General features: G+C 58.9%; 210 protein-coding genes and 4 pseudogenes (1 of these 214 cut by a window edge). 70 read left to right on the top strand and 144 right to left on the bottom strand.

Translation table 11 applies throughout. The features are described 5' to 3' along the window. Both NL64_RS01040 and NL64_RS01035 read left to right on the top strand, forming a co-directional pair. Positions 1 to 1,123, top strand: partial view of a flagellar hook-length control protein FliK gene (locus NL64_RS01040; RefSeq protein ID WP_034146304.1) — the 3' portion only. 452 nt of this gene lie to the left of the window's left edge; only the last 1,123 of its 1,575 coding nucleotides appear in the window; the start codon falls outside the window, past its left edge; it ends in the stop codon at positions 1,121 to 1,123. After that, positions 1,120 to 1,449, top strand: coding sequence for an EscU/YscU/HrcU family type III secretion system export apparatus switch protein (locus NL64_RS01035; RefSeq protein ID WP_034146303.1), 330 nt, complete (start codon positions 1,120 to 1,122; stop codon positions 1,447 to 1,449). Before NL64_RS01040 ends, NL64_RS01035 begins: the two co-directional genes overlap by 4 nt. A gap of 166 nt (positions 1,450 to 1,615) precedes the next feature. On the opposite strand, the gene NL64_RS01030 is transcribed toward NL64_RS01035, so the two are convergent. From NL64_RS01030 to NL64_RS01005, 6 genes are all read right to left on the bottom strand, one after another. Further along, positions 1,616 to 2,674, bottom strand: coding sequence for an SEL1-like repeat protein (locus NL64_RS01030; RefSeq protein ID WP_034146411.1), 1,059 nt, complete (start codon positions 2,672 to 2,674; stop codon positions 1,616 to 1,618). An 83-nt stretch (positions 2,675 to 2,757) separates the two neighbouring features. After that, entirely contained in the window at positions 2,758 to 3,720 is a 963-nt protein-coding gene (locus NL64_RS01025; RefSeq protein ID WP_034146302.1) for an SEL1-like repeat protein, read from the bottom strand. Between the two features lie 71 nt (positions 3,721 to 3,791). Continuing rightward, the gene (locus tag NL64_RS01020) at positions 3,792 to 5,753 is read right to left on the bottom strand and encodes a phospholipase D-like domain-containing protein (RefSeq protein WP_034146301.1); all 1,962 of its coding nucleotides are present in this window, start codon (positions 5,751 to 5,753) and stop codon (positions 3,792 to 3,794) included. Between the two features lie 2 nt (positions 5,754 to 5,755). Then, positions 5,756 to 8,632, bottom strand: a complete 2,877-nt coding sequence (locus NL64_RS01015) for a type VI secretion system Vgr family protein (RefSeq protein ID WP_052321188.1) — start codon at positions 8,630 to 8,632, stop codon at positions 5,756 to 5,758. Between the two features lie 35 nt (positions 8,633 to 8,667). Beyond that, positions 8,668 to 9,747 (bottom strand): hypothetical protein, encoded by a 1,080-nt coding sequence (locus NL64_RS01010; protein WP_034146300.1) that lies wholly within the window; start codon positions 9,745 to 9,747, stop codon positions 8,668 to 8,670. Between the two features lie 9 nt (positions 9,748 to 9,756). Beyond that, positions 9,757 to 10,011 carry a PAAR domain-containing protein gene (locus NL64_RS01005; protein WP_034146409.1) on the bottom strand — a complete coding sequence of 85 codons (255 nt, stop codon included), beginning with the start codon at positions 10,009 to 10,011 and terminating at the stop codon, positions 9,757 to 9,759. A 316-nt stretch (positions 10,012 to 10,327) separates the two neighbouring features. Between NL64_RS01005 and NL64_RS01000 the strand changes: the two are divergent. Next, positions 10,328 to 10,453, top strand: a pseudogene (locus NL64_RS01000) (EscU/YscU/HrcU family type III secretion system export apparatus switch protein); the annotation flags it as partial. A 117-nt stretch (positions 10,454 to 10,570) separates the two neighbouring features. Here the strand turns inward: NL64_RS01000 and NL64_RS00995 are convergent. From NL64_RS00995 to NL64_RS00705, 59 genes are all read right to left on the bottom strand, one after another. Beyond that, complete coding sequence (locus NL64_RS00995) at positions 10,571 to 10,963, bottom strand: DUF2802 domain-containing protein (protein ID WP_034146299.1); 393 nt, start codon at positions 10,961 to 10,963, stop codon at positions 10,571 to 10,573. Continuing rightward, entirely contained in the window at positions 10,964 to 11,449 is a 486-nt protein-coding gene (locus NL64_RS00990; protein ID WP_007980742.1) for a chemotaxis protein CheW, read from the bottom strand. A gap of 41 nt (positions 11,450 to 11,490) precedes the next feature. Further along, on the bottom strand, positions 11,491 to 12,366 hold the full coding sequence (locus NL64_RS00985; protein WP_034146298.1) for a CheW domain-containing protein: 876 nt from the start codon (positions 12,364 to 12,366) through the stop codon (positions 11,491 to 11,493). A 132-nt stretch (positions 12,367 to 12,498) separates the two neighbouring features. Next, positions 12,499 to 13,287 (bottom strand): ParA family protein, encoded by a 789-nt coding sequence (locus tag NL64_RS00980; protein ID WP_034146297.1) that lies wholly within the window; start codon positions 13,285 to 13,287, stop codon positions 12,499 to 12,501. Between the two features lie 43 nt (positions 13,288 to 13,330). After that, positions 13,331 to 14,221, bottom strand: coding sequence for a flagellar motor protein MotD (gene motD, locus NL64_RS00975; protein WP_034146296.1), 891 nt, complete (start codon positions 14,219 to 14,221; stop codon positions 13,331 to 13,333). Positions 14,222 to 14,236: 15 nt separating this feature from the next. Then, on the bottom strand, positions 14,237 to 14,977 hold the full coding sequence (locus NL64_RS00970) for a flagellar motor protein (protein ID WP_034146295.1): 741 nt from the start codon (positions 14,975 to 14,977) through the stop codon (positions 14,237 to 14,239). Then, complete coding sequence (locus NL64_RS00965) at positions 14,977 to 16,113, bottom strand: protein-glutamate methylesterase/protein-glutamine glutaminase (RefSeq protein ID WP_034146294.1); 1,137 nt, start codon at positions 16,111 to 16,113, stop codon at positions 14,977 to 14,979. Before NL64_RS00965 ends, NL64_RS00970 begins: the two co-directional genes overlap by 1 nt. Positions 16,114 to 16,162: 49 nt before the next feature. After that, the gene (locus tag NL64_RS00960) at positions 16,163 to 18,418 is read right to left on the bottom strand and encodes a chemotaxis protein CheA (protein ID WP_034146293.1); all 2,256 of its coding nucleotides are present in this window, start codon (positions 18,416 to 18,418) and stop codon (positions 16,163 to 16,165) included. Positions 18,419 to 18,472: 54 nt separating this feature from the next. Continuing rightward, complete coding sequence (locus NL64_RS00955; protein WP_034146292.1) at positions 18,473 to 19,261, bottom strand: protein phosphatase CheZ; 789 nt, start codon at positions 19,259 to 19,261, stop codon at positions 18,473 to 18,475. 19 nt (positions 19,262 to 19,280) lie between these two features. Continuing rightward, complete coding sequence (locus NL64_RS00950) at positions 19,281 to 19,652, bottom strand: chemotaxis response regulator CheY (protein ID WP_003183998.1); 372 nt, start codon at positions 19,650 to 19,652, stop codon at positions 19,281 to 19,283. A gap of 166 nt (positions 19,653 to 19,818) precedes the next feature. Further along, entirely contained in the window at positions 19,819 to 20,559 is a 741-nt protein-coding gene (gene fliA, locus NL64_RS00945; RefSeq protein ID WP_007894214.1) for an RNA polymerase sigma factor FliA, read from the bottom strand. After that, positions 20,556 to 21,386, bottom strand: a complete 831-nt coding sequence (fleN, locus tag NL64_RS00940; protein ID WP_008001746.1) for a flagellar synthesis regulator FleN — start codon at positions 21,384 to 21,386, stop codon at positions 20,556 to 20,558. Before fleN ends, fliA begins: the two co-directional genes overlap by 4 nt. Before the next feature lie 116 nt (positions 21,387 to 21,502). Continuing rightward, positions 21,503 to 22,831, bottom strand: a complete 1,329-nt coding sequence (flhF, locus tag NL64_RS00935; RefSeq protein ID WP_034146291.1) for a flagellar biosynthesis protein FlhF — start codon at positions 22,829 to 22,831, stop codon at positions 21,503 to 21,505. Between the two features lie 11 nt (positions 22,832 to 22,842). Beyond that, the gene (gene flhA, locus NL64_RS00930) at positions 22,843 to 24,972 is read right to left on the bottom strand and encodes a flagellar biosynthesis protein FlhA (protein WP_034146290.1); all 2,130 of its coding nucleotides are present in this window, start codon (positions 24,970 to 24,972) and stop codon (positions 22,843 to 22,845) included. A gap of 211 nt (positions 24,973 to 25,183) precedes the next feature. Further along, the gene (flhB, locus tag NL64_RS00925) at positions 25,184 to 26,323 is read right to left on the bottom strand and encodes a flagellar biosynthesis protein FlhB (protein WP_034146289.1); all 1,140 of its coding nucleotides are present in this window, start codon (positions 26,321 to 26,323) and stop codon (positions 25,184 to 25,186) included. A gap of 3 nt (positions 26,324 to 26,326) precedes the next feature. Continuing rightward, on the bottom strand, positions 26,327 to 27,112 hold the full coding sequence (gene fliR / locus NL64_RS00920) for a flagellar biosynthetic protein FliR (protein ID WP_034146288.1): 786 nt from the start codon (positions 27,110 to 27,112) through the stop codon (positions 26,327 to 26,329). Positions 27,113 to 27,115: 3 nt separating this feature from the next. Continuing rightward, the gene (gene fliQ, locus NL64_RS00915) at positions 27,116 to 27,385 is read right to left on the bottom strand and encodes a flagellar biosynthesis protein FliQ (RefSeq protein WP_034146287.1); all 270 of its coding nucleotides are present in this window, start codon (positions 27,383 to 27,385) and stop codon (positions 27,116 to 27,118) included. Beyond that, positions 27,382 to 28,140 (bottom strand): flagellar type III secretion system pore protein FliP, encoded by a 759-nt coding sequence (gene fliP / locus NL64_RS00910; RefSeq protein WP_034146286.1) that lies wholly within the window; start codon positions 28,138 to 28,140, stop codon positions 27,382 to 27,384. Before fliP ends, fliQ begins: the two co-directional genes overlap by 4 nt. Continuing rightward, a complete protein-coding gene (fliO, locus tag NL64_RS00905; RefSeq protein WP_034146285.1) occupies positions 28,140 to 28,586 on the bottom strand; it encodes a flagellar biosynthetic protein FliO in 447 nt (148 codons plus the stop codon). Before fliO ends, fliP begins: the two co-directional genes overlap by 1 nt. Then, positions 28,587 to 29,045: a flagellar motor switch protein FliN gene (fliN, locus tag NL64_RS00900; protein ID WP_034146284.1), complete on the bottom strand. Its 459-nt coding sequence runs from the start codon at positions 29,043 to 29,045 to the stop codon at positions 28,587 to 28,589. A 66-nt stretch (positions 29,046 to 29,111) separates the two neighbouring features. Further along, positions 29,112 to 30,080 carry a flagellar motor switch protein FliM gene (fliM, locus tag NL64_RS00895; protein WP_034146283.1) on the bottom strand — a complete coding sequence of 323 codons (969 nt, stop codon included), beginning with the start codon at positions 30,078 to 30,080 and terminating at the stop codon, positions 29,112 to 29,114. Positions 30,081 to 30,089: 9 nt separating this feature from the next. Beyond that, a complete protein-coding gene (gene fliL / locus NL64_RS00890; RefSeq protein WP_034146282.1) occupies positions 30,090 to 30,590 on the bottom strand; it encodes a flagellar basal body-associated protein FliL in 501 nt (166 codons plus the stop codon). A gap of 198 nt (positions 30,591 to 30,788) precedes the next feature. Then, on the bottom strand, positions 30,789 to 32,147 hold the full coding sequence (locus NL64_RS00885) for a flagellar hook-length control protein FliK (protein WP_034146281.1): 1,359 nt from the start codon (positions 32,145 to 32,147) through the stop codon (positions 30,789 to 30,791). 83 nt (positions 32,148 to 32,230) lie between these two features. Next, positions 32,231 to 32,587, bottom strand: coding sequence for an Hpt domain-containing protein (locus NL64_RS00880; protein WP_034146280.1), 357 nt, complete (start codon positions 32,585 to 32,587; stop codon positions 32,231 to 32,233). Positions 32,588 to 32,617: 30 nt separating this feature from the next. Continuing rightward, a complete protein-coding gene (locus NL64_RS00875) occupies positions 32,618 to 34,324 on the bottom strand; it encodes an ATP-binding SpoIIE family protein phosphatase (RefSeq protein ID WP_034146407.1) in 1,707 nt (568 codons plus the stop codon). Between the two features lie 5 nt (positions 34,325 to 34,329). After that, positions 34,330 to 34,629, bottom strand: coding sequence for an STAS domain-containing protein (locus tag NL64_RS00870; protein ID WP_034146279.1), 300 nt, complete (start codon positions 34,627 to 34,629; stop codon positions 34,330 to 34,332). A 206-nt stretch (positions 34,630 to 34,835) separates the two neighbouring features. Continuing rightward, a complete protein-coding gene (gene fliJ / locus NL64_RS00865; protein WP_034146278.1) occupies positions 34,836 to 35,285 on the bottom strand; it encodes a flagellar export protein FliJ in 450 nt (149 codons plus the stop codon). Between the two features lie 6 nt (positions 35,286 to 35,291). Then, positions 35,292 to 36,650 (bottom strand): flagellar protein export ATPase FliI, encoded by a 1,359-nt coding sequence (fliI, locus tag NL64_RS00860; RefSeq protein WP_034146277.1) that lies wholly within the window; start codon positions 36,648 to 36,650, stop codon positions 35,292 to 35,294. After that, positions 36,640 to 37,437: a flagellar assembly protein FliH gene (gene fliH, locus NL64_RS00855; RefSeq protein ID WP_034146276.1), complete on the bottom strand. Its 798-nt coding sequence runs from the start codon at positions 37,435 to 37,437 to the stop codon at positions 36,640 to 36,642. The genes fliI and fliH overlap by 11 nt, the downstream gene beginning before the upstream one ends. Before the next feature lie 4 nt (positions 37,438 to 37,441). Then, positions 37,442 to 38,461: a flagellar motor switch protein FliG gene (fliG, locus tag NL64_RS00850; RefSeq protein WP_007983391.1), complete on the bottom strand. Its 1,020-nt coding sequence runs from the start codon at positions 38,459 to 38,461 to the stop codon at positions 37,442 to 37,444. After that, positions 38,454 to 40,241, bottom strand: a complete 1,788-nt coding sequence (gene fliF, locus NL64_RS00845; RefSeq protein ID WP_034146275.1) for a flagellar basal-body MS-ring/collar protein FliF — start codon at positions 40,239 to 40,241, stop codon at positions 38,454 to 38,456. The genes fliG and fliF overlap by 8 nt, the downstream gene beginning before the upstream one ends. A 15-nt stretch (positions 40,242 to 40,256) precedes the next feature. Then, the gene (gene fliE / locus NL64_RS00840) at positions 40,257 to 40,586 is read right to left on the bottom strand and encodes a flagellar hook-basal body complex protein FliE (RefSeq protein ID WP_034146274.1); all 330 of its coding nucleotides are present in this window, start codon (positions 40,584 to 40,586) and stop codon (positions 40,257 to 40,259) included. 241 nt (positions 40,587 to 40,827) lie between these two features. Next, the gene (gene fleR / locus NL64_RS00835; RefSeq protein WP_034146273.1) at positions 40,828 to 42,219 is read right to left on the bottom strand and encodes a sigma-54-dependent response regulator transcription factor FleR; all 1,392 of its coding nucleotides are present in this window, start codon (positions 42,217 to 42,219) and stop codon (positions 40,828 to 40,830) included. Positions 42,220 to 42,224: 5 nt separating this feature from the next. Continuing rightward, the gene (locus NL64_RS00830) at positions 42,225 to 43,418 is read right to left on the bottom strand and encodes a sensor histidine kinase (protein WP_172668629.1); all 1,194 of its coding nucleotides are present in this window, start codon (positions 43,416 to 43,418) and stop codon (positions 42,225 to 42,227) included. 128 nt (positions 43,419 to 43,546) lie between these two features. Then, a complete protein-coding gene (locus NL64_RS00825; protein ID WP_034146271.1) occupies positions 43,547 to 45,022 on the bottom strand; it encodes a sigma-54 dependent transcriptional regulator in 1,476 nt (491 codons plus the stop codon). Positions 45,023 to 45,195: 173 nt separating this feature from the next. Continuing rightward, positions 45,196 to 45,492 (bottom strand): hypothetical protein, encoded by a 297-nt coding sequence (locus NL64_RS00820; RefSeq protein ID WP_034146270.1) that lies wholly within the window; start codon positions 45,490 to 45,492, stop codon positions 45,196 to 45,198. A 10-nt stretch (positions 45,493 to 45,502) separates the two neighbouring features. After that, on the bottom strand, positions 45,503 to 45,898 hold the full coding sequence (gene fliS / locus NL64_RS00815; RefSeq protein WP_034146269.1) for a flagellar export chaperone FliS: 396 nt from the start codon (positions 45,896 to 45,898) through the stop codon (positions 45,503 to 45,505). A 128-nt stretch (positions 45,899 to 46,026) separates the two neighbouring features. After that, the gene (gene fliD, locus NL64_RS00810; RefSeq protein ID WP_034146268.1) at positions 46,027 to 47,463 is read right to left on the bottom strand and encodes a flagellar filament capping protein FliD; all 1,437 of its coding nucleotides are present in this window, start codon (positions 47,461 to 47,463) and stop codon (positions 46,027 to 46,029) included. Positions 47,464 to 47,552: 89 nt separating this feature from the next. Then, positions 47,553 to 47,906: a flagellar protein FlaG gene (locus NL64_RS00805; RefSeq protein ID WP_034146267.1), complete on the bottom strand. Its 354-nt coding sequence runs from the start codon at positions 47,904 to 47,906 to the stop codon at positions 47,553 to 47,555. A 73-nt stretch (positions 47,907 to 47,979) separates the two neighbouring features. Next, positions 47,980 to 48,840, bottom strand: a complete 861-nt coding sequence (locus NL64_RS00800; protein WP_034146266.1) for a flagellin domain-containing protein — start codon at positions 48,838 to 48,840, stop codon at positions 47,980 to 47,982. Positions 48,841 to 49,082: 242 nt separating this feature from the next. Then, a complete protein-coding gene (locus NL64_RS00795; RefSeq protein ID WP_034146265.1) occupies positions 49,083 to 49,349 on the bottom strand; it encodes a hypothetical protein in 267 nt (88 codons plus the stop codon). After that, the gene (locus NL64_RS00790) at positions 49,346 to 50,635 is read right to left on the bottom strand and encodes a motility associated factor glycosyltransferase family protein (RefSeq protein ID WP_034146264.1); all 1,290 of its coding nucleotides are present in this window, start codon (positions 50,633 to 50,635) and stop codon (positions 49,346 to 49,348) included. Before NL64_RS00790 ends, NL64_RS00795 begins: the two co-directional genes overlap by 4 nt. Before the next feature lie 90 nt (positions 50,636 to 50,725). Beyond that, complete coding sequence (locus tag NL64_RS00785) at positions 50,726 to 51,652, bottom strand: ketoacyl-ACP synthase III (protein ID WP_034146263.1); 927 nt, start codon at positions 51,650 to 51,652, stop codon at positions 50,726 to 50,728. 227 nt (positions 51,653 to 51,879) lie between these two features. Then, positions 51,880 to 52,932: a pseudaminic acid synthase gene (gene pseI, locus NL64_RS00780; RefSeq protein WP_034146262.1), complete on the bottom strand. Its 1,053-nt coding sequence runs from the start codon at positions 52,930 to 52,932 to the stop codon at positions 51,880 to 51,882. Then, positions 52,925 to 54,427: a UDP-2,4-diacetamido-2,4,6-trideoxy-beta-L-altropyranose hydrolase gene (pseG, locus tag NL64_RS00775; RefSeq protein ID WP_034146261.1), complete on the bottom strand. Its 1,503-nt coding sequence runs from the start codon at positions 54,425 to 54,427 to the stop codon at positions 52,925 to 52,927. Before pseG ends, pseI begins: the two co-directional genes overlap by 8 nt. Beyond that, positions 54,424 to 55,131 (bottom strand): pseudaminic acid cytidylyltransferase, encoded by a 708-nt coding sequence (gene pseF, locus NL64_RS00770; protein WP_034146260.1) that lies wholly within the window; start codon positions 55,129 to 55,131, stop codon positions 54,424 to 54,426. Before pseF ends, pseG begins: the two co-directional genes overlap by 4 nt. Then, complete coding sequence (locus NL64_RS00765) at positions 55,128 to 55,748, bottom strand: pseudaminic acid biosynthesis-associated methylase (protein ID WP_034146259.1); 621 nt, start codon at positions 55,746 to 55,748, stop codon at positions 55,128 to 55,130. The genes pseF and NL64_RS00765 overlap by 4 nt, the downstream gene beginning before the upstream one ends. 31 nt (positions 55,749 to 55,779) lie before the next feature. After that, positions 55,780 to 56,937, bottom strand: a complete 1,158-nt coding sequence (gene pseC, locus NL64_RS00760; protein ID WP_034146258.1) for a UDP-4-amino-4,6-dideoxy-N-acetyl-beta-L-altrosamine transaminase — start codon at positions 56,935 to 56,937, stop codon at positions 55,780 to 55,782. Continuing rightward, on the bottom strand, positions 56,934 to 57,935 hold the full coding sequence (gene pseB, locus NL64_RS00755; protein ID WP_034146257.1) for a UDP-N-acetylglucosamine 4,6-dehydratase (inverting): 1,002 nt from the start codon (positions 57,933 to 57,935) through the stop codon (positions 56,934 to 56,936). The genes pseC and pseB overlap by 4 nt, the downstream gene beginning before the upstream one ends. 30 nt (positions 57,936 to 57,965) lie before the next feature. Then, positions 57,966 to 60,890: a TIGR00180 family glycosyltransferase gene (locus NL64_RS00750; RefSeq protein WP_034146256.1), complete on the bottom strand. Its 2,925-nt coding sequence runs from the start codon at positions 60,888 to 60,890 to the stop codon at positions 57,966 to 57,968. 287 nt (positions 60,891 to 61,177) lie between these two features. Then, positions 61,178 to 64,771, bottom strand: a complete 3,594-nt coding sequence (locus NL64_RS00745) for a glycosyltransferase (RefSeq protein ID WP_034146255.1) — start codon at positions 64,769 to 64,771, stop codon at positions 61,178 to 61,180. A 115-nt stretch (positions 64,772 to 64,886) separates the two neighbouring features. After that, on the bottom strand, positions 64,887 to 66,458 hold the full coding sequence (locus tag NL64_RS00740) for a flagellar hook-associated protein 3 (RefSeq protein WP_034146254.1): 1,572 nt from the start codon (positions 66,456 to 66,458) through the stop codon (positions 64,887 to 64,889). Positions 66,459 to 66,471: 13 nt separating this feature from the next. Further along, positions 66,472 to 68,517, bottom strand: coding sequence for a flagellar hook-associated protein FlgK (flgK, locus tag NL64_RS00735; RefSeq protein ID WP_034146253.1), 2,046 nt, complete (start codon positions 68,515 to 68,517; stop codon positions 66,472 to 66,474). Positions 68,518 to 68,540: 23 nt separating this feature from the next. Beyond that, positions 68,541 to 69,824 carry a flagellar assembly peptidoglycan hydrolase FlgJ gene (flgJ, locus tag NL64_RS00730; protein ID WP_034146252.1) on the bottom strand — a complete coding sequence of 428 codons (1,284 nt, stop codon included), beginning with the start codon at positions 69,822 to 69,824 and terminating at the stop codon, positions 68,541 to 68,543. 11 nt (positions 69,825 to 69,835) lie between these two features. After that, on the bottom strand, positions 69,836 to 70,945 hold the full coding sequence (locus NL64_RS00725) for a flagellar basal body P-ring protein FlgI (RefSeq protein WP_034146251.1): 1,110 nt from the start codon (positions 70,943 to 70,945) through the stop codon (positions 69,836 to 69,838). Positions 70,946 to 70,963: 18 nt separating this feature from the next. After that, positions 70,964 to 71,659 carry a flagellar basal body L-ring protein FlgH gene (flgH, locus tag NL64_RS00720; protein ID WP_034146250.1) on the bottom strand — a complete coding sequence of 232 codons (696 nt, stop codon included), beginning with the start codon at positions 71,657 to 71,659 and terminating at the stop codon, positions 70,964 to 70,966. 52 nt (positions 71,660 to 71,711) lie between these two features. Next, positions 71,712 to 72,497, bottom strand: coding sequence for a flagellar basal-body rod protein FlgG (gene flgG / locus NL64_RS00715; protein ID WP_034146249.1), 786 nt, complete (start codon positions 72,495 to 72,497; stop codon positions 71,712 to 71,714). A 45-nt stretch (positions 72,498 to 72,542) separates the two neighbouring features. Then, a complete protein-coding gene (locus NL64_RS00710) occupies positions 72,543 to 73,283 on the bottom strand; it encodes a flagellar basal body rod protein FlgF (protein ID WP_034146248.1) in 741 nt (246 codons plus the stop codon). Between the two features lie 351 nt (positions 73,284 to 73,634). Then, complete coding sequence (locus NL64_RS00705) at positions 73,635 to 75,194, bottom strand: sigma-54-dependent phenylalanine hydroxylase transcriptional regulator PhhR (RefSeq protein WP_034146247.1); 1,560 nt, start codon at positions 75,192 to 75,194, stop codon at positions 73,635 to 73,637. 371 nt (positions 75,195 to 75,565) lie between these two features. Between NL64_RS00705 and phhA the strand changes: the two genes are divergently transcribed. From phhA to NL64_RS00680, 6 genes are all read left to right on the top strand, one after another. Next, positions 75,566 to 76,357, top strand: a complete 792-nt coding sequence (phhA, locus tag NL64_RS00700; RefSeq protein ID WP_034146246.1) for a phenylalanine 4-monooxygenase — start codon at positions 75,566 to 75,568, stop codon at positions 76,355 to 76,357. A 104-nt stretch (positions 76,358 to 76,461) separates the two neighbouring features. Then, positions 76,462 to 76,818: a 4a-hydroxytetrahydrobiopterin dehydratase gene (locus tag NL64_RS00695; protein ID WP_017337151.1), complete on the top strand. Its 357-nt coding sequence runs from the start codon at positions 76,462 to 76,464 to the stop codon at positions 76,816 to 76,818. After that, complete coding sequence (locus NL64_RS00690) at positions 76,818 to 78,011, top strand: amino acid aminotransferase (RefSeq protein ID WP_034146245.1); 1,194 nt, start codon at positions 76,818 to 76,820, stop codon at positions 78,009 to 78,011. The genes NL64_RS00695 and NL64_RS00690 overlap by 1 nt, the downstream gene beginning before the upstream one ends. Before the next feature lie 315 nt (positions 78,012 to 78,326). Next, positions 78,327 to 78,458 carry a hypothetical protein gene (locus NL64_RS30865; RefSeq protein WP_263386151.1) on the top strand — a complete coding sequence of 44 codons (132 nt, stop codon included), beginning with the start codon at positions 78,327 to 78,329 and terminating at the stop codon, positions 78,456 to 78,458. A 74-nt stretch (positions 78,459 to 78,532) separates the two neighbouring features. Beyond that, a complete protein-coding gene (locus NL64_RS00685; protein WP_034146244.1) occupies positions 78,533 to 78,715 on the top strand; it encodes a hypothetical protein in 183 nt (60 codons plus the stop codon). A 103-nt stretch (positions 78,716 to 78,818) separates the two neighbouring features. Beyond that, complete coding sequence (locus NL64_RS00680) at positions 78,819 to 80,018, top strand: MFS transporter (RefSeq protein ID WP_034146243.1); 1,200 nt, start codon at positions 78,819 to 78,821, stop codon at positions 80,016 to 80,018. On the opposite strand, the gene arfB is transcribed toward NL64_RS00680, so the two are convergent. The 18 genes from arfB to NL64_RS00590 all read right to left on the bottom strand — a co-directional run bounded on the left by arfB (position 80,015) and on the right by NL64_RS00590 (position 97,406). Beyond that, on the bottom strand, positions 80,015 to 80,428 hold the full coding sequence (gene arfB, locus NL64_RS00675) for an alternative ribosome rescue aminoacyl-tRNA hydrolase ArfB (protein WP_034146242.1): 414 nt from the start codon (positions 80,426 to 80,428) through the stop codon (positions 80,015 to 80,017). The two genes, NL64_RS00680 and arfB, sit on opposite strands and share 4 nt — an antisense overlap. A 213-nt stretch (positions 80,429 to 80,641) precedes the next feature. Further along, positions 80,642 to 82,054 (bottom strand): amino acid permease, encoded by a 1,413-nt coding sequence (locus tag NL64_RS00670; protein WP_034146241.1) that lies wholly within the window; start codon positions 82,052 to 82,054, stop codon positions 80,642 to 80,644. A gap of 358 nt (positions 82,055 to 82,412) precedes the next feature. After that, positions 82,413 to 82,550 carry a hypothetical protein gene (locus tag NL64_RS29985; RefSeq protein ID WP_155292701.1) on the bottom strand — a complete coding sequence of 46 codons (138 nt, stop codon included), beginning with the start codon at positions 82,548 to 82,550 and terminating at the stop codon, positions 82,413 to 82,415. A 351-nt stretch (positions 82,551 to 82,901) separates the two neighbouring features. Then, positions 82,902 to 83,681, bottom strand: coding sequence for a cephalosporin hydroxylase family protein (locus NL64_RS00665; protein WP_034146240.1), 780 nt, complete (start codon positions 83,679 to 83,681; stop codon positions 82,902 to 82,904). Then, positions 83,668 to 84,390 carry a WbqC family protein gene (locus tag NL64_RS00660; RefSeq protein WP_034146239.1) on the bottom strand — a complete coding sequence of 241 codons (723 nt, stop codon included), beginning with the start codon at positions 84,388 to 84,390 and terminating at the stop codon, positions 83,668 to 83,670. Before NL64_RS00660 ends, NL64_RS00665 begins: the two co-directional genes overlap by 14 nt. A gap of 7 nt (positions 84,391 to 84,397) precedes the next feature. Continuing rightward, on the bottom strand, positions 84,398 to 84,910 hold the full coding sequence (locus NL64_RS00655) for a GNAT family N-acetyltransferase (protein ID WP_034146238.1): 513 nt from the start codon (positions 84,908 to 84,910) through the stop codon (positions 84,398 to 84,400). Next, the gene (locus NL64_RS00650; RefSeq protein WP_052321187.1) at positions 84,907 to 86,061 is read right to left on the bottom strand and encodes a class I SAM-dependent methyltransferase; all 1,155 of its coding nucleotides are present in this window, start codon (positions 86,059 to 86,061) and stop codon (positions 84,907 to 84,909) included. The genes NL64_RS00655 and NL64_RS00650 overlap by 4 nt, the downstream gene beginning before the upstream one ends. A 3-nt stretch (positions 86,062 to 86,064) precedes the next feature. Continuing rightward, positions 86,065 to 86,907, bottom strand: coding sequence for a phytanoyl-CoA dioxygenase family protein (locus NL64_RS00645; protein ID WP_034146237.1), 843 nt, complete (start codon positions 86,905 to 86,907; stop codon positions 86,065 to 86,067). A gap of 48 nt (positions 86,908 to 86,955) precedes the next feature. Continuing rightward, positions 86,956 to 88,056 carry a DegT/DnrJ/EryC1/StrS family aminotransferase gene (locus NL64_RS00640; protein ID WP_034146236.1) on the bottom strand — a complete coding sequence of 367 codons (1,101 nt, stop codon included), beginning with the start codon at positions 88,054 to 88,056 and terminating at the stop codon, positions 86,956 to 86,958. Next, on the bottom strand, positions 88,053 to 89,276 hold the full coding sequence (locus NL64_RS00635) for a class I SAM-dependent methyltransferase (protein ID WP_034146235.1): 1,224 nt from the start codon (positions 89,274 to 89,276) through the stop codon (positions 88,053 to 88,055). The genes NL64_RS00640 and NL64_RS00635 overlap by 4 nt, the downstream gene beginning before the upstream one ends. Then, positions 89,273 to 89,824, bottom strand: a complete 552-nt coding sequence (gene rfbC, locus NL64_RS00630) for a dTDP-4-dehydrorhamnose 3,5-epimerase (protein WP_034146234.1) — start codon at positions 89,822 to 89,824, stop codon at positions 89,273 to 89,275. Before rfbC ends, NL64_RS00635 begins: the two co-directional genes overlap by 4 nt. Continuing rightward, positions 89,821 to 90,900, bottom strand: a complete 1,080-nt coding sequence (gene rfbG / locus NL64_RS00625) for a CDP-glucose 4,6-dehydratase (RefSeq protein ID WP_172668625.1) — start codon at positions 90,898 to 90,900, stop codon at positions 89,821 to 89,823. The genes rfbC and rfbG overlap by 4 nt, the downstream gene beginning before the upstream one ends. Next, positions 90,897 to 91,667, bottom strand: a complete 771-nt coding sequence (rfbF, locus tag NL64_RS00620; protein WP_034146232.1) for a glucose-1-phosphate cytidylyltransferase — start codon at positions 91,665 to 91,667, stop codon at positions 90,897 to 90,899. The genes rfbG and rfbF overlap by 4 nt, the downstream gene beginning before the upstream one ends. A gap of 769 nt (positions 91,668 to 92,436) precedes the next feature. Continuing rightward, positions 92,437 to 93,657: a 23S rRNA pseudouridine(2605) synthase RluB gene (gene rluB, locus NL64_RS00615; RefSeq protein ID WP_034146231.1), complete on the bottom strand. Its 1,221-nt coding sequence runs from the start codon at positions 93,655 to 93,657 to the stop codon at positions 92,437 to 92,439. A gap of 440 nt (positions 93,658 to 94,097) precedes the next feature. After that, on the bottom strand, positions 94,098 to 95,069 hold the full coding sequence (scpB, locus tag NL64_RS00605; protein ID WP_034146229.1) for an SMC-Scp complex subunit ScpB: 972 nt from the start codon (positions 95,067 to 95,069) through the stop codon (positions 94,098 to 94,100). Positions 95,070 to 95,080: 11 nt separating this feature from the next. Further along, entirely contained in the window at positions 95,081 to 95,779 is a 699-nt protein-coding gene (locus tag NL64_RS00600; protein WP_172668628.1) for a segregation and condensation protein A, read from the bottom strand. A 120-nt stretch (positions 95,780 to 95,899) separates the two neighbouring features. Beyond that, positions 95,900 to 96,529 carry an L-threonylcarbamoyladenylate synthase gene (locus NL64_RS00595; RefSeq protein WP_034146405.1) on the bottom strand — a complete coding sequence of 210 codons (630 nt, stop codon included), beginning with the start codon at positions 96,527 to 96,529 and terminating at the stop codon, positions 95,900 to 95,902. A 13-nt stretch (positions 96,530 to 96,542) separates the two neighbouring features. Continuing rightward, positions 96,543 to 97,406 (bottom strand): PHP domain-containing protein, encoded by an 864-nt coding sequence (locus NL64_RS00590; protein ID WP_034146227.1) that lies wholly within the window; start codon positions 97,404 to 97,406, stop codon positions 96,543 to 96,545. Between the two features lie 87 nt (positions 97,407 to 97,493). Here NL64_RS00590 and NL64_RS00585 point away from each other — a divergent pair, with 87 nt between their 5' ends. From NL64_RS00585 to NL64_RS00560, 6 genes are all read left to right on the top strand, one after another. Beyond that, complete coding sequence (locus NL64_RS00585) at positions 97,494 to 98,090, top strand: septation protein A (protein WP_034146226.1); 597 nt, start codon at positions 97,494 to 97,496, stop codon at positions 98,088 to 98,090. Position 98,091: 1 nt separating this feature from the next. After that, positions 98,092 to 98,391: a YciI family protein gene (locus tag NL64_RS00580; RefSeq protein ID WP_008156126.1), complete on the top strand. Its 300-nt coding sequence runs from the start codon at positions 98,092 to 98,094 to the stop codon at positions 98,389 to 98,391. Between the two features lie 111 nt (positions 98,392 to 98,502). After that, the gene (locus NL64_RS00575; protein WP_034146225.1) at positions 98,503 to 98,916 is read left to right on the top strand and encodes a translation initiation factor 2; all 414 of its coding nucleotides are present in this window, start codon (positions 98,503 to 98,505) and stop codon (positions 98,914 to 98,916) included. Between the two features lie 7 nt (positions 98,917 to 98,923). Next, positions 98,924 to 99,601 carry a response regulator transcription factor gene (locus tag NL64_RS00570; RefSeq protein WP_034146224.1) on the top strand — a complete coding sequence of 226 codons (678 nt, stop codon included), beginning with the start codon at positions 98,924 to 98,926 and terminating at the stop codon, positions 99,599 to 99,601. Positions 99,602 to 99,866: 265 nt separating this feature from the next. Then, a complete protein-coding gene (locus NL64_RS00565) occupies positions 99,867 to 100,316 on the top strand; it encodes an LTXXQ domain protein (protein ID WP_034146223.1) in 450 nt (149 codons plus the stop codon). 186 nt (positions 100,317 to 100,502) lie between these two features. Then, the gene (locus tag NL64_RS00560) at positions 100,503 to 101,846 is read left to right on the top strand and encodes a sensor histidine kinase (RefSeq protein ID WP_034146222.1); all 1,344 of its coding nucleotides are present in this window, start codon (positions 100,503 to 100,505) and stop codon (positions 101,844 to 101,846) included. Positions 101,847 to 101,952: 106 nt separating this feature from the next. Here NL64_RS00560 and NL64_RS00555 read toward each other — a convergent pair whose 3' ends face one another. Then, positions 101,953 to 102,519 carry an NAD(P)H nitroreductase gene (locus NL64_RS00555; RefSeq protein ID WP_034146221.1) on the bottom strand — a complete coding sequence of 189 codons (567 nt, stop codon included), beginning with the start codon at positions 102,517 to 102,519 and terminating at the stop codon, positions 101,953 to 101,955. Positions 102,520 to 102,640: 121 nt separating this feature from the next. Here NL64_RS00555 and NL64_RS00550 point away from each other — a divergent pair, with 121 nt between their 5' ends. Beyond that, positions 102,641 to 104,095 (top strand): TrkH family potassium uptake protein, encoded by a 1,455-nt coding sequence (locus NL64_RS00550; protein ID WP_034146220.1) that lies wholly within the window; start codon positions 102,641 to 102,643, stop codon positions 104,093 to 104,095. Here the strand turns inward: NL64_RS00550 and NL64_RS00545 are convergent. Next, positions 104,052 to 105,113 (bottom strand): AraC family transcriptional regulator, encoded by a 1,062-nt coding sequence (locus NL64_RS00545; RefSeq protein ID WP_080757817.1) that lies wholly within the window; start codon positions 105,111 to 105,113, stop codon positions 104,052 to 104,054. The genes NL64_RS00550 and NL64_RS00545 overlap by 44 nt on opposite strands. 161 nt (positions 105,114 to 105,274) lie before the next feature. Here NL64_RS00545 and NL64_RS00540 point away from each other — a divergent pair, with 161 nt between their 5' ends. Beyond that, positions 105,275 to 105,586: a DUF962 domain-containing protein gene (locus NL64_RS00540; protein WP_034146218.1), complete on the top strand. Its 312-nt coding sequence runs from the start codon at positions 105,275 to 105,277 to the stop codon at positions 105,584 to 105,586. Between the two features lie 18 nt (positions 105,587 to 105,604). Beyond that, positions 105,605 to 106,195 carry an HD domain-containing protein gene (locus tag NL64_RS00535; protein ID WP_034146217.1) on the top strand — a complete coding sequence of 197 codons (591 nt, stop codon included), beginning with the start codon at positions 105,605 to 105,607 and terminating at the stop codon, positions 106,193 to 106,195. Positions 106,196 to 106,279: 84 nt separating this feature from the next. On the opposite strand, the gene NL64_RS00530 is transcribed toward NL64_RS00535, so the two are convergent. Then, positions 106,280 to 107,095: a UDP-2,3-diacylglucosamine diphosphatase gene (locus NL64_RS00530; RefSeq protein ID WP_034146216.1), complete on the bottom strand. Its 816-nt coding sequence runs from the start codon at positions 107,093 to 107,095 to the stop codon at positions 106,280 to 106,282. A gap of 136 nt (positions 107,096 to 107,231) precedes the next feature. Here NL64_RS00530 and NL64_RS00525 point away from each other — a divergent pair, with 136 nt between their 5' ends. Next, a complete protein-coding gene (locus NL64_RS00525; RefSeq protein ID WP_034146215.1) occupies positions 107,232 to 107,996 on the top strand; it encodes a helix-turn-helix transcriptional regulator in 765 nt (254 codons plus the stop codon). A gap of 168 nt (positions 107,997 to 108,164) precedes the next feature. Beyond that, a complete protein-coding gene (locus NL64_RS00520) occupies positions 108,165 to 109,058 on the top strand; it encodes a DMT family transporter (protein WP_034146214.1) in 894 nt (297 codons plus the stop codon). On the opposite strand, the gene NL64_RS00515 is transcribed toward NL64_RS00520, so the two are convergent. From NL64_RS00515 to recQ, 4 genes are all read right to left on the bottom strand, one after another. After that, positions 109,052 to 109,339: a SelT/SelW/SelH family protein gene (locus tag NL64_RS00515; protein ID WP_034146404.1), complete on the bottom strand. Its 288-nt coding sequence runs from the start codon at positions 109,337 to 109,339 to the stop codon at positions 109,052 to 109,054. The two genes, NL64_RS00520 and NL64_RS00515, sit on opposite strands and share 7 nt — an antisense overlap. Before the next feature lie 200 nt (positions 109,340 to 109,539). After that, the gene (locus NL64_RS00510; protein WP_034146403.1) at positions 109,540 to 111,159 is read right to left on the bottom strand and encodes a FimV/HubP family polar landmark protein; all 1,620 of its coding nucleotides are present in this window, start codon (positions 111,157 to 111,159) and stop codon (positions 109,540 to 109,542) included. 127 nt (positions 111,160 to 111,286) lie between these two features. Next, positions 111,287 to 111,721: a MarR family transcriptional regulator gene (locus NL64_RS00505; protein ID WP_034146213.1), complete on the bottom strand. Its 435-nt coding sequence runs from the start codon at positions 111,719 to 111,721 to the stop codon at positions 111,287 to 111,289. 120 nt (positions 111,722 to 111,841) lie between these two features. Further along, positions 111,842 to 113,968, bottom strand: coding sequence for a DNA helicase RecQ (gene recQ / locus NL64_RS00500; protein ID WP_034146212.1), 2,127 nt, complete (start codon positions 113,966 to 113,968; stop codon positions 111,842 to 111,844). 373 nt (positions 113,969 to 114,341) lie between these two features. Here recQ and NL64_RS00495 point away from each other — a divergent pair, with 373 nt between their 5' ends. From NL64_RS00495 to NL64_RS29980, 4 genes are all read left to right on the top strand, one after another. Further along, entirely contained in the window at positions 114,342 to 114,929 is a 588-nt protein-coding gene (locus NL64_RS00495) for a YecA family protein (RefSeq protein WP_034146211.1), read from the top strand. A 10-nt stretch (positions 114,930 to 114,939) separates the two neighbouring features. After that, positions 114,940 to 115,335: a YbaN family protein gene (locus tag NL64_RS00490; RefSeq protein WP_034146210.1), complete on the top strand. Its 396-nt coding sequence runs from the start codon at positions 114,940 to 114,942 to the stop codon at positions 115,333 to 115,335. Between the two features lie 327 nt (positions 115,336 to 115,662). Then, a complete protein-coding gene (gene lapD / locus NL64_RS00485; protein WP_034146209.1) occupies positions 115,663 to 117,603 on the top strand; it encodes a cyclic di-GMP receptor LapD in 1,941 nt (646 codons plus the stop codon). Between the two features lie 265 nt (positions 117,604 to 117,868). Further along, a complete protein-coding gene (locus NL64_RS29980; protein WP_155292699.1) occupies positions 117,869 to 118,708 on the top strand; it encodes a hypothetical protein in 840 nt (279 codons plus the stop codon). Positions 118,709 to 119,028: 320 nt separating this feature from the next. Here NL64_RS29980 and NL64_RS00480 read toward each other — a convergent pair whose 3' ends face one another. After that, a complete protein-coding gene (locus NL64_RS00480; RefSeq protein WP_034146208.1) occupies positions 119,029 to 128,457 on the bottom strand; it encodes a retention module-containing protein in 9,429 nt (3,142 codons plus the stop codon). Positions 128,458 to 129,053: 596 nt separating this feature from the next. Here NL64_RS00480 and NL64_RS00475 point away from each other — a divergent pair. The 3 genes from NL64_RS00475 (at position 129,054) to NL64_RS00465 (ending at position 134,161) form a co-directional block, all read left to right on the top strand. Beyond that, positions 129,054 to 130,412, top strand: a complete 1,359-nt coding sequence (locus NL64_RS00475) for a TolC family outer membrane protein (protein WP_034146207.1) — start codon at positions 129,054 to 129,056, stop codon at positions 130,410 to 130,412. 17 nt (positions 130,413 to 130,429) lie between these two features. Next, the gene (locus NL64_RS00470) at positions 130,430 to 132,589 is read left to right on the top strand and encodes a type I secretion system permease/ATPase (protein ID WP_034146206.1); all 2,160 of its coding nucleotides are present in this window, start codon (positions 130,430 to 130,432) and stop codon (positions 132,587 to 132,589) included. Positions 132,590 to 132,796: 207 nt separating this feature from the next. Beyond that, a complete protein-coding gene (locus tag NL64_RS00465; protein ID WP_034146205.1) occupies positions 132,797 to 134,161 on the top strand; it encodes an HlyD family type I secretion periplasmic adaptor subunit in 1,365 nt (454 codons plus the stop codon). A gap of 153 nt (positions 134,162 to 134,314) precedes the next feature. Here NL64_RS00465 and NL64_RS00460 read toward each other — a convergent pair whose 3' ends face one another. Continuing rightward, the gene (locus tag NL64_RS00460; protein WP_034146204.1) at positions 134,315 to 134,908 is read right to left on the bottom strand and encodes a tRNA-uridine aminocarboxypropyltransferase; all 594 of its coding nucleotides are present in this window, start codon (positions 134,906 to 134,908) and stop codon (positions 134,315 to 134,317) included. A gap of 4 nt (positions 134,909 to 134,912) precedes the next feature. Further along, complete coding sequence (locus NL64_RS00455) at positions 134,913 to 135,806, bottom strand: LysR family transcriptional regulator (RefSeq protein WP_007972518.1); 894 nt, start codon at positions 135,804 to 135,806, stop codon at positions 134,913 to 134,915. Positions 135,807 to 136,161: 355 nt separating this feature from the next. Here NL64_RS00455 and speB point away from each other — a divergent pair, with 355 nt between their 5' ends. From speB to NL64_RS00425, 6 genes are all read left to right on the top strand, one after another. Next, positions 136,162 to 137,112, top strand: a complete 951-nt coding sequence (speB, locus tag NL64_RS00450) for an agmatinase (protein WP_034146203.1) — start codon at positions 136,162 to 136,164, stop codon at positions 137,110 to 137,112. Positions 137,113 to 137,121: 9 nt separating this feature from the next. Beyond that, positions 137,122 to 137,544, top strand: a complete 423-nt coding sequence (locus NL64_RS00445; protein WP_034146202.1) for a YybH family protein — start codon at positions 137,122 to 137,124, stop codon at positions 137,542 to 137,544. 54 nt (positions 137,545 to 137,598) lie between these two features. Continuing rightward, positions 137,599 to 139,110, top strand: coding sequence for a purine-cytosine permease family protein (locus NL64_RS00440; RefSeq protein WP_034146201.1), 1,512 nt, complete (start codon positions 137,599 to 137,601; stop codon positions 139,108 to 139,110). A gap of 235 nt (positions 139,111 to 139,345) precedes the next feature. Further along, a complete protein-coding gene (locus tag NL64_RS00435; RefSeq protein ID WP_034146200.1) occupies positions 139,346 to 140,725 on the top strand; it encodes a sodium:solute symporter in 1,380 nt (459 codons plus the stop codon). Positions 140,726 to 140,810: 85 nt separating this feature from the next. Beyond that, the gene (locus NL64_RS00430; protein WP_034146199.1) at positions 140,811 to 141,536 is read left to right on the top strand and encodes an MBL fold metallo-hydrolase; all 726 of its coding nucleotides are present in this window, start codon (positions 140,811 to 140,813) and stop codon (positions 141,534 to 141,536) included. Between the two features lie 56 nt (positions 141,537 to 141,592). Then, entirely contained in the window at positions 141,593 to 141,844 is a 252-nt protein-coding gene (locus NL64_RS00425) for a phosphopantetheine-containing protein (protein WP_034146198.1), read from the top strand. Between the two features lie 208 nt (positions 141,845 to 142,052). Here the strand turns inward: NL64_RS00425 and NL64_RS30860 are convergent, their stop codons facing one another. The 3 genes from NL64_RS30860 to NL64_RS00415 all read right to left on the bottom strand — a co-directional run bounded on the left by NL64_RS30860 (position 142,053) and on the right by NL64_RS00415 (position 144,392). Continuing rightward, entirely contained in the window at positions 142,053 to 142,181 is a 129-nt protein-coding gene (locus NL64_RS30860; protein ID WP_007914492.1) for a PA1414 family protein, read from the bottom strand. 198 nt (positions 142,182 to 142,379) lie between these two features. After that, positions 142,380 to 143,312, bottom strand: a complete 933-nt coding sequence (locus tag NL64_RS00420) for a DMT family transporter (protein ID WP_034146197.1) — start codon at positions 143,310 to 143,312, stop codon at positions 142,380 to 142,382. Between the two features lie 243 nt (positions 143,313 to 143,555). Beyond that, a complete protein-coding gene (locus NL64_RS00415; protein ID WP_034146196.1) occupies positions 143,556 to 144,392 on the bottom strand; it encodes a CvfB family protein in 837 nt (278 codons plus the stop codon). Between the two features lie 351 nt (positions 144,393 to 144,743). On the opposite strand from NL64_RS00415, the gene NL64_RS00410 reads away from it, so the two are divergent. The 3 genes from NL64_RS00410 (at position 144,744) to NL64_RS00400 (ending at position 146,806) form a co-directional block, all read left to right on the top strand. Beyond that, complete coding sequence (locus NL64_RS00410) at positions 144,744 to 144,932, top strand: hypothetical protein (RefSeq protein ID WP_172668627.1); 189 nt, start codon at positions 144,744 to 144,746, stop codon at positions 144,930 to 144,932. Between the two features lie 204 nt (positions 144,933 to 145,136). Then, the gene (locus NL64_RS00405) at positions 145,137 to 145,859 is read left to right on the top strand and encodes a TorF family putative porin (protein WP_034146195.1); all 723 of its coding nucleotides are present in this window, start codon (positions 145,137 to 145,139) and stop codon (positions 145,857 to 145,859) included. A gap of 77 nt (positions 145,860 to 145,936) precedes the next feature. Further along, positions 145,937 to 146,806: a DUF6279 family lipoprotein gene (locus NL64_RS00400; RefSeq protein WP_034146194.1), complete on the top strand. Its 870-nt coding sequence runs from the start codon at positions 145,937 to 145,939 to the stop codon at positions 146,804 to 146,806. Between the two features lie 66 nt (positions 146,807 to 146,872). On the opposite strand, the gene NL64_RS00395 is transcribed toward NL64_RS00400, so the two are convergent. Next, entirely contained in the window at positions 146,873 to 147,262 is a 390-nt protein-coding gene (locus tag NL64_RS00395) for a hypothetical protein (protein ID WP_034146193.1), read from the bottom strand. Positions 147,263 to 147,440: 178 nt separating this feature from the next. Between NL64_RS00395 and NL64_RS00390 the strand changes: the two genes are divergently transcribed. Beyond that, complete coding sequence (locus tag NL64_RS00390) at positions 147,441 to 148,175, top strand: DUF899 domain-containing protein (RefSeq protein ID WP_034146192.1); 735 nt, start codon at positions 147,441 to 147,443, stop codon at positions 148,173 to 148,175. A gap of 135 nt (positions 148,176 to 148,310) precedes the next feature. After that, positions 148,311 to 148,586, top strand: a complete 276-nt coding sequence (locus NL64_RS00385) for a hypothetical protein (protein ID WP_034146191.1) — start codon at positions 148,311 to 148,313, stop codon at positions 148,584 to 148,586. A 130-nt stretch (positions 148,587 to 148,716) separates the two neighbouring features. Here NL64_RS00385 and NL64_RS00380 read toward each other — a convergent pair whose 3' ends face one another. Next, positions 148,717 to 150,057, bottom strand: a complete 1,341-nt coding sequence (locus NL64_RS00380; RefSeq protein WP_034146190.1) for a DEAD/DEAH box helicase — start codon at positions 150,055 to 150,057, stop codon at positions 148,717 to 148,719. Between the two features lie 192 nt (positions 150,058 to 150,249). On the opposite strand from NL64_RS00380, the pseudogene NL64_RS00375 reads away from it, so the two are divergent. Further along, positions 150,250 to 151,547 (top strand): annotated as a pseudogene (locus NL64_RS00375) (mechanosensitive ion channel family protein). Between the two features lie 200 nt (positions 151,548 to 151,747). Here the strand turns inward: NL64_RS00375 and NL64_RS00370 are convergent. Further along, positions 151,748 to 152,392, bottom strand: a complete 645-nt coding sequence (locus tag NL64_RS00370) for a hydrolase (protein WP_034146189.1) — start codon at positions 152,390 to 152,392, stop codon at positions 151,748 to 151,750. Positions 152,393 to 152,550: 158 nt separating this feature from the next. Between NL64_RS00370 and NL64_RS00365 the strand changes: the two genes are divergently transcribed. Next, positions 152,551 to 153,438 carry a LysR family transcriptional regulator gene (locus tag NL64_RS00365; RefSeq protein ID WP_034146188.1) on the top strand — a complete coding sequence of 296 codons (888 nt, stop codon included), beginning with the start codon at positions 152,551 to 152,553 and terminating at the stop codon, positions 153,436 to 153,438. A gap of 118 nt (positions 153,439 to 153,556) precedes the next feature. Here the strand turns inward: NL64_RS00365 and NL64_RS00360 are convergent, their stop codons facing one another. The 3 genes from NL64_RS00360 to NL64_RS00350 all read right to left on the bottom strand — a co-directional run bounded on the left by NL64_RS00360 (position 153,557) and on the right by NL64_RS00350 (position 155,810). After that, positions 153,557 to 154,423: a carboxylate/amino acid/amine transporter gene (locus tag NL64_RS00360; RefSeq protein WP_034146187.1), complete on the bottom strand. Its 867-nt coding sequence runs from the start codon at positions 154,421 to 154,423 to the stop codon at positions 153,557 to 153,559. Positions 154,424 to 154,745: 322 nt separating this feature from the next. Further along, positions 154,746 to 155,345: an FMN-dependent NADH-azoreductase gene (locus NL64_RS00355; protein ID WP_034146186.1), complete on the bottom strand. Its 600-nt coding sequence runs from the start codon at positions 155,343 to 155,345 to the stop codon at positions 154,746 to 154,748. 150 nt (positions 155,346 to 155,495) lie between these two features. Further along, on the bottom strand, positions 155,496 to 155,810 hold the full coding sequence (locus tag NL64_RS00350) for a hypothetical protein (protein WP_034146185.1): 315 nt from the start codon (positions 155,808 to 155,810) through the stop codon (positions 155,496 to 155,498). Between the two features lie 50 nt (positions 155,811 to 155,860). Between NL64_RS00350 and NL64_RS00345 the strand changes: the two genes are divergently transcribed. From NL64_RS00345 to aqpZ, 5 genes and pseudogenes are all read left to right on the top strand, one after another. Then, complete coding sequence (locus tag NL64_RS00345) at positions 155,861 to 156,784, top strand: LysR family transcriptional regulator (RefSeq protein ID WP_034146184.1); 924 nt, start codon at positions 155,861 to 155,863, stop codon at positions 156,782 to 156,784. A gap of 14 nt (positions 156,785 to 156,798) precedes the next feature. Then, positions 156,799 to 157,604 (top strand): annotated as a pseudogene (locus tag NL64_RS00340) (alpha/beta fold hydrolase). A gap of 3 nt (positions 157,605 to 157,607) precedes the next feature. Further along, complete coding sequence (locus tag NL64_RS00335) at positions 157,608 to 158,165, top strand: peptidylprolyl isomerase (protein ID WP_034146182.1); 558 nt, start codon at positions 157,608 to 157,610, stop codon at positions 158,163 to 158,165. A gap of 93 nt (positions 158,166 to 158,258) precedes the next feature. Continuing rightward, positions 158,259 to 160,091 carry an ABC transporter ATP-binding protein gene (locus NL64_RS00330; RefSeq protein WP_034146181.1) on the top strand — a complete coding sequence of 611 codons (1,833 nt, stop codon included), beginning with the start codon at positions 158,259 to 158,261 and terminating at the stop codon, positions 160,089 to 160,091. Between the two features lie 173 nt (positions 160,092 to 160,264). Beyond that, on the top strand, positions 160,265 to 160,963 hold the full coding sequence (gene aqpZ / locus NL64_RS00325) for an aquaporin Z (RefSeq protein WP_034146180.1): 699 nt from the start codon (positions 160,265 to 160,267) through the stop codon (positions 160,961 to 160,963). A gap of 11 nt (positions 160,964 to 160,974) precedes the next feature. Here aqpZ and NL64_RS00320 read toward each other — a convergent pair whose 3' ends face one another. Beyond that, the gene (locus NL64_RS00320) at positions 160,975 to 162,099 is read right to left on the bottom strand and encodes a GNAT family N-acetyltransferase (RefSeq protein WP_034146401.1); all 1,125 of its coding nucleotides are present in this window, start codon (positions 162,097 to 162,099) and stop codon (positions 160,975 to 160,977) included. A 285-nt stretch (positions 162,100 to 162,384) separates the two neighbouring features. Between NL64_RS00320 and NL64_RS00315 the strand changes: the two genes are divergently transcribed. After that, a complete protein-coding gene (locus NL64_RS00315) occupies positions 162,385 to 163,701 on the top strand; it encodes a putative porin (RefSeq protein ID WP_034146179.1) in 1,317 nt (438 codons plus the stop codon). Between the two features lie 133 nt (positions 163,702 to 163,834). On the opposite strand, the gene NL64_RS00310 is transcribed toward NL64_RS00315, so the two are convergent. The 10 genes from NL64_RS00310 to NL64_RS00270 form a co-directional block, all read right to left on the bottom strand. Further along, on the bottom strand, positions 163,835 to 164,887 hold the full coding sequence (locus NL64_RS00310) for an AI-2E family transporter (protein WP_034146178.1): 1,053 nt from the start codon (positions 164,885 to 164,887) through the stop codon (positions 163,835 to 163,837). 69 nt (positions 164,888 to 164,956) lie between these two features. Further along, entirely contained in the window at positions 164,957 to 165,763 is an 807-nt protein-coding gene (locus NL64_RS00305; protein ID WP_034146177.1) for a DUF4892 domain-containing protein, read from the bottom strand. A gap of 8 nt (positions 165,764 to 165,771) precedes the next feature. Continuing rightward, positions 165,772 to 165,909: a hypothetical protein gene (locus NL64_RS29975; protein ID WP_155292697.1), complete on the bottom strand. Its 138-nt coding sequence runs from the start codon at positions 165,907 to 165,909 to the stop codon at positions 165,772 to 165,774. Positions 165,910 to 165,959: 50 nt separating this feature from the next. After that, a complete protein-coding gene (locus NL64_RS00300; RefSeq protein WP_034146176.1) occupies positions 165,960 to 166,814 on the bottom strand; it encodes an alpha/beta hydrolase in 855 nt (284 codons plus the stop codon). Then, positions 166,811 to 167,617, bottom strand: coding sequence for an alpha/beta fold hydrolase (locus tag NL64_RS00295; RefSeq protein WP_034146175.1), 807 nt, complete (start codon positions 167,615 to 167,617; stop codon positions 166,811 to 166,813). The genes NL64_RS00300 and NL64_RS00295 overlap by 4 nt, the downstream gene beginning before the upstream one ends. Before the next feature lie 250 nt (positions 167,618 to 167,867). Continuing rightward, on the bottom strand, positions 167,868 to 168,311 hold the full coding sequence (locus NL64_RS00290; protein ID WP_034146174.1) for a hotdog fold thioesterase: 444 nt from the start codon (positions 168,309 to 168,311) through the stop codon (positions 167,868 to 167,870). A gap of 32 nt (positions 168,312 to 168,343) precedes the next feature. Next, positions 168,344 to 169,999 (bottom strand): AMP-binding protein, encoded by a 1,656-nt coding sequence (locus NL64_RS00285; RefSeq protein ID WP_034146173.1) that lies wholly within the window; start codon positions 169,997 to 169,999, stop codon positions 168,344 to 168,346. Between the two features lie 164 nt (positions 170,000 to 170,163). Next, the gene (sixA, locus tag NL64_RS00280) at positions 170,164 to 170,619 is read right to left on the bottom strand and encodes a phosphohistidine phosphatase SixA (RefSeq protein WP_034146172.1); all 456 of its coding nucleotides are present in this window, start codon (positions 170,617 to 170,619) and stop codon (positions 170,164 to 170,166) included. Beyond that, on the bottom strand, positions 170,616 to 170,963 hold the full coding sequence (locus NL64_RS00275; RefSeq protein ID WP_034146171.1) for a DUF4389 domain-containing protein: 348 nt from the start codon (positions 170,961 to 170,963) through the stop codon (positions 170,616 to 170,618). The genes sixA and NL64_RS00275 overlap by 4 nt, the downstream gene beginning before the upstream one ends. Before the next feature lie 30 nt (positions 170,964 to 170,993). Then, positions 170,994 to 172,019: an NAD(P)H-dependent glycerol-3-phosphate dehydrogenase gene (locus tag NL64_RS00270; protein WP_034146170.1), complete on the bottom strand. Its 1,026-nt coding sequence runs from the start codon at positions 172,017 to 172,019 to the stop codon at positions 170,994 to 170,996. 195 nt (positions 172,020 to 172,214) lie between these two features. Between NL64_RS00270 and NL64_RS00265 the strand changes: the two genes are divergently transcribed. The 6 genes from NL64_RS00265 (at position 172,215) to NL64_RS00240 (ending at position 179,763) form a co-directional block, all read left to right on the top strand. Further along, entirely contained in the window at positions 172,215 to 174,338 is a 2,124-nt protein-coding gene (locus tag NL64_RS00265) for a TonB-dependent receptor plug domain-containing protein (protein WP_034146169.1), read from the top strand. Position 174,339: 1 nt separating this feature from the next. Continuing rightward, the gene (locus NL64_RS00260; protein WP_034146168.1) at positions 174,340 to 175,272 is read left to right on the top strand and encodes an ABC transporter substrate-binding protein; all 933 of its coding nucleotides are present in this window, start codon (positions 174,340 to 174,342) and stop codon (positions 175,270 to 175,272) included. Further along, positions 175,269 to 177,170, top strand: a complete 1,902-nt coding sequence (locus NL64_RS00255; RefSeq protein ID WP_034146167.1) for an ATP-binding protein — start codon at positions 175,269 to 175,271, stop codon at positions 177,168 to 177,170. Before NL64_RS00260 ends, NL64_RS00255 begins: the two co-directional genes overlap by 4 nt. Positions 177,171 to 177,417: 247 nt before the next feature. Continuing rightward, a complete protein-coding gene (gene fabA / locus NL64_RS00250; RefSeq protein WP_003179264.1) occupies positions 177,418 to 177,933 on the top strand; it encodes a 3-hydroxyacyl-[acyl-carrier-protein] dehydratase FabA in 516 nt (171 codons plus the stop codon). Between the two features lie 11 nt (positions 177,934 to 177,944). Beyond that, entirely contained in the window at positions 177,945 to 179,165 is a 1,221-nt protein-coding gene (gene fabB / locus NL64_RS00245) for a beta-ketoacyl-ACP synthase I (protein WP_007957797.1), read from the top strand. Between the two features lie 409 nt (positions 179,166 to 179,574). Then, positions 179,575 to 179,763 (top strand): hypothetical protein, encoded by a 189-nt coding sequence (locus NL64_RS00240; protein ID WP_034146166.1) that lies wholly within the window; start codon positions 179,575 to 179,577, stop codon positions 179,761 to 179,763. A 65-nt stretch (positions 179,764 to 179,828) separates the two neighbouring features. On the opposite strand, the gene NL64_RS00235 is transcribed toward NL64_RS00240, so the two are convergent. From NL64_RS00235 to NL64_RS00205, 7 genes are all read right to left on the bottom strand, one after another. After that, on the bottom strand, positions 179,829 to 180,776 hold the full coding sequence (locus tag NL64_RS00235) for a hypothetical protein (protein WP_034146165.1): 948 nt from the start codon (positions 180,774 to 180,776) through the stop codon (positions 179,829 to 179,831). A gap of 178 nt (positions 180,777 to 180,954) precedes the next feature. Further along, positions 180,955 to 181,497, bottom strand: a complete 543-nt coding sequence (locus NL64_RS00230; protein WP_034146164.1) for a DUF2058 domain-containing protein — start codon at positions 181,495 to 181,497, stop codon at positions 180,955 to 180,957. Positions 181,498 to 181,525: 28 nt separating this feature from the next. After that, positions 181,526 to 182,362: a nucleoside triphosphate pyrophosphohydrolase gene (gene mazG / locus NL64_RS00225; RefSeq protein ID WP_034146163.1), complete on the bottom strand. Its 837-nt coding sequence runs from the start codon at positions 182,360 to 182,362 to the stop codon at positions 181,526 to 181,528. Positions 182,363 to 182,488: 126 nt separating this feature from the next. Then, a complete protein-coding gene (gene relA, locus NL64_RS00220; protein WP_034146162.1) occupies positions 182,489 to 184,732 on the bottom strand; it encodes a GTP diphosphokinase in 2,244 nt (747 codons plus the stop codon). Positions 184,733 to 184,854: 122 nt separating this feature from the next. Next, a complete protein-coding gene (gene rlmD / locus NL64_RS00215) occupies positions 184,855 to 186,207 on the bottom strand; it encodes a 23S rRNA (uracil(1939)-C(5))-methyltransferase RlmD (protein ID WP_034146161.1) in 1,353 nt (450 codons plus the stop codon). Continuing rightward, the gene (gene cysM, locus NL64_RS00210) at positions 186,207 to 187,109 is read right to left on the bottom strand and encodes a cysteine synthase CysM (protein WP_034146160.1); all 903 of its coding nucleotides are present in this window, start codon (positions 187,107 to 187,109) and stop codon (positions 186,207 to 186,209) included. The genes rlmD and cysM overlap by 1 nt, the downstream gene beginning before the upstream one ends. Positions 187,110 to 187,217: 108 nt before the next feature. Beyond that, positions 187,218 to 188,240 (bottom strand): PDDEXK nuclease domain-containing protein, encoded by a 1,023-nt coding sequence (locus tag NL64_RS00205; protein ID WP_034146159.1) that lies wholly within the window; start codon positions 188,238 to 188,240, stop codon positions 187,218 to 187,220. Between the two features lie 358 nt (positions 188,241 to 188,598). Here NL64_RS00205 and NL64_RS29970 point away from each other — a divergent pair, with 358 nt between their 5' ends. After that, positions 188,599 to 188,979: a hypothetical protein gene (locus NL64_RS29970; RefSeq protein WP_155292695.1), complete on the top strand. Its 381-nt coding sequence runs from the start codon at positions 188,599 to 188,601 to the stop codon at positions 188,977 to 188,979. Between the two features lie 49 nt (positions 188,980 to 189,028). Here NL64_RS29970 and NL64_RS00200 read toward each other — a convergent pair whose 3' ends face one another. From NL64_RS00200 to NL64_RS00190, 3 genes are all read right to left on the bottom strand, one after another. Continuing rightward, on the bottom strand, positions 189,029 to 189,550 hold the full coding sequence (locus tag NL64_RS00200; protein WP_034146158.1) for a hypothetical protein: 522 nt from the start codon (positions 189,548 to 189,550) through the stop codon (positions 189,029 to 189,031). Between the two features lie 177 nt (positions 189,551 to 189,727). Further along, complete coding sequence (locus NL64_RS00195) at positions 189,728 to 191,074, bottom strand: sensor histidine kinase (protein WP_034146157.1); 1,347 nt, start codon at positions 191,072 to 191,074, stop codon at positions 189,728 to 189,730. After that, entirely contained in the window at positions 191,064 to 191,783 is a 720-nt protein-coding gene (locus NL64_RS00190) for a response regulator transcription factor (RefSeq protein WP_034146156.1), read from the bottom strand. Before NL64_RS00190 ends, NL64_RS00195 begins: the two co-directional genes overlap by 11 nt. A gap of 214 nt (positions 191,784 to 191,997) precedes the next feature. Between NL64_RS00190 and NL64_RS00185 the strand changes: the two genes are divergently transcribed. The 4 genes from NL64_RS00185 to NL64_RS00170 all read left to right on the top strand — a co-directional run bounded on the left by NL64_RS00185 (position 191,998) and on the right by NL64_RS00170 (position 196,815). Continuing rightward, the gene (locus NL64_RS00185; protein ID WP_034146400.1) at positions 191,998 to 194,751 is read left to right on the top strand and encodes a response regulator; all 2,754 of its coding nucleotides are present in this window, start codon (positions 191,998 to 192,000) and stop codon (positions 194,749 to 194,751) included. A 155-nt stretch (positions 194,752 to 194,906) separates the two neighbouring features. After that, positions 194,907 to 195,899, top strand: a complete 993-nt coding sequence (locus NL64_RS00180; RefSeq protein WP_034146155.1) for a 2-hydroxyacid dehydrogenase — start codon at positions 194,907 to 194,909, stop codon at positions 195,897 to 195,899. A 77-nt stretch (positions 195,900 to 195,976) separates the two neighbouring features. Next, positions 195,977 to 196,411, top strand: a complete 435-nt coding sequence (locus NL64_RS00175) for a hypothetical protein (RefSeq protein ID WP_034146154.1) — start codon at positions 195,977 to 195,979, stop codon at positions 196,409 to 196,411. Continuing rightward, a complete protein-coding gene (locus NL64_RS00170) occupies positions 196,411 to 196,815 on the top strand; it encodes an META domain-containing protein (RefSeq protein ID WP_034146153.1) in 405 nt (134 codons plus the stop codon). Before NL64_RS00175 ends, NL64_RS00170 begins: the two co-directional genes overlap by 1 nt. A 184-nt stretch (positions 196,816 to 196,999) precedes the next feature. Here the strand turns inward: NL64_RS00170 and NL64_RS00165 are convergent, their stop codons facing one another. Beyond that, positions 197,000 to 197,467 (bottom strand): TlpA disulfide reductase family protein, encoded by a 468-nt coding sequence (locus NL64_RS00165; protein WP_034146152.1) that lies wholly within the window; start codon positions 197,465 to 197,467, stop codon positions 197,000 to 197,002. 114 nt (positions 197,468 to 197,581) lie between these two features. Here NL64_RS00165 and arsC point away from each other — a divergent pair, with 114 nt between their 5' ends. Genes arsC through NL64_RS00150 form a run of 3 tightly spaced genes read left to right on the top strand, consistent with a single transcriptional unit; the run spans position 197,582 to position 198,956 of the window. Next, entirely contained in the window at positions 197,582 to 197,935 is a 354-nt protein-coding gene (gene arsC / locus NL64_RS00160) for an arsenate reductase (glutaredoxin) (protein ID WP_034146151.1), read from the top strand. Beyond that, positions 197,932 to 198,528, top strand: coding sequence for an NAD(P)H:quinone oxidoreductase (wrbA, locus tag NL64_RS00155; protein WP_034146150.1), 597 nt, complete (start codon positions 197,932 to 197,934; stop codon positions 198,526 to 198,528). The genes arsC and wrbA overlap by 4 nt, the downstream gene beginning before the upstream one ends. Before the next feature lie 2 nt (positions 198,529 to 198,530). After that, positions 198,531 to 198,956 carry a DUF2069 domain-containing protein gene (locus NL64_RS00150; RefSeq protein WP_034146149.1) on the top strand — a complete coding sequence of 142 codons (426 nt, stop codon included), beginning with the start codon at positions 198,531 to 198,533 and terminating at the stop codon, positions 198,954 to 198,956. Between the two features lie 114 nt (positions 198,957 to 199,070). On the opposite strand, the gene NL64_RS00145 is transcribed toward NL64_RS00150, so the two are convergent. Both NL64_RS00145 and ttcA read right to left on the bottom strand, forming a co-directional pair. Next, entirely contained in the window at positions 199,071 to 199,745 is a 675-nt protein-coding gene (locus NL64_RS00145) for a DNA-3-methyladenine glycosylase I (protein WP_034146148.1), read from the bottom strand. Between the two features lie 129 nt (positions 199,746 to 199,874). Next, entirely contained in the window at positions 199,875 to 200,699 is an 825-nt protein-coding gene (gene ttcA, locus NL64_RS00140) for a tRNA 2-thiocytidine(32) synthetase TtcA (RefSeq protein WP_034146147.1), read from the bottom strand. Positions 200,700 to 201,109: 410 nt separating this feature from the next. Here ttcA and NL64_RS00135 point away from each other — a divergent pair, with 410 nt between their 5' ends. Together NL64_RS00135 and NL64_RS00130 are read left to right on the top strand one after the other, a co-directional pair. Beyond that, complete coding sequence (locus NL64_RS00135; protein ID WP_034146146.1) at positions 201,110 to 201,712, top strand: Yip1 family protein; 603 nt, start codon at positions 201,110 to 201,112, stop codon at positions 201,710 to 201,712. A 161-nt stretch (positions 201,713 to 201,873) separates the two neighbouring features. Continuing rightward, positions 201,874 to 202,368: a SprT family zinc-dependent metalloprotease gene (locus NL64_RS00130; RefSeq protein ID WP_034146145.1), complete on the top strand. Its 495-nt coding sequence runs from the start codon at positions 201,874 to 201,876 to the stop codon at positions 202,366 to 202,368. Between the two features lie 133 nt (positions 202,369 to 202,501). On the opposite strand, the gene NL64_RS00125 is transcribed toward NL64_RS00130, so the two are convergent. Beyond that, positions 202,502 to 203,683 carry a CaiB/BaiF CoA transferase family protein gene (locus tag NL64_RS00125; protein WP_034146144.1) on the bottom strand — a complete coding sequence of 394 codons (1,182 nt, stop codon included), beginning with the start codon at positions 203,681 to 203,683 and terminating at the stop codon, positions 202,502 to 202,504. 144 nt (positions 203,684 to 203,827) lie between these two features. Next, complete coding sequence (locus NL64_RS00120) at positions 203,828 to 205,162, bottom strand: dicarboxylate/amino acid:cation symporter (RefSeq protein WP_034146143.1); 1,335 nt, start codon at positions 205,160 to 205,162, stop codon at positions 203,828 to 203,830. Positions 205,163 to 205,500: 338 nt separating this feature from the next. On the opposite strand from NL64_RS00120, the gene NL64_RS00115 reads away from it, so the two are divergent. Beyond that, positions 205,501 to 206,514: an AraC family transcriptional regulator gene (locus NL64_RS00115; RefSeq protein ID WP_034146142.1), complete on the top strand. Its 1,014-nt coding sequence runs from the start codon at positions 205,501 to 205,503 to the stop codon at positions 206,512 to 206,514. Between the two features lie 90 nt (positions 206,515 to 206,604). Here NL64_RS00115 and NL64_RS00110 read toward each other — a convergent pair whose 3' ends face one another. The 3 genes and pseudogenes from NL64_RS00110 to NL64_RS00100 form a co-directional block, all read right to left on the bottom strand. Then, entirely contained in the window at positions 206,605 to 207,951 is a 1,347-nt protein-coding gene (locus tag NL64_RS00110; protein WP_034146141.1) for an ATP-binding protein, read from the bottom strand. After that, complete coding sequence (locus NL64_RS00105; protein ID WP_034146140.1) at positions 207,948 to 208,625, bottom strand: response regulator; 678 nt, start codon at positions 208,623 to 208,625, stop codon at positions 207,948 to 207,950. Before NL64_RS00105 ends, NL64_RS00110 begins: the two co-directional genes overlap by 4 nt. Positions 208,626 to 208,689: 64 nt before the next feature. Continuing rightward, a pseudogene (locus NL64_RS00100) lies at positions 208,690 to 209,019 on the bottom strand (hypothetical protein); the annotation flags it as partial. Positions 209,020 to 209,161: 142 nt separating this feature from the next. Between NL64_RS00100 and NL64_RS00095 the strand changes: the two are divergent. Further along, the gene (locus tag NL64_RS00095; protein WP_034146139.1) at positions 209,162 to 209,953 is read left to right on the top strand and encodes a dienelactone hydrolase family protein; all 792 of its coding nucleotides are present in this window, start codon (positions 209,162 to 209,164) and stop codon (positions 209,951 to 209,953) included. 174 nt (positions 209,954 to 210,127) lie between these two features. Next, positions 210,128 to 210,853: a 4'-phosphopantetheinyl transferase family protein gene (locus NL64_RS00090; protein ID WP_216594555.1), complete on the top strand. Its 726-nt coding sequence runs from the start codon at positions 210,128 to 210,130 to the stop codon at positions 210,851 to 210,853. Between the two features lie 83 nt (positions 210,854 to 210,936). Here NL64_RS00090 and NL64_RS00085 read toward each other — a convergent pair whose 3' ends face one another. Together NL64_RS00085 and NL64_RS00080 are read right to left on the bottom strand one after the other, a co-directional pair. After that, on the bottom strand, positions 210,937 to 212,547 hold the full coding sequence (locus tag NL64_RS00085) for an ATP-binding protein (protein WP_034146137.1): 1,611 nt from the start codon (positions 212,545 to 212,547) through the stop codon (positions 210,937 to 210,939). After that, complete coding sequence (locus NL64_RS00080) at positions 212,544 to 213,266, bottom strand: winged helix-turn-helix domain-containing protein (RefSeq protein WP_034146136.1); 723 nt, start codon at positions 213,264 to 213,266, stop codon at positions 212,544 to 212,546. The genes NL64_RS00085 and NL64_RS00080 overlap by 4 nt, the downstream gene beginning before the upstream one ends. 733 nt (positions 213,267 to 213,999) lie before the next feature. Here NL64_RS00080 and NL64_RS00075 point away from each other — a divergent pair. Beyond that, complete coding sequence (locus tag NL64_RS00075) at positions 214,000 to 216,894, top strand: ribonucleoside-diphosphate reductase subunit alpha (RefSeq protein WP_034146135.1); 2,895 nt, start codon at positions 214,000 to 214,002, stop codon at positions 216,892 to 216,894. Between the two features lie 410 nt (positions 216,895 to 217,304). Here NL64_RS00075 and flgE read toward each other — a convergent pair whose 3' ends face one another. The 6 genes from flgE to NL64_RS00045 form a co-directional block, all read right to left on the bottom strand. Beyond that, positions 217,305 to 218,648: a flagellar hook protein FlgE gene (gene flgE, locus NL64_RS00070; protein WP_034146134.1), complete on the bottom strand. Its 1,344-nt coding sequence runs from the start codon at positions 218,646 to 218,648 to the stop codon at positions 217,305 to 217,307. A 31-nt stretch (positions 218,649 to 218,679) separates the two neighbouring features. Beyond that, positions 218,680 to 219,402, bottom strand: coding sequence for a flagellar hook assembly protein FlgD (gene flgD / locus NL64_RS00065; protein ID WP_034146133.1), 723 nt, complete (start codon positions 219,400 to 219,402; stop codon positions 218,680 to 218,682). Between the two features lie 15 nt (positions 219,403 to 219,417). Continuing rightward, positions 219,418 to 219,861, bottom strand: coding sequence for a flagellar basal body rod protein FlgC (gene flgC / locus NL64_RS00060; RefSeq protein ID WP_034146132.1), 444 nt, complete (start codon positions 219,859 to 219,861; stop codon positions 219,418 to 219,420). A gap of 3 nt (positions 219,862 to 219,864) precedes the next feature. Continuing rightward, positions 219,865 to 220,272: a flagellar basal body rod protein FlgB gene (gene flgB, locus NL64_RS00055; protein ID WP_034146131.1), complete on the bottom strand. Its 408-nt coding sequence runs from the start codon at positions 220,270 to 220,272 to the stop codon at positions 219,865 to 219,867. Positions 220,273 to 220,610: 338 nt separating this feature from the next. Next, a complete protein-coding gene (gene cheR, locus NL64_RS00050; RefSeq protein ID WP_007980127.1) occupies positions 220,611 to 221,438 on the bottom strand; it encodes a protein-glutamate O-methyltransferase CheR in 828 nt (275 codons plus the stop codon). Between the two features lie 46 nt (positions 221,439 to 221,484). Next, positions 221,485 to 222,417 (bottom strand): chemotaxis protein CheV, encoded by a 933-nt coding sequence (locus tag NL64_RS00045; protein ID WP_034146130.1) that lies wholly within the window; start codon positions 222,415 to 222,417, stop codon positions 221,485 to 221,487. Between the two features lie 83 nt (positions 222,418 to 222,500). On the opposite strand from NL64_RS00045, the gene flgA reads away from it, so the two are divergent. The 4 genes from flgA (at position 222,501) to NL64_RS00025 (ending at position 225,110) form a co-directional block, all read left to right on the top strand. Next, positions 222,501 to 223,262, top strand: coding sequence for a flagellar basal body P-ring formation chaperone FlgA (gene flgA, locus NL64_RS00040; protein ID WP_034146129.1), 762 nt, complete (start codon positions 222,501 to 222,503; stop codon positions 223,260 to 223,262). A gap of 166 nt (positions 223,263 to 223,428) precedes the next feature. Continuing rightward, positions 223,429 to 223,755 (top strand): flagellar biosynthesis anti-sigma factor FlgM, encoded by a 327-nt coding sequence (gene flgM / locus NL64_RS00035; protein ID WP_034146128.1) that lies wholly within the window; start codon positions 223,429 to 223,431, stop codon positions 223,753 to 223,755. Positions 223,756 to 223,803: 48 nt separating this feature from the next. Beyond that, positions 223,804 to 224,271, top strand: a complete 468-nt coding sequence (locus tag NL64_RS00030) for a flagella synthesis protein FlgN (protein ID WP_034146127.1) — start codon at positions 223,804 to 223,806, stop codon at positions 224,269 to 224,271. A gap of 92 nt (positions 224,272 to 224,363) precedes the next feature. Next, entirely contained in the window at positions 224,364 to 225,110 is a 747-nt protein-coding gene (locus tag NL64_RS00025; protein WP_034146126.1) for a flagellar brake protein, read from the top strand. A 65-nt stretch (positions 225,111 to 225,175) separates the two neighbouring features. Here NL64_RS00025 and NL64_RS00020 read toward each other — a convergent pair whose 3' ends face one another. The 5 genes from NL64_RS00020 to NL64_RS30310 all read right to left on the bottom strand — a co-directional run. Continuing rightward, positions 225,176 to 226,546, bottom strand: coding sequence for an MFS transporter (locus NL64_RS00020; protein WP_034146125.1), 1,371 nt, complete (start codon positions 226,544 to 226,546; stop codon positions 225,176 to 225,178). Between the two features lie 69 nt (positions 226,547 to 226,615). Beyond that, complete coding sequence (locus NL64_RS00015) at positions 226,616 to 227,857, bottom strand: glutamine synthetase family protein (protein WP_172668626.1); 1,242 nt, start codon at positions 227,855 to 227,857, stop codon at positions 226,616 to 226,618. 212 nt (positions 227,858 to 228,069) lie between these two features. Continuing rightward, a complete protein-coding gene (locus tag NL64_RS00010; RefSeq protein WP_034146123.1) occupies positions 228,070 to 228,762 on the bottom strand; it encodes a sensor histidine kinase in 693 nt (230 codons plus the stop codon). Beyond that, positions 228,759 to 230,363, bottom strand: a complete 1,605-nt coding sequence (locus NL64_RS00005; RefSeq protein ID WP_034146122.1) for a tetratricopeptide repeat-containing response regulator — start codon at positions 230,361 to 230,363, stop codon at positions 228,759 to 228,761. The genes NL64_RS00010 and NL64_RS00005 overlap by 4 nt, the downstream gene beginning before the upstream one ends. Beyond that, on the bottom strand, positions 230,323 to 230,686 hold a 364-nt coding region (locus NL64_RS30310; protein ID WP_172668624.1), incomplete at its 5' end, for a hypothetical protein. The genes NL64_RS00005 and NL64_RS30310, both read right to left, overlap by 41 nt.

Here is a 230,686-nt window from a genome sequence, read left to right as displayed (position 1 = left end):
GAGTTTGCTCAACACCGCCCTGAGCGGCAGCACGTTGAGCATCGACAGTCCGCAGCCGTTGCGCCTCGGCACTTTATTGAGTGCGCAGGTGCAAGACAGCCAGACGTTGAAATTCGTACCGCTGAGTAACCGTCAGGAACAATTGGCCGTGACTCAACAACTGGTCAGTCAACATAGCCGCCAAGGCTCGCTGGACGGACTGCTCAAACTCCTGCAAAACCTGCCGGCCTCGGACCAGACCTCCGTTGACTTGCGGGCGGTCGCCGACAAATTGCTCGCCGGTTTGCCCGATGTTCAGCAACTGAGCACGCCAAAAGGCCTCGCTTTGGCACTCGCCGGCAGCGGCGCCTTCCTCGAATCGAAACTGCTGACTGGACAGAACCCGACGCTTGCGCCCGACATAAAAGCCGATCTGCTCAAGCTGATCGCCCAACTGACACCCGGGCTGCCGGCCAATAGCAACCTCAACGCAATCATCGCCGCCAACACCCTGGCCCAGGCGATGCCGAATTTTGTGCGCAACGCCCTTGGCATGCTCGGGCAAGTCAGTGCCAAACCGTCGCCGACCGGTTTCCCGCTGCCCGAACGCCTGCTGCAAAGCGCGGAAGGCGAAGACGACCTTGAGCACTTGTTGCGCCTGGCCGCTGCGGCTGTGTCGCGCCTGCAAAGTCATCAGCTATCGAGCCTGGAACAGACCGGCGTCACCAGTGATGGTCGCCTGATGAGCACCTGGCAAATGGAAATCCCGATGCGCAACATGCAGGACATCGTACCGTTGCAGGTCAAGTTCCAGCGCGAAGAAGCGCCGGAGAAAGAAGCGCAACAGGACCGCCGCGACGAGGGTGAACCCAAACAGCAACTGTGGCGCGTAGACCTGGCGTTCGACATGGAGCCGTTGGGGCCGCTTCAGGTCCAGGCGCAGTTGATCAAGGGCAGCCTGTCCAGCCAGCTCTGGGCGGAACGGCCTTACACCGCCAGCCTGATCGAAAACAATCTGGCGGCATTGCGCGAACGCCTGCTCGCCTCGGGCCTGAACGTCGGCGATCTCGACTGCCATCAAGGCAAACCGCCCGCAGGTCCGCAAACCCGTCTTGAACAACGCTGGGTCGATGAAAACGCATGAACACATCCAACGCCCCGCGCCAGGCCATCGCCCTCAAATACGACGGCACCCACGCCCCTACCCTCACGGCAAAAGGCGATGAAGAACTGGCCGAAGAAATTCTACGAATTGCCCGCGACTATGAAGTGCCGATCTACGAAAACGCCGAGCTGGTGAAACTGCTGGCGCGCATGGAATTGGGGGACAGCATTCCGGAGGAGTTGTACCGGACGATTGCCGAGATCATCGCGTTTGCGTGGAATCTCAAGGGCAAATTTCCGGCGGGACAGGATCCGGATGCGCCGATGGTCGAGAAGGACGTTACTGAGCGTGGGGATGATTATTGAGGTTTCGAAGGCCCCATTACGGTCAGCGGCGGCGGGTGCGATCACCACTGTAAGAGCGAGCCTGCTCGCGATGGTCTAAAGCGCGACGCGTTGAATCAGAAAGCACGCGTTATCGTTAACGTCCTTCGCGAGCAGGCTCGCTCCTACAGTTAGTGTCGAGACAGTATTAATTAGAGTCCCCGGCGTTTTTTGGCAGCGGCAAGCCGGTAGCGGGATCTAGTCCCTTTTCGGCGCTGAGTTTTTCGATCAACTCTGCTGAAGGAATGATGGGGACAGCGGAGTCACGCTCTCGCTTCCATTGGAAGGTACCGTCCCACTCGGGGAGGGTCGCGGGTGGGAGTGGGAGTGGGACGATGTCATCCAGATCGGGGATTTTTGCTCCGAGGTGTTCGTGACGACTCAGGAAAAAACTAATTTTATTGTATCTATCGACGCGTTCGTCATCTTGCTGTAATGCCAGATAGTAAAGTTCATCAGACGCTGGTGGCCCTTTAAATGCGATCGCAAGACTATGTGCGCTAGTGACATCACCATTTCGGACAGCTGTTTGATGACCGTACAGAGCGTCTTGGTATAGTTCTGAACCTTGCGAATAAACTGCATATCTTGCACCCGCCGAGCGATTACCCTGCTCCATGGAGCACTTATACATCTCCAGCATGATATCGGCCGTATTGGGTACGTAAGATAAAAGCCTACCGATGTAGTATTGGGCGTCCGGGTTTCCCAAGTCGGCCGCCCGCCGAAAATAGGCTCTTGAGGCTGCAACATCCTGTTTGACGCCATAACCCAACTCCAGATAATGCGCCATGTCGTAGTAAGCGCCGGGAATTCCCATTGCAACATAATACTCGACCAGGTCGATGGTCTCCTTGCCGGCGTCAGGAGAGCTTGCTTGACCGGTAGACAGTAGAAATTGCAGATTAGTCGCGGCCTTGTAATGATCGTGTGCAGCCGCGATACGATAATAGCGGGCGATCGCGTCATAATCTTTCTGTCCTTTACGCGTCTCCAAGTAAAGTCCATACCGATAGAAAATATCCGCATCTGGGTTTAATGTAGACAACGAATCGCGCTCATATACACACTTAAACTCCAAGTCCACCGAGGTGGCATCAGGCGTATGCGCTTCTTTTTTTGAGCAGGCCATTACCATTAAGAAGCTGAAAAATGCCAGTAGCAGCTTTCTCACCCCTACCCTATTATTTAGTACATTTCCCGGCATATTTTCACTCGACAAAAATGACTTACCCATCACCAATTCACTTTCTCCGACTTCCCAACTGGCCCCCCCCCCCGTCGGTAAGGTCAGGAGTTCTCGGTGGGTTTTGGAAGCGGCAAGCCAGTGGTGGGATCAAGTCCTTTTTCGGCGCTGAGTTTTTCGATCAGTTCTGCTGATGGAATGATGGGTACAGCGGAGTCACGCTCTCGCTTCCATTGGAAGGTGCCGTCCCACTCGGGGAGGGTTGCGGGAGGGAGTGGGACGATGTCATCCAGGTCGGGGACTTTCGCCCCGAGGTGTTCGTGACGCGTCAAGAAATCGCTGATTTTATTGTATCGATCGACGCGTTCGTCATCTCGTTCAAGAGCAAGGTAATAAAGCCTATCGGAGGCTTGCGGCCCTAGAAATGCATTTGCCAGGCGACTGGCACTACTGGCATCGCCATTCCGAACTGCTACCTGATAACCTTGCAATGACTGTTGGTAAAGCCCAGTAACTTTCGAGTAACTCGAATAATTTCTTCCCGCTAATTTATTGCCTTGTTCCATAGCACATTTGTACATCGACAGCATAATTTCGGATGCATTAGGTACATAGGACAGAAGCCTGCCTACGTAATACTGAGCATCCGGGTTCCCCAAGTCAGCCGCACGCCGAAAGTAGGCCCTGGAGGCAGCAACATCCTGTTTGACGCCATAGCCCAACTCCAGGTAGTGCGCCATGTCGTAATAAGCCCCGGGAATGCCTTTGGCCACGAAGTACTCAACTAGATCAATAGTCTCTTTGCTGGAATCAGGAGAGCTGACCTGACCGGTAGACAGCAAATATTGCAAATTAGTCGCGGCTTTGTAATGGTCATGTGCAGCCGCGATACGATAATAGCGGGCTATGTCGCTGTAATCCTTCTGACCTTTGCGCTTTTCCAGATAAAGTCCATACCGATAGAAGATGTCCGCATCCTGATTTAACGCAGGCAAAGAATCGTTCTCATATACACACTTAAATTCCAATCTACTGTAGGCAAAATTTATTTGCGAAGCGTCCGGCATACTTTCTTCCTTTTTTGAACATGCAGCTACCGACAACCATATAAAAAATATAGTCAGTAATTTTTTATTATTTAGTCCCAATTTTTTCTCACTGGACTTTCCTGCAAAAACTCCACCAACGATGCAATTGGGGACTTTAGATCAAGCGAAATTTTATTTTGAATACTCAACATCCTGTTGTCTTTATTTTCATCAATTACATCACCCCATGCATTAAACACCGCACTAATATCACTCCCCGTCGCCCTCCCCCCCGTATGCACCCCAAACAAATGCTCCCGTAACGGCCTAGTAACCGCAGGATCCTCAATACAAATATTCAACTCACTGTCCACCTGCATACTGCGCGTATTGATGTTCGCGGAGCCCAGCGTGGTAAATACATCGTCGACGATCATCAACTTGCTGTGCACATACACATCCATCCAGTTATCGGGTGGGGAATCGGGTGCTACCAAGGTACAAATGTGTACTTTCAGGCCGGGGATTTCTGAGGGGGAGATCACTGCCTGAAGCTTCTCTGGGAGCTCTTTTTCAAGCTGCGCAACCTTGGCGCGAGCCCGCTGATGATTTTCTATCAAAATCTCGTAGTACTGAGCCGCCGGTGCGTCATGGCCCGTGTCGTGTTTCTCTTTGAACAGGCGGGCATTCACCGCGGCCACGTGTTCGGCTTGTTTGGCTTGGGCTATGTCGGCCAGCAAATCGTCACGCCGTTCGGCCCTGGCGATGCCCGGCATCAGTTCCGGGCGGCCCAACTGTTTCAGCATGCGAAATGTATTGACCGAGCCATCACCTATGGCCTCGCTGGTGGAGTTCGTCACAACGAACAAATACACCGGCCCGTCCTTTTCGAGATCACGCCCCCAGTCCAGAAGATTTTTCACAACGCTTTTGATTTTTTCCGCCAGCGGCGGCCAGCGGAAATACTGGTTCTCGATATAGATGAATTGAGTCGTGTTGTTGACGGCCTGCAGGTAGAGCTTCTCGATGTCTCTCTTGTTTTCCTGACTCTGGGTCCTGAGTACCTGCGCCATGACCGGGGTGCCATGCCCAGGACGCACGCGCAGTTGCCGGGCAATGTGTTGACGAGGCCCCAGCAGGTCAATGCGCGTTTCTTTTTTCCAGGCAGTACAAAAATTGTGATTCAGAAATTCCAGCACCGGGCCCGACACACGGCTGGAAATGTCCTGCCTTGGCGTCTCGCCGTTGCGTCCGAATTGCGGATGATGCCGTTCATGGCTGTGATGATCGTCGTCCCAATAGGCATCCAGCGTGTTGTGCCCCATCACGAAACCGACGGCAACCTCGGGTTTTTCGTAGTCCACCAGCACCATCTTCTGGTGATGACTCGGCTCGGCAAACATCGCCACCGAACTCATGACTTTGTTGGTCATGTCGCGATTTTCATCCAGCGCGTTCACCGCCAGGCGCCAGGCAATTTCTGCTCGGTCCAGCAAGCCAAAGTCGCGAGTGACGAATTCAATATTCTTGATGCCCAGGCCGGGATCGTTACCCCACCTCAGCATGCGAAAAAAACGTTGCCCCAACTCCACCGGCCCGGTTTCAGCGCCGGTATAGGCGAGCCGGATCTGGCGATACCACAACTTGTCATACTCGACTTGCGCGTCATTTCGGTTTTGCCTGAACTTGCCAAACCAATTGGAAACGTTGTCACCCGGGGTCGAGTTTTCCGAAGTCTGGGCGACACGCAAGGTGTCGTACCAGCAAAGGATTCGGACTTGAACACCTTCATTGGCTTTCTTGATCAGCAGATCACCGATGCACAGCGAACGGGTGTCCCCGCGCTTGAAATACATCGAAGGCTGAAAGCCCCAGCAGATGATTTCCACGCTGCTTTTGGCGGCGAGGATGGCGTCATAGACCGCGCCGAATGCACGCTCGCCGTTCACCAGAGGTTCGAATGTCGCGGGCACCGGATGGTATTCGGTGTTTTGTACAAACCATGGAAGGTTGAGCGTGCACGAGGTGGTTTTGCTCGTCGCGATCGGGACAGTGATCGAGGGTGCAGTCATCTTCAAGCCTCCGGCTTCGGCGAGTTCAGTTGGGTGTAGGCCTGGCGGAACTGACTGGCGTCCTCCGGGGGCGTGATCTCGGAATGTGGCTGGCTCGAATGGCGTTGAAAACCCTGATTCGCCCGTTCGGCGTTGTCCGGATTATCCGTGTAGTCGCCGGCCACCGGCACGTCGTACTTGACCCCGTTAGCCAGCTCGATGCGGTAACGGCTGGTGGTCACATGATGATCAACGGCGATTTGGCCGCTGGCATCCATGACGCCGGTCCCCGCCGGTGCGCCATCGGCGAACACCTTGTAAGGCATGCCTGCCCACGGCTGATAACCCGCGGCACTGCTTTGTCCCGCCATCAATGTGAGCGATTGCCTGAGTGAGGCTGTGGGCCACGCCGGGTTGTCGCGGTTGAGTTGCGCCGGGCCGCTGAAGGTTTTTTTCATGCCCTTGACGTCCACGCTGCCGGGCGCGTGGATTTCGATGTTGCCACCTTTGATACGGATGTAGGCACCACCGCTGGTGAGAAGGATTTCATCCTGCGCGGCGATCTCGACGCTACGGGCCGTGGACGTAATGCGCACGCTGTCCTGGGCGGTAAGTTCGATGGAATCGTTCTGCGCCTGTATTTCGATTTTGCCTTTGGCCGCAAACAGTTTGGCGCCTGCGGCCTGGGCGAACAGGCTGATGCTTTGTGCCACGCTGGCCAGTAACGACTGACCACTGGCGAGATTGATGTCTTCGCCGGTCGAGAGCGTCAACTGCTTGCCGCTGTGCAGGTGGGTATTTTGGGGGGTCGCTGTGACGATGTCGGCAGGGGCCGAGGCGATCAACAGCGGCTTGTGGTAGCCAGCCGTCTGGCCCCGCCCGCCGCTACTGATGGCCGCAGCCGTGTCGCCGCCATTGCGCAGTTGCCGGTCGTTGCTCGCCAGGCCCTTGTCTGCGCTGCCGTAGCGCATTTGCGTATCAGCGTTCAGTTGATCAAGGCTGTCGATGCCTCCCGGCATCGGCAAGGCATTGTGTTGCTGAGCCAAGCCGGAGAGTGCCTTGACTCGCTCTTGTGCGTCAGTCAGTTGCTTGCGGACTTCCTGAATATCAAGCTGGCCGCCCTGAGCGTTGTTACGTGGCCATGTGCTGAGATACAACCCCTGTTGTGCACGCAAGGCCCCGTAGGCATCCGTGCGCAACTCAAAACCGCTGCCACGCAAGGCACCACGCTGATTACCTTGCTGGTCGATCAGGTAACCAAGGTTCAGCTGGCTGTGCCCATGACTGCTGTGAATCTGGGTCCGAACCTGTTCGGTGGAGTCGTCCATCACCCACTGGTTGTACCCACGCCCCTGGATTTCCTGGCTTCTATAGCCGCTCATCAAACCACTGGAGTGCCAGGCGGGCTTATGTCCTCCGTAGACCTGGCCCATCACCAAGGGTCGGTCGATGTCATTGTCGAGAAAGGTGATCACAACCTCCTCCCCCGAGCGAGGTACGTTCACACTGCCCCAGCCCTCGCCACTGCTGGCTTGCATCATGCGCAACCAGCATGAGCCCAACTCGCCATCCTTGACCAGCCGGTCCCAATGGAAGCGCACGCAAATCCGGTTAAGGCTGTCGGTAAAGACCTCGCGACCGCTCGGGGTCACGACGACGGCGGTCTGCGGCCCGGGATTGGCAGGTTTCGCATGTTCGAACGGGCTGCGATAGGCAACGTCCAGGCGCTGGGTCTCAAACCGGTTCAGGTAAAACCCTTCGCTATCCAAGGAAGGCGGCGTCCGCCCGTCCTCAGGTTCGAAAGGAGTTTTCAGGCTACCGGGCGGCCGGGGTCGATTTTTGCCTACTGGCAGGTTGCTTTGGGCATAGAACTCGACGGCGATGATCAGGAACTGGCAGTCCTTACCTGCCTTGTATTCGTACAACGGGTGTTGTGTCAGCTCGAAGCCTCGGCCCGGTTGCATGTGTCGCACACCGCCTTGTCCATGGATGCGTCTGGCCGCTGATTCGTCCTGCTCAATCTGCACCCGGCCGAGCCAGTCGCCTCGATCATGATTCTGCCAGGCGTATTGCCCCCGATATTGATAACGCTGGAGATCGGGCGGCGCCGATGCCGCAGACAGAGCGCGGACTTGCGTGAACTGTGCTCGGGCATGAGAGACATAATCGTTGCTGCTGGATTGCACCGTTCCATTGAGCAATCGGACACCGGGGCTCCACTGAGTCACGCTGTCCAGCCGGCCTGCTGCCTGTTGCGTGTGGAACCGCAGGGTCGCAGGGGTAAGCGTCGGCAGATGCAAGATATTGTCGGTAAATACGATGCAGTGGCTGTCCACCTCATGTTCCACATACCAGAACAAACCTTCTTGCTCGCACCAGCGCTGCACGAAATTGGCATCGCTTTCGTTGAACTGGGTCACATAGGACAGCAGCGGATATTCCTGTGACAGCTCAAAGCGATAAGCATCACGCGCTTGGCTGTAGTGCTGGAACACCTGAACGAAGATGTCGGGAAGGCTCACTTCCTGCCAGATCCTGCAATCCATCCGATGCTCCAGCAGACTGAACCAGGGAGCAAAGACCAGTTGCCAGTCCTCGAGAGCGCCGTCACTGCCAAGGTAACGCACGCTTTCTATCCAGCCATGCCGGGGACTCAGACTGCCGTCATCCAGCTTGATGCTCAATTGCACCGCTTGACCGATAAGTTGCTCCGGGTCGAATGCCGTGGATTGGTTGATCACGTCGACCGTGTAACGAGGCACACGCCCCAATCGTTCCTGAGCATGGGCGCGCAGCGCATACAGTTCTTGCCCCTGCGGCGTCGTGATTTGCAACAGGCGCCCGGCCTGGCTCAGCGACGGGTCAACCGAAGCCAGTGCGATGTCAGTAATGGAATTCACGCTTGAAACTCCCTGTTTCAGTTGTGTTTGAAGTTTCAGCCAATCAGCCAACCTTGCGGCTGGTTGAGCTGAGTACGGTCCAGTAACCAGACAACGCAATCAGAGTCCGCACTGGCGATAAGTCCGGCGAAGCCTATTTGCACCCATTGCTCTGTCACAGTCCCAAATCGGGCGCCAATCGGGATGATGCGAATGGGCTGATTGAGATCCAAACGAGGCAAGCAATCCGAGGCGTATTGACGCAACTGGCCGATGCTTTGGCGATCAAGCGCACCCTCACCGATCAGCACATTTACGCGCGTCGGATCGATGCCTGTTCGCTCACCCAGTTTCACCATCATTTGTTCAAATGCCTGAGTGTCGTTGCATCCCTGGGGGCTGTGCGAGCCGTGATCCAGACTGATCGGAGCGAACAGTTTTGGGCGGTCCACGGTCGTTCGTTCCAGCGGTTGCGGCTGACGACACAACAACACCGCGCAAACCGCTTCGCCAGCCACCTCATCTGCCGCACAGGCTGTTACTCGTTCTTCACAGGCCCAGGAATCGACGCTCAGGCACAGGAGAAATTGTGCTGCGGCCCTGCTTCCAGGTAACTCTGCCAGCCACTGCGCTGGCGCTTGCATCTGTAGGTCAAAACCACGTGTGGGCGACAGTTCAGGCGGCCAGAGATACACAACTCGGTCAAACCAGTCGAGGGCACTCACTGCATCTGGAACAAACAACACGACCTGAGTGTTGGACCAGTCGATAGACGCCCGCAACGCTGTTGACCATTGACTCAAAGCTGCGTGGAGAACCTCGCTGCAGCGATTGAGAGCCCCGACTTCTGGTCTACCCGCAGCGGGGGTCGCAAGACGGCTGATGGGTTGACGCAGTCCGCACGCATTGATGAGGCGTGAATCGTGAGTAAAGCCGTCAAACATGCCAGACAGCTCACTGGCGGGTAACGGTGAATCAAATGCCCCACAGGGCAACCAGATCCATGCCCGGACTATGCTGGCGCAGGAGGCGTTGAAATCGGCCGTTGGAAACACTGCCTCAAACTGGAGCTGTCTGTTCTCCTTGGCCAATCGCCGCTCAGAGATGCGATCGTAAATACTTGTGCGGGTTGTCATCTCTAGTCCTTAGAGAACACCGGTGTCCTTTTGCGTAGCAACCAGCGTCGCACCACAGGCGGTTGAATCACCTTCGCGAGCGACCGCTCTGTTGTCGACCTGCAGGGTTTCTTCGCCACTGACAATGGTGCATTCACCATGGGCACAGGAAACGCGATCGCCGAGCCTCGCCACTGCAAGATCATTGATGAAAGTCGAGGGAGAACCCTCAATCACTTGTCCTCCTTCAGAGGTCGGGTCGTTGATCACAATGATGGGGCGCAAGAAGGACGTCCGTGTTTGAAACTGGGCGGCCAGGAGACGCGCCAGAATTGAATGAAGTCGTGGCAGATCGAGAATTCCCAGGATCGATCCCACCAACGCCATCGCATCAGCTCAAAACAGTAAGCAATTGCGACGGCCTAACGTTACTGATGGCAGTAAAGCGTCACAAGTCGGCCCATTCCTTGATTCATGTAGCCCAAGTCCTAGGACGTGTAGCCTGCGTCCTAGGACCGAGTCTGAATGAGGGTTTGGAGTGCGGGGTCACTAAAACGCCGAGAATAAGAAAACGGCAGACGAGGCGGGTTTTGTGATGGATCTCTACCGAACGATTGCCGAGATCATTGCGTTTGCGTGGAATTTGAAAGGCAAGTTCCCGACCGGGCAGGATCCGGATGCACCGATAGTCGAGAAAGACATTACTGAACGCGGGGATGATTATTGAATCGGTGTTGAATGCAAAAAGATCGCAGCCTCATTTTACGAGACAGCTCCTACATTGGAATGGCGTACACCCTGTAGGAGCGGTCTTGTAAAACGAGGCTGCGATCTTTTGATCTTCTCAGTTCTTGTGAAGCTTGCTCATCAACTCCGCTTCAGCCTGGGTCAAGCCGCAGGACTGGGTCAGCTCGTCGACGCTTGCGCCCATCCCGACCAGTCGCGCCGCTTGGGCGAATGACAGGCTGGTGGGGTCGCGCTGTTCCAGCTGAGCCAGTTTGTCCGGCAAGGGCGCGACGATCGAGCGCAGCTCGTGCAGGTCTTCGCCCATGCGCACGTTGCCGTTCTGATAGTCGTCAACGCGCTTGGCCAGGTCCTTGATGCGCTGATCGCGCAGCGCTTCACCCTGGGCCTGTTGCGCGGCGATCTGCTTTTGAGCGCGAATGTACGCCAGAAACATTGCCAGCGTGCCTGCCCACAACAGGAACAGGACAATGACCGCAACCTCAAGAATCAATCAGATACTCTCCAGTTCCGACCATTCTTCTTCGCTCATCATCTTGTCCAGTTCGACAAGGATCAGCAGTTCGTTGTTCTTGTTGCACACGCCTTGGATGAACTTGGCGGATTCTTCGTTACCGACGTTCGGCGCGGTTTCGATTTCCGACTGACGCAGGTAAACCACTTCGGCCACGCTGTCGACCATGATCCCGACCACTTGCTTGTCGGCTTCGATGATCACGATGCGGGTGTTGTCGCTGATTTCGGCGTTCATCAGGCCGAAGCGCTGACGGGTGTCGATCACGGTGACCACGTTACCGCGCAGGTTGATGATGCCCAGCACGTAGCTTGGGGCACCCGGCACCGGGGCGATTTCGGTGTAGCGCAGGACTTCCTGAACGCGCATCACGTTGATGCCGTAGGTTTCGTTGTCCAGTTTGAAGGTCACCCATTGCAGGATCGGATCTTCAGATCCCTTTGCCGCCGTTGCCTTGTCATTCATACCCTGACCCCTCAAGAAACCGCCCTAGCGGTGTTGTTCTGTTATGTAGGTTTGTGAGCCGGCTTGCTGCCGCTCATGTGCTTTGCCCCACCGCTGGCGATCAATTCGGCCAGTTCGGAGACGTCGAGCAACGCACACATGTGTTCAATCACCGTGCCCGCCAGCCATGGCCGTTGACCACGGTGGCTGCGCCATTTGATTTCGTTCGGGTCCAGGCGCAACGAGCGGCTGACCTGATGCACCGCCAGCCCCCACTCGTAGCCCTGAACGGAAATGACGTATTGCAGGCCCTGCTTGAAGTCCTCGCGATAACGGTCGGGCATGACCCAACGCGCGGTATCCAGCACCTTAAGGTTGCCCGCCTGGCTCGGCAGGATGCCGAGGAACCATTCCGGCTGGCCGAACAACGGCGTCAGTTCGTGACCGGCCAGAGAATAAATCGAACCCAGGCACACCAGCGGCACCGCCAGGGTCAACCCGGCGACATCGAACAACAGGCATTCGAAGGGTTCGGCAGCCCATGCCGGACGCCCGTCGGTTTGCACCGGCGGTGGCGTGTTGGAGGGCGGCAGATGAACTTCGACAACCGGTGGCACCAAGGTTTGCAGCAAGGGCGCGACGGTTGAAACCGGCGCCAGAATCGGAGCCGGCGCTTCGATCACGGCCAGCGCAATTGGAGGCTCAGGTTCGACCACTGCGGCCACTGGCTCGGCAGCGACTCTGGACTGTTGTGCATCGCGGGCCTGCTCTTCGAGCACGGCGGCATGGAATTCATCCAGCACCGCCCCGAACTCGATTGTTTCCGGCTGCGACTCGATTTCCGGCGACAGCTCTTCAGTGGCGTCTTGCAGCAAGCTGTCCAGATACGACTGGAGCGCCAGTTGCGGACGCGAGGTGATTTTCACCAACCGACTCATGGACGGCTCCCTGTAGGAGCTGCCGAAGGCTGCGATCTTTTAACAATCTTGGGAATGCCGCAAAGCCAGATCAAAAGATCGTCCGAACGCGGCACCGAACCTGCGGCAGCTCCTACACGGGTCGGGTTCATTTCAGGCCACCTGCGCGACGAGTTGCGCCGCTAGCAGATGCTTGAGCAATGCGCGGTAAGCGAGTACGCCACGGCTCTTGCCGTCGAATTGCGAAGGCGTCAGCCCGGCGCGGCTGGCATCGCGCAACCGTGTGTCCACAGGGATGTAGCCCTGCCAGATTTCTTCCGGAAACTTGTCACGCAGGACCCGCAGCGTGCCAAGGGACGCTTGCGTGCGACGATCGAACAGGGTCGGCACGATGGTGAACGGCAGCGCCTGTTTACGTGAGCGGTTGATCATCGCCAGGGTATTGACCATGCGTTCCAGGCCTTTGACCGCCAAGTGTTCGGTCTGCACCGGGATCACCAGTTGCTGGCTCGCCGCCAACGCGTTGACCATCAACACACCAAGCAACGGCGGGCTGTCGATCACCGCGTAATCGAAGTCCTGCCACAACTGCGCGAGGCTCTTGGCAATCACCAGGCCCAGACCACTTTGGCCCGGTGACTGGCGCTCCAGGGTCGCCAGGGCGGTGCTCGACGGCAACAGCGAAATACGTTCGTCACTGGTGGACAGCAGCAACTGACCGGGCAAGCCCTGGGGCACGCTGCCCTTGTGCAGGAACAAGTCGTAGTTGCTGTGTTCCAGGGTGTCCGGGTCGTAACCGAAATAGCTGGTCATGGAGCCGTGAGGGTCGAGATCGACCACGACCACGCGCTTGCCCGCCTCGGCCAGTAACCCGGCTAAAGCGATGGAGGAAGTGGTTTTACCGACACCACCCTTTTGATTGGCGACTGCCCAGACTCTCATTCGAATGATTCCTCCCGGCCGAATGGATCGACCGAGAAATAGCTCAGCGTGTTAATGCGGGTGACGGAGAATTGACGGCGCTCTCTCGTACCGGCGACTTGACCGGGGTCGGTGCAGTTTGTGTGCCAGCACGCTTCAAGGCGGCATCCGGTTGCGCATTGGCCGTTCCGGTACCGGTGAGGCTGCGGCGAACGTCAAGATTGCGCGACACCACCAGCACAACGCGACGGTTGCGCGCGCGGCCCTCGGCGGTGGCGTTATTGGCCACCGGCTGGAATTCGCCATACCCCACCGACGCCAGACGCCCGGGGTTAACCCCTTGCATCGCGAGCATGCGCACGATGCTGGCGGAGCGCGCCGACGACAGCTCCCAGTTGGTCGGGTACTGCGCGGTGCGAATCGGTTGATCGTCGGTGAAACCTTCGACGTGGATCGGGTTGTCGAACGGCTTCAGAATCGCCGCCACCTTGTCGATGATATTGAACGCGATGTCGCTGGGCATGGCATCACCGCTGCCGAACAACAGACTGGAGTTGAGCTCGATCTCGACCCACAACTCATTGCCGCGCACGGTCATCTGGTTGGAGCTGATCAAGTCGCCGAACGCCGCGCTGATGTCATCGGCGATGCTTTTCAATGGATCGCTGGCGCCGGCGACACCAGCGTCAACCTGGTCGCTATCTTTGACCAACGGCTTGGCCGGGGTCACGGTCTTCGGTCGTTCCTCGCCAATTGGAATCGGCTGCAAGGAGCGATCGGCGTCGGTGAAAACCCCGATCAGCGCCTGGGAGATGACCTTGTACTTGCCTTCGTTGATCGACGAGATCGAGTACATCACCACGAAAAACGCGAAGAGCAACGTGATGAAGTCGGCATAGGAAACAAGCCAACGTTCATGGTTTACATGTTCTTCATGCTGACGACGACGAGCCATAGTCCATTACCCCCATCAATCCATGAAGCCCTGAAGCTTCAACTCAATAGAGCGAGGGTTTTCACCTTCGGCGATCGACAGGATCCCTTCCAGCAACATTTCGCGATAACGCGACTGACGCAACGCGATGGATTTGAGTTTGGCGGCAATTGGCAACAGCACCAGGTTGGCACTGGCCACGCCGTAGATGGTGGCGACGAAGGCCACTGCAATGCCGCTGCCCAGTTGCGACGGATCACCAAGGTTGCCCATGACGTGAATCAGGCCCATCACCGCACCGATGATGCCGATGGTCGGCGCGTAACCACCCATGCTTTCAAAGACTTTGGCGGCTTCGATGTCGCGACTTTCCTGGGTGTAGAAATCCACTTCGAGAATGCTGCGAATCGCTTCCGGTTCGGCACCGTCCACCAACAATTGCAGGCCTTTGCGCGAGTAGCTGTCAGGTTCTGTGTCGGCCACGCCTTCCAGACCGAGCAAGCCTTCCTTGCGCGCGGTCAGGCTCCAGTTGACGACACGGTCGACGCCACCGGCCAGGTCAATGCGTGGCGGAAACAATATCCACGCCAGAATTTGCATGGCGCGCTTGAAGGCACTCATCGGCGATTGCAGCAATGCCGCGCCAATGGTCCCGCCAAGCACGATCAATGCCGCCGGGCCGTTGGCCAGCGCGCCGAGGTGACCGCCTTCAAGGAAGTTGCCGCCGATGATGGCGACGAACGCCAGGATGATCCCGATAAGGCTTAGAACGTCCATCAGATGCACGCCTCGACCAGATGCCGACCAATGTCATCGAGGCCGTAGATCGCATCGGCGAGCTCGGCTTTGACGATGGCCATCGGCATGCCGTAGATCACGCAGCTGGCTTCATCCTGGGCCCAGATCGAGCTGCCACCCTGCTTGAGCAGGCGCGCGCCTTCGCGACCGTCGGCGCCCATGCCGGTCAACACCACCGCCAGAACTTTGTCACCGTAGGTCTTGGCCGCCGAACCGAAGGTGATGTCCACGCACGGTTTGTAGTTCAAGCGTTCGTCACCCGGCAGGATTTTCACCGCGCCACGGCCGTCGATCATCATTTGCTTGCCACCCGGGGCCAGCAACGCCAGGCCCGGACGCAGGATGTCGCCATCCTCGGCTTCCTTGACGCTGATGCGGCAGAGCTTGTCCAGGCGCTCGGCGAAGGCCTTGGTGAAGGCTGCCGGCATGTGCTGGACCAGCACAATAGGCGCCGGGAAGTTGGCCGGCAACTGGGTCAACACCCGTTGCAGGGCAACCGGACCGCCCGTGGACGTGCCGATGGCGACCAGTTTGTAGGCCTTGCGTTTTGGTGCCGGCGAGGAAGGTGCGTGCGCAGGTGCACGACTCGGAATCGGAGCCGGTGCCGGACGCACAGGCGCGCTGCTGCCATAACTGCTGACACTCGAAGGCGCTGGCGCCGGGGTCGGGGCCGGTGCAGCGACAGGTGTCGGGGCAGCGTAGGCGCTGACACGACGATTACTGCGCGAGATGCTGAGAATCTTCTCGCACAGCAGTTGCTTGACCTTCTCGGGATTGCGCGAGATGTCTTCGAAATTCTTCGGCAGGAAGTCCACCGCGCCGGCATCCAGCGCATCCAGGGTTACCCGGGCGCCTTCATGGGTCAGCGAGGAAAACATCAGGACCGGGGTTGGGCAGCGCTGCATGATGTGCCGCACGGCGGTGATGCCGTCCATCATGGGCATCTCGTAGTCCATGGTGATCACGTCGGGCTTGAGGGCCAGCGCCTGATCAATCGCCTCTTTGCCGTTGGTAGCCGTACCGACGACCTGGATATTCGAATCCGCTGAAAGAATTTCCGAGACGCGGCGGCGAAAAAACCCCGAATCGTCCACCACCAGGACTTTGACTGCCATAAACACTCCGTTAGACGGAGCGAGGCTCAGTCGCCCCGCTCCACCAGAATCAAATACGCCGTGCGGCGTAACGCTTGAGCATGCTCGGAACATCGAGAATCAGTGCAATGCGACCGTCACCGGTGATGGTGGCGCCCGACATGCCCGGGGTTCCCTGGAGCATTTTGCCCAATGGCTTGATGACCACTTCTTCCTGGCCCACCAGTTGATCGACGACGAAGCCGATCCGCTGGGTGCCCACCGAAAGGATCACCACATGGCCTTCGCGCTGCTCTTCATGAGCGGCGGAGCTGACCAGCCAGCGCTTGAGGTAGAACAATGGCAGTGCCTTGTCCCGCACGATCACCACTTCCTGGCCGTCCACCACGTTGGTGCGCGACAGGTCGAGGTGGAAGATCTCGTTGACGTTCACCAGCGGGAACGCGAACGCCTGGTTGCCGAGCATCACCATCAGCGTCGGCATGATCGCCAGGGTCAACGGCACCTTGATGACGATCTTCGAACCCTGGCCCTTGGCCGAGTAGATGTTGATCGAACCGTTAAGCTGGGAAATCTTGGTTTTCACCACGTCCATGCCCACGCCACGACCCGACACGTCGGAGATCTCGGTCTTGGTCGAGAAGCCTGGCGCGAAGATCAGGTTGTAGCATTCGGTGTCGCTCAGGCGGTCAGCCGCATCCTTGTCCATCACACCGCGTTTTACCGCGATGGAGCGCAAGACATTCGGGTCCATGCCTTTGCCGTCGTCGGAGATCGACAACAGGATGTGATCGCCTTCCTGCTCGGCAGCGAGGATCACCTTGCCACCGCGGGACTTGCCCGAGGCTTCGCGTTCTTCCGGCGACTCGATGCCGTGGTCGACCGCGTTGCGCACCAAGTGGACCAGCGGATCGGCCAGCGCCTCGACGAGGTTCTTGTCGAGGTCGGTTTCTTCGCCGACCAGTTCCAGGTTGATCTCTTTCTTGAGCTGGCGAGCCAGGTCGCGAACCAGACGCGGGAAGCGTCCGAAGACCTTCTTGATCGGTTGCATCCGGGTCTTCATGACCGCGGTCTGCAGGTCGGCCGTGACCACGTCGAGGTTCGACACGGCCTTGGACATGGCCTCATCGGCGCTGTTGGCACCCAGGCGCACCAGGCGGTTACGCACCAGAACCAGCTCGCCGACCATGTTCATGATTTCGTCGAGACGCGCGGTATCGACCCGCACAGTGGTTTCGGCTTCGCTGACCGGTTTTTCCGCAGGCGCCGATGCCGGAGCACGGGCCGGAGCCGGTGCCGCAGCAGGTTTCGGTGCTTCAGCTTTAGGCTCAGGCGCCTTGGCCACGGGTTTCGGCACAGCCGCCTTCGCGACCGGGGCAGCAATGGAAGCATTGCCGCCGGTTGCACTGCCGACTTCGAACTTGCCTTTGCCGTGCAACTCGTCGAGCAATGCTTCGAATTCGTTATCGGTGATCAGATCGCTGCCCGCCGCGGCGGCGGTGGGTGCCGCAGGTGTCGGCACCGAAGCAATGGCCGATTCCAGCGCATCGACAGCAAAGTTGCCTTTGCCATGAAGCTGGTCGAGCAGTGCTTCGAATTCGTCGTCAGTAATGTCGGAGCTGTCGCCTGGTGCTTTCGGGGCTTCAGGCGCGACAGGTGCAGCAGACGCGGCCACCGCGTCAACGGCGAACTGACCTTTACCGTGCAACTGGTCGAGTAACGACTCGAACTCTGCATCGGTGATTTCGTCGCTGGACGCCGCATCGCTGGCAGGCGCAGGCGTTGGAGCAGCCGCCGGCGCCTCGGCCTGGGCCTTGACGGCGTTCAGCGAGTCCAGCAGTTGTTCGAATTCATTGTCGGTGATGTCACCCGATTCGCTTTCGGCAACAGGTGCTTCAACCTCGGCGACAGGCGCAGGAGCGGCTTCGTCAGCCGATTGCGGTTCAGCCAGACGGGCCAGCGCCGCGAGTAACTCCGGCGTCGCGGCCGTGATCGGGCTGCGCTCGCGGACTTCGCTGAACATGCTGTTCACCGCGTCCAGTGCTTCGAGAACCACGTCCATCAATTCCGAGTCGACGCGACGTTCGCCCTTGCGCAGGATGTCGAACACGTTCTCGGCGATGTGACAGCACTCCACCAGCTCGTTGAGCTGGAGGAAGCCGGCGCCCCCTTTTACAGTGTGAAAACCGCGAAAAATTGCATTGAGCAAATCCGCATCATCCGGACGGCTTTCCAGCTCGACCAGTTGCTCGGACAGTTGCTCTAGAATCTCGCCGGCCTCAACCAGGAAATCCTGAAGGATCTCTTCATCGGCGCCGAAGCTCATTAAGGGTGTGCTCCTACAGGTCTAAAAACCCAAAAAACCTAAAATTCTAAAACTCTAAAATCCCAGGCTGGATAACAAATCGTCCACATCGTCCTGACCGGACACAACGTCTTCTCTTTTATCGGCATGAATCTGCGGACCTTCACCCTGAGAGAGATGTTTTTGTGGATCTTTTTCTGCAAGCATCGCTTCACGGTCATGTTCGATGCCCGCGAAGCGGTCCACCTGACTGGCCATGAGCACGAGCTTGAGCAAATTGCTTTCGACTTCGGTGACCAGTTGGGTCACTCGCTTGATCACTTGACCGGTGAGGTCCTGGTAATCCTGGGCGAGCAGAATGTCGTTGAGGTTGCTCGACACCGCGCGATTGTCTGCGCTGCTGCGTGCCAGGAAGCCGTCGACTCGCCGGGCCAGTTCGCGGAACTCTTCAGCGCCGACTTCGCGGCGCATGAACCGTCCCCAATCCGTACTCAACGCCTGGGCTTCGTCAGCCAGGCTGTTGACCAGCGGCGTGGCGTTTTCCACCAGGTCCATGGTGCGATTGGCAGCCGCCTCGGTCAGTTTGACCACATACCCCAGACGCTCGGTGGCGTCGGTGATTTGCGACACTTCCTCGGCTTGCGGCATGTTCGGGTCAATCTGGAAATTGACGATCGCGCTGTGCAGCTCGCGGGTGAGCTTGCCCACTTCCTGATACAGGCCGCGGTCACGGGTCTGGTTGAGCTCATGGATCAATTGCACAGCATCGCCAAACCTGCCTTTTTCAAGGCTCGCGACCAGTTCGACGGCGTGTTTTTTCAGGGTCGATTCAAAATCGCCCTGGGATGATTCGTTATGCCCCATAGCTCCCCCGTGGCGCAGTTCAACCGATGCGTTCGAAAATCTTCTCGATTTTTTCTTTCAACGCCTGGGCCGTGAAGGGTTTGACCACATAGCCGTTAACACCGGCCTGGGCCGCTTCGATGATCTGTTCGCGCTTGGCTTCAGCGGTCACCATCAGCACTGGCAAATGCTTGAGTTTTTCATCGGCACGCACGTGGCGCAGCAGATCGATACCGGTCATGCCAGGCATGTTCCAGTCCGTTACCAGAAAGTCGATGCTCCCGCTGTTGAGAACCGGAATGGCAGTGGTGCCATCGTCAGCCTCGACCGTGTTGGTGAACCCAAGGTCACGCAACAGGTTTTTTATGATCCGCCGCATCGTTGAGAAGTCATCAACGATGAGGATTTTCATGTTCTTGTCCAATTCGACCTCCAAGCAGACTAAAACGCGCCCAGCACCTGGACGCGCCATTTCAATCAATCTGGCAAAGCACTCGATGACTGTCTGGAGTACAACGGATCGAGACCGGCGCGGTTCAACACCCCACCAGCCACGTCGCAGTGCCCCCACACTGCCTTCAGCGCGCTCGCCACTCTCCCAAACGCCCCCGCAAACGGGCCGCGCACTGGCTGTGTAACTGGCTGACCCGAGATTCGCTGACTCCCAGGACCTCACCGATTTCCTTGAGATTCAACTCTTCGTCGTAGTACAGCGCCAACACCAGTCGCTCACGCTCCGGCAAATTGGCAATCGCGTCCGCCAGCGCTGCCTGGAAGCGTTCATCTTCCAGATCGCGTGACGGCTCGAGATGAGCACTCGCGCCATCCTCGTGCAGCCCTTCGTGTTCGCCGTCCTGCAACAGATCGTCGAAACTGAACAAGCGGCTGCCCAGGGTGTCGTTCAAAATCCCGTAATAATCGTCGAGACTCAATTGGAGTTCGGCCGCAACTTCATGATCTTTAGCGTCACGGCCGGTTTTAGCTTCAATCGAGCGAATGGCGTCGCTGACCATCCGGGTATTGCGGTGGACCGAACGTGGCGCCCAATCCCCTTTGCGCACTTCATCGAGCATGGCGCCGCGGATTCGAATGCCCGCGTACGTCTCGAAACTCGCGCCTTTGCTGGCGTCATATTTTGTTGATACTTCAAGCAGGCCGATCATCCCGGCCTGGATCAGGTCTTCGACCTGGACACTGGCTGGCAGGCGTGCCAGCAAATGGTAGGCAATGCGTTTGACCAGTGGCGCGTAACGCTCGATCAGCTCGTACTGCGCGTCACGCGCCGACTTCTTGTAGAGGTTGTAACCGCTGGCGGTCATAGCACGGGTCCTGCCGTTTGTTGCACGAGGCGCTCGACGAAAAACTCCAGGTGCCCGCGCGGGTTGGCAGGCAGCGGCCAGGTATCGACCTTTTGCGCGATGGCCTTGAACGCCAGCGAACACTTGGAACGCGGGAACGCTTCGTAGACCGCGCGCTGCTTCTGCACGGCCTTGCGCACGCTTTCGTCGTATGGCACGGCGCCGACGTATTGCAGGGCGACGTCGAGGAAGCGGTCGGTGACCTTGGTCAATTTGGCGAACAGATTGCGTCCTTCCTGCGGGCTCTGGGCCATGTTGGCCAGGACGCGGAAACGATTCATGCCGTAATCGCGGTTGAGCAATTTGATCAGTGCGTAGGCGTCCGTGATCGAAGTCGGCTCGTCGCAGACCACCAGCAACACTTCCTGCGCTGCACGTACAAAACTGACTACCGAGTCACCAATACCCGCAGCGGTGTCAATCACCAGTACGTCAAGGTTGTCGCCGATGTCGCTGAAGGCCTGGATCAGGCCGGCGTGTTGCGCCGGGCTCAAATGAACCATGCTCTGGGTGCCGGACGCCGCCGGAACAATGCGGATGCCGCCCGGCCCTTGCAACAGGACGTCGCGCAGCTCGCAGCGGCCTTCGATCACGTCGGCCAGAGTACGTTTGGGTGTCAGTCCCAGCAGAACGTCGACGTTCGCCAGGCCCAGGTCGGCGTCCAGCAACATGACGCGCCGGCCAAGCTCAGCCAAAGCCAGGGACAAGTTCACTGACACGTTAGTCTTCCCGACGCCACCTTTGCCGCCGGTCACCGCGATCACCTGTACGGGATGCATGCTGCCCATGTTATTTCTTTACCTTGTCTTGCATAGACGGAGGCCACATTACTGGCTGCGCGTTCACAAACGGAACAATGCATGGCAGACCATCGATGTAGGTACAAAAACGATTCATTTTTACCTCAGCCAACCTGCTTGGTCGGACTGTGGTAGATGTCAGCGAACATGTCAGCCATGGCTTCTTCGCTGGGTTCTTCCTGCATTTGCACGCTGACGGCGCGGCTGACCAACTGATGACGACGCGGCAGATGCAAATCATCCGGAATCCGCGGGCCATCGGTCAGGTAAGCCACTGGCAATTCATGACTGATGGCCAGGCTCAACACCTCGCCCAGACTGGCCGTTTCATCCAGTTTAGTCAGAATGCAGCCGGCAAGCCCGCAACGCTTGTAACTGTGATAAGCGGCGGTTAGAACCTGTTTCTGGCTGGTGGTTGCCAGGACCAGATAATTTTTTGATTTGATGCCTCGTCCGGCCAGGCTTTCGAGCTGCATGCGCAGCGCTGGATCGCTGGCCTGCAGGCCGGCGGTGTCGATCAACACCACGCGCTTGCGCAGCAGTGGATCCAGCGCTTGGACCAGCGATTGGCCCGGATCAACGTGCGTCACCGACACGTTGAGAATCCGACCGAGGGTCTTGAGCTGCTCCTGGGCGCCGATGCGGAAGCTGTCCATGCTCACCAGCGCAATGTTCTGCGCGCCGTATTTGAGCACGTAACGGGCGGCCAATTTCGCCAGGGTGGTGGTCTTGCCCATGCCGGCAGGGCCGACCATGGCAATCACGCCACCCTCTTCCAGCGGTTCAATTTCCGGTGTGGCAATCATCCGCGCCAGATGCGCCAGCAACATGCGCCAGGCCTGACGGGGTTCTTCGATATCAGTAATCAGCGCCAGCAAATCCCGCGACAACGGGCCGGAGAGCCCGATGCGCTGCAAACGGCGCCACAGGTTGGCCTGAGCCGGGCGGCTGCCTTGCAGTTGATTCCAGGCCAGCGAGCCGAGCTGTACTTCCATCAGCTCGCGCAGGCTGTTGAGCTCGGAACGCATGGAATCGAACGCCCGTGGGTCCACACCGCTGGAGGCAGGTGCGGCGGCCGGTGCAGGACGACGAGGCTCGCTGTAGGTCGGTTCGATCAGCGGTTCGGCGGCGGTCAGCGGCAGGCCGGCGAACAACTGGCGATTGGTCGCATTGTCGCTCTCGCCATCACTACGCAGGCTCAATTCAGCCTGGGCGGTGACGATCCGCGATTGGGTCTTGCGCAGCTCGTCTTCGAGCTCCATGTTCGGCACGCGCGGAGCCAGCGCCGACAGCTTGTAATCCAGGGCAGCCGTCAGCTCGACACCACCGGCAATGCGGCGGTTGCCAATGATGGCGGCATCGGCGCCCAGCTCATCACGAACCAGCTTCATGGCCTGACGCATATCGGCGGCGAAAAAACGCTTAACTTGCATAAACCACTACCTCAGCCGTTGGGCCCTACTGTCGCAACGATGGTCACTTGCTTGTTGTCAGGAATTTCCTGGTAAGCCAACACGTGCAAACCCGGGACTGCCAGTCGGCCAAATCGCGAGAGCATCGCGCGAACCGGACCGGCTACCAGCAGAATCACCGGTTGACCTTGCATCTCTTGACGCTGTGCGGCGTCGATCAACGAACGCTGCAGTTTCTCAGCCATGCTTGGCTCCAGCAGAACGCCCTCTTCCGAGCCTTGTCCTGCCTTCTGCAGACTGTTGAGCAATATTTGTTCCAACCTTGGCTCCAGCGTGATAACTGGCAGCTCGGAGTCAGTGCCTACAATGCTTTGGACGATTGCGCGGGATACGCCGACGCGCACGGCTGCCACCAATGCGGCAGTATCTTGACTCTTGGCAGCGTTGTTCGCGATGGCTTCGGCGATGCTGCGAATGTCGCGCACCGGCACCTGCTCGGCCAACAGCGCTTGCAATACTTTGAGCAGTTGCGACAGCGACACCACGCCCGGCACCAGCTCCTCAGCCAGTTTTGGCGAGCTTTTGGCCAGCAATTGCATGAGTTGCTGTACTTCTTCGTGGCCGATCAGCTCACTGGAATGCTTGTACAAGATCTGGTTCAAGTGAGTTGCCACTACTGTACTGGCATCGACCACTGTATAGCCAAGGGATTGCGCCTGCGAACGCTGGCTGATTTCGATCCAGACCGCCTCCAGGCCGAAAGCCGGATCTTTGGCGGTTATGCCATTAAGCGTGCCGTAGACCTGCCCCGGGTTGATCGCCAGTTCGCGCTCCGGGTAAATCTCGGCCTCGGCCAGGATCACCCCCATCAGGGTCAGGCGATAGGCGCTTGGCGCCAGGTCGAGGTTGTCGCGTATATGCACGGTCGGCATCAGGAAGCCGAGGTCTTGTGAGAGCTTCTTGCGCACACCCTTGATCCGCGCGAGCAACTGGCCGCCCTGGTTACGGTCCACCAGTGGAATCAGGCGATAACCGACTTCCAGGCCGATCATGTCGATAGGTGTCACGTCATCCCAACCCAGCTCCTTGGTTTCCTGGGCGCGAGCCGGCGAAGGCAACAGTTCCTGCTGACGCTTGACCTCTTGCAGTGCCTGCACCTTGGCGACGTTTTGTTTCTTCCAGAACAGGTAGGCGCCGCCCGCTGCGAGAGCCGCCATGGTCAGGAAAGAGAAATGCGGCATGCCGGGCACCAGGCCCATGACCGCCATCAGGCCAGCCGCCACTGCCAGCGCCTTGGGCGAGGCGAACATCTGACGATTGATCTGCTTGCCCATGTCTTCCGAGCCGGAAGCACGGGTCACCATGATCGCCGCCGCGGTGGACAACAGCAGTGATGGCAATTGCGCCACCAAACCGTCACCAATGGTCAACAGCGCGTATACCTTGCCGGCGTCGCCGAAGGTCATGCCGTGCTGGAAGATACCGACCGCCATGCCGCCGATCAGGTTGATAAACAGAATCAGCAGGCCGGCAATGGCGTCACCGCGCACGAATTTGCTGGCACCGTCCATGGAACCGTAGAACTCGGCTTCCTGGGCCACTTCCATCCGGCGCAGTTTGGCCTGGTTCTGATCGATCAGGCCGGCGTTCAGGTCGGCGTCGATGGCCATTTGTTTGCCGGGCATCGCATCGAGGGTGAATCGCGCGCTCACCTCGGAAATCCGCCCGGCGCCCTTGGTCACCACGACGAAGTTGATGATCATCAAAATCGCGAAAACCACGATACCCACCACGTAGTTCCCGCCGATCACCACCTCACCGAAGGCCTGGATCACCTTGCCCGCGGCCGCATGACCGTCCTGACCGTGGAGCATCACCACCCGCGTCGAAGCCACGTTCAACGCCAGCCGCAACAAGGTCGCCACCAGCAGAATGGTCGGGAACACCGCGAAATCCAGCGGCCGCAAGGCGTACACGCAGACCAGCAGCACGACAATCGACAGGGCAATGTTGAAGGTGAAAAACACGTCCAGCAGGAACGGCGGCACCGGCAACATCATCATCGCCAGCATGACCAGCAGCAACAACGGCACACCCAGGTTGCCCCGACTCAAATCGGCAACGTTTGTGCGAGCAGTGTTGAATAACTGAGAGCGATCCACCGGTTTTCCCCGTTCCTTTAAAGCAAACTTTTGACGCCTGAAGCAGGCGCAGGGCGGCTACTGCAAGAAGCTTTCCAACTTTTGCCAGGGCAGGAAATAGAGGGTTTTCAGAGGCAGAATCAAAAAGATCGCAGCCTTCGGCAGCTCCTACAGGGAAACGCATTCCAATGTAGGAGCTGCCGAAGGCTGCGATCTTTTGATTTTCAGCAGATCAAGCATCCCGCCGCAAATCCGGCGGAATCGGCAAATCATCCTTAAGCGGCTCCGGCCGCTTTCCTTTGCCCGCGCGGTACTGGCGAATCTGATAGACATACGCCAACACCTGCGCCACAGCGAGATACAACCCGCCCGGAATTTCCTGCTCAAGTTCCGTGGAGTAGTAGATCGACCGCGCCAACCCCGGCGATTCCAGCAACAAAATTTCATTAGCCGCCGCAATCTCGCGAATTTTCAGGGCGAGGAAGTCAGTGCCCTTGGCGATCAGCATTGGCGCGCCGCCCTTGTCCGGGTCGTACTTGAGCGCCACCGCGTAGTGGGTCGGGTTGGTGATGACCACGTCCGCCTCGGGAATCGCGGCCATCATCCGCCGTTGGGACATTTCGCGTTGCAGCTGGCGAATCCGTTGCTTGACCTCCGGCCGACCCTCCGCATCCTTATGCTCGTCGCGCACTTCCTGCTTGGTCATCAGCAGTTTCTTGTGGCTTTCCCAGAGCTGTACCGGGACGTCCACGGCGGCGATGATGATCAGCCCACAAGCCATCCACAAGGTACTCCAGCCGACCAATTGCAGGCTGTGGATGATCGCCCGGTCCAGCGGTTCATGGGCGATGCGCAGCAAATCGTCGATGTCCGCCGACAGTACCGCCAGGGCCACGAAGAGGATGATGAAGAACTTGGCCAAGGCCTTGAGCAGCTCCACCAATGCCTTGGTGGAGAACATGCGTTTGAGGCCGGGTGCGGGGTTGAGCCGACTGAACTTGGGCGCCAGGGAGCCCGCCGCGAACAGCCATCCGCCCAGGGAAATCGGGCCAATGATGGCGGCCAGCACCAATGTAAGCATCACCGGCTGAATCGACCACAGGGCAATCAGTCCCGAGTGCAGCAGATAACTGGCCATGGAGCGTTGATCCATGATCACTTCCCGCGGTATCGAGAAGTTCAGGCGCATCAGCTCCATCATGTCTTGCGCCATGGCCCCGCCGAAAATCAGCAGTGCACTGGCACCAACCAACATGATGGCCAAGGTATTGAGCTCCTTGGAGCGTGCAATTTCACCCTTCTCCCGAGCGTCCTTTTTCTTCTTCTCCGTGGGGTCTTCTGTTTTGTCCTGACCGCTTTCGCTCTCAGCCATGACTCAGCGCGCCTGTGCCAGTTCGCGTAAAAACTGCAAAGCCTCGGAGGCCAGCGGTTGATACTGATTGAGAATGTCCGCCAGACCGACCCAGACGATAAACAGCCCGAGCACCAGTATCAGTGGGAAACCGATGGAAAAAATATTGAGCTGCGGTGCCGCCCGGGTCATCACGCCGAATGCAATATTGACCACCAGCAACGCGGTAATCGCCGGCAACACCAGCACCAGCGCCGCGCCAAGCACCCAACCCAGCTTGCCGGCCAGCTCCCAGAAATGATTGACCATCAACCCGCTCCCGACTGGCAGCGTAGTGAAGCTTTCGGTGAGCACTTCGAACACCACCAGATGGCCATTCATCGAGAGGAACAATAGCGTCACCAGCATGGTGAAAAACTGCCCGATGACCGCTGTCGACACGCCGTTGACCGGGTCGATCATCGAAGCGAAGCCCATGCCCATTTGAATGGCGACGATTTGCCCGGCAATGACGAAAGCCTGGAAGAACAGTTGCAGCGAAAACCCCAGCACCGCACCGACGAGGATCTGCTCGGCAATCAGCAACAACCCGCTCAAGTCCAGCGCATTCACCGGCGGCATGGGCGGCAGGCCCGGGGCGATGACCACGGTAATCGCCACGGCGAAATACAGGCGTACCCGGCGCGGCACCAGGGTCGTACCGAACACAGGCATGACCATCAGTATTGAAGCCACGCGAAACAGCGGCAACATGAAGGTCGCCACCCAAGTGCTGATCTGGGTATCCGTCAATTGCAGCAGCGAGGACATGGCTTAGCCGATGACCTGCGGAATACTGCCGTACAACTGCAGGATGTATTCCATGAAGGTCTGCACCAGCCACGGGCCGCCGACGATCAGCGTCACCAGCATCACCAACAGACGCGGCAAAAAGCTCAGGGTTTGTTCGTTGATCTGGGTGGCGGCCTGAAACATCGCCACCAACAGGCCCACCAGCAAACTCGGAATCACCAGGATCGCCACCATCATGGTGGTCAGCCACAGCGCTTCGCGGAAGATGTCGACGGCAACTTCTGGCGTCATGGCGAAACACCGCCGAAGCTGCTGGCCAGGGTGCCAATGATCAGCGCCCAGCCATCCACCAATACAAACAACATGATCTTGAACGGCAGGGAAATGATCAGCGGCGACAGCATCATCATACCCATGGCCATCAGCACACTGGCCACGACCAGGTCGATGATCAGGAACGGAATGAAGATCATGAACCCGATCTGGAACGCGGTCTTCAGTTCAGAGGTCACGAACGCCGGCACCAGAATGGTCAAGGGCGCTTGATCCGGAGTAGCAATGTCAGTGCGCTTGGACAGGCGCATGAACAATTCCAGATCGCTGGTGCGGGTCTGGGCGAGCATGAAGTCCTTGATCGGCACCTGAGCCTTGGCCACGGCATCCTGGGCGGTCATTTTTTCCGCCAGGTACGGCTGCAAGGCGTCCTGGTTAACCCGGTCGAACACCGGCGCCATGATGAACAGGGTCAGGAACAGCGCCATGCCGGTGAGGATCTGGTTCGACGGTGTCTGCTGCAGGCCAAGGGCCTGACGCAGGATCGAGAAAACGATGATGATCCGGGTGAAGCTGGTCATCAGCATGACGAACGCCGGGATGAAACTCAGCGCGGTCATGATCAGCAGGATTTGCAGGCTGACCGAGTATTCCTGAGCGCCCTGCGCGTTGGTGCCCAACGTGATCGCCGGGATCGACAACGGATCGGCGGCGAACGCCAGCGGCGCGGCCAGCATCAGGGCCAGCGTCAAGACGATGCGTAACGCACCCATTACTTCTTATCCTTCTGATCCTTGCCGAGTATCTTCAACAGATGCTGGGCGAACTCCGGAGTCGCTTTGTCGGTGGCGGTCGGCACCTCAATCGGATCTTTCATCACATGCAGCGCGGTGATGGTGCCGGGACTGAGACCGAGCAGAATCTGTTCGTTGCCGACTTGCACAAGCATCAAGCGGTCACGTGGCCCCAGCGCGCGGGAACCGATCAACTCGATCACCTGCCCTTTGCCTGCCGGCCCCGCCTGCTGGACGCGGCGCAGCAGCCAGGCAAGGAAGAAGATCAGCCCCAGCACCAGCAACAAACCGAACACCAGTTGCGTCAATTGCCCGGCCACTCCGCCACTGGCGACGGGCGCAGCAGCCGCGGTCGCAACAGGCTCGGCCGCCAGAACGCTAAACGGCAACGCCAACCCGAGCACTAAACCGAAAAGCTTTTTCACTCAGCGCAGCTTCTTGATGCGTTCGCTTGGGCTGATCACGTCGGTCAGGCGGATGCCGAACTTCTCGTTGACCACCACCACTTCGCCGTGAGCGATCAGCGTGCCGTTGACCAGCACGTCCAGCGGCTCACCGGCCAGGCGATCGAGCTCGATCACCGAACCCTGGTTGAGTTGCAGCAGGTTGCGGATGTTGATGTCGGTGCTGCCCACTTCCATGGAAATCGACACCGGGATATCGAGGATCACGTCCAGGTTCGGGCCTTCAAGGCTAACCGGATCGTTGTTGCGCGGCACGCTGCCGAACTCTTCCATTGGCAAGCGGTTGGAGCTGGAAACGCCTGCATCGGCGGCCAGCAGCGCATCGATGTCGGCCTGCCCGGCGTCACCGGTTTCTTCCAGGGCCGCAGCCCATTCATCGGCCAGCGCCTGGTCGTCCTGGGTATTCATATCGTCAGCCATCATTTGTCCTCGGCGAGCGACGCTTCAATCAGAAGCGGTCATTTCAAATAGGGGTGGGAGCGCCGGTCAGCGGCGCTCGATTGGCTCGATCACCTGCAACGCAAGGTTGCCTTTGTGCGAGCCCATCTTGACCTTGAAGGCCGGCACGCCGTTGGCGCGCATGATCATGTCTTCCGGCATTTCCACCGGGATAATGTCGCCCGGCTGCATGTGCAGGATGTCGCGCAGCTTCAACTGGCGACGGGCAACCGTGGCGCCGATCGGCACGTCGACATCCAGCACGTCCTGGCGCAGGGCGTTGACCCAGCGTTCGTCCTGATCGTCGAGGTCCGACTGGAAGCCGGCGTCGAGCATTTCGCGCACCGGCTCGATCATCGAGTACGGCATGGTCACGTGCAGGTCGCCGCCACCGCCATCGAGTTCGATGTGGAAGGTCGAGACCACGATCGCTTCGCTCGGGCCGACGATGTTGGCCATGGCCGGGTTCACTTCCGAGTTGATGTACTCGAAATTCACTTCCATGATCGCCTGCCAGGCTTCCTTCAAATCGACGAAGGCCTGCTCCAGCACCATGCGCACCACACGCAGTTCGGTCGGGGTGAATTCACGCCCTTCGATCTTGGCGTGACGGCCGTCGCCACCGAAGAAGTTGTCCACCAGCTTGAACACCAGTTTGGCGTCGAGGATGAACAACGCGGTGCCGCGCAACGGCTTGATCTTGACCAGGTTGAGACTGGTCGGCACGTACAGCGAGTGCACGTATTCGCCGAACTTCATCACCTGCACGCCACCGACCGCCACATCCGCCGAGCGGCGCAGCATGTTGAACATGCTGATGCGCGTGTAGCGGGCGAAACGCTCGTTGATCATTTCCAAGGTCGGCATGCGTCCACGGACGATGCGATCCTGGCTGGTCAGGTCGTAGCTTTTGACGGTGCCGGGTTCGGCAGCGATATCGGTCTGTACCAGACCATCGTCGACGCCATGCAACAGCGCGTCGATCTCATCCTGGGACAGCAGGTCCTGCACGGCCATGTCGTGTTCCTACTGCAGTACGAAATTAGTGAAAAGCAACTGTTCGACGACCACTTTGCCGAGTTCTTTCTGTGCTACTTCCTGGACGCTGGCCGTGGCCTTCTGCCGCAGCATTTCCTGGCCGACCGGCGATGCGAGCGTGGCGAAGTCTTGCCCGGAGAACAGCATGACCAGGTTATTGCGGATCACCGGCATGTGGACTTTCAGCGCGTCCAGATCGACCTGGTTGCGGCCGAGCATGGTGATGCTCACCTGCATGTAGCGCTGACGACCGTTCTGGTTGAAGTTGGCCACGAACGCCGGCGCCATCGACTCGAATATCGCCGGTTGTTTGCCTTGTGGCGCGGTTTCAACCACGGCGGCAGGCTTGCTCTGAGCGCTGTGCATGAAGTACCAGGTCGCCCCCACGGACAAGCCGATCGCCAGCAGCAGGGCCACTACGATCAAAATAATCAGCTTGAGTTTGCCTTTGGTTGCGGGGTCTTTTACTGCTGCGTCGCTCTTCGCCATGCCAATAATCCGTCACTAATCGGGTTTTCACAGTCGCACGGCAAGGCAAGAGCAAGTGTTATGCCAGAAGTAACTGAAGAAAAATGGCGGGGTATTGAAAAGCAAAAGATCGCAGCCTTCGGCAGCTCCTACAGGGTGTACATCATTCCACTGTAGGAGCTGCCGAAGCTGCGATCTTTTCGGGGGTGCCCCGTTTTATCAGGCGTAGTAATCGACCGCGCTGGAACCAATCACGCTGGTGACCGCAGGCGCCACTTCAGCAACACTTGGAGCGACGTCGTCATCCATCGAATCGAGGCGACTGCCACTGGCCGTGGCACGTCCACTCTGCCCCTGCTGTTGCGCCTGTTCCTGCCCTTGTTGCGAGCCACGGGACTGGTCGGACACGTTGACGTCGACCTGGCCCATGCCCTGCTGCGCAAACATGTCACGCAGGCGATGCATCTGGCCGTCCAGCGCTTCGCGAACGCCCGGATGAGCGCTCATGAACGTCACTTGGGTCTGCTGGTCCGGCACCATGTTCACGCGAATATCCAGGCGCCCGAGTTCGGCCGGTTGCAACTGGATGTCGGCCGCTTTCAGATTGGCGCTCGACAGGTACATGACCCTATTCACCACTTCCTCGGTCCAGCCGCTCTGGTGCATGGCGATCGGCTGATTCACCGGCAATGCGTTGGCGGTTTTCGGTGTCGCGGCTTGCGTCAGCGCCGCCAGACGGTTCGCGAAATCGTCGACACGGGTATCGCTGGTAGCTGACTTGAGGTCCTTCAGGCCATCGTCGATCAGGCCACTGAAGGCCTTGTCGCTGCCCTGACCGGTGCTGTCCTTGTCGGCCTGCACATCGAGCATGCCGGCCATGCCTGCGGCAAAGTTCTGCGCCGACGTTTGTTCGCCATCAGCCTGAGCCTGGGCGGAAGTCGGTTCCGCTTTCGGCTGCGCCTGGCTGGAGGCGGAAACATGTCCGCTCTGCTCCATGGCCATGCGCAGGGCGGGTAATGCGTCGAGGGGATCGGCTTCGGGATCGAAATCGCTGTCCGCGGTGGCGACCGCTGTCGTCACGGCAGATGCCGCGGCCGCCAAGACCGGTACTTCGGCCACTGGCTGCGCAGTCTCAACCACCGGCGGCGTGACCGCTACGGGCGCGGTGACCACTGGCTGAATCAAGGCTGGATCAAGCGCCGGATCAATCGGTGCGGCATCGACAACCGGCGTTGGTGCGGTCTGCGCGTCATCATCGCTGGCGGCCTGATCATCGGACGCTGCCGGTTTATCGGCGGGCAAGGTTTTGCCGTTATCGGCAACTGCCGGTTCGGCGGCGGCAGATTTGTTGTCGGCGAGATCTTTTTTGCCGGTGCTGTCCGCAGCCTTGTCACGCGTCGACCGGGTCGGTGCATCATCAGTCGCAACGGGCTTGTTCTGCGCCTGCCTGGCATAGACCTGAGCGAAGCTGGACGCCTTGTCCCCGGGCTCAGCGCTCAACGCCGTGGAATTGGCGGAGGCAGCTTGAGTCTTGGCCTGCGCGGCGGCCTGAAGAAGCAAATTGGGGGTCACGGGCATTTAAACGGTCTCCGCTGTACTGGGATCGTAGGTACAGTTACGGAGATTACTGCAAGGGTCGAGCCAGTTCTTTCAAGCCAGTATCAAAAGCGCCCGACGGTAAAAGAAGAACGTTCACGCTCTGCTTCATAGAGCGGGCGAATCAAGTCGAACTCTTGTTCAATTTTATCGACGAGTACGCCTGCTCCCTGAAGATCGTTGTCCTTGGCCAACTGTTCAAGTTCATGACATAGCGAGGCGAGAACCAAGGCGCCCATGTTGCTGCTGCTACCTTTGAAGCTATGTGCGGCTTCAAAGATCTGCGCAGCATCGCCAGCCTTAATCCGCTGCAACCGCTCTTTGGAATCCGTGAGGAAGGTATCGATCAACGTCGAAAACCCATCCTCCATGACCTCCCGCAACGCGCTCAGCACGTCGGGATCCAGATGTGTGTCAGCCACTTGCTCACTCCTTGATCAAGAATGCGCGGATTATGCCAGAGCCTCCCAGTAAAACTCCACGCGGGCACATCGACCATCGTCGGACCAACGGGCATTACGCCCCAATTGGCGGATCAGACTGACCCCGCGCCCCGACAAACGGACAGGGTCTACGGGGCGTTCCATCACACGTTCGACATCAAATCCCTTGCCGCTGTCCTCGACGCGAATCACTAGGCGACCACCCTCGCCATCAGGCGTTACCTGCAAATGCACCCGCACAAACCCGTCTTGCAGCTCGTCAAGGCGCGTATTGCGTTGCTGATAGTAGCGGGCGAAACCCGAGGCATCGCGCTTGAGGCTTGAGTCCAGGCCAAGCACACCATGCTCCAGCGCATTGGAGTACAACTCGGCCATTACACTGTACAACGCCCCGCTTTGCGCTCGCAGGCCATGGACCTCAAGCAGCAATTGCAACAGATACGGCAGCGGATTGAAGCGTTTGAGCGTAGCAGCGCGATATTCGAAACTCACCGACCAGTCCAGCGGGCAGGACTGGCCGCTGTCGGAATAGACCAGCGCTGGCGGCGTCAGCTGCGCCGGTTCCAGCAGGCTGATCTCGACCATGCTGACATCGTCACGCGCTTCACCGCGAAAGTCCCGCAACGCCTGCTCGATTTCTTCGAACAGCAAATCAGGCTGTCGATTGGCTGCGAACACCTGCTGCAAGCGCTCCACACCGAACGACTGATCATTGGCATCGCAGGTATCGACCACTCCATCAGACAACAGGAACACCCGATCTCCGAGCGCCATCGGAAACACTTCGGTGCGATCATCGAATGTCTGCGGGCTCAGCACGCCAAGCGGCAAATGCCGGGCCGTCAGCGGCGTTCGTTCACCGCTGGCAATGCTATGCAGATAACCGTCCGGCATGCCGCCATTCCAGACCTCCACAGAGCGGCGCTGAAAACTCAGGCACATCAGCGTTGCGCAGCAGAACATGTCCACCGGCAGGATGCGCTTGAGCTTGGCATTCATCTCGCGCAGGGTTTCCGGCAAGCCGTAACCCTTGGCGGTCATGCCGTAGAAAACTTCGGCCAGAGGCATCGCACCGACTGCGGCCGGCAGGCCATGACCAGTGAAATCGCCGAGCAGCACATGCATGTCGCCGGCCGGGGTAAACGCAGCCAGCAGTAGATCGCCGTTGAACAATGCGTAAGGGGATTGCAGGTAGCGGATATTGGGGGCATTCAGGCAGCCAGAGTGGGCCACTTTGTCGAACACAGCCTTGGCCACCCGCTGCTCGTTGAGCAAGTAATCGTGGTGGCGGGCAATTTGGTCACGCTGTTGCAACACGGTCGCCTGCAACCGCCGCAAGCGATCCATCGCCTTGATCTTGGCGGCGAGGATCACCTGGTTGTAGGGCTTCGCCAAAAAGTCGTCGCCACCGGCTTCCAGACAACGGGCCAGCGCTTCGTTTTCGGACAGTGAAGTGAGGAAGATGATCGGCACCAAGGTTTCCCCGGCCAGCTCCTTGATCTGCCGGGCAGCTTCGAAGCCGTCCATCACCGGCATCATCGCATCCATCAATACCAGTTGCGGTCGCTGCTGGCGGAACGCTTCGACCGCCTCGGCACCGTTGGCCGCCGTCAATACTTCATGACCTTGGCGGCGGACGATACTCGACAGCAGCATGCGATCGGCCGCGCTGTCTTCAGCGATAAGAATCGTCAGCGATTCGAGTGCAGATTGCACGGTGATCAAGTGATGTCGAACAGTTTGTCGAAGTTGGAAATCGCGAGGATTTTCCGTACGTCAGAACTGCTGTTGACGACGCGAATGTCGGAATCCTCGCCACCGGCGTGGTCGCGCAATAGAAGCAACATGCCCAGTGCAGAGCTATCGAGATAGGTTGCTTCCTTCAAGTCGACCACCACTGCGGTGAGCGCTTTGTTCTCGTAGGATTCGCGAAACTCCTGATGCTTGGCGAAATCGAATCGTCCCTTGACCGATATCGTCAGTTTTTGTCCATCGGGAGAGATTTCTGTAATAACTGACATGTCATGGCTTCCTTGTCATTGGGGAACCTTCTTGTACAAGGTTTAGCATTTGGTAGAGGTTGGGGCAAGGTTTGGATATCGTGGTGCCCATCAGATCGCCATCGCGGGCAAGCCACGCTCCCACAGGATTGGCGACATTTCAAAAACAACACTAATCCCGTGGGAGCGTGGCTTGCCCGCGATGAACGATACACGGTTCACCTGACTCAATACGCATCCTGCCGCGGCAACCGCTGGGACAATTCGTCGAGCAATTTCTGCTCGCGCCTGTCTTCCAGCGCCCGCGCTTCATCCATGTATCGCTGCACCAGTTTGCGCAAGCCTTCGACCCGGGCGAACGCCTGCTGCCAGGTTTCCCGCGCCTTGTTCAGATTGTTCTGGTGCCAGGCCAGGCTTTGCCGCTGCTGGTCGATGGCCGTGCCCAGTTGCGCCAGGAACCCTTGATAACCCAACAGCCACTGGCCCGAGACGCCACTGCTGCCGCGCACGATCCACTGCTCTTGATAATCGAGACGAAAGGCTTCGAGGTCGGCGAGTTTGCTTTCCGCCAGTCGCACCTGACCCTGGAAATGCCCGAGACGCTGCACCGCGGTTTTCTCGGCCTTTTCAGCCATCTCCACCACGGGCGCCAGACGCCCTGCCCGAGTCTGGGCCATGGCCGGTTAACCGCCCGCCGCGGGCGCGAAGATCGACGCGAGATACGCTTCGCTTTCGCCCAGGCTGATGCTGTCGTTGAGTCCTTGACGCAGGTATTTGACCAACTGCGGTTGCAGCGAAATTGCCAGGTCGGTCTCGCGATCGCCGCCAGCGACGTAGGCACCGACACTGATCAAATCGCGGCTCTGCTGATAGCGCGACCACAACTGCTTGAAATACTGCGCACGCATCATGTGCTCCGGCGATACCACCGCCGGCATCACCCGGCTGATGGACGCTTCGATATCGATGGCCGGGTAATGACCTTCCTCGGCCAGTCGCCGCGACAAAACGATGTGCCCGTCGAGCACGCCTCGCGCCGAGTCGGCAATCGGGTCTTGCTGGTCATCGCCTTCGGACAGCACGGTGTAGAACGCAGTGATCGAACCGCCGCCCTTCTCGGCATTACCGGCCCGCTCCACCAGTTTCGGCAACTTGGCGAACACTGACGGCGGATAACCCTTGGTCGCCGGAGGCTCGCCGATGGCCAGGGCGATTTCCCGCTGGGCCTGGGCGAAACGGGTCAGGGAATCCATCAGCAACAGGACGTTCTTGCCCTTGTCGCGGAAGTACTCGGCGATCCGCGTGCAGTACATGGCCGCGCGCAAACGCATCAGCGGCGCATCGTCCGCTGGGGACGCCACCACTACGGAACGCTTGAGCCCTTCTTCACCGAGGATGTGCTCGATGAACTCTTTAACTTCACGACCCCGCTCGCCGATCAGCCCGACGACGATAATGTCAGCCTCGGTGAAGCGGGTCATCATGCCTAGCAGTACGGATTTACCGACGCCGGTACCGGCGAACAAGCCGAGCCGCTGACCGCGACCGACCGTCAACATGCCGTTGATGCAACGAATGCCCACGTCCAGCGGCTCGCTGATTGGTTCACGCTTGAGCGGGTTGATGGTCGGGCCGTCCATCGGCACCCAGTCTTCGGCCTTCATCCCGCCCTTGCCGTCCAGCGCACGACCGGCACCGTCGAGCACCCGGCCGAGCATGCTCATGCCCATCGGCAGACGCCCGGTATCCGACAAGGGAACAACGCGGGCGCCGGGTGCGATGCCGGCGACACTGCCGACCGGCATCAGGAAGACTTTGCTGCCAGAGAAACCCATGACTTCGGCTTCAACCTGCACCGGGTGATAGCTGTCATCGTTAATGACCATGCAGCGGCTGCCCATGGCGGCGCGCAGGCCTTCGGCTTCGAGGGTCAGGCCGACCATGCGCAGCAAGCGGCCTTCGAGGATCGGGGCGCCGGCCAGTGTCGCGGCCTCGGCATAACTGCCCAGGCGCTTGGCAAAACTGGTGCGTTCAAGGCGCATCAGGCGCGTCCGGTTCTGGCGCGGTCACCGGTTTGGCTTCGATCGGCAACTCAAGGCTAAGGTCCGGTGCGGCCGGGTGCAGCGCTTGATCGTGAAGCTGATCGAACAGCTTGTCCATGACCTGCTTGACGCGGGTTTCGACCGTGGCGTCGATACGGCTGTGTTCGGTTTCGACCCGGCAACCGCCAGGCAAGAGCGACTCGTCCTCAACAATGCGCCAGGTTTCTTCATGACGCTCGCGCAGGGCTTTGACCTGCTCGAAATCCTGCGGATTGATGTACAGCCGCACATTGCCGACGCCCAGCGGCAGGAGCTTGAGGGCTTCGCGCATGACGTGTTCGATTTGCGTTGAGTCGATGGCCAGTTCGCGCTGAATCACCTGTTTGGTGATGTGCTGCACGAGATCGACCAAGGACTTTTCAATCAGGGTGTCCTGCTCGGCGATGGGCTCGAACAGATGCGTCATCAGTTGCTCGAGACCGGCGATCTTGGCGGCCAGCGCGACTTCGGCTTCCTGACGAACCTTGAGCGTGGTGCTGTGAAATCCCTCTCGCTCACCGGTGGCGAAGCCTTCGTTGTAGGCTTCCTGGCGAATGCTTTCGAGTTCTTCGAGGGTCAGTGGCTGGACTTCTTCCAGCGGCACTTCTTCCATTTCCGGCGGCTCGGGTTCCGGCTCCGGTTCTGGCTCGGGTGCGGGCGGGTCGAAGCTGGGCAGCGCCCAGGCAGCGAAACCACTGACATCCCTGGCCCGGATCAGGTCAGTGGGTGACTCATCATGCTTGGCCATGGTGTTAGATCATTTCCTCGCCGCCCTTGCCGCCGAGAACGATTTCTCCGGCCTCGGCCATACGGCGAGCGATGGTGAGGATTTCCTTCTGCGCAGTTTCCACATCGCTGACGCGCACCGGGCCCTTGGCTTCCAGGTCGTCGCGCAACAGCTCGGCCGCACGCTTGGACATGTTCTTGAAGATCTTTTCCTTGACGCCTTCGTCCGAGCCCTTGAGCGCCAGCACCAGCACGTCGGAGGACACTTCGCGCAGCAAGGCCTGGATACCGCGGTCGTCGACATCGGCCAGGTTGTTGAACACGAACATGAGGTCTTCGATCTGACCGGACAGGTCTTCGTCGACTTCGCGGATCGAGTCCATGAGCTGGCCTTCGATCGAGCTGTCGAGGAAGTTCATGATGTCGGCCGCACGCTTGATACCACCCAGGGTGGTGCGCGAGGCATTCGAGTTGCCGGAGAACTGCTTCTCGAGAATCTGGTTGAGTTCTTTCAGCGCGGCGGGCTGCACGGTGTTCAACGACGAGACGCGCAGGATGATGTCCAGGCGCACCTTGTGGTCGAAGTTGCCGAGTACTTCACCGGCCTGGTCCGGGTCGAGATACGCCACGACGATCGCCTGGATCTGCGGGTGCTCGTAACGGATCACGTCGGCAACGGCGCGCGGTTCCATCCACTTCAGGCTGTCGAGGCCACTGGTGTTGCCGCCCAGCAGGATGCGGTCGATCAGGCCGTTGGCCTTGTCTTCGCCCAGGGCCTGGGTAAGCATTTTACGTACGTAGTCGTCGGAGCCGACGCCGAGGCTGGTCTGGTCGCCGACGATGTCGACGAACTCGCTCATTACCTGTTCGACTTGCTCACGGTGCACGTTACCCATCTGCGCCATGGCCACACCCACACGCTGGACCTCTTTGGGCCCCATGTGGCGCAGCACCTGTGCGGCGTCCGTAGAACCGAGGGACAGCAGCAGGATTGCGGCTTTGTCGACCTTGGACAGTTTGGCGGCAACGGCTCGGTTATCACTCATCTGCGTTAATCCACTCTTTCACGACCTGGGCCACGCGACCCGGATCTTCTGCCACCAGACTCTTGATTGCGTTCAACTGCGCGTCATAGCCTTCGCTCGGGCTCGGCAGCAGGATGCTTTGCGGGCCGCCGAGGCTGACACGGTCGTTGGCCAGTTCGCCGTCCAGGCCGCCCATGCCACCCAACTCGACATCGCTGCCAATGCCGGCCAACTGCTTGCCTTTGCCACCACCGGTGATGTTGTTGAGCACCGGACGCAGCACGCCGAACACCAGCACGAGGATGAACAACACGCCCAGCACTTGCTTGACGATGTCCCAGAACCACGGCTGCGAGTAGAACGGAATATCGGCAATCACTTCACCGCGCTCGGAAGAGAACGGCATGTTGATCACGCTGACGCTGTCGCCACGGCTGGCGTCGAAGCCGACCGCGTCTTGCACCAGACGGGTGAAGCGCGCCAGTTCATCGGCGGTCCACGGCGCACGGGTGGTTTCACCATTGGCCGGGTTGATCTTGACCTGATCATCCACCACCACCGACACCGACAGGCGATTCAAACGACCCTGCTGCTGCTTGGTGTGACTGATGGAACGGTCGAGCTCGAAGTTCTTGGTGGATTGTTGACGCTTGTCCGCTGGGTACGGCGCGAGCATCGGCTGGCCGGTGGCCGGGTCCATGATCTGCTGGCCGTTGGCATCCAGCAGCGGCTGGCCTGGCTGCACCATGCCGGCCGACGCGGTGGCGCCACCGGTGGTTTGCGGCGCGGAGGCTGGCGCGGGCGGCTGGTTGCTCAGGGCACCCGGCACGCCTTGCGGGCCATTGCTGGCGGTACGCTGTTCGTTGACCGACTGCTCGCTGCGCAACGCCGGTTGGTCGGGGTTGAACTGTTCGGAAGTCGATTCGACGGCACTGAAATCCACATCGGCCGACACTTCCGCCTTGTAGCGATCATTGCCGAGTACCGGTTGCAGGATGTTGTGCACGCGCTGGGTGAGCATGCTTTCCATGCGACGGCTGTAATCGAATTGCTTGCCGGCCATGGTCAGTTCGGAATTTTCCGCCTGATCGGAGAGCAGGTTGCCCTTCTGGTCGACCACGGTGATCTGCGACTTGCTGAGCTCAGGAACGCTGGTCGCCACCAGATTGATGATGGCGACAACCTGGCCCGGTTCCAGCGAGCGGCCGGAATAGAGTTCAACCAGAACCGAAGCACTCGGCTTGCGCTCGTCGCGCACGAACACCGAACTCTTCGGAATCGCCAGGTGCACGCGGGCACCCTTGACGTTGTTCAGGCTGGAGATGGTCCGCGCCAGTTCGCCTTCGAGACCGCGACGGTAGCGGGTCGCCTCCATGAACTGGCTGGTGCCGAGGCCTTGCTCCTTGTCGAGGATTTCAAAACCGATGTTGCCGTCACTGGGAGTGACACCAGCGGCCGCCAGTTTCAGGCGCGCACGGGACAGGTCATCGGCCTTGACCAGCAAGGCTCCGGAATTGGGCTCAACGGTGTAGGGAATATCGGCAGAGGCCAGGGTGTCCATGACCTGCTTGGCGTCCATACCGGCAAGGCTGCCGTAGAGCGGCCGGTAGTCCGGTTGCTGGGACCACAGCACCACGGCGAAACCAATCGCCACGCTCGCGGCCAGGCCGACCAACAGGCCTACCTGACGCAACATGGTCATTTCGGAAAGGTTCTCCAGGAAGGACAAACCGAACAGCGGCGGTTTGCCGTCTATTGGAGTGGCCTTGGCCGGAACGTTATCGGCGACTGCTTCTGCCATGACTCAATCTCGTCCTTAAACCGGCATCTGCATGATGTCTTGGTAAGCCTGAACCAGCTTGTTACGCACTTGGGTCAATGCCTGGAAAGACACGCTGGCTTTTTGCGAGGAAATCATCACGTCCGTCAGGTCGACGCCGCTCTTGCCGATCTCGAACGCACTGGCCAACTGAGTGGATGCCTGCTGGGTGTCGTTCACTTTATTGACGGCCTGACCGAGCATGTCGGAAAAGCTGCTGCCATTCAGTTCAGGGACGGCGGCAGTCGATTTCGGCGCAGACATGGCGTCCATTTGCATGGCGCGCATGTCCAGCATCAACCGATTGAATTCAATACCTTGGCTCATGATTTCTCTCTTTGGCGACCCGCAATTTTTTGACACTCACTCGGCGGGTATTGAGGTGTTAGCAACAAGGGTGCCAGCTCCGTGGCTACGCTATACAAAAGCTCTACCGACCTCTCATCGCAACGCTCTGTAGGAGCTGGCTTGCCAGCGATTCGATGGCGGCTGCGATGCCGCTATCGCTGGCAAGCCAGCTCCTGCAGGGGAAGCGCATTGTGGCCTGGTTGACCATGCCGCTCCCGAATCAGGTTGCGAACAAATACGCTTCGACGTCCATTCCGGCATCGCGCATTTGCGCCAGCTTGTAGCGCAGGGTGCGCGGGCTGATGCCCAGGCGCTCGGCGGCCTCTTTGCGGCGGCCACGCTCGGTGCGCAGGGTGTCGATGATCATTTGGAACTCACGGCGACGCAGGTCATCGCCCAGTGCCCCGGCTGACTCAGCCTCCACCTCGACGGCCCGTATCGGTGTTGCTGCGAGCGCCAACGTCGGCAGTGGCGCGCAGGCAACCGGACCAGCCAGGCAAAAATCCTGAGGCTGAATCAAGCCACCCTGCTGCAGGATCAGCGCACGCTGGATCGCGTTATCCAGCTCACGCACATTGCCCGGCCATGGATAACCGATCAGGCACGCCTGCGCCTCGGGTGACAGGCGCGCGGCAGCATGCTTCATTTTATTGACGTGTTTGGTCAGCAGCCGCTCGGCCAACGGCAGGATGTCGGCAGTGCGCTCGCGCAACGGACGCCACGCCAATGGAAACACCGAGAGGCGATAGTAAAGGTCTTCACGGAAACGCCCCGCCGCCACTTCCCCAGCCAGGTCCCGGTTGGTGGTCGCGACCACACGAATATCCAGTGAGATCGGCTTGCGCGCCCCCACCCGCTCGACCTCCCGCTCTTGCAGCACGCGCAGCAATTTGGCCTGCAAGCCCAAGGGCATTTCGGAGATTTCATCGAGCAGAATGGTTCCGCCATCGGCCTGTTCGAACTTGCCTGCCTGAGCCGCAATGGCGCCAGTGAACGAACCTTTCTCGTGACCGAAGAGCGTGGCTTCCAGCATGTTGTCCGGAATTGCGGCACAGTTGATCGCAATGAACGGCTGACTGGCACGATGGGAGTGCTGGTGAATGTAGCGCGCCAGCACTTCCTTGCCGGTCCCGGATTCGCCGGAGATCAACACCGTGGAGTCACTGCGTGCAACCCGCGCAGCCAATTCGAGCAACTGTGCGCTGGCCGGCTCGAACGCCACCGGCCCTTCGCTCTCGCTCGCGCCGAGACTGCCCAAGGCATGACGCGCCACCAGATCAAGCAATGCCTTGGGCTCGAACGGCTTGACCAGATAATCCGCCGCGCCCTGACGCATCGCATCGACCGCCCGCTCCACGGAGCCGTGTGCGGTCATCAGCAGCACCGGCAATTGCGGCTGACGCGCCCGCAACAAACCGAGTAACTGATGACCGTCCATACCCGGCATGTTGACGTCACTGAGCACCAGATTGAACGCCTCGCTGCCAACGGCGGCCAACGCCTCTTCCGCCGAACCGACGGCCTTGTAATCGTGCCCGGCGAGCAGCAGCGTGTCCGCCAATGCTTCGCGTAACGCGCGGTCATCCTCGACCAGTAAAACCTTGATACCCATGACCTTCACTCCGCTCCCTGAGCGTGGCTGAACAACGGCAGGATCACCTGCGCACAGGTGCCGCGACCGAGCCGCGAGCGCAATTTCAATTCGCCTTGATGGGCACGCGCAACCGCCTTGACCACCGTCAGGCCGAGACCGGTTCCGGTGGATTTGGTCGTGAAAAACGGCTCACCCAGACGCGCCAGTACGGCGTCATCGATGCCGCTGCCGCTATCGCTGACACACAGACGCAGAGTGTTTTCACGGGCGTACAGATGGACCTTCAAGCGCACGTCACCGGCGCTGGCGTGAATGGCGTTTTCGATGAGATTGAGAATGGCGCCGACCAGGGTATCGCGGCTGCACAGCAACTCGCCTGAATGACTGTCGCACTGCCAGCGGATCGGCAGGTCCTGCACATGGGTCAGCGCCGCAGCCTGCAGCGATTGCATCAGTTGTTTAGGCGAGACCCGATCCGTCAACGGCAACTCGCCGCGGGCGAATACCAACATGTCGCGCACTTGATGCTCCAGCTCATGCAGACGTTCTTTGAGACGTCCGGCAAAACGTTGCTGGGTCTCGACCGGCAACTCCTGCTCAGTCAAATGACTGGCGTAGAGCAAGGCGGCGGATAACGGCGTGCGAATCTGGTGAGCCAGGGAAGCGACCATACGACCGAGGGACGACAGGCGTTCATGGCGGGCCAGTTGATCCTGGAGATGACGGGTTTCAGTCAGGTCGTTGAGCAGCACCAACTGACCAGGCTCGGCATCCAGTGAGCGCGTGGCAATCGACAGACGCCGGCCATCCTTGAGGGAAATTTCGTGACCGTCGTCTTCACGGGGCGCAAAACAACGAGTAATGACTTGCCGCCACAGTTCGCCTTCAAGTGGCAGACCGAGCAACTCGCATGCGGCGGGGTTGGCTTCGCGCACGATGCCCTGGGCGTCGATGACGATGACGCCACCGGGCAATAGATCGAGGAGGTTTTGCAGTCGGTTGGCCAGGCGTTCTTTTTCCGCCAGCTCTTGCATGCGCTGGGCGCTGACCACCGCCAGCTCGCCCTTGAGTTCGCTGACCCGTGCTTCGAGCATGCTGTAGGAATCGGTCAACTGGCTCGACATCTGGTTGAACAGCGCAAATGCATGCTCAAGGCCAAGCCGGCTTGCCTGTTCTACGGACGACGATTGCCCCAGGGCATCAGGGACAGGAGACATCTGGGCGGCTTGGGGCATCGTGCTCTCTCGCTTGGCTGACCGTCATTGAAACGGAACGTTGCGAGGGACTTAGCAATACCCGTGCCTAAAAAAAAATGCCTATAAATGAAGGGTTTGAAAAACAGGCGTCAATCATCCGCCTGCTCATCACCGTCACGACGGCTCATGCCGTATTTGCGCATCTTTTCCACCAGCGTGGTGCGACGGATACGCAACCGCTCGGCAGCGCGCGCCACGATACCGTTGGCATCATCCAGCGCCTGCTGAATCAGCCCTTGCTCAAGACCACCGAGATAATCCTTGAGGTCCAAGCCTTCCGGCGGCAGCAAGGCATTGGCAGTGAAATCCGGGGTATGCCCGTTGATGGCCACCCGCTCTTCGAGATCGTTGCGCAAACTGTCGACCAGTTGCTCGTCTTCATCGTCGACGTAGCGGAATTTCTTCGGCAACTCCACCACACCGATTACACCGTACGGATGCATGATCGCCATGCGCTCTACCAAGTTCGCCAGTTCGCGGACGTTACCTGGCCAGCCGTGACGGCACAGCGACATGATTGCCGCCGAGTTGAAACGGATCGAACCACGCTTCTCGTGCTCCATGCGCGAGATCAACTCGTTCATCAGCAGCGGAATGTCTTCGACGCGTTCGCGCAGCGGTGCCATTTCGATCGGGAACACGTTCAGACGGTAGTACAGGTCTTCGCGGAAAGTGCCGACCTCGATCATGCTTTCAAGATTCTTGTGGGTCGCGGCGATGATGCGCACATCAACGCTTTGAGTCTTGTTGCTGCCCACGCGCTCGAAGGTGCGCTCCTGCAACACGCGCAGCAGCTTGACCTGCATCGGCAACGGCATGTCGCCGATTTCGTCGAGAAACAAGGTGCCGCCGTTGGCCAATTCAAAACGCCCGGCACGGCTGGTGATCGCCCCCGTAAAGGCGCCCTTCTCATGGCCGAACAATTCGCTTTCCAGCAACTCTGCCGGAATCGCGCCGCAGTTGACCGGCACGAAGGGCGCTTCACGACGCTTGGAATGGTAATGAAGGTTACGCGCGACCACTTCCTTGCCGGTCCCGGACTCTCCGAGGATCAATACGCTGGCATCGGTGTCGGCCACTTGCTGCATCATCTGACGCACGTGCTGAATCGCCCGGCTGGTGCCGACGAGACTGCGGAAAAGATTGGGTTCGCGATGACGACCGCGCTCGCGGGCCTGGTCGTACATCTCGCGATAGACCTGGGCACGGTGCAGGGAGTCAAGCAATTTGCTATAGCTTGGCGGCATTTCCAGGGTCGAAAGCACGCGGCGACGCTGGTCTTCAGGCAGGTCAATGGAAGAATTATCGCCCATCAACAAAACCGGAAGGAACTCATCCCATGTGGCGAGTGTCTTTAACAAGCCCGTCAATACGCCAGGAGCGTTGACCGTCCCGATGAGGACACAGATGACTTCACGACTAGATGACAAAGAGCCGACCGCCTGCTGCCAGTCATGGCTACCGCAGGGTAAATTTTCTTCACCGAGAAAATTTAAAATCACCGCCAAATCGCGGCGGCGGACGCTATCGTCATCAATCAGCAGAATTTTGGTTTCACGCCACATGCAATAGCAACTTCCCTAGTCAACTCAATGCCCAAAATGCTGGGGCAAGCTAAACGCTCGCAGGCACGTTATGCCTGAAGACGACTGAAATCTGGAACCAGCCACTAGTTAAGTCAAAAAACCGTGCACAGTCAAATTTATGGCGCACTATGTTTGGATTAACCGGGGATTAATTAACCAAACAGATGGTAAACCTTTGACGCCTTTTGTGCTTGGTTGATCTGCGACATCTCGTCGACAATCGCTTGCCTCTCCCCCATAGCCACCTCAAGTAATTGCTTGTACACAAACAGCAACTCCTCAAGATTGCCACGCAGCGCACCTTCGTCCAGCGAAGGCTCACTCAAGACGTCTTCCATGCAGGAACGGCAATCCAGATCCAATTGACCGATTGCCTCCCAATTGCGCTCGGCCAAAGCATCAACCAGCGCTTCACGGGTCCGTTCTATTCGCTGCAATACAAGACTCATGGTGGTCTCCTTAGAACTGCGGACCTGGCCCAGCAATGCCGTCCCAGCCTTCTTTCACCGTGCGAAGCAACCCGGCGACCTCATCGAGAATCTTCGAATCGCTGCTGATGTTCGCCTCGGTCAGGCGCTTCATCATGTAGATATAGAGACTGTCGAGTTCGCCAAGGGTATCGGCGCAATTTTCGAGATCCAGGCCTTCACGCAGGCCACCGATGATGCCAATCGCCTTACCGATCGACACGCACTTGCCAGGAATATCCTTGCGCTCCATGGCGCCTTTGGCCTGGGCGATGCGGTCCAGACCACCTTCCATCAACATTTGCACCAAACGATGCGGGCTCGCTTCGGACGCCTGGGCGTGCGCACCCACTTTCTGATACTGCCGAAGGGCTAACATTGGATTCATGTTCTACCTCATTGCCACAATGACTCGTATGACCAGTGTATCGTCTGCGAGCCAGAAAACTTTAGATCAAAAGACAAAAACCCGGCGCACGCCGAAATGCGTAGCCGGGTTTTTGTCGTCACTCATGACTAGTCGCTGGATTTCTGAGCGTTCAAGGTGTTGAAGAACGAGGTAATGCTATTCCCCGTGGCCTTCATTTGCCCGACCAGCAAGTCCATGGCGTTGTATTTGGCGGTCAATGTGGCCGTCAGGTTGGTAACACGCAAGTCCAGTGCTGCCTGCTGATCCGTAAGGTTCTTGCTCAAGGTCTGCAGGCTGGTATTGCGCTGATCGAGCACCCCCCCCGTCTGCACATAAGGCGTAATAGCCTTGCCCATACGCGCCAGCAGGCCGTTGGTAGCGTCGGTACCATTGAAAAACTGCTGTACCTGGCCGCTCATGCCATTGGCGGCCATCGTCTTGCCGAATGCGGTAGTGTCGAACGCGAGGTTGCCGGTGTTGCGGTCTGTCATTACACCCAGTTGCGACAGCACGGCCAGTGGCCCCCCCGCCCCGGGTGCAGTCAGTACGCTGCGGATATCGGAAATCAGCGAACGTGGCATTGAGTCGCCGGTAAACGCTGCCGAAACCGTCAGCTTGCCATCGGCGTCCTGTGTTGCCTTGGACAGGGTATTGATGGTTTTCATCAGTGTGTTGTAGGAATCTACGAACGTCTGAATCGAGGTCTGCAAACCGGTGGTATTGGTCGCAACGGTAACGGTGGCAGCCGCCGGCGGAGTACCTGGGCTCACGGACGCCAGGTTCAAGGTCAAACCACTCACTGCACCGGTAACCGTATTGCTCTTGCTAGTCACCGCAAGACCATCGATCGTCAGGCTTGCATCCGTGGCAACCCCATTGACAGCCCCTGAACTGGAGGCCGGGGGATTGGTGCCCATCGGTTGAGTACCATCGATTACAAGCCCCGTAATACCGCTGACCTTAAGGTCGGAACCCGAACCGGTCTTGGTAGAGCTGATAACCAGACGCGACGCACCGTTGCTGTCGGTCACGATGTTCGCAGAAATACCATTGCTCGCCTGCACCGTGTTGATGGCATCGCGAGTGCTCTGCAAGGTCGAATTGGCTGGAATCGTGACATTGTAATCAGTGCCATTCTGACTGATTTTCAGAGTACCACTCGGAATGGCACTGGTTGCACCGCCGGCAAAAGAAGCACTGGCTACTTTCGAACTGGTGGCCAGGTTATTCACAACAACGCTGTAGGTGCCGGCAACTGCGGTGTTATCGGAAGTCGCACCGAGGATCGATGGAGTACCGGACGTTGCCGTAAAACCCGCGAATGCGGTATTGGTCTTGCTGCCAAGGTTGGTCAGCGCCGTCTGGAAGGCCGTCAGTGCACTTTTCAACGAACCGACACCGGAAATCTTCAGCGTGTTGGTTTTGGTCAGGTTAGTGATCTGCGTCTGCTTGGCCGACTTGTCGGCGTTAACCAGCGCAGTAACGATCGCACCGATATCCAGGCCAGTGCCTAAGCCCGAACCCGGTAAAATTGGACTTGCCATGTTGCGTCTCCCTCCAGGTTGTTGCCAGTCTTTTGACCCTTACCAGCGCTCAAAGAACGTACAAACATTATTCATGCCATCTATCGGAATCAGACTTTGGCGTCGAACAACACGTGGCTTGCATTATTCAGGCTCTCTGCCAGCTTGAGGGCCTCTGCAGAAGGGATCTGTCGCACGACTTCGCCCGTCTCGCTTGCAATCACCTTGACGATGACCTTTCCGGATTGTTCGTCTATCGAGAACTCCAGATTGCGCTTGATCGACTGTACAAACTTCTCGATCTGCTGCACCGCATGCTTCAGGTTGGCGCCATCCGAATCCTCGTTTTTATACGCCACAGGAGTAACACTGTCGGCTTGAGGCTTTTCTGGTGCTTTTTCCGAAACGGTACTCGCTTGCTGGGGAGCCGGATAAGACACGTTAAGCTTTACGCTCATGTCCATGCCCATCACCTCTTAAACGTAAAAAGCGAGAGAGCGTGACCAGCACACCCCCCCGCCTGAACTCATTCCGAAATTACTGAAGCAGTTTCAGTACAGCGGAAGGCAGTTGGTTGGCTTGAGCCAGAACAGAGGTAGAAGCCTGTTGCAGGGTTTGCTGCTTGGTCAGGTTCGCGGTTTCTGCGGCGAAGTCGGTGTCTTGTACACGACCTTGTGCTGCAGTGGTGTTTTCCACGATGTTCTGCAGGTTGGAGATGGTGCTGGTCAGACGGTTTTGCGAAGCACCCAGGTTTGCGCGGGTGGCGTTGATCGATGCCAGAGCAGCGTCAATCGCGGTGATAGCGTTGTCGATGTTCGCAGACAGAGTGGCGGAGGTAGCACCAGTCAGAACAACAGCACCAGCACCACCGCTGGCTACCGACAGGCTGACAGCGTCGAACTTGGAGCTCAGCACCAGGTCGATGCGGTTGGCCGAACCAACGTTGGCACCGACTTGCAGTTGTACCGTACCAGCCGAACCATCCAGCAGGTTTTTGCCGTTCAGGTTGGTGGAGGCAGCGATACGGGTCAATTCGTCAGACATCTGAGCGAATTCGGAGTTGGTAGCGGTCTGGTCAGCAGTACCGTTGGTGCCGTTACGTGCTTTAACAGCCAGTTCACGCATACGCTGCAGAATGTCGGTCGATGCTTGCAGAGCGCCTTCAGCGGTCTGGGCAACGGAGATACCGTCGTTGGCGTTCTGGATTGCCTGGGTACCACCACGGATCTGCGAAGTCATGCGAGTTGCGATTTGCAGGCCAGCAGCGTCGTCTTTGGCGCTGTTAATTTTCAGGCCGGAAGACAGGCGAGCCATCGAAGTCGACAGAGCGTCGGTAGCACGGTTCAGGTTTTTCTGAACGTTCAACGACGTGGTGTTGGTGTTTACTGTTAAAGCCATGACGAATTCCTCGTTGGTTGGGTACTGCGGCTTCCGGCCCTGGCAACCGCCGGGTATGGCCTAGAGAACCTTCGTAATAGTTATCGTCGGGTTGGCAGGTTGCTTGAGGGCTTTTTTAAAAAAAATCGCCATCATCCTGCCACCCCCGAGAAAACAGGGGCTTAGCGCCCCTCAACCGCAGAAAAATGACGTCATAAAACCATCCGCGACGCAAACCCGCGCGCCAGCGCGACCGGCCAACCTCAGTCCGGCACACTTTCCAGCAGATCAACCAACTCATACTCAAGGAAGTCGGCAAGCCCCAACCAATCCTGGCGCTCCTGGCAGGCCAGCATTTTGGTCAACATGCATGTCCATGCCTGTTGAACATCCTGAGATGCGGACAACACCAACGCCTGCGCCTCATCGAACACATCGACCATGGTCAATGCAGCCTCGACATCACGCCCCAACCGGAACAATCCGGCGCACTGACGGCATCCATTGATGCATTTCAACCCGGCATTCATTGCTCGAACTCCGTGTTGAACTGTGTCCCGGCAATCATCGCCCCCCCGCGGCTGCTGTTGAAGAAACTCACTTGCGGGTGCCTGGCGATATAACGTTCAAGAACACACAGGTAGCCGCGGAAATTCAGCTGCGTCCTGACGCGCTCACCCTTCCCGTCCAGCACCCAGTGCCGAGCCTGGCTGACCGCCGGCCCAAGGTCGCCGTCATTCCAGCCGGCATGTGTCTTGTTCATCGGAAAGGCAAAGTCGGCGCCGAACAGCGTAATGCTCGCAGCACCCATTTTCACTGCCAGGTCTACCGCCGGATGGATCACGCTGCCTCCCACATGCAAGTGTGCCCTTGGGTGCTGCTGACGCAACTGCGCGTAAATCGGACTGGCGGAATAACCACCATAGCGCTTGCCCTTCCAGGCCCTCAACACCTGCGGATCGCTCATGGGCATGTACACCAGCGGGATGTTGTCGGACTCCTCGAAGGGCAAATGCCGAAAGCTGATGCGCTGGTCGATGCTCACCACCAGATCCGGCGTAATCCCGTTCTCGCGCAAGGGCCGATAGGCCGTATCGACACAAATGAACAGTGGCCGCTCGGCCTGTCCGTGTACCGCTGCCAACTGTTGAAAATGATGTTCGAGCGTCGGCCCGGTACCGATCACATAGACCTCCCGACCAACACAAGAGCCAAACAGTTGCGCCACATCGTCGTCGGCGAGCAACACGTCAAGGCAATCCTGCAACCGCTGCTGAATGAACGGTGACTGCGGATCGAATTCTCGGTTATTGAAGCTCAAATGCACTTCGCTGACCAGTCGATCACGAATTTTCGCATTGAAGTCGTCAGCCAGCAGCATTTCGGCCGGCAACGCAAAAAATGGCGTGCAAATATCTGACAGATCACCGGCGAACAACAGCTCCACGCGCGGATGGTCAAGCCATTGCCGATGATCAAGGAGTTGCAGCACCAGTTTGAACAGCGCGCCATTGAGGATGTGTACATACAACCGCTCAAGTCCGGGGCGCTCCAGCAACACCCGAGGCAAGTCCCCGAGGCCAGTGCCGTAGACGTGCAACTGCGACTTGTCGAGCGGCAGGCTGGCGGCCTGCACACGGGCTTCGCGAAGACGATCATGTCGGCTTGTCAGCTGAATGCCATCCACGGTCAGGGTCGAGTCTCTACCTTCAAGCAGCTCGACCTGAACGGCTCCATCCTGCATTAACAATCTCGAATACAGCGCCGGCCAGCGCCGCTGTATTACCTGAGCATTGTCTTCAAACCATTCGCTCATGCAGCCTCGCATTCCTTTTAAGCAAAAAAGCGCTCAAGGTTAACCCTTGAACGCTTTTTTTGTATCGGCCTTTTATGAAAGAACTTTCACTCAGGGACGATAGATAATCGCCGAACCCCAGGAAAGCCCCACGCCGAAACCGCTGAGCGCAACTCGCTTCCAGGAGGAATCGAGAATACGTTTTTCCAGCAGCAACGGAATACTCGACGACACCGTATTGCCGGTCTCGACCATGTCCTTGACGAACTTTTCCGGCTCACCTTCGAAGCGCCGAGCCACCGCGTCGACGATCGCCGCACTGCCCTGGTGAATGCAGAACGCATCGATGTCGTCGGATTTCAGTCCTGACTCGTCGAGCAGTTCGTGCAGATGCGCAGGCACCTTGATCAAGGCAAAGTTGAACACCTGACGACCGTTCATGAAGAACACGCCATCGGTGACTTTCAAATGCGGCGCACCGGAACCGTCAGTACCGAACTTCGCCTTGCCCAACTGCCAAGGCGCGTCTTCGCCCATCCAGGTAGCGGTGGCCGCGTCACCGAACAGCATGGTGGTGTTGCGGTCTTCCGGGTCGACAATCTTCGAGTACGGGTCGGCGGTGATCAACAGACCGTTCTTGAGGCCGGCAGCTTCCATGAAGCCCTTGATCGCATAAATGCCATAGACGTAGCCGGAGCAGCCCAGTGAAATATCGAATGCCGCCACGGTAGTCGGCAGGCCCAGTTTGTCCTGAACGATGGCAGCCGTGTGAGGCAGACCTTCTTCGTCACCGTTCTGGGTGACAACGATCAGCGCATCAATGGATTCGCGTTTCAGATCAGGGTTGTTGGCAAACAGCGCATTGGCCGCTTCAACGCACAGATCGGAGGTTTCCTGCTCGGCGTCTTTGCGTGGCAGGAAGGCCGAGCCGATCTTGCCCAGGATGAACTCTTCATCCTTTTCGAATTTTGCACCTTGTGCGTAATTGTCCACGCCGGCTACAGGAACGTAGCTCGCAATGCTTTTTATGCCAATCATTACGGCTTCCCAATAATAAACAGCCCAATACCACCGCTCGCAAGGAATCGAGGGGCGCCGACAAACAGAGAAAACGTCACCCCGAGGCGGCGACAACGGGAAGAATAAAAGGCCATCACTGAGTCTGACAGACCTCAGGCGCCACCTTCCCGATTAATACAATACAGTGAAGATGCGCGTTATGACTCGCAGGTCACGCTATTTTGCCGAATCAGCCCCACGACAAGTCATTCGACCATCGACCAATCCAGCGGCGTTCCACGCTTGATGGCCTGACGAGCGCGGTGGCCCATAAGGGTCTCAGTGTGTTTGGGGGCGAGTCCCAGGCCTGGTCGAATGGCCCGCAGATTGGCGGCAGTGAAGGGCTCGCCGGCCGCCATGTCCTCAGTCACGTACAGCGAACGGCGGTACACCAGGGACTTGCGCTCGGCCTCGGTGACGCCGTAATGCACCTGCCCCATGGACTGCCAGGCCCGCTCGGTTTCGATTACCAGGCTGGCCAATTCCGCTGGTTCCAGCGAGAAACTGGCGTCTACACCACCAGCGGCACGATCCAGGGTGAAATGTTTTTCAATCACCGTGGCGCCCAGCGCCACCGCTGCAACGGAAACCCCGACGCCCATGGAGTGGTCAGACAATCCCACCTCACAGCCAAACATATCGCGCAGATGGGGAATCGTCCGCACATTGCTGTTGGCCGGCGTCGCTGGATACGTGCTGGTGCACTTGAGCAGTACCAGGTCCTTGCAACCGGCCTCTCGGGCGGCGCGCACGGTTTCATCGAGCTCGGCGATGCTGGCCATGCCGGTGGAGATGATCAGCGGCTTGCCCGTCGCGGCAACCCGCCGAATCAGCGGCAAGTCGGTGTTTTCGAAACTGGCAATTTTGTACGCCGGCACGTCAAGGCTTTCGAGGAAATCCACTGCGGTGTCATCGAAAGGGGTCGAAAACGCCAACATGCCCAGCTCTTTGGCTCGGGCAAAAATCGGCGCGTGCCATTCCCATGGCGTATGGGCCTTCTCATACAACGCGTACAACGAAGAACCCGCCCAGAGGCTGTTGGGGTCCTTGATAAAAAACTCTCCGTCGGACATGTCCAGAGTCATGGTCTCGGCGGTGTAGGTTTGCAACTTCAAGGCATGGGCGCCGGCCCTGGCCGCGGCTTCGACGATCTGCAGCGCTACTTCAAGGGATTGATTATGGTTGCCACTCATCTCGGCAATGATGAACGGCGGCGCTTCGGCACCGATCAGGCGCTCGCCAATCTTGAAGCTAGTCATTTCTGTGATCCTTCAATACGCGCGTGAACGCGCAAGCACTCTGGGTGAAACCGGCTTCGCGAAAAACCTTCAGCGATGGCTGGTTGCCGGGCATTATCGTCGCGTTGAGCAATTGCAGTTGCGGCCAATGAGCCATTACCAAGGCTTCGCCCCGCTCCAGCAGCGCCCTGCCCCATCCCAGGCCGAGCCGGTCTTCGAACAGATAAATCGATACTTCGGCCGCAAAACCGCGCACGTCATAACGCAACACGCCGACCGGACCCTCATCGGCCTCGGCGATCAGCAACAGCCGCCTGGCGTTACTCAGGCTCGCGGTCAGCCAGTTCAGATGCGCAGGCCAATCGATCACGCCGCTCTCCAGCGACCAGCGTCGTACCGACTCGGCATTGCGTCCGTCAAACAACAATCGGGCATCGGCCAGGGTCGCCGCACGCAGGTTCAATACTGCGCCGGCCAGCGCCGCCGCGACTCGTCGTGCACCACGGCCATCGACCAACTCTCGCGAACGTGCCGCCAGGCTCTGACGCAGGCCTTGATTGGCGGCGACAAAGCCGATAGCCAGACGCAGTTGCTCGATGCCGACCTGCTCGCGGGCGCCCATGAAAACATGCGCCCCCATCGCGGCCATCACGTCTGCGTTGGCCTGCTGGTTATTCGACACGGCAATACAAATCGTTGGCAGGCCCAGGGCCGCGCGCTCCCAACTGGTACCGCCACCCGCACCGATAAACAGGTCCGCTTCGCTCATCAACCGGTAAAAATCGCTGACAAAACGATGCAACCGCCAATTCGGACGACTCGCCGCCAAGGCCTCCATCTGTTCCCATGCGGGGTTATCCGCACCGGCAACAAAATCAACTTCCAGCTCATGAAAATCCGCCAGCGCCAGCATCGCGTGGTGGGTCTGCATGGCCGCATCGAAACCACCGAAATTCACCAGTACCCGTTTGGCCTGAGGCTTGATCTCGATAGCCGGGCCACTGAACTCCTCGCGCAGCAGTGCAAACCGTGGGCCGAGCAACATCCGGCAACCGGGCGCCAGCGACACGTAAGCATCTGCTGTACCTGAAAGGTTCTGGTTAAGCAGCAGATCGACGCTGTAGGTGCGGGTGGCGAGATCGTCCACCGCCGCGATTCGTGATGCCCAACGGCGGGCTGCGGTCTGCCAGTGATGATCGAGGCCGTAGTGGTCGACAATGATCCAGTCGAACGCCGCATGACTTTCCAGCGCCTGCCCCATAGCCACAATGTCCGCCTGCCACGGCAGCAGGGATTCGATCGCTTGCCGGGCGTCTTCACCGTCATAGCACCCGGCGAGCGCGAAGGTTTCGAAGCCTTCGGCCTGCAACGCCTCCAGGCGATGCCCCGGCAACAGACGACAGGCGAAGGCGACGTGACTGCCCTGCTCGCGCAACACCCGGGCCAGGGTCAGGCAACGGGCAATGTGGCCACTGCCGATGGTGGGCGAAGCATCGACACGGATCAGCACTCTCATTGCAGCTCACCACCCGCCTTCAGGGCGGCATAGAGGTATTCGGCACGTTTCCAGTCTCCAGGCGTGTCGATGTCCTGTACCAGAAAACGCGGGAGAACCACCGGCAGGCTCACCGGTGAGTACAACACTTCCCCGCTCGACCAGGCACTGCTGCGCCCCCAGTAGAACTGTCCCGCGTCCTGAAACGCCGTCGGTAAATCCTGCGAGCGGGTGTCGCGAAACTCCGGGTAAAGCGCGGTCAGGGCGCCCTGCTCGTCAACGGTCAGGGCTCGCTGTACGGGAAAACCGAAGTCGCATACCGAGAACGCATAGGACTTGTCCGGATGTTGTTCCAGCAGTTGCAGCCCCTGCCGGAGAAAGCGCGGTTGCAACAGCGGCGCGGTAGCATAAATGCAGCAGGCGTAATCAAACAGGTCGCCTTGCTCGCGCAGGGATTGAAGTGCATGGACAATCACTGCGGCAGTGCCGGTGAAATCGTCGGCCAGTACCGCCGGGCGCAAGAACGGCACCCGAGCGCCGTGCGCACGCGCCAGTTCGGCGATTTCTTCGTCGTCGGTACTGACCACGACCTGAGAGAACAGTCCTGAGTCGATGGCCGTTTGAATCGAGCGGACAATCATCGGCACGCCATCGAACGGCTTGAGATTCTTGCGCGGGATGCGTTTGCTGCCACCGCGAGCAGGGATGATTGCGACGCTGTTCAAGGGCGTTTTTCCAGTAGGAACCAGGTGATATCGTCCAGCGGGAATTGCGGGTCGCGATGGTAGCCAAAACCATAATCGACCAGTTGCAGGTCGTCATGACGATCGAGCATTTCGCCGGCAAAATCACGCTTGAACAGCTTGTCGCTGTTACCGCGATACGAGACTTCGACCGGCGACGGGTTGTAGTACTCGGCGATCAGGATGTAACGCCGGCTCAACGCATACAGCTGCGCATAAGCGGCCGGCAGCAGCTCCGGTGCCAGGTGGATCAGCACGCCTTTGCTCAGGGTCAGGTCGTAGGTGCGTTCGCGGGGAAAATCAAACAGCGAACCGTGCCAAATCTGCGCAATTCCCAACGCCTGCGCCTTGGCACAGGCATTGGCGTTGATCTCGACGCCGAACAATTCGCACTGCGACAACAACTGATGCAATGCCTGCAAGTTGTTCCCGGCATTGGTGCCCAGTTCCATCAGGCTTTCAATGCGTCCAGCTCGCGTCAACGCCTTGGTAAACAACGCCAGATTGGCCGCCACCAGTGGTTGTCCGACGTTGCGCTCGACGTATTGATTGCCGAAGTCACCCTGCCAGAATTGTTCCTGCTCGGTCAGTTCACGCATCGCCCATCTTCCACCCGCCGCATGGCGGCAATTATTCGGTCAACCGTCGCAGTTGCTCGACCACATGGTTTTGCTGCTCGTCACTGAGCAACGGAAACAGCGGCAGGCTGATGGCTTCGGCGTAGTAGCGTTCGGCTTGCGGGAAGTCACCCGTGGCGAATCCCAGTTCGCGATAGTACGGCTGCAAATGCACGGGAATGTAGTGCAGGTTTACGCCGACGCCAGCGGCCCACAATCCTTCGAACACTTGCCGATGACTGAGCTTGATACGGTCGAGTTGCAGGCGCACCACGTACAGATGCCACGCCGACTCAGCCTCCGGCTGAGCGCTTGGCAGGGTCAACGGCAAGTCCGCCAAAAAACGCTCATAACGTGCCGCCAGCTCACGCCGCCGTCCAACGAATTCATCAAGCTTGCCCAACTGCGACAGACCGAGGGCCGCTTGCAAGTCGGTGATGCGGTAATTGAAGCCCAACTCGACTTGCTGGTAGTACCAGGGTCCGTGGCTGGGCTCGGTCATCTGTTGCGGGTCGCGGGTCATGCCATGGCTGCGCAGGCGCTGCAAACGCTCGGCGAGATCCGGGCGATTGGTCAGGACCATGCCGCCTTCGGCACTGGTGATGATCTTCACCGGATGAAAGCTGAACACCGTCATCGCCGCGAACTCACCACACCCCACCGGGCGCCCGGCGTAGCGCGCGCCAACCGCGTGGGACGCATCCTCGATCACCGTGAAACCGTAACGCTCGGCCAGACCGGCGATCCTGCGCATGTCGCAGCTCTGACCGGAGAAGGCCACCGCCACCAGCACTTTTGGCAGCGTGCCGTCGAGCTCGGCTTGCGCCAGTCTGGCGGCCAACGCGTCGGCGTCGAGGTTCCAGGTCAGCGGGTCGATGTCGACAAAGTCCACCTCGGCACCGCAATAACGACCGCAATTGGCTGAGGCCAAAAAGGTGTTTGGCGTGGTCCACAGACGATCACCCGGCCCGAGCCCGGCCGCCAGGCAAGCAATGTGCAACGCCGCCGTGGCGTTGCATACCGCGACGGCAAAATCAGCCTCGCAGCGTTCGGCCATCGCCCGTTCAAAACGCTCGATGGTCGGCCCCTGGGTCAGCCAGTCGGATTGCAACACGGCGACCACCGCGTCGATGTCCGCCTGATCGAGACTTTGCCGACCGTAGGGAATCATGCCGACAACCGCGCATGCAGATCAGCGATCTGCCCCACCGACAAAAAGTGCGGGTTGGTGTCGGAACGGTACTCAAAGTCTTCACTGACCGGTATGCCCCGCTCGCCCAACTTGTCCATGGCGAAATCCACATCGACGCTGGTGAAGCGGATCGACGGCTGGATCGTGTAGTGATCGGCAAACTCCAGGGTCATGCGCGCGTCATCCAGCGGCACCATCAGCTCATGGAGTTTTTCACCCGGACGAATGCCCACCTGTTTGTGCGGCAGATGCTCGGCCATGCCCAACGCCAGATCGACAATGCGAATTGACGGAATCTTCGGTACGAACACTTCACCGCCGTGCATGCGCGCGAAGCTGTCGAGCACGAATTGCACGCCGTGATCGAGAGTGATCCAGAAGCGGGTCATACGCTCGTCAGTGATCGGCAACTCTTCGGCGCCCTCGCCGATCAGCTTGCTGAAGAACGGCACCACCGAGCCTCGCGAGCCGGCAACGTTACCGTAGCGAACCACGGAAAAACGGGTCTGCTGTTCTCCGGCAATGTTGTTGGCGGCCACGAACAGTTTGTCTGACAGCAACTTGGTCGCGCCGTACAGGTTGATCGGGCTGGCCGCCTTGTCGGTGGACAGCGCGACGACTTGCTTCACGCCGTTGTCGATGGCGGCGGCGATGATGTTTTCCGCACCGTTGACGTTAGTGCGAATGCATTCGGTGGGGTTGTACTCCGCCGCCGGCACTTGTTTGAGGGCCGCGGCATGCACCACGTAATCAATGCCGCGCATGGCCTGGCGCAAACGATCGGCATCGCGCACATCACCAAGGAAGTAACGCATGCAGGGTGCGTTGAACGTTTGCTGCATCTCGTATTGCTTGAGCTCGTCCCGGGAGAACACCACCACTCGCTTGGGCTGGTATTGCTCCAGCAGGCGACGGATGAAATTGCGCCCGAACGAACCGGTGCCGCCCGAGATGAAAATCGATTTACCGTTGAACATGCCTTGAGTCCTAATACCTGATCGCCGGGCTTACCCGAGCAACTGCGCCCAGTTCACCGGGGCGCTTTGACCCAGCGTGTAGCCCTTGCCACTCAAGCTCAGATTGGCGTTGTAGGCCTGGTCCTGAGCAAATGCAGCGGCCCATTTTTCACGCAGGGCCTGGAGTGCTTGTGGCGCCTGCGGCATTTCAGCGTTGTGAATGACTTGAACCAGTGGCGTCCACACGGTGAGGTATCCGGCCTGGCCCACTTTGAGGCACAGATCGACATCGCTGAAACCTTCAGCGAAGGCCGAGTTGTCCAGACCACCCAGCGCGCTGAACAAGCCTTTGCTGATCATCAGGCACACCTTCGAGACCGCCGAGCAGTTCTGCTCCAGCGCCAGGCGATGCAGGTAGCCGGTGGCATCCTGATTTTCACCGACGAAGGCCGAGCCGACACCGCCGTTCATACCCAGAATCAGGCCGGCCTGGGTGACCTTGCCCTCACGATCGATCAACTTGGGACCGACCACTCCAACTTCCGGACGCTGGGCGTGATTGAGCAATGACTCCAGCCAGTTCGGGTTGACCAGTTCGCTGTCGGCGGCCAGCAATACCAGGTATTCACCCTGGGCCTGCTGAGCGGCGGCGTTGTACAACGCCACATCATTCATGGTGTGGTCGGTGCGCAGAACGTGAACCTTCGAATGTTGATAGGTACCCAGCCAGTCGTTGATGTCGGCTGCCTGATCCGGGTTGACCGCGATCAACACTTCGTATTGGGTGTAGCGGGTTCGCAGCAGCACACCTTGCAGGCACTGCTGCAGCGCGGACAGATCGTCGCCGGCCGGCACAATGATCGAAACCAGCGGACGCTCGGTGTGGCGATAATCGATCTGGTAGGTGCCCGGCACCGCCGAAGTAATCTTGGCCTTATAGCCACGGTTGCCCAGGTGGCGCAACAATGCCAGGCGTTCGTGAGCGTTTTCTCCCGGCACCGGAGCCTGAGTGATCAGCAACGGTTCGTCGAGGTGAGCCAGCCCGTTGAGGCCGCCCTGCTCGATGATGCGCAGCAGCAGGTCGAACTCCAGGGCCTTGCTGAAATCCGCAGAATAACCGCCAGCTTCCAGCAGCACCTCACGGCGTAGCAACCAATGGCGTGACATCAACGCCGGGAAACTTTGCAGCAGGTCCAGGTTGAAGCCCGGTCGGAACACATCCACCAGCGAGCCACTGGCCTGACGCTGGATTTCATCTGTCGCCACCGCACGGCAATGCGTCGCCTCCAACAGTTCCACACTCGCTCGCAACAAACCACTGGCGGTGAATTCGTCACCCACTTCTGCCAGCAACAACCAGTCGCAGGTCGACTGCCGAGCGACCTGATTCAGTTTGTCGACGTAATTGCCCTGGGTGACCCGGACAAAGTGCAGAGTGTTTTGCGCCGTCGTCGCCGCCAACGGTTCGCCGGTGGTGAAGACCACGATCTTGAACGCCTTGCAGTGCCCCTCCAGAAGACTGTCGAGGGTCACCTGCAATTTGCCGATATCGTTCTCCAGGTCCAGGATCAGGATGCCAAACTGCGGGCCGCCGTGATGGGCCGCCAGATGCTGGGCGATTGCCTCTCGCTGCCCGGCATCCAGCTCTCGCGCCTCGAGCCACTTGAGCAAACGCCCGGATAGCGTGGATTCGAATGTCTGACGGATGAGCTGAGGTGGGAGCGTATCCAGACGCTCGGCCCAGGCGAGTATCTTTTGCGCCTCTTCTTCCTCGCCAAGACCTTGCAACTTGTCCACCAGGCACTGGAGCAGGTGCCGGTTGAACATATTGAGATCGTGGGCACTCCACAGACGGTCGACGACACTCTCGGGCGTATCGTTGTTGCGTGCACGCATCAAGTTGTACTGATGGGTCCACACCCCTTCAAGCTGCTGTAGCTGAACACGTCCCGCTGGCATCCCATGGAGCAGAAACTCGATGTGGGTCAACTGATCGAAAAAGGTCTGGTTATAAAAGGGCATTTCGACGTACTGCCTGGGCGAGAAACGTCGCTCCGGCACTTTCAAGACGCTGTTCCAGTAGGACTCGAAAATGATTTCGACTACCAGCGCCTTCCCCGTTCTCAAACTCTCGGCCATCGCTTCGAAACACTGCAGCGCGAATTGTTTGCCCTGCTCAGGTTCCAGATCAGTGATCTCGGTGGGCAGCGCCGCCAGGAACTCGGCAAAAGCCTCGCGCTCGCCCACTGATTTGGCATCGGTGAAGGAGAGTGAGTGATACACATCAGTCTTGTGTTCCGACTGCATGTAGTTGATCTCACGCACCACGTACGGGATCGGCAGAATCCGTGCCTTGGCCCGGGCCAGCATGTAGTACGAGTGGCCGATTTCCTGCCACTCGAACTTCGCGTCATGTGGCATGGCCGCATACCAGTCGCGAAACAGCGAGGTACGGTGAACGGCATAGAAGGGCGGAATGAACTGGCCCATGAAGTCCAGCACACGGTCCTGAGCCCGCTCGGACGAATAGTCTTCGCAGACTTTTTTGTCGCGGCGATAGTAGGTCACGCTACCCGCCAGCGACAGGTACATCAGGCAGTAACCATGGCACATGCCATAGTCCTGGTTCGCCTCCAGAAATGCCACCGACTCTTTCAGTGACTCATGCACGAGGAAATCATCGTCCGCGGCAAACACGATATAGGGTGTGGTGACCTGATCGATACCGTAGACGACCTTGGCCTGGGCATCCCAGTATCCAAACTGTGGCAGGTGCAGATAATCGACGCTTGGAAAAGCGTCGGCAATGCCCTCGCTGGCCTGGGTCGAGGAGTCCAGCACAATGATCCGGCAAGGCAAGGGACTGTAGAACTGCAACGCCCTGCGCAAGAAGGCGGGTCTGTTATGGGTGATTACCACCACCGTCAACTGCTCGTTCAATGGTAAAGCGTGTTCAGAACCGTACTTGCCTTGCATAACGTGTCCCCAGAATCGGCGAATCGCCCGATGAACTTAACAATGATGTTTTTGACACAACGGCGGCGTGGTGACCCTTGCCCCACTCGGCATCCATTGATGTGCCAGAGAATTGGCTCGAACCTGAAGTGCAACGCTTCAAGCCAAGCGCACAGCCTTCTGGCTGCGCCGAAAATGCACGATTTATGGCGATATAGAGGGGACGTGCAGGAAGCGCGCCATCTCGAATTGCCCGAGACGGGAAAGTCTGTCGTAGCTGGCGCCTGGCTGTTGAAGACGGTTTATTGTCAGTCCGCCAACCAGCCATGCTCCCAGTACCGCAGGTTATCCCCGCGCAGGATGTAGTCGCGCAACACCACCTCGCGCAACTCATCGCCCATACGGTAACTGGCGTCCGGGTCGGCCAGGTGCATGCGAATAGCCTGCAGCCACTCATCGGTGGTGTTGGTCATCACGCGAGTACAAGGCAAGTAACCTCGGTAGGCAGCCGTATCGGTGCAGATCACCGGGTAGCCGCAAGCGCCGTACTCCAACAAGCGCAGGTTGCTCTTGCAGTCGTTGAAGATGTGGAACTCCAGTGGCGCCAGGGCCAGGTCCAGGTTCAGGCTCGCCAGTTTGGCCGGGTAGACGTCCAGCCCGATCACCCCGTGGAATTCATGCATGTACGGACGCAGATCATCCGGACACATGCCGAAGAATACCCAATCAACTTCATTGGCCAACTCACGGACCACATCGGTGATGACCGCCAGATCGCCGTGGTGACTGGTGCCGCCACCCCAACCGACCCGCGGTTTCTTCGAAGTGCGGCGGTGGCTGCGCAGGTCCGTCCACAGGTGGGACGCCAGCATGTTCGGCACCACGCGAATGTCGTGATGCATGTCCGACAATGCATTGCCCAGTGGCTCGGTAGAAACCACCACGCGGTCGCACATGCCGATGGCGCGGCGGACCAGTTTCTCCATCTCGTCCTTGCCCGGCATGTTGCGAATATGGGCGTTGCGATGAGGGACGTTGATCACGTAGTCATCCAGCTCGTAGATGCGTCGCGCACTGGCGTATTTTTGCAGGCTCGGAATTTCGTTGATCGGTCCTTCGGAATAGCGCCCCTGCAAGATAATCACGTCAGGCGAATGACGCTCGACTTCAATGATGGTCGGCAGGTTGTAGTGAATATGTCCTTGCGCCCTGCCCGCAGCTTCCAACTCGATCAACGGCTGAGTCACCCGGTAATGACCAATGGCGGAGGCATTCACCGGCAACGCGAGAATCTTCGGCAACTGAGCCCTGGAAAACGGGCTCCAACCGGAGCGCAGACCCGGCTCAAGACTAAAACTTGCCCCGCCTAACCCTTGCAGCGCGAGGTTGGCGTTGTAGGCCGGATCACGGGCCACGATCGGCAGCCAGCGCTTATAAAAAGTTTCCTGTTCCTGCTCGCTGCGAGCCTGATCACCCTCCTGCGCAGCCGCTACCGGTTGCGCCCCCAGGGCCAATTGGGCGTAAGGCGTCCATACCACCAGGTAACCTTCCTGGCCAATGCGCAAGCACAGGTCGACCTCGTTGAGAGACTGCGCCAGACCCTGCTCATCCAGACCGCCGACAGCATCAAAAACCGCTTTGCGCACCATCAGGCAATCGCCACCCACAGCACTGAAATCGTGAGCCACCTGCAACCGGAACATGTAACCCGCTGCCTGCACCGACTCACCATAGAACGGCACCCCGGCCGGACCTTGCAAGCCAAGGATCAGGCCGGCATGCAGCACTCGACCATCGGGATTGAACAGCTTGGCCCCGACCACACCGACTTCCGGACGCTGTGCGTGATTGAGCAACTCGGCAAGCCACTCGCCCTGGGTGATCACGGCGTATGGGTTGAGCATCAGGACGTAATCGCCAGCGGCCTGACTCACGGCAAAGTTGCGCACCTGCGCCACAGTTCCCTGCTGCTCGCAACTCAATACACGAATCCGCTCACTGCCCAACTGCGCCATGCCATCGAACCAGGCGCGCGCCTCGGCACCTTCACAGCCATTGTCCACCAGCAGCAACTCGTACTCGCCGTAGGCCGTCTTTTCCAGAAGACTCTCGACGCAGCGCTGCATGGCACTGGTCTGGTCTTTACCGGCGATGATGATCGACACCAGCGGGCGATCGCCATGCAGGTAATCGACACGATTGAGTATCGCCGAACTGCCAGGGCGAATCTCGTGGGCGATGCCCAGACGCTGCAGGTGCGCTTCGAGCACAAGTGGATTGGTATCCAGCACTTGCGGCTGGGACAACCATTTGGCCAGATCCAGTGCCGACTCCAGCAGGATTTCGGCGATATGGCCGATCGCGCCAGTGCCTTCATTCTCGACCATCCGCCACAGAACGTCGTGAGGCGCCAGTTCGCCGAACTGCGAATCGAAACCGCCCACAGCCAGGAAACGTTCACGCTCGAATGCCAGGGCTCGTCCGACATAGGGGTAGCTGCGCATCAGGTCCAGGTTGAAATCGGGCTTGAACGCAGGTTCTGCCGATTCGCCCTGATTCAGTCCACCTTCGTCGCTGTACAAGCACGCCAGCGTCGGCGTGAGGGCAATTCGCTCAGCCATCACCAGCAAGGCCGGCACCACCAAACGATCACCTGCCCGCAACGGATAGAACCAGTCTGCACCTTGCAGTTGTGGCAATAATTCGTTGAGCTGCTGCTGCCAGTCGTCTTGCAGCGGCACGCGGAAAACCCGTTCATCCAGCTCGGCTTGCGTGCAGGAAGCCGACAGAACCAGCGTTAGCTCCGGCGGATAATCCTGCGCCGCGAGCGACTGCAGAGTGAGCTCCAGCGCCGAGCGACTGCCGTCTTCATCAATGATGACCGGAACGATTTTCGGCACGCTTGGCCAGGCGGCCAGTGTGTCTGGCAGCAAGTCCCGCTGGCCCTCCGTCAACTGGCGGCACGCCAGCCATTGGGCATACAGTTCGGAGAAACTGACGCTGGCGATACCGACATGCCAATCCTGGGTGGTCTGCTTTGTGCCCAGCGTTCGGCTCAACGGCAACTCTTCCCAAACCCGCGGCGTCTCGTCGACCCGGGTCAAAGGTATATAGCGAACCCAGCCCGGAGCCGGCGCGGATTCACCGCTGCGCGCCTTGAGCATCTGCGACAGCCATTCACGCTCGGTTTGGGCCGCGTCCCTCATCGCCTGCTGACTGCTCAAACGCTCCGGGTACAAGCGCTCGACGCCGAGCACATGGTTGGACACCGCCAGATTGCCACGCCGCATCAGGCAGACGTACAAGGCAAAATCGAGCGTTGCAACAAAGCAATGACCGGGCTGTGTCAATGCCGGGAACAGTTCGAGCAAGTCCGCCCGACGGAACAGGGCGTTGCTGAAGCCACCGAGGATATTGACCGGGAAGTTTTCAAAAATCGCCAACAGATCGTCGCCCTTGAACACTCCGCCGACCGGGGAAAGCGGGGTGTTTTCGAGGCGTGAAGGCAGCGGCATATCATCGGCATCCCAGAACAGCCGCTGCGCCACCACCAGGTTGACGTCCGCACACTCGATGAGCGCCTGTGCCTGACGCTCGACGCAGGCGGAGAACAACTGGTCATCGTCACAAAGAAACTTGATGAACTCGCCTTGCGCCTGCTCCAGGCACGCCTGCAGGTTGCCCACCAACCCCAGGGTTTGTGCGTTGCGCACGTAGCGCACGCGCGCGCCCTCCTCGATCACCGAAGCAACGATGTCTTCGATCTCATGACCGCGACTGTCGTCGCAAACGATGATCTCCAGATTGCCGTAGCCCTGACTCACAGCCGTGTGCAAAGCACGACCGAAAAAGCGTGGATTGAAGGCGGGAATGACCAGGCTGACAAGAGGGAGTGAATTCACGGCGGGCTCACAGGCGGCGCGAGCCCGCCCTGAAAAGCGAGCCCTCTGAAACCGCAAAAAAGTCGATAAATACTGAAGGGGCAAGGCAATCGGGCGCCTGCGCGCCCGACCACCGTCAGATCTTGTTAAACAGACCCAGCTGAGAAATCTTGCTGAACGCCAGTTGCGCAGCTTGCAACATGGTCTGCTGCAACGTCAGGCGAGTCATGACTTCCGCCGGGTCCGAATCCCGAATCGACGACTGACTCTGAGTATTGGCCAGGCTCAGACTCTCGTTGGTCGCGGACTGGTTATCCAGCGCCTGACCGCGAGCACCGATCGAGGTAATGGCCGAGCTGATCTGGTTGGCAGCGCTGTCGATGTTACCGAGGCCCGCCTCCATGGCACCCAGAAACTTCTGCTTGGCCACCGGGTCGCCATCGATCGGCGTATTCAGCGCGGTCATCATCTGGCCCAGGGTGTCCAACACGTTCTGGGTCTGATGATTGTTGGCCTGAATCACGAACTGGTCACCGGAAGCCGGGGTACCACCGCCCAAGGCAAAGGTCACACCCGCGGCGGTGGCGGTGCCAGCTGCCACGGTGCCCGACGAAACCGGCTTGCTATCGGCGGTAATCGGTGCTGCGTACAGGTCGAAATTGGTGGCGCTGGTGAACTTGAGAATCGCCCCGCCCGCCGGGAAGGCGTTGGTGTAGTTCGCCTGGTTCGTCACGCTGGAGCCGGTGATGACCGCTGTCGACGGGTTGCCGGCACTGCGCGAAGTGTTGAAGGTGTCCGAGGTGCCCGTCAACGTGAAGCTGTGACCGGCGATGACCGCATCCGGGTTGGTATCACCCGTTTTAAGGTTGATGTTCAGCTTCAGGTCAACGCCACGGAAACTGACCGTCTGGTTGGCGCCGTTGGCGTTGCTGATTACGCCGTTCTGACTGGCTTCGGCAGTCACGTCGTTACCCAGTGCGTCGGTGATCTGCAACTGGGTACTGCCGAGGAAATTCACGGTGTATGGCTGGCCGCCGGAGAACTTCGCGTTGTAGGTGGCGCTGGTGCCGACCGTGCCGTTGGACAGCACCACGCGGCCATCGTCCACCGCAGGAGCGGTCATGGTGGTCTGGGTGCGGCTGGTGTTGATGGTCTGCTGGAACGCGTCCCAACCGGTGGTGTTGGTAGCCACCGACATGCCATCGCCAATGCCCAGATTGATGTTGGTCTGGTCACCGTTGTAGGTATAGGTGCCGTCCGAATTCTGCGAGTAAGGCGCCGTGTCGGTTTTCGAACCGGAAAACAGGTAGTTGCCGTTCGAGTCCCTGGTGTTCATCAGGCCCAGTACTTGTTGCTGGATCTGGCCCAATTCCGCCGCATAGGCCTTGCGGTCCGCGTCCGTGGCAATACCGTTATTGGCGGCAAGGGCGAGTTCCTTGGCGCGTTGCAGAGCCGTGCCAATGGAAGTCAGCGTGGTTTCCTGCAGGCTCAACGCACTCTTGGTGTTGTCGATGTTGGTGTTGTACTGATCCAGCGCCGCACTCTGCTGGCCAAGATTGAGCAAACGCCCGGCACCGATCGGATCATCGGCGGCGGTGTTGATGCGCACCAGGCTGCTGGCTTCATTACTGGTCGCGATCGCCTTGTTGAAGTTGCGCTGGTAGTTGGCAGCGGTTATCTCGTAATACTGGGCGGTAGAAATGCGCATGAATTACGACTCCTTAAAGGCTGTTGATCAGCGTGCTGAAAATTTCCTGCGCAGCCTTGATGATCTGCGAAGAGGCGGTGTAGTACTGCTGGTATTTGACCAGGTTGCCGGTTTCTTCATCCAGGTCGACCCCGGACACCGAATCACGGGCGCCTTTGGCATTGGTCAGGATCGCCGTGGTGGCCTCGCTGTCGGATTTGCCCTGGGCTGCCTTGGTGCCGACGTTGGTCACCAGTTTGTTATAGGCGTCAGTCAGGCTAATGCCTTTGCTCGCGCTGCCGGTGTCCACGGTCTGCTTGGTCTGCAACCCCACCAGCGCTTGAGCGTTGCGGTTGTCCGAGGATGCTGCGCCGGTCAGGTTGATCGTGAAACTTTCACCGGACGCCGGGGTGGCACCGACTGTGGTCTCGACGGTGAAGGTCTTCTGCACCGGCGGAGCAACGCTGTTGTCCATGACCGGAGCGCCAGTGGAGTCGACCATCCCCACTTTCAGGCTCAGGGTGTTGCTCTGGCCTGGAACAATGGTGCCGGTACCGATCGAGTTGCCTTTGGCATCGACCATGTTGTAGCTCTGGCTACCGCCGCTCGCGGCACCAAACACCAGTTTGACCGGTGTCGAATACTTGAGCGCGGTCTGCATTTCTGCCTGGGCCGCCGGGTTGTAGATGTCGATGGTGCTGGTCAGCGTCGGCTGGGTGTAAGTGCCGGTGTTATTGGCAGTCGTCACGCCAGTCAACGGTGCGGCGGCAGCGATTTTTTTCGGGTCGGTGAGGACAGCCTGAATGTTGCTCGCTGCGCCACGGGTCGGGGTCACCTTGAACGAGTCACCAGCACTCAATGCACCGCCGTTGAGATTCAGGCTGAACCCGTCGATCACCGGAGGCGGCGTGGTCGTGGTGCTGAAGCTGCCCATGTCGGTGCCGTCAGAACGCTTGACGCTGTAGTTGGTCGCGCTGGTGAACGTCACCTGGTAGTCGCTGGTGGTCAGTTTGCCGGTGTCTTTGATGGTGACATCCAGGTTGCCGGAACCGGTGCTGTTGCCCGCCTGGGCAATGCTGCGCTGACTGATCAGGGCGGCACTGTTGATGTTATTGAAAATCGCCGCGCCGAAGTCGCCGTTCTTGTCGATGCCTTGGGCTTGTTGACGGTTGATCTGATCAGCTACCACCAACGCCACACGTCCCAGCTCATTGAGCGACGGGTCGAGGACTTCCTTGCGGTAAGACAGCAGACCACCGATTTCGCCACCACTGATTACCGACGTGATGTCGATGGTGCTGGAGCCACGGTTCATCTGCAGCGCCATGCGCGACGGATCGTCCTTGCTCGGCACAGCTTCCAGGGTATTGGTGGTGTTGCCGATAACCAGCGGCTGGCCGGTACCGACGTAGATGTCGTAGCTGTTGCCACGCTCCACGACTTGCGCGCCGACCAGTTCGGACAATTGACGCACCGCTTCGTTACGGCTGTCGAGCAGATCGTTGGGCTGGTTGGTGCCGGTGGAGAGCTCGGCAATTTTCTGGTTGAGGCCGGCAATCGAATTGGCGAGCTTGTTGACCTGCGCCGCCATGTCCGACAGGTTGCCGTTGAGGGTCGTGTTCTGGTCGTTCAACTGCTTGGCGATGGCATTGAAGCGACTGGCCAGCCCCTGGGCACCGGTGATTACCGATTGACGAGACGTGTCATCCGTAGCCGATGTCGCTACGCCCTGCATGGACGTGAAGAACTTCTGCAGTACGGCGGTCAAACCCGTGTTGGTGTCTGACAGCGTGGCATCCAGCGGCGTGACCTGAGCGCCATAGCTGGACGCTTCACTGTTGAGCGAAGTCGCCGTGCGCAGCTGCGAATCGAGATAGGAGTTGTACACCCGACGCACATCGGCCAGCGTCGTGCCGGTGCCGATGAACACGTTGCCGTACTGAATCGAGCCCTTGGTGCTCTGCACGGTTTGCTGGCGCGAGTACCCAGCGGTGTCGACGTTGGCAATGTTGTTGCCGGTAGTCACCAACGAAGAATGGCCAGCAGCCAGTCCCGACATCCCGATGTTTAGCAAACTCATGGTTCAGACCTTAATCCTTGTGCCTATAAAGGCGTGGTGGAAGCGCCCGCCGCAGCGTAGTTCTGGTAACTCGTCATCTGCCTGGCTATCTGCGAAATCTTGCTTGCGTAGTCCGGGTCGGTTGCGTAACCGGCCTTTTGCAACTCGCGTACAAACTGTTCCGGGTTATCGGCCGACTTCACGACATCTTGATAGCGATTATTGGTCTGCAGCAAAGTCACAAGGTCATGGAAACTGTCCTTGTAGGAGCCGTAGGAGCGGAACTCGGCCGTCTCCCTGACCATCGCGCCATTCCTGAATTCGCTGGTAATCGCCCGCGCCGAATCACCCTGCCAACTGCTGCCAGCCTTGATGCCGAACAGGTTATGACTGCTGCTGCCATCCTGGGCGCGCATGACCGACTTGCCCCATCCGGTTTCCAGCGCAGCCTGGGCCACCAGGTAACGCGGATCAACGCCAATGCGGTCGGCGGCTTCCTTGGCCATCGGCAACATGGTGTTGACAAATTCGTCGGCGGAACTGAAGGCTTTTTTCGCCGGCGCCAACGGAATTTGCGCCATGGCGCGACCGTAAACCTGCATGCTTCCAGTGGATGCCTGCTGCGCGCTCGCCAGCCAGTCGCCGTTGTACAGCGGCCCCGCGCCGGTGGTCGTCGTACGCTCAGGCAACGGTGTCTTGTTGACCATCGTCGTGGCCGCAGTCGTCGCCGAAGGCACCAGTCCCGCCAGCAACCGATCAGCCAGTTTCGGTGGCAATGCCAGGCGTCGCTGATTGATCAGTGCCATGTCATTGCGATGCGCGCTCTCGCCCGTCGGCGCCTTGACCGACCGCGAAGCCCACAACGGACGCTCGCCGTTGACCCGCGACAGCGGTCCGTTGGTGGCAATAGTTCCGGCAGCCACCGGTGTTTGGACCGCTGCTTTCGCGGCCTCCTGCTTGGCGGCCGACGCGGCGGCCGCTTCACCCGGAGCCAGCGGTTTGTTCTTCGACATTTGCCGCATCAGCACGTCCGCCAGACCAATACCACCGCCCTCGCGGGACATGGAAACGGCCAACTGCTGGTCGTACATTTCCTGGTATTGCTTGGCCGCGGGCGTGTTCAGCGGGTTGTCCTGTCCCAACGCGTCGGTGGCCGAGCGCATGGACTTGAGCATTTCACCGAGAAACAGCGATTCGAATTCCTGCGCGACCTTGCGCAGGTTGCCATCGCTGTTCTTGTCGCCGACCTTGAGTTGGTTCAGGCGATTGAGGTCCGAATACGATCCCGAATCGCTACTGCTGACCAGACCGCTCTTGCGCATATCCATGCTCGCTATCCTCAGATCACGATCAGGTCGGCTTGCAAGGCGCCGGCCTGTTTCAGTGCTTCGAGGATGGCCATCAAGTCACCCGGTGCCGCGCCGACCTGGTTCACCGCACGGACGATTTCGTCGAGGGTGGTGCCCGGGCCGAACTTGAACATTGGCTTGGCTTCCTGCTCGGCGTTGACCCGCGAGCGTGGCACGACCGCTGTCTGACCGTTGGACAACGGGCCTGGCTGACTGACGATCGGGTCTTCGGTGATGGTGACGGTCAGGCTGCCGTGGGTCACGGCGGCCGGTGAAACCTTGACGTTCTGACCGATCACGATGGTGCCGGTTCGGGAGTTGATGATGACTTTCGCCACCGCTTGACCTGGATCGATTTCGAGGTTTTCCAGGATCGACAGGTAGTCGACACGCTGGCTCGGATCCAGCGGCGCGCTGACGCGAATCGAACCGCCATCGATGGCCTGGGCCACGCCAGGGCCGAGCATGTTGTTGATCTTGTCGACGATGCGCTTGGCCGTGGTGAAGTCGGAACGGTTGAGGTTCAAGGTCAGGCTGTTGCCCTGGTTGAAACCGCTCGGCACCGCTCGCTCGACCGACGCACCGCCCGGAATGCGACCGGCCGACGGAACGTTGACGGTAATCTTCGAACCGTCACGACCTTCGGCATCGAAACCGCCAACCACCAGGTTGCCCTGGGCGACCGCGTAGACGTTGCCGTCAATACCCTTGAGCGGCGTCAGCAGCAACGTACCGCCGCGCAGGCTCTTGGAGTTACCGATCGACGATACGGTGATGTCGACTTGCTGACCCGGTTTGGCGAATGGCGGCAAATCGGCACTGATCGACACCGCCGCGACGTTCTTCAACTGCACGTTGCCCGAGCCCGGCGGCACCTTGATGCCGAACTGCGAGAGCATGTTGTTGAAGGTCTGCAGGGTGAACGGGGTTTGCGTCGTCTGGTCGCCGGTACCGTTAAGCCCGACCACCAGGCCGTAACCGATCAATTGGTTGGAACGCACGCCGGAAATACTGGCGATGTCCTTCAGCCGCTCGGCTTGAGCGTTGAAGGCTGCGCACAGCATCAGGGCGGCCACCATAAGGTGTTTGAAGTTCAACATGCTCAACTGGAAAGCCACCTAGAAAGGGAACAGCGGGCTGAGGAAGAAACGGTCGAACCAGCCTGGCTGACTCGCATCGGCAAACGAACCGGTGCCCGAATAGGTGATGCGCGCATCGGCGACACGGGTCGACGACACGGTGTTGTCGGTGGCGATGTCATCCGCGCGAACCAGGCCAGCAATCCGTACCAGTTCGTCGCCGGTATTGAGCGTCAGCCACTTCTCGCCGCGCACGGCGATGATGCCGTTGGGCAAGACGTCGGCAACCGTCACCGTGATCGAACCGGTCAGGCTGTTGCCCTGCCCGGCCTTGCTGTCACCCTTGGTCGCGCGGTCGCCTTCATAACTCGCACTCAAGCTCAGGTCATTGCTGCCAAACGGGTTGTTGGTGGTGGCGCTGCTGCCAAACAGCGAAGTCAGCCCAATGCCGGTCTTGCTGGTCTTGTCGATCTGCGAGTTGGCGTTTTTGCTGGCCTGGGTCTTCTCGTTCAGGGTGATGGTAATGATGTCACCGACCCGGAACGCCTTGCGGTCGCTGTAGAGGTTCTGTTCGAAACCGGCCTGGTAGATCGAGCCGTTATTCGCGGCAGCCGGCAGCGGCGTGCGCGGCAACACCGGGGCGTAGTAAGGATCATTGGGCTTGGGCGTCACAGGCACGCAGCCTGCGAGCGCGGTGATCCCACTCAGTGCCAGAACAGAAACGAAGCGATTCATGACCCTACCTCACGGTGTTGCAGGCGACCTCATGGCCACCTCATAGACTTGATTACAGATTCTGCGTTACGAACGAGAGCATCTGGTCGGCGGTGGAGATCACCTTGGAGTTCATCTCGTAGGCGCGCTGAGTGGTGATCATGTTGACCATCTCTTCAACGGTGCTGACGTTGGAAGTTTCCAGGGTGTTCTGCAGCGTGGTACCGAAACCGGCCAGGCCAGGCGTGCCGACTTGCGGCGCACCGCTGGCGGCGGTTTCCAGGAACAGGTTGTTGCCCACGGCTTGCAGGCCGGCCGGGTTGATGAAGTCGGCGGTTTGCAGGTTGCCGATCACCTGGGACGCCGGGTTGCCGGCAACGGTGATGGACACAGTGCCGTCGCGACCGACCGTGAAGGTCTGCGCGTCGTTCGGAATCACAATCGCCGGTTCCAGGGCGAAGCCGCTGGCGTTGACGATCTGGCCGTTGGAGTCCAGGTGGAATGTACCGTCACGGGTGTAGGACGTGGTGCCGTCCGGTTGCAGGATCTGGAAGAAACCGCGACCGTCGATGGCCATGTCCAGTGGCTGCTCGGTGGTTTGCAGGCTGCCGGCGCTGAAGTTTTTCTGGGTGCCGACAATGCGCACACCGGTACCCAATTGCAGACCCGACGGCAGTTCGCTGTCCTGGGTCGACTGGGCGCCTGGCTGGCGTTTGATCTGGTAGAGCAAGTCCTGGAACTCGGCGCGGTCACGTTTGAAACCCGTGGTCGAGACGTTGGCCAGGTTGTTGGAAATGGTGGTCAGGTTGGTGTCCTGGGCGGACAGACCGGTTTTGGCAACCCATAGAGCCGGAAGCATTCGATTCTCCTCGTGCGCCTGTTTTACGGCGCGACGTTCTGATAATTAGCTGATCTGCAAGACCCGAGCCATGGCCTGGTCATCGTCTTTGGCGGTGTTCATCATCTTGATGTGCAGCTCAAACTGCTTGGCCAGGGCCAGCACCGAGGTCATCTCGTCCACGGCGTTGACGTTGCTCGACTCAAGGAACCCGGACACCAGCTTGACGTTGGCATCGGCTTGCGCCGGCTGGCCATCCTTGGTGTGAATCGAACCGTCCAGGCCTTTGGTCATGTTCTTGATGTCAGGGTTGACCAGCTTGATGCGATCGACTTCCGCCATGACGCGAGGCCCTTCGCCCATCGCACGAATGCTGATGGTGCCGTCCTCACCCACTTCAATCTGTTGCTCGGGCGGCACGGCAATCGGTCCGCCGTTGCCAATCACCGGCATGCCGTTGCCGGCGCGCAGCACACCCAGGGCGTCAACCACCAGGCTGCCGGTGCGCACGTAGCTTTCACCGCCATCCGGGTTCTGCACTGCCAGCCAGCCGTTGCCTTGCACGGCGACATCAAGGTCGCGACCGGTTTCTACCAGGCTGCCAGGGGAAAAGTCGGTGGCCGGGCGTTCAGACATGGCAAACGCACGCGCCGGAAAGCTGTCACCGAACACCGGCATCGAACGAGCCTGCTCCAGGTCTTTCTGAAAGCCGTTGGTGGAGATGTTCGCGAGGTTGTTGGCATGAGCCTTTTGCGCCAGTGCATTCTGGCTGGCGCCGGTCATTGCCACATAAAGGTACTTGTCCACAATCTTTCCTCTGCCTGCCGGACGTTTGCCGCCCACTGCTGTACTGACGAGGCATAAGCAATTTGCAGACCAACTTGTTTTTGGCCGCGCTGGGCCCGGTAAACAAAGGACTTGGGAGATTGAGGGGGTGTAGAGGATTTGTATCAGAGACGAAAAACCGGCGGTGTTATGCCGTTAAGTGGCAAGGCTTGACCTGTTGCAGCAACACAAACACCTGTGGCGAGGGAGCTTGCTCCCGCTGGGCTGCAAAGCAGCCCCAAAATGGCTGACCGAATTTCAACTGGCAGATCGCGCAGGCTCTCTTTGCGGCCGCTTCGCGCCCGAGCGGGAGCAAGCTCCCTCACCACAGGGTCAAGTGCTGTCCTTGCCCACCTCATAATCGCGCAGCTTATTGGCAATGGTCGTATGCGAAACCCCCAACCGCTTACCCAGTTGCCGACTGCTAGGATGTTCGGAATACAAGCGCTCCAGCACCGCTTTCTCGAAGCGCCCGACGATTTCGTCCAATCTACCCTCCAGGGAAAAATCGCCAAGCGGCTGACGCACGCCGTAGTCCGGCAATCGAATGTGCTCGGCCTTGACCGTCCCGCCCTCACACAGTGAAACCGCCTGGAACAGCACGTTCTCAAGCTGCCGCACGTTGCCCGGCCAATGGTAATGACTGAGCCGGTCCATGGCCGCCGGTGCAAGTTTCGGCAGCGGGCAACCGATCTGCCGACTGGCCTGATCGAGGAAGTGCCCCACCAGCGGCGTCAACCCGTCGAGGCATTCGCGCAGCGGCGGGATGTGCAGCGACAACACGTTCAAGCGGTGATACAGATCCTGGCGAAACTCGCCACGGGCGCACAACTCGGACAGATCGACCTGGGTCGCGCAGATCACCCGAACATCCAGATAAACCTCTTCATCACTGCCTACACGACGGAAGCAGCCGTCCTGCAAGAAGCGCAGCAATTTCACCTGCAAGCGCGGGCTCATTTCCCCGACGCCATCGAGAAACAGCGTACCGCCCGCCGTCAGCTCCAGCAGCCCGAGCTTGCCTTCAGCCCGCGCCCCTTCGAAGGCGCCCGGGCCGTAGCCGAACAGTTCAGTCTCGGCCATGGACTCCGGCAAGCCGGCGCAATTGAGCGCCATCAACGGTGACTGCCCACGCGGACTGGCCAAGTGGCAGGCTCGCGCCAACAGCTCTTTACCGGTGCCGGTTTCGCCTTCTATCAATAGTGGCGCGTCGAGCGGGGCCATGCGCCGTGCTTCACGGACCACCGCCGCCATCACTTTCGAACTCTGGAAGATGCTGTCGAATCCGCGCAATTCCTGCTTGCGTACGTTATAGATGCGCTCGCCCACGCGGTCGGCGCGATGCAGCGTCAGCACCGCGCCGGCCATGGCTTCGCTGTCGTCATGCTCCGATTGCAGAGGGGCGATATCGGCCAGAAACACGTCGCCCTTGACCTTGACCCGCAGCCCGTTGATCCGCGATTTGTTGGCACGGACCAATTCCGGCAAGTCGAAATCCTCGGCGTACCGCGACAGCGGAATCCCCGGCACTTCATCGACCCGAACACCCAGCAACTGCGCCGCCGCACGGTTGGCCGCGACGATGGAGCCCCCCATGTCGATCGACAGCACCGGAAACTCCAGTGCGCCGAGCAAGGCGTTGAGCTCCATATGCCGACGCTCGCTGGGCATGAGTCCTACGCGCTTGACGCCAAAGACTCCGGTAATTGCCTCGAATTTCGGACGCAACGCTTGGAACTGAATGTTGATCAGGTTCGGACAGTGGAGGTAAATCGCATTGCCATGCTCGCCGCCCACCTCGCCACGCGCGACGTTGATGCCGTATTCCACCAGCAGGTTGAGAATGTCGCGCAGGATGCCGATGCGGTTCTGGCAGTGGACTTTGATACGCATATGAAACACCTGATAAACGATGATTGACCTGTGGGAGCCGGCCTGCTGGCGATGACGTCGCATCAGTCGATGTTGATGTCGAATGACACACCGCTATCGCCAGCAGGCTGGCTCCCACAGGGTTAGCGCTCGACTTTTCTGATTAAGCGCTCAGATAGTCGTCAAGATTATGTGACAGCCATAGCGCTTTTCAAACCCGCAAATCTCAGCAACCACGCGACGGCTGCCGATTCGTAACGAAAACTTTACGAATATCGTGGATTTTTCCTACGCGTTGCGCGTACCGCTTGCTGCAACACTGCAATCCTTGGGTTATTTCTAGGTCCATAGCAGCACATAACAAGAACGAAATCCCTTAGCAGGAGAGCAGCATGAAGCAGACGCAATACGTGGCTCGCGAGCCCGATGCGCAAGGTTTTATCGACTACCCCGCCGAAGAACACGCGGTGTGGAACACGCTGATCACTCGCCAACTGAAAGTGATCGAAGGGCGTGCGTGCCAGGAGTACCTGGACGGTATCGAAAAACTCGGTCTGCCCCACGACCGCATTCCGCAACTGGGCGAGATCAACAAGGTCCTCGGTGAAACCACCGGTTGGCAGGTCGCCCGCGTGCCGGCGCTGATCCCCTTCCAGACCTTTTTTGAATTGCTCGCCAGCAAGCAGTTTCCAGTAGCCACCTTTATTCGTACCCGCGAAGAGCTGGATTACCTGCAAGAGCCGGATATTTTCCACGAGATCTTCGGCCACTGTCCGCTGCTGACCAACCCTTGGTTCGCCGAATTTACCCACACCTACGGCAAACTTGGCCTACAGGCTTCCAAGGAAGAACGCGTGTATCTGGCGCGCCTGTACTGGATGACCATCGAGTTCGGCCTGGTCGATACCCCGCAAGGCCAGCGCATCTACGGCGGCGGCATTCTGTCTTCACCGAAAGAAACCGTTTATTGCCTGTCGGATGAGCCTGAACATCAAGCATTCGATCCGCTGGAATGCATGCGCACGCCGTACCGCATCGACATCCTGCAACCCCTGTATTTCGCGCTGCCGAACCTCAAGCGCCTGTTCGACCTGGCCCACGAAGACATCATGGGCATGGTCAAGCAAGCGATGCAGATGGGTCTGCACACACCCAAGTTTCCGCCAAAACCAAAAGCAGCGTGATCCGCGACTTTTAAGATCAAGTGAGTCTGTCAGGAACCATCGCTTTGCTTTAGCGTGGTGCCACTGACGGCCGATTTCCATTTATTCGATTTCAGGAATTCATCATGTCCACATTGAACCAAGCCCACTGCGAAGCCTGCCGCGCCGATGCTCCACAAGTCAGCGACGAAGAGCTGCCGGTACTGATCAAGCAGATCCCGGACTGGAACATCGAAGTTCGCGACAGCATCATGCAGCTGGAAAAAGTCTTCCTGTTCAAAAACTTCAAGCACGCCCTGGCGTTCACCAACGCCGTCGGTGAAATCTCCGAGGCCGAAGGTCACCACCCAGGCCTGCTGACCGAGTGGGGCAAAGTCACCGTGACCTGGTGGAGCCACTCGATCAAGGGCCTGCACCGCAACGACTTCATCATGGCCGCGCGCACTGACGAAGTGGCCAAGGACGCCGAGGGCCGCAAGTAATGCATTTCGACGCCATCGGCCGGGTGCCCGGCGACCCGATCCTCGGCCTGATGGAGGCCTATGCGCAGGACCCGAACCCGCGCAAATTCGACCTCGGCGTGGGTGTCTATAAAGACGCCCAAGGGCTGACTTCGATTCCCCAGGCGGTGAAACTCGCCGAGGCGCGACTGGTGGATCGTCAGACCACCAAGACCTACATCGGCGGTCATGGCGACGCGGCTTTCGGTAAGGTCATCAGTGAGCTGGTGCTCGGCGCCGACTCGAAGCTGATCAGCGAACAACGCGCAGGCGCCACCCAGACTCCGGGCGGCACTGGCGCGTTGCGCCTCAGCGCGGACTTCATCGCCCAGTGCCTGCCGGGCCGTGGCGTGTGGTTGAGCAACCCGACCTGGCCAATCCACGAAACCATTTTCGCGGCAGCCAAGGTCAAGGTCAGCCACTACCCGTACGTGGGCAGTGACAACCGCCTCGACGTCGAAGCGATGCTCGCGGTGCTCAATGAAGCCCCCAAGGGCGACGTGGTGTTGTTGCACGCCTGCTGCCACAACCCGACCGGTTTCGATCTGTCCCACGACGATTGGCGCCGGGTACTGGACGTGGTGCGTCAGCGTGAACTCTTGCCACTGATCGACTTCGCCTACCAGGGCTTCGGCGATGGCCTGGAACAGGACGCCTGGTCGACCCGGTTGTTCGCCGCCGAGTTGCCGGAAGTATTGATCACCAGTTCCTGCTCGAAAAACTTCGGCCTCTACCGCGACCGCACCGGCGCGCTGATTGTCTGCGCGAAAAGCGCCGACAAGCTGACCGACATCCGCAGCCAACTGGCCAACATCGCCCGTAACCTGTGGTCGACACCACCGGATCACGGCGCCGCCGTGGTGGCAACCATCCTCGGCGACCCGGAGCTGAAAAGCCTTTGGGCCGACGAAGTGGAAACCATGCGTCTGCGCATCGCCCAACTGCGCAGCGGTTTGGTGGAAGCGCTGGAGCCTCACGGTTTGCGCGAGCGTTTTGCGCATATTGGAGTACAACGCGGAATGTTTTCCTACACCGGGCTGACGCCGGAGCAAGTGAAAAACCTGCGGGACCACCACAGCGTGTACATGGTCAGCTCCGGCCGGGCAAACGTGGCGGGGATTGACGCGACGCGCCTGGATTTGTTGGCCGAGGCGATTGCCGAAGTCTGCAAATAACCAGCAGCACCACTCCCCTGTAGGAGCAAGCTTGCTCGCGATAGCGGTTCATCAGTCGACATCAACGTCGAATGACACTCCGCTTAAAAGATCGCAGCCTGCGGCAGCTCCTACAGGATTAACACCGATCCCATGTAGGAGCTGCCGCAGGCAGCGATCTTTGCTTTTCTGCAACAAACCTGTCTATACAACCCCATCCGTCGAAACAAATGGATATAAAAGTCTATTTGTCATTTCTCCTGCTGTATCCTGCCCAGGCTTTTTTAAAGCGCGGATCTACCAGATCTATCAACAGACTTAGCGAGGAGCGCGACTATGCACGAGATTCCTAATCTCCCCTTCCCAAGCCTGCACGAACCTGAGCAGACGACCACGCAACAAGCCGGCGCCCAACAGCCCGAGCCCAAAGAAGCACCTGACAGCCGCCAGGCTGACAGCGAAGACTGAAACACCTGCCGTACAGACCGTGTGGAAAGCGCTAACATGCGCTTTCCACACCGCCTGAACCGGGAGCCCACCCCATGACCGATGACTTCACTGAAACACAAGCCAGCGTCCTGATCGGCACCGCCGAGAAAATGATCGAGATCTGGAACCGCCTCTCCCCCGAGAAACAAGCCGCTTTACTGGCGCGCTTTGGCAGTGAAGAAAATGCGTTGGCCGCTCTGGTCACCACGCAACTGGTCGCCCCTGCCAAGCCCTGACTGATTCCGTCCGGCAAATAGTTTTACTTTTTCACAACCCACCCGCGTTCACGCCGTTATCATAAGCAGCCTATCTATCCTGCTTTCCCGTGGACCTTTACCCATGTCTGAAAACCAGCGCCCCCTGGCGGTCACGCTGCAAGTTGTTTCCATCGTTCTGTTTACCTTCATCGGCTACCTGAATATCGGCATTCCCCTGGCGGTGCTGCCGGGCTACGTCCACAGCGAACTCGGATTTGGTGCGGTGATCGCCGGGCTGGTGATCAGCGTGCAATACCTCGCCACCCTGCTCAGCCGCCCGTACGCCGGGAAAATCATCGACAACAAGGGCAGCAAACTGGCGGTGATGTATGGCCTGGCCGGTTGCGGCTTGAGCGGTGTGTTCATGCTGATTTCGGCCTGGACCCAAAGCCTGCCGATGCTGAGCCTGATCAGCTTGTTGATCGGCCGTCTGGTGCTTGGCAGCGCGGAAAGCCTGGTGGGCTCCGGCTCGATTGGCTGGGGCATCGGCCGGGTTGGTGCAGCGAACACTGCCAAGGTCATCTCGTGGAACGGCATCGCCAGTTACGGCGCGCTGGCGGTCGGTGCGCCGCTGGGCGTGCTGCTGGTCAGTCAGATGGGCTTGTGGAGCATGGGCGTCAGCATTGTGCTGCTGGCCGCTTTAGGTTTGCTGCTGGCCTGGCCGAATACCGCCGCGCCGATTGTGGTGGGTGAGCGCTTGCCGTTCATGCACGTGCTTGGGCGGGTGCTGCCCCACGGCTGCGGACTGGCGTTGGGTTCCATCGGTTTCGGCACCATCGCCACCTTCATCACCCTGTATTACGCCACCCAGCACTGGGACAACGCCGTGCTGTGCCTGAGCCTGTTCGGCGCCAGTTTCATTGGTGCGCGGCTGTTGTTCGGCAACCTGATCAACCGCCTCGGCGGCTTTCGCGTAGCGATCGCCTGCCTGTCGGTGGAAACCCTGGGATTGTTGCTGCTGTGGCTGGCGCCGGACGCGCATTGGGCGCTGGCGGGTGCGGCGCTCAGTGGGTTCGGCTTCTCGCTGGTGTTTCCGGCGCTTGGCGTTGAAGCGGTCAATCTGGTTCCGGCTTCGAGCCGTGGCGCGGCGGTTGGCGCCTATTCGCTGTTCATTGATTTGTCGCTGGGGATCACCGGGCCATTGGCGGGAGCGGTTGCATCAGGCTTTGGCTTTGCGTCGATTTTCCTGTTCGCCGCGCTGGCTGCCGTCAGCAGCTTGATCCTCTGCATCTACCTTTACCGCCAGGCTCCGAAACACCGCGAAGCCAGGCAAACCCGTTAGAAATCCACCTTGCCGCGCCCGGCCTTGATGTTGCCGCGTTTGCTTTTGGATTCGAGTCGACGGGTCTTTGAGCCGAGCGTCGGTTTGGTCGGGCGGCGTTTCTTTTCGACCTTGGTGGCGCTGAGGATCAGCTCGGTCAGACGTTCCAGCGCATCGGCACGATTCTGTTCCTGGGTCCGATACTGCTGGGCCTTGATGATCAGCACGCCTTCGCTGGTGATGCGGCTGTCGCGCAGCGCCAGCAGCCGTTCCTTGTAGAAGTCGGGCAAGGACGAGGCCGGAATGTCGAAGCGCAGGTGCACAGCGCTGGAAACCTTGTTGACGTTCTGCCCACCGGCGCCCTGGGCGCGAATGGCAGTCAACTCGATCTCGGCATCCGGCAGATGCACGTTGTTGGAAATCACCAGCATGGAAAAGCGTCCGTATTCAGAGCGTGCAGGATACCGCGAATGATGGACCTAAATACGGACTCACAACTGTAGGAGCTGCCGAAGGCTGCGATCTTTTGATCTTGCTTTTTAAGATCAAGATCAAAAGATCGCAGCCTTCGGCAGCTCCTACAGGGGGTGGTGTGTAAAACAACAAACCCGGCACTTGGCCGGGTTTGTTGATTCTGCGTGAAGTTATTCCACTGCTGGCTGCAAGGCGCGTTGTGCACTGCGCTTGTTCTTGATGCCATAGCAAACCCACATGAACACGACCCACACCGGAATCGCGTACACCGAGATCTGGATCCCCGGAATCAACAGCATCACGCCAAGGATAAACACCACGAACGCCAGGCAAACGTAGTTCCCGTAGGGGTACCACAGGGCCTTGAACAGCGGCGTCTGCTTGGTCTTGTTCATGTGCTGGCGGAACTTGAAGTGCGAGAAGCTGATCATCGCCCAGTTGATCACCAGGGTGGCCACGACCAGCGACATCAACAGTTCCAGCGCGTGTTGCGGGATCAGGTAGTTCAGCAGTACCGCGATCAGTGTCACGGCAGCCGAGGCCAGGATCGAACGCACCGGCACGCCGCGCTTGTCGATCTTCGCCAGCGCTTTCGGCGCATCACCCTGTTCGGCCATGCCCAGCAGCATACGGCTGTTGCAGTAGGTGCCGCTGTTGTACACCGACAACGCCGCCGTCAGGACCACGAAGTTAAGGATATGCGCGGCGGTGTTGCTGCCGAGCATCGAGAACACTTGCACGAACGGGCTGCCGCTGTAGGAGTCGCCGGAGGCGTTCAACGTGGTCAGCAGGCTGTCCCATGGGGTCAACGACAGCAGGATCACCAGGGCGCCGATGTAGAAAATCAGGATCCGGTAGATCACCTGGTTGATCGCTTTCGGGATCACGGTTTTCGGCTTGTCGGCTTCAGCTGCGGTGAAACCGAGCATTTCCAGGCCGCCGAAGGAGAACATGATGATCGCCATGGCCATCACCAGACCGCTGACACCGTTCGGGAAAAAGCCGCCGTGGGTCCACAGGTTGCTGACCGCCGCTTGCGGGCCGCCATTGCCGCTGACCAGAAGGTAGCTACCCAGGCCAATCATCCCGACAATCGCCACGACCTTGATGATCGCGAACCAGAACTCCGCTTCGCCAAACACTTTGACGTTGGCCAGGTTGATCGCGTTGATCAGCACGAAGAACGCAGCGGCGCTGGCCCAGGTCGGGATGTCCGGCGCCCAGTAGTGGATGTACTTGCCGACTGCGGTCAGCTCGGACATGCCCACCAGAATGTACAAAATCCAGCAGTTCCAGCCCGACAGGAAACCGGCGAAACCACCCCAGTATTTGTGCGCGAAGTGGCTGAAGGAACCGGCCACTGGCTCTTCGACGATCATTTCGCCCAGTTGGCGCATGATCATGAAGGCAATGAAGCCGCAAATGGCGTAGCCGAGGATCATCGACGGGCCGGCGGATTTCAGTACCCCGGCCGAGCCGAGGAACAAACCGGTACCAATCGCGCCACCGAGGGCGATCAATTGAATGTGGCGATTTTTCAGGCCGCGTTTCAGCTCGCCTGAATGCGAGTTTTGTCCACTCATGAAAAGGGTCTCACGCAAGGTTTGATGATGTTCAGTAGACGTTGCTGCTTGGAAACGGCATTAAGCGGCACCGATCAAACCCCAGCGCAGGCACCAGGAGTTCAGCGTATTTACAACGGTCATGCGTCACCTGCTTGTTTTTATCTGTGACGAAATCGAACCCGACACGCTCGTGACGCGGCGGAGTGAACAAGGCGGATAGCCTTGAGTTTATTGGCCTTGGGCAATCGAACTGAATGCTGGAAGCAAACGAGTCATGACAGCCGACAGGCGCAAAATGCGCGGATACGCAGTTGAGTCACAGTTAAAACGCCGCGCATTGTACACCCGTAACCGCCTGCTGCCAGACATCGCTTGATCAGCGCGGATAGCGCAGCGTCAGGCCGGGGCTTGCAAGAAGGTGTTCAATAGCGGCAAAGGAATGGACAGACCCGCAGGGGTTGTCACTGAAGGCGAAGTCGATGTCGCCTCGGAGAAAGTCAGTCACGGCGTTCATTGCGCCTCCTTGTTGTTAGGGCCTGCACGACAGGCATGGGCGCATAACACCCTCACCCGCCCTGCGAAACAACCGGGAAAGAGCCTCGCAATCAGCAATGACGGCGCGAATTCGGCAGGATTTCCTTACGGGGCTAAAGGTCCATCGACTCCATGGGTGAAAAGCGGGAAATTCGTAAATATTTTTTTACGAAGCGGAACATAAAATTTCCGCTGCAGATGAGCCGAAAGATGAGGGGCGTTGCTCAATACCCGTATATTTGATGTACAAAGGCCAGCCCCAGAACCGCGGCCCAGCCTTGCCCAATAACACTGGCATCAAGCTCCTTCGAAGCATCCTGCCATACCAGCCTTAACTTACGCGCTTCAAGAAACCATCAGGCGCCACGCTGATCTGGAGTTTATGATCAATTTTTTTGTCGATTTCAAATTCAGCATGTTGCTTCAAGTATTCTTTAACTGCGCTTTTCGGGCTGTTCCCTGGACCCCATGGACGCTCCTGGATCAGATCGACAGGCATGTCTTCGATCAAGGTATCAAACACCACGCAATAACTGTCAACGCTGACAAGATCGGCATAAGCCTCAAGCTCCGCCAACACATGATCATGGGTATGGTTTGAATCCAGGCAGACCAAGATGCGCTTGTAGTCTTTGGCAAACTCCCGGACTTTTGAAATCGTATTATTATCGATACTCGAGCCCTGAACCATTTCAATCATATGCGACATCGGATGAGCTTTAATCGCATCATGGTTATGCTGACGGATATCGATATCGATACCAAGTACACGGCGCTTACTTGCACGCGGATCGAGGCTCTTGCCTTGTTCAACAGCCTCGCAATAGTCGAGCATCGCCAGCATCGAAGCACTAAAAATCAATGACCCGCCGTGGGCGATGCCGGTCTCGATGATCAGATCCGGTTTGATGTCCCAGATCAGTTCCTGCATTGCCCAAGTGTCGTTAGGGAATTGAATCGCTGGACGACCGAACCAGGAAAAGTTATAGGCCCATTTGTGCCGGCTGATCTCGCGAACCCAAACACGAGACAACGCTTGCAGATCGGTGTCAGCCCCCAGCGCTTCAATGTTTTCTGCGACTTCCTGACGAAACTGCTCATGCGGATTCATTTTTAAAGCTTCTCCAATCTGTAGTTCCAGAATTTATAAACTCAAGCCCGAGCTTGCCACAGTTCGCCACCAGATCCAGGGCGGAAACATAGGGCGTAAAATCGCCATGGGCTTGGGGGTAAGGCGTGCAGTTATAGGCCATATATTCGACGGCAACGTCCGAACGCTCGAATAACTCGTGATCGAGGTAACGTCCGGCGCCATGACCGGTGATGTATTTGTCCCCTTCCAGGCGCTTCACGACTGAAAGGACACGATCACTGCTACTTCCCGGAACATCCAGCGACTGCACATCGATAAAACGACAGTTGATATCCAAGCCAAAATACTCGACCAGCGCCATCAACGACGCACGAGCCAGCGCTCCGACATTTTCATAATCGCCAGCATAGACATTCGCAACGAGTTCAAGGGCATCCTGACGAAATGGAGTGCTCGCAAAGCTGTTTTCCAGCAACGCCATGTGTGTTTCTCGCCATGTCGAAGTGGGAGGTACCTGAACTTCATTTATCTTTTGACCCAGATGCAGGTCCACTAAAGGGACCGTCATCCAACGCATACCCTGAGGTGTCTTGATTTGTACGCGATTGACAAAGCTGCCTTTGGAAAACTGTACGTCATCGTAATGAACAAAAACGTTGGCCAGGCGTACTTGTTCCAGGAGGCCTACCCATGGAAAAAGCATCGATTGTGAAATGACGATATTCATAATTCACTTAACTCAAAAAGAGTTCCATAAGCGCTACATCATGCCAAGCCCCTGAAATGAATACGTGACTCGAGAGCTTTCCACAGTGCTTGAAGCCAGCTTTTTCATAACACTTTATTGCTGCAGTATTGTCATCTCTGACTTTCAGCCAAACTTTGCCTAGCCCCCAAGTATCACGCATATACGCGCAGGCCAGGGCAAGCACCTCTACGCCGATACCACGCCCTTGGGCACTGGAAGCCAAGCAGATACCCAGCTCTGTATTTCGACTGACAAAATCGGTGTTTTTAAACTGTAAAAACCCCAAGGCCGTGTCATCGGCAGGATCCGCCAGAATGAAAATGAAACTATCGGAGGCCGCCGAAAAACTTTTCAGCCATTCACGCACCTGGTTTTCATCGCTGCCCCGCGGGCGTGCCAGCAACTGAGCTTGCAACGAAACGTCATTACGCATGTTCCGGAGTAGCGCGAGATCGCCCTCTTTCCAGCTACGTAGCAGAACGTTTTCCCCAGTGATCATACAAGCTGCTCATCAAGGAACACCAAGGAGATGTCTCGGTCTTGCAGCCAGTGCATGTCATCCATGACGGTGCGAGCAATGCTGGGGTTCAAGCCCACGTAAAGTACCTTCACGTCTTGCGGAAGCGACTGAGGAGAAAGTATCGGCTTGCCAAGCAGCTCTTTTCCTTGCTGGAAAGGACTAGCGTCCAAAAAGCAGGCAACACCATCAAAGTCATTCATTGCGCTGGCGATATAGGCGCCATAGAAGCCAGAGCCGTAAATGGCCTTGGTGACACCTGCATAAGCTAGCGAAGTATGGGAGATACGCTGGTTAACAGCCTCCCAATAACGAGCCAGTTCTTCTGATCGTGCGATGGTTTCGGCTACGTTGAACCCTGCTGAGCTCTGAACGCCTTTACGAGCGGTAAATACAAGAGCGCCGCGGTGTACGGCATCGTCGATCTGAATATCGGTGAACCCGGCAGTATCAAGCAGGTAAGCTAGTGAAGGAGCAGTGAAGTGGTTGACATGGTCAATCACTACAAAGTCCGCAACGTTGCCGAAGGTATCGGGAACAATGCCATAAAACACACCATCGTCCTTGAGCAAGGCATGAACCTTTTTCACGGTATCGATCGGCTCAGGGATATGCTCGAGGGCGAAGAAGGAGGTCAGGACGTCAAAGCTGGATGCCCAGGATTCAGGTGTGGTGTGAATCGCGTACTTATCGGCACTGACGAATTTATTCCAATACTCTTTGTACATGGAACTGACATCGAATAAATGGATATTCAAATCAGTACGTACCGCGCCCAACTTCTTGAGGGTAGAGGCCTTGGCGCAGCCATAGTCCAAAACCGTAGCGCCAGCGGGCAAATTCAATTTATGCAGCAAAGTTGTTATCTGATGATCCGTCCGATAGACAATCTCACCTTCTTTTACTTCGTAAATCTGATCTTCTTCTTCGTCACTCAGAAGAATCTTGTAATCGGACTCATAATAAGCAACGGTGTCGGCGAAGGCCTCGCTACGCAGATGCGAGCACACCGGGCACGACCACACATTCACTTGTCCATCGCGAAGTTCACACAGCGAAGTCAGGGACTGATTCGAGTTAGCCACATAGACAGGCTTCTCGATTTCAGTGAGACAAACATTGCAGTGCATCATTTTTTACTCCGCGTGAAATAACTCTGGATGTACGGCGCGAAAATCAACGCCGGCTGCATACGACCCTTTCCAGCCGTGTGAACGGCCGACGGGATCTGCAAAATTGAAGTATCTGAACTGCATGGACCAGCGCGCCCGATCACTCTTGTTATAACCAGAGCAATGCAAAAGCATGAAATCGATGATGACCAGATCACCCGGAGAAGTCAGAGGCGCGATTTTGCTGTACTTTTCCAGGTACCGTTGCTCGTCTTTAATCATCAACGCGTAAGCACCGGAACGCCCTGCGCCCTCGGGGTCGGCATTACAAACAGGCAACGGTCCCAGCTTATGCGACTCAGGGCAGAACACTACCGGCCCCAGCGCCTCGGTCACATCGAGTAGTGGGCTCCAGAAAACCAGGCCATCCACACTTCGCAGCTGAGCGGGGTATTCCTGATGCCACATCGCACGGTATTTGTCCTCGAAAGGGCAATCGATACGAATACCGTATCCCCCCGCCGCAATACCTGGAATAGACCCTAGCCTCAGTTCCGAAAATAACGACTCGTGCCGAGGATGTGCAACCAGTCGCATGAAGGCAGGAATTTGTTTCACCGCATCATAGATCTCGCCGCCCCAGCAGCGATTTATTTTGATCAGGTCCAGATAACCCTTGTCGAACTCCAACGGGTTATAAGCGCCTCTCAGATCGGCAATACCGTACTTGAACATGACCTGACCAATGACATCGTGGATTCCGCGCTGAACCGCCCCAATGTCGAACTCGTTATAAAAATTCCGAATAATTAAAACGCCATTGCGTTCAAACTCGGTAATCTGCTCTGGCCTCAAGTATTTATTCATGGCGCGCTCTGGATCAGGGTCTACGAATACTCGACCAATTTGAAGACATTACAATGTCGAAAAAACCGAACACACCCGCTCTAGTTCAACAGCGGTCAGGTCGTGATAACTCGGCAGATTCATTGCACGACGCACAATGGAATAAGCGTTCACATTCTCAGCCCGCGGTTCGAACATCGGTAAGCTGGACAGCGGGTGAAAAAATACCCGAGCGTCGATATTGGCTGCCTGAAAAGCCGCCTGCAAACGCTCACGGGTCATCCCGGTATGCTCTGCAAATACGACTGTTGGCATCCACGCGCCAATAATCACTCCTTCAGGCTGCGCATTGAGTGCAATGCCCGAGTAGGCCTTCAACCCTTCCCGATAGAGACTCATGATCTCCTGCTTGCGCCGGATCAAGTCGTCAATGCGCTCCGTTTGCGCACATCCGATCGCCGCCTGAATATTCGACATCTTGTATTTGAAGCCAACTACGTCCGGCCAGAACTGCTTGGTCTGCCCTCTGGCCCTGCCATGGTTCGAAAGTGTCAGTACTTTCTCGTAGAGGGTGGCATCGTTGGTGACGAACATGCCACCTTCGCCCGTCGTCAGGGTTTTGGTGCCATGGAAAGAAAAGCTGCCAAAAGCCCCCATGCTGCCAGCCCGCTTGCCGTGATACTGAGAACCGATCGCCTCGGCCGCGTCCTCGATCACGGGAATACCATGACGCTCGCCGATCTCCAGCAGGCGATCCATATCGCAGAGATTACCGTACAGGTGTACCGCGACAATGGCTTTGGTTTTAGCGGTGATGGCTGATTCGACCTGCTCGGGGTCAAGGCACCAGGTGTCGGGAAGAATATCGACGAATACGGGCGTAGCACCCAGATGCTCGACCGGGGAAACGGTGGCGATCCAGTTGGTGTCCGCCATGATCACTTCGTCACCTGGCCCTATGCCCAAGGCCGCCATGCCCATGTGCAGGGCCCCCGTACAGCTCGATGTGGCAATCGCATACTCAACGCCGAGGTGGGCCTTGAATGCATTCTCGAAACGCACAATATATTCGTAGCACTTGTCGCCCCAACCATTTCTGGCCGCGTCAGTGGCGTACTCGACTTCCAGTTCGGTAATCGAAGGCTTGGTGTAGAAAATCCGCTCGCTCATTCGACCTCCAGCGCGGGAACAGCTTTGACAAACTGTCCGCCCCATTCTCTGACGTAGCCGTGATGCCTGATCACTTCGTCGGCGATGTTCCAGGGCAGAATCACCACGGTGTCGGGTTGGGTTTCTTTCAGTTTCTGTGGCGAGTAAACCGGGATATGGCTCCCGGGAAGGTATTTACCTTGCTTGGACGGCGCAGCATCACACACATAGGCCAGGAGATCTGGTTTGACGCCTGCATAGTTCAACAGCGTGTTGCCCTTGGCAGCAGCACCATACGCCACGACCTGCTTGCCCGCGCGCTTCTGCTCGATCAGGAAACTGAGCAGACCATTCTTGACTTCATCGGCCCTCACTTGAAAACCTCGATAAACCTCGAGATCCCGCAGCCCGAACTCTAACTCGGCATTCAGAAGACGAGCAACGCCAGGGCCGTCACTGCGACTGTCCTCAGCATGGCAGCCGTAGACACGCAGGCTACCCCCATGGGTCGGCAACTCTTCAACATCACCGACCCGCAGACCAGCCTGCGCAAAAATCCGGTTTACCGTGTAGAGCGACAAATAGGAAAAGTGCTCGTGATACACAGTGTCGAACTGGGTATGCTGGATCAGACGCATGAGATGCGGGAACTCAAGCGTAATGGTTCCCCCCGGTTTCAGAGCCGCTTTCAAGCCACGAGTGAAGTCATTGATATCCGGCACATGGGCAAAAACATTGTTGCCGGCAATCAGATCGGCCTGTCGGCCCTCTTTCCCCAGCCGCTTGCCCAGTTCCTCACCGAAAAACTCACGCAACACTGGAATACCGATTTTTTCCGCAGCAGCGGCCGTGCTGGCGGTTGGCTCAACACCAAGGCACGGGATATCGGCGGCCAGAAAATTCTTCAGCAGGTAACCGTCATTTGAAGCCACTTCAATGACGAAGCTGTCAGTTCCGAGGCCCAAGCGCTCGATCATAGCCTTCGAATAAGCAGCCGCATGTTCGAGCCAACTGGTCGAAGTGGACGAGAAGTAGGCGTAATCCTTGGAAAAAAACAGATCTGCCTGAGCGTAATCCTCGGTCTGCACCAACCAGCAGTTCTCGCACACTTTCAATTTGAGTGGAAAGTAGATCTCCGGGGCGCTCAACTCCGCCTCGCTGAGGTACGAATTGGACGGTGGAGCATAACCCAGGTCCAGAAAAGTACGCTGCAGCGGCTCACAACAGTGGCGACATTTCATACATGAAGTCCAGCGAATTCGTTAGATAACAAAGCGTGATTTTTGTCGCGCTCGGAAAGATCGGTGACAGGCAATGGCCAGGTGATTCCCAATCGAGGGTCATCATAACGAACAGCCCCTTCGGCCGCCGGCTCGTAGAAAGCGGTGTGCAGATAGAGCAGTTCGCTCTCGGCTTCCAACACTTGAAAACCGTGCGCGCAGCCTTGAGGAATCACTAACATATGATCGGCTTGCGGGCTCAGTTCTTGAGCGTGCCACTGCAAAAAAGTCGGGGAGCCTGCGCGCAGGTCAACGGCCACATCCCACACGCGCCCTTTCAGGCAGCGGACCATTTTCATCTCAGCATGAGGGGCACGCTGAAAATGCAGTCCTCGCACGGCACCCACGGTGGATGTACGAGAATGGTTGATCTGTACAATATGTTGCGAACCTAAAGCCTGAGTCAGGCTTTTTTCGCAGAACAAGCGACTAAAAGCACCACGGTGGTCCTGGTAAGGCTGGGCTTCAACCACCAGGACTCCGTTAATAGCTGTAGGCCGGATAATCATGAGCCAATCCAGACACAGCCAGCTTGTGCTGCTGCGTCGATATACCTCGCCAGTTGTTCACGGGTGATCGCCTGACCTGTGGAGGATTGGTGACGGTACCAGTCAGCCGTCATTTCCAGGCTTTGCTCCAGGCTCCAGACCGGCTGCCAACCCAGACGAGCTTTCGCCTGTGCACAGTCGAGGTACAGCAGGTTGGCTTCGTGTGGCTGCGGAGCCGATGTGGTATGCCAGGCGAGTTCGGGCCAATATTTCTGCAGTACTGTTAATACCTCTGCAACCGTACGGTTGTCGTGGGGCGCGGGACCAAAGTTCCATCCCACCGCAGCAGCCTTATTGAGTGTCAGAAGATGCTGCCCAAGCAAAAGATAACCGGACAGGCATTCAAGTACATGCTGCCAAGGTCGGGTCGATTGGGGAGAACGGATTTCCAGGGACTCGCCGGCGTGAACGGCCCTGACAAGGTCAGAGATCAGACGATCTTCGGACCAGTCGCCACCACCAATGACATTACCGGCACGTGCCGAGGCGACCAGCGGTGCACCATCACTGCCCCAGAAAGCCTTTCGATAGCTGTCGACAACCAGTTCGCTGGCTGCTTTGGAAGCACTGTAGGGGTCATGGCCGCCGAGGCGGTCATTTTCACGATACCCCCAAGACCACTCATTGTTGGCGTATACCTTGTCCGTCGTGACGACGACTACCGCCCGCACACTAGGCGTTAGCCTGCAGGCCTCAAGCACATTGGCAGTGCCCATCACATTGGTCGACCAGCTTTCCAGCGGATCGCGGTAGGAACGACGCACCAGCGCCTGGGCCGCAAGGTGAAAAACGATTTCCGGCTGCGCTTGCTCGAATGCATCCCGAACCACCGCCGAATCGCGAATGTCACCGCGTAAATCAATCGATAGGTTGTTCAGCAGATCCCAGTGAGCCGGATCACTTTCAGGCGCCAGACCCAGACCGGTCACTTGCGCTCCGAGTTCGCAGAGCCAGGTCGCCAACCAACTGCCCTTAAAACCCGTATGCCCGGTGAGCAAGACCTTGCGGCCCCGATAGAGATCGCCGAACTGTCTCATGCCCACCGCTTCCAGGGCGCATTACCCTTGCTCCACAAATCTTCGAGATGATTTTTGTCCCGCAAAGTATCCATCGCCTGCCAAAAACCACTGTGCTGATAAGCCATGAGATTACCCTCAACAGCCAATTGCATCAGCGGCTCGGCTTCCCAGCTGGATTGATCGTCAGTAATGTAATCAATGACCGACGGATCAAGTACAAAGTAACCGCCATTGATCCACGCGCCATCACCGGCCGGTTTTTCCTGGAAGCTGTTAACCTGACTGCCTTGCATATTCAAAGCGCCGTACCTTCCCGGTGGCTGAATAGCAGTGACCGTAGCAAGCTTGCCATGCGCATCGTGAAAATCGATCAATTCGCGGATATTCACATCCGACACACCGTCACCATAGGTAAAACAGAACGGCTCATTGTCCAAGTGCTCGCGGACGCGCTTCAGGCGCCCCCCGGTCAAGGTATCTTCACCCGTATTTACCAGTGTCACACGCCACGGCTCGACGTAGCGTTGATGAACTTCCATGGTGTTATTGGACATATCGAAGGTAACATCGGACATATGTAAGAAGTAGTTGGCGAAGTACTCCTTGATCACATAGCCCTTGTAGCCACAGCAAATCACGAAATCATTAATTCCGTAAGAAGAGTAGAGCTTCATGATATGCCAGAGAATCGGTTTTCCACCAATTTCGATCATTGGCTTGGGGCGCAGATGAGACTCTTCAGAAATACGCGTGCCCAGCCCACCCGCCAGAATTACCGCCTTCATGGAAAACCTTACCTGCAAATGACTATAAAAACGCTCAATCCATATGGAGGGGCGCGGTAATGCCCCCTTGTTGCGCGAACGCTACAGTCGGATTGGCAAACATCGGATTTTTAGCATGAACTCGATGTAATGAACAGCCCTTGCTCCCGCGCCGGCTCTTAAATCCACATATAAAAAAGGCGTCCAGTTGGATAACTCCAATCAGTTAAGCTGCCACTTTTATTTCTGATCGGATATTTCGGGGATTTAAGCCTGATGGGGCGGGGATAACTACATTCTTCTCGTCGATGAGGCAGGACCCAGTGCCGTGACTAAGGCAGGAAGCTCGGCCAGGTACACGCGGTAAAGCTCATTTCGCGAGGATTAGTATCTAGACGCCGCCTAATCCTCTTCCTGTTCGTCAGGCCAGCATTAATGAGATGGTTAGCCCGGCCCGAGACATCGGGAAAGTCTTCAAGGGCGGGGAAGCGCAACTGCCCAACATGATCCCGGATACATTAGCGCAAGCATGCTCTTGCGCTCATCGTCCATGGTTGCAGAAGATGGGCTGACCATACATTTGCCTCGGACATCCTGCAGATCCGCGGTCGCCCGCGACACCCTTGCTCCGGCTAACACTTCCCCTTGCGGGGGGGTGTAGAGGACTTTCACCTCCTGGTCACCAGCGTGGCCACCACAGCAAAACTGGTTGAGCTCACGCTCAACGCAATGCTGTGGCGCGCGTGCCCCCCCCCCCCAAAAAATGCCAACCTTGTTTGCAGCTTACCGCTTACTCAGGCTTGCGACGGCCAAAGCCTGGACGCTGACCGGAGCCGGCCGGTGCGCCGCGGCGCTTGCCCGACGGCTTGTCACCCTCGACCAGTTTGATCCCCGGACGCTTCGGCGCAGGCTTGGCCGGGCGCTTGGTGTCGGCTGGGCGATCAGCTACCGGTGTACCGCGGCCTTCGCCACGCTCGGTACGTCCATTGGCCGGACGCGGAGTACGCGGGCCGCGCTCACCGTCCTGACGCGCAACAGGTTTGCGGCCTGGACGCTCGCCTTCGATATGCGGCTCGCGGCTTGCACGTGGAGCAGCGGGTGCACCCGGCGCAGCAGCGGCTGGACGCAGGGTACGCACGCGCTCGGTCTTGGCCATCGGCCGCGACGATTTACGCTGCATCCGGTCAAGCTTGTCTTTGCTCTTGGCGTTCATCTGCGGCATCGCGACCGGCGTCAGGCCGACCTCGGCACTCAGGATGTCGACTTCGTACTGGCTCATTTCGCGCCAGCGGCCCATCGGCAGGTCGGAGTTCAAGAACACCGGACCGAAACGCACGCGCTTCAGACGGCTGACCACCAGGCCCTGGGATTCCCACAGACGACGAACTTCGCGGTTGCGACCTTCCATCACCACGCAGTGGTACCAGTGGTTGAAACCTTCGCCACCCGGTGCCTGCTTGATGTCGGTGAACTTGGCCGGGCCGTCTTCAAGGACAACACCAGCCTTCAGGCGCTCGATCATCTCGTCATCGACTTCGCCACGCACACGTACCGCGTATTCACGGTCCATTTCGTAGGAAGGGTGCATCAGGCGGTTGGCCAGCTCACCGTCGGTGGTGAACATCAGCAGACCGGTGGTGTTGATGTCGAGGCGACCGATGTTGATCCAGCGGCCTTCTTTCGGCTTCGGCATCTTGTCGAACACGGTCGGACGACCTTCCGGGTCAACACGGGTGCAAATCTCGCCATCGGGCTTGTTGTACATGATCACGCGGCGGACCGACTCGGCAGCCTCTTCGCGCTTGATCACCTTGCCATCGATGGTGATGGCGTCGTGCATGTCGACGCGCTGGCCAAGGGTGGCGTCTTTGCCGTTGACCTTGATGCGGCCGTGACTGATCCAGGCTTCCACGTCACGGCGCGAGCCGACGCCGATACGGGCGAGGACTTTCTGCAGTTTTTCGCCTGCTGGGCCGATTTCCTGGTCGTCTTTCTGGTCTTTGATACTCATCTGGGCACCTCCCGGTGTGTTCTGAAAACTGGGTACTTGGGCGAAGGGATCGCCGAAGGGTCGCGAATCATACGCTCATGCGGGCGTTCGCGCATCAGAGACTAGCTGATGAATGCAAGGTTATTGGCTTTTCCGCCGGCCGGTGATAGCGGGGGTGCCGACCTTCTGTAGGAGCTGGCTTGCTAGCGATGCGGTCAACGCGGTGTATCTGAGTGACCGCGGTGATGCGATCGCCAGCAAGCCGGCTCCTACGGGATCCAGGTCAGTCTTCGAACTCGCGGCGCTCGGCTTGCCGGCGATCCTGGTTTTTCCGCCGATCGGTGGTGCGGACGCTGTAGGCCTTCTGTAGGAGCTGGCTTGCTAGCGATGCGGTCAACGCGGTGTATCTGAGTGAACGCGGTGATGCGATCGCCAGCAAGCCGGCTCCTACGGGATCTAGGTCAGTCTTCGAACTCGCGGCGTTCGGCTTCGATGGCTTCGGCCAGGGCCAGCGCTTCGGCTTCTTCGTCACTGAGCTCGGGTTTCGGATGTTCCAGGGCAGCGACGGCAGCGAGGAGTTTTTCGCGCGCTTCGGCAACGCCGAGGATGTCGTCTTCCTGCTCAGGTTCGATTTCTGGCTCAGACTCCGCTTCGATCTGCACGACTTCGGTCTCCGGCTGAACGTCAGCGAATTCCGCATCAGGCTCGGACGCCTCACCATCGCGCAACAAGTCATCGAAGTCAGTCTTGAGCCCCTCCTCCATGGTGTCCAGTTCCAGCAACAGCGTATGGAAACTGGTCTCTTCCTTGGGTTCTTCCGGCTCGGCGCTGGCGTCCGCCAGTTCTTGCAAGCCTGGTGGCACCGGCGCGTCGTCGAAATCGAGTACCGGATCGGGCTCCAGTTCGCGCAGTTCGGCCAGTGGCGGCAGATCGTCGAGGTTTTTCAGGTTGAAGTGATCGAGAAACGCCTTGGTGGTGGCGAACATCGCCGGCTTGCCCGGCACGTCGCGGTAACCGACGATGCGGATCCACTCGCGCTCCATCAGCGTTTTGACGATCTGACTGTTGACCGCCACGCCCCGCACGTCCTCGATCTCGCCCCGGGTGATCGGCTGGCGATAGGCGATCAGGGCGATGGTTTCGAGCATTGCGCGGGAATAACGTTGCGGGCGCTCTTCCCACAAACGACCGACCCACGGCGAAAACTTTTCGCGGATTTGCAGGCGATAGCCCGAGGCAACCTCCTTGAGTTCGAAGGCGCGGCCATCGCAGGACTTGGCGAGAATCGTCAGTGCTTTCTTGAAAACCGGCGGCTCGGGCCGTTCGCCCTCTTCGAAGAGTTCATACAGGCGCTCCAGGGATTGCGGTTTTCCCGAGGCCAACAGAAAGGCTTCGAGCAAAGGTGCCAGCTCGCGGGGTTCACTCAGGTTCATGATTCGACTCGTTATTCGGCTCGGGCTCGCACGTGGATCGCCGCGAACGGCTCATTCTGCACCAGCTCGACCAAAGATTCCTTGACCAGTTCGAGGATGGCCATGAAGGTCACCACCACCCCCAGGCGCCCTTCTTCAGCGGTGAACAGCTCGACAAACGGCACGAATCCGCCGCCCTTGAGCCGTTCCAGCACATCACTCATGCGCTCGCGGGTGGACAGCGCCTCGCGGCTGACCTGGTGGCTTTCGAACATGTCGCCACGGCGCAGCACCTCGGCCATGGACAACAGCAACTCGGACAGACGCACGTCCGGCAACAGCTTGCGCGCACGCGCTTCCGGGGCATCGAGCTTGGGCACCACCACGTCACGACCGACACGGCTCAGGCCGTCGATGCCTTCGGCGGCCGCCTTGAAGCGCTCGTATTCCTGCAAGCGGCGGATCAGTTCGGCGCGCGGGTCGTCTTCTTCGTCTTCGACGGTTTCGGCGCGCGGCAACAGCATCCGTGACTTGATCTCGGCCAGCATCGCGGCCATCACCAGGTACTCGGCGGCCAGTTCCAGGCGCACCGACTGCATCAACTCGACGTAGCCCATGTACTGGCGGGTGATTTCCGCCACCGGGATGTCGAGGATGTTGATGTTCTGTTTGCGGATCAGGTACAGCAGCAGGTCGAGCGGGCCTTCGAAGGCTTCGAGAAACACCTCCAGCGCATCCGGCGGGATGTACAAGTCCAGCGGCATTTCCAGAACCGCCTGGCCATAGACCATGGCGAAGGGCAGCTCTTGCTGGGCTCCGGCCTGACTGTCGACGGGTTCGACTGCGGACATCTAGGCCTCGGCCATGAACGGCGTGGGGTCGCCGCAACCGACGCGAATCACTTCCGGCTCGCCATCGGCGAGGTTGATCACGGTAGACGCCTTGATCCCGCCGAAACCGCCGTCGATGATCAGGTCGACTTGATGCTCGAGCAACTGGCGCATTTCATAGGGATCGGTCAACGGATCAGTATCGCCGGGCAAAATCAGGGTCACGCTCATCAGCGGTTCGCCGAGCTCTTCCAATAAGGCCAGGGCAATTGGATGGCTGGGCACCCGCAGGCCGATGGTGCGTTTTTTCGGGTGCAACAACAGCCGCGGGACTTCGCGGGTGGCGTTGAGAATAAAGGTGTACGGCCCAGGCAAGTGCGCCTTGAGCAAGCGGAACAGACCGGTGTCGATCTTGGCGAAAAGCCCCAGTTGCGACAGGTCGCTGCAAATCAGCGCGAAGTTGTGCTTGTCATCCAGCCCGCGCAAACGGCGCACGCGCTCCACGGCGTTCTTGTCGCCGATCTGGCAACCAATGGCGTAGGACGAGTCTGTGGGATAAATCACCACCCCGCCGTTGCGGATGATTTCGACAGCCTGTTTGATCAGGCGCGCTTGCGGGTTTTCCGGATGAATCTGGAAAAATTGACTCACATTCTCTACCTGTTCAGACGGCGGCAATAATTGGGTCATGTTTGAATCGACACCACAGGGGTGGCAGATCCTCCGGAATCGGGCGGTACTCACCGATCTCAGACCAGCCTCCAGGGCCATGAAAATCACTGCCGGCGCTGACCAGCAGACCGAACTCGCGGGCCAGAATGGCCAGGCTGCCCACTTGCTCGGCAGGCTGAAAGCCATTGACCACCTCGATTGCGTGGCCCCCTGCTTGAATATAGTCGGCAATCAGGCGCCGACGTTTGCTTCGGGTGAATTCATAGTGCCAAGGGTGGGCCAGACTGACCCAGGCCTTGGCCGCGCGCAGGGTTTCGACGGTATCTTCCAGGGTCGGCCAGTGTTGCTTGACGTCGCCCAGCTTGCCGGCACCCAGCCATTTGCGGAACGCTTCGGCGCGATCCTTGACGAAACCTTCGCGCACCATCCAGTCGGCGAAGTGCGGACGGGCCGGCGCGTTGCCGCTGTCGCCCAGTTCCTTCTGGATTTCCCGGGCGCCTTCCAGCGCGCCGGGCATGCCTTTCAGCGCCAGTTTGCGGCCGATTTCTTCGGAGCGCAGCCAGCGTCCCTCGTGCAATTTGGCAATCGCCTCGACCAACGGTGGGGCGTTGACGTCGAAACCGTAGCCCAGCACGTGAATGGTCGCGCCACCCCAGGTGCAGGACAACTCGACACCGTTGACCAGTTGCATGCCCAGCGAATTCGCCGTGCTGCGCGCCTCTTCGAGGCCTTCAAGGGTGTCGTGATCGGTCAACGCCAGGACTCGCACGCCGTTCTCGAACGCACGCGTGACTAGAACCGCAGGCGCCAGGGCGCCATCGGAGGCCGTGCTATGGCAGTGCAAATCAACATTCACAGGGCTTTGTAACCTCAAATCAGCTGGCGCTATCGCGCGCCCATATGTTTGTTATTATGCCGCCACATCCTGCTTCTGGCTGCCACTGTGAAACAATTCATCGATTTCATCCCGCTCCTGCTGTTTTTCATCGTCTTCAAAATCGATCCACGGGTCGTCGACATCGCCGGCCACGAGGTAACTGTAGGCGGTATTTACAGCGCCACCGCGATGCTGATCATCAGCTCCCTGGTGGTCTACGGCACGCTGTTCATCAAACAGCGCAAGCTGGAGAAGAGCCAGTGGCTGACCCTCATCGCCTGCCTGGTCTTCGGCAGCCTGACTCTGGCCTTCCATAGCGAAACCTTCCTGAAATGGAAAGCCCCGGTGGTGAACTGGCTGTTCGCACTGGCGTTCATTGGCAGTCATTTCATTGGTGAACAACTGCTGATCAAACGCATCATGGGCCACGCACTGACGCTGCCTGATGCTGTATGGACGCGCCTGAACATCGCCTGGATCGCGTTTTTCCTGTTTTGCGGCGCCGCCAATCTGTTCGTCGCGTTCACTTTCCAGAGCTACTGGGTCGACTTCAAGGTCTTCGGCAGCCTGGGCATGACTTTGCTGTTCCTGGTCGGCCAGGGCATCTACCTGTCCCGCCATCTGCACGACGCCGATACCACAACGCCGAAAACCGAGGACTGACATGCTTTACGCAATCATTGCCACAGACGTCGCCAACTCCCTGGAAGCCCGCCTGGCCGCACGGCCTGCTCACCTTGAGCGCCTGCAAGTGCTCAAGGGCGAAGGTCGTATCGTATTGGCCGGCCCGCACCCGGCGGTCGACAGCAATGATCCGGGCGCGGCGGGTTTCACCGGCAGCCTGATCGTTGCCGAATTCGACTCCCTGAGCGCCGCCCAGGCCTGGGCCGACGCCGATCCGTACATCGCCGCCGGCGTCTACGCCAACGTTTCGGTCAAGCCGTTCAAGCAAGTCCTGCCGTAATTTCCTCTCTGCGCGGTGAACCTTGTCGGTTCATCGCGCTCTCAATCGCTCATTATTCTCGTTTGCCGGCCGACAACTTCCCCAATACTCGTATTGGAACCAGGAGTCGCGATGCGCAAAGGTCCGTTGTGTCTGATGTTGGTCACGTTGTCGATCGTGGCCCCCGCCCACGGTGAAGAACACGCCGAGGGCGCAAGCTCGACGCCGCTGTCCCTGAGCGCCGGCACCCAGATTAACGAGTTGCAGCAACGCTTGAAGGAAAGCGAGCGGCAACGGGAAGAGCTGAACAAACAATTGCAAACAGCCGATGGTGAACGCGAAAGCGCCCAACTGGTCCGGTTGCGCCAGGAGAACCAGCGTCTGAAGCTGCAACTCAAGGAAGTGCAGGCCGGCAGTTCGATACCGCGCTTGTTGACTGATCAGCAGCAGTGGTTTGTCATCGGCGCCGGAGTAGCGCTATTGGCCCTGCTCTGCGGTATCTTCGCCAGTGGGGCAAGTCGAAAACGTCGACAATGGCTAAATTGAGTGAGTCATGAGCGAGCTGTTACTAATTGATGATGACCAGGAGCTGTGCGAGCTCCTGAGCAGTTGGCTGAGCCAGGAAGGGTTTCAGGTCCGCGCCTGTCACGATGGCCAGAGCGCTCGTCGGGCGCTGGCCGAAACCTCCCCGGCGGCCGTGGTGCTGGATGTGATGTTGCCCGATGGCAGCGGCCTGGAATTGCTCAAGCAGTTGCGCAGCGATCATCCGGACTTGCCGGTGCTGATGCTGTCGGCCCGCGGCGAACCGCTGGACCGCATCCTCGGCCTGGAACTCGGCGCCGACGATTACCTGGCCAAACCCTGCGACCCTCGGGAACTGACCGCCCGCCTGCGCGCCGTATTGCGCCGCAGCCACCCGGCGGCGGTGTCCAGCCAGGTGGAACTGGGCGACCTGTGTTTCAGCCCGGTGCGTGGCGTGGTCAGCATCGATGAACAGGAATTCACCCTCACCGTTTCCGAAAGCCGTCTGTTGGAAGCCTTGCTCAAGCAGCCCGGCGAGCCACTGGACAAACAGGAACTGGCGCAAATCGCCCTCGGCCGCAAGCTGACCCTGTACGACCGCAGCCTCGACATGCACGTCAGCAACCTGCGCAAGAAGATCGGCCCGCACCCCGATGGCCGTCCGCGCATCGTTGCGCTGCGTAGCCGCGGTTATTACTACAGCCTCTGACACACCGCGTCGCCTGGATCGCCAGCAAGCCGGCTTTTACACGGTCCCCGTAGGAGCTGCCGAAGTCTGCGATCTTTTGATCTTGATCTTGAAAAACAAAATCAAAAGATCGCAGCCTTCGGCAGCTCCTACGGGGTTGATGTTTGTCAGGTCGGCGGAAAACCATCTTTACCCAAGCTTTACGTACCGCTGACCGCCACTGACCTTGATCTGCGTAATCTGAACTCATCCGGAACGTACCGGGAATGAGACAAGGAGATTCACCATGCGCAAGACTCTTATCGCTCTGATGTTCGCCGCCGCTCTGCCGACCGTTGCCATGGCCATGCCTGAAGGCGCCGGCCCGATGGGTGGCCCGATGGACGGTTCGCGCCACGGCGGTCAGATGCACGGCATGCACGGCAAAGGCCCGTACAGCCAACTGGACCTGAGCCGCGAACAGCGTGAACAGATCCGCAAGATCATGGGCGAGCAGATGCACGAGCGTAAGCAAGTGGTCGACAAGTACCTGGAAAAACTCTCGCCAGCCGATCAGAAAGCCATGAAAGACGAAATGGCTGCCAACCACAAAAAAGCTGAAGCCGACGTACGCGCCTTGCTGAAGCCGGATCAACAGAAGCAATTCGACGAGATCCAGAAGAAACAAGCTGAGCGTCGCGCCGAATGGGCCGAGTTCAAGGCCTGGAAAGCGCAACAGGCACAAAAAGCGCAATAATGCGCTAACCCCAGGCCCAACGGTTGAACACCGTTGGGCCTCATTGCTTTTGATCTACTGTAGGAGCGAGCCTGCTCGCGAAAAGCGCATAGACAACACCTGTTGCCTGATCCCCCGCGTTATCGTTGACGTCCATCGCGAGCAGGCTCGCTCCTACATGGATTTATGTTTGTTTGAGGATTTTCTGTGCGCTCATTGTTCTGGCGGATTCTGGCCAGCTTCTGGCTGGCCATCGCTCTGGTTGCAGGGCTCTCCATTCTGCTCGGGCACATGCTCAACCAGGACGCGTGGATACTCAGTCGCCATCCGGGCCTTAACACGCTGGCCGAGCAATGGACGCAGACCTACGAAACCCAGGGCGAAGATGCAGCCCAGGACATTCTTGAGCAGCGCAAACGCCAATATCATATCGACGTCCAGGTGCTCAACGAGAGCGGCGACCCGGTGGTGCGCGGCACCTTCCCAAGGCGCGCGGCGGCGTTTGAGGCGCGGCAGAACAACGATGATCGTCGCCTGCCGTGGCGGCGCCTCACCGATGAGTTCACCAGCGACAAAAGTGGTGACACCTACCTGTTCATCTACCGCATTCCACACCCGGAACTCGACGCCTGGCATCGCGAAAGCTTGCTGTGGCCGTTGAGTGCGCTAGGTATCGCCCTTGTGGTATTGACCCTGTTCAGCCTGCTGGTGACCTTTTCCATCACCCGCCCGCTCAGCCGATTGCGCGGCGCGGTGCATGACCTTGGGCAAACCACTTACCAGCAAAACAGCCTGGTCAAACTGGCCAACCGCCGCGACGAATTCGGCGTGCTGGCCAACGACTTCAACCGCATGGGCGCACGCCTGCAAAGCCTGATCGGCAGCCAACGGCAATTGCTGCGGGACGTGTCTCACGAACTGCGCTCCCCGCTTGCCCGGCTGCGCATTGCGCTGGCGTTGGCCGAGCGGGCCAATCCGGAAGAGCGGGAAAAACTCTGGCCGCGCCTGACTCGCGAATGCGACCGGCTCGAAGCGCTGATCAGTGAAATCCTGGTGCTGGCGCGGGTCGATGCCGACAACGCCAGCGCTGAAGACGTGGATCTCAACGCTTTGCTCAACACCCTGCAAAAAGATGCGCAACTGGGTTCACCGGATCAACTCGTCCATCTCGAGGCCGAGACGCAACTAAGTCTGAAAGGCTGGCCGACCATGATCGAGCGCGCCGTCGACAACCTGCTGCGTAACGCCCAACGCTTCAATCCGGTGGGCGGCCTGCCGATTGAAATGCAGGCGTTGCGTCACGGGGAGCGGATTGTGGTGACCGTGCGCGACCATGGGCCGGGGGTCGATTCGGCGCATTTGAATCAGCTCGGTGAGCCGTTCTTCCGAGCGCCGGGGCAGACAGCGGCGGGGCATGGTTTGGGATTGGCCATTGCACGCCGAGCGGCGGAGCGCCACGGCGGGAGTCTGGTGCTGGCCAATCATCCGGAGGGTGGGTTTATTGCCAGTCTGGAATTGCCGTTGGTGCCGGGGGCCGTCGTCCAACCTTGAACCCCTGTGGGAGCGAGCCTGCTCGCGATAGCGGTCTATCAGTCACTTCAGTGTTGAAGCTTCTGCCGCCATCGCGAGCAAGCTTGCTCCTACAGGTTTTGCGGTGTCAGGCTTTACCGGGCCAGGCGCTGACAAACTCCGCCAGATCAACCTTCTCCGCTACCCGAGGTTCTTTCTGCGGCGTGCCAAGGTAAAGAAACGCAATCACCTCCTCCCCTTCCGCCAGGCCCAACCCCTTGGCCACATGCGGCGAGTAAGCCAGATCACCCGTACGCCACACCGCGCCAATCCCTTGCGCATAGGCCGCCAACAAAATCCCGTGCGCCGCACAACCCGCCGCCAGCAACTGCTCGGACTTCGGATATTTGACGTGATCCTGCACACGCGCAATCACCACGACCACCAGCGGTGCACGCAGTGGACCGTTGCGCGCCTTGTCGATCGCCGCTTCAGTGACTTCGCCGTCCTGCTGCTTCGCCGCTTCAGCCAGCAACTCGCCCATTTGCTCACGCGCCGCGCCTTCGACAGTCAGGAAACGCCAAGGCTGCAAATGACCGTGATCCGGAGCCCGCATGGCGGCGCCAAACAGCGCTTCGCGCTGTTCCTGGGTAGGGGCCGGCTCGATCAGTCGCGGGACGGAAACACGGTTGAGCAAAACGTCGAGAGCCTGCATCGGCCACCTCCTGAAAAAAATGTTTGGCTATTCTAGCGGTATCCACCTTCAGAGTGCCGGTTTACATGCCCTGCCCCGCAGGTAGAATGGCGCCCTTCCTTATTTCAGCCGAGCGGAATTCATGGCGTTGCCGACCTTACGTCTCATTGGTTTCATCATCGGCATCTTCCTGATAACCCTGGCTATCGCCATGGTCGTGCCCATGGCCACGCTGGTGATCTTCGATCGCACCGGCGACCTGCCTTCGTTTCTCTGGGCCAGCATGATCACCTTTGTCGCCGGCCTGGCGATGGTCGTTCCCGGACGCCCCGAGCACGTACACCTGCGACCACGGGACATGTACCTGCTGACCGTCAGCAGTTGGCTGGTGGTGTGCATCTTTGCCGCACTGCCGTTTTTGTTGACCCAACACATCAGCTATACCGACTCGTTCTTCGAAAGCATGTCCGGCATCACTGCCACCGGTTCGACAGTCCTTAATCACCTGGACGACATGTCCCCCGGCATCCTGATGTGGCGCTCATTGCTGCACTGGATCGGCGGCATCGGCTTTATCGGCATGGCGGTTGCAATTCTGCCACTGCTGCGCATCGGTGGCATGAGGCTGTTTCAGACCGAGTCGTCAGACCGTTCCGAAAAAGTCATGCCCCGTTCGCACATGGTGGCGCGATTGATCGTAGCGGCCTACGTCGGCATTACCATTTTCGGCAGCCTGGCGTTCTGGTGGGCTGGGATGAGCCCGTTCGATGCGATCAACCATGCGATGTCGGCGATTTCCACCGGCGGTTTCTCCACCTCGGACCAATCCCTGGCCAAGTGGACGCAACCGGCGGTGCACTGGGTTGCAATCGTCATCATGATTCTCGGCAGCCTGCCGTTCACCCTGTACGTGGCGACCCTGCGCGGTAACCGCCGCGCGTTGATCAAGGATCAACAGGTTCAAGGTTTGCTCGGCATGTTGCTGGTGACCTGGCTGGTGTTGGGCACCTGGTACTGGTGGACCACCAAGCTGCATTGGCTGGAAGCGCTGCGACATGTGGCGCTGAACGTGACGTCAGTGGTAACGACCACCGGTTTCGCACTGGGGGACTACAGCCTGTGGGGAAATTTCTCGCTGATGCTGTTCTTCTATCTGGGCTTTGTTGGCGGCTGTTCCGGTTCGACGGCGGGCGGGATCAAGATTTTCCGTTTCCAGGTCGCCTACATCCTGCTCAAGGCCAACCTTAACCAGTTGATTCACCCCCGCGCGGTGATCAAGCAGAAGTACAACGGTCACCGACTCGACGAAGAGATTGTGCGGTCGATCCTGACCTTTTCGTTCTTCTTTGCCATCACCATCTGCGTGATCGCGCTGCTGCTGTCGCTGCTCGGTGTGGACTGGATGACCGCCCTCACCGGCGCGGCCAGTACCGTTTCCGGCGTCGGCCCGGGACTGGGCGAGACCATCGGCCCGGCAGGTAACTTCGCTTCCCTGCCGGACGCGGCCAAGTGGATTCTCTCGTTCGGCATGCTCTTGGGCCGACTGGAGATCATTACGGTGTTTGTGCTGTGTATTCCGGCGTTCTGGCGTCACTGACCGGCGCAGGCGTTTCCAGCAACCGCGCCCGGTACTCGCCGGGAGTGGCGTCGAACCAGCGGCGGAAGGCGCGGAAGAAGTTGCTCGGATCGGCGAACCCCAGCAGGTAGGCAATTTCCAGCAGGGTCATGGTCGGTTGCGCCAGATACTGCTCGGCCAGCTCACGACGGGTATCGTCGAGCAACGTCTGAAAACTTGTGCCCTCCTCCTGTAAACGCCGCTGCAAGGTGCGTTGCGACAGGTGCAGCGTCTGCGCCACCGCATCGCGTTTGGGTTCGCCCTGGGGCAGCAATCGGCATAATACCTGCCGCGCCTTGTGCGTGACACGACTCTCGGAGAACCGCGCCAGGTATTCGCCGGCAAAGCGGTCATGCAACAGCGCCATGGCCTCGTTGGCGGTCGGCAGCGGCGCTTCCATGTCCGCGCGTTCAAAAATCAATGCATCGTACGGCGCGTTGAACACCAGCGGCGCATGGAAAGCTTGCTTGTAAGGTTCGAGATTGGCCGGTTGATCGCCCTGCACCAGCACTTTGCGCGGCTGCAGCGTGCGCCCGGTCAGCCAGCCGCACAGCGCCAGGGCGCAGGCCAGCGAGGCTTCAGCGCTTTGCCGGGTTGGCGGCAGATGATCGCCGTGCACGGTCAGGATCAACGCGTAGCCCTCATCCAGCAGGCGGAAACTCAGATCAGCGCTTTCGGCAATGATCCGCTGGTAGCGCACCAGTCGCTTGAAGCCTTCGGCCAGGGTCTGACTGGACATCAAGGCGTAGCCGGTCACATGAAACTGTGCCGGTCGCACCACTTTGCCCATGTTGAGGCCGATCGCCGGGTTGCCGGACAGCTCAACCGCACGTTGCCACAGTCGTGTCATGGAATCTTGCGGGAAGCGGGCATCCGGATCATCCAGTGCCGCGAAGTCAAGCCCCAGCTGTTTGAACAGAGCCCGGCAATCCAGGCCGTCCATTTCCAGTGCTTTGACAATCCCCATTGCCCAGCTTGCAGAAGTCGTTCTTTCGCTCATGGCGTTTACTGTCTTGGTGAGCCGTCTGTCGCGGCGAATTTACCGAAGGATACTAAAGTGGCGCCTATTGTCACTGGCTGGCGCCAATGATCACTCTAGACTCAAATAAGCTACCCGCAGAACAACTTGCAGCCAGAACAATAACCACAGAGACCGCGGTCGTGGAAAACATCAAGCGTTTCAACAGCTTCGCTGAGTTTTACCCGTATTACCTCAGCGAACACAGCAACAGCACTTGCCGACGACTGCACTTCATCGGGACCACGCTGGTTATTTTCATTTTGGCGCTGACCATCGGTCGTGGTGCCTGGATGTTGTTGTGGGTGTTGCCGGTCGCAGGTTACAGCTTCGCCTGGGTCGGACATTTCTTCTTTGAGAAGAATCGTCCTGCAACCTTTCAGCACCCTTTCTACAGCCTGCTCGGCGATTTCGTCATGTATCGGGACATGATTCTGGGACGCGTGCCGTTCTAGATCACAAGAGGATTGCCGATGAATGCCAATGCCCGTTTCACCCATATGAAAGATGGCACGCAGGAAGACTGGGCGATCATCGCCGCGGATTTCAGTGCCTACGCCCGTCAATTGCCGAGCCGGATCGTGGCGCACCTGAAGCTGCTGGAGGGTGATTTTGGCGGTTTCCCGGTGGATCGCCTGACCCACTCGCTGCAAACCGCCACCCGTGCCTGGCGTGATGGCCGCGATGAAGAATATGTGGTCTGCGCCCTGCTCCACGACATCGGCGACACCCTGGGCTCCTACAACCATCCGGACATCGCTGCGGCGATCCTCAAGCCGTTCGTCAGTGCCGAGAATTTATGGATGGTGGAGAAGCACGGGATTTTCCAGGGCTACTACTTCTTCCATCACCTGGGCATGGACCGGCACCTGCGCGAGCAATTCAGCGACCACCCGCAATACCAGACGACCATTGAGTTTTGTGCCAAGTACGATGCGGCAGCGTTTGACCCGGCGTATGACACCCTGCCGCTGAGTTTCTTTGAACCGATGATGGCGCGGTTGTTTGCGCAGCCGAAGAACTCGATTTACAAGGCGGCGATGGAAGAGCATTCGACTGCCTGAAGATCGCAGCCTGCGGCAGCTCCTACAGAGGAATGCATTTCCCTGTAGGAGCTGCCGCAGGCTGCGATCTTTTGATTTTGCTCTTCATGCCGGCTCGGCAATTTTCAATGACTTCAACACTGCCTCCCGCGCCTGGGCATCCGCCAACCGATACAACTCGATCGTGCCATCCCAATGCTCGATCAGCGCCGTGCACGACTCCACCCAATCGCCGCAGTTGAGGTAGTCCACCTCGCCCACCTTGCGAATCTCGGCATGGTGAATGTGCCCGCACACCACGCCATGCAGTTCGCGCTTGACGCACTCATGGGCGATGGCTTCTTCGAAGTCGCTGATGAAGCTGACCGCAGTTTTCACTTTGTGTTTGAGGTACGCCGACAGCGACCAATAACCGTAACCATAACGGGCGCGCCAATGGTTGAGCCAGCGGTTGAGGGTCAGGGTGAATTCGTAGGCCGAGTCGCCGAGAAACGCCAGCCAGCGGTGATAGCGGGTAATGACGTCGAACTGATCGCCATGGATCACCAGCAGATGCCGACCATCGGCGGTCACATGCACCGCTTCGTCCACCAACTGGATGTTGCCCAGAATGAGCTTCGAATAGCGGCGCAGGAATTCGTCGTGGTTGCCCGTGACGTAGATCACTTCGGTGCCACGCTTGGCCATGGTCAGCAACCGTCGGATCACGTTGGTGTGCGCCTGGGGCCAGTACATGCCGCCGCGCAGCTTCCAGCCATCGATGATGTCGCCGACCAGGTAGATTTTGTCCGCGTGATAGCCCTTGAGAAACTGCGACAAATGCTCGGCCTGGCAATCGCGAGTGCCCAAGTGCACATCGGAAATCCACAAGGTCCGCACACGTTGCTTACGACTGGGTTTGGCGAGCTCGGCGCTGGTCATGGGCAACCCTCAGGACAAGTTTTGGCAAGCTTGCGCCGGTCGAGTTAATGGTCCATGACAACGGCAAGTCAGTCTTGTGACAGCGCTCACGGGCCTGCCCCGGTGTAGACTGGCGCCCTGACACGGGAGACCTGCGATGAGACCGATCCTCACCCTTCGCCAATACACCCACGACCTGATCGTCCACAGCCACGAGCATGCACAACTGGTGTTCGGGCTCTCGGGTGCGCTGGATTTCGAGGTCGACGGGCGTGGCAGTCAGGTGGTTCAGCAGAGTTTCGCGGTAGTGCCGTCCGGCGCGCATCATGCCTGTGGCAGCGCCAATGGCAGTCGTTGCCTGGTGCTGGACATTCCCGGGGACCAATGGGTGTGCCAATCGCTGGGTGACCATGCCGACGCGAGCCGACGCTTGCTCGATAACGCCGGTCGGTTGTCACTGGATGCCGGGCAAAGCCAATTAGTCCAATGGCTGGCGAACAGTCCTGTCGACGATCCGCTGATTGCGCAACAGGGCGCGGTGCTGTTGTTGGCCAGCCTCAATAGCGCCAGGCCTGACAGCGTAGTCGCTCGACGCCTGCCATATGCCGCGCTGAATGCGCACATCGACCAATACGCGGCCTATCCGTTACAGGTCGCCGATCTGGCCCGCGTGGCCGGCCTTTCCAATGCTCGCTTGCATGCACGGTTCGTCGCCGAATGCGGGCAGACGCCGATGGATTACATTCGAAGTCGTCGGCTGCACAAGGCTGTGGGATTGTTGCGAGAGTCAACTTTAGCCATTGGCGAAATTGCCTCGCGGGTGGGTTACAGCTCCCAGAGTGCCTTTGCCGCTGCTGTACTGCGGGAGTTCGGCGTATCACCCGGAAAATTACGGCGCGAGGCTGGCGACAAAGAACGATAGTTTGCCGACAGACATAACGAGCATTTCCACGTTCAATGTAGGAGCTGCCGCAGGCTGCGATCTTTTGATCTTGATATTAAAAAAACAGGATCAAAAGATCGCAGCCTGCGGCAACTCCTACAGGGGCCGGTGTTGTTGGCTCGATCGATACGTTTACCAAGGATTGCAATGACTCCCCGTACCGCCCTTGGCGCCCTGCATATTGGCGCACTGATGTTCGGCCTGACCGGCGTGTTCGGCAAACTCGCCGCCGCGTCGCCGGCGATCATCGTATTCGGCCGCGCGGCGTTCGCGGTGTTGGCGCTGACCTTTTTTGCACGATTTGCCAGCCAGACCCGTTGGCACAAACTCGCCGCCGTGGACTGGCGTCGCCTGTTGCTCAGTGGCTTGTTGCTGGCCGGGCACTGGGTGAGCTTTTTCATTTCAGTGAAGATCGCCGGCGTGGCCATCGCGACCTTGGGGTTTGCCAGTTTCCCGGCTTTTACCGTGATCCTCGAAGGACTGATTTTCCGCGAGCGGATTCGCCTCAACGAGATCCTTTTGGTAACGCTGGTCACCATCGGGTTGGTCCTGGTGACACCAGAGTTCAATCTGGCCAGCGACGCCACCACCGGCCTGCTGTGGTCAGTCGCTTCCGGCTTGCTGTTCTCGTTGTTGTCATTGACCAACCGCGCCAGCTCCGGACGTATTCCGCCAGTGCAGGCCGCACTGTGCCAGAACGTGGTCGTTGCCCTGTGCCTGCTGCCGGTGGCGGCACCCCAGTTGAGCGAAGTTCGCGCCATCGACTGGTTGTGGATCGGCCTGCTCGGCGTGTTCTGCACCGGCGTCGCCCACAGCCTGTTCGTCGCCAGCCTCGCCGTGATCAAGGCACGAACCGCCGCCGTGGTGTTTGCCCTGGAGCCGGTCTACGGCATCACCATGGCGTGGCTGTTGTTCGACGAAAACCCGACCCTGCGCATGTTGCTGGGCGGTGCGTTGATCATCGTTGCGATTGTGGTGTCCAGCCGGCTTTCCACCGGTTCAAACAAGAACGCCGTTGCAGCGGAAGCCACGTCTCACTGAGTGCGGTCGTTGTGACCCAGATCGCGGTCCGGATCGATCTGATCGCGGACCCGCTGTTTGAGCACCTTGGCCTCGGGAAAACCGCCGTCAGCCTTGCGCTCCCAGATCTGCGCATCGTCACAGAAAATATGAAAGACCCCACCAGTGCCGGGCACCAGGGACACTTTGCCCAAGTCGTCGCCAAAGGTGCTGAGCAGTTCCTGGGCCAGCCAGGCCGCGCGCAACAGCCACTGGCACTGGGTGCAGTAGGTGATGATGATTTCGGGTTTGTTTGCGGTCATGAAACGCATGATCCCTGTGTAATGTTTGAATGCCGTCAGCTTAACACCCGTGGCGAGGGAGCTTGCTCCCGCTGGGCTGCGAAGCGGCCCAAGTCCAGCAACCACGTAAATTCAGGCACACCGCGTTGAGCGGTTTTACGACTGCTTCGCAGTCGAGCGGGAGCAAGCTCCCTCGCCGCACTGGACCTCGATCGACAAAATTATCGGATACCGGCCAACAAGGTTCGGGCTGTCTGCTTGAGCGGCTCATCAGCTTCCTTGAGCAACTCGTTCAGCAATTCAATGGCACTGTCGACGTCACCATCATCGATGCAGGTCTGGGCTTGTTCCAGCTTGCCAGCGTTGCTCGGCTCGGTCGGTTCCAGATTCAGCGGCTCAAGTTGCAGCAACCGCACGGGCTCAGTGAATTCGGCGAGAAAGGCGTCGTCGAGGGGTTGAGAGTCAGGTTCGGCGACCCATTCGATCTCGGCTTCCAGCGTTGATGGCGGGTTTTCAAATGGACTGGTCAGGTCCCAGGAGGCGTCCATCGACAGATCATCGAGGTTCAACTGGAACTCATCGGCGGGCGCTATCGCTGAAGCCCCCACGGCGACCGGAGTGACGACGCTCAGTTTTGGGTGCCTAGCGCGGATATCGTGGAGTTTTTGTGCGTTTAACCCGCTGTGTCGCAGGCTGGCTTCCTGCGCTTCGTACGCTGCAAGATCACCTTGCTTGCCCAACACCTCCAACAACTTTTCCGCCAGATCGGTGCGCTGAGGTTCCTTGACCATCGCCTCGCGCAACAAGCCTTCCGCCTCGGTTAATCGGCCGTAGCTGAGATAGATGTCGACCGCTTCCAGCACATCGCCCGCCGCGGTCTCTTCAGGATCTGCGTGTGTCACGGACGGCGGCATGCGAGGTTCCACCGCTCGCTCCAACATAGGCTCCTGTTTTGAAGAGGATTCAGGGGCGTCCTCAATCAGCTGACGCCGACGCCGGACAAACCACCCGAGCACCACTAACGCCATCACTGTTAGAAACCCGAAAATCAAAGGCCAGCGAGACCCGGACTCCTCTGCAACCATGGATTCTGGCGTCGCAACGGCGGGTGCAGCGGGTTGGACCGCTGCCTGCTGAACTTCCGCTAACCGGGTTTGCAACTCACTGACCTGTTTTTTATCGGCAGCGATCTGTTCGTCCTGCGCCTGAAGCTTCGCCTTGAGTTCATCGACGGCTGCCTGCAATTGCTGATTTTGCAGCTCGCTGGCGGCCAGTTGTTCCGCGACAGGATCAATCATCGGGGCTGCGGCAAGCTTGGGCGCTTCCTTGCGTGCAGGGAGCGGTGCGACGGCCGGCTGAACATTCGGGAATGCGGAAGGTGAGGGTATCGCCGCCGGTTCATCGGTGGCAGGCACAATTTCCGGTGAGCCCGGTGGATCGATCAGCACCGTGTACTCACGCAGCAATTGGCCATTGGGCTGATTGAGTTGAACGAGGAAATTCAGGAACGGTTCATTGACCGCTTTATTGGAGCTGACACGGATGAAGCTGTGGTTACCCTTCAGGACGGGGGTGAACTTCAGGTCGTTGAGGAAGACCACCCGCTCGACACCGGCTCGGCTGAACTCGTCTGCCGTCGCCAGGCTGACCGACAACTCACCCTCTTCCAGACCACCGGCATCTACCAGGGCAATGTCGGCGCGAAGCGGCTGGTTCAGTGCCGAATGCACGGTGATGTCACCCAGGCCCAGCGCCGGAGCTAATGCCGAGTAAGTGACAGCAGCACCGATGAGCAACAACCTGACACAACCGCGAACAACCAATAGCCGACTTTCAAGCATGAGCATCCCTTAGATAACCAGAACCAACCTGCACGTGTTCGCACATCCGGTACGAACACGATATTGCCGAGTAGTTCTTATAGTCCTCGCAACAAGGGATCTCAAAAGTCTGGGTCGGCGTTATGCCTCAAGATTTTTCAAGGTTGGCCAGGATGTGCCCGTGAACCCGCATGCAGATCCGCAAATCCGCCTCATCCACGCCTTCGAAGAGTTCGTGGCGCAGCTGGGTGGCAATCGTTTCAATTTGTTCGATCAGGGGGTGAGCCGGGGCACAGAGGACGATTTTTTTCGCCCGACGGTCTTCCAGCACTGCCTGGCGCTGCACCAGGCCCTGGCTTTCCAGGCTGTCGAGCAGGCGGGCCAGGGTCGGTCCTTCGACGGCGACGCTTTGCGCCAGTTCACGTTGGGTCGGCGGTTCTTCGAAACGTGCCAGGTGCAGCAGCACCAGCCAGCGCGCCTGGGATAGCCCCAAACCCGCCAGACGGCGGTCCAGTTCGGCACGCCAGCCACGTGACATCTGGGCCAACTGCATGCCAAAACGGTGTTGATCGGTTAACGGCATAAAACACTCATGATCAGGCTGAAAATAGAGAAATACTAATTATTAGTCAGCTAAGCATGAGCCTCGCTTTCAGGCAAGGCTTGATCTGTAGTGAATCGTTACATCAGTGAAACCGGCCGCTCAAATCTCGAATTCGGATTGCAGCGCGGCCCGGACGCAGTACAAAACACCTTCCGGCACTCGTCCCGCAAACAATGCGGAAATCTCCGACACTGGCGGTAATTCGCCTTCACCGTCGAGGAACGCATCCTGGACTTCGCCCATCAGATCTTCGGGCAGATCCAGCGCTTGTTCCAGCGATAACTGTTGCTTGCCAATGGCTTCGGCGAGCATGGCGTAGACGTTCTTTTCCGAGCATTGCAGCTGACCGGCGATTTGCAGCGGCGTCATGCCGGCACGCGCCAATGTGATGAGTTCATGGCGTACGTCGGCCACTGCTTTCGGTGCCTCGACCTGACCGCCGAGCACTTCGAGGAAGGCCTCGCCGTAACGCTCGAGTTTGCGTGCGCCGACGCCACTGACCGTGGCCATTTCCGCGAGCGTGGTCGGTTGGCTGCGGAGCATTTCCAGCAAGGTTGAATCCGGGAAAATGACGTATGGCGGCACGCCATGCTCTTCGGCGAGTTTGCGCCGCAGCGCGCGCAAGGCTTCCCACTGTTCGCGCTCTTCGCCACGTACCAGTTGGCTCGCCTGGCTCTTGCTGCTTTTCGCCGTGGTTTGTGGCTTGAGGTCGCGGCGCAGTTCCAGGGTCACTTCGCCCTTGAGCAGTGGTCGGCAAGTGTCACTCAGGCGCAGGCCGCCGTAACCTTCCAGATCGATGTCGGCCAGCCCACGGGCAACCAGCTGCCGGAAGAGCGAACGCCATTCGCCCTCGGCCATTGCTTTGCCGACGCCGTAAACCGAGAGGTGCTGATGCCCGAAGCTGCGGATTTTTTCGTTGTCCTTGCCCAGCAAGACATCCACCAGATGCCCGACGCCGTAGCGCTGGCCGGTGCGATAGATTGCTGAAAGTGCCTGACGCGCCGGCTCGGTGGCGTCCCAGGTTTGCACGCCATCGACACAGTTGTCGCAATGGCCGCAGGGCTCGGGCATGTCTTCGTCGAAGTAGGCCAGCAAGGTCTGGCGGCGGCAGCGGGTTTCTTCGCACAGCGACAGCATGGCGTCGAGCTTGTGCTGCTCCAGACGCTTGTGGCGTTCGTCGCCTTCGGAGTTTTGCAGCATCTGCTTGAGCATCACCACGTCTTGCAGGCCGTAGGCCATCCAGGCATCGGCCGGCAAGCCGTCACGGCCGCCGCGCCCGGTTTCCTGGTAGTAGGCTTCCAAGGATTTCGGCAAATCGAGGTGCGCGACAAACCGCACGTTGGGTTTGTCGATACCCATGCCGAACGCCACGGTGGCGACCATGATCAGCCCTTCCTCGTTGAGGAAGCGCTTCTGGTGATAGGCGCGCAAATCGTTGGGCAGACCCGCGTGGTACGGCAGCGCCGGGAAGCCTTGCTCGCTGAGGAACGCAGCCACTTCCTCGACCTTTTTGCGCGACAGGCAATAGACGATGCCGGCATCACTGCGTCGTTCGGCGAGGAACGCCAGCAACTGCTTGCGCGGCTGTTCCTTGGGCACAATGCGATAAAAGATGTTCGGACGGTCGAAGCTCGACAGGAAACGCTCGGCGTTTTGCAAATGCAGGCGGGTGACGATTTCTTCCCGAGTGCGCTTGTCAGCGGTGGCGGTCAGGGCGATGCGCGGCACGTCGGGGAACATTTCCGCCAACTGGCCCAGTTGCAGGTATTCCGGGCGGAAGTCATGGCCCCATTGCGATACGCAATGCGCTTCGTCGATGGCGAACAGGGCAATGTTCAGCCCTTGCAGGAAGTTCAGCATGCGCGGCTGAACCAGGCGTTCCGGGGCGAGGTAAAGCATTTTCACTTCGCCGCGCTTGATCCGTGCTGCCAGGTCACGCTGTTGCTCGGCGCTGAGGGTTGAGTTCAACGCTGCTGCGGCAACGCCCAGTTCTTCGAGGGTCGCGACCTGGTCGTCCATCAAGGCGATCAACGGCGATACCACCACCGCCAAGCCTTCGCGCAACAGCGCTGGCACCTGGAAGCACAGGGATTTGCCGCCACCGGTAGGCATCAGGACCAGGGCATCGCCGCCACTGGCCACGCGCTCAATGATTGCACCCTGGCGGCCACGGAAACTGTCGTAGCCGAAGATGTCCTTGAGGACGCGTTGAGCCTGTTCGAGCATAGAAACTCCAAAAATCACCGAAACATCCCTGCAAGGCTGGTTCAGAAACTGCCGTGCTGCACCGACAAATCGTAAGGGCGCATTGCATGACGCTTCACATTTCAGCCGCGATGCCAGCAGGGCATCACAAAACGCGCGAGTATACCCGAGCACTGTCCGGCAAAGGGTGCCGCTGATAAGAGCGATGAAGATGACCTTTGTAGGAGCTGCCGCAGGCTGCGATCTTTTGATTTTTTTAAAGACAAGGTCAAAAGATCGCAGCCTGCGGCAGCTCCTACAGGGAATGCGTTGTTCAAATATGCCGCGCGGCTGGCCCAAGCGCTCAAGAAGGCCTAGAATTCCCGCATCGAATATTCCCCAAGGTAGCCCTTTAATGTCCTTCGCTGAGCAACTAACCCGCCTGCAAGTCTTCCTCGACGCCGATGAACTGCATGACGAGGCGCTGGACTACGTGGCCGCTCACGGCTACCTCACCGCGCTGTCCATCTGTTCCGAGGTCGTTCCTGATCGTGAGTGGATCGACGCCCTCTTCGCCGAAGAGCCGCACTACGCCGACGACACCGAGCGTGAAGCGATCGAATCCACGCTGCTGGCCCTCAAGGCCCACATCGCCCGTCAACTGGCCTCCGATGAAGAGTTCGAGTTGCCTTGCGACCTGGACCTGGGCGAAGACCCGGACGATTCCGACTTGCGCGGCTGGTGCATCGGCTTCATGGAAGGCGTGTTCCTGCGCGAAGAAGCCTGGTTTGAAACCGCCGAAGACGAAGTCAGCGAAATGCTGCTGCCGATCATGGTCGGTTCGGGCCTGTTCGACGAGCAACCGGAGTTCTCCGACATTGCCGCCGATGCCAACCTGATGGACGACATGATCGTGCAGATCCCGGAAGCCCTGACTGCGCTGTACCTGCTGTGCAACGCACCAGACGAAAAACCGGCGATCCTCAAGCCACGTCACCACTAAGGTTCTGCCTATGGACAACCCCATAGGCAACCGCTCCCTGATGTTGCGCTACGTGCTGCTGGCCATTGGCTGGCTGAGCGTAGTGCTGGGGGTGATCGGTATTTTCCTGCCGGTACTGCCCACTACTCCTTTCCTGTTGCTGGCAGCCGCGTGCTTCGCTCGCAGTTCTCCGCGTTTTTACCATTGGCTGGTAGATCATCCCCGGCTTGGGCCTTGGATCCGCGATTACCTCGAAGGTAATGGCATCCCGCTCAAGGGCAAGGTCTACGCCATCGGCCTGATGTGGGCGAGCATCCTGTTTTCCTGCTACCTGGTGCCCCTGCCCTGGGCACGCGGGTTCATGTTGACCAGTGCCGTGCTGGTGACGACTTACATCCTGCGGCAGAAAACCCTGCGCAAGTCCTGAACCTCAATTTTTTTTGTGCCGAGGGAGCTTGCTCCCGCTCGACTGCGCAGCAGTCGCAACAGTAATTGGGGTCGCTTCGCAACCCAGCGGGAGCAAGCTCCCTCGCCACAAAAACGATTATGCGTAAGTTCTTCGTCCAACGACCTGCCCGCCATTCATCAAACACCACCTAGACTGATTCCATCCGTCCCTCCAGCGGCCAGTCTGCGTCATCCAGCATGGCTAACGCTGTAACGTCGGTCCGGCGGATTCCTGCTTTCCTATTGGCTGGATTGAATTGCGTCCGGGCCAGCCGCAAGTATGTGCAGACGCCGCAAGGAGCACTCCATGAAACTGCGCAATCAGTTGTTTCTCGCTATTTGCCTGTTCTTGCTGGTGGCCTTCAGCGGCAGTTTTTTTGTCAGCCTGGAAAGCTCTCGCGAGCAGATGCTCGGCCAATTGCGCTCCCACGCCCAGGACGCCGCCACCGCCCTGGGCTTGTCGTTGACGACGCAGATCGATGACCCGGCGATGATGGAGCTGATGGTCAGCTCGATTTTCGACAGTGGCTATTTCAGCAACATCCGCATCGTCGATGTCGAGGGTCAGCAGGTCTTGGTGGAGCGCAGCGCTGCGGCGCGAATCGAGGGCGTGCCCGGTTGGTTTGTCCGTCTGGTCAACCTGCGCCATGAAGGGGGCGACGCGTTGATCATGCGCGGATGGGAGCAAGCAGCACGGGTCGAAGTGCTGAGCAATCCGCAGTTCGCCCTGGCCAAACTCTGGGACAGCACCGTTGGCAGCCTGATCTGGTTGCTGATCTGCGGATTGCTTAGCGCCGTGTTTGGCGGCTGGCTGTTACGTCGCCAGTTGCGGCCGCTCGACAAAATGGTCAAACAAGCTGAAGCCATCAGCAAACGCGAGTTTTTAAGCCTGCCGAAACTGCCGCGCACTCCGGAGTTGAAGCGCGTGGTGCTGGCGATGAACCAGATGGTCGAAAAGCTCAAGGCGTTGTTCAACGAAGAGGCGGCGCGCAGTGATCGATTGCGCAAGGAGTCCTATCAAGACAGCCTGACCGGGTTGGCGAACCGACGACTGCTCGATGAGCAACTGGCCGACCGTTTGCTGGTCGCCGAGCAAAACGGCGACGGCCATTTGTTGATGTTGCGCCTCAATGACCTCGCCGGGCTTAACCAGCGTCTTGGCGGCCAGCGCACCGATGCCTTGATCAGCACGGTCGGCGAACTGCTCAAGCGTCTGACTGGTCTGCCGGAACGGCGAAACTGGTTGGCGGCGCGCAATCGCGGGGGCGAATTCAGCTTGCTGACTCAAGGCCTGAGTACCGAGGATGCCGCACGTCTGGCCGCCGAGATCAGCGCCACGCTGGAAAACCTGCGCATGACCGGCGCCAGTGATTGCACGCCCGTGGCGCAGTTGGGGATCGTTGCTTACCATCCCGGCGAGTCGCCTGGCGATGTACTGATGCGCCTTGATCAAGCGTTGAGCGAGGCCAGCCAACATCCCGAGCGCCCGTGGATTTTGCTGAGCCATCGCGAGGCTACACAGCACCTGTCTCAATACGACTGGCGCACCTGGATTGATGACGCCCTGACTGAAGGCAAGTTACTGCTGTATTTTCAACCGGTGGTGCAATGCGCCGACACCAGTCAACTACTGCACCACAAAGTCCTCGCGCGCCTGCTCGACCCGCAGGGTGAAGCGATTGCTGCCAGGCAGTTCCTGCCTTGGATCGAGCGCCTCGGCTGGTCGGCGCGGTTTGACCTGGCCATGCTCGAAGCGACCCTCGATTACCTGGCCGTCAATCGCTGGCCCCTGGCGCTGAGCCTGTCCGGCAGCACCCTGCGCGATCCGGAGCACCTGAAGCTGATTTTCGAGATGCTCGATTCCCTGCCAGAACTCGCGCCACTGCTGACCCTGGAAATCGACGAATGCCAACTGCCGCCGCCGGCCGAATTGCAGCGTCTGAGCCACAGCCTGCTCGACACCGGTTACCGCATCGGCCTGCAGCATTTTGGCGGCAGCTTCAGCCAGATCGGCAACCTGACCCAATTGGGCCTGGCTTATCTGAAAATCGACGGGGCTTACATACGGCACATCGATGAGCAGCGAGACAAACGGCTGTTTATCGAAGCGATCTTCAGAGCGACCAACAGCATTGATTTGCCGTTGATTGCGGAGATGGTCGAGACCCGGGGGGAGTTGGAGGCGATCCGGGAACTGGGGGTGTTCGGGGTGATGGGGAGATTGATCGGACCACCTGAGCCGATGTAAATGCCAGGCTTGCCAATAGCCATGAAGGACCTTGATCCTTCTTCGCAGACAAAACAAGCTCCTCTACTTACAAAAAACATTGCCGGACTTTGTTGGCTCGGCTGATACAGACTCATTCATAAAGCGCCTTGTTCGCGTCGACCACTCATCGGCTTTCAGTCAAACCTGACATTTCTGACAGTAGTCAATAGTGCCAAAGGAGAAAACAATAAAAAGTACACGCCGAAATCATCAATGGGCGTTCGCTCAACGAGGTGTACTTACCGTGCTATTTGAAAAAAAACCCTTACCCAATACTGCCCCCCAACTTCCCAAGCCGGAAGTCCCTGAAGCCGACGATGACAATGTACTTGACCTGACTACGCATCAAGGCAAGATATCTGCCATTGTTGAAAAATGGACGCCTTCGCAAATATGGTTGAGATTAGCTAGCCAGACCGAGCTATATCCACCCCTAACAACAAACATACTCGAAGATCATGAAGTTTCCGCGTTGCAGTTTGATAATCGCTTACTTGAACGAATCCCCGGAAGCCAACTGACTGCACTATCTTACAACTCAACGGCCACATTAGAAGACCTTATTACCTACTACGGTAGCTCAGACATATCAACCGCCACAGCATTTCCGTCATTAACAACCCCCATCAAAACCCAACTTAATGATCTCGATGAACTCACAGACTTCAACGACAATACATTGGGAGGATGGACAAAGGGGCAGGGAGCAAGAGATATTCAGTTTGTTGAAGACATTAGCGGTGGTTTTTATCTATCCAATGATACATCCGCCCCTGGCGACAACCATGACGGCATGATTTTAGAAAAAACATTCTCCGTAATACCTGGAATGACCTATCAATTTACGATCGATACAAGGACCAACAATATAGCAGGACGAGACCCTAACCCACCCCAACTTATTCTTGCATTTGACGGCATAGGTCCAATCTATTCAATTTCTAACACTTCCTGGAAAAGCATCGCATCTAATAGAGCAGTCGCCCAATCAGCCACGGTTAGAGTAAGCCTCAGAAATCTCACTCGCCAATGGAAAGGCAATGATTTTTCAATCGACAATTTCAGAGTAAGACGCGTCGAGTAAAATCGAGTAATCCCTTCGCACCCTATTAAATGCCAGGAGATTCAATCATGGCAACGCAAGCAACCCCACAACTGCCTGAGTTTCACATCCCTGAAATATCAAACGGGTACTGAAAATCGGCGAGAGCAGCTCTCAGACATACACGATCAACAACATGAACTGAAGCACGCACTCATTCACCGCCACAGCAGAGTCGAGTTGGAACGGTAACGATTACAGCATGGATAATTTCAGAGCTAGATCTTTACCGTAACCCACACAACATGATCATCAAGCCACCGCCATTCCTGAGAACAGGAATGGCGGTTTTATTCTTCAAATCACACCGTATCCACCTTCAACGAATGGTCATTTAGCATGCCGTTGATGATGGTGGCTGTATCCGCACCGCCAATCACCCCGCCCGCCCCCGGCGTCACACCGTAATGACTGGCCAGGTTGACACCCGCCAGATCGATCGTCTGGTTCGGTGCCGCGCCGGCCATGGCGCTGACATCGATGCTGGTCATCACTGACGCGCCGCTGCCGCTGACGGTGAAGTGCAGGTAGTCATCCAGTGACGCCGTCGTGCCGTTTTCCCCTTGCAGCAGTTGCGACAGGTCGAGCTTGTCGGTGCCGGGTGCGAAGTCGGTGATGACGTCGTGACCGCTGTTGCCCTTGAGCCACTCGAAGGTGTCGGCACCGCTGCCGCCGGTGAGGGTGTTGTTGCCCAGGCCACCGATCAGGAAGTCATCGCCGCCGCCACCGTTGAGCACGTCGTTGCCCAGGCCACCGGTGATGACGTTGCTGTTGTTGTCACCAGTGAGGGTGTCGTTGAAGTTGGAGCCGGTGAGGTTTTCGATCCCCGTCAGGGTGTCGGTCCCGGCACCGAGGGTGTTCTGCCCGGTGAGCAGGCTCAGGTCGACTTTGACCCCGGCCGTGGCATGGGCGTAGCTGGCGGTGTCGCTGCCAGTGCCGCCGTCGAGCAGGTCGTTGCCCAAGCCGCTGTACAGCAAGTCTTTGCCGGCGCCGCCGTGCAACTCATTGTTGCCGTTGCCTGCGGTGAGGATGTCGTTGCCGTCACCGGCATTGAGGATGTTGTTGCCTTCGCCCGCGATCAGCGTGTCATTGTCCGCCGTCCCGGTGAGGGTGTGGCCGTCCTGATAGCTGATATTGACGTTGGCACTGTCACTGCCGCCATGGGTGTCATTGGCAGTGTAGGTGCCGTGGTAGTCCGGCGTGACGTCGTGACCACCGGCATAGTTGAGGTTCATGGTCAGCTGGTAGTTTTCCGCCGCATTGGGGTTGCTGCCACTGGTGTTGGCGATGTTGGTGATGTGGACCTGGTAAGTCCCATCCGCCAATGCCGTCAGGGTTTGGCCGTCCGCGAGGTTGATCCACGACCCGCCGTTGAGCGAATACTCCATGGCCACATGCCCGGCATCAAGGTTGTGATTCAGGGTCAGGGTTTCACCCTGCTTCAGGTTGACGGAGAAGCGGTCCTCATCGTTGATGTTGGATTGGGCGTTGCTGGCCGACCCCAGGTAACCGCTGACCACCAAAACGGCGGTCATGGTCGCGGCATTGGCCGCGAACGCGCTGCGTACGTTGCCCAGAGTCTGATTGGCCGCTACGTTTGAACTGGTGCCATTGAAGGTGATGGCGCCAGTGCCGGTGAAGTCCGCAGCCTTGGAAATCCAGCCGGTGTTGAAGCTGGTCGACGACGGGCTAAGCGAATCGCTATTGGAATCAGTGTCGTTGGCCAGCAACAATTCGCCCGGCACCGTCACATTGTTCGAGAGCACGTTGGTGATGATGTGATCATCGACCGCCAGCGGTGCCGCATTCGGAACGACTTTCACTACCAGATTCGAACTGGCGAGATCGCCATCCTTGTCACTGACCGTGAACCCGATGTTTTCGGTGATCAACACCGACGTGGCTTTCTGCGAAACGTAGCTGTACTCGCCGGTATCCAGGTTCACCACCAGGGTGCCCTTGCCATTAGTGGCGATGCTCAGCGAGTTGTTAACCGTGTTGAAGGTGCCGTGATTGGTACCACCGGTGGAAATCAGCGAACCCTGGTTGCTAAGGCCTTTGGGGTCATAGGTGTAGGTGGTGCCGTCGACAGTGATGGTTTTGATGAAACCGCCATCGGCACCGAACGTACCGCCCTCGCCCAGCAGCGAACCGGTCACCGGTGCGCCGACCACGGTGCCCGACAGCACCGAGTTCAGTTGATTGAGATCGGTGACGACCACCGCGTTGGTATTGGTCTTGGTGCTGCCGTCATAAGCCACTGGATCGAGGTTGCTGTTGCTGACACCGCTACCCAGGCCAATCGCGTAGTTCTTGATGGCATTGGTCTCGAGGAAGGCTTTCCAGGACGCTTCGTCCTGTGTCCCGATATCCCCTTCGTTGGGCTTCCCGTCAGAGAAGAAATAACCGACGTTCTGCGCCCCGGTGAGTTTGCCACTGGTGGCGAACGCCGTTTTCGCCATCGCCACGGCGTCGTCGTAGTCGGTGTTACCACCCGCCGTCAGACCGGAGATGATCGACTTGGCCGTCGCGACATCGACCCAGATCGGGGTCTTGTCGGTGGCGCCGCTGCTGAAGGTGACGATCTGCACTTTGACATCGCCGAGGTCGTCGTACTTGTCGAGCAAGGCACTGATCGCCTGCTTGGCCAGCGCCAATCGCGACAGGCCCGGTACGCCAGAGGCGTCGCCCATACTGCCGGACACGTCGATCACCAGCAGCAGGTTGGAATCGATCTCCACGGCGGACACTGAACGCTCGGAAGCCACGGCTTTGGGCACGTCATCGACGATGTTGACCACGATGGTGCTGGTGGTGCTGTTGCCCAGTGCATCGGTGGCTTTGTAAGTGAAGCTTTCGCTCAGGGTATTGGCGCCATCGTTGGCACCCGGCGCGGTTTTCGGTGCCGAGGTCAGGGTGTAGGTGTAAGTGCCGTCGGCGCTCAACAGGATCTGACCGTAAGTACCGGTGGCGCTGCCGATCAGGGTATAGGTGACGGCGCCGCTGGCACCGAAGACTGACCCGACCAGTGTGCCGCTGGCGGTTTCGCCGGTATGACCCGGCTCGCTGCCGGTGACGCTGCCGGCGGCCAGATCCTGGCCGTCCTTGCTCAGGTCGAGCGCTTTTTCGTAGACGGTCACGTCGGTGTCGCTGACCGCGCGGATGCAGTTGTTGTTCACGTCGATGGTGATGGTGGTGGTGCTTTCATCACCGTCGGCGTCGCGCAGGGTATAGGTGAAGACATCGCTCGCACCGGGGCCGCTTACGCCGTTCGGGTAGCTGTGGTACTCGGCGTTGCCGTGAGAATCAAGCGTCAGGTAGCCGTAGGTGCCATTGATCGGGTTGTTGAGACCGCCAAGTGCCGGGGTCGAGGTGTCGGAGCCGGCGCGCACTCCGACCACGCCACCGCCCGCCGCCGGGCCATCGGCGCCGCCGACGTCGTTCCACAACACGTTTCCGGTGACCACGCCACCCTCAGTAACCGGAATCGCGTCAGCGTGTGCTGTGGGCACGTCGTCGACAATGTTGATTACGATGGTACTGGTGACGCTGTTGCCCAGCGCGTCGGTGGCCTGATAGGTGAAAGACTCGCTCAGGGTATTGGCGCCATCGTTCGCGTGCGGCGTGGTGTTGACCGGGTTGGTCAGGGTGTAGGTGTAGGTGCCGTTGGGGTTGAGCAGGATCTGTCCGTAGTTGCCGAACGTGCCGCCGACCAGGGTGTAGGTGACGTTACCGCTGCCACCGAAGACCGAACCCACCAGCGTGCCGCTGGCGGTTTCGCCGGTATGCCCTGGTTCGCTACCGAGGGCGTAGCCAGCCGACAGATCCTGGCCGTCCTTGACGATGTCGAGGGCTTTTTCATAGACCGTCACGTCGCTGTCGCTGAACGCGCGGATGCAGCTGTTGTTCACGTCGATGGTAAGGGTGCTGGTGCTTTCGTCACCGTCGGCATCGCGCAAGGTGTAGGTGAACACGTCGCTCGCACCGGGGCCGCTCACGCCGTTCGGGTAGCTGTGGTACTCGGCGTTGCCTTGGGCGTCCAGTGTCAGGTAACCGTAGGTGCCGTTGATTTGGCTGTTGAGGCCGCCAATGACCGGGGTCGATGTGTCGGAGCCGACGCGCACGCCGACCACGCCACCGCCCGCCGCCGGGCCATCGGCGCCGCCGACGTCGTTCCACAGCACGTTGCCGGTGACTACGCCGCCCTCTGCGACAGAGACTGCGTCGGGGTTGGCGGTCGGAAGGTCGTCAATGATATTGACGTTGATCTGCCCGGTCGCGGTGCTGCCGTCGGTGTCGGTGGCAACGACGTTGAAGTTCTCGCTGACGCTGTTGGCGCCGTCAGCGTTGGGATGCTCGCGGTCGGCGTAGTTCAGGGTGTAGCTGTAGCTCACCACACCGGTGTCGGCGTTGTAATCGGTGATGGTGAAAGTGGCGCCGTAATAGGTGTCAGTCGATTGCGGGAACCCCGCCGCCACGCCACCGCTGACCACGGAGATACCGCCCACGGCCAGGGTTTGCAGGCCATCCAGCGCGGTCACGGTGAAGGTGCCGCTCTGAGTCAGCGCCGGTGCATCCGGGTCGCTGCCGTAGGTGAGATTTTTTTCGTAGACCGTCAGCTCGCCGCCTGGCACTTCGAGGCCGTTGAGCGTCACGCCGTCATCGTTGTTGTGGATGTTCAGCACCAGGTTGGCGGTGCTGGTGTCGCCGTCGGCATCGGTCAGGGTGTAGGTGAAGGTTTCCGTGCCGTTGCCATTGCCGTGCAGGGCTTTGAAATCAGCATCACTGGTATTGAGGGTGTAGGTGTAGGTGCCGTTGGCGTTCAGCACCAGGTTGCCGTAGGTGCCGACAAAAGTCCCGGGAGTGATCGGGCCGCTGTTGGGACCGCTCGCTACGACATCGGCGCCTTGCACGTCATTGCTCAGCACGTTGCCGGTGAGGCTCAGCTGGGTTTCCGCCGCGGTCAACTCGTTGCTGTCGTGCACGGCTTTCGGCACGTCATCGACGATGTTGACCACGATGGTGCTGGTAACGCTGTTGCCCAGCGCATCGGTGGCCTGATAGGTGAAGGTTTCGCTCAGGGTGTTGGCGCCGTCGTCCGCGTGCGGCGTGGTGCTGGCCGGGGAAGTCAGGGTGTAGGTGTAGGTGCCGTTGGAGTTGAGCTGGAGCTGACCGAAATTGCCGGTGGCGCTACCGACCAGGGTGTAGGTGACGGCGCCGTTGGCACCGAAGACCGAACCGACCAAGGTGCCGCTGGCGGTTTCGCCGGTGTGGCCTGGGTCGCTGCCGGTGACGGTGCCGGGAGCCAGGTCCTGACCACCCTGGTTCAGGTCGAGGGCTTTTTCGTAAACAGTCACGTCGGTGTCGCTGACCGCGCGGATGCAACTGTTGTTCACGTCGATGGTGAGCGTGCTGGTGCTTTCGTCACCGTCGGCATCGCGCAAGGTGTAGGTGAACACGTCGGTCGCACCGGGACCGCTCACCGCGTTCGGGTAGCTGTGATACTCGGCGTTGCCTTGGGCGTCCAGCGTCAGGTAGCCGTAGGTGCCGTTGATCTGATTAGTGAGGTTGCCATAAGCCGGGTTCGACGTGTCGGAGCCGGCGCGCACGCCGACCACGCCACCGCCCGCCGCCGGGCCATCGGCGCCGCCGACGTCGTTCCACAGCACGTTGCCGGTGACCACGCCACCTTCTGCGACCGAGACCGCGTCGGGGTTGGCGGTCGGCAGGTCGTCGACGATGTTGACGTTGATCTGCCCGCTCGCTGTGCTGCCGTCGGCGTCGGTGGCGACGACGTCAAAGTTCTCGCTGACGCTGTTGGCGCCGTCGGCGTTGGGGTGGTCACGGTCGGTGAAGTTCAGGGTGTAGCTGTAGCTCACCACGCCGGTGGTCGAATCAAAACCGGTGATGGTGAAGGTCGCGCCGGTGCCGGTAGTAGTGTGTTGCGGGAACCCCGCCGCCACGCCACCGCTGACCACCGCGATACCGCCCACGGTCAGGGTTTGCAGGCCATCCGGCGCATTGACGGTGAAGGTGCCGTTCTGGGTCAGCGCCGGAGCATCCGGGTCGCTGCCATAGGTGAGGTTTTTCTCGTAGACCGTCAGCTCGCCGCCGGACACGTCGAGGCCGTTGAGCGTCACGCCGTCATCGTTGTTGTGGATGTTCAGCACCAGGTTGGCGGTGCTGGTATCGCCGTCGGCATCGGTCAGGGTGTAGGTGAAGGTTTCCGTGCCGTTGCCATTGCCGTGCAGGGCCTTGAAGTCGGCGTCGCTGGTGTTGAGGGTGTAGGTGTAGGTGCCGTTGGCGTTCAGCACCAGAGTGCCGTAAGTACCGGTGAAGGTGCCGGGGGTGATCGGGCCACTGTTCGGGCCGATGGCCACACGGTCGGCGCCTTGCACGTCGTTGGTCAGCACGTTGCCGTTCAGCGTCGGCAGGGTTTCCGAAGCGGTGGAGGCGTTGTTGTCGTCGATCGCTTGAGGCACGTCGTCGGTGATGTTGACGTCCAGGCTGCCATTGGCGGTGGTGCCGTTGTCGTCAACCACGGTGACGGCGAATTGTTCAGGGAGCGTGTTGGTCCCGTTGGCGTTCGCGTGAGTTTCGGGGTCTGCCAGGGTGTAGCTGTAACTGACCACGCCAGTCGTGGCGTCGTAGCCGGTGATGGTCAGCGTGCTGCCCAGCGGGGTGGTAACCGATTGCGGGAAGCCTGCGCTCACACCACCAGTGACCACGGCGATACCGCCGACGGTCAGGGTCTGCACACTGTCGAGGGCGGTGATGGTGAAGGTGCCGCTTTGAGTCAGCGCCGGTGCATCCGGGCTGCTGCCATCGCCGAGGTTTTTCTCATAAATCGTGAGTTCGCCACCCTCGATGTTCAGCCCATCGATCGTGACCGGGTCGTCGTTGTTGTGGATCTGCAAAACCAGGTTCGCGGTGCTGGTATCGCCGTCGGCATCGGTCAGGGTGTAGGTGAAGGTTTCGGTGCCATCGCCACCGCCGTGCAGGGCTTTGAAATCGGCGTCGCTGGTGTTGAGGGTGTAGGTGTAGGTGCCGTTGGCGTTCAGCACCAGAGTGCCGTAAGTACCGGTGAAGGTGCCGGGGGTGATCGGGCCACTGTTCGGGCCGATGGCCACACGGTCGGCGCCTTGCACGTCGTTGGTCAGCACGTTGCCGTTCAGCGTCGGCAGGGTTTCCGACGCCGTCGAGGCGTTGTTGTCGTCGATCGCTTGAGGCACGTCGTCGGTGATGTTGACGTCCAGGCTGCCACTGGCGGTGGTGCCGTTGTCGTCAACCACGGTGACGGCGAACTGTTCTGGGAGCGTGTTGGTCCCGTTGGCGTTCGCGTGAGTTTCGGGGTCTGCCAGGGTGTAGCTGTAACTGACCACGCCAGTCGTGGCGTCGTAGCCGGTGATGGTCAGCGTGCTGCCCAGCGGAGTCGTAACCGATTGCGGGAAGCCTGCGCTCACACCGCCAGTGACCACGGCGATACCGCCGACGGTCAGGGTCTGCACACCGTCGAGGGCGGTGATGGTGAAAGTGCCGCTCTGGGTCAGGGCCGGGGCATCCGGGGTGCTGCCGTCGCCGAGATTTTTCTCATAAATTGTGAGTTCGCCACCCTCGATGTTCAGCCCATCGATGGTGACCGGGTCGTCGTTGTTGTGGATCTGCAAAACCAGGTTCGCGGTGCTGGTATCACCGTCGGCATCGGTCAGGGTGTAGGTGAAGGTTTCGGTGCCGTTACCATTGCCGTGCAGAGCTTTGAAATCGGCATCGCTGGTGTTGAGGGTGTAGGTGTAAGTGCCGTTGGCGTTAAGCACCAGGGTGCCGTAAGTACCGGTGAAGGTGCCGGGGGTGATCGGGCCGCTGTTCGGGCCGATCGCCACACGGTCGGCGCCTTGCACGTCGTTGGTCAGCACGTTGCCGTTCAGCGTCGGCAGGGTTTCCGAGGCCGTCGAGGCGTTGTTGTCGTCGATCGCTTGAGGCACGTCGTCGGTGATGTTGACGTCCAGGCTGCCACTGGCGGTGGTGCCGTTGTCGTCAACCACGGTGACGGCGAACTGTTCTGGGAGCGTGTTGGTCCCGTTGGCGTTCGCGTGAGTTTCGGGGTCTGCCAGGGTGTAGCTGTAACTGACCACGCCAGTCGTGGCGTCGTAGCCGGTGATGGTCAGCGTGCTGCCCAGCGGAGTCGTAACCGATTGCGGGAAGCCTGCGCTCACACCGCCAGTGACCACGGCGATACCGCCGACGGTCAGGGTCTGCACACCGTCGAGGGCGGTGATGGTGAAAGTGCCGCTCTGGGTCAGGGCCGGGGCATCCGGGGTGCTGCCGTCGCCGAGATTTTTCTCATAAATTGTGAGTTCGCCACCCTCGATGTTCAGCCCATCGATCGTGACCGGGTCGTCGTTGTTGTGTATCTGCAAAACCAGGTTGGCGGTGCTGGTATCGCCGTCGGCATCGGTCAGGGTGTAGGTGAAGGTTTCGGTGCCATCGCCACCGCCGTGCAGGGCCTTGAAGTCGGCGTCGCTGGTGTTGAGGGTGTAGGTGTAAGTGCCGTTGGCATTCAACACCAAGGTGCCGTAAGTACCGGTGAAGGTGCCGGGGGTGATCGGGCCGCTGTTCGGGCCGATGGCCACACGGTCGGCGCCTTGCACGTCGTTGGTCAGCACGTTGCCGTTCAGCGTCGGCAGGGTTTCCGACGACGTCGAGGCGTTGTTGTCGTCGATCGCTTGAGGCACGTCGTCGGTGATGTTGACGTCCAGCGAACCAGTCGCCGTATCGCCGTTGCTATCGCCCACCACCACGGGGAATTGTTCACTGACACCGGTGCCATCACCGGCCGAATGCGTTTCGCTGCCGTTGAGCGTGTAGCTGTAACTCACCACGCCCGTGGCCGGGTTGTAACCGGTGATGGTCAGTGTGCTGCCCAGCGCAGTGGTGATCGATTGTGGGAAACCCGCGGCCACACCACCACTGATCACGCTGATCCCGCCGATGCTCAGACTGGTCAGCCCGTCGGGTGCGTTGACGGTGAACGTACCGTTTTGGGTCAGTGCACCAGGATTGCTCGCTGAACCGTCGGCAAGGTTGGCTTCCTTGATCGTCAGTTCGCCGCCCTCGATCGACAGACCGTTGAGGGTGACCGGGTTGTTGACGGGAGGTGTAACGTCAGGAGGCGTGATGACCGGGGGCGTGACAACTGCCGCCGGGGTGCCGTCGCCGTTGTTATCGCCGTCGCGCCGTGCTTCGGGAAATTCGGGAATGCCGTTGAAACCGGCGGTTGGAAAACCGATGTTCGGATCGACCCGCCCGCCCACTTCTTCGAGCATGACAAAACTGTGGCCGCCACCGGCCGTCCCATCAGCGGGCCCGGTCGAACCCGGACCAGCCGCCGTGGCTTCAGCGGTCTGCGTCGGGTCATCGCCGGCCGCAATGGCTTTTTGCAGCTGCTCGACGTCAGTCAGTTGTTCCTGGCTTGGCGCGACTGTTTCTGCGGTGTCCACATGGGGCGATTGATTCGCCAGTAACTGCGGGGTCATTTGCAGGCTGCTGCCACGCCCCAGCGTCAGTTCCTGGCCATTTTGCAGATGCACCGCCACCGCGCCTTCGGCTCCGGTATTCAGTTGATCACCGGCAAACAACCGGTCCCCCTCGACCAGTGCGCGTCGGGTGCCATCGCTCCCCACCGCGAATACCTGACCGATGACCTTACTGACGATACCGATGAGCGTAGCCATGTGCATTTCCTCCGCTGCCAACCGCTGTCGGCACCTGTTTTGTTGCGGAGATCATGCTCATGGCTCAAGCGGGTTGCCTGGCGGATCGTCTAGGCCGGTCAGCGGGGTTATTTGCATTAACCGCTTCCCTGGCGACGATCTCGCCTAGCGTATTGCTCACGGGCCTCATTTACGGTGCGAGATAAAAACCCTTTGCAATCAAAGACAACGGGTTAACGACCGAAATTACGAGCCCTGCGAGCGATGCGTAACGGTTCTGAACCATCCGGGTGACAAAAAACCGTCACCACAGACCGCTTCGCTTCCCTCCCCTCCAGCACTTCTCCGCTTTTTTTCGATGAATGAATTGGAACTTTTTTTCTGCCCCGACGAGCACCCTAAAGCTCATAATACAAGGGCTTCCGAGGAGAACAATGTGCCGGAATTAGAATACCGCATAAGTTTTTTTTGGCATAAGCTTTATGAGAAATAGTTCTTAGGTTTTCTGTAGAATGTTCTTAGCTCTGTTGTTAAAACCATGAAACGGAATACCTATAAAAGTCGTCAAATAATTGGCGACAAATAAAGCACCATTAGGAAATCAGGGAGATGCACCCATGCGCCTTTTAACCCCGCTCTGCAGCGCAATACTATTGGCCATGGCCTGCACTTCTCAGGCCCAAGCCATGTCGTTGACCGATGCGATCCAGAGCACCATCACGACCCACCCGGAGCTGGCGTCGCGGGTGGACAGCCGTCTGTCGGCTGATGAAGACGTAAAGGTCGCCAAGGGCGGTTTTTATCCATCGGTTGACCTGAATGCCGCGTACGGGCGCGGGTACAGCGATAACACCAACACCCGTGCGTTGGGCAATCACCACACCGAAATTCTCAACTACACGCAATCGGAACTGCGTCTGCGGCAGATGCTGTTCGACGGCTTCAACACCGCCAACGAAGTCGAGCGCACCAAAGGCGTCGTCAACTCCCGCGCCTATTACGCTCAGGGCACCGCCCAGGACCTGGCCCTGCGCACCACCGAGGTTTACCTCGAAGTGCTCAAGCGTCGCGAACTGGTGACGCTGGCCAAGAACAACCTGCAAGCACACTTGCGAGTCAACGATCAGATCGGCCTGCGCACCGAGCGTGGGATCGGCAGCAACGCCGACGCCGACCAGTCCACCGCTCGTCGGGCACTGGCGGAAAACAACCTAGACACCGCTGAAGTCGATCTGGCCGACGCCGAGTCGAACTTCGCCGCTGTCGTCGGGCGCCTGCCTGATGAACTCGAAGCCCCACCGTCGATCCGTGGCGAACTGCCGGCCTCGCTGACAGAAGCCCAGCAAAGCATGGTCGACAACAACCCGTACCTGAAATCCGCCCAGGCCGACGTGCAATCGGCCGAGAGCCAGTACGAAGTCGCCAAATCGCCGTTCTACCCGCGCTTCGACGCCGAAGCCGCGGTGGGCGCGAACAACAACATTGCCGGCGAAGAAGGCCATGACAACGAGTGGCGCGTCGGCGTGGTGATGAACTACAACCTGTTCCGCGGCGGCAGCGACAAGGCGCGCCTGCAGTCCGATGCGCACAAGATCAATCAGGCAATGGACATCCGCAACAACGCCCTGCGTCAGCTCAACGAAAACATTCACCTGGCCTGGAACGCCATGGTCAACGCCAAGAAACAAACCCCGACCGCCCGTGAATACGCGGACACCAGCAAACGCGTACGCATCGCCTATCAGGATCAGTTCGGCCTCGGCCAACGCACCCTGCTCGACCTGCTGGACAGTGAAAACGAGCTCTACAACGCCAACCGTCGCTACACCGAAGTCCGATACACCGAGGAATATTCGATGTACCGTGTGCTGGCGAACATGGGCCAGTTGTTGAGCAAACAACGCGTGGTACTTCCCGCTGATGCCGTCGCCCAGACCGAAGTGAAAAACGAAGCCCGTTTGCCTGAACTGAAGTAGTGCCTGGAGCGTTCAATGTGACAAGCATGGAAACCGCCAACAGCGGTGTCGATCCACGCCTGAGCTTCGATGACCCGTTACTGGATGGTCTGTTGATTCTCTGCAAACTCCACGGCGCGTCCGTCAGTCGCGCCAGCCTGAGTGCCGGGCTACCGATGGCAAACCAACGCCTGAGCCTGGACCTGCTGCCCCGCGCAGCGGCCCGGGCCGGTTTGCAGGCGCGTTTGCTGCGCCGCGATCTCAAAGATATTTCTACGCTCAACCTGCCCGTGTTGTTGTTGCTCGACAACGGTCGCACCGCTGTTCTGCGCCGCTACGGTGACGACGGCCGGGTGCTGATCCTGCCGAGCGAAGCCGATGGCGGCGAACAATGGATCAGCCCGGAAGAGCTGGCCGAGCACTACACGGGCCAGGCGCTGTTCGCCCGACCGCGGCATGAACTCGAAGACCTGCGCTCGCCGCTGGTGCCGCGCGTCCAGGCGTGGTTTCGCGACACCCTGAAGCTGTCGAAGTGGCTGTACAGCGATGCGATTCTGGCGAGTTTCCTGATCAACCTGCTGGGTTTGATGGTGCCGCTGTTCGTGATGCAGACCTACGACCGCGTGGTGCCGAACCAGGCCACGTCGACCCTGTGGGTGTTGTCCATCGGACTGCTGATCGGCACCGGTTTCGAACTGGTGTTGCGAGTGGTGCGCGCGCACTTGCTGGACACGGCTGGGAAGAAAACCGACGTGATCCTGTCGGCGACCCTGTTCGAACGCATCACCGGCATGGCAATGAAAGCACGCCCGGCCACCATCGGCGGATTTGCCCAGAGCATTCACGACTTCCAGGGCCTGCGGGAATTCCTCACCGCCGTGACCCTCACCAGCCTGATCGACCTGCCCTTCGCGCTGCTGATGCTGGTGGTCATTGGTCTGCTTGGCGGCTGGCTGGTGGTGATTCCGGTGCTGGCGTTCCCGATCACGATCATCTTCGCCATGGTGATTCAGGCGCGCCTGCGCGACACCGTACAGAAGAGCCTCAGCCTCGGCGCCGAACGCCAGGCGCTGCTGATCGAAACCCTCGGAGGCCTGGAAACCCTCAAGGCTTGCAGCGCCGAAAGCGAGCGTCAGCACAAATGGGAAAGCACTCACGGCGCCCTCACCCGCCTCGACAGCCATGCCCGCAACCTCTCGGCAATGGCCACTAACGGCACGCTGTTCATCCAGCAGTTTTCCGGCATGGCGACCATCGTCGCCGGGGTGTACAGCATCATCGCCGGCAACCTCAGCGTTGGCGCCCTGGTGGCGACCTACATGCTCGGCAGCCGCGTGCTTGCGCCACTGGGACAGATTGCTGGATTGATCACCCGCTACCAGCAAGCACAACTGACCATGAAAAGCACCGATGCGTTGATGTCGCTGCCGCAAGAGCGCGATGCCAAACAACGGCCGCTGGAACGCACGCAGTTGCAAGGCGCGCTGGACGTTGTCGGCGTGACCTTCCATTACAAAGGCCAAAGCACCCCGGCACTGGCCAATGTCAGTTTCACTGTGAAACCCGGCGAGCGGATCGGCATCATCGGTCGCAGCGGTTCCGGCAAAAGCACCCTGGGACGGCTGGTGATGGGTTTCTACGAACCGGAGGAAGGCCAGTTGTTGCTCGACGGCCTGGACCTGCGGCAACTGGACGTCGCCGACCTGCGCCATCAAATCGGCTACGTCGCCCATGACCTGCCGCTGCTGGCCGGAAGCCTGCGCGACAACCTGACCCTTGGCGCGCGCTACATCAGCGACGCACGCATGCTCGAAGTGGCGGAACTCACCGGCGTCACCGAACTGGCCCGACAACACCCGCAAGGCTTCGACCGGCCCGTGGGCGAGCGCGGGCAATTGCTGTCCGGCGGCCAACGCCAGGCTGTATTGCTGGCCCGCGCCTTGTTGCTCGACCCGCCGATCATGCTGCTCGACGAACCCACCAGCGCCATGGACAACAGCAGTGAAGACGTCCTGCGGCAAAAACTCCACGGCTGGGTCCAGGGCAAAACCGTGCTGCTGGTCACCCACCGTACGTCGATGCTGAGCCTGGTGGATCGGTTGGTGGTGCTGGACAACGGGAGGATCGTCGCCGACGGGCCGAAAGAAGCAGTCATCGATGCATTGCGCAAGGGCCGTGTCGGCTCTGCGGCTGTCTAGGAGTAGCCCACTCGATGCCAGTACACAACCTGTGGCGAGGGAGCTTGCTCCCGCTGGGTTGCGCAGCAGCCCCGAAACCAACCACCTCGATGTGCCGGCAGAACTGCATCGGTAGATTTTGCGACGGCTTCGCCGCCGAGCGGGAGCGAGCTCCCTCGCCACAGATTTGTTTTCGGCATTATTTCTCTTAACTAACGGGTATCGCCCATGTCTGCTCCAACGCCGGACTCCGCGTCCCGTGGCTACTTCAACAGCTTCGGTAAAAGCGCCGAAGTCGAATTCATGCCGGAAACCGCCGGCGCTTCATTGCAGGACTCGCCACGCCTGTCGCGCGTTACCGTGTGGCTGGCGGCAGCGCTGCTGATCAGCGCATTGGTCTGGGCCAAGTTCGCCGTGCTGCAGGAAGTCACCATGGGCGAAGGCAAGGCGATTCCGTCGAGCAAGGTTCAGGTCATCCAGAATCTTGAAGGTGGCATTGTCACCGAGATCTTCGTACGCGAAGGGCAAATGGTGAACAAGGGCGACACCTTGTTGCGTCTGGATGACACACGCTACCTGTCGAACAAGGGTGAAAGCGAGGCTGATCGATACGCGCTGACCGCGCAGGTCGAGCGCTTGTCCGCCGAGGCCGAGGGCCGGCCGTTCAAGCTGTCGGACGAGGTCATTGCCAAGGCACCGCAAGTGGCCGAAGACGAGCGTTCGCTGTACGAACAACGGCAACGTCGACTGGCCAGCGAGCAACGCACGCTGAGCGAACAACTTCGGCAAAAAACCCAGGAACTGGCGGAATTCCGCTCGAAACAGGGGCAATACAGTTCGAGCCTGGCGCTGGTCAACCAGGAGATGGGCATGTCCGAGCCGCTGGTCAAGACCGGTGCCGTGTCGCCGGTTGAGATCCTTCGGCTCAAGCGCAGCGCGGTGGAAATTCGTGGCTCGCTGAACGCCACCACTTTGGCGATTCCCCGGGCGGAATCGGCGATTGCCGAGATCCGGAGCAAGATCGACGAATCGGAGCAAACCTTCCGCTCGGAGGCGGCTAAGGAGCTGAACGAGAAACGCACCGACCTGTCGAAAATCACTGCTTCGAGCATCGCCATCGACGACCGCGTGACCCGCACCACTGTGGTCTCGCCCGTTCACGGGATTATCAAGGTACTGAAGGTCAACACCATTGGCGGCGTGGTCCAGCCGGGCAGCGACATGGTGGAAATCGTGCCGCTGGAAGACAATCTGCTGATCGAAGCCAAGGTCCGGCCACAAGACGTGGCGTTCCTGCATCCGGGCCAGAAAGCCATGGTCAAGTTCAGTGCTTACGACTACACGATCTACGGCGGCCTGAGTGCGAAACTGGAGCTGATCGGCGCCGACACGATCACCGATGACAAGGGCAACAGTTTCTATCTGATTCAGGTGCGAACCGATAAAAACCATTTGGGTGGGGATGTGAAACCGCTGCTGATCATTCCGGGGATGGTGGCGACGGTGGATATCATTACCGGTGAGAAGAGTGTGTTGGATTACTTGCTCAAGCCGGTGCTGAAAGCTCGGACTGAGGCGATGCGCGAAAGGTAGGCCTGTCTCTTTCCTTTGTGGCGAGGGAGCTTGCTCCCGCTGGGCTGCGAAGCAGCCCCTAAACATACACCCCGGTGGGTCAGGGACATTGAGTTGACCGGTTTTGGGAGCGCTTCGCACTCCAGCGGGAGCAAGCTCCCTCGCCACAAGTGATCATCCACCGTGGTTTTTCAGGTAAGTTTCCTCCCCCATCGCCGCAATCTGCCCCTCGATCAACGCTTCAAACGGTTTCAGCAACCGTGCAAACGTTGCCGGCGCTTCAAGCGCTTCCAACGCCTGCACAATCGCCTCCACCGTCGACAACGCCCCGGGCCCTGGTGCCTTGCGCAATCGATAACGGGACACGCCGCCTTCGGCCAGCGTCACCCTCGGCAATGCCGCCAGCAACGGATTGAGGTGCAGCATCTTGCGTGCCTTGCGCCAGGTGCCGTCCGGTACCACCAGCAAGAGCGGTTCATCGCTATCGGCATAGGCTTGCATCGGTTGCGCGTCGTCACTGGGAAACAACAACCGCGCGCGAAACCCTGGCCGATCCAACAGCGCCGGCAAATCCTCGAACACCTCACCGACAATCAGCTCAGCGTTGTTTAGCCCCAATGCGGCCAGTCGCGCAGTGTTCAGTGCATGACTCACTTCACTCGGATGCTGCAACAGCAACACCCGCGTGCGACTGTCGAGACTCGGGATCAGCGCACACAAGCAATGGCTTTGCGGGCGCAGGCAACGTGGACATTGAATTCTGGACATCGTTTTACGCCTGATTCAGTTGTGCTTTGAGCAGATCGCGGAAGGTCTGGATCAACGGTTCGCGGCTGCGGCCACGGCGCACGATCATCGAGAATGGCGCCTGATAGCCGAAAGTCGCCGGTAGCAGCACACGCAAGTCGCCCTTGTCGGCCCAGGCCTGGGCGTAATGCTCCGGCAGGTAACCGATGTAGGCGCCGGACAGCACCAGAATCAGCTGTGCCTCCATACTCTCCACGGTAGCGGCGCTGTGCTTGAAGCCGTGCCGCGCCAGTTCGGCCTGGCTCCAGTAGCCGCGCCCCACCATGCGTTGCTGGGTAATGACCTGCTCGGGAATGCGCCGTTCGTTGAACAATGGATGCCGCGTGCTGCAATACAACCAGTGTTGTTCGCGGTAGAGCGGCATGTACACGAGACCACTCATGCGCGTGGAAAACGCGCCGATGGCCAGGTCGAGACGGTTGTCCTGCACGCCCAGTTGCAGCTCGTACGGGCTCATGACCGACAAATGCAAATGCACCGCCGGGTGTTCCTGGCTGTAGGCACCGATGGCTTCGGCGAACGGCAAAGCCTTGTCGCTGACGGTGGAATCGATCACCCCAAGATTCAACGTGCCGCGCAACTCGCCCTTGAGTGCGGCGGCGTATTGTTCGAAACCTTCCAGCTCACCCAACAAACGCAGGGTTTCCTGATGGAACAACTCGCCTTTGCTGGTCAGGCTGAAACCGCCGCGACCACGATGACACAGCACCAGGCCTAGCGCCGCTTCGAGCTGGCTCATATAAGTGCTGATGGCCGACGTCGAGAGATTGAGCTCTTGCTGGGCATTGGCGAATCCCTGATGGCGCACCACGCTGACGAAGATGCGCAATAGTTTCAGGTCGGGTAAAGCGTTGGCCATGGGGGCTCCGAATACAAGCTAATACATGCTGCTCTGTGGCGAGGGAGCTTGCTCCCGCTCGGCTTCGCAGCAGTCGTCAACCCGTCTCATGTGGTCTGCCTGATGCAACCGGATTGAATGGTTTTGGGGCCGCTTCGCAGCCCAGTGGGAGCAAGCTCCCTCGCCAGGGGTTCTGTGCAGAGACAGAAGTTTATCTGCCCATCCGACATTAGTTTAGAAAAATCTGAACTAAGTATTTGCCCGTAGCGATTCTTCCCGGTCACTACATTTCGCAGAATCGGCCCTCAGTGGTGCCCGTCTCTTCCGTGAACGGCGTAACCAAAATAAATAAAACAACGACGATGAGGCCCTACCCGTGGACAAGATTCTTCACCAACCACTGGGCGGCAACGAAATGCCGCGCTTCGGCGGCATCGCCACCATGCTCCGACTCCCCCACGTACCTACCGCTGCCGGCCTCGACGCTGCTTTCGTCGGCGTGCCTTTGGACATCGGTACTTCGCTGCGCCCCGGCACCCGCTTCGGACCGCGTGACATCCGCGCCGAATCGGTGATGATCCGCCCTTACAACATGGCCACCGGCGCAGCACCGTTCGACTCGCTGTCGGTTGCCGACATCGGCGACGTGGCGATCAACACCTTCAACCTGCTGGATGCCGTGCGGATCATCGAAGAATCCTACGACAACATCCTCGAACACGATGTGATCCCGCTGACCCTGGGTGGCGACCACACCATCACCCTGCCGATCCTGCGTGCCATCCATAAAAAGCACGGCAAGGTCGGCCTGGTGCACATCGACGCCCACGCCGATGTGAACGATCACATGTTCGGCGAGAAAATCGCCCACGGCACCACTTTCCGTCGCGCCGTCGAAGAAGGCCTGATTGACCCGGACCGCGTTGTGCAAATCGGTCTGCGCGCCCAGGGCTACACCGCTGACGACTTCAACTGGAGCCGCAACCAGGGTTTCCGTGTGGTCCAGGCCGAAGAGTGCTGGCACAAATCCCTGACGCCGCTGATGGCCGAAGTTCGCGAGAAAGTCGGCGGTGGTCCGGTGTACCTGAGCTTCGACATCGACGGCATCGACCCGGCTTGGGCTCCAGGCACCGGCACCCCGGAAATCGGTGGTCTGACGACCATTCAGGCAATCGAGATCGTTCGTGGCTGCCAAGGCCTCGACCTGATCGGTTGCGATCTGGTAGAAGTCTCGCCCGCTTACGACACCACCGGCAACACCTCGCTGCTGGCCGCCAACCTGCTGTACGAAATGCTCTGCGTACTGCCTGGCGTGGTCCATCGCTGAGGATTGGTCATGAACGAACGTGATCAGGTTTTGAAAGCGGCTGCCGACCTGGTATCCGCCTTCGCCCGTAACGATCGCGAAGCCTACTTCGGCGCGTTCAGCGCCGATGCCAGCTTCGTCTTCCACACCCTCGAACAGCCGCTGCTGTCGCGCGATGCCTATCAGGCGTTGTGGGACAACTGGCGCGACGAGGATGGCTTCGAGGTGCTTGCGTGCACGTCGAGCAACGCTTTCGTCAGCCTGCAGGGTGACGTGGCGATTTTCATTCATGACGTGGCCACCGAGCTGCGCATGCAAGGGGAGCAACACTTCAGCCAGGAGCGCGAGACGATTGTTTTCAAGAAACAAGCGTCTGGCCAAGAACAACAAGGCCTATGGCTGGCCTGCCACGAACATTTATCCGCAATGCCGGAAGGGCTGCCACCCCCTTAGCCAAACAGGTGACGCTCACACACGATGAGCGCGCCTTTATGATCGGAGCAGATCATGAATAACAACAACAACGAAAAAAGCCTTAGCAGCATCGAAACAAACGGGGTCGAACAGATCCCGGACAATGAGCGCACCGCCCGGCCCAGCGACCTGTTTCGCTTGATCTTCGGCGGCGCCAATACCTTTGCCACCGCTGTGCTCGGCAGCTTCCCGGTACTGTTCGGCCTGTCCTTTCAGGCAGGCGTCTGGGCGATCGTGCTGGGCGTGGTGCTCGGTGCGCTGATCCTCGCGCCGATGGGCCTGTTCGGCCCGATCAACGGCACCAACAATGCCGTGTCTTCCGGCGCACACTTCGGCGTGCACGGGCGGATCGTCGGTTCTTTCCTGTCGCTGTTGACCGCTATTGCGTTCTTCTCGCTCTCCGTCTGGAGTTCGGGCGACGCACTGGTGGGCGGCGCCAAACGCCTGATCGACCTGCCGGAAACCGACCTGACCCTCGGCCTGGCCTACGGTCTGTTCGCGTTGTTGGTTCTGACGGTGTGCATCTACGGCTTCCGTATCATGTTGTGGGTCAACCGCATCGCGGTGTGGGCGGCCAGCCTGTTGTTCCTGCTGGGCATCTTCGCTTTCGCCCCGGCGTTCGACAGCCAGTACGCCGGCACCGTGGTCATGGGTCAGGCCGGCTTCTGGGCGGCGTTCATCGGCGCAGCATTGGTAGCCATGAGCAACCCGATTTCCTTCGGCGCGTTCCTTGGTGACTGGTCGCGCTACATCCCGCGTGAAACGCCGAAGGGCCGGATCATGGTCTCGGTGATCGCCGCGCAACTGGCGACGCTGATTCCGTTCCTGTTCGGCCTCGCCACCGCGACCATCGTGGCGATCAAGGCTCCGGATTACATCGCGGCCAACAACTATGTCGGCGGCTTGCTGGCGGTTTCGCCCACCTGGTTCTTCCTGCCGGTATGCCTGATTGCGGTGATCGGCGGCATGTCCACCGGCACCACCTCGCTGTATGGCACCGGGCTGGACATGTCCAGCGTGTTTCCTCGGGTGCTGTCGCGGGTCAAGGCCACGCTGCTGATCGGTGTGATGTCGATTGCCTTCATCTTCATCGGTCGCTTCGCGGCGAACCTGGTGCAGAGCGTGTCGACCTTCGCCGTGCTGATCATCACCTGCACCACGCCATGGATGGTGATCATGATCATCGGCCTGCTGGTGCGTCGCGGCTTCTACTGCCCGGATGACCTGCAAGTGTTCACCCGTGGCGAGAAAGGTGGCCGCTACTGGTTCACCCACGGCTGGAACTGGCGTGGCATGGGCGCCTGGATCCCGAGCGCGGCTGTCGGCCTGTGCTTCGTGAACCTGCCAGGGCAGTTTGTCGGACCACTGGGCGAAATGGCCGGCGGTATCGACGTCAGTCTGCCGGTGACCCTGGGCCTGGCCTCGGTGGTGTATCTGGTGTTGCTCAAGATGTTCCCGGAAGCGAACGCGGTGTTCGGCCCGAAAGATTCACGCAGCAAGAGCACGGACCCGCTCGTTAAACCGGCGATGCTACCAGTCGCCTGATAAACAAAGTGCTGAGGTAATCACTGTGGCGAGGGAGCTTGCTCCCGCTCGACTGCGCAGCAGTCGCACAACAGGCAATTGAGTTTCTCCTGAAGAAATCCGGTTGCAGGATCTGGGTCTGCTTCGCAGCCTAGCGGGACGGTGCGGCGATCCGACAAGCTCCCTCGCCACAAAAGCCTCCTCACAGCAATGCAATTCAGCCTCACATAAAAAAGACAATCGGAGACACGCCATCATGGCTTTGGATTTATTCGTCGTACTCATCTACGCCGCCGCGATGCTGATACTCGGCTACTACGGCATGCGCAAGGCCAAGACCAACGAAGACTTTTTGGTCGCCGGTCGTAACCTCGGTCCGAGCCTGTACATGGGCACCATGGCCGCCACCGTCCTCGGCGGCGCATCCACCGTTGGCACCGTGCGTCTGGGTTACGTGCATGGCATCTCCGGTTTCTGGCTGTGCGCGGCCCTCGGTTGCGGGATCGTGGCGTTGAACCTGTTCCTCGCCAAACCGCTGCTCAAACTGAAGATCTACACCGTTACCCAGGTGCTGGAAAAACGCTACAACCCGATGGCCCGCTCCGCGAGCGCGGTGATCATGCTGGCGTATGCACTGATGATCGGCGTCACCTCGATCCTGGCGATCGGCACCGTGCTGCAAGTGCTGTTCGGCCTGCCGTTCTGGATTTCGGTAGTGCTCGGCGGTGGCGTGGTGGTGGTCTATTCGGCGATCGGCGGCATGTGGTCGCTGACCCTGACCGACATCGTCCAGTTCGTGATCAAGACCGTCGGCCTGATGTTCATCCTGTTGCCGATCTGCCTGTACCGCGTCGGCGGTTGGGATGAGTTGGTGTTGAAACTGCCGGCGGCGAGCTTCAGCTTCACCACCATCGGTTGGGACACCATCATCACCTACTTCATGATCTACTTCTTCGGCATCCTGATTGGCCAGGACATCTGGCAACGGGTGTTCACCGTCAAGACTGCCAAAGTGGCTCAGGTCGCTGGCACCGCCGCGGGCATCTACTGCATCCTCTACGGCCTGGCCTGCGCCCTGATCGGCATGGCCGCTCACGTGCTGATCCCGGACCTGGACAACGTCAACAACGCTTTCGCCGCCATCGTGAAGCTGTCCCTGCCGGACGGTATCCGTGGCCTGGTGATCGCTGCCGCTCTGGCCGCCATGATGTCCACCGCCAGCGCCGGCCTGCTCGCCGCTGCCACCACCCTGACCGAAGACCTGCTGCCGAAACTGCGTGGCGGTAAACAGTCGAGCCTGGGGCTGAACCGCCTGGTCACCATGCTGACCGGAATCGTGGTACTGGGTATCGCCCTGGTGGTGAACGACGTCATCAGCGCCCTGACCCTGGCTTATAACCTGCTGGTCGGCGGCATGTTGATCCCACTGATCGGCGCGATCTTCTGGAAACGCGCCACCACCGCCGGCGCCATCGCCAGCATGGGCCTGGGCTTCGCCACCGCCCTGCTGTTCATGTTCAAGGACGGTCTGGACGCCAACACCCCGATCTACTACAGCCTCGGCGTAGGCCTGGTGAGCTTCGTGTTGGTCAGCCTGATGTCCCGTCGCCCGGCAACGCTGGCCAGCGCCGCCTAAGCTGAACATAACGACTTGATGCTTTCTTCGACGGGTGTGGCGTCGGTTGCCACACCCGTTTTTTTTCGTCTGGAGAAAACTGCTTATGAAAATCGTCAGCCGCGATCAGTGGTTCGAGGTGAAGCACCTCAGCGACGGCATCCGCCTGATTCACGAGCCGTACATCCGTCCTTTTTATCGCTGCAACCTTTGGCACATTCAGGGGCGCGACAAGGATCTGCTGCTGGACAGCGGCTCGGGGCTGGTCAGTCTGCGCGAGCAACTCCCCTGGATCACCGAGCGGCCATTGGTGGCGGTGGCCAGCCACTGCCATTTCGACCATATTGCCGGGCATCATGAGTTTGCCGAGCGCCTGGTGCATCCGGCCGAAGCGCAGATACTTGCCGCCCCGGACGGCGAGAACGATTTGAGTCGGGCGTTTGTCGGTGACGATATGTTCGAAGCGCACCCCGACTGTCCGTTGTGCTACGCCGAATACCGGGTCAAAGCCGCCCCTGCCACCGGTTTTATCGAAGAAGGCGACGTGCTGGATCTGGGCGATCGGGTGCTGCAAGTGCTGCATACACCGGGCCATTCGCCGGGCGGCATCAGCCTGTTCGAGGCGGCGACCGAGACGCTTTTCAGCGGTGACATCATCTATGACGGGCCGTTGATCGAAGACGCCTACCACTCCAACCTCGACGACTACGCACACAGCCTGCAACGCTTGCGCAACTTGCCGATCCGCACGGTGCATGGCGGGCATTTCGGCAGTTTTTCCGGGGAGCATTTGCGCAACATGATTGACGAGTGGCAGCGCTCTCACGGCTGAAGCCTGCTGTACTCATCCCAGGGCCAACAACAATAATGCCCTCTCGAAGAACGATCATGAAAAAAGCTGCCGCTCGTGCCGCCGTGCATCGCTTCATCAGCCGCCTGCTGGAGGGTCAGGATGACTTCGACGACAACGCCAGCCTGGCGCAGTTGGGATTGGATAAAGCGGATATCGAGGATCTGATCTTCCATCTGGAAGATGAGTTCGGCTTGACGGCATTCACCGCCGAGGAAGACCGAATGCTCAAGACAGCCAGGACGGCGAGTGACTTGAGCCGGTTTTTGCTGGAAATTAGTCGGCACTGAAATTGATCGCAATCACCCACTTTGTGGCGAGGGAGCTTGCTCCCGCTCGACTGCGAAGCAGTCGCAAAAACTGCAATCGAATTACGTCTGACACACACTCAATCGTGGCTGTTTGGGGCCGCTTCGCGGCCCAGCGGGAGCAAGCTCCCTCGCCACAGCAAGCTCCCTAGCCATAGCAAGTCCGCTTGCCAACTCCCTACATCAGCCGTTATCGGCGACGCTGCTGGCGTCGGCGTTGTTCGTCGTCAGTGCGAATTGGCACGGGTTGCAGAGGCGGTTCGATCAAACCGAGTGCGACACCCAGGTCGTGCAGCCAGTTTTGAATTTTCTCTTTCATGGTGCCCCCTTCAGGGTAGTGCCGAGCGGCCGGAATTCTGTAGCCCCTTCGCACTGATAATAGTCTGAAGTCATGCGCAATGCTCGTCCAAAGTGGCAATGATCTGTTACTGAATCGATCACAATTGACCGGCATCAAATCATGCAATCGCTCAAGCCAGCGTCTGCTCCGACGGATAGCCCGTTTGGCCGGGTCCTGTCACTGTTGACCAAGGGCCCTGCGCAACCGCCGCCGCACCCACTGCTCCGCGCTGACAAACGTTATGCCCAACAGCACCAGCACCGCACCAATGACAAAATTGAGGCTTAGCTCTTCACCCAGCAAGACCACGCCGAATGTCACGCCAAACAACGGCGTCATGAATGAAAAAACTGCCAGATTCGCCGCCAGATAACGGCGCAACAACCAGAACCACACCAGATAACTGAAGAACGACACCACCACGCCTTGAAACAGCACACTGGCCACCGCCACAGTCGTCAGGCTGACGTGGGTGATCTGACCGCTCAGCAACGCGATCAGCAGCAGGCCGACGAAGCCGACGATCAATTGATAGAACAAGGTCAGGGTCACCGGCGCTTCCGACAGTCGCGAGGCACGCACCACCACCGTGGTCGCGCCCCAGCACGCGCCGGCCAGCACGCCCAGTGCATCGCCGATCAACATGCGGTGGTCTAGGTTGTCCCAGGACATTCCACCGGCAAACGCGATGGCGATACCGACAAAGGCGAGGAAAATCCCCAGCCATTGCAGCGGCCGCAAACGCTCGCTCGGCAACAACCAATGCACACCCAGGGCGGTGAAAATCGGCGCGGTATAGAGAAACACCGACATATGCGCCGCGGTGGTCAGTTGCAGGCCTTCGGAAATGAAGAAGAATTCCAGTCCAAACAAGGCGCCGGCCAATAAACCGCCGCGCCAGGTATGACCGACCTGTTCCCAACCGCCCTTCCAGCAGATTAACAATCCTACAAGCAACGCGGACATGCCTGACCGTGCAGCGGCCTGCATGACCGGCGCAATATCAGGCGCCGCCCATTTGATCATCACCTGCTGGACGCCCCAGATGAGGCATAAGCCCAGCATGACTTGCAGGGCAAATCCGTCGGCGCTGCGCCGGGTGGCGTTCACCGTAAAACCTCGACAACATGCAACATGGCAGTGACTCGACAGTAAAAAGCAAAGCCCCGGCCAGTTTGTTGAACAAACCGCGCCGGGGCGAAAATTATGCTGTCGATTATTAACCAGATGGACAGAAATTGCCGTCTGTCCGAGACATTTACGTCTCCAGGCGCGTCATTCTTAAGGAGCTGCCGAAGGCTGCGATCTTTGCTTTTAAAAGATTGCGGCCTGCGGCAGCTCCTACAAGGTCGGTCAGCTCAACTCAATGCGATCGGCATGAATGACGATCTGACCGTTCTTGTACAGCGCACCAATGGCCTTTTTGAAGTTGCCTTTGCTGACACCGAACATGCTGCTGATCAACGTCGGATCGCTCTTGTCACTGACCGGCAGGCTGCCATTGTTCTCGCGCAACTTGGCGAGGATCTTCGAATTCAGGCTGCTGGCTGCTTCTACGCCCACCGGTTGCAGGCTCAAACTGATCTTGCCGTCGGCGCGAACTTCCTTGATGAAGCCCTTCTCTTCTTTCCCGGCGCGCATGAACTTGAAAATTTCGTTCTTGTGAATCAGGCCCCAGTGCTTGTTGTTGATGATCGCCTTGAAACCCATGTCAGTGGCTTCGGCAACCAGCAAGTCAACTTCCTGGCCTGGCGTGTAACTCGCCGGAGTCTTGTCCAGATAACGATCCAGACGCGCCGTCGCGGTGATGCGGCGGGTGTGCTTGTCGAGATAGACATGCACCACGGCGTATTCGCCGGCCGTCATCTGACGTTTTTCTTCGGAATAGGGCAGCAACAAGTCCTTCGGCAATCCCCAGTCCAGGAACACGCCGATACTGTTGACTTCAACAACTTTCAAACTGGCGAATTCACCCACCTGAACTTTCGGTTTTTCTGTCGTGGCAATGAGTTTGTCATCGCTATCCAGATAAACAAAAACATTGAGCCAGTCTTCATCTTCGCTTGGAATATCTTTTGGAATATAACGATTAGGCAGAAGTATTTCCCCATCCGCGCCACCGTCCAGATATAAACCGAAGTTAGTATGTTTAACCACTTGCAAACTGTTGTAACGCCCGACTAAAGCCATGTCCAATACCCTCATTGCGTGGGCGGCATTCTACCCGGTTTTACCGGCCGCGTTCGGCGCTCGGCTCGGCGGCTGCAGAAATTCCTTTGAAGACCTTAATTTTCCTGGGTTTTGCCCTTCATGCCTGGCCGCTCGTCAGGTCGACCTGGCACGCCGCATCGCAGCCAGGCGAGCGTAAAGCGTTACTTTCCACACCGATGTTCTTATCTAAAACAGCGGGTTAGGGGCTTATTTCAAATAATAACCTGCTATTAATTGCGCCGCCTCTTGCTGCCCTTCATGGGATATTTGCCAAGCAAATATCTGGTTAATCCTGTACGATGCCTGGCCAAGTTAATTTTCTACAGGTTAATGGCCGCCATGCGCGTAAAAGCATCCAACAGCAAAGCAAAGCCAGCTCCAGCCGTCGAAACCAGCGAATCGATCAACAGCCAGATCGCTGCGTTCCTTAAATCCGGCGGTGAAATCCAGCAAATTGCCAAAGGCGTCAGCGGCCAGACGTTCGGCCCGTCCAAGCAGATTACGCTCGGCAAAAAGTAAGACCCTCCGCGTCATCTGGTCCACAAGCGCTTTGAGCATCGAAGCGCTTGGACTGGAACCTCCGAACACCCTCCTCGCCAATCAATCAATCTTGTACAAATCGACGAACGGCCCTCGCTGCCGATCATTCGCCGGTATCCTTGCACGCGTCTAGATCAAGCATTCCAGGTCATTCAGCCTGCCCTCGCTGTCAAGGAGTGACGCATGCTCAAGCCTTCCGTTTTATTACTCGTATTCAGCAGCCTCCTGGCGTGTTCGCTGGCGCAGGCTCAAATCTTCCAGCGCGAACTGGGTGATTTCGATCTTAAGCTCGGCACCAGCCCCAGTCGCAGCATGGCCCAAGGCCTCGTCAAGCCTTCGGCGATTGGCTCGTTTCATGGTGGCCTGGACCTGACTCACGACAGCGGCTTCTACTTTGGCCAATGGTCGCCGAGCATGGGCATTACGCCGGGGAAGAATCTCGAGATCGATTCCTACGTGGGTTTTAAACAACCCTTCGACCAAACCCTTGGCTACGAAGTGGGCATGATTCATTACAGCTATCCCGAAGTCGACACCCTCGACAGCCAGGAGTTGTTCGGTGGTCTAACCTTGCTGGGCAGCCGTTTCGGCGCAGCCTTGAGCCACGATCCGGACACACAGAACAGCACGCTGTTCGCCGACCTGGGTGGCAATCAGCCGTTCGGCATCGGGATCAGCATGAAATACACCACGCACCAACTGAACACGCCGGTCGCGGTGGACGGCGGCTATGTAGGCAGTTTTACCGATTGGTCGGTGAAATTGTCCCGACCGTTCATGGGCGTCGATCTCGATCTGATCTACAGCGATTCCAGCCTCAGCGGCAGCTATTGCTCGGCCTATTCCGGTCACAACAGCCAGTGTGACGGGCTCGTCACCCTCAAGGCCGAACGCGCGTTCTATTGATCGGCTGAACTGCCGGGTTCATCCTGCGATCAGATAGTCATCAGCTCCCGAAGCCAGGCTTTCGCAAGGACTCGCCCATGTCTCGCTGGTTAAAACACATCGCCTTTGTACTCGCCGTTTCTCTTGCCCTCAGTGCGTGCAGCCGCATGGGGCTGGCTTACCGCAACCTCGACGTGATCATTCCCTGGACGCTCAGCGATTACCTGGACATGAACGGTGAGCAAAAAAGTTGGCTCGACGAACGGCTGAAGGAACACCTGACGTGGCATTGCACGACACAAATGCCGGGGTATCTCGACTGGCTGGATCGCTTGCAGACAATGGTCGCGACCAACCAAGTGACCGACGCTGCGCTGCAGGCTCGTACGGCGGAAGCCGAAAAAGCGATTGCCGAGACCGCCCGGGAAATCACGCCGTCAGCCGTCGAATTGCTGCAAGGCCTGGATGACAAACAGGTCGCCGAAATGAACGAGGCGTTCGTCAAGGACCAGCGCAAGCGACAGGAACAATACCTGAAACCGTCGCTGGACCAGCAGATCAAGCAACGCGCCGAGCGCATGGAGAAACGCCTGAATGAATGGCTTGGGCCACTCAGCGCCTCACAGCAACAACGAGTGATGGCATGGTCGACTGCCTTGGGCGACCAGAATACGCAGTGGATCGCTAACCGCGTGCACTGGCAGAAACAGTTCAGTGCCGCCGTGGCACAGCGCCAGTCGCCACAATTCCCCCAACGAATCGAGACGCTTCTGGTCAATCGCGAGAGTTTATGGACACCGGAATACCGCCAGGCTTTCGCCAAGACGGAAGCTCAGGCGCGGGCATTGTTTGTGGACTTGATGGCGGAAAGTACGCCGGTTCAGCGTGAACGGTTGCTGAAGAAGATTGAGGGCGTCAGGAAGGATTTCAGTGATTTGAAGTGTCTGAAAGCGGCGAAGCAGGGTTAAAAGATCAAAAGATCGCAGCCTTCGGCAGCATCCAGTAGGAGCTGCCGAAGGCTGCGATCTTTTGATTCAGGCGATCTGCGCCTTCGAAGCCACTTCATCGAACGTCAGTTCATCCAGTGCGTCTTCCTGTTCATCCAGCACCTGCCGCGGGTGGTCATTGCCCGGAATGCTACTGTCGATCAGGCTCAACAAACTTGAACCACGCGGCGTCAAAATATAATTCGAACCGGTGCCACCCTGCTCCTCGGGTCGAGGTTCGATATATCCGCGCTCCAGCAATAACTTTTCATACTCGCCGGCCACCGCTTTCAAGTGGTCGAGGTTTTCCGACTGCTCACCTTCCGATGCTTTCTCAGCAGCGTACTGCTCGGCGTAGGGCCTTGGCGTGAAGCTGGGCTCACCGTTCTGCACTTCGTGCAGCAAGCGTTCAATCAAATCCCAGTTATAAGTCGTCATCCTGATTCAACCTCCGGTACCCATGAGTGAGAGGGCCTTCATAGGTTGTGACCGACGCGGTCGATAGCCGTTCAGCAGAGATTTTTACTGCGACCGACCGGCGGTCTGTCGAATTGCTGGCACGTCAAACGACTAGGCTGTGTAAGCCACCTCCCAGCATCCCGCAGGAGAAATCTCAATGAACATTCAGAATCATTCCGTCGTGTCGCGAGAAGAATGGCTCGCCGCCCGCAAGCAACACCTTGCCCACGAAAAAGCCTTCACCAAGGAGCGGGACAAACTCAGCGCCGAACGCCGCGCCTTGCCTTGGGTGAAGATCGACAAGGACTATCACTTTCAGGGCCCCAATGGAGAACTGAAACTGGCAGACCTGTTTGGCGGCCGCAGTCAGTTGGTCATTTATCACTTCATGTTCGCCGACGGTTGGGACGAAGGCTGTCCAGGGTGCTCATTCCTATCCGATCACATTGATGGCGCCAATCAGCACCTGGCCCACCATGACGTGGCCGTGGTGGCGGTTTCCCACGCGCCGTTTGCCGAATTCCAGGCGTTCAAGCGCCGTATGGGCTGGAAATTCGACTGGGTGTCGTCAGAAGGCTGCGATTTCAACTATGACTTCGGTGTATCGGCCCGAGCCGAAGACGTCGCCGCCGGCAAGGCCACCTACAACTACGAAAAAACGGATGGTTCGGAAGAAGAACTCCCCGGTCTGAGCGTGTTTTATCGCAACGAGGCTGGGGAGATTTTCCACACTTACTCGACTTATGCCCGCGGGCTGGATCTGTTGGTAGGGACTTATAACTACCTCGACCTGATGCCTAAGGGCCGCAACGAAGACGAAATCATGGACTGGGTGCGGCATCATGATCGCTATGAGGATAAGGCACCGGCTAGCTGCTGCCATGGGGGGTGAGTCTTCTGGAACGAGTCGCGAACATCGCCAGCAAGCCGGCACCTACAGGGGTTTGTGGTGGTTGGTGAGTGAACTTTTTCCATCCGAGTGCCCTCAACCGGTTAACTCGCCTTAACCGGAACAGAGGCTCGACTTATGAAAACCCTGCTCAAACTCACCCTCGCCGCCACCCTCGCCTGCGCGCTGCCTGTCTGGGCTTGCACGCCGGAAGAGGCCACCCTCAAGCGTGAGCAGTTAGCCAAGGAAGTCACCCGACTCACCGAACAGAATCCGGCCAAGGCCAAGGAAATCAATGACGAGCTACAGAAAATGGATCTGGGGACCGCGGCCAAGGATTTGCCGGATAAGTGCCAGTTGATTGATCAGCGTTTGAAGGAGTTGGGGACAGCGGAGAAAAAAGCCGAGAGCTAGAAGCAAGATCAAAAGATCGCAGCCTTCGGCAGCGCCTGCAGGTTGTTACGTGTGGGCGTCCGAAGGTTGCGATCTTTTGATGGAAAAAAACCCGGACAATGTCCGGGTTTTTCTTGAAAGCGACGCTGCTTTACTCGGCAGCTGGCGCTTCCGGCTTGCGGCGTTTGAGCGGGGCCATGCCGTCCTTGCTCACCAGCGAATCGCTTTTCGGGCGATTGGCGCTCTTGCGCTTGGTCGGAGTCTTGGCGGCGACTTTTTTCTTGTCGCCCTTGGCGTCGGTCTTTTTCTTCTTCACGCCGACGGCTTTGCCCGAGGCCTTGACCTTTTTCGGTCCGCCGTAGGTGCCTTTGACTTCCTTGATGGTACGGCGCTCGAAGCTCTGCTTGAGGTAGCGCTCGATGCTCGACATCAGGTTCCAGTCGCCGTGGCAGATCAGCGAGATCGCCAGGCCATCGTTGCCGGCGCGGCCGGTACGACCGATGCGGTGCACGTATTCGTCGCCGCTGCGTGGCATGTCGAAGTTGATCACCAGGTCCAGGCCGTCCACGTCCAAACCGCGAGCGGCGACGTCGGTGGCAACCAGAATTTTCACACCGCCCTGTTTCAGACGGTCGATCGCCAGTTTGCGATCCTTCTGGTCTTTCTCGCCGTGCAGCACGAACGCTTTGTATTCCTGCGCCACCAGACGACCGTAGATGCGGTCGGCCATGGCCCGGGTGTTGGTGAACACGATGGCCTTCTGATAGGTCTCGTTGGCCAGCAGCCAGTTAACGATTTGCTCTTTGTGCTGGTTGTGGTCAGCGGTGATGATTTGCTGACGGGTGGTTTCGTTCAGCTGGCTGACCGCGTTCAGCTGCAAGTGCTCCGGGTTGTTCAGGACCTTGGCGATCATCTCGCGCAGGCCGGAACCACCGGTGGTGGCGGAGAACAGCATGGTCTGCTGACGGTTGGTGCACTCGTCGACCAGACGCTGCACGTCATCGGCAAAACCCATGTCGAGCATGCGGTCAGCTTCGTCGAGCACCAGCACTTCGACTTCTTTCAAGTCGAGGTTGCCCGCGTTCAGTTGCTCGATCATCCGGCCCGGTGTACCGATCAGGATGTCCGGCACCTTGCGCAGCATGGCGGCCTGGACCTTGAAGTCTTCGCCGCCGGTGATCAGGCCGGACTTGATGAAGGTGAACTGCGAGAAGCGTTCAACTTCTTTCAAGGTCTGCTGGGCCAACTCGCGGGTCGGCAGCAAGATCAGGGTCTTGATGCTGACGCGGATCTTGGCCGGGCCGATCAGGCGGTTGAGGATCGGCAGAACGAATGCAGCGGTTTTGCCGCTGCCGGTTTGCGCTGTCACCCGCAGGTCACGCCCTTGGAGCGCCAGCGGAATGGCCGCTGCTTGCACAGGCGTTGGCTCGACAAATTTAAGCTCGGCCACGGCTTTGAGCAGGCGTTCGTGCAAGGCGAATTCGGAAAACACGGGTGCTACCTCGAAGAAATGCAAAAAAACAGCTGCATAGGGTACCGGTTTCGAGCGCGTAGGCCGAGTTTCTTTATGCAATCGACCGTAAACAGTGGCTTTTTTGTTGCCTGATTTGTCCCCGAACGTAATACAAAGCGTCTTAAATGCTCTAATCGCCCCTCGCGTCTTACAGAAGAATCGGTTTTGCCCATGGATATCAAACAGCTCTGGCTCAATGCCCAAGACCTTTGGGGTGCCCTTGATCAGCACCCGCTCGTGCATGCCAGCCTGGCACTGTTGGTTTTGTTGTTCATTGCACTGGCCCTCGGACGAGTGGCGCGCTACTTGATCCTGCACGCCAGCAGAATGCTCGGTCGCCAGCCCGCGCTGCACTGGGTCAACGATTTGCGCCAGAACAAGGTGTTTCAACGTCTGGCGCAAATGACACCGTCACTGGTGATCCAGTTTGGCCTGCACCTGGTGCCGGAGCTGAGTAAAACCGCGATGGTGTTCCTCGGCAATGTCGCGCTGGCGTTCACCATCCTGTTCCTGCTGCTGTCCGTCACCGCCCTGCTCAATGCCCTCCTGGACATCTACGCCCGCACCGAACACGCACGCACCCGCTCGATCAAAGGCTACGTGCAACTGGCGAAGATGGTGTTGTACGTGTTTGGCGCGATCATCATCGTCGCCACGCTGATCGACCGTTCGCCGCTGTTGCTGCTCTCGGGTCTGGGTGCGATGTCGGCGGTGATTCTGTTGGTCTACAAGGACACCTTGCTGTCGTTCGTCGCCAGCGTGCAATTGACCAGCAACGACATGCTGCGGGTCGGCGACTGGATCGAGATGCCGCAAGTCGGCGCCGATGGCGATGTGGTGGACATCACGCTGCACACGGTCAAGGTGCAGGGTTCGACAAGACCATTGTTTCGATTCCAACCTGGCGCCTGATGTCCGAGTCATTCAAGAACTGGCGCGGCATGCAGCAGTCCGGTGGACGGCGGATCAAGCGCAGCCTGTTCATCGATGCCAGCGGGGTGCGGTTCGTCCGCGACGATGAGGAGTCGAGACTGTCGCAGGTTCATCTGCTGACCGATTACATCAGTCGCAAACAAGCCGAACTCAAGGCCTGGAACGAAGCCCAGGGCAATGTCGCGGCGATGTCGGCCAATCGCCGGCGCATGACCAATATCGGGACTTTCCGTGCCTACGCACTGGCTTACCTGAAGAGCCACCCGGAGATCCAGCCGAACATGACGTGCATGGTCCGGCAGATGCAGACCACCGCTCAGGGCATTCCGCTGGAAATCTACTGCTTCACCCGCACCACCGCGTGGGCCGATTACGAGCGGATTCAGGGAGACATTTTCGATTTTCTGCTGGCGGTCCTGCCGGAGTTTGGTTTGAGCCTGTATCAGCAGCCGAGCGGGACGGATCTACGTGCCGGGCTGTTGCCGGCAGTGCTGGGTGCGAGCCACATTCCCGAAGCTGAAAAACGCAGGGTGTAACACCCAAAAACCTGTGGGGTTTGTGTGGCGAGGGAGCTTGCTCCCGCTGGACAGCGAAGCTGTCCCAATGATTGCAGTCCGGTTCCTTCAGGCAACCACAGTCGGCTGGTACTACGACTGCTGCGCAGCCGAGCGGGAGCAAGCTCCCTCGCCACAAGAGCTTGCTCCCACAAGGATTACGTCGTTTCAGAATTTGCGGGTTACTTGACCTGCCGCTGCGGTGCCTTGTGCACCATGGTGTAAGCGTAATCCACGCCCATGCCGTACGCGCCGCTGTGCTCCAGCACCAGTTCCATCACCGCTTCGTAAGTATCCTTGTGCGCCCAGTCACGCTGGTATTCGAGCAACACTTGCTGCCAGGTCACCGGCACCGCGCCGGCCTGAATCATCCGTTGCACCGACATGTCGTGGGCTTCCTTGGTAGTGCCGCCGGAAGCGTCGGTGACGATGTACACCTCGTACCCTTCAGCCAGCGCTTCCAGTGCCGGGAACGTCAGGCAGACCTCGGTCCACAGCGCGGCAATGATCAGCTTCTTGCGACCGGTGGCTTTCACCGCGTCTACCAATGCCTTGTCTTCCCAGGAGTTCATCGAGGTGCGCTCGATCGGCTTTTGATCCGGGTGCACTGCCAGCAATTCCGGCCAGATGTAACCGCTGAAGCTTTCGGTTTCGACCGAGGTGTAGATGGTCGGCACGTTGAAGATCTTCGCCGCCTTGGCCAAGCCAACGGTGTTGTTCTTCAGGGTCTGACGATCGATGGACTGAACGCCGAATGCCATTTGCGGCTGGTGGTCGATCAGGATCAGGGCGGAATTGGTTGGGTTGAGCAGTTCACGAATAGACATGGCGCGTTCCTTTTGATGTCGATACTTCGAATGGGTAAAGGGTTAGTCGACGTTGCCGTCAGCGGCGTTGTTGTCGGCTTGGATGTCACTTTAGGGGCTAGCGATAAAGGGGACAATTACCTAAAATCGAGAATCATTGATTCTAAAAAAGGGACAATATGGATCGCATCGAATGCATGCGCGCCTTCGTCGTCACGGTGGGCGAGAACGGTTTCGCCGCAGCCGCCCGGGCCATGGACGTGCCGCGCTCGAAAGTCAGTAAACAGATTCAGGCACTGGAAGAAGCCATCGGTGTGCAATTGCTGCAACGCACCACCCGCAGCCTGCACCTGACCGAGGCCGGAGCCGAGTATTTCGATGCAGCACGGGAGGTGTTGGCGGCACTGGACGAGGCCGAGCAACGCGCCCGTGACGGCATCGGCGAGTTACGCGGTGTGCTGCGGGTCAATGCGCCGATGTCGTTTGGTCTTCGGCGATTGGGGCCGTTGATTCCGCTGTTTCATGAACAGCACCCGAACATCGAGCTGCAACTGGTGCTCAGCGACCAACAGGTCGATCCCGTGAGGGGTGGGTTTAATGTGACCATCCGCATCGCCAGCATGCCCGATTCGACGATGATCGCCCGGAAACTGGCGCCCGCACCGCGCATCATGGTGGCGTCCCCGGCTTATCTCGAGCGCGCGGGTACTCCGCAGACTCCGCAAGACCTGCGCGCCCATCAATGCCTGAACTACGGGTATCTGCAGAGCGGCGTCAGCCTGCAACTGTGCAATGGCAAGGAAACCCAGCGGGTGAATGTCACCGGCCCACTGCACGCCAACAACGGCGACCTGCTCGCCCAGGCCGCCGAAGCCGGCATGGGCATCGCCCTGCTGCCCGATTTCATCGTCGAGGATGCGCTGGCTACCGGACGACTGGTGCCGGTGCTGTGCGAATGGCAGGCTCCGGCGATCACCATCAATGCGGTGTATTCGTCGGCGCGGCGGGTGCCGCAGAAGACCCGGGCGTTTATCGAGTTTCTGCTGGGCCAACTGGCGCCAAAGTGATTTTTTTGAAATTACATAATCCCTTGTAGGAGCGAGCCTGCTCGCGATGAGGTCATGTCAGTCGACGTAGATGTCGGCTGACATTCAGTCATCGCGAGCAGGCTCGCTCCTACAAGGTTTAGTGGACGGCCAAAGGCTTGCGTATACCCAACCGGCTGATCCACACCGCCATCAGAATCACGCTGCCGCCGAGCATCAAACGTCCCAGTTCCTCATGCTGATTCCAGATCAGCAGGTTGATCAGCAACCCCACCGGCACATGCAGGTTGTTCATCACCGCCAGCGTCCCGCCGTTGACCATGCACGCGCCTTTGTTCCACCAGTACAAACCGAGCGCGGTCGAGACCAGGCCGAGGAACAGCAGCACGCCCCATTGCAGCGGTGCTTCGGGCAGGAAGTTCGATTTGCCGAACAACAGGAACGCCGGCAGCGCCACCGCCAATGCGCCCAGGTAGAAATACCCGAAGCGTCGGTAATGCGGCAGATCGCTCGGATGACGAGCCACCAGGTGTTTGTAGAGCACCTGCCCGGCGGCGTACGTGAAGTTGGCCAGTTGCAGCAGCAGGAAACCCACGAAGAAGTCCGGGTTGATCCGGTCAAAACGAATCACCGCGGCCCCCGCTACCGCCACCAATGCTGCGATCAGTGCCCAGGGATTGAAGCGGCGGTTCAGCGCGTCTTCGATCAAGGTCACGTGCAGCGGCGTAAGGATGGTGAACAGGAGGACTTCCGGTACCGTCAACACGCGGAAGCTCAGGTACAGGCAGACGTAGGTCACGCCGAACTGCAACGCCCCGATCAGCAACATGCCGCGCATGAACGCAGGTTCCACCGAGCGCCAGCGGGTCAGCGGAATGAACACCAGACCGGCCAGCAACACGCGCACCAGCACAGCGAAGTAACTGTCGACATGACCGGCCAGGTATTCACCGATCAGACTGAAGGAAAACGCCTGGATCAGCGTGACAAAAAGTAGATAGCCCATGCTCGCCTCGTTTTGAATGGCGGCGAAGATAGCGGGTTTTGCCGGTGATCGCACCTTGTAGGAGCCGGCTTGCTGGCGATGGCGTTGTCTCATTCAACAATGATGTTTGCTGATGAACCGCTATCGCCAGCAAGCCGGCTCCTACAGAGGTATGCGCGAACCAACCAAAACGCAGGCAAAAAAAAGCCCGATCTCGCTAAAGCGTTCAATCGGGCGGCAGCACTCAGGAGCAACAAGTGCAAAGGGAGGTCGATGCGCGTACAGGCTTTAAGGGTTGCGCCAGGTCACTAGACCATCGAGCGATTATCTGGCGATTAACGGGTTAGGCCACTTGGGCCAGCTTGGCGTTCGCCTGGTTCAGGCCTTTCTCCTGGAAGTCGCCACCCAGGTTCATGCCTTCGGCGTGAATGAACGTCACGTCGTGGATGCCAATGAAACCCATGACCTGACGCAGGTAGGGTTCCTGGTGATCCGCAGTGCTACCGGCGTAGATTCCGCCGCGAGCCGTCAACACGTAAGCACGCTTGCCGCTGAGCAAACCTTGCGGACCGGTTTCGGTGTACTTGAAGGTCACGCCGGCACGCAGCACGTGGTCGAGCCAGGCTTTGAGGGTGCTCGGGATGGCGAAGTTGTACATCGGTGCAGCCATGACCAACACGTCGGCGGCGAGCAATTCGTCGGTCAGTTGGTTAGAGCGCTCCAGGGAAATCTGTTCGATGTCGCTGCGCTGTTCAGCAGGCTTCATCCAGCCACCCAGCAGGTTGATGTCCAGATGCGGCACCGGGTTGACGGCCAGGTCACGAACGGTGATCTGGTCGTTCGGGTGTGCAGCTTGCCATTGGCTGATGAAGGTCTGGGTCAGTTGACGGGAAACCGAGTCTTGCTGACGGGCACTGCTTTCGATGATCAGAACGCGGGACATGGGATGTAGCCTCCATCTGAGAATGCTGTAAGTCGATGGAGTGAAGGTTAAACAGAGCTGTATCGATGAAAAAGCGCAAATAACTGCTATAACCGATCAATTAATTCGTTTATAAGCGGAGCATGGCCGTCAGGTTTGCTCCGTTTGATTTTATTTCGGGGTGCAGCTCAGCTCGATACGCAGCTTGATGATGTTGCGGCTGAATTTGGCGGTGGCGTTTTTGTATTTGCCGGCCGGTACATCGATCTTTCGGGTTCGTGGTGCTTCGGGGCCATTGCTGAAAACCGCCTTGCAGCTCGCATCGACATCGCCATAGTTGGCCACTCGAATGGAGCCGATATCGTTATCGGTGTCGAAGGTTTCGTAATCGATCTTCAGGCCGTTGAGGTCTTTTTTTACATCGATCGGGTACGCCATCGCCGTCAGAGGCAGCAGCGCCAGTAACACAAAATAGAATTTTTTCATTCAGCAGTCTCCAAAAAGGACTGCGCAGCTTAGGACAAGAGGAGCTCAACATGAAAGCGCCCCGCGTGACCCTTGATCAATGGCGAACGTTGCAGGCCGTGGTCGATCACGGTGGTTTCGCCCAGGCCGCCGAAGCGCTGCACCGCTCGCAATCGTCCGTCAGCTACACCGTGGCGCGCATGCAGGACCAACTCGGCGTGCCATTGCTGCGCATCGATGGCCGCAAAGCGGTGCTCACTGAAGCCGGTGGCGTGCTGTTGCGCCGTTCCCGGCAACTGGTGAAACAGGCCAGTCAGCTGGAAGACCTGGCCCACCACATGGAACAAGGTTGGGAAGCCGAAGTGCGATTGGTGGTCGATGCCGCTTACCCGAGCGCCCGCCTCGTCCGCGCCTTGACCGCGTTCATGCCACAAAGCCGTGGCTGCCGGGTGCGGTTGCGCGAAGAGGTGTTGTCGGGGGTAGAGGAAGTGCTGCTCGAAGGCGTGGCCGACCTGGCGATTACCGGATTCAGCATTCCCGGTTACCTGGGCGCAGAACTGAGCGACGTTGAATTCGTTGCGGTCGCCCACCCCGATCATCCGTTGCATCGACTGAACCGCGAGCTTAACTTTCAGGATCTGGAAAGCCAGATGCAAGTGGTGATCCGCGACTCTGGTCGCCAGCAACCACGGGACGTCGGCTGGCTCGGCGCCGAACAACGCTGGACCGTCGGTAGCCTGGCCACCGCCGCGACTTTCGTCAGCAGCGGCCTGGGGTTTGCCTGGCTGCCAAGGCACATGATCGAACGGGAACTCAAGGAAGGCACGCTCAAGCTGCTACCGTTGGACCAGGGCGGCAGTCGTAATCCGAGCTTTTACCTGTATTCGAACAAGGACAAACCGCTCGGCCCGGCAACGCAGATTCTGATCGAGCTGCTGCGCACGTTCGACACCGCACCACTGGACGCACCGTTCGCCGCCCCTGAACAAGCCTGACATGGAGGTAACGCATGGCCTATTTCGAACACGATGGTTGCAACCTGCACTATGAGGAATACGGCCACGGCACGCCGTTGCTGCTGGTCCACGGACTAGGGTCCAGCACCCTGGACTGGGAAAAACAGATCCCCGCACTCGCCGCCCGCTACCGGGTGATCGTCCCGGACGTGCGCGGCCATGGTCGCTCCGACAAACCCCGCGAGCGCTACAGCATCGCGGGATTCAGCGCCGACCTGGTGGCGCTGATCGAGCATTTGAACCTCGGCCCGACACATTATGTCGGGCTTTCCATGGGCGGCATGATCGGCTTCCAACTGGCTGTGGATCAGCCGCAACTGCTCAAAAGCCTGTGCATCGTCAACAGCGCGCCCGAGGTCAAATTGCGCAGCCGCGACGACTATTGGCAGTGGTTTAAACGCTGGAGCCTGATGCGAGTCTTGAGTCTACGGACCATCGGCAAGGCCTTGGGCGGCAAGTTGTTCCCCAAGCCCGAGCAGGCAGATTTGCGACAAAAGATGGCCGAACGCTGGGCAAAAAACGACAAACATGCTTATCTCGCCAGCTTCGATGCCATTGTGGGTTGGGGTGTTCAGGAACGACTGTCGAAGGTGTCCTGTCCAACCCTCATCGTCAGCGCCGACCGTGACTACACGCCGGTCGCGCTGAAGGAGAACTACGTAAAACTGCTGCCCGACGCGCGGCTGGTAGTGATCGCCGATTCGCGTCACGCTACCCCGCTGGACCAGCCCGAACACTTCAACCAGACGCTGCTCGAATTTCTCACCGCAGTCGACACCACCACACTCAGGATCACTGACCCATGCTGAAAAAAATCGCCCTCGCTGCTGGCTCCGTTCTGTTTGCCGCCAACCTGATGGCGGCAACGCCTGCCAAGGCGCCGCATGTTCTGCTGGAAACCACCAACGGCCAGATCGAAATCGAGCTGGACCCGGTCAAGGCGCCGATCAGTACCAAGAACTTCCTTGAGTACGTCGACAGCGGCTTCTACAACAACACGATTTTCCACCGTGTGATTCCGGGCTTCATGGTCCAGGGCGGCGGTTTCACCCAACAAATGTCGCAGAAAGAAACCAAGGCCCCGATCAAGAACGAGCACAACAACGGACTGGTCAACGTTCGTGGCACCTTGTCCATGGCGCGCACTTCTGATCCTCATTCGGCCACCAGCCAGTTCTTCATTAACGTCAAGGACAACGACTTCCTCGACAGCGGTGACGGTTATGCCGTGTTCGGCAAAGTGGTCAAAGGCATGGACGTGGTCGACATCATCGTCAATTCGCCAACCACCACCCGTGGTGGCATGAAAGACGTGCCGGCCGACCCGGTGTTCATCAAGTCGGCCAAGCGCATCGACTGAGACTAAGCTGGACAAGGACGTCCGAGCGGTTGCCGGTACAGCCGGCGACGCTCAAACCGTTAAAAGGAGAGCCCGTACGCGGGCAAAAAACCGATGCTTTATCGCCGTTTTGAAAAACTGATCGACATATTTCGCGACGCCCCGACAGCCGCTCCGCCGGATCGGGTTCTGCCCTTCTATACCTATTACCTCAAGCAGGTTTGGCCGAGCTTTGCGGCCCTGCTGATTGTCGGCCTGTTCGGCGCCTTGATCGAAGTGGCGTTGTTCAGTTACCTGAGCCGCATCATCGACTTGGCCCAAGGCACGCCCAATGCCGATTTCTTCAAGGAACACGGCCTCGAACTGACCTGGATGGTGGTGGTTGCGCTGGTCCTGCGTCCGGTGTTCGTTGGCTTGCATGACTTGCTGGTGCACCAGACCCTGAGCCCGAGCATGACCAGCCTGATCCGCTGGCAAAACCACAGTTACGTGCTCAAGCAGAGCCTGAATTTTTTCCAGAACGACTTCGCCGGGCGCATCGCCCAACGCATCATGCAAACCGGCAACTCGTTGCGCGATTCGGCGGTGCAAGCGGTCGACGCTTTGTGGCACGTGCTGATCTACGCGATCAGTGCGCTGGTGCTGTTCGCCGAAGCCGACTGGCGCCTGATGATTCCGTTGCTGACCTGGATAGTGGCATTCATCAGCGCCCTGTATTTCTTCGTGCCAAGGGTCAAGGAACGTTCGGTCGTGTCTTCCGATGCGCGCTCGAAACTTATGGGACGGATCGTCGATGGCTACACCAACATCACCACCCTGAAACTGTTCGCCCATACCAATTTCGAGCAGCAATACGCCCGCGAAGCGATCAAGGAACAGACCGAAAAAGCCCAACTGGCCGGCCGCGTGGTCACCAGCATGGATGTGGTCATCACCAGCATGAACGGTTTGCTGATTGTCGGCACCACAGGCCTGGCCTTGTGGCTGTGGACGCAGTCGCTGATCACCGTGGGCGCCATCGCCCTGGCCACCGGGCTGGTGATCCGCATCGTCAACATGTCCGGCTGGATCATGTGGGTGGTCACCGGCATCTTCGAAAACATCGGCATGGTTCAGGACGGTTTGCAGAGCATTTCGCAGCCAGTCAGCGTAACCGACCGCGACCAGGCCAAACCATTGGCCGTTGCCCGTGGCGAGGTGCGTTTCGACAACGTGGACTTCCACTACGGCAAGCAGAGCGGGATCATCGGAGGCCTCAACCTGACCATCAAACCCGGTGAAAAAATCGGCCTGATCGGTCCGTCCGGTGCCGGCAAGTCAACCCTGGTGAATCTGCTGTTGCGCCTCTACGACGTGGAAGGCGGGAAGATTCTCATCGATGGCCAGAACATCGCCGACGTCAGCCAGGAAAGCCTGCGCGAACGTATCGGCATGATCACCCAGGACACTTCCCTGCTGCATCGTTCGATCCGCGACAATCTGCTTTACGGCAAGCCCGACGCCACCGATGCGGAACTCTGGGAGGCGGTGCACAAGGCCCGGGCCGACGGGTTCATCCCCTCGTTGTCGGACGCCGAAGGCCGCATCGGTTTCGATGCCCACGTCGGTGAGCGCGGCGTGAAGCTCTCCGGCGGTCAACGCCAGCGCATCGCCATCGCCCGCGTGCTGCTCAAGGACGCGCCGATCCTGATCATGGACGAGGCCACGTCGGCACTGGATTCGGAGGTCGAAGCGGCCATCCAGGAAAGCCTCGAAACCCTGATGCAGGGCAAAACCGTGATCGCCATCGCCCACCGGCTCTCGACCATCGCCCGGATGGACCGCTTGGTGGTGCTGGAGAACGGCAAGATCGCCGAGACCGGCAGCCACGCAGAATTGTTGGCCCACGGCGGTTTGTACGCGCGGTTATGGGCGCACCAGACGGGTGGGTTTGTCGGAATCGATTAAGCCTTCAACCCGGTAAAAAACCGCCACGCCCACTACCACGGGCGCTGGCGGTTTTTTTATGTCCACTGGAACTTTAGAAAAACAGTGCTGTACTCACCCAAGGTTCTGGAGGTGGTTCTGCAGTCCATCTGCTGGATGCACAAGGCAGCAAAATCTCGAAAGGACACTCTCTCATGTCTCTGTTCAAACGTTCGGCTACTGAGTTGGTAGGCACCTTCTGGCTGGTGTTGGGTGGTTGCGGCAGTGCGGTGCTGGCCGCTGCGTTTCCGGATGTCGGAATCGGTTTGCTGGGGGTATCCCTGGCGTTTGGCTTGACGGTGCTGACCATGGCGTTCGCCATTGGCCACATATCCGGTTGTCACCTCAATCCGGCGGTATCGCTGGGGCTGGTGGTCGGCGGACGGTTTCCGGCCAGCGAACTGCCGGCCTACATCATCGCCCAGGTCATTGGCGGGGTGATTGCAGCCGGTCTGCTGTACTTCATTGCCAGTGGCAAACCTGGTTTTGAACTGGCGTCGGGCCTGGCGTCCAACGGCTACGGCGAACACTCGCCTGGCGGCTATTCGATGGCGGCGGGGTTTGTTTGTGAGCTGGTGATGACCGCCATGTTCATCCTGATCATCCTCGGCGCCACCGACAAACGTGCACCAGCAGGGCTTGCGCCAATCGCCATCGGCCTGGCATTGACCCTGATCCACCTGATCTCGATTCCGGTCACCAATACCTCGGTCAACCCGGCACGCAGCACCGGCCCGGCGCTGATCGTGGGTGGTTGGGCGATCCAGCAATTGTGGATGTTCTGGGTCGCGCCGCTAATCGGCGCGGTAGTCGGAGGTGTGCTGTATCGCTGGCTGGGCAAAGAAGAGATCTGACCCCCTGAGGATTAGCCTTGCCGATAAGGCAAGGCAGTCTTCGCCTCGTCTGCGTAGGCCAATACGCCGATCCGCTCTTGTTGCAAAAAATCCTTCACGGCCGCTTTCAAACCCGGATGGCGCAAGTAGTGCCAGGAATGTGTGATGACTGGCTCGAACCCGCGAATCAGCTTGTGCTCACCCTGGGCGCCAGCATCAAAACGCTGAAAGCCATTGGCAATGGCGTAGTCCATGCCTTGATAGAAACACGTCTCGAAGTGCAGGCGATCGAACTCCGCCAGACAACCCCAGTAACGCCCGTAAAAACTGTCGCCCCCAACCAGGCTGAACGCCATTGCCACCGGTCGTGAACCTTGCTTGGCCAGCACCACGCGAATGGACTGCGGCATGCGCTCGGCCAACAGGCTGAAAAATGCTCGCGTCAGATAGGGTCGTTGCCGACGCACCGCGTAGGTGTTGGCGTAGCAGGCGTAGACAAAATCCCACAGCGACTCGGTTAATTCCCGGCCTTCAAGCCATTCAAAATCGATCCCCTGCCCCGCCACCTGTTCGCGCTCCTTGCGCATCTGCTTGCGTTTGCGCGAGCTCAGGGCATCGAGAAAGTCTTGAAAGTCACGATAGCCGCGGTTCTGCCAGTGGTACTGACAGCCGATGCGTTGCAACCAGCCGGGCTGCTCGGCCAACGCGGCGTCGGTGAATGGATCAGTGAAATTGATGTGGGCGCTGGAGAGTTGTTCGATCTCGAGATAGCCCGGTAGGCTGTTCAACAACTCGAACCCGTCCTCCACGTTCGCCGCCAACAAACGCGGTCCGCTGACCGGGCTGAACGGTACCGCGGTCAATAACTTGGGGTAGTAATCAATGCCGGCTCGTTCGCAGGCGTCAGCCCAGGCGTGATCGAACACGTACTCGCCGTAGGAATGCCATTTGCGGTAACTGGGCAATGCGGCGATCAGCCGGTCGCCTTCAACGTGCAGCAAATGCTCGGGTTGCCAGCCGGAATGGGGGCCGACGCTGCCGCTGTCTTCCAGCGCCCCCAGAAACCCGTGACTCAGAAATGGCTGAGTCTTGGGCACCAAGGCGTCCCACTTTTGCGGGGAGATTTCCGACAGACTTTGCAGACGTTGCAACGGCATCACCATCCTCACTCATTCATGGCGTGAAAGCCCCGCGAGTATCGCCTATCGCCATGCATTGCACATGAAAAATCCGATGACAGCGCTCTAGATCAACCGTTCGCGACGAATATGTATCGTCATCGACATGCCATCACATTGCCACTGCACTGTAATAAACCATCGCGATACTGGCGCCTGTTTTTAGAGCGCCGGGCTATAAGGCCGGCCACTGTTTTCCGTCCTTTCAACGGTCGGTTGTGTCCTGGATGGCTCAGTCATCCACTCTCATCTTCGGAGATTGATATGCGTCTTGCTTCCACGAAAACTGCGGCAGCCCTTTGCGGTGGCTTGCTGCTGGCCATGAGTGTTCCTGCCAGCGCCGCAGTCGACGCCAAACTGCTCGACATGCTTAAAGCTAACGGCTCGATTACCAACGCGCAGTACGCCGAACTGCAAGCCGAGCTGGCCAGGGATCAGAAAGACCAGCAAATCGCCCGTCAGGCTCAACAAGAGACCAACGAGCAGATCGCAGCCACTGCGAAGAAAACCAATGAACTGAGCACCTTCGACCAGAAACTGGCGTGGGCTGCCAAGACCCAATTCAAGGGTGATGTGCGTTTCCGTCAGGAAACCGTCCATAACGATGGCGTTTCCAACAATAAAGACCAGGATCGTCAGCGCATTCGCGCCCGCCTGGGTGCCTACAGCGAAATCAACCCGCAAGTCGACACCGGCATCCGTATCGCCACCGGCAACAACGACGACCCCCGCTCCACCAACCAGAGTCTGGACAACTACTTCGACAAGAAGCAGATCTGGCTGGACCAGGGTTACGTCGACTACCACCCCGATGCCATCAAGTACCTGCACATCGTTGGCGGCAAGATGCCACAGCAATGGGTAAACATGGGCGACGTCATCTGGGATAGCGACATCAGCCCGGAAGGTCTGTCGCTGTCTTACAAATACCCACTGGGTGCCAGCACCGAACTGTTCGGTAGCGCCGGCCACTACACCCTCAAGGACAACGTCGACGGCGACGGTGTGCAGTTCAAGCACGATCTGCGCCTGTACGCTGGCCAGTTGGGCGCGCGCTTCGCCCTCACCGACAACCTGAAACTGACCCTGGGTGGCAGCGTCTACGGCTACGACAATGATGACGACATCACCCCGGTTGCCGGCGTTATCCCAGGACAGCTGGCGATCAACGGCAACAGCCCGGGCGAACAGTTCAAGCTGTACGAAGGCTTTGGTCAACTCGACATCGGCGGCCTGCCAATGCCGCTCTCGCTGTACGGTCAGTACGTCAACAACCAGGATGCCAGTAACGATCAGGACACTGCCTGGCTGGCCGGCGTGAAGACCAAGTTCTATGGCATCGCCGTGGACTACAACTACCGCGATGTGCAGCGTAACTCCGTAGTGGGCGCCTTCACCGACTCCGACTTCGCCAACGGTTTCACCGGCTCACGCGGCAGCAAGTTGAAAGTGAGTTACGAGCTGGACAAGAACTTCGCCCTTGGCGCGACGTACTTCATGGCCAACTCGGACTACACCAACGCCACCCTCAAGGATTCGGACATCAACACCCTGCAACTGGATGCTGAAGCGAAGTTCTGATTCCCGCTACACGACTCGGGCAAGGAAGCCCGAGCCGCCTTTACAGCCTGGCGTTGGTCTGACGGTCCCCATCATCCGTCCGCCAGATCGACGCGAGTCTGTGCTCCCCTCGCCTGAGTAACCTCTCCTGAAATCAGCGGCGATCTTCTGCCCGCGCGTGGCTCTTGCTCCAGTCGGTCAGCAAGCTGTAGGCCACCGCCAGTAACGTCGGACCGATGAACAGGCCGATGAAGCCGAACGCGATCAATCCGCCAAACACACCCAGCAACACGATCACCAGCGGCAGGTTGCCGCCGCGACTGATCAGGTACGGCTTGAGCACGTTGTCCACGCCACTGATGATGAAGGTGCCCCAGATCCCGAGGAATACCGCCATTCCGTAATCACCTTTCCATATCAGCCACGCGGTGGACGGAATCCATACCAGCGGCGGGCCCATGGGGATCAGGCTGAGCAGGAAGGTCACGATGCCGAGTACCAAGGCCCCCGGTACCCCGGCAATCAGGAATCCGATCAGTGCCAGCACCGCTTGGGCTGCCGCCGTGCCGATCACCCCGTTCACCACCCGCTGCACCGTGCCCGCCACCAGTTCGATGTAATACCCGGCCCGCTTGCCGATCAGGCGCTCCAGCAAGCCATGGACAAATGCCGCCAGGCGAGGCCCGTCGCGGTAGAAAAAGAACACGAAGACAATGCTCAGGGTCAGTTCGAGAATGCCGCCGCCGATCTGCGCACTGCGCGCCAGCAACCAGTTACCCACCTGCCCCAGGTAAGGTTTGAGCGACACCATCATCGCCGCGCCCTGCTGGTCGATGCTGTCCCAGATGCCCAACAGACGCCCGCCCACGAAGGGAATATTGCCCAGCCAGGTCGGCGCTTCCGGCAAGCCATCGACCTGCACATCCTTGATGAATGCCACGGCATCCCGCACATGGTCCGCCAGGTTGAATCCCAGCCACACTAACGGCACCGCCACCAGCAACATCCAGCCCACGGTCAGCAACGCTGCCGCCAGCGACTCGCGGCCATTGAGCCAACGGGTCAGCAGACGCATCAACGGCCAACTGGCAAACGCCAGTACCGCCCCCCAGAACAATGCAGACCAGAACGGCGCCATCACCCAGAAGCTCGCGCCAAACAGCACCAGGAGCAGGATCTGCACCAACAGCCGATCGTTATTGATCATCCCAGTCTCAAAAATAGTCAGTTCGCAAAAGAATAGGCGAACGCGCAGAACGCGTTCACCTGATACAGCTTATCGCAGCAGCTGGAAATGCAGGCCAGAGCCTTCGGCGCTGCCGGCTTCCATGCGAGCGGCGCGCACGCCCTGCCCGATCAACGCCTGACGCCAGGCTTCGGCATTGGCCCCGGAAATACTGACCCGCAAGGTTGCGTCCAGGTTCAGGCCACGGGAGATCAAGCGCAGCCAGGTGTCATCCGGTGCATCGGTCAGTTTGGGGAAATCGAGTTCGCCGGTGCTTTTGAGCTCGCGCAGCAAGGTTGCGGAGGTCGGCAACAAATCGCCCAGCGGTGCGCTGGCTTCGAACTGTTCGACGTGCAGATAGGCTTTGCGATTGCCGCGCGTGATGCTGTACAGCGCTACCAACGTGTTGTCGCGGGGTGCAGCGAGGCGCAATAGCAAATACGCCTGCTCATTGTCGGAGCCATACAACTTGGCGTTACCGAACACCTCGTTGGCCCACAGGCTGCTTTCACCGCAATCACGGGCCTGGCACCAGAACAGCAGCTGCGCGTCCTGCTTCTGCAGGGCTTCGCGGGCGGCGGTGAATGCATCGGTTGCAGAATGCTCCGGGGGCAATTCGTAGGTCACCGAGGTGGCGTTGCCGCGGGCGCTGACCTGACCGTCGAAGCGCAACTGGCCGCTGATCTTGCGGATCGAACCGAGCGGGTAGATCCGCTCAAGCTCAACCGGCGGGCGATAGTCGACGATCTGCGCATCGGCCATGCGCGGCACGATCGGCAAGTCCTGACTGCCCGGAACATCGGCGGCAAATAAAAGAGGACTGAAAGTACACAGCGCCAGCAGAGTGAGGGAACGCATCGATACACTCATCGGATCAGCATGGCCTGGGCACCCTTGAGGACATCGGTGCGTTTGAAAACCAGCAACCCGGGGTAGATTTTGAGGAAGTCCGCGGACCTGTGTTCCTTTCGGTCGTAACTTGCAGCGGTGTAGAGATCTATCATGGTTGTCTCCCATTTCAACCCGCCCAGCCTCGACAGTTGCCCGGCGCAAGTCAAGGAACGGCGAAGAACCGATTGAAACAGTCTGCGACAAGATCGGCACCGGCCTCGTCATTCAGGTGTAAATGATGGCCACCCGGCAGCTGTTCACGGCTAAAGGGTAGACGCTCCAGCAGCTCGGGATGCTTGGCAAGCATGCCGTCGGCAGCCACCACCAGTTTTGCAGGACAACTGATGCGCTGGACGAAGGCCATGGCCTGTTCGGTGGTAAGACGCAGCGGCGACGGCAGCGTGAGGCGGCTGTCGGTGCGCCAGGTGTAGCCGCCCGGCACCGGCATCAAGCCACGCTGAGCCAGCAGTTCGGCCGCTTCGCGACTGACCGCCACCATACCTTTCATGCGCGCTTCGATGGCGCGATCGAGGGTGTGGTAGACCGGTTTGCGTTTTTCCCGCAGATCCAGCTGCGCTTGCAGGGCCATGCCCATGCGCTCGGCAGCATTTTCGCCTTTGTCTGTAGGAGGAATGACGCCGTCGATCAACGCCAGATGGGTCACCCGCTCCGGCAGCGACCCGGCGATGATCAACGAAGCAATCGCGCCCATTGAGTGCCCCAACAGGGCAAAGCGCTTCAACCCAAGCTGCTCGGCGACTTGCAGCACATCGTGGGCGTAGTCCCACATGGCGTAACCGGCACCGGCCGGGCGATGCCCGGAGTGACCGTGGCCGGCCATGTCCAGGGCGATGATGCGCAAGCCTTTAAGCTTCGGCGCGAGTCGGGCAAAGCTGTTGGCGTTGTCCAGCCAGCCATGCAGGGCGATCACCGGTAAACCGTCTTCGGGGCCGAACAGGTGCGCCGCCAGCTCAATGTGCGGCAGGCTCAGGCGGACCTCTTCGACGACGTTGCTCATGCGCAATCCTGTTGGCCGCGACCGTCCCAGCGGCTGAAAAGGTTCTTCAGCAGCGTGGCGGTGTCCTGCGGACGTTCGAGGGGAAACATGTGGCCACCGGGCATGCTCAGGGACTCGCCTTGCGGCATGCGCCCGACCGAACTGGCGTGATGCCGCATCACCACCTTGCTCTTGTGCCCGCGAACCACCGCCAGTGGCACCTTCAATTGCCGCGTACGGCCCGGGCTGGTGTGCGGCACCCCACGGTAGATGCTGATTTCCGTGGCCGGATCGAAACGCAGGCGCAGCTTGTCGCCGACCTTGTGCAAACCATGTTGCAGGTAGGCGTCGAAGCACTCTGGATCGAAGCTGCGAAACAGGGTTTTGCCAGCGAAATAGCGGCGGGCGCTGTCGAGGTCGGCGAATTCTTCCCGTCGCCCCAATGTGCGACCAGCCGGGGTCAGGCGATCAATGAAACCGAAACGCTTGGCCGCACGGATGACCCACTGATCGGTCCGGGTCAGCACCGGCGAATCGAGCATTACCACCCCGCGATACAGCTCGGGGCATCGCAACGCCGCGTGCAGGTGCAATACGCCGCCGAACGAATGGCCGACGCCCCACACCGGTTCCGGCTGTTGTTCGAGGTGATGGATCAGCTCATCCACCAGGTTGTACCAATTGTCGTCCGCCGGGAAACGCGGGTCATGGGCGTGCTGCTCCAGATGCGTCACCTGATACTCGGGCGCCAGCGCCGCGAACAACTTGCCGTAGGTGCCCGAAGGAAACCCGTTGGCGTGGGCGAAAAATATCTGTTGCGACATACCGGTGATCCATCAACGAAAACAAAGCCCGATTGTCCGCAAGACCGCGTTCTTGAGCAATGACCGTAACTGACAGGAATGATGACAGTCCGGCCATGTCCATGGACCACTGCACCTGTGGCGAGCGAGCTCGCTCGCGTCCGACTGCGCAGCAGTCGTCAATCCGTCGGTTCTGGTTGTGGGCCGCTTCGCGACCCAGCGGGAGCAAGCTCCCTCGCCACGGGGGAATTCATTTGCCGTGAAACTTCATTCAACGCGCCGGCGGGTTCTCACCCAGCGGCACCACTGCCATGGTCAACCGCGACACGCAACTGGCCTTGCCTTCATCGCTGGTCAAGCGAATGTCCCAGACGTGGGTCGTGCGGCCGATGTGAATCGGTCTGGCCACCGCCGTCACCCGCCCGCTGCGCAGGCCGCGCAAATGGTTGGCGTTGATTTCCAGGCCCACGCAGTAAAATTTGCTGGCGTCGATGCACAGGTAACTGGCCATGGAGCCGACGCTTTCCGCCAGCACCACCGAGGCACCGCCGTGCAGCAAACCGTACGGCTGATGGGTGCGATGGTCGATGACCATGCTCGCGGTCAGCGACTCTTCATCAAAGGCTTCGAAGCGAATATCCAGCACTTCGCCGATGGTGTTTTTCTGGATCGCGTTCAACTGTTCAATGTTGGGAGTGGTGCGCCACAGACTCATCGCAAATATTCCTTGTTGGTTTTATTCGTGACTCAATCCTGCCACAGCACCGCCTCGCTGCGCTCGCTCCATTCTTCGAAGCGGGCACCGTAGGCGGCTTCGATCACATTGCGCTTGATCTTCAGGGTCGGCGTGAGGAAACCGTTTTCCACCGCCCAGCTGTCCTTGACCACCACCAGACGGCGCAAGCGTTCGTGTTTATCGAGGGCGCCGTTGACCTCTTCGAGCAGTTTTTCCAGGCTCGAATGCAATCCTGCACGCGCCTCCTGTTGCCCGACCGCCGAGAGTACGCACAGGCCCAGCGGCGCAAGCAAACCATCGCCGACCACGCACACCTGTTCGATGCGCGAATGCACCGCCAGGCGATTTTCGATGGGTGCCGGGGCGACGTATTTGCCCTTGCTGGTCTTGAAGATTTCCTTCAGCCGCCCGGTCAGGCGCAGGTTGCCCTCGGCGTCTTCCTCGCCCTTGTCGCCGGTGCGCAGGAAGCCGTCCTCGGTGATGGTGTCGGCGGTTTTCTGCGGTTCCTTGAAATACCCGAGCATGGTCGCACCACTGCGCACCAACACCTCGCCCGACTCGTCAATCCGTACTTCGACCTCCGGGCAAGGCTTGCCGATCCAGCCCGGTTTGTTCTGGCCCGGTAGGCAAATGTGCGAGTAGCCGCAGCTCTCGGTCATGCCGTAGACCTCCAGCACATCCAGACCGAGCTTGCGATACCACAGCAGCAACGTCTGCGGCACCGGTGCGGCGCCGGACAGCGCCACGCGCAAAGCGTCGAGCCCCAGCCCGGCAAGGACTTTGTGCCCTACCCGCTTGCCGATGATGGGCAGCCCGAGCAGGAAGTCGAGGCGCTTTGCCGGGATCTTGCTGTAGACGCCCATCTGGAATTTGGTCCAGATCCGCGGTACGCCAAACAAAGCAGTCGGTCGCGCGCGTTTCAAGTCGGTCAAAAAAGTATCGAGGCTCTCGGCAAAGAACACGGTTTGCCCGGTGTAGATCGACGCCAGTTCGACGAACATCCGCTCGGCAACATGACACAGCGGCAGGTACGACAGCAGTCGGTCCGACTCATTGAGGCCAAACAATTGCGTGCCGCGGGTGGTGGCAAACCCCAGGTTGCCGAAGCTGTGCATCACGCCTTTGGGCATGCCGGTGGTGCCGGAGGTGTAGATGATGGTCGCCAGTTGATCGGCGCCGGGTTTCGGATCGTCCTGGATCGGCGAACTCGTTTGCAGGTCGGCCCAGCTGTAATCAAAAGTACCCGGCGGATGCAGCGGCAGGCTGATGGTCGGCAACTCCGCGCTAACCCCAAGGGACATGCTCGGCCAGTCGTCGAGTTTGCCGATGAACACCAGGGCCGCTTCCGAATGCCCAAGCACTTGGGCCACCGATTCGGCGGTGAGATTGGGATAGAGCGGCACGGAGACATGCCCGGCCATCCAGATCGCCAGATCGGCAATGATCCAGTGGGCACAGTTTTTGGAAATGAGGGCGATGTGGCTGCCTTGGGGCAATTCCCGCGCACGCAGCCAATGCGCAGCGCAACGGGCTTGATGGCCGACGTCGGCCCAGGTCAGGGTCTCGACTTCCCCGCCGCCGATGGGCTGGACCAGAAAGCGCTGGCGTGGATGACGGGCTTCCCGCTCGTAGAAGACGTCCAGCGGCAAACGAAAAGCAGCAGACATGCGACTCGCTCCTTATTTTTGTTCTGGAGCAAGCGTAGTCAACCAAGCAAGTGCTTGGTTATTTATTTGTAAGTAAAAATAAGATCAACAGATCGCAGCCTTTGGCAGCTCCTACAGGTGGATGCGAACCCTGTAGGAGCTGCCGAAGGCTGCGATCTTTGCTTTTATGGATGCTTGATGCTGTCGAGCTTCATTGACCCGACCAGCAGTTCATCACCTTTGAGCTCCGCCAGTCCGGCGGTACTGACCCGCTCCGGCGGATGGCCGGCGCCATGTTGCAGGTAGCTCAGAAGATTCCCCACCAGCGGGTTGTGACTGACCAGCAGCACATCGCTCACCGCGACCATCTGCTCGGCCACCTTGTCCGGATCGGTGTCCGGAGTGAGCCATTCGACGGTGCGGATTTCCGGCTCGAAACCCAACGCTTCGCGCACCAGCTGCGCCGTTTGCTGTGCCCGCAGGTACGGGCTGGCATAGATGGCCGTCAGCGGTTGTCCGATCAACTTTGCGGCGCTGCTCAGCACTTCTTTTCGACCGTGCTCCGTCAGCTCCCGCTCGGAATCGTGGGGACGGGAGCCGTGTGGTACGGCTTCACCATGACGCAATACCCAGAGTTTCATAGCTTGGGTTCCTCATCTCGGGCCGGATGCGGGGCTGGCGGCACGGTGTGCGGCGCTTCACCTTCCGGCGTACGCGGCGTTGGCCAATCGGCGAACGGCCAGGGTTTCTGGTCGCTGTGAAAACTGCCGAAACGACCGATCTGCGCCAGAAACTGGCTGAGACTGTCGCCGAAATTCATCAGGCTGGCGCTCGGCGCGCCATAAATCAAACGATAGATCAACTGCAACAGCACCACAGCGCCAAGGATGAACTGCGCCACTTGCCAGACCAGCACGAACACGATCATCCACAGCACCCGCAGCAGGATGGATTCGTATTTGGCTTCTACTTTTTGATCGCTCATGTCTTGCTCCGTTCCAGATAAGTAGAGGGCTCAGTTGAAACCGCTGGTGGAAATGAAATCGACATCGGTTTTCGGCTCGCCCCGCATCAGCAGGCCGATCACCTGCTCCAGCGTGCGCCCTTCGAACAGAATCGCGTGCAGCCCGGCGACCAGCGGCATATACACGCCGACTTCCTGAGACTTGGCCTTGAGCACCTTGAGGGTGTTCACGCCTTCGGCGACTTCACCCAGGCGATTGACCGCCTCGTCCAGGCTCAGGCCTTGGCCGAGGGCGAACCCGACCTGATAGTTGCGGCTTTTCGGCGAGGAGCAGGTGACGATCAAATCACCCACGCCCGCCAGGCCGAGGAACGTCATCGGGTTGGCACCCTGATTGACCGCAAAGCGGGTCATTTCCGCCAGCGCCCGAGTGATCAACATGCTCTTGGTGTTTTCGCCCATCTCCAGCGCCACGGCCATGCCGGCGATGATCGCGTAGACGTTTTTCAGCGCACCGCCCAACTCCACGCCGAAACGGTCGGCGCTGGCGTACACACGAAAGGTGCGACCGTGCAGCACTGCCTGGACCTGCTCACAGAGCTCTTCGTCTTCACTGGCGACCACCGTCGCCGTCAGCGCATGCTCGGCGATCTCACGCGCCAGGTTTGGCCCGGACAACACGCCGATGCGCGCCTGCGGGGCGATCTCTTCGAGGATTTGGCTCATCAGTTTGAAGGTATGGGCTTCAATGCCTTTGGTCAGGCTCACCAACATTTTGCCGCTCAGAAGTTCGGCATGCGGGGCCAGCACCGAGCGCAACGCGCTGGAGGGTAGCGCGACGAAACTCAGGTCGCAGGTTTCCAGAGTCGCTTGCAGATCGGTGACCGGCGTCACACCCGGCAGAATTTTGATGCCTTTGAGGTAGCGCGGGTTCTCGCGATTGACCCGAATGGCCTCGGCCTGTTCGGGATCACGCATCCACTGCAGGACCTGATGCCCGTTTTCGGCCAGCAGGTTTGCCACGGCGGTACCAAAACTTCCGCCTCCCAGGACCGCAATCGGGCGCTGTTCAGTCATATGTAATCCGTTAATCCATAGCAGTGGCGATGTCGGCATTATACGGAGCGGCCCAGTGGCGGCCAGCCCCCGCGTCAATTAGCGGCGTATTAGTAAACAAGCACCATAAAACCTGGGAAAACGCAGAGATCGTGACTGGAAAAGTCACCGCGCTCGGTTAACATGCGCGCCACCAATCGTTAACAAGGATGTGTTGTGTCTCTGGCTGCTCCGTCACCCCGATCGCCTTTGGTACTGGCGCTGGTCTTCAGTTCGCCGTTGCTGGCCGATGACTTGTTCCTCGACAGCGAACCGCTGCCGCAGGTGCTGACGGCCACGCGCCTGAAGCAGTCGCCGGCCGCCGTGCCGGGAAGCATGACGGTGATCGACAGCGCCCTGATCAACGCCAGCGGTGCGCGGGACATCAGCGAAGTGTTGCGACTGGTGCCGGGCATGATGGTTGGCAACATTACCGGCAATCAGGCGGCGGTGAACTATCACGGCACCGATGCCACACAAGCGCGGCGCATGCAGGTGTTGATCGATGGCCGCTCGGTGTACCGCGCCGGCCTGGCCACGGTGGACTGGAGCGACATTCCGGTGGCCATGGAAGACATCGAGCGCATCGAAGTTTTCCGTGGCCCGAATACCGTCAGCTACGGCGCCAATGCGCTGATGGCGGTGGTCAATGTCATCACCCGCCACCCGGCCGAAACCCACGGCACGCGGATGAAAGTCACCCGCGGCCAGCGTGGCATCAACGACTTCTACGCCAGCCAGGGTGTCGGCTGGGATGACGGCGACTTGCGCCTGTCGCTATCCGGCCAGCAAGACGACGGCTTCGACACCGACCGAACAGGCGCTGATTACCATGACAGTCGTCGCCTCAAGCGCTTCAATCTCGCCGTCAGCCAGAGCCTCGACGAACGGCAAAGCCTCGATTGGCAATTGAATGCCAAGGACGGCACCAACCAGCGGCCCTATACCTACCGGCCGGTGTTCCCGGGGATTACCCGCGCGGGCGACGACGCCGACGTTAACGCCAAGGACTACGCCGGGTTATTGCGCTGGAATCTGGACATCAATCCTGACCACAGCCTTTATATCCAGGGTTCGGCCCAACATTGGGATCGCCAGCAAACATGGCGCGCCTGCGACGCCGAAGTTTCGTTCAGCCCGCAACTGACCGAACTCTGGCAAATGAACCCGAACTACACCGAACGTCTGGCCCGCAACATCACGCGTTTCACCGGTCCTGGTGCACCGGCCGGCACCCCCGCCGAGCAGTCGCTGGCCAATCAGGTGCTCGATCAATGGCGTGACGGCGCAAGTCAGACCGTGTGCGGCGACATCGACCAGAGCACCCGGGAAACGCGCTACGATCTTGAGGTGCAGGACACCCTGAGCCTGTCCGATAGCCTGCGGCTGGTCAGCGGCATGAACTATCGTTACGACCGGGCAGATTCCGAGACTTACTTCAATGGCACGCTTGATGACACCACCTGGCGGACCTTCGGCCAACTCGAGTGGCGCGCCACCGAACACTGGCTGCTGCAGGGCGGAGCCATGTATGAAGACACGCAGTTGATCGGCAGCTCGCTGACCCCGCGGGTCGCGATCAATTACCTGATCAACCCGCGCCACGGGTTGCGGGCGGTGTACTCGGAAGCCATCCGTTCGCCGGACATGTTCGAGAACAGCGTCAACTGGAGTTACCGGGTCACCAAGTTGCAGCCCGCCGCCTATGGTCAGTCCAGTGCCCGCTATTTCGTCAGGACCCGTGGCCCCGGCGATCTCGATCAAGAACACATGCGTTCCCGGGAACTGGGCTACAACGGCTACTTTGCCGAGGTGGGACTGGCGGTCGATGTGAAGCTGTTCTACGACGAAATCACCGGCATGGTCAGCGAGCCGCTGCGCAACAATCAGTTCATCGCCAGTAACAGCAACACCGCACGCTTTTCCGGCGCGGAAACCCAACTTGACTGGCGAGTCGGCAGTACAGACCGGTTGCGCCTGACCTATGCCTACGTCGATGCCGACGCGAGCAATCCGCAGGATGCGCAACAGACTGCGCGCAACAGCGGCTCCGCCGGTTGGATGCGCGACTGGGGTCAGGGCTGGAACAGCGCACTCTTCTATTATGGGGACGACGCGCTCAACGGTTACCGTTTCGAACGGGTCGACACTCGCATCGCCAAACGCATTCGCCTGGGCAAGGCCAACCTGGAACTGGCTGGCGTGCTCCAGCAACGCCTGGACAATCAGCCCACCACCTTCGTCGACAACAACTACGACGAGCGTCGAGTGATGTATTTCAGCGCGGAGCTGGCGTTTTAAGATGCGACACAGTCCGCCACGCAAGCCGCCAACCTTTGGCCATCTGCTGGCCATGCTGTGCCTGTTGGTCAGCGGATGGCTGGCGAGCGTGACCACCAACGCCGCGGACATTTTGCTGACCGGCGTCGAAGACAGCGCCGGCGTGCAATCTTTCACCGAGGCGCTGCGCGAGTTGCGACCCGCTGATCGCGTGCGCTTCCGGCCACTGGCCGATATGCCGCTGCCAGGCAAACTGCCCGGCGATACCCGTTTGATTTTGCTCGACCTGCCGAGCCTCGACTGGCGCCTGCAAGACGCCCAGGGCCCGGCGACGCTGGTATTGCGCCTCAGCCGCCTGCAAGCACGAGAACACCTGGGCGAAGCACTGCCCCCGCACCTCAGCTTGCTCTGGAGCGATCCACCTCTGGACCGCCAATTGCGTCTGATCCGAATCCTCCTGCCCCAGGCCAGACGGATCGGCGTGCTGTACGACCGCCACAGCGAGTTCCTCTTGAAGGATTTACGCCTGGCCGCCCGGCCGCTGGGTCTTGAGTTGGTCACCGAGCGCTGGGACAACACCCACGACAGCCGTCCATTACAGACGTTGCTGAAAAACAGCGATGTGCTGCTGGGCCTCGATGACCCCGATCTGTACAACTCGAAAACCGCGAAGAATTTGCTACTGAGCAGCTATTCCCGACAACTGGCGCTGATCGGCCCCAATGCCGGGTTCGTCAGGGCTGGAAGCTTGGCCAGCACCTACAGCGATCAGAGCGATTGGCTGGCGATTCTCGACAAGCTGCTCGACCAGCCACCGGCCTCTTGGCCACGGGCGCATTACCCGCCGCTCTTCAAAGTCTCAAGCAACCCGCAAGTGGCTCGTTCATTAGGTATGGAACAGATAGACGAAGCGTCTGTCGCAACCCTGTTGGCTGAAGGAGAACGCCGCCCATGACCTTCCGTCGCCGTTGGGATATCAACACCCGGACCCAGCTCATCAGTCTGGGCCCGGCCTTGCTGTTGACGTTGTTGCTGATCAGCTTCTTCACCTTCGTGCGGATCCAGGATCTGCGCCAGGAGCTCAACCACACCGGCCAGTTGATCGCCAACCAACTGGCTCCGGCCACCGAGTACGGGGTGATTTCGGGCAATAACGAGGTGCTTGAAAGTCTGCTCAAGGCCACGCTGGCCACCCCCAACGTGCGGTTTCTGGAGATTCAGGACAGCGCCAACCGGATTCTCGTGTACGTCGAGCAACCGTCGACAAACCACAATCGTCCCCATCAGGTGGAAGTGTTCCAGGCGCCCGTGCGCTTGCAACGGATCCCGTTGCACAATGACTTTTTTCAGGACAGCAAGACCGCCACCACTGCCCTCGCCGAAGATTACCTGGGCCGGGTGATCGTCGGCCTGTCCAACGATGCATTCAGCCAGCGCCAGCAGGAGATCCTGCTCAAGGCCGGCATTCTGGCGCTATTCGCCCTGCTGTTTACCTTCCTGCTCGCACGACGCCTGGCGGGAAGCCTGTCGCAGCCGATCCGCGACATCGGCAACGCGGTCAAGGCGATCCAGGAAGGCGACTACAAAACACCTTTGCCCATCGTCGACGACACCGAATTGGGCGCACTGTCACAACACATCAACAACCTCGCCAGCGGACTCGAACAGGCCAGCCGTGAGCAGCATCAGGCCATGGCGCAACTGATCCAGACCCGCGAAGAAGCGGAAAAGGCCAACAACGCCAAGTCCGACTTCCTCGCCATGATGAGCCACGAACTGCGCACGCCAATGAACGGCGTGCTGGGCATGCTGCAGTTGCTGGAAACCACTGACATGACCGAGGAACAAGTGGAGTACGCGGCGCTGGCCTCGGAGTCCACTGAACACCTGCTTAAAGTCATCAACGACATTCTGGATTTCTCGCGTATCGAACGTTCGGAACTGGAGCTGGAACACATTCCGTTCAACCTCGCGGACCTGATTGGCAGTTGCGCCCAGTCATTCCAGCACAGCGCCGCACAGCGCGGACTGGATCTGCAATTGCTGATCCCCGAGGACATGCGTGCGTTGCAGGTTCAGGGCGATCCGACGAGGATTCGGCAGATTCTGGTCAACCTGGTCGGCAATGCACTGAAGTTCACCGAGCAGGGTCGCGTTTCCATCGAACCGCAGTGGCAATCGCTGGATCACGAATTGTTGTGGTTCACTTGCACCGTGCGCGACAGCGGGATCGGGATTCCGGCCGAAAGCCTGGAACTGATGTTCAACGCGTTCCAGCAGGCCGATAGCTCCATTTCAAGGCGTTACGGTGGCACCGGCCTGGGCCTGCCGATTGCCCGCACACTTGCCGAACGCATGGGCGGCACCTTGCGCGCCCAGAGCGAAGAAGGTCGAGGCTCGGTGTTCACTCTGGAAATCCCGCTGGCGCTCCATCAGCAGCCGTTGCCGGTGCTGACACCCCGCGCGCATAGCGGCAACGGTGATGGTGAAGGGCGCAATGTGTTGCTGGTCGAGGACAACCCGGTCAACCAGACCGTCATTGAGGCAATGTTGCGCAGTCTGGGCTTTACTGTCAGCGTCGCTGTTGATGGCGCGCAGGCCGTGCGCAGTGCCGAGAGTCTGATTTTCGAAGCGATCCTGATGGACTGCCGACTGCCAATCATCGACGGCTACGAGGCCACTCGACTGATCCGCCAACTGCCCGGCTGCACCGACTTGCCGATCATCGCCCTGACCGCCAATGCCTTGCAGGGCGATCGCGAAGCCTGCTTGTCGGCGGGAATGAACGATTACCTGGCCAAGCCTTTCAAACGCAATGATCTGCAGCAAATTCTGCAACGCTGGGTGCAGTAGTACAGGCCTTTCGAGCATCTGCGACTGGCGTGAAAGGCGAAAGTGCGGCAGTCTTAGGCACCCGAACAGGCCCGAAAAGGGGCTTGAATAAAAATTTCAGTGCACAAGTGTACATTCATGTCCTTGGTGCTGTGACTTTCACCACAACGCAATAGTCTATGAGTAGGCTGCCGGTTCGAGGCATGAACGCTTCGATCGGCCGGGAAGATTTGCCCCACCTGCCGCATGGGACTATTGAGGAGCTCGCATGACCAAACAAAACGCCTTTACCCGGGAAGACCTGCTGCGCTGCAGTCGCGGTGAGCTGTTCGGCCCAGGTAACGCGCAACTGCCCGCCCCGAACATGCTGATGGTTGATCGCATCACCCTGATCAGCGAAGAAGGTGGCAAGTACGGCAAAGGTGAATTGGTCGCCGAGCTGGATATCACTCCGGACCTGTGGTTCTTCGCCTGCCACTTCGAAGGCGATCCGGTGATGCCGGGCTGCCTGGGCCTCGACGCCATGTGGCAACTGGTCGGCTTCTTCCTGGGCTGGCAAGGCCTGCCGGGCCGCGGCCGTGCGCTGGGTTCGGGCGAAGTGAAATTCTTCGGCCAGGTTCTGCCGACCGCCAAGAAAGTCACCTATAACATCCATATCAAGCGCGTCCTGAAAGGCAAGCTGAACCTGGCCATCGCCGACGGTTCGGTCACTGTCGACGGTCGCGAAATCTACACCGCCGAAGGCCTCCGGGTCGGCGTTTTCACCTCCACTGACAACTTCTAAGGGTTATTCGCATGCGCCGCGTCGTTATCACTGGTCTGGGCATTGTTTCGTGCCTGGGCAATGACAAAGAGACCGTCTCCGCTAACCTGCGTGCAAGCCGCCCTGGCATCCGGTTCAACCCGGAATATGCCGAAATGGGTCTGCGTAGCCAGGTTTCCGGCTCCATTGACCTCAACCTTGAAGAACTGATCGATCGCAAGATCTATCGCTTCGTCGGCCACGCGGCGGCTTACGCCTACCTGGCCATGAAAGACGCTATTGCTGACTCCGGCCTGACCGAAGAGCAAGTGTCCAACCCGCGTACCGGCCTGATCGCCGGTTCCGGTGGCGCCTCCACGCTGAACCAGATGGAAGCGCTGGACATCCTGCGCGAGAAAGGCGTCAAGCGCGTCGGCCCATACCGCGTAACGCGGACCATGAGCAGCACCGTTTCCGCTTGCCTGGCCACTCCGTTCAAGATCAAGGGCCTGAACTACTCCATCGCGTCTGCCTGCGCCACCAGTGCTCACTGCATCGGTACCGCCATGGAACAGATCCAGATGGGCAAGCAGGACATCGTGTTCGCCGGCGGCGGTGAAGAAGAGCATTGGAGCCAGTCGTTCCTGTTCGACGCCATGGGCGCACTGTCCAGCAAGCGCAACGACACCCCGGAGCAAGCCTCCCGTGCCTACGACGCTGACCGTGACGGTTTCGTCATCGCCGGCGGTGGCGGCATGGTCGTGGTTGAAGAGCTGGAACACGCTCTCGCTCGTGGCGCGAAGATCTACGCGGAAATCGTTGGCTACGGCGCGACTTCCGACGGCTACGACATGGTCGCCCCAAGCGGCGAAGGCGCGATCCGCTGCATGCAGCAGGCGCTGTCCACCGTCGACACTCCGATCGACTACCTGAACACCCACGGCACTTCGACTCCGGTCGGCGACGTCGCGGAAATGAAGGGTGTGCGTGAAGTGTTCGGCGACAAGGCTCCGGCCATCAGCTCCACCAAGAGCCTGTCCGGTCACTCCCTGGGCGCCGCCGGCGTTCACGAAGCGATCTACTGCATGCTGATGATGGAAGGCAACTTCATTGCCGGTTCCGCCAACATCGACGAGCTGGACCCAGAAGTGGCTGACCTGCCGGTGCTGACCAAGACCCGCGAAAACGCCACCATCAACACCGTGATGAGCAACAGCTTCGGCTTCGGTGGCACCAACGCCACGCTGGTACTGAAGCGCTGGGAAGGTAAGTAATTCCCCGCAGCTGAGCCGCACATGAAAACGCCCCGACTGGTTCGGGGCGTTTTTTTTTGCCCAGAAAATCGCTGACGGATTTGATAGGCCGCCCTGATTCCACGGATGTACCCCATCCCACGGTAGGAGCCGGCTTGCTGGCGATGGTGTCCTCGAGATCGCCATCGCCAGCAAGCCGGCTCCTACAGGTATGCATTTCAAGCCAGGATTTTTAGCACTAAACATGAAGCTTTTGTCATGAAACTTAAGGCCCTGCGACCGAATGCCGCGCCCTGCAAGGCCTGCGCGTTTTTTTCAGTTTTTGCAAAAGTCCGTTACGGAAATGCGTCATTTACTTAGCAAGCTACCAAACTCTATAACAGAGTCCTGCACACGCCTTGCTGCAGATAACAGAGATTGGAGCTAGCAGATGACTGTAAAAGTAACTGAACGCGACGATTCACACATGTCCCACGAAGGCGTAGCCGCCGGTATCCGGATCTGGGACGTGCATCAACAAGACCTGCTGGTAGGTATGTTTCATTCCGAGAGCGATGCGCATAACTACAAGGCCGAACTGGAAATGCTCGAGCGCAAACGCGAACTCGCCACCAGTTGAGGATAACCTTCAGTCTTGCAGCTTGCCCCCCACGCAGGGGCAGGCTGCAACCGGGGCCATCTGGCTCAGGTAATGTGAATGGCCGACAGATGAAGGGTGTCGTCGACCACCACCGCAGGGACAATACTGACGATCCGCCCCGCTTCAAGTTTCACCACTTCGCATTCACCGTCGCCCATGCCGTCATTACGGATCGCGTACTGGACGGAAGACGGATGCAGTTTGCCGTAGTTGAAGTCCATGCCACAGGCAATCAGAAAATCGATCTTCGCCCCCGCCAGTTCAATTTCCCTGTCCCGCTCACCGTCTTTCAACATTGCATAATCGAGACATAAGTTGATCCCGAAGGGGCAGCCTGGAACCAGACTATTGATAAACTTCCCTTCATATCCACCGAAATAACTGTGCTCGGCCTGCACACTACTGACGTCCTTTACCCTGACTACAACTTCGTCAAACAACTTGAATAACCAATAGCCGTCTTCAGCACCTACATGTTTACCAAAATCAATGCCTGATACATAGCGCTTCGGCCACATCGACATTAATGGAATATCTGCCTCATATTCCTTGTTGGTGATTGTCAGCACATAATTGATGACATCGTAGTAGCTCGCCTCACCCTCTCCGACCTTGATAAGGGTCGCGCAGCTACCCGCCAGCAAAACGATCTTGCCGTATTGCTCCACTGGCAGCTCGCTGATCAACAACGCCACACACTCAGGTACCTTCTCCAGGTAAGCAGAGCACAGCTCGTGCAGTTCATCTTCACTGCGAACCTGATGCCAGGGAATGTTCCAGAAAAACTCAGGCAGGGTAAAGAAAACACACGCAGCCTCACCATGCTTCTCCCGGACGGCCTTTGCAGCATTCTTGATTTTTCGGCGCACCAGGTAAGCGCGCTCGGCCAGTTCATCGTCCAGATAATCGAGGATGGATTGTTCGGGCATTCGCGGGTGCGATAACTGCGATTTAAATGTTGGTTGGCGTAACGAAGCGATACTTAGCAGCATTGAAGATATCCTTATCCATTAAATTTATTCCATTTATTTTCTCCGCAAGAATTAATCAGTCATTAAAGATTAATTAATCCAAGTAAAAGAAAACCCGAAAGATCGTATCGACACAATCTTTCGGGTTCAATTAATCAATCAACCAATGTACTAACAAACATGTAAACCAGAGTAGCAATTACCACATCAGATCATCCGGGATCTGATAGGCCGCGTACGGATCGTCCTCGGCAGCGACTTCTTCGGTCTGCACATTCAGCTGCACGATACGCTGTGGATCGCGCTCCTGGATCTTCAGGGCCGCTTCACGCGGGATGACTTCGTAGCCGCCGGCGTGGTGCACGATCGCCAGCGAACCGTTGCTGAGTTTGTTGCGCATCAGGGTGTTGACCGAGATGCGCTTGACCTTCTTGTCATCGACGAAGTTGTAGTAGTCCTCGGTCGTCAGCTTCGGCAGGCGCGTCACTTCGACCAATTGCTTGACCTGTGCGGCGCGGGCCTTGGCTTCGACCTTCTCCTGCTGCTGGCGATTGAGTTCCTGATCGCGCTTGACCTTCTCGGCCATGGCTTCCTGAGCCGCACGCTGCTGGGAATCATCGAGTTCGATCTGGCCTTTGTGGGCCAGACGTTGCTGCTTCTGTTTGTCTTTGCTGACCTGCTTGGCCTGCTTCTGGTTGACCAGCCCTGCTTTGAGCAACTGGTCGCGAAGGGAAATGCTCATGGTGCTTATTACTCACTTAGGCAACTGCTCAACCGCAGCTGGGCAAATTCTTTTCCTGACGTTTGGCTTCGCCCCACAGGGCGTCCAACTCTTCGAGGGTGCAATCTTCTATGGGACGCAGGGTATCGCGCAATGCCTGTTCGATAAAACGGAAACGTCTTTCGAATTTGCTGTTGGCGCCACGCAGTGCGGTTTCCGGATCGACCTTGAGATGACGCGCCAGATTGACCACGGAAAACAGCAGATCGCCGATCTCATCGGCCACTGCCACGGGATCATTTTCCGACATGGCTTCAAGCACTTCATCAAGCTCTTCACGGACCTTGTCCAACACCGGCAACGCGTCCGGCCAGTCGAAACCGACCTGTCCTGCACGCTTCTGCAATTTTGCCGAACGGGACAGCGCCGGCAACGCGGAGGGGACGTCATCGAGCAAGGACAGTTGTTGCGGTGCGCTGGATTTCTCCGCGCGCTCTTCAGCCTTGATCTCTTCCCAGCGCTGTTTGACCTGCTCTTCATTCAAACGCGGGACATCCAGCGGTGCGTACAGATCGCCGGTGGGGAACACGTGGGGATGTCGACGGATCAACTTGCGGGTGATGCTGTCGACCACGCCGGCAAATTCGAAGCGCCCTTCTTCCTTGGCCAGTTGGCTGTAATAAACCACCTGGAACAGCAGATCGCCCAACTCACCCTGCAAGTGATCGAAGTCTCCGCGCTCGATGGCGTCAGCGACTTCGTAGGCTTCTTCAAGGGTGTGCGGGACGATGGTGGCGTAGGTTTGCTTGATGTCCCACGGGCAACCGAACTGCGGATCGCGCAAGCGGTTCATCAGGTGCAGCAGGTCTTCAAGGCTGTATGTCATTTTTCTGTCTCACCACAAAACCTGTGGGAGCTGGCTTGCCAGCGATGGCATCACCTCGATGCTCCAGAGAGACCGAGCTGTCTGCATCGCTGGCAAGCCAGCTCCCACAATGGATCGAAGTCACCTTCAAGGCGTACGGTTACGCCGGGTTTCGATGATGTTCGGCAATTGGGAAATCCTGCCCAACAACCGCCCCAGTGCATCCAGCCCCGGAATCTCGATGGTCAGCGACATCAATGCCGTGTTGTCTTCCTTGTTCGAGCGGGTGTTGACCGCCAGCACGTTGATCCGCTCGTTGAGCAGTACCTGAGAAACGTCACGCAGCAATCCGGAACGGTCGTAAGCGCGAATGACGATGTCCACCGGGTAGGTGAGCACCGGCACCGGCCCCCAGCTGACCTGGATGATTCGTTCCGGCTCGCGCCCGCCCAGTTGCAGCACCGAAGCACAGTCCTGGCGGTGAATGCTCACGCCACGGCCCTGGGTGATGTAACCGACGATCGCATCCCCCGGCAAAGGCTGGCAGCAACCTGCCATCTGGGTCATCAGGTTGCCGACGCCCTGGATCTGGATGTCGCCACGCTTGCCCGGTTTGTAACCGGTGGCCTTGCGCGGAATCAGTTCCAGTTGCTCGTTGCCGCGCTCTGGCTCGACCAGTTGCTGCGCCAGGTTGACCAGTTGCGCCAGGCGCAAATCGCCGGCACCGAGGGCGGCAAACAGGTCTTCGGCGGTTTTCATGTTGGCTTTGTCGGCCAGCTTTTCGAAATCCACGGCCGGCAGACCGAGACGATTGAGTTCGCGCTCGAGCAGGGTTTTACCGGCGGCGACGTTCTGATCGCGAGCCTGCAATTTAAACCAGTGGACGATCTTCGCCCGCGCTCGCGATGTGGTGACGTAACCCAGGTTCGGGTTCAGCCAGTCACGGCTCGGCGTGCCGTGCTTGCTGGTGATGATCTCGACCTGTTCACCGGTTTGCAGGCTGTAGTTGAGCGGGACGATGCGCCCGTTGATCTTGGCGCCGCGGCAGTTGTGACCGATTTCGGTGTGCACGCGGTAAGCGAAGTCCAGCGGCGTCGCGCCTTTGGGCAGGTCGATGGCGTGACCGTCCGGGGTGAAGATGTAAACCCGATCAGGTTCGATATCGACCCGCAATTGCTCCGCCAACCCGCCGATGTCACCCAGCTCTTCGTGCCACTCGAGCACCTGACGCAGCCAGGAGATTTTCTCTTCGTAGTGATTGGAGCCGGATTTGACGTCGGTGCCTTTGTACTTCCAGTGGGCACAAACCCCCAGCTCGGCCTCTTCGTGCATGGCGTGAGTGCGGATCTGCACTTCCAGCACCTTGCCCTCAGGCCCGATTACTGCGGTATGCAGCGAGCGGTAGCCGTTTTCCTTGGGGTTGGCGATGTAGTCGTCAAACTCTTTCGGAATGTGCCGCCACAAGGTGTGGACGATGCCGAGCGCGGTGTAGCAGTCGCGCATTTCCGGCACCAGCACGCGAACGGCGCGCACGTCGTAGATCTGGCTGAACTCCAGACCCTTGCGCTGCATTTTGCGCCAGATCGAATAGATGTGTTTGGCCCGGCCGCTGATGTCGGCATCGACACCGGTAGCCTGCAATTCGTTTTTCAGCTGGCTCATCACGTCGCTGATGAAGCGCTCGCGATCCAGTCGCCGCTCGTGGAGCAACTTGGCGATCTGTTTGTACTGGTCCGGCTCCAGATAACGGAAGGACAAGTCCTCCAGTTCCCACTTGATGTGACCGATACCGAGCCGATGGGCGAGCGGCGCGTAGATGTCGAAGACTTCACGGGCGACGCGATTGCGCTTCTCGTCGTCGGCGGTTTTCACCGCCCGGATCGCGCAGGTGCGTTCGGCCAGTTTGATCAAAGCGACACGTACGTCGTCAACCATGGCCACCAGCATTTTGCGCAGGTTTTCGACCTGGCCCTGGGTGCCCATCACCATGGATTTACGCGGGCTCAGGCTGTCGCTGATCGCCGCCATGCGTTGCACGCCGTCGATGAGTTTGGCCACCAGCGGACCGAAGCGCTGACTGACCGCCGGCAACTGAATCTGGCCTTCACGCACACCACGGTACAACACCGCAGCGACCAGCGAGTCCTGATCGAGTTTGAGGTCGGCCAGAATCTCCGCGATCTCAAGGCCGGTGCGGAAACTCGAGTTGCCTTCCGACCACAAATTCTTCGCCGCATTGGCTTGTTGTTCAGCCTCGCGAGCGTACTCGCAGGCTTCTTTCAAGGCTTCGCGATCCAGTGCCAGATCGACACTGACCGCGTGATCGAGCCAAGCCTCGAGATTGATACTGCCGTCGGTGTTGATCGGCTGGTGTGCTCTCACCTGTACCATCTTGCTTACCTTCCCTACGACGCAGATTCAATGCGTCAAAATCGCTGACCTTCGTTGCCTGTGAGCCCACGTCGGGCTGGTGCGCGGCTGCACGGGCGGGCCAGTCGGACCAGACGAGCATCCTAGCTCGCTTCAAATAACGCCATGGCTTCGACATGTGCCGTTTGAGGAAACATATCGAGAATCCCGGCACGTTTTAACCGGTAGCCCTGCTTGATCAATTCAACGGTATCGCGCGCCAGCGTTGCAGGGTTGCACGACACATACACCAACCGTTCGGCGCCCAGGGACTTCAGCTTGCGCACGACCTCGAAAGCACCGTCTCGCGGTGGGTCCAAGAGTACCGCACAAAAGCCTTCGCGCGCCCATTCGGCGTCGGACAAAGGCTGGGATAAATCGGCCTGAAAAAACGTCGCGTTATGCAGATTATTGCTAGCGGCGTTCGCGGCAGCGCGATCGACCATCACCTGCACACCTTCCACTGCCACGACCTCGCGAACGGCTTTGGCCAGCGGCAGGGCAAAGTTACCCAACCCACAGAATAGATCTAGAACGCGCTCATCGGCTTGCGGCTTCAACCAGTCCAGCGCCTGGGCCACCATCGCTTCGTTGACCCCGGCATTGACCTGAATGAAATCCCCCGGCCGGTACGCCAATTCCAGATCCCACTGTTCCAGGCGATAGCCCAACGACTGCTCGGCATTGACCGGGTATGGCTCACCATCACCGTGCAGCCACAACTGGGCTTCATGGAACGCGCAGAAATCCTTGAGGATGGTCATGTCACTGTCGGACAACGGCGCCATGTGCCGCAGCAAAACCGCCAGAGACGAACCGCTGAACAATTCAACGTGACCAAGCGCCTGAGGTTTGCTCAAACGCCGAAGCATCTCGGGCAAGCGGCTCATGATCGGTTGCAAGGGTTGGACCAGCACCGGGCATTCATCGATGCCAACGATGTCCTGGCTGCCGGCGGCGCGGAAACCGACTTCGAGTTTCTTCGCCTTCATGTCCCAGCGCACGGCCACACGGGCGCGACGGCGGTAGGCGAATTCCGGACCGCTCAATGGTGCGGCCCATTCTTCAGGCTCGACACCGGCGACCTTGGACAATTGCTCGGTGAGCATGCGCTGTTTCAGGGCGAGTTGTTCGTTGTGAGGCAGATGCTGCACGCTGCAACCGCCGCAGCGGCCGGCATGAGGACAAGGTGCCGGGCGGCGCAGTTCGCTGGTCTTGAACACGCGCTCGGTACGCGCCTCAACCACTTTGCCGTGGGCGCCGAGCACGCGCGCCTCGATTTCTTCACCGGCCAAAGCGCCGATGACGAACCAGGTACGGCCTTCGAAAAACGCGATACCGCGACCGTCATTCGCCAGGCGCTCGATGGTCAGGCGCTGCTTTTTGCCGGTCGGGATTTGCGGGGCCTTGCTTCCGCCGGTGGGCTGGAAGCGCAGGCCTCTCTCGTGCTTGGCCATCAGTTGGGCGCGTCGAAAATGCCGGTCGACAGGTAACGGTCGCCACGGTCGCAGATGATCGCGACGATCACCGCGTTTTCAACTTCTTTGGACAAACGCAGCATCGCCGCCACGGCACCGCCTGACGACACACCGCAGAAAATACCTTCTTCGCGCGCCAGGCGTCGGGTCACGTCCTCGGCTTCGCTTTGCGCCATGTCGACGATGCGGTCTACGCGATCAGCCTGGTAGATCTTCGGCAGGTATTCCTGAGGCCAGCGACGGATGCCCGGAATCGCCGAGCCTTCCATCGGTTGCAGGCCGACGATCTGCACGTTCTCGTTCTGCTCTTTCAAGTAGCGCGAGACGCCCATGATGGTGCCAGTGGTGCCCATGGAACTGACGAAATGGGTGATGGTACCTTCAGTCTGGCGCCAGATTTCCGGGCCGGTGGTGGTGTAGTGCGCTTGCGGGTTGTCACCGTTGGCGAACTGATCCAGCACCTTGCCGCGGCCTTCGGCTTCCATACGCTGAGCGAGGTCGCGGGCGCCTTCCATGCCCTCTTCCTGGCTGACCAGAATCAGCTCGGAACCGTAGGCGGTCATGGCCGCCTTGCGTTCGGCACTGGAATTGTCCGGCATGATCAGGATCATCTTGTAACCCTTGATCGCGGCGGCCATGGCCAGCGCGATGCCGGTATTACCCGAAGTCGCTTCGATCAGCGTATCGCCGGCGTGGATCTGCCCGCGCAGTTCGGCGCGGGTGATCATCGACAGCGCCGGACGGTCCTTGACCGAACCCGCCGGGTTGTTCCCTTCGAGCTTGAGCAAAAGGGTGTTGCTGGTGGCGCCGGGCAGGCGCTGCAAACGGACCAGCGGAGTGTTGCCGACGCAATCGGCGATGGTTGGGTACTGCAAGGTCATGGCGTATTCGCAATCCAGACTGCGGGGGCGCCTATCATACCGGCAAACGTTCGCAGGCCATATCACGCAAAGTGTGATGCTTATGGCTTATGGGAATAAGCCCCTGAATCAGCAGTCTTCTGCTTGTGCAACGTTCAAGGCATAGAACTCATGAAGCTTGGCCTGCAATAAGTGTTTGTCCGGTAGCTGGACCTGGTATTCAGCGATCAGCGCTGGCGACAGGCTGCGGTTAAGCGCGTACTCGACCACTTCGTCCTCCTTGCTGGCACAGAGCAGTACGCCAATGGCCGGATTTTCGCGGGGCTTGCGCTCATCGCGATCGAGCGCTTCCAGATAAAAGTCGAGCTTGCCCAAATACTCCGGTTCAAAACGGCCGACCTTGAGTTCGATGACCACCAGACAATTAAGTCCACGATGAAAAAACAGCAGATCCAGGGCAAAGTCACGCCCGCCGACTTGTATGGGGTATTGGGAACCGACGAAGCAGAAGTCGCGGCCCAGCTCAATCAGGAACTCCTTGAGGCGCGCTAACAACCCTTTGTGCAAATCAGTTTCGGCATGACTGCCAGGAAGGCCGAGAAACTCGACCATGTAAGCGTCGCGGAATATATCCAGCGCTGCTGGGTGGGTTTGTTTCAACGCGGCTGAGACTTTCGCTGGCTGGGTCACGCTGCGCTCGAACAGTGCTGCTTTGAATTGGCGCTCCAGTTCACGTTTCGACCACTTCTCCTGAACCGACATACGCAGGTAAAACTCGCGCTCTTCCGGGTGTTTGCTCTGGCCAAAGATGATCAGGTTGTGCGACCAAGATAATTGTCGCGCCAGTGGTGCGACTTTTTCTTCAGCCCGATAGATCTCATAGAATTGGCGCATGCGGAACAAATTCGAACGGGTAAAACCACGCAGCCCGGGCTGAGTTTGAGCCAGATGCTCAGCCAGTTGACCGATCACGGCATCGCCCCATTCGGCCTGTTCCAGCTTGCGACTGATATAGGCTCCGACCTGCCAGTACAACTCAATCAGTTGCGTATTGACTGCTTGAATGGCCTTTTGTCTGGAACTGTAAATCAGCGCAAGCACTTCGTCGAAACGGTCAACGCTTGCGCTATCGACAACACTGGATGCATTCATGTCCAACTCCCTCGATAGTCAAAGCGCGAGCTTAAACCGTCAGAGCTGCTTTAAATTACCGACTATACCCTTTAGGAAAAGTCGCACAAAAACACCAGAAGGCTCCGGCAAAAACACAAAACAAAGTGGCAGCGTGCGACGTACGAGATGACTGGATTTCAATGCAATTGCACCCCTAAATATACACACTGCCTTTGTATCAAAAAATGCTCTATCAGAAATTTCCCGCAAAGCATGGCGACATGCATGAACTAGTACACAGCAAGTGACAGGCATAGTCTTTTGTAACGCGAAATATGCGTTTCCCGCTATTCCGCCATTATCGCCAAATTGGCTATCACCACAAATGGATACATATATGAAGATTTTAACCGCGTTTTCTCTGGCAGGGATGCTCTTTGCCATCAACCACGCTTCTGCGGCTTGCACAAATATTCGCGATACTTATAGCGGTACTGTACCAGCCAATTCGACTGCCATTGCATATGGGCCATTTAATATTTCCAGTGCAAATGGTTGTCGACAGGCCAATATTCAGTCCACCATTACTGCCGTCGGCGCTGGCTCCCCTCCGAAGTTATACATAGACAGACTAACAGGTTCTACCTGGACCCAAGTCGCCGGTGGCACTGGCAATACTGCTTCAATCCTTGGACAGCTGGGGACCTACAGAATCCGGCACAAGAACGAATCTTCCATCGATAAACAATACTCAGGCACGACACGTTATTCCCGATAAACAATTCAGTTGCCGGTGCCCGATCATATTTTTTCGGGCACCGGTTGATTCAGGCTCTGATACTGACTGACAGGTCATTTCCATCTGAATTGGCAAAATAAAAAAGCGCATTGATGGCCTTGTTTGCCCCCACCAGCCCTTTGGTCACGATCCTGAACGATTCTTGCTGAGCATACATAGGCCATTCGCGGACTAGAGCTCGGTTATCGCCCAACATTTGATTGAACATTGCGATCGCATTAAATTTGACGTCCTTTTGCGTCTGATGTCCATTTTTATCAAATGCCATATTTCCGGACGTAAAAAAAGACATTGCATGCTCATCTAGCAATTCAACTTCATGAAGCTTCAAACCGATCCTCGCGAGCTCATTCGAACTTATCGATGTAAAATCGTACCCCCTTATCAACTCTTTCAAATCACCAATCAAACCCTCACCCTTCAACCTCAACACATCAGCAGCATCCTTGGCGCTGGTTACTGTAAAAGCGTTTTTTGTCTCCAGAGGGTTCTTGATAAAATAAGCATCCGCCTGCATCGATAAAGCTGGCGTTCTAATTGTAATGTTCACGGACGATTCTCCTTGGTTTTTTAGCACAAGTTAAATATCGACCATCACTGAAGAGCCTTGAGAGCACACTACAATTTTCGGAAACTTCCTACTGATACCCATTTCACTATGTAGGAAGCATCTGACAAAGATGTGTGAATTAATCTAGAGCATTACAATTTCCAATTAAACAGGCGCTTAATGAGCCAGTAAGCGCATATTCAAACGCAGTCCTTTATCGCCATTCTCCGCACTGAGACTGCCACCCTGCCGGCGCACCGCATTCCTGGCAATGCTCAACCCCAAGCCAAATCCACCATCCCCCGGTCTCGAGCCGTCGAGTCGGGTAAACGGCAGGAAAATTCGCTCCAGATCGGCTTCAGCTACGCCACCGCCCTGATCCTCCAGCCACAGATGCCAATAGTCGCCATCCCGTCGTCCGCCAAGATGGACAACGCCGCCCTTGGGTGAATGGCGAATCGCGTTACGCAGCATGTTTTCCAATGCCTGGGCCAGCGTGTTGAGATGCCCGCGCACCCAGCAAGACGCATCCACCGAGCACTGCAATTGCCCCTCTGGCCAGCAACTTTCATAGCAGGCGTTTTCCGTGAGCATTTCCCACAATGCCTCGACCTGAATCGCTTCGTCGGGCAATCGGGTGCGTTCGGTATCAAGCCAGGCCAGTTGCAACGTGTCTTCGACGAGCCGCTGCATACCATCGACCTCACGACCAATTCGCTCGCGCAACGCGTCCAGGCCTTGCTCGCTTTCACTGGCCACGCGCAGGCGACTCAGTGGCGTACGTAATTCGTGGGACAGGTCGCGCAGCAATTGTTGTTGCAACGCCACCGTGGTTTGCAGGCGTTCGGACATGTGATCGAACGCCCTGCCCAATTCGCCCAACTCGTCCGAACGATTGGTGGTGCGACGCGAAAGGCGCACGTTGAGCTGGTCGGCACGCCAGGCATTGGCCTGTTCGCGCAGGGTATTGAGCGGGACCACCAGCAAGCGATACAAACCCACGCACAACAACAAGGTGAACAGCCCGGGAATCACGCCGTTGGTTATCACGCGCCAGAACACCCGGTACTGTCCGGGCACAAAGCGTTTGGGCAGTTCGATGACCAGGCTGCCGACGGAAGTGTCGCGGGGGAAAGGCACGCGCATCCAAGGCTGGCCTTTCTTGTGGATGGGCCAATCCAGGCCACGCAGGAAGGTCAGGCGTTCGATTTCCTTGTCCGTCAGCGTTTGATTGCTCAGGGACTGCAAATCCCCGCCGATGACACCGACCCAGCCTTTTTCCCGCTGATGCATACCCTGCAGCCAGTCATCGATGCCGGCGCTCTGGCGCTGCTGCCAGGCCTGTTCGGCTTCGGCGGCGTAGCGCGTCAGCGTGCCTCGGGCCTCATCCGACAGGAACTGGTTGCGCTCTTCCATGTAGCGGCCCCAGGACCAGCTCAGCCAGATCATCAGCAGACAGAACGCCACCAACAGGCATGCCAGCTTCCAGAACAGCGAATGCCAGCCCGGCAAGTTACATTTCATCGACAGCGCTCAAGATGTAACCCTTGCCCCACACCGTGCGCACTTCCCGCTCGGTGTAGTCGATGGCTTTGAGCTTGCGGCGAATCTGGCTGATATGCATGTCCAGGCTGCGGTCATGGGCCGCGTAGCCGCGTTGCAGCACATGTTGATAAAGGAAGGCTTTGCTCAGCACTTCGTCGTCGTTGCGGTTCAGGGTTTCCAGCAATCGATACTCGCTGCGAGTCAGGCCGGCAGCCTGCCCTGCGTAAATCACGTCAAAGCATTCATCGTCGAAACGCAGGCTGTCCGCCGCCGGAACCATCGCGGCCGTTGTTGGCCGACGGTCGAGCGCGACCCGGCGCAGGATCGCTTCGATGCGCACCCGCAACTCAACCATGCTGAAAGGCTTGGGCAGGTAATCGTCGGCCCCCAGTTGAAAACCGCTGACACGATCCGCCTCGGCACCGAGCGCCGACATCAGCAGCACCGGCGTCGAATGACTCTGGCGCAATTGCGTCAGCACCGACAGCCCGTCAAGTCCCGGCAGCAGAATATCCATCAGTACCACATCGAAGGCCTGCTGGCGGGCAGCGGCCAGTCCTTCCTGGCCGTTCTGGCACCAGGTCACCTGAAAACCGCTACGGCCCAAATGCTCATGCACATAGGCACCGAGTACGAGGTCGTCTTCGATGGAGAGGATGCGGGGATGGCCGGCAGCGATGGGAGTCATATCTATCTGCAACTAATTCTCAGTTAATGATTATTAAAGATTGCGTCTCCTGGGGCAACCCACGCTTTGCAAAGTACGGAAAAGTGCCGGATTGGCCGACGAATGACGACATCAATTTTACGAAGATTGACCGCATGCAAATCGCTACACTGCGCAAGTGATGCGTGCCGCACGCTAGTGCAGGCCTATAGATAGCTGGATGCAGGAGAAAGGCGTGCTCAAGAAACTGGGAATCAAAGGCCGCGTGTTGTTGCTGACCCTGCTGCCGACCAGCCTGATGGCGTTGGTCTTGGGCGGCTATTTCACCTGGATGCAGCAATCCGACCTGCAAACCCAACTCATGCAGCGCGGCGAAATGATCGCCGAGCAACTGGCCCCTTTGGTTGCGCCAGCCATGGGGCATAAAAACAGCGATTTGCTGGAGCGCATTGCCACCCAGTCACTCGAACAACCGGATGTGCGCGCCGTGACTTTCCTCGCCCCGGACCGCACGCCACTGGCCCACGCCGGGCCCACCATGCTCAATCAGCCACCGTTGGGTGACGATTCACAGATGCTGCATCGAAGCGGCAGTGATGCGACGCGCTACCTGCTGCCGGTATTCGGCAAGCATCGCAATCTGGCCGGTGACGTGATTCCCGATGAATCCGACCGCCTGCTGGGTTGGGTCGAACTCGAACTGTCCCACAACGGCATGCTGCTGCGCGGTTACCGCAGCCTGTTTGCCAGCCTGTTGATGATTGCCGCGGGATTGGGCGGCGCGGCGCTGCTGGCATTGCGCATGGGGCGCACGATCAATCGCCCGCTGAGCCAGATCAAGCAAGCCGTGGCCCAACTCAAGGACGGCCATCTGGAAACCCGCCTGCCACCGCTGGGCAGCCAGGAACTGGACGAATTGGCGTCCGGCATCAACCGTATGGCCGGCACCCTGCAAAATGCCCAGGAAGAGTTGCAGCACAGCATCGACCAGGCCACCGAAGACGTGCGCCAGAACCTCGAAACCATCGAAATCCAGAACATCGAACTCGACCTGGCGCGCAAGGAAGCGCTGGAGGCGAGCCGGATCAAATCCGAATTCCTCGCCAACATGAGCCATGAAATTCGCACGCCGCTAAACGGCATTCTCGGCTTTACCCACCTGCTGCAAAAAAGCGAGTTGACCCCGCGCCAGCTCGATTATCTGGGCACCATCGAAAAGTCCGCCGACAGCTTGCTCGGGATCATCAACGAGATTCTCGACTTCTCGAAAATCGAGGCCGGCAAACTGGTGCTCGACCATATTCCATTCAACCTGCGCGACCTGCTCCAGGACACCCTGACCATCCTCGCCCCGGCAGCCCACGCCAAACAGCTGGAGCTGGTCAGCCTGGTGTATCGCGACACGCCGTTGTCGCTGGTGGGCGATCCGCTGCGCCTCAAGCAGATCCTCACCAACCTGGTGAGCAACGCGATCAAGTTCACCCGCGAAGGCACCATCGTCGCCCGAGCCATGCTCGAAGATGAACAAGAAGACAGCGTGCAATTGCGCATCAGCATCCAGGACACCGGCATCGGTCTGTCCAGCCAGGACGTGCGCACCCTGTTCCAGGCCTTCAGCCAGGCCGACAACTCGCTGTCCCGGCAACCCGGCGGCACCGGCCTTGGGCTGGTGATTTCCAAGCGTTTGATTGAGCAAATGGGCGGCGAAATCGGTGTCGACAGTACGCCGGGCGAAGGTTCGGAATTCTGGATCAGCCTGAGCCTGCCGAAAACCCGCGACGACGCCGAAGACCTGCCCGGCCCGCCTCTATTCGGCCGTCGCGTGGCAGTACTGGAAAATCACGAACTGGCGCGCCAGGCGTTACAGCATCAATTGGAAGACTGCGGCCTCGCCGTCACGCCGTTCAATACGCTGGAAAGCCTGACCAATGGGGTGACCGTTGCCCATCAGACGGATCAGGCGATTGACTTGGCGGTACTGGGCGTAACCAGTAACGACATGCCGCCGGAGCGTCTGAATCAGTACATCTGGGACCTCGAACACCTGGGCTGCAAAGTACTGGTGCTGTGTCCGACGACGGAGCAGACGCTGTTTCACCTCTCGGTCCCCAATCCCCACAGCCAGCTCCAGGCCAAGCCGGCCTGTACCCGCAAGTTGCGACGTTCCCTGTCCGATCTGGTCAACCCGCGCCAGCCACGCAGTGAACCTGGCGAACCGGTTTCCAGCCGTGCACCGAAAGTGCTTTGCGTCGACGACAACCCGGCCAACCTGCTGCTGGTGCAAACCCTGCTCGAAGACATGGGCGCCAAGGTGCTGGCGGTGGAAAGCGGTTACGCCGCGGTTAAAGCGGTGCAGAACGAGACCTTCGATCTGGTGCTGATGGATGTGCAAATGCCGGGCATGGACGGACGCCAGAGCACCGAAGCGATCCGCCAGTGGGAGAGCGAACGGCATTGCACGCCGCTGCCGATCGTCGCCCTCACCGCCCACGCCATGGCCAACGAAAAACGCGCCTTGCTGCAAAGCGGCATGGATGACTACCTGACCAAACCAATCAGCGAGCGGCAACTGGCGCAAGTGGTGCTGAAATGGAGTGGCCTGGCGCTGCGCAACCAGCGTGCGGAACGATCCGGCGACAGCCACGCTGGCGCCTACGAGTTGCAGGTCCTCGATCACGAAGAAGGCTTGCGCCTGGCCGCCGGCAAGGCTGATTTGGCGGCGGACATGTTGGCGATGTTGCTGGCCTCACTGGAAGCCGACCGCGAAGCGATCCGCCAGGCCCAGCAAAGCAACGACCACAATGCCTTGATTGAACGGGTTCATCGCTTGCACGGCGCCACCCGCTATTGCGGCGTTCCGCAACTGCGCGCCGCCTGCCAACGCAGCGAAACCCTGCTCAAGCAACAGGACCCGAAAGCCTTCGGCGCACTCGAAGAACTCGACCGGGCGATCAATCGCCTGGCGGCCCAGGCGCGGATCAATGCATGACGCAGCGCAATCACCCTGTACACATAGAGCGCTAAGCTCACCGCAAGCAGTGTAGGAGCTGGCTTGCCAGCGATGGGGATCTCAAATTTGCGTTGCCTTTGAGGCCGTCATCGCTGGCAAGCCAGCTCCTACAGGAAAGGGACAAGGAGCGATTAATGCGCACAATACTTTTCAGCAGCCAGAACTACGACCGTGACAGTTTTCTCGCCGCCGACCTACCGACCGGCATTGAGCTGCACTTCCAGTCGGCGCGCTTGAGCCTCGATACGGCACCGCTGGCGGAGCATCACGAAGTCGTCTGCGCCTTTATCAACGACGACCTCAGCGCCCCGGTGCTCGAACGCTTGGCCACCGGCGGCACCCGCCTGATCGCCCTGCGCTCGGCCGGTTTCAACCATGTCGACCTGGCGGCGGCGAAACGCTTGGGAATAACGATTGTGCGCGTCCCGGCCTACTCGCCCCATGCCGTGGCCGAGCACGCGGTGGCGTTGATCCTGGCGCTCAACCGCCGTTTGCACCGCGCCTACAACCGCACCCGTGAAGGCGATTTCAGCCTGCACGGCTTGACCGGTTTTGATCTGGTGGGCAAGACCGTCGGCGTGGTCGGCACCGGTCAGATTGGCGCGACCTTCGCGAAAATCATGAACGGCTTCGGCTGCCAATTGCTCGCCTACGACCCGTATCCCAACCCTCAAGTCGAAGCCTTGGGCGCGCGCTATGTGGATTTGCCGCAGCTGTTGGGCGAGTCGCAGATCATCAGTCTGCACTGCCCGCTCAACGCGCAGAGCAAGCATTTGATCAACGCCGAATCACTCGCGCACATGCAACCGGGGGCGATGTTGATCAACACCGGCCGTGGCGGTCTGGTGGATACGCCGGCGCTGATTGACGCCTTGAAGAACGGTCAGCTCGGTTACCTGGGGCTGGACGTGTATGAAGAGGAGGCACAGCTGTTCTTCGAGGATCGCTCCGACCAGCCTCTGCAGGACGATGTCCTGGCGCGGTTGCTGACCTTTCCAAACGTGATAATCACCGCCCACCAGGCCTTCCTGACCCGCGAAGCCCTGGGCGCGATTGCCGCGACCACCTTGCACAACATCGCGGCCTGGGCGGCCGGGACAGCAGAGAATCGGGTCGAGGGCGACTGAACCTGATCGAAGGTCATCTCCCCGCGCCATGCTGCGCGTATGCCCGTGCTAGCATATCGCGCATATTTGGAGGACCCATGGTCGAACACGATTTCCGCTACAACCTGATGAACCCGCAACACACCCTCACCGAATGCCGCGCCCTGGTGCCGGGGCGTTATCAAGTCACCGGCAACGGCGGCTCGATTCGTAATAACGACGTGTTGGTAGTGACCCTCAAGGGTGCCAAGGACTTGTCCATGCGCCTGACCGTCGAAACGGTTCGCCACTTGATCAACCCGCCGGGCCAATGGGTCGCGGTGGCCAGTGGTCCGGTGTTCGGCGAACTGGCGATCCACACTTGGCAAGTGAACTGCGACAGCTGCGCCAAAGAGCTGAGCTTCGAGTTCGCGGTCGATGCCAAACTGGGCAACAAGGCTGAAAAGCCTGCCGCCACTGCGCGGATTGCCGAGTTGGGCTGGAAGTCGATTGGCGAGAAGCACCTGTGCCCGAAATGCCAGGAGCCTGCGTGATGAAACGCCTCGCTCTGACCGCAATGGTCGGCGCCAGCCTGCTGGGCTGCGCCGCCGAGCCGGTGCAACTGCAACAAAACCGCAGCTACATCCTGGAGTGGATCGGCGAACGGCCGTTGATGGATTACAGCCACCTGACCATCACCTTGGGTGAAGACGGCCGGGCCTACGGTAACGGCGGCTGCAACCACTGGTTCGCGCCGTACACCCTGGAAGGCGACAAGCTGAGCTTCGGCAAAGTCGGCAGCACCCGCAAACTCTGCGCACCGGCGCTGATGGAGCAGGAAAAGCGTTTCCTCCAGGCGCTGGAGCAAGTGCAACGCTGGGACGTTTCGTCGGTCGACCAGATGCGCTTCTGGCCGGCTGAAGGCAAGCCGTTGCGCTGGTGGCTTGAAGAGGGTTGATCCCTTACCCCAATTGACACCTGTGGCGAGGGAGCTTGCTCCCGCTGGGCTGCGAAGCAGCCCTAAACCCGGTCACCTCATTTGTCAGGCTCACCGTGCAAAACGGTTCTGCGACTGCTTCGCAGTCGAGCGGGAGCAAGCTCCCTCGCCACAAAAAAAAGTAGCATCAGCCCTTTTTCCTAAATCAATTCTTCGCCTGCAACGCTTCCAGCTTCGCCATCACCCCCGCCGCCGTCTGCTCGCCCATCAACTGTTCGCGCACCTTGCCCTTGTTATCGATGATGTAAGTCACCGGCAACGCTTCGCTACGCGGCAGTTCGAATAGCTCGGAAGGGTCCTGCGCCAATACGGTGAACTTGATCCCGAGTTTTTCGCTGGCACTTTTCAGCTCTTCGCCCTGCACGTTGTCGAAATTGACCCCGAACACACCGATCTTCTTATCCTTGAGTTGCTCGGCCAACGTGTTCAACTCCGGAATCTCGGTCCGGCACGGGCCGCACCATTCGGCCCAGTAGTTGAGCACCAGCCATTTGCCATCCAGACGTTCGGCGGCGACCTTCTGCCCGTTCTGGTCGATGCCATAGTCGTTACCGCAGCCCCCCAACATCAACGCTCCAATGATCGCCAATGCTGCTGCCAGTCGCCTTGTCATGTCGTGTTCCTTGTCAAAAATTGAATGCGCCTGCGACCCATCGCCTCCCAAGGTTCTGGATTACGCACTGCACAGTTAGAATAGCCGCCACCTTACGCAAGATGCGACCCGCTCATGACCGATCTGACGCTTTATCACAACCCGCGCTGCTCGAAATCCCGCGGTGCGCTCGAATTGCTCGAAGCCCGTGGCCTGGCCCCGACCGTGGTCCGCTACCTGGAAACCCCGCTGGACGCCGCACAAATCCAGAGCCTGCTGGGCAAACTCGGGATCAGCGCCCGGCAACTGCTGCGCACCGGCGAGGATGAGTACAAGACTCTCAACCTCGCCGACGCCAGCCTGAGCGAGGCGCAATTGATCGCCGCCATCGCCGCCAATCCAAAACTCATGGAGCGACCGATTCTCGAAGTCGGCGACAAAGCCGTCATTGGCCGTCCTCCGGAGCAAATCCTGGAGTTGCTGCCGTGAGCGCGCCGTACATTCTGGTCCTCTATTACAGCCGCAGCGGCTCGACCAATGAAATGGCCCGGCAGATTGCCCGGGGCGTCGAACAGGCTGGGCTTGAAGCGCGGCTACGCACCGTGCCGGCGATTTCTACCGAATGCGAAGCCGTGTCGCCGGACATTCCGGACGAAGGCGCGCTCTACGCCAGCCTCGACGACCTGAAGAACTGTGCCGGCCTGGCGCTGGGCAGTCCGACCCGTTTCGGCAACATGGCGGCGCCGCTCAAGTATTTCCTCGATGGCACCAGCAACCTGTGGCTGACCGGCGCGCTGGTGGGCAAACCCGCCGGTGTGTTCACCTCCACCGCGAGCCTGCACGGCGGCCAGGAAACCACCCTGCTGTCGATGATGTTGCCGTTGCTGCACCACGGCATGTTGATCACCGGCCTGCCGTACAGTGAGTCGGCGTTGCTGGAAACCCAGGGCGGCGGTACGCCATACGGCGCCAGCCACCACGCCGGGGCCGATGGCAAAAGTGGTTTGGACACACACGAAATCGCGTTGTGCCGCGCGCTGGGCCTGCGCCTGGCCAAGACCGCTCAGAAGCTGGAGGGCTAAGGGTGGCCAAGAAGCCGAAGATTCTGCCCGCCATCGAATGGCTGGAACCCCGCGTACGGGCCATGCGGGTCATCAGTCTGTTGTGTTTTTTCGGTCTGGTGGGGCTGCTGTGCGCCTACTACCTGGTGTTCGCCGACCTGCACGGCGCCCGGCCTTGGGTGATCCTGCTGATCGAACTGGTGCCGCTGCTGTTGCTGGCTCCAGGGATGATTGTCGGCAGTCCGCGTGGGCATTCGTGGATGTGTTTTGTGGTGAACCTGTATTTCATCAAGGGCGCATTGGCTGCGTATGACCCGAACCGGCAGATTTTCGGGTTGCTGGAGATGGGCGCGAGTCTGGCGGTGTTCTGTTCGGCGTTACTGTATGTGCGCTGGAGGTATCAGTTGAATCGCAAATTGGCGGGTGAAGGCGAGATTTCCGTCGCCTGATCGGCCTCATCGCTGGCAAGCCAGCTCCCACAGTGACCGGGGTTGTTCACAAACCCTGTGTTCAACCCCAATACCTGTGGGAGCTGGCTTGCCAGCGATTGGGACGACTCGGTCTCAATGATTGACGGTGTAAGCCAACATCATCGAAATCTGGCTCATCGCCCGTCCGCCACTTTGTTCATGCCACTGGTTGAACACATCCTGCACCAACGCCAGATCCCGCTGGCTGCTCGGCACCTTGTCGACGATCTTCTGCGCATTCAACGCCGCCACCACGTCGTAGCTCGGCACGAACGTATCCTTGCCGACCATCCGCAAGAAGCGCGGCGCCGACAGCCCGCCCAATTGATGGCCGCGTTTTTTCAGGAAGGTCCAGAGCCCGACGATATCGGTCACCGGCCAATCGGCGATCAGCGCGCCGAAGCTGCCCTTCTCATGGGCCACGTCCAGTATGAACTGCGCATTGCGCGGCACGCTCTTGAGCTTGCCGAGGTGGCGGATGATCCGCGCGTCCTGCATCAGGCGCTCCAGATGTTCGGCGCTCATCAGCACGACTTTTTCCGGGTCGAACTTGAAGAACACTTCTTCGAAGGCCGGCCATTTGGCATCCACGAGGCTATGCTTGAGCCCGGCGCGGAACACGCGCAATGCCATGGTCGAGAGGTAACGATCGTCGCTGATCTTGCGCAATTGCGCCGGGGTCTTGGGGACGGGCAGATGGGCTTCCAGTTCAGCCGCCGAACCGAAGCGGTTCAAGCAGTATTCGTTCAGCCACTTGTAGTCGCGCATGCCCTCTCCTGAGGATTGAAACAAAAAACCATTGTAGGAGTGAGCCTGCTCGCGATAGCGGTGTGTCAGACACTTCAGTGTTGACTGACACTACGCCATCGCGAGCTGGCTCACTCCTGCAGTTTTTGATTAGAGGTTGACCACGTTGACGAAGCGCGAAGCCGCCGTCTCGTCGATCTTGAGGCTGGTGAAGTCAAACAGATTGCGGTCCGCCAGTTGCGACGGGATCACGTTCTGCAGGCTGCGGAAAATGCTTTCGGTGCGTCCTGGGGTCTTGCGCTCCCAGTCCAGCAGCATGTCCTTGACCACCTGACGTTGCAGGTTCTCCTGGGAACCGCAGAGGTTGCACGGGATGATCGGGAATTGCTTGAGGTCCGAGTAAGCCTGGATGTCTTTTTCGTTGCAGTAGGCCAGCGGGCGGATCACCACGTTGCGCCCGTCGTCGGCGCGCAGTTTCGGCGGCATGGCTTTGAGCGAACCATTGAAGAACATATTCAGGAAGAACGTCTCGACGATGTCGTCACGGTGGTGACCGAGGGCCATCTTGGTCGCGCCGATTTCGTCGGCAAAGGTGTAGAGCGTGCCGCGACGCAGGCGCGAGCACAGCGAACAGGTGGTTTTGCCTTCCGGAATCAGTTCCTTGACCACCGAGTAAGTGTCTTTCTCGACGATGTGGTACTCGATGCCCAGCTCTTTGAGATAAGCCGGCAGGACGTGCTCAGGGAAGCCAGGCTGCTTCTGGTCCATGTTCACGGCCACGATCTCGAACTTGATCGGCGCGACCTTCTGCAAGTGCATCAACACGTCGAGCATGGTGTAGCTGTCCTTGCCGCCGGACAGGCAGACCATGACCTTGTCGCCGTCTTCAATCATGTTGAAATCAGCGACAGCCTCACCGGCCTGGCGGCGAAGGCGCTTTTGCAGTTTGTTCTGGTTGACCGTAAGAGTGCCCATGACGCGAAATCCGTGAGGTGTGACGAAAGGCCGGCATTTTACGCAAAAACACCTTGGGGGCGAAGTGCCCACTATCGCCACTGTCCTCTGTGGCGAGGGAGCTTGCTCCCGCTGGGGTGCGAAGCAGCCCTGAGCTGTATCAGACAATGGGTGCCAACCGGGCTTGCGACTGCTGCGCCGCCGAGCGGGAGCAAGCTCCCTCGCCACATATTCATCGTTCACAGACCCTTCAGCGATTACCCCACCGCTTTACAGCGCAATTTGCTCTAAGCCACGGCTCCTGCGGGGTAAACAACTTCCTATACTGCGTCATAAGGTCGCACACACATCAAGACCTATTACTTGCTTGGCCGCATTGGCCCGTAGGCGCTCCACTGGGGGGCGACGGCAAAACAAGAGGAGTGACTGGCATGATCCATCACGTAGTGGGGCTCTTCACCCACCCTGACCAAGAATGGAAAGAGATTCGTGGCGATCAGGAGGAAAGCATCAGCCACATGTATCTGACCCACACGCTGATTCTGGCGGCTATCCCTGCAGTGTCTGCCTTTATCGGCACGACGCAGGTCGGCTGGGTCATCGGCAATCGAGCGCCGGTGATGCTGACCCAGGAAAGCGCATTATGGATGACGATCATGTCGTACCTGGCAATGCTGGGCGGCGTTGCGGTGATGGGCGCGTTCATCCACTGGATGGCCCGCACCTATGACGCCAATCCAAGCCTGGCGCGCTGCGTGGCGTTTGCGACCTACACCGCGACCCCGCTGTTCATCGGCGGCCTTGCGGCGCTGTATCCGCACATGTGGCTGGGGATGGTCGTCGGCACCGCGGCGATCTGCTACACGGTCTACCTGCTGTATGTCGGGCTACCGACGTTCATGAACATTCCATCTGACGAGGGCTTTCTGTTTTCCAGTTCGGTACTTGCGGTAGGCCTGGTGGTGCTGGTAGCCATCATGGCGTTTACAGTCATCGTATGGGGACTCGGCGTGGGGCCGGTCTACACTAATTAGCGACATACCACCCAAAAAAACTAGATCTGCCAACACAGGCCGCCGCAAGGCGGCCTTTTAATGCCTCCAGTACAGATAACGGCAACAACCATTCGGCGCTTCGACGATTCGCAAGGCCCGAGGGTTGCGGCATACTCGACACCTCTGGAGATCCATCAAGCATGCCCGAGCAACTCAATTCCCGCGTCGAAGACTGTTTCCAACAAGCCGAATCTTTTTTCAAACGACCTTTCAAACGCCCCGTGGTGAGCCTCAAGCTGCGCGGGCAAAAAGCCGGTGTCGCGCATTTGCACGAGAACCTGCTGCGCTTCAATCCGCAGCTGTACCGGGAAAACACCGAAGACTTCCTCAAGCAGACCGTGGCCCACGAAGTGGCACACCTGATCGCCCATCAGCTGTTCGGCGACCGCATCCAGCCCCACGGCGAAGAGTGGCAACTGATCATGCGCGGGGTGTACGAACTGCCGCCCAACCGTTGCCACACCTATGACGTCAAACGCCGCAGCGTGACCCGCTACATCTATAAATGCCCGTGTGCCGACAGCGATTTCCCGTTTTCGGCGCAGCGCCATGGATTGGTGCGGCAGGGGCGGCGGTATTTGTGCCGGCGGTGTCGGAGTACGTTGGTGTTCAGTGGCGAGATGCGGGTCGAGTAGTTGTTTGGGTGCCTTTGCTGGCCTCATCGCGGGCAAGCCCGCTCCCACAGGTATTGATGTTGACCACTGATTTTGTGAACAACTCGGACCACTGTGGGAGCCGGGCTTGCCCGCGATGAGGCCAGCAAAGGCGCTAGATAATGACCTTGGCCCGACGCAACTCGGCAACCCGCTCAGCGCTATACCCCAACTCCCCCAACACCTGATCCGTATGCTGCCCGAGCGACGCGCCAATATGCCTCGGCTCCGGCAACCCACCAGAAAACTTCAACGGGCAAGCCATCTGCGCCTGACTCGAGCCATCCCCCCGTGGCACCTCGGTCACCAACTCTCGCGCCTGCATATGCGGATGTTGCACCGCCTCACCCAGACTCAAGACCGGTTCGACGCAAGCATCCAGCTCGGCAAACAACGCACACAGCTCGGCAAAGTCATGCTTCTCGAATTCGACTTTCAGCGCGTCCTTGAGCTTTTTTTGCTGCGCCGGTTTCATAGACAAACCATGGCTCGCCAACGCCTCCAACCCCAGCGCCCCACACAATCGCTTCATGAAATCCGGTTCAAGGCTGCCCACCGACAACCAGCGTCCATCCCGCGAGCGGTAATAGTCGTAGAAGCTGCCGCCATTGAGCATCTGATCTTCCCTGCCGGGCTCGACGCCACAAGCGAGATACCCGGCCCCGGCCATGGCATTCAGGCTGAATGCGCAATCAGTCATGCTCACATCCAGATGCTGCCCCTGCCCCGTTTGCTGGCGAGCGATCACCGCCGCCAGCAGGCCGATCACCCCGTGCAGCGAACCTCCCGCGATGTCCGCCACCTGCGCGCTCAGGGGCAGCGGGCCACTGTCGGCGCGGCCGGTGTAGCTCGCCAGTCCGGCCAGCGCCAGGTAGTTGATGTCGTGACCGGCGCGGTCCCTGTAGGGCCCGGTCTGGCCGTAACCGGTGATCGACACATAAATCAGCTTCGGGTTGATCGCCTTCAAGGCTTCATAACCCAGTCCCAAGCGCTCCATGACACCGGGACGGAACTGCTCCAGGACGATGTCGTAGTCCCGCAGCAACTGCTTGATCACCTCCAGCGCCTCCGGTTGCTTGAGGTCCAGCGCCAGGCTGCGCTTGTTGCGATTGAGGTAGGCGTGGCTGGCGGAAACGCCCTGATCGTGCGGCGGCAGCACCCGCAGAAGGTCCATGCGGGTCGGCGATTCGATGCGCAACACCTCGGCGCCCATGTCCGCCAGCAACAACGAGGCGAACGGCCCCGGCAGCAGTGTCGAGAAATCCAGAACCTTGAGTGATGCCAGTGGACCGAGCATGAGTGTTCTCCCTAAACGGATGCCCCAGCCTAGGCAGCCGAGCGCATGGCGGCAATCACCTTATGCGCCAGGATCGATGACCGTTACGCTCAAATCTCGGGCATGAAAAAACCCGCCGAAGCGGGTTTTTCAATACAACAAGGCTTACTTGGCGTTCGTCGGGGTTACCGCTTCGACGTGGCCCAGAACATCTTCTTTAGGCTCGTCGGCAATGCCGCGACCGCCCGAGGCCAGCTCGGCTTGCAACACGTCGGTGTCCAGCTCCTTGACCCACTTGGCCACGACAATGGTCGCCACCGCGTTACCGACCAGGTTGGTCAGGGCACGGGCTTCGGACATGAAGCGGTCGATACCGAGGATCAGCGCCAGGCCGGCAACCGGCAAATGGCCCACGGCGGACAGAGTGGCCGCCAGCACGATGAAGCCCGAACCGGTCACGCCCGCAGCGCCTTTGGAGGACAGCAGCAACACCACCAGCAAGGTGATCTGGTGCGTGATGTCCATGTGGGTGTCGGTCGCCTGGGCGATGAACACGGCCGCCATGGTCAGGTAGATCGCAGTACCGTCGAGGTTGAACGAGTAACCGGTCGGGATCACCAGACCCACTACGGATTTCTGCGCACCCAGACGCTCCATCTTGATCAGCATGCGTGGCAGTACCGACTCCGAAGAGGAAGTACCCAGCACGATCAGCAGTTCTTCACGGATGTAGCGAATCATTTTCAGAACGCTGAAACCGTGAGCGCGGGCGATGCCGCCCAGCACGATCAGGATGAACAGCAGGCAAGTGATGTAGAAGCAGGCCATCAGTTGACCCAGTTGCACCAGCGAACCGACACCGTAGGCACCGATGGTGAACGCCATGGCACCGAAGGCACCGATTGGCGCGAGCTTCATGATCATGTTGATGATGTTGAACATCACGTGGGCGAAGCGATCGATGAAGTCCAGCAGCGGCTTGCCGTAGGCACCGAGGCGATGCAGGGCGAAACCGAAGATCACCGAGAACATCAGCACTTGCAGGATGTCGCCCGTGGCGAACGCGCCGACGATGGTGCTCGGGATCACGTTAAGCAGGAAGCCAATGACGCTTTGATCCGCACCGGCCGCAACGTAGGTAGCGATTTTGGAGGCATCCAGCGTGGTCACGTCGATGTGCATGCCGGCACCTGGCTGCACGATGTTGACCACGACCAGGCCCACCAGCAACGCGATGGTCGAAACGATTTCAAAGTACAGCAGCGCGTAACCGCCGGTCTTGCCGACCGATTTCATGTCCTGCATGCCCGCGATACCGCTGACGACGGTGCAGAAGATGATAGGGGCGATGATCATTTTGATCAGTTTGATGAACCCGTCACCCAACGGTTTAACGGCCACACCAAGCTGTGGGTAGTAGTGACCGAGCAAAATACCGATGACAATTGCAACGATCACCTGGAAATACAGGGATTTGTACAGTGGCTGACGAGTCGTCATTGCAAAGTTCCTCAAGGGGGCCCGGTTTCAACATCCATCTGTTGCCCGCGACACCTGAATTGCGAACCCTCCTGCACTGGAGGGATTTGTTTTTTCGAGCTGCTCGACGGCAGGCTTCTACTCGTTCTATCGCAAGGCCCGTGCCACCTTTGGTGAAATCCCTGCAACCTTATGACATCAAGGGCTACAGACTTTTTCATGTCTGCTGACGGACATGACGCGGTGGCGGATTTCCGCCCTTCGGTCAAATCGCCTCCTACAAATTGGCGGATATCCGCCTTGTCCATCAGCAAAGTTCGCAGCTACCATCCGTCGCTCAATGGATGGACCTGCCTGTTATGCGCGAACGCACCATCGCCAGTCATTTCGCCCGTGCCGCCCTCGGTGGTGCGCAACGGTGTGGCTACGATTACTCGGGACTGTTACAGCAATTGGGGATCAGCCCTGAATTGCTCGACGAGCCGCGGGCGCGAATCGCGCCGGAGCAGTTCACCCGACTGATCCAGGCACTGTGGCTGGCACTGGACGACGAATACCTCGGTTTCGGACAAGCGCCAAGCAAACCGGGCAGCTTCGCGATGATGTGTCACGCCGTGATCCACTGCCGCAATCTGGATAAGGCGCTCAATCGCGGCTTATTGTTTTATAGCCTATTCCCCGGCGCCCCGCGTCTGAGCCTGACGCGCGAAGACGAGATGATCCGCCTGAGCCTGGACGATTCGCACCTGTGGGACCCGGACCATTTTCTCACCGAGAGCCTGCTGGTGATCTGGCACCGCTTCGGCAGTTGGCTGATCGGCCAGCGCATTCGCCTGGAACAAGCCACGTTCAGCTACCCGCGACCGGAGCACGGGGCCGAATACGATCTGCTGTTTTCCTGCCCGCTGGAATTTTCCACAGCGAACAGCACGACCACCCAAAGCAGCCTGCTGTTTCACAGTCGCTACCTGAACATGCCGTTGTTGCAGGATGAGCGGACGCTCAAGCATTTCCTCGAACGCTCACCCGCCGATCTGCTGTCGCGTCCGGACGATGGCGACAGCTTGAGCAGCCAGTTGCGGCGCTTGCTCAGCCGCGACAGTTCACGCTGGCCGGATCTGGAAGCCGTGGCCGCGCACTTGCACATCAGCCCGCAGACGTTGCGCCGACATTTGCGTGAGGAAGGCAGCAGTTTTCAGGAGTTGAAGGATCAGTTGCGTCGCGACATTGCGATTTATCACTTGGGGCGTGCGGATCTGTCGTTGCAACAGATTGCCGAGCAATTGGGATTTTCCGAGCCTTCGGCGTTTCATCGGGCGTTCAAGAAGTGGACCGGGCTGACACCGGGGGCGTACCGCGCCCAAGAGAATTGAACGCAAAACCTGCAGGAGCCGGCTTGCTGGCGATGGCGATTTCAAGGACGCAATCGCCATCGCCAGCAAGCCGGCTCCTACAAGAAAGGATCAAATCACCGGAAAATGGATCCTGAACGCCGCCCCGCCCAACGGTGAATCACCCAGGGTCAGTTTGGCGCTGTAGCTTTCGATGATGTCTTTCACCACCGCCAGGCCAATACCCTGCCCCGGATGCTGGCGATCCAGGCGTTCGCCACGCTGCAGGATGCGCGCACGCTGATCCGCTGGTACGCCGGGGCCGTCGTCCTCGACGCACAACTCAATGCCGCCCATCGTCTGACGCGCGCTGATGCGCACTTCGCCCAGGCACAGGCGATAAGCGTTCTCCAGCAGGTTGCCGAGCATTTCCAGCAAAGCACCCTGCTCGATCGGCACGTAGCAGGCTTCCGGCAAATCGAAGGCGACCTTTACGCGTTTGTCGCGGTAGACCTTGTCCAGCGTGTCGCAGAGACTTTTCAGCACCGGTCGCAGTCGCACCTGATGACGCACCAGTCCGCTTTTGCGCAGGCTGGCCCGTTGCAATTGATAGCTGATCTGCTGGCTCATGCGCTCGATCTGGGTCTGCAGGACCCAGGCCTGATCGCGATTTTCAGGCCGTTGCGCCATGTCCTCGCTGACGCCTTGCAGCACCGCCAACGGGGTTTTCAGGCTGTGGGCCAGATCGTCCAGGGAATCGCGGTAACGGCTGCGTTGCTCGCGTTCACTGTGCAGCAAGCGGTTCAGCGAGCCGGTCAGGCGCAGCAGTTCGCGCGGGTGTTGTTCGCTGAGGCTTTCGCGGGAACCGCCTTCGATTTCATCCAGCTCCTGACTCAGCCGGCGCAACGCCCGCAAGCCCCAGGTCAGGCCAATCCACAGCAACGCCAGCAGCACCAGCAACGCGGCGCCGAAGCCCAGGTAGAGGTTTTCCCGCAGGCCTTCGAGGGTGACTTCGTACTCGCGCACCGGTTGCAGCGCGACGATGCTGAACGCCGCACTTTTGCCACCCAGCAGCTTGATTTCGACGTCGTAGACGAAAAACTCTTCGCCATTGGCCTGGCGAATCCGCGCGAATTCGTTCCCGCGTCCGTCATAACGCGGCGTGTAGTTGAGGTTCTCTTCCTGGATGGCCTTCGAACGCCAGACCAGATGACCTTCGCGGTCGTAAATGTAACCGAGCAGGCGGAAGTCGGAGAGATTGAAGCGCTCGTCGGGCAATTGCGCCGGCATCTGCAAGTGGTTGTTCTCCACCCGCGCGGCGGAGATCAGCGTGGTGACGTCCGACGCCAGCCGCTGCTCGATGGAATCCTGCAAGGCAAGGCTGAACGCGCCCTGCATCGCCGGTAACAACGCCAGCATGAACAACACCGCCAGCAGAGTGGCGGCGAGCATCAAGCGAACACGAAGGGAACGAATCAAGTGCAGCGCTCATTGAACAGGTAGCCGAGGCCACGCACCGTGTCGATCGGCTTGAACCCGGCCGGGCCTTCGAGTTTGCGGCGCAGACGGCCGACCAGCACTTCGATCACGTTCGGATCGCGCTCGTCGTCGTCCGGGTACAGCTGTTCCATGAGGCGATCTTTCGCCACCACTTGCTGGTGATGGCGCATCAGGTACTCAAGGATGCGGTATTCATAGGCGGTCAGCGCCAGCGGCTGCTCGTCGAGGGTCGCCTGCTTGCGATTGAGATCGAGCAATAACGGCCCGGCGACGATGGTCGACTGGGTGAATCCGCTGGAGCGGCGCAGCAAGGCATTCAGCCGAGCGTCCAGTTCCTCGAACTGGAACGGCTTGACCACGTAATCGTCGGCCCCCGCGGCGAGGCCTTCGACCTTGTCCTGCCAGTTGCCGCGCGCGGTGAGGATCAGGATCGGAAAAGTCTTGCCCCGCGAGCGCAGCTGGCGGATCAGGTCGAGGCCGCCCATGCCCGGCAGGCCGAGGTCGATCACTGCCAAATCATGGTTGAACTGCTCGGTCTGATACAACGCCTCCTCGGCATTGGCCACCGACTCGACCACGTGGCCGCTGTCAGTCAGGCGGGTTTGCAGGTGATGGCGCAACAGCGCTTCATCTTCGACAACCAGCAATTTCATAACGCGCTCCCGGGCAAATCAACATCTCCAGAGGTACAAACTTGCACCTCGCTGGCTAACATGACAACGGCCTGCTGATACCCACTGGATAAGACAAATCGTAGCGGCCCATGAGATCCTCGTGGCGAAGTTTAATGCCATTGTGCGAGACCGACACATCGGCGTAGGTGGCGTAATAACCGGACTGGTTGTTTTGTTGACCCAGACTCGCGCCCCAGGCACTGCTGCTACCCGGCACAACGTCAACGCTTGAACGGCTCAGCACACGGGACTTTTTGACCTTGCCGCCGGTCTCTCCCAAGGTAAGGCTGGCGAAGTTATCGTCGGCAGCATGGGCGGCAGCACTGGCGCCCAGAACGGTGAACGCCAGAAGCAGATTTTTAAAGCCAGTCATAGGGAGTTTCCTCATGCGCTGTTCGCTTTTTGGGTACGGGCAAGATTACCCACCCCGCCCTGAACTCCCCCTGAACGCAGACTGAACCTAAGCTGAATCAACTCGACCCGAGTGTTTCCATGTTTGAACAGGAGATTCGACCATGCGCATGTTCCTCGCTTTCCTCTTGCTGGCCTTGAGCGGGCTGAGTCAGGCCGCCATCAAGACCCAGGAAATCCCCTACCAAAGTGCCGACGGCACGAAGTTGGTCGGCTACTACGCCTACGACGATGCCATCCAAGGCAAACGCCCCGGTGTCGTGGTGGTGCATGAATGGTGGGGGCTCAACGACTACACGAAGCGCCGCGCCCGCGACCTCGCCGGTCTGGGCTACAGCGCTTTGGCCATCGATATGTATGGCGATGGCAAAAACACCGAACATCCCAAGGACGCCATGGCGTTCATGCAAGCTGCACTGAAAGACAGTTCTGCGTCCAATGCGCGGTTTCAGGCCGGGCTGGAATTGCTGAAGAGTCAGGCGCAAACCGACCCGAATAAAATCGCCGCCATTGGTTACTGCTTCGGTGGCGCCGTGGTGCTGAATGCGGCACGTCAAGGTGTGCCGCTGGCCGGCGTGGTGAGCTTTCACGGCGCGCTCGCGACCACTACACCCGCGACGCCCGGCAAGGTGAAAGCGAAAATCCTCGTCGAGCATGGCGCACTGGACAGTATGGTGACAGCGGATAACGTCACTGCCTTCAAGGCAGAAATGGACAAGGCCGGCGCCGATTACCAATTCGTCAGCCTCGATGGCGCCAAGCACGGCTTCAGCAATCCTGATGCCGATCGCTTGGGTCATGGCGATCATGGTGGGCCGGACATCGGTTACAACAAGGCCGCCGATGAAAAGTCGTGGGCGGATATGCAGGCGTTTCTCAAGAAGATCTTTAGCTAGCAGTACCCTTGTGGCGAGGGAGCTTGCTTTTGCTCGGCTGCGCAGCAGTCGCAAGCCCTGCAAAAGCGTTCGCCGGATTTGGGGCCGCTTCGCGGCCCAGCGGGAGCAAGCTCCCTCGCCACAAAAGCCCGACACTACTACCCAGCTACAAGGCAACCCGGCAAAATGCCCCACATGAATTCCCTCCCCGCCCTCCCCGATTTCTGTACGCCCCTGGATCCCCACTGGCCGCTGCCCTTCGTGTTGCCCGATGCGGTGCTGTTGAGTACCCACTTCGATACTTCGCAACTGGCCTACGATGATTTCCAGCGCAGCGCCATCGAAGCGCCGGCGACCATCCAACGCTCCGTCGCCAAACGGCAGGCTGAGTTTCTTGCCGGGCGGGTCTGCGCGCGGGCCGCGTTGCAGCAATTGGAAGGCTTGAATTTCAGCCCGGCCATCGGCGAAGACCGCGCGCCGGTCTGGCCGGCGCATATCAGTGGCTCGATCACCCACAGCACCGGCCGGGCAGCGGCCATCGTCGCGCAGAAAAACCATTGGCGCGGTTTGGGCATGGACCTGGAAAACCTGCTCAATGCCGAACGCGCCGAACGCCTGGCCGGGGAAATTCTCACCGCGCCGGAATTAAAGCGCATGGCCGCAGGGCCGAGAGATCAATTGGCGTTGCTGGTGACCCTGACTTTTTCGGTGAAAGAAAGTCTGTTCAAGGCGCTCTATCCGATCGTTCAGCAGCGTTTTTATTTTGAACACGCTGAAGTGCTGGAATGGACTGAGGCAGGTGAAGTACGGCTGCGACTGTTGACCGATCTGTCCGGCGAATGGCGCAACGGCACCGAGCTGGATGCGCAGTTCGGGGTCAAGGATGGGCAGTTGTTGAGTCTGGTCAGTATCAAGGCCTGAGGACGCCATCGCCAGCAAGCCGGCTCCTGCAATCTGTAGGAGCCGGCTTGCTGGCGATGGCGGCTAATCGTTCACCACGCATCTCACCGCTTCTCCTGATTCCTCGGCCAACTCAAACTGAAACACGCCCCGCCCAGGCTTTTGCTCTTGCCGATCAACGCCCGCCCGTCATGCCAATGGATGATGCGGCGCACAATCGACAGCCCCAACCCATGCCCGCCCGACGCCCGGGTGCGGCTGTCATCCAGGCGCAGGAACGGCGTGAATATTTTTTCCCAGGCCAGTTCCGGCACGCCCGGCCCGTCATCCTCGACATCCACCCGACAACGCTGCTGCCCCACCTGATAACTGATGGTGACCCGTGATTGCGCGTGTCGCATGGCGTTGCTCACCAGGTTCTGCAAGGCGCGATGCAAGTAACGCGGCTCGGCCTCGACCCAGGCGTCGTCGCAATCGGCCGCCGACAGGCACAACCCACGCTGCACCGTGACATCGGCGCGCAACGGTGCCAGCTCCTCGATCACCTGATTGACCAGCGCATCCAGATCGATGCGCTGGAAATTCAGTGCCGGCGAACCTTGCTCCAGCCGTGCATAGGTCAGCATCTCGTCCACCAATCGGTCGAGATCTTCGATGTCGTGGTCCATGCCTTCGCAGTATTTTTCCAGGGCTTGCGGCGTGGTGGCAGAACCGATCATCTCCAGCCCGAAACGCAGGCGCGCCACCGGTGTACGCAACTCGTGAGACACGGCGCGTACCAGTTCACGCTGGATCGCCAGCAGTTGTTGCAAGTGCTCGGCCATACCATTGAACGCCGATGCCAGACGCCCCACCGAGTCTGCACCGCGCGCCGGCACCCGGGTTTCCAGACTGCCCTTGGCAATTCGCGTGGCGGCGGCTTCCAACCCGCGCAAGCGACGCTCCAGTTGCCGCACCAGCAAATAGACGATCAAACCGATCAGGGTCAGGCCCAGTGCAGCAATCAGCACCAGCCACTCAGGCGGATATGGATTCATCTGATACAGCGGGCCGATTTCCAGTACCCACGGCGTGCCAACCATGCCGGCGAACACCCGGATCGAATCGCCGCCCTTGCCCAGCGCCATGACCGTATCGCCTTCGGACACCCGACGACTCTGGTCTTCGTCCATGTCGGCGTCTTCGACCGTGACCAGGCGCAAGTCGAAACCGAACCCCTTGTCCTGCTTCAATTGCGCCAACCGTACGGGTTGCTCGCCGACCGGGTATCGCACCAGTTCGTCAGTCAGCAGGTAAATGGTGGCCCGCGCCAGCTGCTCGCTGATCTGCTGGACTTCGCCCGTGAGCACCAGCTGTTCCTTGTCGCTGACCAGCCGGTAAACCTTCGCCGCATGCGGACCGGTCTGCTCAACCAGCGCCTGGCCGCGCAGCACGCGCGTGCGCTGCGTGAGGTCGAGGTCGGTCTGGTTAAAGGTTTTCAGCGCCAGCGGAATACCCAGCAAACGCTCCCACACCAGCAAGGCGCGGTGGCGTTCGGTCTGGTTCATCGGTTGCAGATTGTCGGCCATCAGCGAAAACGTGCCGTGGGCCAGGCGCTCGCGGTACTGCTCGCTGCGCACCTGGTTGAGCATGTGCAACGCCAGCACGCCCAATACCGCCACCAGAATCAGCGCGGCGCACATGCCGCCATAAATACGCAGGAAGATCGAGTTCACAGGGTTGGGTCTACGCAGGCCTCGGGAACGAACAGGTAACCTTTGCTGCGCACGGTCTTGATCAGCCGTGGGTGATCCGGGTCGTCGCCAATTTTTGGACGGATGCGCGAGATACGCACGTCGATGGAACGGTCCTGGCCGTCATAGCCGATGCCGCGCAGCGCGGTGAAGATTTCTTCCCGGGACAGAATGCGTCCAGCGTTGGACACCAACAGCCAGAGCAGATCGAACTCGGCACTGGTCAGCTCGATACCGTTGTCATTCAGCCAGGCTTCGCGCAATGCGTTGTCCACCACCAGCGGGCCGAATTGCAAGCGCCGTTGTTTTTCCGGGGCCGCCTCGGGCGCTTCGCTGCGTCGCAGCAACGCCTGGATACGCGCCAACAAAAGACGCGGGCGCACGGGTTTGCAGACATAGTCGTCGGCGCCCAGGTCGAGTCCGAGGATCTGGTCGGTGTCGTCGGTGCGGGCGGTGAGCATCAGGATCGGGCCGTCATAGCGATCACGCACCTTGCGGCAGATGCTCAGGCCATCTTCGCCGGGAAGCATCAGATCAAGGATCACCAGGTCTGGCTGCTCCTTGATGATGCGCGCCGCGGCCAGGGCGCCATTGCCCTCGATCGACACACGCAGGCCGTTGGCTTCCAGGTAATCTCGGGTCAGTTCGGCCAGACGCTGGTCGTCTTCCACAATCAATACCTGCCACGCTTGCTGCTCCACGGGTGACCTCTTCTTGCCAATAACACTAATAAGGAAGGATCCGCCCGTCTTTTTGTAATGATTGGGGAGGATAAAGTGCATACATGCTGGCCGATTGTATAAACGTCGCCCGCGCAGAACACAAGCCGCTAAATGCGTTCGGACACGGCAGATTTTTGTGATAGGGTTCGCGCCCTTAAAAATCTGCCCGGCCGTTTTCGCTCGTTGAAAATCGATGAAAAAAGGTCCGGTCCAGCAGCATCGCGGCCTACACGCCGATTCCATCTTTCACACACAATTTACGCACAGGTTTATCCACAGGTAGTACGTTGCAATGCCCCCCCAAAACGCATTATCTTGTACCCCGGCGTGAAAAAAACCCTAGATGTAGGGTTTTACGCAAAAAACCAAACACAAACCAGACACCAATTTCAAGCGCTTTTATTGCCTCTGTCCGGTTGAACCAAACGTATTTTCGAAAGACCAAACCGCGCGTGCGGATGGCTACTGTATTTCGGCCCAAAAGGGTGAAAACGGTACGGGTGTTGCAGTCCCCAACTGTCACCTCAAAGGACCCCGGTCTTGCGCCTCTGGCGTGAGACCAAAGACTTCGGCATGGAAGCGGCGCCCATATAGCACCCTTCCTACTGTCCCGAAGTTGTTATGCCCGGCACTCGCCGGTTGTAGTGCTTCAGGACGGAACGGTGGGCACCGTGATGGTGCCCAAACAAACATAGAGAACGTGGAGACACCCATGCAAACCGACACAACTCGCGAGAACCCGCAGGGCACCTTGCCGCAGGCCGCTGATTCGAATTCGGATCTGTCCGCCACCGCGCCGGGCCAGCTTCGCGTGATCAAGCGTAACGGCACTGTCGTTCCTTACACCGATGACAAAATCACCGTCGCTATCACCAAGGCGTTTCTCGCAGTTGAAGGCGGCACCGCTGCCGCTTCGTCGCGAATCCACGACACCGTTGCCCGCCTGACCGAACAGGTCACCGCCACCTTCAAGCGTCGCATGCCATCGGGCGGCACCATCCACATCGAAGAAATCCAGGACCAGGTTGAACTGGCCCTGATGCGTGCCGGCGAGCAGAAAGTCGCCCGCGACTACGTGATCTACCGTGACGGTCGTTCCAAAGAACGCGCTGCCCACGCCCCGGCCGAGGAAGCGGTCAACGCTCACCCGTCGATCCGCATTACCCGCACCGACGGTAGCCTGGCACCGCTGGACATGGGTCGCCTGAACACCATCGTCACCGAAGCGTGCGAAGGCCTGGAAGAAGTCGATGGCGACCTGATCCAGCGCGAAACCCTGAAAAACCTGTACGACGGCGTGGCCCTGACCGACGTCAACACCGCCCTGGTGATGACCGCCCGTACCCTGGTCGAGCGTGAGCCGAACTACTCGTTCGTGACCGCCCGCCTGCTGATGGACACCCTGCGTGCCGAAGGCCTGGGCTTCCTCGGTGTCGCCGAGAGCGCGACCCACCACGAAATGGTCGACCTGTACGCCAAGGCCCTGCCGGCCTACATCGCCAAGGGTATCGAATTCGAATTGCTGAACCCGATCCTGGCCACTTTCGACCTGGAAAAACTGGGCAAGGCGATCAATCACGAGCGCGACCAGCAGTTCACTTACCTGGGCCTGCAAACCCTGTACGACCGTTACTTCATCCACAAGGATGGCGTGCGTTTCGAACTGCCACAGATCTTCTTCATGCGCGTGGCCATGGGCCTGGCGATCGAAGAGAAGCAGAAAGAAGACCGTGCGATCGAGTTCTACAACCTGTTGTCGTCCTTCGACTACATGTCGTCGACCCCAACCCTGTTCAACGCCGGTACCCTGCGTCCACAGCTGTCCAGCTGCTACCTGACCACCGTGCCGGACGACCTGTCGGGCATCTACCACGCGATCCACGACAACGCCATGTTGTCGAAATTCGCTGGCGGCCTGGGCAACGACTGGACGCCGGTTCGTGCGCTGGGTTCGTACATCAAGGGCACCAACGGCAAATCCCAGGGCGTCGTACCGTTCCTCAAAGTAGTGAACGACACCGCCGTTGCCGTTAACCAGGGTGGCAAGCGCAAAGGCGCTGTGTGTGCCTACCTGGAAACCTGGCACATGGACATCGAAGAGTTCATCGAGCTGCGCAAGAACACCGGTGATGATCGCCGTCGTACCCACGACATGAACACCGCCAACTGGATCCCTGACCTGTTCATGAAGCGCGTCTTCGATGACGGCAAATGGACCCTGTTCTCGCCGTCTGAAGTTCCAGACCTGCACGACCTGACCGGCAAGGCCTTCGAAGAGCGTTACGAGTACTACGAAGCCCTGACCGAGTACCCGGGCAAGGTCAAGCTGTTCAAGACCATCCAGGCCAAAGACCTGTGGCGCAAAATGCTGTCCATGCTGTTTGAAACCGGCCACCCATGGCTGACCTTCAAAGACCCGTGCAACCTGCGTAGCCCGCAGCAGCACGTCGGCGTGGTCCACAGCTCGAACCTGTGCACCGAGATCACCTTGAACACCAACAAGGACGAGATCGCCGTTTGCAACCTGGGTTCGATCAACCTGCCGAACCACATCGTCAACGGCAAGCTCGACACCGCCAAGCTGGAACGCACCGTGAACACCGCCGTGCGCATGCTCGATAACGTGATCGACATCAACTACTACTCGGTGCCGCAAGCGAAGAACTCCAACTTCAAGCACCGTCCGGTCGGCCTGGGCATCATGGGCTTCCAGGACGCGTTGTACCTGCAGCACATCCCTTACGGTTCCGACGCTGCCGTCGAGTTCGCCGACAAGTCGATGGAAGCGGTCAGCTACTTCGCGATCCAGGCTTCCTGCGACCTGGCTGACGAGCGTGGCGCCTACGAGACGTTCCAGGGTTCGCTGTGGTCCAAGGGCATCCTGCCGCTGGATTCGCAACAGATCCTGATCGAAGCCCGTGGCCAGAAGTACATCGACGTTGACCTGAACGAAACCCTGGACTGGGCACCGGTTCGCGCCCGTGTACAAAAAGGTATTCGCAACTCCAACATCATGGCCATCGCACCGACCGCGACCATCGCCAACATCACTGGCGTATCGCAGTCGATCGAACCGACCTACCAGAACCTCTATGTGAAATCGAACCTGTCGGGCGAATTCACCGTGATCAACCCGTACCTGGTTCGCGACCTCAAGGCTCGCGGTCTGTGGGACTCGGTCATGATCAACGACCTGAAGTACTACGACGGTTCGGTGCAGCAGATCGAGCGCATCCCGCAAGAACTCAAAGAGCTCTACGCGACTGCGTTCGAAGTGGACACCAAGTGGATCGTTGACGCGGCAAGCCGTCGTCAGAAGTGGATCGACCAGGCTCAGTCGCTGAACCTGTACATCGCTGGCGCTTCGGGCAAGAAACTGGACGTGACCTACCGCATGGCCTGGTACCGTGGTCTGAAAACCACTTACTACCTCCGCGCCCTGGCCGCGACCAGCACCGAGAAGTCGACCATCAACACCGGCAAGCTGAACGCTGTTTCCAGCGGCGGCAACCACGGTGACGATTCGGTCCTGGCTGCTCCAGCCGGTCCTGCTCCAGTGCCGAAGGCTTGCGCCATCGACGAGCCGGATTGCGAAGCTTGCCAATAAGCTGAGCCGGTAGGCGCCGCAAGGCGCTTATCTAAAACCCCCGATCAGTCCTCTGGATTATCGGGGGTTTTCTTTTTGTAGGAGCCGGCTTGCTGGCGATCCAGACGCCGCGGTCATTCAGGCAGACAGCGTCATCGTTTATCGCCAGCAAGCCGGCTCCTACACATTTCAGGGCATGTGATGTAAGCGCCGTATTGTGCTCACCTGAAACCCCCGATGAGCTTCTGGCTGATCGGGGGGTTTCTTTTGCCTTCTCTTTAAGATCAAAGGATCGCAGCCTGCGGCAGCTCCTACATTGAAATGCGATCCACCTGTAGGAGCTGCCGCAGGCTGCGATCCTTTGATCTATCACCCACAAAAAAGCCCCTCTTGCGAGGGGCTCCTTGTGCAGCGTTTTCAACTAACCCGCATCAGGTCATCTGAATGATGGTCTGCATGATGGTGCTTTGGGTGGAGATGGTCTTGGCGTTCGCCTGGTAGTTGCTCTGCGCCTTGATCAAATCGACCAGCTCGTTGGTCAGGTTGACGTTGGACTCTTCCAGGGAGTTGGAAACGATCTGACCCAAGGATCCGGTTTCCGGTGCGTCGTAACCAGGAATGCCCGATGCGTAGGTTTCCTTCCAGCTGGTACCGCCTACTTGCTGCAAACCTTGCTCGTTGGTGAAACTGGCCAACGAAATCTGGCCGATTGGCTTGGTCTGGTAGTTGCTGAAGTTGGCCAACAACACACCGCTGCCGTCGATGGTCAGGCTGGTGATCTGGCCAGTGGCATAGCCGTTCTGCGCCGGAATCGAACGTGCAGTGTCGGCGTTGAATTGCGTGGTGTTGGCCATCGAAATGGTTACACCCGCCGGGTCGGCGCTTGCACCATTGGCGGTCCAGACACCATCAGTGACGGAGCCCGGAGTCCAGTTGGTGATTTTCAAGTCGCTACTGATAATCGGCGCAGGCGTCGGAACGGTCGGCGGAACGGTTGGCGGAACCGGCGTGCTGACCGAAACCAGTTTGCCGCTCGAATCGAACGACATGGTCGAAGGAATCGGAGCAGTCACGGCAGGGTCGCTGCCATCCGGGTTGCGACCATCGATCAGGGTGTAGGTTTGCCAAGTGTTCGGACCCGTCTTGACCATGTACTGGTCCATGTCGTGCTGGTTACCCTGGGTATCGAAAACCGGGGTAGTGAACTGCTTGGTGTAAGTGGCTGGCTTGCTCGGGTCGAACTTGTTCGTGGCAACCGTCTGGTCAATTACCTCAGCCGTGGAGTTCAGGTTGATCGTCGACGACACGCTGTTGGTGGCCTTTGGGGCCAGGTTAGAGGTATCGATGCGCAGGTCAGTCAACACGCCATTGAGAATCTTGCCATTGGCATCCACGCCGTAGCCCTGCAAACGCGCAGTGCCGTCGGTGTTGGTGACGTAACCTTCCTTGTCGGTCTTGAAAGTACCGGCACGGGTGTACGTCAGCGCGCCGTTGTTGCTCAGCACGAAGAAACCCGAACCCTGGATACCCATGTCGAGCACGTTGCCGGTGCTGTTCACGTCACCCTGGCTAAACTGTTGGGAAACGTTGGCCAGACGCACGCCGTTACCGACGGTCTTGCTGCCGGTACCCAGTTTGGTCGCTGAGTACACGTCTTCGAATTCTGTACGGGACGACTTGAAACCTGTGGTCGCGACGTTGGCGATGTTGTTGCCGGTCACGTCCAGTTGTTTGTTGGCTGCATAGAGACCGCTAAGGCCGATGTTGAAAGACATATTCCACTCCTTTATGCCGTGCTAGTCGGCTCTATATACCAATGGTTTGCACTTTGGACAGGGCGATGCTGCCCAGTCCGGCCAGATTGAGCATCAACTCACCGCCGGTCTGGCTGATGGTCACGCTGTTGACGGTCGCTGGCAGGTTGGTGATCAGCGATACGGCCTGACTGTCGATGGTGGTCGAAGCGGCAAAGGTGTAAGTGCCCGAGGCTGCAACCTCACCCGCGTCGTTCTTGCCATCCCAGGTGAAGTCGGCGTTGCCGGCACTTTGGGAGCCCATGTCGATGGTGCGTACCACCTTGCCATCCGCGTCGGTGATCTTCAGCGTGGCGCTCGACACCGCCGACGGCATTGCGACCGTACCCTTGAGGGGCTTGGAAGTGTCGACCACCGCCTTGTCGCCTGGAGCAATGACCGTACGCCCAACCAGCGACGAGGCCTGCAATGCCTGGGACGAGTTGTAGTTACTGGCGATACCCGTAACGGTGTCATTGAGGGTGGTGATCCCTTCCAGGCTACTGAATTGAGCCAACTGCGCCACAAACTCGCCGTTGTCCTGGGGCTCCAGCGGGTTCTGGTTTTTCAGCTGCGTTACCAGCAACTGCAGGAACGCGTCCTTGCCCAGGGCTTGTTTGCCCGTGGCGCTGCCGGTTGCCCCTGCCAGACCGTCCGTCGTGGTGTTGGTCTTGACCGAAGAGTTGGCCAGGATGTCGTTGAGGCTCAAACCGCTGGTGGTATCGGTAACACTCATCTGAGTCGCCCCTTATCACTGACCGAGGGTCAGGACTTTCTGCATCATGGTTTTGGCGGTGTTCATCATTTCGGCATTGGTCTGGAACGAACGGCTCGCGGAAATCATGTCGGCCATTTCCTCAACCACGTTGACGTTCGGGTAGTAGACGTAACCCTTGGCATCGGCCGCCGGATGGTTCGGCTCATAACGCGCTTCAAGATTGCTCTGATCTTCGACCACGCCCATGACCTGCACACCTTGGCCGGCCGCGTCCTGGTTCTGGAACAGCGAATCGCTACCGCCACTCTGGCCACCCTGGAACATGGTGGCGAACACCGGGTGACGCGCACGGTAGGTCTGATCGATGCTCGACGAGACCGTCTCGGCGTTGGCAATGTTCGAAGCAACGGTGTTCAAGCGAGTGGTCTGCGCACTCATGCCGCTACCGGCAATGTTGAAAACACTGGATAGAGACATGACTTACTCTCCGCGCAGGGCTGACACCAGCCCTTTGAATTTGCTGTTGAGCAGGGTGAAGCTGGCCTGGAAGCCGACGGCGTTTTCCGCGTAGTTCGACTGTTCCAGTTGGGCGTCCACGGTGTTCTGGTCGATCGACGGTTGCATCGGCGTGCGATACATCAGCGACTCATCGCCATTGCCCAGGCCTTCGGCTTCGATGTGACGGCTGTTGGTCATGTTCAAGGCGAACGTGCCGTTCTTGGCCTTATCGTTCTGCGCCTCGAGCACTTTCGAGAATTCCAGATCCCGCGCCTTGTAGTTCGGGGTATCGGCGTTGGCGATGTTGTTGGCCAGGACTTCGGCACGCTGGGCGCGGAAGCCCAGTGCCTTTTCGTGAATGCCGAGCGCTTTATCGAAGCTGATGCTCATGTCGGGAAACCTTCGGGTGACCTGATTTTTCGTACGATGAACATAGCAAGCGTCATGCCAATTCAAAAAAGCCCATAAACCGGGGCTTTGCGGGCAGTGGCAACGCGGCAATGCCAGAAAAGCGGCAACCGGCTTCCGCTGGATGCCGCTTTTCTGCCGCTTGGCCTCACCCTGTAGGAGCCGGCTTGCTGGCGATGAACGATGACGCGGTCTGTCTGGATGACTGCGGCGCCTGGATCGCCAGCAAGCCGGCTCCTACATGCGGTGTCAGTTGGAAATCATCGGGCAAAAAAAACGGGAGTCTTTGAGGACTCCCGTTTTTGATGACACCGAATGAATCATTTCGCCTGGTAGATAATCCCCGGGCTGCACTGGACCATCTGGTAATGATCGGGCAATCCGTTCAGCGCTTCGGAAGCACCGAGGAACAGATAACCGCCGGGCTTCAACGTGCTGTGGATACGCAACAGGATGTCCTTCTTAACCTCGGCGGAGAAGTAGATCAGCACGTTGCGGCAGAACACGATGTCAAACTTGCCGAGGCTCGCGTAGCTGTCCAGCAGGTTGAACGAACGAAACTCCACTCGACTCTTGATCGGCGCCTTGATAGCCCAGCGACCCGGCCCTTTCGGATCAAAGTAACGCTGCAACCGCTCCGGCGACAGACCACGACCGATGGCCAGGCTGTCGTACTCGCCGGTCTTGCAGTTGTTCAGCATGGTACCGGACAGATCAGTGGCAACGATCTGCACGCCCATCCTCAACTGGCCCATGTTGACCCGCTCGAACTCGTCGATGGACATCGACAGCGAGTACGGCTCCTGACCCGACGAACAGGCCGCCGACCAAATCCGCAAGCGCTGGCCGGGACTGGCCTTGATCGCCTCGGGCAGCACTTTGTTCTTCAGGACTTCAAATGGATAGGTGTCACGAAACCACAGGGTTTCGTTGGTGGTCATGGCATCCACTACCTGCTCACGCAAACCGCTGCGCGGCTGGGTTTGCATGCGCTGGACAAGCTCACCCAACGACTTGATGCCTTGCTGTTCCATCAGCTTGTTGAGACGGCTCGAGACCAGATACTGCTTGTTTTCACCGAGCAAAATGCCACAGGCTTTTTCCAGGAATACCCGGAACTGTTCGAAATCCAAATTACCCGTAGACAATGCTGCCGCCTCTAAAATCGTGTTGACTGCCAGGGACCGAACGCCCCTAGTTGATGTCTGCTGCTTTAATCCGGTCGACTACCCGGGATGCCAGGTCATCAGGTCGGAATTTGGCAAGGAAGTCATCGGCACCGACCTTCTTGACCATCGCCTGATTGAACACACCCGACAACGAAGTATGCAGGATGATATGAAGCTTTTGCATGCGAGGGTCGTTGCGGATCTCGGCCGTCAGCGTGTATCCGTCCATCTCCGGCATCTCGATGTCGGAGATCATCATCAGGAACTCTTCTTCCGGCTTCTTCCCCTCGTCGACCAGTTTGCGCAGGTAATCCAGCGCTTGCCGGCCGTCGTTCAACGCCACCACTTCGACACCGACCGTTTGCAGGCAACGCGTGACCTGCTTGCGCGCCACCGACGAGTCATCGACCGTCAGCACGCGCAAGGACAGCGCCTTGTGCTGGGTTTCGACATCGACCACACCCACGGAAATCGCTTCCGGCGTCGGCGCCACTTCCGCCAGCACCTTCTCGACGTCGATGATTTCGACTAACTGATTGTCGACCCGAGTCACTGCCGTGAGGTAGTGATCGCGCCCGGTGCCCTTGGGTGGCGGATGAATCTCTTCCCAGTTCATGTTCACAATGCGCTCCACCGAACGCACCAGGAAACCCTGGGTCTTGGTGTTGTACTCCGTGATGATCACGAAAGGATTGTTCTTGTCCTTCAACGCACCGGAGCCGGTTGCCATCGCCAGATCCAGGATCGGAATGGTCGCCCCCCGAATGTTCGCCACGCCGCACACGACAGGACTGGACTTGGGCATCAACGTCAATTTCGGGCATTGCAGCACCTCCCGCACCTTGAACACGTTGATCCCATACAGCTGCTGGCCGTCGAGACGGAACAACAACAGCTCAAGGCGATTCTGCCCCACCAGTTGCGTGCGCTGGTTCACCGAATCCATTACACCAGCCATGCCCAGACTCCTAAACCAACGCTAAGTGTTGTTGCGACGCACATTCATCACTAAACGGCACGGCGCTTGCTTTTTATCTCTTCATGAACACAGAACCGACATTTTCCCGACGCCTGACCACGCTCTACCGCAAATGCCTCGGCGTGTTGGCGGCTGTGTGCCTGTTCAACGCTGGCAGCCCTGCCCTTGCTGACGCGGTTACCTTGCCTGACATGCTTATCGGCGTCACCCAGGGCTTTCTTGAATTCACCGTAGAGGACTATCTGGCAACCAGTCAAACGGAAGGTCGCTATGAAATCCAGGTCAACCAGCTCGATCCACGCATGCACATGCCAATGTGCGACAAGGAATTGACAGCCACGCTGGAGAGCCCGGCCAAGCCGTTGGGGCGCGTCACGGTCAAGGTTCGCTGTGAGGGTTCGTCCCCCTGGACGGTCTTCGTACCCGCTCAAGTGCGCCTGTTTCGCGACGTTGTGACCACCGCCCGACCGCTGCGGCGCGCGGGTATCGTCGAGCCTGCAGATGTCCTTCTGCGCGAGCGCGATATCAGTCTGATCAGCCAGGGCTACCTGACCTCCGTGGATCAGGCGATCGGGCAACGACTTACCCGACCAATGGTCGCTGATCAGGTGATTACCTTGGTGAATCTCGAACAGGCGGAAGTGATCCGCAAGGGCGATCAGGTGGTGATTACCGCCCGCAGTGGTACGCTCAGCGTGCGCATGCCGGGCGAAGCGCTGGCCAACGGCGGCATGAGCGAACAGATCCGAGTGAAAAACCTCAACTCCAAGCGAGTGATCAAGGCGCAAGTGACCGCGCCGGGCCAGGTGGAAGTGTCCATGTAGGAACCTCTTTTGGTGAAGCTGTGGCGCTGACCGAGGCTGTTCCCTAAACTGTGTCCCATGCCGGGCAAACGCTGACGCGCGCACGCTCATTGATAAATGGGCCTAAAGTTTTTCAGGGAAGGGCCGAAAACATGGCAAGCGTCCAAATTCCCAGAGGTTTTTTATCATGGTCATTGATTTCAGCCGTTTGAACAGCTCCTCGTCACTTACGGGCAGTACACGTACCAGCGCCACCAAGGAAACCGCCGAAGCTGGCAACTCCGCGCCGCTGAATACCCCGGCCGAACAGGCCGGTACCGTCAAAAGCGGGGAATCGGTACATCTCAGCAATGAGGCTCAGCAGTTGCAAAAGGTCACTGATACGCTGCGCGATCAGCCTGTCGTCGACAACGCCCGCGTGGCCGAGTTGAAAGCAGCGATTGCCGATGGCAGCTACAAAGTCGACAGCAACCGTGTAGCCAGCAAACTGCTCAACTTCGAAGCCCAGCGCTAGGCCACGGCCGGCGCCAGGCTTTTGGACGCTTAAAACCCAAGGCCAGCCATGCACGACACTAATTTATTGCAACTGATCACCGACGACTTTGCTCCAGCGCAACATTTGCTCGAGCTGCTGCAGACCGAGTCCCTCGCCTTGCATGGCCGCGACATGCCTCTACTTGAAGATGTTCTCGCGCAGAAACAGGCGCTGATCATTTTGCTCGAACAGCATGGCCGCAAGCGCAGTGAAATTCTTGCCAGCCTCAACCTGCCGACCAACCGTAGCGGTTTGGAGCAACTGGCAAGCCAGTCGAGCGTTGGTGAGGCGTTGCTTACGCAAAGCGATGTACTGACCGATCTCCTGGCCCAGTGCCAAGCCACCAATGCCAGCAATGGCCAGTCAATCCTGGTGCAGCAAGCTGCCACGGCTACCCAGCTGAAAATCCTCACCGGCGGCGAACCTCCCGCGCTCTACGATGCCAGCGGATCATTCTCCAAGCTTGTGAAACCGCGCCCGCTCAGTCAGGCTTAAGCCGGTCGATGAGCCCCCTCTATCAAGTCGCGAAACATGCTGGCAATATGCTGGCTCGCCGTAGTCAAATTTTGTCTGGAGATTGATTAACCGTGTCCAATGCCTTAAGTGCGGAAGATTCTCCGCAGCCACCCAAGGTGCTCAGCACGCCTCTGGAAATCTCCAGCAACCTGCGCCAGTTGCACGAAAGTCATGACCCGCTAATCATCACCTTCAACGAGCGCAGCCAGCGCTTCCAGACCTATCTGGTGGCCGTTGACCGTGACAGCAACATGATTGCCATGGACGAGATGATTCCGCGTGACGGCGAACGCTTTTTGATGGCCGGCGAGCCGTTCAAGATCGAAGGCTTCCACGAAGGCGTGCGAATTGCCTGGGAAAGCAACGGTCCGATGACCCTCGACGAATCCAGTGGTAGTCGCTGCTACCGTGGCACCCTGCCCGACGAGGTGGTCTACCACCAGCGTCGCAATGCGTTCCGTGCTGCCTTGAAGCTGGCCCAATTGGTCGATGTCGATCTGGATGGCGAGAAACTCAAGACGCCGATCAGTGGCAAACTGCTGGACATCTCGGCCACCGGTTGCAAACTGCGCTTCGCCGGCGACATCACTGGCAGTCTGCAATTAGGTCAGGTCTACGACCGCTTCATGGCCGCCCTGCCTTTCGGCAATATGACGGCGCCGGTCGAACTGCGTTATCTGCATTTCGAAGAAAAGATCTCCACTACTTTCGCCGGTGTACGCTTCCATAACATGAGCGGGCTGGTACAGCGCCAGGTCGAGCGATTCGTCTACCAGTTGCAACGCGAAGCGCGGCGCTTCGACAAAGACGATTTCTGATACAGCAGTAAAAATAAAAAACGGGCAGTCCCTTGCGGTGACTGCCCGTTTTTTATGCCTGGATTTTAAGGCCGGGCTTCAGTGAAGCTTTGCTCTCGACCCGCGTCAGGGTCTTTCGGTTGAGGATCGCTTTCAGGTTCGGCCTCCGATTCAGGAGTCATCTCCGGATCGACCGGGTTCTGCATCTGATCCTGTACCACCTGCTCATCGACCCGCGGATCGAGGCAAGCCACCAGCGGCGAGCTCGACATACTGTCCGGCATGGCGACGTGATGCAGCGGCGCGTCGTCCACCTGATGCAGATTGGTCACCGCTTTCGGGCGGATTCGCCACACCAGCACCAACGCGAAGAAGCTGAAAAATGCATAGAGCATCTGGCTGCCGAACAGCTTCATCAGCACGCCAGCGGCCAGCGGACCGATGCTGGCACCAACGCCGTAGGTCACCAGCAACATTGCCGTCAGTGATACCCGACGGTCCGCCTCAACGTGGTCATTGGAGAACGCTACCGCCAGCGGATAAAGGCAGAACTTCACCAGCGAGCAGAGGAACCCGGCGATAAACAACACCTCAAGTGGCACCTGTTTCAAAATCGCCAACGGCAACGCGGCAAGGGCCAGTATCAGCGCAAAACAGCGGATCAACAGCGCCCGGTCATAACGGTCGGACAACCAGCCCAACGGCCACTGCACCAGCAGACCGGCAAAAATGCAGCTACCCATGAACAGACCGACCTGCTCCGTGGACAACCCTTGCTGCGAGGCATACAGCGGCGCCAGACCGTAGAACGAACCGATGATCAGCCCCGCGCCCAGCACAGTGCTCAGCGACTGCGGCACGCGCTTGATGAAGAACCGCGGCTCCATCGGCGCCGGATGCAATGGCGCCGGGTGAATTCGCCGGGTCAGGGCGACAGGCACCAGACACAGGGCAAAGCACAGCGCGACCAGCATCAACAGTTCCAAACCCAGCCCTGGGTGCATGACCAGAATCAACTGACCCAGCACCAGCCCCAGGTACGAGGCGATCATGTAGCCGCTGAACACCGCACCACGCTGCGAAGCTTCGGCCTGCTCATTGAGCCAGCTCTCGATGACCATGTACTGGCACATCATGCCAAGGCCGACGATGACCCGCAGGAATAGCCAGGCGGGCAACCAGTCGACCAACCCATGACCGAGCACCGCCGCGCCGACGATCCCGGCGCAGGCGGAATAGGCCCGGATATGCCCGACCCGGGCAATCAGGCGATGGCCGATCTTGCCGCCCAGCACCAGGCCGAAATAGTTGGCCGCCATCAACGCACCGACCCACAAACTGTCGACATTATCAGCCGCCAGGCGCAAGCCCAGGTAAGTACTCAGCAAGCCGGAGCCGATCAACATCATCAGCGAGGCGAAATACAGCGCTCGAAAGGGTTTCCAGATTTGGCGCATCGGCGTTCCGAGCGGCTCCTTGCAGTGAGAATCGGGCTACCGAAAAGATAGCCCCATATAGACGGTGCGTCAGGCCTGGGCTGCTAGAACACGCCGTTCCCAGGGAGTAATTTCATCATAGAAACTGGTCAACTCCATGGTCTTCGAAGCGATGTAGCCTTCGATGAACTCCTCGCCGAACAGTTCCTTCGCCAATTGGCTACGTTTCAGACGTTCAAGTGCTGCATGCAAGGTACAGGGTAACGAAAGATTGTCCGGCACTTCGAATTCGCCCTGGATCGGCTCACTCGGCTCCAGTCGGTGCTCAATGCCATGCAACCCCGCGGCCAGACTCGCCGCGATCGCCAGATACGGGTTGGCATCAGCCCCAGGCAATCGGTTTTCGACCCGACGAGCGACCGGCGAACTGGCCGGAATGCGCAACCCGGCCGCCCGATTGTCATGGGACCAGCAGGCATTATTCGGTGATGCGAAGGGATGGCACAAGCGCTGATACGAGTTCACGTTCGGTGCAAACAGCGCGGTGAAGTCCGCCATTGCGGCCTGCTGGCCGGCGATGAAATGACGGAACGTCGCCGTCGCCTGACCGGCCTCGTCACTGAACACGTTTTGTCCGGTGCCGATATCGACGATGCTCTGGTGAATATGCATCGAACTGCCTGGCGTATGCGCCAATGGTTTGGCCATGCAAACCACGATCAAACCGTGCTTGAGCGCAATTTCTTTCAGCAAATGTTTGAACAGGAATGTCTGGTCGGCCAGCAGCAGCGGATCGCCATGCAGCAGGTTGATCTCGAACTGACTGACACCCATTTCGTGCATGAAGGTATCGCGAGGCAGGCCCAACGCGGCCATGGCTTCATAGACCTCACTGAAGAAAGGCCGCAATCCGTTAATGGAACTGACACTGAACGCCGAATGCCCCTCCTCACGACGGCCATCCAGGCCCACTGGCGGCAGGAAGGGTTGAGTCGGGTCGGTGTTGGAAGCAAAGACAAAAAACTCCACTTCGGTCGCCACCACCGGCGCCAAGCCAAGAGTCGCGTACCGAGCGATGACTGATTTGAGCAGGCCACGCGTCGAGAGACTGGAACTTGCGCCGGTCAACTCGTCCGCATCACAAATGGCGAATGCGCGCGGTTGCGTGCTCCAGGGCAATCGATGGATCTGCGCTGGGTCTGGAACCAGCGCCAGGTCACCATCATCACTACCGTAAAAACGCGCTGGCGGGTATCCGCCCATGATGCATTGCAGCAGTACACCCCGCGCCATCTGCAAACGCCGTCCTGCAAGGAAACCCTCGGAGGTCATCACCTTGCCCCGTGGCACGCCATTCAAATCCGGCGTGACACATTCAATCTCATCAATGCCCGTCAATCGCTGAGCGAGTGAACCCAGGCCATCGGTTGTCATGACGCAATCCTTGTTGTTGTACGGGCCGCGAACGGCGACCCGTACAAAATAGGCTCCGCGTGTTCAGAATATCAAGCAGGTCGAGAACAAAATGTAGAAGCTGCGTTTTTTCAGGGCAGGTAGAGATTGAAGACGCCACCACCCAAGGGGCCGCCGTTGCTGATTTCGGTGCGCCCGCCGACACCATTACGCTGATGCAACGCTGCAATCCGGCCGGCAAAATACAGACCCAACCCGGTACTGCCGCTGCTGTGATTAATGCCTTGTACGTAATCGGCCTGACGCTCAATCATCTCGGCTGGATAACCTTCGCCATCGTCGTTGATGGTCAGCACCAGTTGCCCGGCCTCGTCACTGACGCTGACCAACACCGCATGACGCGCAAAACGAATGGCATTGTTGATGCTGTTGGCCAGCACCGAAGCGATCAATTCACGATCGAAGAAACCCAGCGGGCTCAACGGATCGACTTCGTAGGTCGCGGCAATACCACGGCTCGCGAAGACATCTTGATGACACGCCAATTGTGCTTCGATGAAGTCGTCCAGTTCGTGATAGGCAGGTTGCAGGGGCATCTGGTTGACACCCAGTTTGTAGAGGCCCAGCAACTGCACCAACAATCCGTTGAGGTGAGCGAACTCGAATTCGATCACGCCCTGTTCCGGGGTGACGCGCGCAGGGTCGGGCAGTTTCGCCAGCCATTGGCTGTGGGCCTGCATCAGCATGGCCAAAGAATTCTTCATGTCGTGCACGGTGGAAGCAATCACCGTGGAGAAATCCAGTGCCTGCTGATTGTCGTTCATTCGCCAAATGCCTTGCTTTTCAGCTTTTGATAACGTGGGTAACGTGCGTCGCTATCAGGCATCAAACCGACCATTTTCAGGCAGGTTCGACATTCTTCGAGCTCGGCCGAGGGCGCACTGGTATCGGTGCGATGCAAGAGTGCCTGCGCCATGTTCAACGCGATACTGATGTTCTTTGGCTGCAGCGCCAGGGCTTTGCGGAAGACATCCCGCGCCTCAACGAGATTGCCGGTCTTGTAGACCCGTACGCCTTGACGGTTGAGATCAGCCGCGGCATTGCCGGAATTGAGGATCGTCGGGTCATCGGTGAGCTTGGCGATGTCTTTCATGACCGCCGGATCGTCGCCGTAAATTTCCGCACAGTTTTTCAGCATCGAGGCGCCCGCTTGCGGCTTCCCGAGCATTTGCAGTTGCTTGGCCACCAATAGCGCCGCTTCGGCACTCATGAACTGCTCCATGCCGTCGAGACGCATCATGGCTTGCTCGGTGAGCTTCTCTGCGGTTTCGCCGTCATTAAGCAGCAGACTGGTGGCTTTCATCAGCCGCGCACGAATTTGCAGGCCAGGATCGGTGGGGTTCTCTTTGGCCACGGCACTCAATGTCGTATTGATTTCCAGCCGGGTCCGGGTATCCAGACCTCTTTCGCTGCCTTTGCTGATCAAGGCGTGGGCCAGCCCAAGATTACTTTCCGCATCCTTGAAGCGTGACTGGGCACCTTGCGAAACTGCCTGGCGGTAGGCTCTGGAGGCGGTGTCAAAATCTTCGTTGGTCATCGCCAACTTACCCAGTAGCGCTTGCCGACGCACCGCCAGCGGTGACAATCGAATGGCTTCCTCCAGCACGTTTTGGGCTGCCTTGGTGTCCCCTTCGGCGACCAGCACATCGGCCATCCCGTCATAGAGCGCCGGCATCATCGGGAACACCTTAAGGGCTTTTTCGTAGACACCCTTGGCTTGCTTGACCTGCCCCCGCTTGAACAGCAACTGCCCCAGACCGGCAAATGCCCACGGCAGAGGACGATCAGCAATAATGCTGTCGTACAGGCGTTCCAACGCTTCATTCTGATTCAGGTCACGCAAGGCATCAGCCCGGTATCGCAGGCACAACGGCGAATAGCGGATATCTTGCTTGCACAGGGCGATGCAGGCATTGAGCACCTCAACCGGCTTAGCCCGATCAAGCGCTTGCAGTATCGGCTTGAGCAGAGTCTTGCGCTGCACCAAACGCTCCAGGCGCTGGGCTAGTCCGGCGCGATTGAAAGGCTTGGTCAGGTAGGCATCGGGTTCGTGCTCCAGAGCACTGAGCACCATGGCCTGGCTGGTTTCAGCAGTGACCATGACGAAAACACTTTCGTGGCTGATCAACTTCTCGATCATCAAATCTTCGAGAACCTGCTGACCGTTCTTCTTGCCATCGCCCAGATGGAAATCCTGCAGGATAAAGTCGTAAGACTTCTGCGAACACATTTTCAGCGCCTGTTCGCCCGTGTCGGCAGTGTCCACATCCTTGACGCCTAGCTCCCGCAGCATGGACCTGACCGAGCTACGGAAATCCGAGAAATCATCGACGATCAAAAAACTCTTTTGGTGATACGACAGCATCGAAGATTTCCAGGCAATTTAAGAAGAAGAACCGAAGGCAATAAACAAACAGGATCAGCTTCACCTGCCCATTCCGGCGCGCAGATGATAGCCAGTAGCCATAACCTATCAAGCGATTTTTCTTAAACTGCATTTTCAAAATGAAGGCAAGAAGAAGTGAAGATCGCTGTACCAAATGGTTATCGGCCGCTAGTAGCGTTCTCTTGAAGCGACAGGCGCGCATTCGCTCCGCTGAGTATCGAAACGTCGGATAGATGACGGCGTGGAAACCAGGACTGTTGCGCCACCCACTTTCCTGCGGGCAAAACAAAACCCCAACTGCT

Origin of the sequence: Pseudomonas fluorescens (genome assembly GCF_000802965.1) — a bacterium.
Classification (GTDB): Bacteria; Pseudomonadota; Gammaproteobacteria; order Pseudomonadales; family Pseudomonadaceae; genus Aquipseudomonas; species Aquipseudomonas fluorescens_A.
This window is presented reverse-complemented; position numbering and strand designations above follow the sequence as displayed.

What these genes read in the sequence shown, in the direction of transcription:
- NL64_RS01035 (WP_034146303.1), top strand. Translation starts at nt 1,120, where the DNA reads ATGAACACATCCAACGCCCCGCGCCAGGCCATCGCCCTCAAATACGAC.
- NL64_RS01030 (WP_034146411.1), bottom strand. Translation starts at nt 2,674, where the DNA reads ATGCCGGGAAATGTACTAAATAATAGGGTAGGGGTGAGAAAGCTGCTA.
- NL64_RS01025 (WP_034146302.1), bottom strand. Translation starts at nt 3,720, where the DNA reads ATGCCGGACGCTTCGCAAATAAATTTTGCCTACAGTAGATTGGAATTT.
- NL64_RS01020 (WP_034146301.1), bottom strand. Translation starts at nt 5,753, where the DNA reads ATGACTGCACCCTCGATCACTGTCCCGATCGCGACGAGCAAAACCACC.
- NL64_RS01010 (WP_034146300.1), bottom strand. Translation starts at nt 9,747, where the DNA reads ATGACAACCCGCACAAGTATTTACGATCGCATCTCTGAGCGGCGATTG.
- NL64_RS00990 (WP_007980742.1), bottom strand. Translation starts at nt 11,449, where the DNA reads ATGAATGACAAGGCAACGGCGGCAAAGGGATCTGAAGATCCGATCCTG.
- NL64_RS00985 (WP_034146298.1), bottom strand. Translation starts at nt 12,366, where the DNA reads ATGAGTCGGTTGGTGAAAATCACCTCGCGTCCGCAACTGGCGCTCCAG.
- NL64_RS00980 (WP_034146297.1), bottom strand. Translation starts at nt 13,287, where the DNA reads ATGAGAGTCTGGGCAGTCGCCAATCAAAAGGGTGGTGTCGGTAAAACC.
- motD (WP_034146296.1), bottom strand. Translation starts at nt 14,221, where the DNA reads ATGGCTCGTCGTCGTCAGCATGAAGAACATGTAAACCATGAACGTTGG.
- NL64_RS00970 (WP_034146295.1), bottom strand. Translation starts at nt 14,977, where the DNA reads ATGGACGTTCTAAGCCTTATCGGGATCATCCTGGCGTTCGTCGCCATC.
- NL64_RS00965 (WP_034146294.1), bottom strand. Translation starts at nt 16,113, where the DNA reads ATGGCAGTCAAAGTCCTGGTGGTGGACGATTCGGGGTTTTTTCGCCGC.
- NL64_RS00960 (WP_034146293.1), bottom strand. Translation starts at nt 18,418, where the DNA reads ATGAGCTTCGGCGCCGATGAAGAGATCCTTCAGGATTTCCTGGTTGAG.
- NL64_RS00955 (WP_034146292.1), bottom strand. Translation starts at nt 19,261, where the DNA reads ATGGGGCATAACGAATCATCCCAGGGCGATTTTGAATCGACCCTGAAA.
- NL64_RS00950 (WP_003183998.1), bottom strand. Translation starts at nt 19,652, where the DNA reads ATGAAAATCCTCATCGTTGATGACTTCTCAACGATGCGGCGGATCATA.
- fliA (WP_007894214.1), bottom strand. Translation starts at nt 20,559, where the DNA reads ATGACCGCCAGCGGTTACAACCTCTACAAGAAGTCGGCGCGTGACGCG.
- fleN (WP_008001746.1), bottom strand. Translation starts at nt 21,386, where the DNA reads ATGGGCAGCATGCATCCCGTACAGGTGATCGCGGTGACCGGCGGCAAA.
- flhF (WP_034146291.1), bottom strand. Translation starts at nt 22,831, where the DNA reads ATGCAAGTTAAGCGTTTTTTCGCCGCCGATATGCGTCAGGCCATGAAG.
- flhB (WP_034146289.1), bottom strand. Translation starts at nt 26,323, where the DNA reads ATGGCTGAGAGCGAAAGCGGTCAGGACAAAACAGAAGACCCCACGGAG.
- fliR (WP_034146288.1), bottom strand. Translation starts at nt 27,112, where the DNA reads ATGTCCTCGCTGCTGCAATTGACGGATACCCAGATCAGCACTTGGGTG.
- fliQ (WP_034146287.1), bottom strand. Translation starts at nt 27,385, where the DNA reads ATGACGCCAGAAGTTGCCGTCGACATCTTCCGCGAAGCGCTGTGGCTG.
- fliP (WP_034146286.1), bottom strand. Translation starts at nt 28,140, where the DNA reads ATGGGTGCGTTACGCATCGTCTTGACGCTGGCCCTGATGCTGGCCGCG.
- fliN (WP_034146284.1), bottom strand. Translation starts at nt 29,045, where the DNA reads ATGGCTGACGATATGAATACCCAGGACGACCAGGCGCTGGCCGATGAA.
- fliM (WP_034146283.1), bottom strand. Translation starts at nt 30,080, where the DNA reads ATGGCCGTGCAGGACCTGCTGTCCCAGGATGAGATCGACGCGCTGTTG.
- fliL (WP_034146282.1), bottom strand. Translation starts at nt 30,590, where the DNA reads ATGGCGAAGAGCGACGCAGCAGTAAAAGACCCCGCAACCAAAGGCAAA.
- NL64_RS00885 (WP_034146281.1), bottom strand. Translation starts at nt 32,147, where the DNA reads ATGCCCGTGACCCCCAATTTGCTTCTTCAGGCCGCCGCGCAGGCCAAG.
- NL64_RS00870 (WP_034146279.1), bottom strand. Translation starts at nt 34,629, where the DNA reads ATGTCAGTTATTACAGAAATCTCTCCCGATGGACAAAAACTGACGATA.
- fliJ (WP_034146278.1), bottom strand. Translation starts at nt 35,285, where the DNA reads ATGGCCCAGACTCGGGCAGGGCGTCTGGCGCCCGTGGTGGAGATGGCT.
- fliI (WP_034146277.1), bottom strand. Translation starts at nt 36,650, where the DNA reads ATGCGCCTTGAACGCACCAGTTTTGCCAAGCGCCTGGGCAGTTATGCC.
- fliH (WP_034146276.1), bottom strand. Translation starts at nt 37,437, where the DNA reads ATGGCCAAGCATGATGAGTCACCCACTGACCTGATCCGGGCCAGGGAT.
- fliG (WP_007983391.1), bottom strand. Translation starts at nt 38,461, where the DNA reads ATGAGTGATAACCGAGCCGTTGCCGCCAAACTGTCCAAGGTCGACAAA.
- fliF (WP_034146275.1), bottom strand. Translation starts at nt 40,241, where the DNA reads ATGGCAGAAGCAGTCGCCGATAACGTTCCGGCCAAGGCCACTCCAATA.
- fliE (WP_034146274.1), bottom strand. Translation starts at nt 40,586, where the DNA reads ATGAGCCAAGGTATTGAATTCAATCGGTTGATGCTGGACATGCGCGCC.
- fleR (WP_034146273.1), bottom strand. Translation starts at nt 42,219, where the DNA reads ATGGGTATCAAGGTTTTACTGGTCGAGGATGACCGCGCGTTACGCGAA.
- NL64_RS00830 (WP_172668629.1), bottom strand. Translation starts at nt 43,418, where the DNA reads ATGTCTCCTGTCCCTGATGCCCTGGGGCAATCGTCGTCCGTAGAACAG.
- NL64_RS00825 (WP_034146271.1), bottom strand. Translation starts at nt 45,022, where the DNA reads ATGTGGCGTGAAACCAAAATTCTGCTGATTGATGACGATAGCGTCCGC.
- NL64_RS00820 (WP_034146270.1), bottom strand. Translation starts at nt 45,492, where the DNA reads ATGAGTCTTGTATTGCAGCGAATAGAACGGACCCGTGAAGCGCTGGTT.
- fliS (WP_034146269.1), bottom strand. Translation starts at nt 45,898, where the DNA reads ATGAATCCAATGTTAGCCCTTCGGCAGTATCAGAAAGTGGGTGCGCAC.
- fliD (WP_034146268.1), bottom strand. Translation starts at nt 47,463, where the DNA reads ATGGCAAGTCCAATTTTACCGGGTTCGGGCTTAGGCACTGGCCTGGAT.
- NL64_RS00805 (WP_034146267.1), bottom strand. Translation starts at nt 47,906, where the DNA reads ATGGACATGAGCGTAAAGCTTAACGTGTCTTATCCGGCTCCCCAGCAA.
- NL64_RS00800 (WP_034146266.1), bottom strand. Translation starts at nt 48,840, where the DNA reads ATGGCTTTAACAGTAAACACCAACACCACGTCGTTGAACGTTCAGAAA.
- NL64_RS00795 (WP_034146265.1), bottom strand. Translation starts at nt 49,349, where the DNA reads ATGAATGCCGGGTTGAAATGCATCAATGGATGCCGTCAGTGCGCCGGA.
- NL64_RS00790 (WP_034146264.1), bottom strand. Translation starts at nt 50,635, where the DNA reads ATGAGCGAATGGTTTGAAGACAATGCTCAGGTAATACAGCGGCGCTGG.
- NL64_RS00785 (WP_034146263.1), bottom strand. Translation starts at nt 51,652, where the DNA reads ATGATTGGCATAAAAAGCATTGCGAGCTACGTTCCTGTAGCCGGCGTG.
- pseI (WP_034146262.1), bottom strand. Translation starts at nt 52,932, where the DNA reads ATGACTAGCTTCAAGATTGGCGAGCGCCTGATCGGTGCCGAAGCGCCG.
- pseG (WP_034146261.1), bottom strand. Translation starts at nt 54,427, where the DNA reads ATGAGAGTGCTGATCCGTGTCGATGCTTCGCCCACCATCGGCAGTGGC.
- NL64_RS00765 (WP_034146259.1), bottom strand. Translation starts at nt 55,748, where the DNA reads ATGCGTGAACTGACCGAGCAGGAACAATTCTGGCAGGGTGACTTCGGC.
- pseC (WP_034146258.1), bottom strand. Translation starts at nt 56,937, where the DNA reads ATGATTCCCTACGGTCGGCAAAGTCTCGATCAGGCGGACATCGACGCG.
- pseB (WP_034146257.1), bottom strand. Translation starts at nt 57,935, where the DNA reads ATGTTCAACGGTAAATCGATTTTCATCTCGGGCGGCACCGGTTCGTTC.
- NL64_RS00750 (WP_034146256.1), bottom strand. Translation starts at nt 60,890, where the DNA reads ATGCAAGGCAAGTACGGTTCTGAACACGCTTTACCATTGAACGAGCAG.
- NL64_RS00740 (WP_034146254.1), bottom strand. Translation starts at nt 66,458, where the DNA reads ATGCGCATTTCTACCGCCCAGTATTACGAGATAACCGCTGCCAACTAC.
- flgK (WP_034146253.1), bottom strand. Translation starts at nt 68,517, where the DNA reads ATGAGTTTGCTAAACATCGGGATGTCGGGACTGGCTGCTGGCCATTCT.
- flgJ (WP_034146252.1), bottom strand. Translation starts at nt 69,824, where the DNA reads ATGGATATGCGCAAGAGCGGTCTGGTCAGCAGTAGCGATTCGGGATCG.
- NL64_RS00725 (WP_034146251.1), bottom strand. Translation starts at nt 70,945, where the DNA reads ATGTTGAACTTCAAACACCTTATGGTGGCCGCCCTGATGCTGTGCGCA.
- flgH (WP_034146250.1), bottom strand. Translation starts at nt 71,659, where the DNA reads ATGAATCGCTTCGTTTCTGTTCTGGCACTGAGTGGGATCACCGCGCTC.
- flgG (WP_034146249.1), bottom strand. Translation starts at nt 72,497, where the DNA reads ATGCTTCCGGCTCTATGGGTTGCCAAAACCGGTCTGTCCGCCCAGGAC.
- NL64_RS00705 (WP_034146247.1), bottom strand. Translation starts at nt 75,194, where the DNA reads ATGCGTATCAAAGTCCACTGCCAGAACCGCATCGGCATCCTGCGCGAC.
- phhA (WP_034146246.1), top strand. Translation starts at nt 75,566, where the DNA reads ATGAAGCAGACGCAATACGTGGCTCGCGAGCCCGATGCGCAAGGTTTT.
- NL64_RS00695 (WP_017337151.1), top strand. Translation starts at nt 76,462, where the DNA reads ATGTCCACATTGAACCAAGCCCACTGCGAAGCCTGCCGCGCCGATGCT.
- NL64_RS00690 (WP_034146245.1), top strand. Translation starts at nt 76,818, where the DNA reads ATGCATTTCGACGCCATCGGCCGGGTGCCCGGCGACCCGATCCTCGGC.
- NL64_RS30865 (WP_263386151.1), top strand. Translation starts at nt 78,327, where the DNA reads ATGCACGAGATTCCTAATCTCCCCTTCCCAAGCCTGCACGAACCTGAG.
- NL64_RS00685 (WP_034146244.1), top strand. Translation starts at nt 78,533, where the DNA reads ATGACCGATGACTTCACTGAAACACAAGCCAGCGTCCTGATCGGCACC.
- NL64_RS00680 (WP_034146243.1), top strand. Translation starts at nt 78,819, where the DNA reads ATGTCTGAAAACCAGCGCCCCCTGGCGGTCACGCTGCAAGTTGTTTCC.
- arfB (WP_034146242.1), bottom strand. Translation starts at nt 80,428, where the DNA reads ATGCTGGTGATTTCCAACAACGTGCATCTGCCGGATGCCGAGATCGAG.
- NL64_RS00670 (WP_034146241.1), bottom strand. Translation starts at nt 82,054, where the DNA reads ATGAGTGGACAAAACTCGCATTCAGGCGAGCTGAAACGCGGCCTGAAA.
- NL64_RS29985 (WP_155292701.1), bottom strand. Translation starts at nt 82,550, where the DNA reads ATGAACGCCGTGACTGACTTTCTCCGAGGCGACATCGACTTCGCCTTC.
- NL64_RS00665 (WP_034146240.1), bottom strand. Translation starts at nt 83,681, where the DNA reads ATGAATCCGCATGAGCAGTTTCGTCAGGAAGTCGCAGAAAACATTGAA.
- NL64_RS00660 (WP_034146239.1), bottom strand. Translation starts at nt 84,390, where the DNA reads ATGAATATCGTCATTTCACAATCGATGCTTTTTCCATGGGTAGGCCTC.
- NL64_RS00655 (WP_034146238.1), bottom strand. Translation starts at nt 84,910, where the DNA reads ATGATCACTGGGGAAAACGTTCTGCTACGTAGCTGGAAAGAGGGCGAT.
- NL64_RS00650 (WP_052321187.1), bottom strand. Translation starts at nt 86,061, where the DNA reads ATGATGCACTGCAATGTTTGTCTCACTGAAATCGAGAAGCCTGTCTAT.
- NL64_RS00645 (WP_034146237.1), bottom strand. Translation starts at nt 86,907, where the DNA reads ATGAATAAATACTTGAGGCCAGAGCAGATTACCGAGTTTGAACGCAAT.
- NL64_RS00640 (WP_034146236.1), bottom strand. Translation starts at nt 88,056, where the DNA reads ATGAGCGAGCGGATTTTCTACACCAAGCCTTCGATTACCGAACTGGAA.
- NL64_RS00635 (WP_034146235.1), bottom strand. Translation starts at nt 89,276, where the DNA reads ATGAAATGTCGCCACTGTTGTGAGCCGCTGCAGCGTACTTTTCTGGAC.
- rfbC (WP_034146234.1), bottom strand. Translation starts at nt 89,824, where the DNA reads ATGATTATCCGGCCTACAGCTATTAACGGAGTCCTGGTGGTTGAAGCC.
- rfbG (WP_172668625.1), bottom strand. Translation starts at nt 90,900, where the DNA reads ATGAGACAGTTCGGCGATCTCTATCGGGGCCGCAAGGTCTTGCTCACC.
- rfbF (WP_034146232.1), bottom strand. Translation starts at nt 91,667, where the DNA reads ATGAAGGCGGTAATTCTGGCGGGTGGGCTGGGCACGCGTATTTCTGAA.
- rluB (WP_034146231.1), bottom strand. Translation starts at nt 93,657, where the DNA reads ATGAGTATCAAAGACCAGAAAGACGACCAGGAAATCGGCCCAGCAGGC.
- scpB (WP_034146229.1), bottom strand. Translation starts at nt 95,069, where the DNA reads ATGAACCTGAGTGAACCCCGCGAGCTGGCACCTTTGCTCGAAGCCTTT.
- NL64_RS00580 (WP_008156126.1), top strand. Translation starts at nt 98,092, where the DNA reads ATGCTTTACGCAATCATTGCCACAGACGTCGCCAACTCCCTGGAAGCC.
- NL64_RS00575 (WP_034146225.1), top strand. Translation starts at nt 98,503, where the DNA reads ATGCGCAAAGGTCCGTTGTGTCTGATGTTGGTCACGTTGTCGATCGTG.
- NL64_RS00570 (WP_034146224.1), top strand. Translation starts at nt 98,924, where the DNA reads ATGAGCGAGCTGTTACTAATTGATGATGACCAGGAGCTGTGCGAGCTC.
- NL64_RS00565 (WP_034146223.1), top strand. Translation starts at nt 99,867, where the DNA reads ATGCGCAAGACTCTTATCGCTCTGATGTTCGCCGCCGCTCTGCCGACC.
- NL64_RS00555 (WP_034146221.1), bottom strand. Translation starts at nt 102,519, where the DNA reads ATGCAGGCTCTCGACGTTTTGCTCAACCGTGTTTCCGTCCCGCGACTG.
- NL64_RS00550 (WP_034146220.1), top strand. Translation starts at nt 102,641, where the DNA reads ATGGCGTTGCCGACCTTACGTCTCATTGGTTTCATCATCGGCATCTTC.
- NL64_RS00545 (WP_080757817.1), bottom strand. Translation starts at nt 105,113, where the DNA reads ATGAGCGAAAGAACGACTTCTGCAAGCTGGGCAATGGGGATTGTCAAA.
- NL64_RS00535 (WP_034146217.1), top strand. Translation starts at nt 105,605, where the DNA reads ATGAATGCCAATGCCCGTTTCACCCATATGAAAGATGGCACGCAGGAA.
- NL64_RS00530 (WP_034146216.1), bottom strand. Translation starts at nt 107,095, where the DNA reads ATGACCAGCGCCGAGCTCGCCAAACCCAGTCGTAAGCAACGTGTGCGG.
- NL64_RS00525 (WP_034146215.1), top strand. Translation starts at nt 107,232, where the DNA reads ATGAGACCGATCCTCACCCTTCGCCAATACACCCACGACCTGATCGTC.
- NL64_RS00520 (WP_034146214.1), top strand. Translation starts at nt 108,165, where the DNA reads ATGACTCCCCGTACCGCCCTTGGCGCCCTGCATATTGGCGCACTGATG.
- NL64_RS00515 (WP_034146404.1), bottom strand. Translation starts at nt 109,339, where the DNA reads ATGACCGCAAACAAACCCGAAATCATCATCACCTACTGCACCCAGTGC.
- NL64_RS00510 (WP_034146403.1), bottom strand. Translation starts at nt 111,159, where the DNA reads ATGCTTGAAAGTCGGCTATTGGTTGTTCGCGGTTGTGTCAGGTTGTTG.
- NL64_RS00505 (WP_034146213.1), bottom strand. Translation starts at nt 111,721, where the DNA reads ATGCCGTTAACCGATCAACACCGTTTTGGCATGCAGTTGGCCCAGATG.
- recQ (WP_034146212.1), bottom strand. Translation starts at nt 113,968, where the DNA reads ATGCTCGAACAGGCTCAACGCGTCCTCAAGGACATCTTCGGCTACGAC.
- NL64_RS00495 (WP_034146211.1), top strand. Translation starts at nt 114,342, where the DNA reads ATGTCCTTCGCTGAGCAACTAACCCGCCTGCAAGTCTTCCTCGACGCC.
- NL64_RS00490 (WP_034146210.1), top strand. Translation starts at nt 114,940, where the DNA reads ATGGACAACCCCATAGGCAACCGCTCCCTGATGTTGCGCTACGTGCTG.
- lapD (WP_034146209.1), top strand. Translation starts at nt 115,663, where the DNA reads ATGAAACTGCGCAATCAGTTGTTTCTCGCTATTTGCCTGTTCTTGCTG.
- NL64_RS00480 (WP_034146208.1), bottom strand. Translation starts at nt 128,457, where the DNA reads ATGGCTACGCTCATCGGTATCGTCAGTAAGGTCATCGGTCAGGTATTC.
- NL64_RS00475 (WP_034146207.1), top strand. Translation starts at nt 129,054, where the DNA reads ATGCGCCTTTTAACCCCGCTCTGCAGCGCAATACTATTGGCCATGGCC.
- NL64_RS00465 (WP_034146205.1), top strand. Translation starts at nt 132,797, where the DNA reads ATGTCTGCTCCAACGCCGGACTCCGCGTCCCGTGGCTACTTCAACAGC.
- NL64_RS00460 (WP_034146204.1), bottom strand. Translation starts at nt 134,908, where the DNA reads ATGTCCAGAATTCAATGTCCACGTTGCCTGCGCCCGCAAAGCCATTGC.
- NL64_RS00455 (WP_007972518.1), bottom strand. Translation starts at nt 135,806, where the DNA reads ATGGCCAACGCTTTACCCGACCTGAAACTATTGCGCATCTTCGTCAGC.
- NL64_RS00445 (WP_034146202.1), top strand. Translation starts at nt 137,122, where the DNA reads ATGAACGAACGTGATCAGGTTTTGAAAGCGGCTGCCGACCTGGTATCC.
- NL64_RS00440 (WP_034146201.1), top strand. Translation starts at nt 137,599, where the DNA reads ATGAATAACAACAACAACGAAAAAAGCCTTAGCAGCATCGAAACAAAC.
- NL64_RS00435 (WP_034146200.1), top strand. Translation starts at nt 139,346, where the DNA reads ATGGCTTTGGATTTATTCGTCGTACTCATCTACGCCGCCGCGATGCTG.
- NL64_RS00430 (WP_034146199.1), top strand. Translation starts at nt 140,811, where the DNA reads ATGAAAATCGTCAGCCGCGATCAGTGGTTCGAGGTGAAGCACCTCAGC.
- NL64_RS00425 (WP_034146198.1), top strand. Translation starts at nt 141,593, where the DNA reads ATGAAAAAAGCTGCCGCTCGTGCCGCCGTGCATCGCTTCATCAGCCGC.
- NL64_RS30860 (WP_007914492.1), bottom strand. Translation starts at nt 142,181, where the DNA reads ATGAAAGAGAAAATTCAAAACTGGCTGCACGACCTGGGTGTCGCACTC.
- NL64_RS00415 (WP_034146196.1), bottom strand. Translation starts at nt 144,392, where the DNA reads ATGGCTTTAGTCGGGCGTTACAACAGTTTGCAAGTGGTTAAACATACT.
- NL64_RS00410 (WP_172668627.1), top strand. Translation starts at nt 144,744, where the DNA reads ATGGCCGCCATGCGCGTAAAAGCATCCAACAGCAAAGCAAAGCCAGCT.
- NL64_RS00405 (WP_034146195.1), top strand. Translation starts at nt 145,137, where the DNA reads ATGCTCAAGCCTTCCGTTTTATTACTCGTATTCAGCAGCCTCCTGGCG.
- NL64_RS00400 (WP_034146194.1), top strand. Translation starts at nt 145,937, where the DNA reads ATGTCTCGCTGGTTAAAACACATCGCCTTTGTACTCGCCGTTTCTCTT.
- NL64_RS00395 (WP_034146193.1), bottom strand. Translation starts at nt 147,262, where the DNA reads ATGACGACTTATAACTGGGATTTGATTGAACGCTTGCTGCACGAAGTG.
- NL64_RS00390 (WP_034146192.1), top strand. Translation starts at nt 147,441, where the DNA reads ATGAACATTCAGAATCATTCCGTCGTGTCGCGAGAAGAATGGCTCGCC.
- NL64_RS00385 (WP_034146191.1), top strand. Translation starts at nt 148,311, where the DNA reads ATGAAAACCCTGCTCAAACTCACCCTCGCCGCCACCCTCGCCTGCGCG.
- NL64_RS00370 (WP_034146189.1), bottom strand. Translation starts at nt 152,392, where the DNA reads ATGTCTATTCGTGAACTGCTCAACCCAACCAATTCCGCCCTGATCCTG.
- NL64_RS00365 (WP_034146188.1), top strand. Translation starts at nt 152,551, where the DNA reads ATGGATCGCATCGAATGCATGCGCGCCTTCGTCGTCACGGTGGGCGAG.
- NL64_RS00360 (WP_034146187.1), bottom strand. Translation starts at nt 154,423, where the DNA reads ATGGGCTATCTACTTTTTGTCACGCTGATCCAGGCGTTTTCCTTCAGT.
- NL64_RS00355 (WP_034146186.1), bottom strand. Translation starts at nt 155,345, where the DNA reads ATGTCCCGCGTTCTGATCATCGAAAGCAGTGCCCGTCAGCAAGACTCG.
- NL64_RS00350 (WP_034146185.1), bottom strand. Translation starts at nt 155,810, where the DNA reads ATGAAAAAATTCTATTTTGTGTTACTGGCGCTGCTGCCTCTGACGGCG.
- NL64_RS00345 (WP_034146184.1), top strand. Translation starts at nt 155,861, where the DNA reads ATGAAAGCGCCCCGCGTGACCCTTGATCAATGGCGAACGTTGCAGGCC.
- NL64_RS00335 (WP_034146182.1), top strand. Translation starts at nt 157,608, where the DNA reads ATGCTGAAAAAAATCGCCCTCGCTGCTGGCTCCGTTCTGTTTGCCGCC.
- NL64_RS00330 (WP_034146181.1), top strand. Translation starts at nt 158,259, where the DNA reads ATGCTTTATCGCCGTTTTGAAAAACTGATCGACATATTTCGCGACGCC.
- aqpZ (WP_034146180.1), top strand. Translation starts at nt 160,265, where the DNA reads ATGTCTCTGTTCAAACGTTCGGCTACTGAGTTGGTAGGCACCTTCTGG.
- NL64_RS00320 (WP_034146401.1), bottom strand. Translation starts at nt 162,099, where the DNA reads ATGCCGTTGCAACGTCTGCAAAGTCTGTCGGAAATCTCCCCGCAAAAG.
- NL64_RS00315 (WP_034146179.1), top strand. Translation starts at nt 162,385, where the DNA reads ATGCGTCTTGCTTCCACGAAAACTGCGGCAGCCCTTTGCGGTGGCTTG.
- NL64_RS00310 (WP_034146178.1), bottom strand. Translation starts at nt 164,887, where the DNA reads ATGATCAATAACGATCGGCTGTTGGTGCAGATCCTGCTCCTGGTGCTG.
- NL64_RS00305 (WP_034146177.1), bottom strand. Translation starts at nt 165,763, where the DNA reads ATGCGTTCCCTCACTCTGCTGGCGCTGTGTACTTTCAGTCCTCTTTTA.
- NL64_RS29975 (WP_155292697.1), bottom strand. Translation starts at nt 165,909, where the DNA reads ATGATAGATCTCTACACCGCTGCAAGTTACGACCGAAAGGAACACAGG.
- NL64_RS00300 (WP_034146176.1), bottom strand. Translation starts at nt 166,814, where the DNA reads ATGAGCAACGTCGTCGAAGAGGTCCGCCTGAGCCTGCCGCACATTGAG.
- NL64_RS00295 (WP_034146175.1), bottom strand. Translation starts at nt 167,617, where the DNA reads ATGTCGCAACAGATATTTTTCGCCCACGCCAACGGGTTTCCTTCGGGC.
- NL64_RS00290 (WP_034146174.1), bottom strand. Translation starts at nt 168,311, where the DNA reads ATGAGTCTGTGGCGCACCACTCCCAACATTGAACAGTTGAACGCGATC.
- NL64_RS00285 (WP_034146173.1), bottom strand. Translation starts at nt 169,999, where the DNA reads ATGTCTGCTGCTTTTCGTTTGCCGCTGGACGTCTTCTACGAGCGGGAA.
- sixA (WP_034146172.1), bottom strand. Translation starts at nt 170,619, where the DNA reads ATGAAACTCTGGGTATTGCGTCATGGTGAAGCCGTACCACACGGCTCC.
- NL64_RS00275 (WP_034146171.1), bottom strand. Translation starts at nt 170,963, where the DNA reads ATGAGCGATCAAAAAGTAGAAGCCAAATACGAATCCATCCTGCTGCGG.
- NL64_RS00270 (WP_034146170.1), bottom strand. Translation starts at nt 172,019, where the DNA reads ATGACTGAACAGCGCCCGATTGCGGTCCTGGGAGGCGGAAGTTTTGGT.
- NL64_RS00260 (WP_034146168.1), top strand. Translation starts at nt 174,340, where the DNA reads ATGCGACACAGTCCGCCACGCAAGCCGCCAACCTTTGGCCATCTGCTG.
- NL64_RS00255 (WP_034146167.1), top strand. Translation starts at nt 175,269, where the DNA reads ATGACCTTCCGTCGCCGTTGGGATATCAACACCCGGACCCAGCTCATC.
- fabA (WP_003179264.1), top strand. Translation starts at nt 177,418, where the DNA reads ATGACCAAACAAAACGCCTTTACCCGGGAAGACCTGCTGCGCTGCAGT.
- fabB (WP_007957797.1), top strand. Translation starts at nt 177,945, where the DNA reads ATGCGCCGCGTCGTTATCACTGGTCTGGGCATTGTTTCGTGCCTGGGC.
- NL64_RS00240 (WP_034146166.1), top strand. Translation starts at nt 179,575, where the DNA reads ATGACTGTAAAAGTAACTGAACGCGACGATTCACACATGTCCCACGAA.
- NL64_RS00235 (WP_034146165.1), bottom strand. Translation starts at nt 180,776, where the DNA reads ATGCTGCTAAGTATCGCTTCGTTACGCCAACCAACATTTAAATCGCAG.
- NL64_RS00230 (WP_034146164.1), bottom strand. Translation starts at nt 181,497, where the DNA reads ATGAGCATTTCCCTTCGCGACCAGTTGCTCAAAGCAGGGCTGGTCAAC.
- mazG (WP_034146163.1), bottom strand. Translation starts at nt 182,362, where the DNA reads ATGACATACAGCCTTGAAGACCTGCTGCACCTGATGAACCGCTTGCGC.
- relA (WP_034146162.1), bottom strand. Translation starts at nt 184,732, where the DNA reads ATGGTACAGGTGAGAGCACACCAGCCGATCAACACCGACGGCAGTATC.
- rlmD (WP_034146161.1), bottom strand. Translation starts at nt 186,207, where the DNA reads ATGGCCAAGCACGAGAGAGGCCTGCGCTTCCAGCCCACCGGCGGAAGC.
- cysM (WP_034146160.1), bottom strand. Translation starts at nt 187,109, where the DNA reads ATGACCTTGCAGTACCCAACCATCGCCGATTGCGTCGGCAACACTCCG.
- NL64_RS00205 (WP_034146159.1), bottom strand. Translation starts at nt 188,240, where the DNA reads ATGAATGCATCCAGTGTTGTCGATAGCGCAAGCGTTGACCGTTTCGAC.
- NL64_RS29970 (WP_155292695.1), top strand. Translation starts at nt 188,599, where the DNA reads ATGAAGATTTTAACCGCGTTTTCTCTGGCAGGGATGCTCTTTGCCATC.
- NL64_RS00195 (WP_034146157.1), bottom strand. Translation starts at nt 191,074, where the DNA reads ATGAAATGTAACTTGCCGGGCTGGCATTCGCTGTTCTGGAAGCTGGCA.
- NL64_RS00190 (WP_034146156.1), bottom strand. Translation starts at nt 191,783, where the DNA reads ATGACTCCCATCGCTGCCGGCCATCCCCGCATCCTCTCCATCGAAGAC.
- NL64_RS00180 (WP_034146155.1), top strand. Translation starts at nt 194,907, where the DNA reads ATGCGCACAATACTTTTCAGCAGCCAGAACTACGACCGTGACAGTTTT.
- NL64_RS00175 (WP_034146154.1), top strand. Translation starts at nt 195,977, where the DNA reads ATGGTCGAACACGATTTCCGCTACAACCTGATGAACCCGCAACACACC.
- NL64_RS00170 (WP_034146153.1), top strand. Translation starts at nt 196,411, where the DNA reads ATGAAACGCCTCGCTCTGACCGCAATGGTCGGCGCCAGCCTGCTGGGC.
- NL64_RS00165 (WP_034146152.1), bottom strand. Translation starts at nt 197,467, where the DNA reads ATGACAAGGCGACTGGCAGCAGCATTGGCGATCATTGGAGCGTTGATG.
- arsC (WP_034146151.1), top strand. Translation starts at nt 197,582, where the DNA reads ATGACCGATCTGACGCTTTATCACAACCCGCGCTGCTCGAAATCCCGC.
- NL64_RS00145 (WP_034146148.1), bottom strand. Translation starts at nt 199,745, where the DNA reads ATGCGCGACTACAAGTGGCTGAACGAATACTGCTTGAACCGCTTCGGT.
- ttcA (WP_034146147.1), bottom strand. Translation starts at nt 200,699, where the DNA reads ATGGGCACTCTTACGGTCAACCAGAACAAACTGCAAAAGCGCCTTCGC.
- NL64_RS00135 (WP_034146146.1), top strand. Translation starts at nt 201,110, where the DNA reads ATGATCCATCACGTAGTGGGGCTCTTCACCCACCCTGACCAAGAATGG.
- NL64_RS00130 (WP_034146145.1), top strand. Translation starts at nt 201,874, where the DNA reads ATGCCCGAGCAACTCAATTCCCGCGTCGAAGACTGTTTCCAACAAGCC.
- NL64_RS00125 (WP_034146144.1), bottom strand. Translation starts at nt 203,683, where the DNA reads ATGCTCGGTCCACTGGCATCACTCAAGGTTCTGGATTTCTCGACACTG.
- NL64_RS00120 (WP_034146143.1), bottom strand. Translation starts at nt 205,162, where the DNA reads ATGACGACTCGTCAGCCACTGTACAAATCCCTGTATTTCCAGGTGATC.
- NL64_RS00115 (WP_034146142.1), top strand. Translation starts at nt 205,501, where the DNA reads ATGCGCGAACGCACCATCGCCAGTCATTTCGCCCGTGCCGCCCTCGGT.
- NL64_RS00105 (WP_034146140.1), bottom strand. Translation starts at nt 208,625, where the DNA reads ATGAAATTGCTGGTTGTCGAAGATGAAGCGCTGTTGCGCCATCACCTG.
- NL64_RS00095 (WP_034146139.1), top strand. Translation starts at nt 209,162, where the DNA reads ATGCGCATGTTCCTCGCTTTCCTCTTGCTGGCCTTGAGCGGGCTGAGT.
- NL64_RS00090 (WP_216594555.1), top strand. Translation starts at nt 210,128, where the DNA reads ATGAATTCCCTCCCCGCCCTCCCCGATTTCTGTACGCCCCTGGATCCC.
- NL64_RS00075 (WP_034146135.1), top strand. Translation starts at nt 214,000, where the DNA reads ATGCAAACCGACACAACTCGCGAGAACCCGCAGGGCACCTTGCCGCAG.
- flgE (WP_034146134.1), bottom strand. Translation starts at nt 218,648, where the DNA reads ATGTCTTTCAACATCGGCCTTAGCGGTCTCTATGCAGCCAACAAACAA.
- flgD (WP_034146133.1), bottom strand. Translation starts at nt 219,402, where the DNA reads ATGAGTGTTACCGATACCACCAGCGGTTTGAGCCTCAACGACATCCTG.
- flgC (WP_034146132.1), bottom strand. Translation starts at nt 219,861, where the DNA reads ATGTCTCTATCCAGTGTTTTCAACATTGCCGGTAGCGGCATGAGTGCG.
- flgB (WP_034146131.1), bottom strand. Translation starts at nt 220,272, where the DNA reads ATGAGCATCAGCTTCGATAAAGCGCTCGGCATTCACGAAAAGGCACTG.
- NL64_RS00045 (WP_034146130.1), bottom strand. Translation starts at nt 222,417, where the DNA reads ATGGCTGGTGTAATGGATTCGGTGAACCAGCGCACGCAACTGGTGGGG.
- flgA (WP_034146129.1), top strand. Translation starts at nt 222,501, where the DNA reads ATGAACACAGAACCGACATTTTCCCGACGCCTGACCACGCTCTACCGC.
- flgM (WP_034146128.1), top strand. Translation starts at nt 223,429, where the DNA reads ATGGTCATTGATTTCAGCCGTTTGAACAGCTCCTCGTCACTTACGGGC.
- NL64_RS00030 (WP_034146127.1), top strand. Translation starts at nt 223,804, where the DNA reads ATGCACGACACTAATTTATTGCAACTGATCACCGACGACTTTGCTCCA.
- NL64_RS00020 (WP_034146125.1), bottom strand. Translation starts at nt 226,546, where the DNA reads ATGCGCCAAATCTGGAAACCCTTTCGAGCGCTGTATTTCGCCTCGCTG.
- NL64_RS00015 (WP_172668626.1), bottom strand. Translation starts at nt 227,857, where the DNA reads ATGACCTCCGAGGGTTTCCTTGCAGGACGGCGTTTGCAGATGGCGCGG.
- NL64_RS00010 (WP_034146123.1), bottom strand. Translation starts at nt 228,762, where the DNA reads ATGAACGACAATCAGCAGGCACTGGATTTCTCCACGGTGATTGCTTCC.
- NL64_RS00005 (WP_034146122.1), bottom strand. Translation starts at nt 230,363, where the DNA reads ATGCTGTCGTATCACCAAAAGAGTTTTTTGATCGTCGATGATTTCTCG.